This is a genomic window from Mucilaginibacter sp. PAMB04168 (assembly GCF_039634365.2).
Taxonomy (GTDB): domain Bacteria; phylum Bacteroidota; class Bacteroidia; order Sphingobacteriales; family Sphingobacteriaceae; genus Mucilaginibacter.
In genome coordinates this window covers 4,613,719-4,844,404 of record NZ_CP155079.2, presented here as the reverse complement: position 1 = coordinate 4,844,404, position 230,686 = coordinate 4,613,719, and the positions used below count along the sequence as shown (strand labels likewise).

General features: G+C 44.0%; 194 protein-coding genes, 4 tRNA genes, 6 rRNA genes and 1 pseudogene (2 of these 205 running past the window's edge). 134 read left to right on the top strand and 71 right to left on the bottom strand.

From position 1 onward, the window contains the following. From ABDD94_RS20470 to ABDD94_RS20450, 5 genes are all read left to right on the top strand, one after another. Positions 1-221, top strand: the 3' portion of a protein-coding gene (locus tag ABDD94_RS20470; protein WP_345950242.1) for a rhamnogalacturonan acetylesterase. It extends 547 nt beyond the left edge of the window; only the last 221 of its 768 coding nucleotides appear in the window; the start codon falls outside the window, past its left edge; the stop codon is at positions 219-221. A 1-nt stretch (position 222) separates the two neighbouring features. Further along, positions 223-1,026, top strand: coding sequence for a rhamnogalacturonan acetylesterase (locus ABDD94_RS20465; protein ID WP_345950243.1), 804 nt, complete (start codon positions 223-225; stop codon positions 1,024-1,026). Between the two features lie 88 nt (positions 1,027-1,114). Next, a complete protein-coding gene (locus ABDD94_RS20460; protein ID WP_345953784.1) occupies positions 1,115-4,087 on the top strand; it encodes a sugar-binding domain-containing protein in 2,973 nt (990 codons plus the stop codon). A 2-nt stretch (positions 4,088-4,089) separates the two neighbouring features. Further along, on the top strand, positions 4,090-5,232 hold the full coding sequence (locus ABDD94_RS20455) for a glycoside hydrolase family 88 protein (RefSeq protein WP_345950245.1): 1,143 nt from the start codon (positions 4,090-4,092) through the stop codon (positions 5,230-5,232). Further along, positions 5,232-7,685, top strand: a complete 2,454-nt coding sequence (locus ABDD94_RS20450) for a TIM-barrel domain-containing protein (RefSeq protein ID WP_345953783.1) — start codon at positions 5,232-5,234, stop codon at positions 7,683-7,685. Before ABDD94_RS20455 ends, ABDD94_RS20450 begins: the two co-directional genes overlap by 1 nt. Positions 7,686-7,845: 160 nt before the next feature. On the opposite strand, the gene ABDD94_RS20445 is transcribed toward ABDD94_RS20450, so the two are convergent. Both ABDD94_RS20445 and ABDD94_RS20440 read right to left on the bottom strand, forming a co-directional pair. After that, the gene (locus ABDD94_RS20445) at positions 7,846-9,351 is read right to left on the bottom strand and encodes a glycoside hydrolase family 28 protein (protein ID WP_345953782.1); all 1,506 of its coding nucleotides are present in this window, start codon (positions 9,349-9,351) and stop codon (positions 7,846-7,848) included. Between the two features lie 26 nt (positions 9,352-9,377). After that, positions 9,378-10,388, bottom strand: a complete 1,011-nt coding sequence (locus ABDD94_RS20440; RefSeq protein ID WP_345953781.1) for a glycoside hydrolase family 43 protein — start codon at positions 10,386-10,388, stop codon at positions 9,378-9,380. Positions 10,389-10,779: 391 nt separating this feature from the next. On the opposite strand from ABDD94_RS20440, the gene ABDD94_RS20435 reads away from it, so the two are divergent. From ABDD94_RS20435 to ABDD94_RS20415, 5 genes are all read left to right on the top strand, one after another. Further along, positions 10,780-13,722, top strand: coding sequence for a glycoside hydrolase family 2 TIM barrel-domain containing protein (locus ABDD94_RS20435; RefSeq protein WP_345953780.1), 2,943 nt, complete (start codon positions 10,780-10,782; stop codon positions 13,720-13,722). Positions 13,723-13,845: 123 nt separating this feature from the next. Next, on the top strand, positions 13,846-14,157 hold the full coding sequence (rhaM, locus tag ABDD94_RS20430) for an L-rhamnose mutarotase (protein WP_345953779.1): 312 nt from the start codon (positions 13,846-13,848) through the stop codon (positions 14,155-14,157). Positions 14,158-14,180: 23 nt separating this feature from the next. Next, the gene (locus tag ABDD94_RS20425) at positions 14,181-16,958 is read left to right on the top strand and encodes a glycosyl hydrolase (protein WP_345953778.1); all 2,778 of its coding nucleotides are present in this window, start codon (positions 14,181-14,183) and stop codon (positions 16,956-16,958) included. A 98-nt stretch (positions 16,959-17,056) separates the two neighbouring features. Next, positions 17,057-19,948: a glycosyl hydrolase 115 family protein gene (locus ABDD94_RS20420; protein ID WP_345953777.1), complete on the top strand. Its 2,892-nt coding sequence runs from the start codon at positions 17,057-17,059 to the stop codon at positions 19,946-19,948. Between the two features lie 61 nt (positions 19,949-20,009). Further along, entirely contained in the window at positions 20,010-21,995 is a 1,986-nt protein-coding gene (locus ABDD94_RS20415) for an alpha-L-arabinofuranosidase C-terminal domain-containing protein (protein ID WP_345953776.1), read from the top strand. A gap of 79 nt (positions 21,996-22,074) precedes the next feature. Here the strand turns inward: ABDD94_RS20415 and ABDD94_RS20410 are convergent, their stop codons facing one another. Beyond that, positions 22,075-22,284, bottom strand: coding sequence for a YtxH domain-containing protein (locus ABDD94_RS20410; protein WP_345950254.1), 210 nt, complete (start codon positions 22,282-22,284; stop codon positions 22,075-22,077). A 175-nt stretch (positions 22,285-22,459) separates the two neighbouring features. On the opposite strand from ABDD94_RS20410, the gene ABDD94_RS20405 reads away from it, so the two are divergent. From ABDD94_RS20405 to ABDD94_RS20395, 3 genes are all read left to right on the top strand, one after another. Beyond that, entirely contained in the window at positions 22,460-24,970 is a 2,511-nt protein-coding gene (locus ABDD94_RS20405) for a hypothetical protein (protein WP_345953775.1), read from the top strand. Positions 24,971-25,029: 59 nt separating this feature from the next. Further along, positions 25,030-26,139, top strand: coding sequence for a metallophosphoesterase (locus ABDD94_RS20400; protein WP_345953774.1), 1,110 nt, complete (start codon positions 25,030-25,032; stop codon positions 26,137-26,139). Positions 26,140-26,343: 204 nt separating this feature from the next. Further along, complete coding sequence (locus tag ABDD94_RS20395; protein WP_345953773.1) at positions 26,344-27,882, top strand: SulP family inorganic anion transporter; 1,539 nt, start codon at positions 26,344-26,346, stop codon at positions 27,880-27,882. A gap of 172 nt (positions 27,883-28,054) precedes the next feature. Here the strand turns inward: ABDD94_RS20395 and gcvP are convergent, their stop codons facing one another. Next, positions 28,055-30,964, bottom strand: a complete 2,910-nt coding sequence (gene gcvP / locus ABDD94_RS20390) for an aminomethyl-transferring glycine dehydrogenase (RefSeq protein ID WP_345953772.1) — start codon at positions 30,962-30,964, stop codon at positions 28,055-28,057. Beyond that, complete coding sequence (locus ABDD94_RS20385) at positions 30,961-31,185, bottom strand: hypothetical protein (RefSeq protein WP_345950259.1); 225 nt, start codon at positions 31,183-31,185, stop codon at positions 30,961-30,963. Before ABDD94_RS20385 ends, gcvP begins: the two co-directional genes overlap by 4 nt. Between ABDD94_RS20385 and ABDD94_RS20380 the strand changes: the two genes are divergently transcribed. Next, positions 31,184-32,812, top strand: coding sequence for a DUF5672 family protein (locus tag ABDD94_RS20380; RefSeq protein WP_345953771.1), 1,629 nt, complete (start codon positions 31,184-31,186; stop codon positions 32,810-32,812). The genes ABDD94_RS20385 and ABDD94_RS20380 overlap by 2 nt on opposite strands. A gap of 2 nt (positions 32,813-32,814) precedes the next feature. Here the strand turns inward: ABDD94_RS20380 and ABDD94_RS20375 are convergent, their stop codons facing one another. Then, on the bottom strand, positions 32,815-33,714 hold the full coding sequence (locus ABDD94_RS20375) for a glycosyltransferase (RefSeq protein WP_345953770.1): 900 nt from the start codon (positions 33,712-33,714) through the stop codon (positions 32,815-32,817). A gap of 68 nt (positions 33,715-33,782) precedes the next feature. Further along, positions 33,783-34,664 carry a glycosyltransferase gene (locus tag ABDD94_RS20370; RefSeq protein ID WP_345953769.1) on the bottom strand — a complete coding sequence of 294 codons (882 nt, stop codon included), beginning with the start codon at positions 34,662-34,664 and terminating at the stop codon, positions 33,783-33,785. Positions 34,665-34,755: 91 nt separating this feature from the next. Here ABDD94_RS20370 and ABDD94_RS20365 point away from each other — a divergent pair, with 91 nt between their 5' ends. Beyond that, on the top strand, positions 34,756-36,579 hold the full coding sequence (locus ABDD94_RS20365; RefSeq protein ID WP_345953768.1) for an ABC transporter ATP-binding protein: 1,824 nt from the start codon (positions 34,756-34,758) through the stop codon (positions 36,577-36,579). A gap of 218 nt (positions 36,580-36,797) precedes the next feature. Here ABDD94_RS20365 and ABDD94_RS20360 read toward each other — a convergent pair whose 3' ends face one another. Then, entirely contained in the window at positions 36,798-38,168 is a 1,371-nt protein-coding gene (locus ABDD94_RS20360; RefSeq protein ID WP_345953767.1) for a hypothetical protein, read from the bottom strand. Between the two features lie 186 nt (positions 38,169-38,354). On the opposite strand from ABDD94_RS20360, the gene ABDD94_RS20355 reads away from it, so the two are divergent. Beyond that, the gene (locus ABDD94_RS20355) at positions 38,355-39,299 is read left to right on the top strand and encodes a GNAT family N-acetyltransferase (protein WP_345953766.1); all 945 of its coding nucleotides are present in this window, start codon (positions 38,355-38,357) and stop codon (positions 39,297-39,299) included. A 120-nt stretch (positions 39,300-39,419) separates the two neighbouring features. Further along, a complete protein-coding gene (locus tag ABDD94_RS20350; RefSeq protein WP_345953765.1) occupies positions 39,420-41,846 on the top strand; it encodes an AsmA family protein in 2,427 nt (808 codons plus the stop codon). Between the two features lies 1 nt (position 41,847). On the opposite strand, the gene ABDD94_RS20345 is transcribed toward ABDD94_RS20350, so the two are convergent. Next, on the bottom strand, positions 41,848-42,720 hold the full coding sequence (locus ABDD94_RS20345; protein WP_345953764.1) for a PfkB family carbohydrate kinase: 873 nt from the start codon (positions 42,718-42,720) through the stop codon (positions 41,848-41,850). A 257-nt stretch (positions 42,721-42,977) separates the two neighbouring features. On the opposite strand from ABDD94_RS20345, the gene ABDD94_RS20340 reads away from it, so the two are divergent. From ABDD94_RS20340 to ABDD94_RS20315, 6 genes are all read left to right on the top strand, one after another. Further along, positions 42,978-43,256 carry a hypothetical protein gene (locus ABDD94_RS20340; RefSeq protein WP_345953763.1) on the top strand — a complete coding sequence of 93 codons (279 nt, stop codon included), beginning with the start codon at positions 42,978-42,980 and terminating at the stop codon, positions 43,254-43,256. Next, the gene (locus tag ABDD94_RS20335; RefSeq protein WP_345953762.1) at positions 43,222-43,395 is read left to right on the top strand and encodes a hypothetical protein; all 174 of its coding nucleotides are present in this window, start codon (positions 43,222-43,224) and stop codon (positions 43,393-43,395) included. The genes ABDD94_RS20340 and ABDD94_RS20335 overlap by 35 nt, the downstream gene beginning before the upstream one ends. A gap of 126 nt (positions 43,396-43,521) precedes the next feature. Next, the gene (locus tag ABDD94_RS20330; protein WP_345953761.1) at positions 43,522-45,003 is read left to right on the top strand and encodes a HAMP domain-containing sensor histidine kinase; all 1,482 of its coding nucleotides are present in this window, start codon (positions 43,522-43,524) and stop codon (positions 45,001-45,003) included. A gap of 3 nt (positions 45,004-45,006) precedes the next feature. Then, positions 45,007-45,699, top strand: coding sequence for a response regulator transcription factor (locus ABDD94_RS20325; RefSeq protein WP_345953760.1), 693 nt, complete (start codon positions 45,007-45,009; stop codon positions 45,697-45,699). Positions 45,700-45,767: 68 nt separating this feature from the next. Then, positions 45,768-46,238: a 2'-5' RNA ligase family protein gene (locus ABDD94_RS20320; protein WP_352432879.1), complete on the top strand. Its 471-nt coding sequence runs from the start codon at positions 45,768-45,770 to the stop codon at positions 46,236-46,238. Between the two features lie 37 nt (positions 46,239-46,275). Next, positions 46,276-46,572 carry a Dabb family protein gene (locus tag ABDD94_RS20315; RefSeq protein ID WP_345953759.1) on the top strand — a complete coding sequence of 99 codons (297 nt, stop codon included), beginning with the start codon at positions 46,276-46,278 and terminating at the stop codon, positions 46,570-46,572. A gap of 56 nt (positions 46,573-46,628) precedes the next feature. Here ABDD94_RS20315 and xth read toward each other — a convergent pair whose 3' ends face one another. Continuing rightward, positions 46,629-47,411, bottom strand: a complete 783-nt coding sequence (xth, locus tag ABDD94_RS20310) for an exodeoxyribonuclease III (protein WP_345953758.1) — start codon at positions 47,409-47,411, stop codon at positions 46,629-46,631. A gap of 190 nt (positions 47,412-47,601) precedes the next feature. Between xth and ABDD94_RS20305 the strand changes: the two genes are divergently transcribed. Together ABDD94_RS20305 and ABDD94_RS20300 are read left to right on the top strand one after the other, a co-directional pair. Beyond that, entirely contained in the window at positions 47,602-48,177 is a 576-nt protein-coding gene (locus ABDD94_RS20305; RefSeq protein WP_345953757.1) for an NlpC/P60 family protein, read from the top strand. Positions 48,178-48,288: 111 nt separating this feature from the next. Beyond that, positions 48,289-49,575, top strand: coding sequence for an MFS transporter (locus ABDD94_RS20300; RefSeq protein WP_345950275.1), 1,287 nt, complete (start codon positions 48,289-48,291; stop codon positions 49,573-49,575). A 210-nt stretch (positions 49,576-49,785) separates the two neighbouring features. Here the strand turns inward: ABDD94_RS20300 and ABDD94_RS20295 are convergent, their stop codons facing one another. Next, positions 49,786-50,796, bottom strand: a complete 1,011-nt coding sequence (locus tag ABDD94_RS20295; RefSeq protein WP_345953756.1) for a dipeptide epimerase — start codon at positions 50,794-50,796, stop codon at positions 49,786-49,788. A gap of 124 nt (positions 50,797-50,920) precedes the next feature. On the opposite strand from ABDD94_RS20295, the gene ABDD94_RS20290 reads away from it, so the two are divergent. Beyond that, positions 50,921-51,910, top strand: a complete 990-nt coding sequence (locus tag ABDD94_RS20290) for a hypothetical protein (protein ID WP_345953755.1) — start codon at positions 50,921-50,923, stop codon at positions 51,908-51,910. 99 nt (positions 51,911-52,009) lie between these two features. Here the strand turns inward: ABDD94_RS20290 and ABDD94_RS20285 are convergent, their stop codons facing one another. Beyond that, the gene (locus ABDD94_RS20285; protein WP_345953754.1) at positions 52,010-52,621 is read right to left on the bottom strand and encodes a rhomboid family intramembrane serine protease; all 612 of its coding nucleotides are present in this window, start codon (positions 52,619-52,621) and stop codon (positions 52,010-52,012) included. Next, positions 52,622-54,370 carry a M14 family zinc carboxypeptidase gene (locus ABDD94_RS20280; protein ID WP_345953753.1) on the bottom strand — a complete coding sequence of 583 codons (1,749 nt, stop codon included), beginning with the start codon at positions 54,368-54,370 and terminating at the stop codon, positions 52,622-52,624. It lies immediately after the preceding gene. 123 nt (positions 54,371-54,493) lie between these two features. On the opposite strand from ABDD94_RS20280, the gene ABDD94_RS20275 reads away from it, so the two are divergent. From ABDD94_RS20275 to ABDD94_RS20260, 4 genes are all read left to right on the top strand, one after another. Further along, positions 54,494-55,279: a DUF1835 domain-containing protein gene (locus ABDD94_RS20275; protein ID WP_345953752.1), complete on the top strand. Its 786-nt coding sequence runs from the start codon at positions 54,494-54,496 to the stop codon at positions 55,277-55,279. 118 nt (positions 55,280-55,397) lie between these two features. Next, positions 55,398-57,227 (top strand): PDZ domain-containing protein, encoded by a 1,830-nt coding sequence (locus ABDD94_RS20270; RefSeq protein WP_345953751.1) that lies wholly within the window; start codon positions 55,398-55,400, stop codon positions 57,225-57,227. Continuing rightward, a complete protein-coding gene (locus ABDD94_RS20265; RefSeq protein WP_345953750.1) occupies positions 57,227-58,534 on the top strand; it encodes a M20/M25/M40 family metallo-hydrolase in 1,308 nt (435 codons plus the stop codon). Before ABDD94_RS20270 ends, ABDD94_RS20265 begins: the two co-directional genes overlap by 1 nt. An 84-nt stretch (positions 58,535-58,618) precedes the next feature. Continuing rightward, positions 58,619-59,140 (top strand): GNAT family N-acetyltransferase, encoded by a 522-nt coding sequence (locus ABDD94_RS20260; RefSeq protein ID WP_345953749.1) that lies wholly within the window; start codon positions 58,619-58,621, stop codon positions 59,138-59,140. Here ABDD94_RS20260 and ABDD94_RS20255 read toward each other — a convergent pair. From ABDD94_RS20255 to ABDD94_RS20245, 3 genes are all read right to left on the bottom strand, one after another. Beyond that, on the bottom strand, positions 59,115-59,564 hold the full coding sequence (locus tag ABDD94_RS20255; protein WP_345953748.1) for a hypothetical protein: 450 nt from the start codon (positions 59,562-59,564) through the stop codon (positions 59,115-59,117). The genes ABDD94_RS20260 and ABDD94_RS20255 overlap by 26 nt on opposite strands. 27 nt (positions 59,565-59,591) lie before the next feature. Beyond that, on the bottom strand, positions 59,592-60,086 hold the full coding sequence (locus tag ABDD94_RS20250; protein WP_345953747.1) for a GNAT family N-acetyltransferase: 495 nt from the start codon (positions 60,084-60,086) through the stop codon (positions 59,592-59,594). 131 nt (positions 60,087-60,217) lie between these two features. Continuing rightward, a complete protein-coding gene (locus ABDD94_RS20245) occupies positions 60,218-61,498 on the bottom strand; it encodes a replication-associated recombination protein A (RefSeq protein ID WP_345953746.1) in 1,281 nt (426 codons plus the stop codon). 288 nt (positions 61,499-61,786) lie between these two features. Here ABDD94_RS20245 and ABDD94_RS20240 point away from each other — a divergent pair, with 288 nt between their 5' ends. After that, positions 61,787-63,967: a polysaccharide lyase family protein gene (locus ABDD94_RS20240; protein WP_345953745.1), complete on the top strand. Its 2,181-nt coding sequence runs from the start codon at positions 61,787-61,789 to the stop codon at positions 63,965-63,967. Positions 63,968-64,037: 70 nt separating this feature from the next. Here the strand turns inward: ABDD94_RS20240 and ABDD94_RS20235 are convergent, their stop codons facing one another. Beyond that, entirely contained in the window at positions 64,038-65,267 is a 1,230-nt protein-coding gene (locus ABDD94_RS20235; protein WP_345953744.1) for a glycosyltransferase family 87 protein, read from the bottom strand. 106 nt (positions 65,268-65,373) lie between these two features. Here ABDD94_RS20235 and ABDD94_RS20230 point away from each other — a divergent pair, with 106 nt between their 5' ends. The 12 genes from ABDD94_RS20230 (at position 65,374) to hemH (ending at position 75,733) form a co-directional block, all read left to right on the top strand. Beyond that, a complete protein-coding gene (locus ABDD94_RS20230) occupies positions 65,374-66,291 on the top strand; it encodes a LysR family transcriptional regulator (protein ID WP_345953743.1) in 918 nt (305 codons plus the stop codon). 82 nt (positions 66,292-66,373) lie between these two features. Then, positions 66,374-66,931, top strand: a complete 558-nt coding sequence (locus ABDD94_RS20225; RefSeq protein WP_345953742.1) for a type 1 glutamine amidotransferase domain-containing protein — start codon at positions 66,374-66,376, stop codon at positions 66,929-66,931. Positions 66,932-67,010: 79 nt separating this feature from the next. Next, positions 67,011-68,483, top strand: a complete 1,473-nt coding sequence (gene crtD / locus ABDD94_RS20220) for a 1-hydroxycarotenoid 3,4-desaturase CrtD (protein WP_345953741.1) — start codon at positions 67,011-67,013, stop codon at positions 68,481-68,483. 114 nt (positions 68,484-68,597) lie between these two features. After that, complete coding sequence (locus tag ABDD94_RS20215) at positions 68,598-69,419, top strand: alpha/beta hydrolase (RefSeq protein ID WP_345953740.1); 822 nt, start codon at positions 68,598-68,600, stop codon at positions 69,417-69,419. Continuing rightward, positions 69,416-70,039: a 1-acyl-sn-glycerol-3-phosphate acyltransferase gene (locus tag ABDD94_RS20210; RefSeq protein ID WP_345953739.1), complete on the top strand. Its 624-nt coding sequence runs from the start codon at positions 69,416-69,418 to the stop codon at positions 70,037-70,039. The genes ABDD94_RS20215 and ABDD94_RS20210 overlap by 4 nt, the downstream gene beginning before the upstream one ends. A gap of 61 nt (positions 70,040-70,100) precedes the next feature. Next, the gene (locus ABDD94_RS20205; RefSeq protein WP_345953738.1) at positions 70,101-70,721 is read left to right on the top strand and encodes a 1-acyl-sn-glycerol-3-phosphate acyltransferase; all 621 of its coding nucleotides are present in this window, start codon (positions 70,101-70,103) and stop codon (positions 70,719-70,721) included. Between the two features lie 2 nt (positions 70,722-70,723). Next, on the top strand, positions 70,724-71,812 hold the full coding sequence (locus ABDD94_RS20200) for a glycosyltransferase family 2 protein (protein ID WP_345950295.1): 1,089 nt from the start codon (positions 70,724-70,726) through the stop codon (positions 71,810-71,812). After that, complete coding sequence (locus ABDD94_RS20195; RefSeq protein WP_345953737.1) at positions 71,809-72,441, top strand: carotenoid biosynthesis protein; 633 nt, start codon at positions 71,809-71,811, stop codon at positions 72,439-72,441. Before ABDD94_RS20200 ends, ABDD94_RS20195 begins: the two co-directional genes overlap by 4 nt. 229 nt (positions 72,442-72,670) lie before the next feature. After that, complete coding sequence (locus ABDD94_RS20190) at positions 72,671-73,522, top strand: 4-hydroxy-3-methylbut-2-enyl diphosphate reductase (protein ID WP_345953736.1); 852 nt, start codon at positions 72,671-72,673, stop codon at positions 73,520-73,522. A gap of 65 nt (positions 73,523-73,587) precedes the next feature. Next, positions 73,588-74,289 carry a fatty acid desaturase gene (locus tag ABDD94_RS20185; RefSeq protein WP_345953735.1) on the top strand — a complete coding sequence of 234 codons (702 nt, stop codon included), beginning with the start codon at positions 73,588-73,590 and terminating at the stop codon, positions 74,287-74,289. 93 nt (positions 74,290-74,382) lie between these two features. After that, the gene (locus tag ABDD94_RS20180; RefSeq protein ID WP_345953734.1) at positions 74,383-74,607 is read left to right on the top strand and encodes a DUF4287 domain-containing protein; all 225 of its coding nucleotides are present in this window, start codon (positions 74,383-74,385) and stop codon (positions 74,605-74,607) included. Positions 74,608-74,716: 109 nt separating this feature from the next. Next, positions 74,717-75,733 (top strand): ferrochelatase, encoded by a 1,017-nt coding sequence (gene hemH, locus ABDD94_RS20175; RefSeq protein WP_345953733.1) that lies wholly within the window; start codon positions 74,717-74,719, stop codon positions 75,731-75,733. A gap of 90 nt (positions 75,734-75,823) precedes the next feature. Here the strand turns inward: hemH and ABDD94_RS20170 are convergent, their stop codons facing one another. After that, on the bottom strand, positions 75,824-77,047 hold the full coding sequence (locus ABDD94_RS20170) for a glycosyltransferase N-terminal domain-containing protein (RefSeq protein ID WP_345953732.1): 1,224 nt from the start codon (positions 77,045-77,047) through the stop codon (positions 75,824-75,826). A gap of 67 nt (positions 77,048-77,114) precedes the next feature. Here ABDD94_RS20170 and ABDD94_RS20165 point away from each other — a divergent pair, with 67 nt between their 5' ends. The 4 genes from ABDD94_RS20165 (at position 77,115) to rfbB (ending at position 81,682) form a co-directional block, all read left to right on the top strand. Then, positions 77,115-78,431, top strand: coding sequence for a UDP-glucose/GDP-mannose dehydrogenase family protein (locus tag ABDD94_RS20165; protein ID WP_345953731.1), 1,317 nt, complete (start codon positions 77,115-77,117; stop codon positions 78,429-78,431). A gap of 150 nt (positions 78,432-78,581) precedes the next feature. Continuing rightward, positions 78,582-79,562 carry a UDP-glucuronic acid decarboxylase family protein gene (locus ABDD94_RS20160; RefSeq protein ID WP_345952085.1) on the top strand — a complete coding sequence of 327 codons (981 nt, stop codon included), beginning with the start codon at positions 78,582-78,584 and terminating at the stop codon, positions 79,560-79,562. Between the two features lie 27 nt (positions 79,563-79,589). Next, positions 79,590-80,612: a UDP-glucose 4-epimerase GalE gene (galE, locus tag ABDD94_RS20155; protein ID WP_345953730.1), complete on the top strand. Its 1,023-nt coding sequence runs from the start codon at positions 79,590-79,592 to the stop codon at positions 80,610-80,612. A 17-nt stretch (positions 80,613-80,629) separates the two neighbouring features. Beyond that, positions 80,630-81,682: a dTDP-glucose 4,6-dehydratase gene (gene rfbB / locus ABDD94_RS20150; protein ID WP_345953729.1), complete on the top strand. Its 1,053-nt coding sequence runs from the start codon at positions 80,630-80,632 to the stop codon at positions 81,680-81,682. Between the two features lie 194 nt (positions 81,683-81,876). Here rfbB and ABDD94_RS20145 read toward each other — a convergent pair whose 3' ends face one another. Further along, positions 81,877-82,974 carry a lipase family protein gene (locus ABDD94_RS20145; RefSeq protein WP_345953728.1) on the bottom strand — a complete coding sequence of 366 codons (1,098 nt, stop codon included), beginning with the start codon at positions 82,972-82,974 and terminating at the stop codon, positions 81,877-81,879. 243 nt (positions 82,975-83,217) lie between these two features. Between ABDD94_RS20145 and ABDD94_RS20140 the strand changes: the two genes are divergently transcribed. Further along, positions 83,218-83,961: a TlpA disulfide reductase family protein gene (locus tag ABDD94_RS20140; protein WP_345953727.1), complete on the top strand. Its 744-nt coding sequence runs from the start codon at positions 83,218-83,220 to the stop codon at positions 83,959-83,961. 36 nt (positions 83,962-83,997) lie between these two features. On the opposite strand, the gene ABDD94_RS20135 is transcribed toward ABDD94_RS20140, so the two are convergent. Beyond that, positions 83,998-84,351 (bottom strand): iron-sulfur cluster assembly accessory protein, encoded by a 354-nt coding sequence (locus ABDD94_RS20135; protein ID WP_345950306.1) that lies wholly within the window; start codon positions 84,349-84,351, stop codon positions 83,998-84,000. 92 nt (positions 84,352-84,443) lie between these two features. Between ABDD94_RS20135 and ABDD94_RS20130 the strand changes: the two genes are divergently transcribed. Together ABDD94_RS20130 and dnaA are read left to right on the top strand one after the other, a co-directional pair. Beyond that, a complete protein-coding gene (locus ABDD94_RS20130; RefSeq protein ID WP_345953726.1) occupies positions 84,444-84,974 on the top strand; it encodes a hypothetical protein in 531 nt (176 codons plus the stop codon). Between the two features lie 490 nt (positions 84,975-85,464). Further along, entirely contained in the window at positions 85,465-86,892 is a 1,428-nt protein-coding gene (gene dnaA / locus ABDD94_RS20125) for a chromosomal replication initiator protein DnaA (protein ID WP_345950308.1), read from the top strand. Between the two features lie 189 nt (positions 86,893-87,081). On the opposite strand, the gene ABDD94_RS20120 is transcribed toward dnaA, so the two are convergent. From ABDD94_RS20120 to ABDD94_RS20100, 5 genes are all read right to left on the bottom strand, one after another. Next, on the bottom strand, positions 87,082-87,630 hold the full coding sequence (locus ABDD94_RS20120) for an NUDIX hydrolase (protein WP_345953725.1): 549 nt from the start codon (positions 87,628-87,630) through the stop codon (positions 87,082-87,084). Continuing rightward, positions 87,623-88,033, bottom strand: coding sequence for a hypothetical protein (locus ABDD94_RS20115; RefSeq protein WP_345950310.1), 411 nt, complete (start codon positions 88,031-88,033; stop codon positions 87,623-87,625). The genes ABDD94_RS20120 and ABDD94_RS20115 overlap by 8 nt, the downstream gene beginning before the upstream one ends. Positions 88,034-88,044: 11 nt before the next feature. Beyond that, positions 88,045-88,842 (bottom strand): TPM domain-containing protein, encoded by a 798-nt coding sequence (locus ABDD94_RS20110; RefSeq protein WP_345953724.1) that lies wholly within the window; start codon positions 88,840-88,842, stop codon positions 88,045-88,047. Between the two features lie 18 nt (positions 88,843-88,860). After that, positions 88,861-89,295 carry a TPM domain-containing protein gene (locus ABDD94_RS20105; protein ID WP_345953723.1) on the bottom strand — a complete coding sequence of 145 codons (435 nt, stop codon included), beginning with the start codon at positions 89,293-89,295 and terminating at the stop codon, positions 88,861-88,863. 114 nt (positions 89,296-89,409) lie between these two features. Beyond that, complete coding sequence (locus ABDD94_RS20100) at positions 89,410-89,988, bottom strand: LemA family protein (RefSeq protein ID WP_345953722.1); 579 nt, start codon at positions 89,986-89,988, stop codon at positions 89,410-89,412. A gap of 162 nt (positions 89,989-90,150) precedes the next feature. Between ABDD94_RS20100 and ABDD94_RS20095 the strand changes: the two genes are divergently transcribed. Both ABDD94_RS20095 and ABDD94_RS20090 read left to right on the top strand, forming a co-directional pair. Next, on the top strand, positions 90,151-92,430 hold the full coding sequence (locus tag ABDD94_RS20095) for a GH92 family glycosyl hydrolase (protein ID WP_345955998.1): 2,280 nt from the start codon (positions 90,151-90,153) through the stop codon (positions 92,428-92,430). Positions 92,431-92,710: 280 nt separating this feature from the next. After that, a complete protein-coding gene (locus ABDD94_RS20090) occupies positions 92,711-93,376 on the top strand; it encodes a dihydrofolate reductase family protein (RefSeq protein WP_345953721.1) in 666 nt (221 codons plus the stop codon). A 290-nt stretch (positions 93,377-93,666) separates the two neighbouring features. Here ABDD94_RS20090 and ABDD94_RS20085 read toward each other — a convergent pair whose 3' ends face one another. Next, a complete protein-coding gene (locus ABDD94_RS20085) occupies positions 93,667-94,227 on the bottom strand; it encodes an RNA polymerase sigma factor (RefSeq protein ID WP_345953720.1) in 561 nt (186 codons plus the stop codon). 198 nt (positions 94,228-94,425) lie between these two features. On the opposite strand from ABDD94_RS20085, the gene ABDD94_RS20080 reads away from it, so the two are divergent. After that, positions 94,426-95,976, top strand: coding sequence for an FAD-dependent oxidoreductase (locus ABDD94_RS20080; protein WP_345953719.1), 1,551 nt, complete (start codon positions 94,426-94,428; stop codon positions 95,974-95,976). 140 nt (positions 95,977-96,116) lie between these two features. Here ABDD94_RS20080 and ABDD94_RS20075 read toward each other — a convergent pair whose 3' ends face one another. Together ABDD94_RS20075 and ABDD94_RS20070 are read right to left on the bottom strand one after the other, a co-directional pair. After that, the gene (locus tag ABDD94_RS20075) at positions 96,117-96,506 is read right to left on the bottom strand and encodes a hypothetical protein (RefSeq protein WP_345953718.1); all 390 of its coding nucleotides are present in this window, start codon (positions 96,504-96,506) and stop codon (positions 96,117-96,119) included. Positions 96,507-96,517: 11 nt separating this feature from the next. Further along, complete coding sequence (locus ABDD94_RS20070) at positions 96,518-97,078, bottom strand: sigma-70 family RNA polymerase sigma factor (protein ID WP_345953717.1); 561 nt, start codon at positions 97,076-97,078, stop codon at positions 96,518-96,520. A 171-nt stretch (positions 97,079-97,249) separates the two neighbouring features. On the opposite strand from ABDD94_RS20070, the gene ABDD94_RS20065 reads away from it, so the two are divergent. After that, positions 97,250-97,735 carry a DinB family protein gene (locus ABDD94_RS20065; protein WP_345953716.1) on the top strand — a complete coding sequence of 162 codons (486 nt, stop codon included), beginning with the start codon at positions 97,250-97,252 and terminating at the stop codon, positions 97,733-97,735. Next, positions 97,725-98,096, top strand: a complete 372-nt coding sequence (locus tag ABDD94_RS20060) for a CoA-binding protein (RefSeq protein ID WP_345950320.1) — start codon at positions 97,725-97,727, stop codon at positions 98,094-98,096. The genes ABDD94_RS20065 and ABDD94_RS20060 overlap by 11 nt, the downstream gene beginning before the upstream one ends. 104 nt (positions 98,097-98,200) lie before the next feature. Here ABDD94_RS20060 and ABDD94_RS20055 read toward each other — a convergent pair whose 3' ends face one another. Continuing rightward, positions 98,201-99,604: an RNA methyltransferase gene (locus ABDD94_RS20055; protein ID WP_345953715.1), complete on the bottom strand. Its 1,404-nt coding sequence runs from the start codon at positions 99,602-99,604 to the stop codon at positions 98,201-98,203. 744 nt (positions 99,605-100,348) lie between these two features. Between ABDD94_RS20055 and ABDD94_RS20050 the strand changes: the two genes are divergently transcribed. From ABDD94_RS20050 to rrf (ABDD94_RS20030), 5 genes are all read left to right on the top strand, one after another. Beyond that, positions 100,349-101,869: ribosomal RNA gene (locus ABDD94_RS20050) — 16S ribosomal RNA — on the top strand. 178 nt (positions 101,870-102,047) lie between these two features. Continuing rightward, positions 102,048-102,122: transfer RNA gene (locus ABDD94_RS20045), tRNA-Ile, on the top strand. A 21-nt stretch (positions 102,123-102,143) separates the two neighbouring features. Beyond that, positions 102,144-102,217 (top strand) — tRNA-Ala (locus ABDD94_RS20040). Positions 102,218-102,458: 241 nt separating this feature from the next. Further along, a 23S ribosomal RNA gene (locus ABDD94_RS20035) occupies positions 102,459-105,343 on the top strand. Between the two features lie 154 nt (positions 105,344-105,497). Further along, positions 105,498-105,609: ribosomal RNA gene (gene rrf / locus ABDD94_RS20030) — 5S ribosomal RNA — on the top strand. The 16S, 23S and 5S rRNA genes sit together here with 2 tRNA genes alongside, the layout of an rRNA operon. A 706-nt stretch (positions 105,610-106,315) precedes the next feature. Here the strand turns inward: rrf (ABDD94_RS20030) and ABDD94_RS20025 are convergent. Genes ABDD94_RS20025 through ABDD94_RS20010 form a run of 4 tightly spaced genes read right to left on the bottom strand, consistent with a single transcriptional unit; the run spans position 106,316 to position 113,326 of the window. Beyond that, entirely contained in the window at positions 106,316-107,872 is a 1,557-nt protein-coding gene (locus ABDD94_RS20025; RefSeq protein WP_345953714.1) for a hypothetical protein, read from the bottom strand. After that, a complete protein-coding gene (locus ABDD94_RS20020; RefSeq protein ID WP_345953713.1) occupies positions 107,869-109,833 on the bottom strand; it encodes a glycosyltransferase in 1,965 nt (654 codons plus the stop codon). Before ABDD94_RS20020 ends, ABDD94_RS20025 begins: the two co-directional genes overlap by 4 nt. 30 nt (positions 109,834-109,863) lie before the next feature. Continuing rightward, complete coding sequence (locus ABDD94_RS20015; RefSeq protein ID WP_345950324.1) at positions 109,864-111,948, bottom strand: cellulose biosynthesis cyclic di-GMP-binding regulatory protein BcsB; 2,085 nt, start codon at positions 111,946-111,948, stop codon at positions 109,864-109,866. 31 nt (positions 111,949-111,979) lie between these two features. Beyond that, positions 111,980-113,326, bottom strand: coding sequence for a HAMP domain-containing sensor histidine kinase (locus tag ABDD94_RS20010; protein ID WP_345950325.1), 1,347 nt, complete (start codon positions 113,324-113,326; stop codon positions 111,980-111,982). A gap of 63 nt (positions 113,327-113,389) precedes the next feature. Between ABDD94_RS20010 and ABDD94_RS20005 the strand changes: the two genes are divergently transcribed. Beyond that, positions 113,390-114,538, top strand: a complete 1,149-nt coding sequence (locus ABDD94_RS20005; protein ID WP_345953712.1) for a cellulase family glycosylhydrolase — start codon at positions 113,390-113,392, stop codon at positions 114,536-114,538. Between the two features lie 49 nt (positions 114,539-114,587). Next, positions 114,588-115,568: an acyl-ACP desaturase gene (locus tag ABDD94_RS20000; RefSeq protein ID WP_345950327.1), complete on the top strand. Its 981-nt coding sequence runs from the start codon at positions 114,588-114,590 to the stop codon at positions 115,566-115,568. 112 nt (positions 115,569-115,680) lie between these two features. Here ABDD94_RS20000 and ABDD94_RS19995 read toward each other — a convergent pair whose 3' ends face one another. Then, positions 115,681-116,013 carry a hypothetical protein gene (locus ABDD94_RS19995; protein ID WP_345950328.1) on the bottom strand — a complete coding sequence of 111 codons (333 nt, stop codon included), beginning with the start codon at positions 116,011-116,013 and terminating at the stop codon, positions 115,681-115,683. Between the two features lie 145 nt (positions 116,014-116,158). Here ABDD94_RS19995 and ABDD94_RS19990 point away from each other — a divergent pair, with 145 nt between their 5' ends. From ABDD94_RS19990 to ABDD94_RS19955, 8 genes are all read left to right on the top strand, one after another. After that, a complete protein-coding gene (locus ABDD94_RS19990) occupies positions 116,159-117,184 on the top strand; it encodes an aldo/keto reductase (protein ID WP_345953711.1) in 1,026 nt (341 codons plus the stop codon). Positions 117,185-117,433: 249 nt separating this feature from the next. Next, positions 117,434-118,387: a TIGR01212 family radical SAM protein gene (locus tag ABDD94_RS19985; protein ID WP_345950330.1), complete on the top strand. Its 954-nt coding sequence runs from the start codon at positions 117,434-117,436 to the stop codon at positions 118,385-118,387. A 64-nt stretch (positions 118,388-118,451) separates the two neighbouring features. Next, complete coding sequence (locus ABDD94_RS19980; protein WP_345953710.1) at positions 118,452-119,690, top strand: acyltransferase; 1,239 nt, start codon at positions 118,452-118,454, stop codon at positions 119,688-119,690. A gap of 27 nt (positions 119,691-119,717) precedes the next feature. Further along, a complete protein-coding gene (locus tag ABDD94_RS19975) occupies positions 119,718-120,551 on the top strand; it encodes a hypothetical protein (protein WP_345953709.1) in 834 nt (277 codons plus the stop codon). Positions 120,552-120,555: 4 nt separating this feature from the next. Beyond that, positions 120,556-121,911: an acetylxylan esterase gene (locus ABDD94_RS19970; protein ID WP_345953708.1), complete on the top strand. Its 1,356-nt coding sequence runs from the start codon at positions 120,556-120,558 to the stop codon at positions 121,909-121,911. A gap of 160 nt (positions 121,912-122,071) precedes the next feature. After that, on the top strand, positions 122,072-122,917 hold the full coding sequence (locus ABDD94_RS19965) for a hypothetical protein (protein ID WP_345953707.1): 846 nt from the start codon (positions 122,072-122,074) through the stop codon (positions 122,915-122,917). Positions 122,918-122,937: 20 nt separating this feature from the next. Then, a complete protein-coding gene (locus tag ABDD94_RS19960) occupies positions 122,938-124,299 on the top strand; it encodes an acetylxylan esterase (RefSeq protein ID WP_345953706.1) in 1,362 nt (453 codons plus the stop codon). A gap of 10 nt (positions 124,300-124,309) precedes the next feature. Continuing rightward, positions 124,310-125,662, top strand: a complete 1,353-nt coding sequence (locus ABDD94_RS19955; protein WP_345953705.1) for an acetylxylan esterase — start codon at positions 124,310-124,312, stop codon at positions 125,660-125,662. A gap of 222 nt (positions 125,663-125,884) precedes the next feature. Here ABDD94_RS19955 and ABDD94_RS19950 read toward each other — a convergent pair whose 3' ends face one another. The 3 genes from ABDD94_RS19950 to ABDD94_RS19940 are packed head-to-tail and all read right to left on the bottom strand — an operon-like array spanning position 125,885 to position 127,426. Next, the gene (locus ABDD94_RS19950; protein WP_345953704.1) at positions 125,885-126,352 is read right to left on the bottom strand and encodes an SRPBCC family protein; all 468 of its coding nucleotides are present in this window, start codon (positions 126,350-126,352) and stop codon (positions 125,885-125,887) included. 18 nt (positions 126,353-126,370) lie between these two features. After that, complete coding sequence (locus ABDD94_RS19945; protein WP_345953703.1) at positions 126,371-126,898, bottom strand: TlpA disulfide reductase family protein; 528 nt, start codon at positions 126,896-126,898, stop codon at positions 126,371-126,373. Positions 126,899-126,952: 54 nt separating this feature from the next. Further along, entirely contained in the window at positions 126,953-127,426 is a 474-nt protein-coding gene (locus ABDD94_RS19940; protein ID WP_345950339.1) for a ribonuclease H-like YkuK family protein, read from the bottom strand. 221 nt (positions 127,427-127,647) lie between these two features. On the opposite strand from ABDD94_RS19940, the gene ABDD94_RS19935 reads away from it, so the two are divergent. The 3 genes from ABDD94_RS19935 (at position 127,648) to ABDD94_RS19925 (ending at position 130,373) form a co-directional block, all read left to right on the top strand. Next, positions 127,648-129,510 (top strand): acyltransferase family protein, encoded by a 1,863-nt coding sequence (locus tag ABDD94_RS19935; protein WP_345953702.1) that lies wholly within the window; start codon positions 127,648-127,650, stop codon positions 129,508-129,510. 99 nt (positions 129,511-129,609) lie between these two features. After that, positions 129,610-130,182: a DUF922 domain-containing protein gene (locus tag ABDD94_RS19930; protein ID WP_345953701.1), complete on the top strand. Its 573-nt coding sequence runs from the start codon at positions 129,610-129,612 to the stop codon at positions 130,180-130,182. Between the two features lie 29 nt (positions 130,183-130,211). Then, positions 130,212-130,373, top strand: coding sequence for a hypothetical protein (locus ABDD94_RS19925; RefSeq protein ID WP_345953700.1), 162 nt, complete (start codon positions 130,212-130,214; stop codon positions 130,371-130,373). On the opposite strand, the gene ABDD94_RS19920 is transcribed toward ABDD94_RS19925, so the two are convergent. Further along, a complete protein-coding gene (locus tag ABDD94_RS19920) occupies positions 130,374-131,564 on the bottom strand; it encodes a GAF domain-containing sensor histidine kinase (RefSeq protein WP_345953699.1) in 1,191 nt (396 codons plus the stop codon). It abuts the gene before it with no gap. Between the two features lie 237 nt (positions 131,565-131,801). Between ABDD94_RS19920 and ABDD94_RS19915 the strand changes: the two genes are divergently transcribed. After that, the gene (locus ABDD94_RS19915) at positions 131,802-132,620 is read left to right on the top strand and encodes an alpha/beta hydrolase (RefSeq protein ID WP_345953698.1); all 819 of its coding nucleotides are present in this window, start codon (positions 131,802-131,804) and stop codon (positions 132,618-132,620) included. Between the two features lie 348 nt (positions 132,621-132,968). Here ABDD94_RS19915 and ettA read toward each other — a convergent pair whose 3' ends face one another. After that, positions 132,969-134,651: an energy-dependent translational throttle protein EttA gene (ettA, locus tag ABDD94_RS19910; protein ID WP_345953697.1), complete on the bottom strand. Its 1,683-nt coding sequence runs from the start codon at positions 134,649-134,651 to the stop codon at positions 132,969-132,971. Positions 134,652-135,178: 527 nt separating this feature from the next. Here ettA and ABDD94_RS19905 point away from each other — a divergent pair. After that, positions 135,179-137,713: an ATP-dependent Clp protease ATP-binding subunit gene (locus ABDD94_RS19905; protein ID WP_345953696.1), complete on the top strand. Its 2,535-nt coding sequence runs from the start codon at positions 135,179-135,181 to the stop codon at positions 137,711-137,713. Between the two features lie 82 nt (positions 137,714-137,795). Here the strand turns inward: ABDD94_RS19905 and ABDD94_RS19900 are convergent, their stop codons facing one another. The 8 genes from ABDD94_RS19900 to ABDD94_RS19865 all read right to left on the bottom strand — a co-directional run bounded on the left by ABDD94_RS19900 (position 137,796) and on the right by ABDD94_RS19865 (position 146,315). Beyond that, positions 137,796-139,019, bottom strand: a complete 1,224-nt coding sequence (locus ABDD94_RS19900) for a carboxypeptidase-like regulatory domain-containing protein (protein ID WP_345953695.1) — start codon at positions 139,017-139,019, stop codon at positions 137,796-137,798. An 80-nt stretch (positions 139,020-139,099) separates the two neighbouring features. Then, positions 139,100-139,912 (bottom strand): SDR family oxidoreductase, encoded by an 813-nt coding sequence (locus tag ABDD94_RS19895; protein ID WP_345953694.1) that lies wholly within the window; start codon positions 139,910-139,912, stop codon positions 139,100-139,102. Between the two features lie 251 nt (positions 139,913-140,163). After that, complete coding sequence (gene recN / locus ABDD94_RS19890; protein ID WP_345953693.1) at positions 140,164-141,825, bottom strand: DNA repair protein RecN; 1,662 nt, start codon at positions 141,823-141,825, stop codon at positions 140,164-140,166. 93 nt (positions 141,826-141,918) lie between these two features. Then, positions 141,919-142,815: a DUF4835 family protein gene (locus ABDD94_RS19885; protein WP_345953692.1), complete on the bottom strand. Its 897-nt coding sequence runs from the start codon at positions 142,813-142,815 to the stop codon at positions 141,919-141,921. After that, positions 142,812-144,011, bottom strand: coding sequence for a bifunctional phosphopantothenoylcysteine decarboxylase/phosphopantothenate--cysteine ligase CoaBC (coaBC, locus tag ABDD94_RS19880; RefSeq protein ID WP_345953691.1), 1,200 nt, complete (start codon positions 144,009-144,011; stop codon positions 142,812-142,814). Before coaBC ends, ABDD94_RS19885 begins: the two co-directional genes overlap by 4 nt. A gap of 141 nt (positions 144,012-144,152) precedes the next feature. After that, entirely contained in the window at positions 144,153-144,488 is a 336-nt protein-coding gene (locus tag ABDD94_RS19875; protein WP_345950351.1) for a DNA-directed RNA polymerase subunit omega, read from the bottom strand. Between the two features lie 14 nt (positions 144,489-144,502). Next, entirely contained in the window at positions 144,503-145,438 is a 936-nt protein-coding gene (bamD, locus tag ABDD94_RS19870; protein WP_345953690.1) for an outer membrane protein assembly factor BamD, read from the bottom strand. A gap of 391 nt (positions 145,439-145,829) precedes the next feature. Next, the gene (locus ABDD94_RS19865) at positions 145,830-146,315 is read right to left on the bottom strand and encodes a hypothetical protein (RefSeq protein WP_345953689.1); all 486 of its coding nucleotides are present in this window, start codon (positions 146,313-146,315) and stop codon (positions 145,830-145,832) included. Positions 146,316-147,743: 1,428 nt separating this feature from the next. Here ABDD94_RS19865 and ABDD94_RS19860 point away from each other — a divergent pair. From ABDD94_RS19860 to rrf (ABDD94_RS19840), 5 genes are all read left to right on the top strand, one after another. Continuing rightward, positions 147,744-149,264 (top strand): 16S ribosomal RNA (locus ABDD94_RS19860). Between the two features lie 178 nt (positions 149,265-149,442). After that, positions 149,443-149,517 (top strand) — tRNA-Ile (locus ABDD94_RS19855). A 21-nt stretch (positions 149,518-149,538) separates the two neighbouring features. After that, positions 149,539-149,612: transfer RNA gene (locus ABDD94_RS19850), tRNA-Ala, on the top strand. 241 nt (positions 149,613-149,853) lie between these two features. Then, positions 149,854-152,738: ribosomal RNA gene (locus ABDD94_RS19845) — 23S ribosomal RNA — on the top strand. A 154-nt stretch (positions 152,739-152,892) separates the two neighbouring features. After that, positions 152,893-153,004: ribosomal RNA gene (gene rrf, locus ABDD94_RS19840) — 5S ribosomal RNA — on the top strand. 22 nt (positions 153,005-153,026) lie between these two features. Here rrf (ABDD94_RS19840) and ABDD94_RS19835 read toward each other — a convergent pair. Further along, a complete protein-coding gene (locus ABDD94_RS19835) occupies positions 153,027-153,221 on the bottom strand; it encodes a hypothetical protein (RefSeq protein WP_345953688.1) in 195 nt (64 codons plus the stop codon). Positions 153,222-153,397: 176 nt separating this feature from the next. Between ABDD94_RS19835 and ABDD94_RS19830 the strand changes: the two genes are divergently transcribed. The 14 genes from ABDD94_RS19830 to ABDD94_RS19765 all read left to right on the top strand — a co-directional run bounded on the left by ABDD94_RS19830 (position 153,398) and on the right by ABDD94_RS19765 (position 165,916). Continuing rightward, complete coding sequence (locus tag ABDD94_RS19830) at positions 153,398-153,943, top strand: 2Fe-2S iron-sulfur cluster-binding protein (RefSeq protein WP_345953687.1); 546 nt, start codon at positions 153,398-153,400, stop codon at positions 153,941-153,943. Beyond that, complete coding sequence (locus ABDD94_RS19825; protein ID WP_345953686.1) at positions 153,936-154,931, top strand: xanthine dehydrogenase family protein subunit M; 996 nt, start codon at positions 153,936-153,938, stop codon at positions 154,929-154,931. Before ABDD94_RS19830 ends, ABDD94_RS19825 begins: the two co-directional genes overlap by 8 nt. Next, on the top strand, positions 154,928-157,156 hold the full coding sequence (locus ABDD94_RS19820) for a xanthine dehydrogenase family protein molybdopterin-binding subunit (protein WP_345953685.1): 2,229 nt from the start codon (positions 154,928-154,930) through the stop codon (positions 157,154-157,156). Before ABDD94_RS19825 ends, ABDD94_RS19820 begins: the two co-directional genes overlap by 4 nt. Positions 157,157-157,368: 212 nt before the next feature. Beyond that, entirely contained in the window at positions 157,369-157,857 is a 489-nt protein-coding gene (gene moaC, locus ABDD94_RS19815; RefSeq protein WP_345953684.1) for a cyclic pyranopterin monophosphate synthase MoaC, read from the top strand. Then, positions 157,850-158,998: an NTP transferase domain-containing protein gene (locus tag ABDD94_RS19810; protein WP_345953683.1), complete on the top strand. Its 1,149-nt coding sequence runs from the start codon at positions 157,850-157,852 to the stop codon at positions 158,996-158,998. Before moaC ends, ABDD94_RS19810 begins: the two co-directional genes overlap by 8 nt. Positions 158,999-159,035: 37 nt before the next feature. Further along, a complete protein-coding gene (locus tag ABDD94_RS19805) occupies positions 159,036-159,527 on the top strand; it encodes a hypothetical protein (protein ID WP_345953682.1) in 492 nt (163 codons plus the stop codon). A 5-nt stretch (positions 159,528-159,532) separates the two neighbouring features. Further along, positions 159,533-160,276 carry a molybdate ABC transporter substrate-binding protein gene (modA, locus tag ABDD94_RS19800; protein ID WP_345953681.1) on the top strand — a complete coding sequence of 248 codons (744 nt, stop codon included), beginning with the start codon at positions 159,533-159,535 and terminating at the stop codon, positions 160,274-160,276. A 43-nt stretch (positions 160,277-160,319) separates the two neighbouring features. Next, complete coding sequence (gene modB / locus ABDD94_RS19795; RefSeq protein WP_345953680.1) at positions 160,320-160,994, top strand: molybdate ABC transporter permease subunit; 675 nt, start codon at positions 160,320-160,322, stop codon at positions 160,992-160,994. After that, complete coding sequence (locus tag ABDD94_RS19790; protein ID WP_345953679.1) at positions 160,991-161,845, top strand: ATP-binding cassette domain-containing protein; 855 nt, start codon at positions 160,991-160,993, stop codon at positions 161,843-161,845. Before modB ends, ABDD94_RS19790 begins: the two co-directional genes overlap by 4 nt. A 57-nt stretch (positions 161,846-161,902) precedes the next feature. Beyond that, positions 161,903-162,142 (top strand): molybdopterin converting factor subunit 1, encoded by a 240-nt coding sequence (moaD, locus tag ABDD94_RS19785; protein WP_345953678.1) that lies wholly within the window; start codon positions 161,903-161,905, stop codon positions 162,140-162,142. A 16-nt stretch (positions 162,143-162,158) separates the two neighbouring features. Next, positions 162,159-162,569, top strand: coding sequence for a molybdenum cofactor biosynthesis protein MoaE (locus ABDD94_RS19780; protein ID WP_345953677.1), 411 nt, complete (start codon positions 162,159-162,161; stop codon positions 162,567-162,569). 4 nt (positions 162,570-162,573) lie between these two features. Further along, positions 162,574-163,569 carry a GTP 3',8-cyclase MoaA gene (gene moaA / locus ABDD94_RS19775; RefSeq protein ID WP_345953676.1) on the top strand — a complete coding sequence of 332 codons (996 nt, stop codon included), beginning with the start codon at positions 162,574-162,576 and terminating at the stop codon, positions 163,567-163,569. 2 nt (positions 163,570-163,571) lie between these two features. Further along, positions 163,572-164,732, top strand: a complete 1,161-nt coding sequence (locus tag ABDD94_RS19770) for a HesA/MoeB/ThiF family protein (RefSeq protein ID WP_345953675.1) — start codon at positions 163,572-163,574, stop codon at positions 164,730-164,732. Then, on the top strand, positions 164,729-165,916 hold the full coding sequence (locus ABDD94_RS19765; RefSeq protein ID WP_345953674.1) for a molybdopterin molybdotransferase MoeA: 1,188 nt from the start codon (positions 164,729-164,731) through the stop codon (positions 165,914-165,916). Before ABDD94_RS19770 ends, ABDD94_RS19765 begins: the two co-directional genes overlap by 4 nt. Positions 165,917-165,929: 13 nt before the next feature. Here the strand turns inward: ABDD94_RS19765 and ABDD94_RS19760 are convergent, their stop codons facing one another. Then, the gene (locus ABDD94_RS19760; protein WP_345953673.1) at positions 165,930-170,339 is read right to left on the bottom strand and encodes a translocation/assembly module TamB domain-containing protein; all 4,410 of its coding nucleotides are present in this window, start codon (positions 170,337-170,339) and stop codon (positions 165,930-165,932) included. Positions 170,340-170,429: 90 nt separating this feature from the next. On the opposite strand from ABDD94_RS19760, the gene tsaD reads away from it, so the two are divergent. The 3 genes from tsaD to ABDD94_RS19745 are packed head-to-tail and all read left to right on the top strand — an operon-like array spanning position 170,430 to position 172,556. Beyond that, complete coding sequence (gene tsaD, locus ABDD94_RS19755) at positions 170,430-171,431, top strand: tRNA (adenosine(37)-N6)-threonylcarbamoyltransferase complex transferase subunit TsaD (RefSeq protein ID WP_345953672.1); 1,002 nt, start codon at positions 170,430-170,432, stop codon at positions 171,429-171,431. A gap of 10 nt (positions 171,432-171,441) precedes the next feature. After that, complete coding sequence (locus tag ABDD94_RS19750; RefSeq protein ID WP_345950370.1) at positions 171,442-171,612, top strand: hypothetical protein; 171 nt, start codon at positions 171,442-171,444, stop codon at positions 171,610-171,612. A gap of 11 nt (positions 171,613-171,623) precedes the next feature. Further along, a complete protein-coding gene (locus tag ABDD94_RS19745) occupies positions 171,624-172,556 on the top strand; it encodes an alpha/beta hydrolase (RefSeq protein WP_345953671.1) in 933 nt (310 codons plus the stop codon). Positions 172,557-172,609: 53 nt separating this feature from the next. Here the strand turns inward: ABDD94_RS19745 and ABDD94_RS19740 are convergent, their stop codons facing one another. Beyond that, complete coding sequence (locus ABDD94_RS19740; protein WP_345953670.1) at positions 172,610-173,641, bottom strand: aldo/keto reductase; 1,032 nt, start codon at positions 173,639-173,641, stop codon at positions 172,610-172,612. 232 nt (positions 173,642-173,873) lie between these two features. Continuing rightward, positions 173,874-174,893 (bottom strand): recombinase RecA, encoded by a 1,020-nt coding sequence (gene recA, locus ABDD94_RS19735; protein ID WP_345950373.1) that lies wholly within the window; start codon positions 174,891-174,893, stop codon positions 173,874-173,876. Positions 174,894-175,092: 199 nt separating this feature from the next. On the opposite strand from recA, the gene ABDD94_RS19730 reads away from it, so the two are divergent. The 3 genes from ABDD94_RS19730 (at position 175,093) to ABDD94_RS19720 (ending at position 177,953) form a co-directional block, all read left to right on the top strand. Beyond that, entirely contained in the window at positions 175,093-175,896 is an 804-nt protein-coding gene (locus ABDD94_RS19730; RefSeq protein ID WP_345953669.1) for a methyltransferase, TIGR04325 family, read from the top strand. Positions 175,897-175,963: 67 nt separating this feature from the next. Further along, complete coding sequence (locus tag ABDD94_RS19725; RefSeq protein ID WP_345953668.1) at positions 175,964-176,506, top strand: DinB family protein; 543 nt, start codon at positions 175,964-175,966, stop codon at positions 176,504-176,506. Between the two features lie 100 nt (positions 176,507-176,606). Next, a complete protein-coding gene (locus tag ABDD94_RS19720; RefSeq protein ID WP_345953667.1) occupies positions 176,607-177,953 on the top strand; it encodes a DUF418 domain-containing protein in 1,347 nt (448 codons plus the stop codon). A gap of 252 nt (positions 177,954-178,205) precedes the next feature. On the opposite strand, the gene ABDD94_RS19715 is transcribed toward ABDD94_RS19720, so the two are convergent. Together ABDD94_RS19715 and ABDD94_RS19710 are read right to left on the bottom strand one after the other, a co-directional pair. Then, on the bottom strand, positions 178,206-178,676 hold the full coding sequence (locus ABDD94_RS19715; RefSeq protein ID WP_345953666.1) for an OsmC family protein: 471 nt from the start codon (positions 178,674-178,676) through the stop codon (positions 178,206-178,208). Positions 178,677-178,763: 87 nt separating this feature from the next. Then, positions 178,764-180,500, bottom strand: a complete 1,737-nt coding sequence (locus ABDD94_RS19710; RefSeq protein ID WP_345953665.1) for a phospho-sugar mutase — start codon at positions 180,498-180,500, stop codon at positions 178,764-178,766. A 245-nt stretch (positions 180,501-180,745) separates the two neighbouring features. On the opposite strand from ABDD94_RS19710, the gene ABDD94_RS19705 reads away from it, so the two are divergent. Continuing rightward, the gene (locus ABDD94_RS19705; RefSeq protein WP_345953664.1) at positions 180,746-181,183 is read left to right on the top strand and encodes a hypothetical protein; all 438 of its coding nucleotides are present in this window, start codon (positions 180,746-180,748) and stop codon (positions 181,181-181,183) included. A gap of 7 nt (positions 181,184-181,190) precedes the next feature. Here ABDD94_RS19705 and ABDD94_RS19700 read toward each other — a convergent pair whose 3' ends face one another. The 5 genes from ABDD94_RS19700 to ABDD94_RS19680 form a co-directional block, all read right to left on the bottom strand. Further along, entirely contained in the window at positions 181,191-181,430 is a 240-nt protein-coding gene (locus ABDD94_RS19700; protein WP_345953663.1) for a hypothetical protein, read from the bottom strand. A gap of 10 nt (positions 181,431-181,440) precedes the next feature. After that, positions 181,441-182,169 (bottom strand): hypothetical protein, encoded by a 729-nt coding sequence (locus ABDD94_RS19695; RefSeq protein WP_345953662.1) that lies wholly within the window; start codon positions 182,167-182,169, stop codon positions 181,441-181,443. A gap of 56 nt (positions 182,170-182,225) precedes the next feature. Further along, positions 182,226-182,978: an endonuclease III gene (gene nth / locus ABDD94_RS19690; protein WP_345953661.1), complete on the bottom strand. Its 753-nt coding sequence runs from the start codon at positions 182,976-182,978 to the stop codon at positions 182,226-182,228. 51 nt (positions 182,979-183,029) lie between these two features. Then, entirely contained in the window at positions 183,030-183,227 is a 198-nt protein-coding gene (locus ABDD94_RS19685; RefSeq protein WP_345953660.1) for a hypothetical protein, read from the bottom strand. 88 nt (positions 183,228-183,315) lie between these two features. Further along, the gene (locus tag ABDD94_RS19680; RefSeq protein WP_345950384.1) at positions 183,316-183,900 is read right to left on the bottom strand and encodes a sigma-70 family RNA polymerase sigma factor; all 585 of its coding nucleotides are present in this window, start codon (positions 183,898-183,900) and stop codon (positions 183,316-183,318) included. 582 nt (positions 183,901-184,482) lie between these two features. On the opposite strand from ABDD94_RS19680, the gene uvrA reads away from it, so the two are divergent. From uvrA to ABDD94_RS19665, 3 genes are all read left to right on the top strand, one after another. Continuing rightward, positions 184,483-187,305: an excinuclease ABC subunit UvrA gene (gene uvrA, locus ABDD94_RS19675; protein WP_345953659.1), complete on the top strand. Its 2,823-nt coding sequence runs from the start codon at positions 184,483-184,485 to the stop codon at positions 187,303-187,305. Between the two features lie 105 nt (positions 187,306-187,410). Beyond that, positions 187,411-188,208: a M90 family metallopeptidase gene (locus ABDD94_RS19670; protein WP_345953658.1), complete on the top strand. Its 798-nt coding sequence runs from the start codon at positions 187,411-187,413 to the stop codon at positions 188,206-188,208. 21 nt (positions 188,209-188,229) lie between these two features. Continuing rightward, positions 188,230-188,709, top strand: a complete 480-nt coding sequence (locus tag ABDD94_RS19665) for a DinB family protein (protein WP_345953657.1) — start codon at positions 188,230-188,232, stop codon at positions 188,707-188,709. Positions 188,710-188,770: 61 nt separating this feature from the next. Here the strand turns inward: ABDD94_RS19665 and ABDD94_RS19660 are convergent, their stop codons facing one another. Both ABDD94_RS19660 and ABDD94_RS19655 read right to left on the bottom strand, forming a co-directional pair. Further along, a complete protein-coding gene (locus ABDD94_RS19660) occupies positions 188,771-189,640 on the bottom strand; it encodes a DUF5694 domain-containing protein (protein WP_345953656.1) in 870 nt (289 codons plus the stop codon). Between the two features lie 106 nt (positions 189,641-189,746). Beyond that, positions 189,747-190,334 (bottom strand): TMEM175 family protein, encoded by a 588-nt coding sequence (locus ABDD94_RS19655; RefSeq protein ID WP_345953655.1) that lies wholly within the window; start codon positions 190,332-190,334, stop codon positions 189,747-189,749. Between the two features lie 95 nt (positions 190,335-190,429). Here ABDD94_RS19655 and ABDD94_RS19650 point away from each other — a divergent pair, with 95 nt between their 5' ends. Together ABDD94_RS19650 and ABDD94_RS19645 are read left to right on the top strand one after the other, a co-directional pair. Next, positions 190,430-192,064, top strand: coding sequence for an ABC transporter substrate-binding protein (locus ABDD94_RS19650; RefSeq protein WP_345953654.1), 1,635 nt, complete (start codon positions 190,430-190,432; stop codon positions 192,062-192,064). A gap of 128 nt (positions 192,065-192,192) precedes the next feature. After that, on the top strand, positions 192,193-193,689 hold the full coding sequence (locus tag ABDD94_RS19645; protein WP_345953653.1) for a hypothetical protein: 1,497 nt from the start codon (positions 192,193-192,195) through the stop codon (positions 193,687-193,689). Here the strand turns inward: ABDD94_RS19645 and ABDD94_RS19640 are convergent. Further along, positions 193,686-194,369, bottom strand: a complete 684-nt coding sequence (locus ABDD94_RS19640) for an NAD-dependent epimerase/dehydratase family protein (protein WP_345953652.1) — start codon at positions 194,367-194,369, stop codon at positions 193,686-193,688. The two genes, ABDD94_RS19645 and ABDD94_RS19640, sit on opposite strands and share 4 nt — an antisense overlap. 66 nt (positions 194,370-194,435) lie before the next feature. Then, complete coding sequence (locus ABDD94_RS19635; protein ID WP_345953651.1) at positions 194,436-195,083, bottom strand: DUF6624 domain-containing protein; 648 nt, start codon at positions 195,081-195,083, stop codon at positions 194,436-194,438. Between the two features lie 186 nt (positions 195,084-195,269). On the opposite strand from ABDD94_RS19635, the gene ABDD94_RS19630 reads away from it, so the two are divergent. Both ABDD94_RS19630 and ABDD94_RS19625 read left to right on the top strand, forming a co-directional pair. Next, entirely contained in the window at positions 195,270-196,172 is a 903-nt protein-coding gene (locus tag ABDD94_RS19630) for a helix-turn-helix transcriptional regulator (protein ID WP_345953650.1), read from the top strand. Beyond that, the gene (locus ABDD94_RS19625; protein ID WP_345953649.1) at positions 196,150-196,569 is read left to right on the top strand and encodes a DUF983 domain-containing protein; all 420 of its coding nucleotides are present in this window, start codon (positions 196,150-196,152) and stop codon (positions 196,567-196,569) included. The genes ABDD94_RS19630 and ABDD94_RS19625 overlap by 23 nt, the downstream gene beginning before the upstream one ends. A 9-nt stretch (positions 196,570-196,578) precedes the next feature. On the opposite strand, the gene ABDD94_RS19620 is transcribed toward ABDD94_RS19625, so the two are convergent. Together ABDD94_RS19620 and ABDD94_RS19615 are read right to left on the bottom strand one after the other, a co-directional pair. Then, positions 196,579-197,718, bottom strand: coding sequence for a retropepsin-like aspartic protease (locus ABDD94_RS19620; RefSeq protein WP_345953648.1), 1,140 nt, complete (start codon positions 197,716-197,718; stop codon positions 196,579-196,581). A 130-nt stretch (positions 197,719-197,848) separates the two neighbouring features. Then, complete coding sequence (locus ABDD94_RS19615) at positions 197,849-200,116, bottom strand: aconitate hydratase (protein WP_345953647.1); 2,268 nt, start codon at positions 200,114-200,116, stop codon at positions 197,849-197,851. 281 nt (positions 200,117-200,397) lie between these two features. On the opposite strand from ABDD94_RS19615, the gene ABDD94_RS19610 reads away from it, so the two are divergent. From ABDD94_RS19610 to ABDD94_RS19600, 3 genes are all read left to right on the top strand, one after another. Continuing rightward, on the top strand, positions 200,398-200,919 hold the full coding sequence (locus ABDD94_RS19610) for a DinB family protein (protein WP_345953646.1): 522 nt from the start codon (positions 200,398-200,400) through the stop codon (positions 200,917-200,919). A 34-nt stretch (positions 200,920-200,953) separates the two neighbouring features. Beyond that, positions 200,954-201,841, top strand: coding sequence for a glutamate--tRNA ligase family protein (locus ABDD94_RS19605; protein WP_345953645.1), 888 nt, complete (start codon positions 200,954-200,956; stop codon positions 201,839-201,841). Between the two features lie 133 nt (positions 201,842-201,974). Next, on the top strand, positions 201,975-203,306 hold the full coding sequence (locus ABDD94_RS19600; RefSeq protein WP_345953644.1) for a Gfo/Idh/MocA family oxidoreductase: 1,332 nt from the start codon (positions 201,975-201,977) through the stop codon (positions 203,304-203,306). A 63-nt stretch (positions 203,307-203,369) separates the two neighbouring features. Here the strand turns inward: ABDD94_RS19600 and map are convergent, their stop codons facing one another. Continuing rightward, positions 203,370-204,137, bottom strand: coding sequence for a type I methionyl aminopeptidase (gene map / locus ABDD94_RS19595; RefSeq protein ID WP_345953643.1), 768 nt, complete (start codon positions 204,135-204,137; stop codon positions 203,370-203,372). 140 nt (positions 204,138-204,277) lie between these two features. Here map and ABDD94_RS19590 point away from each other — a divergent pair, with 140 nt between their 5' ends. Then, positions 204,278-205,093, top strand: a complete 816-nt coding sequence (locus tag ABDD94_RS19590) for a hypothetical protein (RefSeq protein WP_345953642.1) — start codon at positions 204,278-204,280, stop codon at positions 205,091-205,093. A 127-nt stretch (positions 205,094-205,220) separates the two neighbouring features. Continuing rightward, entirely contained in the window at positions 205,221-205,658 is a 438-nt protein-coding gene (locus ABDD94_RS19585) for a hypothetical protein (RefSeq protein WP_345950403.1), read from the top strand. Between the two features lie 162 nt (positions 205,659-205,820). On the opposite strand, the gene ABDD94_RS19580 is transcribed toward ABDD94_RS19585, so the two are convergent. Beyond that, a complete protein-coding gene (locus ABDD94_RS19580) occupies positions 205,821-206,438 on the bottom strand; it encodes a polysaccharide deacetylase family protein (protein WP_345953641.1) in 618 nt (205 codons plus the stop codon). A 211-nt stretch (positions 206,439-206,649) separates the two neighbouring features. Between ABDD94_RS19580 and ABDD94_RS19575 the strand changes: the two genes are divergently transcribed. The 4 genes from ABDD94_RS19575 to ABDD94_RS19560 all read left to right on the top strand — a co-directional run bounded on the left by ABDD94_RS19575 (position 206,650) and on the right by ABDD94_RS19560 (position 209,099). Then, on the top strand, positions 206,650-207,657 hold the full coding sequence (locus tag ABDD94_RS19575; RefSeq protein WP_345953640.1) for an NAD(P)H-dependent glycerol-3-phosphate dehydrogenase: 1,008 nt from the start codon (positions 206,650-206,652) through the stop codon (positions 207,655-207,657). Positions 207,658-207,683: 26 nt separating this feature from the next. After that, a complete protein-coding gene (locus ABDD94_RS19570; RefSeq protein ID WP_345950406.1) occupies positions 207,684-208,040 on the top strand; it encodes a hypothetical protein in 357 nt (118 codons plus the stop codon). Positions 208,041-208,099: 59 nt separating this feature from the next. Then, positions 208,100-208,420, top strand: a complete 321-nt coding sequence (locus tag ABDD94_RS19565; protein ID WP_345950407.1) for a hypothetical protein — start codon at positions 208,100-208,102, stop codon at positions 208,418-208,420. A 70-nt stretch (positions 208,421-208,490) separates the two neighbouring features. Next, positions 208,491-209,099 (top strand): hypothetical protein, encoded by a 609-nt coding sequence (locus tag ABDD94_RS19560; RefSeq protein WP_345953639.1) that lies wholly within the window; start codon positions 208,491-208,493, stop codon positions 209,097-209,099. 92 nt (positions 209,100-209,191) lie between these two features. On the opposite strand, the gene ABDD94_RS19555 is transcribed toward ABDD94_RS19560, so the two are convergent. Then, entirely contained in the window at positions 209,192-211,000 is a 1,809-nt protein-coding gene (locus ABDD94_RS19555) for a DEAD/DEAH box helicase (RefSeq protein WP_345953638.1), read from the bottom strand. Positions 211,001-211,162: 162 nt separating this feature from the next. Continuing rightward, positions 211,163-211,630, bottom strand: coding sequence for a DUF4293 domain-containing protein (locus ABDD94_RS19550; RefSeq protein WP_345950410.1), 468 nt, complete (start codon positions 211,628-211,630; stop codon positions 211,163-211,165). A gap of 52 nt (positions 211,631-211,682) precedes the next feature. On the opposite strand from ABDD94_RS19550, the gene truA reads away from it, so the two are divergent. Together truA and ABDD94_RS19540 are read left to right on the top strand one after the other, a co-directional pair. Beyond that, positions 211,683-212,429, top strand: coding sequence for a tRNA pseudouridine(38-40) synthase TruA (gene truA / locus ABDD94_RS19545; RefSeq protein ID WP_345953637.1), 747 nt, complete (start codon positions 211,683-211,685; stop codon positions 212,427-212,429). Positions 212,430-212,615: 186 nt separating this feature from the next. Next, positions 212,616-214,421 (top strand): ABC transporter ATP-binding protein, encoded by a 1,806-nt coding sequence (locus ABDD94_RS19540; protein WP_345953636.1) that lies wholly within the window; start codon positions 212,616-212,618, stop codon positions 214,419-214,421. 109 nt (positions 214,422-214,530) lie between these two features. On the opposite strand, the gene ABDD94_RS19535 is transcribed toward ABDD94_RS19540, so the two are convergent. Further along, the gene (locus ABDD94_RS19535; protein ID WP_345950413.1) at positions 214,531-214,776 is read right to left on the bottom strand and encodes a hypothetical protein; all 246 of its coding nucleotides are present in this window, start codon (positions 214,774-214,776) and stop codon (positions 214,531-214,533) included. A 188-nt stretch (positions 214,777-214,964) separates the two neighbouring features. On the opposite strand from ABDD94_RS19535, the gene ABDD94_RS19530 reads away from it, so the two are divergent. The 14 genes and pseudogenes from ABDD94_RS19530 to ABDD94_RS19465 all read left to right on the top strand — a co-directional run bounded on the left by ABDD94_RS19530 (position 214,965) and on the right by ABDD94_RS19465 (position 225,214). Further along, positions 214,965-215,843, top strand: coding sequence for a permease-like cell division protein FtsX (locus tag ABDD94_RS19530; protein WP_345950414.1), 879 nt, complete (start codon positions 214,965-214,967; stop codon positions 215,841-215,843). Positions 215,844-215,847: 4 nt separating this feature from the next. After that, positions 215,848-216,129, top strand: coding sequence for a DUF3098 domain-containing protein (locus ABDD94_RS19525; protein ID WP_345953635.1), 282 nt, complete (start codon positions 215,848-215,850; stop codon positions 216,127-216,129). After that, the gene (locus tag ABDD94_RS19520; protein WP_345953634.1) at positions 216,126-216,920 is read left to right on the top strand and encodes an undecaprenyl-diphosphate phosphatase; all 795 of its coding nucleotides are present in this window, start codon (positions 216,126-216,128) and stop codon (positions 216,918-216,920) included. Before ABDD94_RS19525 ends, ABDD94_RS19520 begins: the two co-directional genes overlap by 4 nt. A gap of 161 nt (positions 216,921-217,081) precedes the next feature. Next, a pseudogene (gene truB / locus ABDD94_RS19515) lies at positions 217,082-217,774 on the top strand (tRNA pseudouridine(55) synthase TruB); the annotation flags it as partial. Next, positions 217,751-218,257 (top strand): DUF559 domain-containing protein, encoded by a 507-nt coding sequence (locus tag ABDD94_RS19510; RefSeq protein ID WP_345955997.1) that lies wholly within the window; start codon positions 217,751-217,753, stop codon positions 218,255-218,257. The pseudogene truB and the gene ABDD94_RS19510, both read left to right, overlap by 24 nt. Next, positions 218,254-219,186, top strand: coding sequence for a bifunctional riboflavin kinase/FAD synthetase (locus tag ABDD94_RS19505; RefSeq protein WP_345953633.1), 933 nt, complete (start codon positions 218,254-218,256; stop codon positions 219,184-219,186). Before ABDD94_RS19510 ends, ABDD94_RS19505 begins: the two co-directional genes overlap by 4 nt. Positions 219,187-219,361: 175 nt before the next feature. After that, on the top strand, positions 219,362-220,399 hold the full coding sequence (locus tag ABDD94_RS19500) for a DUF2157 domain-containing protein (RefSeq protein WP_345953632.1): 1,038 nt from the start codon (positions 219,362-219,364) through the stop codon (positions 220,397-220,399). 98 nt (positions 220,400-220,497) lie between these two features. Next, positions 220,498-220,842, top strand: coding sequence for a hypothetical protein (locus tag ABDD94_RS19495; RefSeq protein WP_345950419.1), 345 nt, complete (start codon positions 220,498-220,500; stop codon positions 220,840-220,842). Between the two features lie 92 nt (positions 220,843-220,934). Next, a complete protein-coding gene (locus tag ABDD94_RS19490; RefSeq protein WP_345953630.1) occupies positions 220,935-221,384 on the top strand; it encodes a tail fiber domain-containing protein in 450 nt (149 codons plus the stop codon). A gap of 142 nt (positions 221,385-221,526) precedes the next feature. Continuing rightward, positions 221,527-222,351, top strand: a complete 825-nt coding sequence (locus ABDD94_RS19485; protein WP_345953629.1) for an ion transporter — start codon at positions 221,527-221,529, stop codon at positions 222,349-222,351. Positions 222,352-222,496: 145 nt separating this feature from the next. Next, positions 222,497-223,321: an ATP-binding cassette domain-containing protein gene (locus ABDD94_RS19480; protein ID WP_345953628.1), complete on the top strand. Its 825-nt coding sequence runs from the start codon at positions 222,497-222,499 to the stop codon at positions 223,319-223,321. A 7-nt stretch (positions 223,322-223,328) separates the two neighbouring features. Next, positions 223,329-224,108 carry a hypothetical protein gene (locus tag ABDD94_RS19475; RefSeq protein ID WP_345953627.1) on the top strand — a complete coding sequence of 260 codons (780 nt, stop codon included), beginning with the start codon at positions 223,329-223,331 and terminating at the stop codon, positions 224,106-224,108. Positions 224,109-224,112: 4 nt separating this feature from the next. Further along, entirely contained in the window at positions 224,113-224,487 is a 375-nt protein-coding gene (locus ABDD94_RS19470) for a GntR family transcriptional regulator (protein WP_345950424.1), read from the top strand. Between the two features lie 7 nt (positions 224,488-224,494). Further along, the gene (locus ABDD94_RS19465) at positions 224,495-225,214 is read left to right on the top strand and encodes a hypothetical protein (protein WP_345953626.1); all 720 of its coding nucleotides are present in this window, start codon (positions 224,495-224,497) and stop codon (positions 225,212-225,214) included. Between the two features lie 391 nt (positions 225,215-225,605). Here the strand turns inward: ABDD94_RS19465 and recQ are convergent, their stop codons facing one another. Continuing rightward, the gene (recQ, locus tag ABDD94_RS19460) at positions 225,606-227,756 is read right to left on the bottom strand and encodes a DNA helicase RecQ (protein ID WP_345953625.1); all 2,151 of its coding nucleotides are present in this window, start codon (positions 227,754-227,756) and stop codon (positions 225,606-225,608) included. A 112-nt stretch (positions 227,757-227,868) separates the two neighbouring features. Between recQ and ABDD94_RS19455 the strand changes: the two genes are divergently transcribed. Then, positions 227,869-230,385, top strand: a complete 2,517-nt coding sequence (locus tag ABDD94_RS19455) for a M14 metallopeptidase family protein (protein WP_345953624.1) — start codon at positions 227,869-227,871, stop codon at positions 230,383-230,385. Between the two features lie 78 nt (positions 230,386-230,463). Here ABDD94_RS19455 and ABDD94_RS19450 read toward each other — a convergent pair whose 3' ends face one another. Further along, positions 230,464-230,686 carry the 3' portion of an outer membrane beta-barrel family protein gene (locus ABDD94_RS19450; RefSeq protein WP_345953623.1) on the bottom strand. Its footprint extends 2,228 nt past the window's final position, so 223 of the gene's 2,451 nt are visible here — the last part of the coding sequence; its start codon lies beyond the right edge, outside the window; the stop codon is at positions 230,464-230,466.

Sequence of the window (230,686 nt, the reverse complement as noted above, 5' to 3'; positions counted from 1 at the left end):
GGGCTAGGGAAATAGCTGAGCAGGAAAAAGTGGCTTTCATAAATCTGAACGGCATATCCGCCGATAAATATGATGCCTGGGGTGCCGACTCGGTTAAGAAATTCTTTCCCGGTGACCATACTCATACCAATAAACTGGGCGCTACGGTTAATGCCGAGTCGGTAGTAGCAGGTATTAAGGCCAACAAATCAATTACATTAAATAAGTACTTAAAGAAATAAGATGATGCGTTCTAATCAATTGAAGACCTTGCTTTTTGCGGTAGCACTGGTGTTTACTGCCGGTGTATTGTTCTCATTTATGCAAAAGCCCAAGCCGGTGCTATACCTTGTGGGCGACTCAACCGTAAAGAACGGCAAGGGTAAAGGTGATGGTGGCCTGTGGGGTTGGGGCAATTACCTGGGTACTTACTTTGATACCACTAAAATTACGGTTGAAAATGATGCATTGGGTGGTACCAGCAGCCGCACGTTTCAAACGCAGGGCTGGTGGGATAAAGTACTGGTGAAAATTAAACCCGGCGATTACGTGATCATGCAGTTCGGGCACAATGACGCCAGTCCGCTGGTAGATAGTTCGCGCGCCCGGGGTACCATTAAAAACAACAGTGATGAGCAGCAGGAGTTGTATAACCCGCTTACTAAGAAGAACGAAGTGATACACAGCTACGGCTGGTACCTGCGTAAAATGATCAATGAGGCCAAGGCCAAAGGAGCCACCGTTGCCGTATGCTCGCTCATTCCGCGCGATAACTGGAAAGATAGTAAGGTTAACCGCAGTACTGACAGCTACGTTTTATGGGCCTCTCAGGCAGCTAAGCAAGCCGGTGCTACATTTATAGACCTGAACGCACTAGTGGCCGATGTTTATGACCAGGAAGGTGAAGCCAAAGTTAGATCAACCTACTTTACAACCACCGACCATACCCATACCAGTGAGGCCGGCGCCAAATTAAATGCCCAGCTCGTAGCCAAAGGAATTAAAAACAGTAAAGGCTTTTCATTAAGTAAATACTTGGCAAAGTAAGTCTCGCTCCGCGCGGGTATACGCACGTTAAAAATTTAAACTCAGGTAAGGTACGCCTTGCCTGAGTTTCATAATTACAACCAGTTATATGCAAAGAAAACATTTACTTACTACCCTATGTGCTATGATGTGCTTGGCATTACAAACCAGTGCACAAACCACAACCCGGTTACCTGTAGCGCGGGCAAAGTACAATTTCAATCCTGATTGGAAACTATATCCGGGCGATACCACCGGCGCCGAAAAGCCGGACTTTAATGATGCCGGCTGGAAAAACGTAACACTACCGCATGCCTTTAATGAGGATGATGCATTCAAAAAAGACATTCATGATTTAACGGTGGGAATTAGCTGGTACCGAAAAAAGTTTCAGGTGCCGCAGGGTAGCGCTGGTAAAAAGCTGTTTTTAGAGTTTGAAGGTATACGCCAGGCAGGTGAGTTCTTCCTGAACGGTAAGCCGCTGGGTTTACACGAAAACGGCATTATGGCCTTCGGGTTTGACATTACCAACAAGGTGAACCCAACCGGCGACAATGAAATTGCAGTACGTGTTGATAACCGCTGGGACTACCGCGAAAAATCAACCAATAGCACCTTTCAGTGGAACAACGCTAATTTTTACGCCAACTACGGCGGCATCAACAAAAATGTAAACCTGTACGTAACCGATAGGCTTTACCAAACGCTGCCGCTTTATTCGTCTTTTAAAACTACCGGAACTTATATATACCCGCACAATTTTGATGTAGCTGCCCGTAAAGCTGTTGTTACTACCGAAACGCAGGTTAAAAACGAGTACGAAGCACCTAAAAACGTAGAGCTTGAGGTAATAGTTGCCGATAGAGACGGTAAGATAATTAAGACAGCTGCCGGCGCTAAAGCAACAATAGCACCAGGCCAAATACAAATACTGAAAGCCGATATTCCGCTTACCAATCTAAATTTCTGGAGTTGGGGGTACGGTTATTTATATGATGTATACACTGTGCTTAAGGTGGATGGTGCTGTAGTAGATGTGGTGAAAACGCAAACCGGTTTTCGTAAGACCGAGTTTGGCAACGGCATGGTTAAACTGAATGACCGGGTTATCCAGATGCATGGTTATGCACAACGGAGCACCAATGAGTGGCCCGCGCTGGGCACCGATGTGCCTGCCTGGATAAGCGATTACAGTAACGGGATGATGGTAGAAAGCAACGGCAATCTGGTACGCTGGATGCACGTAACTCCATCAAAACAAGATGTAGAATCATGTGATCGCGTTGGCCTTATACAAGCCATGCCAGCAGGGGATGCCGAGGGAGACCCTAAAGACCGCCGGTGGGAGCATCGCCTGGAGGTGATGCGCGATGCCATGGTTTATAACCGCAATAATCCCAGCATTGTATTTTATGAGTCGGGTAATAAAGGTATTACCGAAGAGCACATGAAAGATATGAAAGCCATACGTGATGAGTTTGATCCGCATGGCGGTCGTGCCTCCGGTTCGCGCGAGATGCTGGATAGCAAAGTAGCCGAGTATGGTGGCGAGATGCTTTACATTAACAAAAGCGCTAAAATGCCTTTCTGGGCTATGGAGTATTCGCGTGATGAAGCGCTGCGTAAATACTGGGATGAGTATTCGCCGCCCTTCCATAAAAACGGTGACGGACCAAAATATAAGCAGGAAAGCGGCTTTAATTATAATCGTAATCAAGACTCGCACGCTGTAGAAAATGCAGTACGTTGGTATGATTACTGGCGCGAGCGTCCGGGCACGGGCAAGCGCGTAAGCTCGGGTGGCGTAAATATTGTCTTTTCTGATTCTAATACGCATTTCCGTGGTACGGAAAATTACCGCCGCAGCGGCGAGGTAGACGCCTTGCGTATCCCTAAAGATGGGTTTTATACCCATAAAGTAGTTTGGGACGGCTGGGTTGATCCTAATAAAAACGGCATCCATTTAGTAGGCCATTGGAACTATAAATCAGGCATAAAAAAAGATGTTTATGTGATTTCTACAGGCGACAAGGTTCAGCTATTACTCAATGGCAAATCATTAGGCTATGGCACGCAGTCGAACCAATTTGTATTTACCTTTAAAAACATAGCCTGGCAGCCAGGCCAATTAAAAGCCATTAGCTTTGATAAAACCGGCAAAAAACTGAATGAAGAAACGCTAACAACAGCTGGTGACCCTGTGGCGGTAAGGCTTACACCTCACACCAGCCCAACTGGCTTAATGGCCGATGGGGCAGACCTCGCTTTAGTAGACGTTGAAGTGGTAGATGCCAAGGGACAACGCTGCCCAACTGCTTTAAATATGATCAACTTCACCCTCAATGGCCCGGCAGAATGGCGTGGAGGCTTGGCTCAAGGACCCGGAAATTATATTTTAGTTAAAACCCTGCCGGTAGAGTGTGGCGTAAACAGGGTGATTCTGCGCTCGTTACCACAAGCAGGTGCAATAACCCTGCAGGCTAGCGCCGATGGTTTAAAAAGTGCTAACATAAACCTAACGTCAAAGCCTGTACAAGTAAATAATGGTTTAACTGCCTATTTTTCGGCTAGTGCATTAAAGGGAAGCCTTAAACGCGGACCAACGCCACAAGGGCCATCTTATACCTTAAGCCGCAAGGCTATCGATATTGCCAGCGTTACGGCAGGATCTAACAATGAGAAAGCTAACGGCAGTTATGACGACAATGAAATAACCAGCTGGGCCAGTGATGGTCAATTGCAAAACGGCTGGATCAAATACACTTTTGCAAAGCCTGAGCGGGTAGATGAGGTAACTTTGAAGCTGGATAACTGGCGTAACCGCCGTTATCCAATCCGTATAAAAGTTGATGGCAAAGTAGTGTATTCGGGCGAAACAACGCAAAGCCTTGGCTATGTAACCCTGCCGGTAAAATCAACCCAGGGCAGCACTTTAACAGTTGAACTGGCAGGTGCAAACACGGATAAAGACGGCTTTGGACTGGTAGAGGTAACCGGTAAAAAGGATGCCGCTGGCGCAGTAATTCCGGATAAAAAAGCCATATTAGGCATTAACGAAATTGAGATCTATCATAAATTATAATTATGTTAAAAAGTAAAATAGGCTATTCAGTAATAGCAGGACTGCTGCTGGTGGCCCCTTTTAAAGGCTTACATGCGCAAAAGCTGCCTGCTAAAACCAAGATTGTAAGTGATATGGCACTGGCCAATGAATACTTCATGAAAAAATGGCCCGATCCGGCTACGCCCACAAACGTGAACCGGGTACGTACCAGCAACCTTTGGACGCGTGCCGTTTACTATGAAGGCCTGATGGCTTTGCATAAAATAGACCCGAAGAAAAAATATTACCAATATGCGCTTGATTGGGGCAACCACCACAAATGGGAGCCACGCGACGGACTGAACACGCGCAATGCTGATAACCAGTGCTGTGGCCAAACTTACATTGAGATGTATCAGCTGGATAAAAATCCGGCTTATATTGAACCCATTAAAAAGAACATTGATTTAATGCTTACCAGCGATAAGGTTGACGACTGGCATTGGATTGATGCGCTGCAAATGGCCATGCCCATTTTTGCTAAACTGGGCGCTATTTATAACGATAATCGGTATTACGAAAAAATGTACGATATCTATAACTACTCCAAAACAGTACATGGTGGCAAAGGTTTATATAACCCGCAAGAGCGTCTATGGTGGCGCGATAAAGACTTTGTGCCGCCGTACAAGGAGCCTAATGGTGCCAACTGTTACTGGTCGCGCGGTAATGGCTGGGTATTAGCTGCCATGGTACGTGTGCTGGAAGTGATGCCTAAAAATGCACCTCACCGCCAGGAATATCTAAACATGTATAAAGACATGATAGAAGCACTGGTACCCCTTCAGCGTCAGGATGGTTACTGGAACGTTAGCTTAATGGATCCAACCAATTATGGTGGTAAAGAGCTAACCGGTACGGCATTATTTGCTTACGGAATGGCCTGGGGGGTTAATAACGGTATCTTAAAAAAGAAAAAATATGAGCCCATTGTAACCAAGGCCTGGAATGCCATGATTAAGGATTGCCTTCACCCTGATGGTATGCTGGGCTTTGTACAAGGCACCGGTAAAGAACCAAAAGATGGTCAACCTGTAAATTATGATCATATCCCCGATTTTGAGGATTATGGTTTGGGCTGCTTTTTATTGGCCGGTAGTGAAGTATACCGATTGAGCAAGTAATGAAAGCGTTATATAAGTTACTGTTTTTAGCAAGTAGTTCCATGATCTGCCTGCCTGCAACTATCCTGAAAGCGCAAACTGTTAAAGGTTTGGTAAAGGATGGTAGCGAGTACGTGTTTAAAGCCAGGGGCGAAAGTATCCGTTTGCAGTTTTGCTCGCCAACCATGTTCAGGGTGCGCATGAGCCACAATGGCAAATTTGAGCCTGATGAGTTTTTGATGCAGGAGAGCTACAGCTGGCCTAATGTAGCTGTTAAAGCAACTGCTACTAAAACCGGTGTACAGCTGGCAACAGCTAATATCAGGGTATTAGTAAATTCTTCGCCATTTAAGGTAAGCGTTTATAATTTGACGGGCAAACTGCTCTCAGCCGATCAGGACGGCGCCTGGCAAAAAGGCGAGTCGGCCGGCTGTACTAAGCAACTGCAGGCCGATGAGCACTTCTTCGGCTTTGGCGAGCGTATGGACTTTATTGACCAGCGCAACAAAAAGCTTAATTTAAATGTAGGTCGGGGTAAAAGTATTAACGGTAACCACCTGGTTGGTGCTTATAATATTAATGAGGCTAACTATTCGCCCATTCCGTTTTTTATGAGCACCCGTGGGTATGGTGTCTTTTTACACACACCTAACGCCACCACCTGGGATATGGGCAGCCAAAACGGCGATCAATACAGCTTTGCGAGCAAAGGCGGACAGCTAGATTACTACTTTATGTATGGTCCCGATTTTCCGAGTATTTTAAAATCCTATATTTCTATTACGGGCAAAGCGCCTATGTTGCCCAAATTTGCTTTCGGCTTGCATATGGGTACGTACAGTGGCGGCACATGGGGGCATGAGGAACAAACATCTGATGCTTATGTAATTGCCCTGGCACGTAAAATGCGTGAGATGGGCATTCCGGTTGATATTTTATTTTTGGATTCAACGTGGCGTATTTTTGGCAAGGTGGGTGGTAAAGGCGCTACTTCTTTTGAGTGGCGCGAAACCTTCAAAAACCCCAAAGCCATGTTTGATACCTTATATGGTCTCAATTACAAAGTTGTGGGGCTGCACTTGCGCCCACGGTTTGATAACGGTAAAACTTATGACCTTCTCGACCAAGCCCGTGCCAAAGGATACACTTACCCTGAAAACGGTAAGCCGGGCGAGTTCGTTAATTTTTTTGACCAGAAAGCCACCGATTGGTGGTGGAACAATGGTGTTATGCGGGTTGCATCCATAGGTGCTAAAATGCTAAAGACTGATGAAGGTAGCGCCTTTGGTCACCTGGCAAATGAAAGTGACAAAGTTGGGCCAACCGGTAAAGAGATTGAGAAGCTGCATAATGTGTTTCCTATTGCTTATGCGAAAGCACCTTATCTGAAGTTTCAGGAGCTTAATGGTTTTAGAGGTGTTAACCAAACCCGCGAAGGTTATGCAGGTATACAACGTTACCCATACATTTTTGCCGGCGACTGGCCAAGCGAATGGCAATACTTTGCACCGGTTATTAAAGCAGGTTTAAATGTTGGTTTATCTGGCGTGGGCTACTGGTCGCACTGTATGGGCGGTTTTGAGCATGCGGCCGACCCTGAGTTGTATATCCGCTGGGTGCAGTTTGGTATGTTTAGTCCGGTGGCTATGGTGTTTGGTATGGATCATCCGGGTTATAAAGAACCCTGGAACTATGGAGCCGAAGGTTTGGCTAACTTTAAAAAGTATGACCAGCTGCGCTACCGTTTAACACCTTACATCTATAGCAGTGCACATAATCAGTATGAAACAGGCATGCCTTTAATGCGCGCCTTGGTGTTAAATTATCAAAGCGACCCTAATGTGTATGATATTGGCGACCAGTACCTGTTTGGCAACAATATGATGGTTTGCCCTGTTACGGTTAAAGGTGCCCAAACCCGCACCGTTTATTTGCCCGAGGGTAATTGGGTAGATTACTGGACCGGGCAGACTTATACCGGCAAGCAATACATTCATGTAGTAACACCGCTTGATAAGTTGCCGTTGTACGTGAAAGCGGGTAGCATTATCCCTATGCAGCCTGAAATGAATTACATGGATGCAAAAGCTACCGATGTGATTACGCTGGATATATTCCCATCAGCCGCATCGAGCTTTGATTTGTATGAGGATGACGGACTAAGCCTAAAATATAAGCAAGGTGATTATAGCCAAACGCATATCAGCAGCGCCTTAACAGCAAGTGGATATACTTTGACGGTTAATAAGCCGCAAGGTAAGTTTATTCCTGGCAGCCATGCTTATGTAGCCAAAATACGTTGGGATACAGCCGCGCCTAACAGCGTGACCGAGAACGGACAGGCAATTAAACAAGCCGGCGATGCTGATGCATTGCAAAATGCATCGGGCTGGTATTATGATAAAAATAGCAAAGTGCTATGGATTAAAACTATCCACAGTAACCGCGAAAATATTGCTTTACAAGTAAAGTAATACCTTAATTTGATTGGTTTAGCAAAAGGCCTGGGTATATGCTCGGGTCTTTTGTTTTATATTAAGATTGTGCTGGTTAAATTAAGCAACTCAAACTATAAGGGTACAACCAAAAAAGGGTTTTGCAACATACCACGTCAAAGTGTGCAATGGCGGGCAATTACTTCACTTCTTCAATCAGTTTCTTGTTAAACCATTTCTCGGGCAAAATTTCGAAGCCACTTACTTTATTCAACTTATACATTGGCTGCCCTGCATGTACCTGTGCTTTTACCTGGTTAAGGATAATGCCTTTCACATCGTTGAATATAAACGGCGGACGGGGTTCGGTAGTTAAATAACTTACCTCCACATTATTCAGCTTAATGTTTTTAGCGTGGCGGATAAAGAAACCGTAAGCGGGTAACACGCCAAATTTTTCGGGTTCAGGGTAAAGCTTTTCGTGTTCAGGTACCACTTGCTGTATTTTGCTGGTGGCCGAGTCAAGCGGACGGTAGTAAATGCGAATGTTGTTGAGTTGCACATCTTCAATATCATGCCCGGGTATGCCGGTTATAAGCGATGAAAAGTGTGAGTCGGCATTGTACACCATCAGGTTGCTGATGATTATCCGTTTTAAACTACCTACTGGTGTACCAGCGGGGCCGCGCATGCGGGCACCCAGGCGTAAAAATATAGGCGAGTTCACAACATCGCGCATAGTGATGTTAGTGATGGTAATATCTTCTAAACTGGCGCCATCAACCGTTTCGAGTGCCAGTCCGCGGCAAAACTGAAAGGTACAGTTGCTAATGGCAATGTTCTTAAAACCGCCGTTCGATTCGGTACCAAATTTAATGCGACCTGTAGGGCCCTCATGGTCGGGCACCAGGTGCGCTTCTTTACGCTGGTAGGTGCCATCGGCAAAAGTTCCGCGGTCAAACCCGCTTACGTTGCAGTTGGTGATCGTGATGTTTTCGCAGGCACGGTTGTAGCCTAAAGCGTAAGAACTTTTTAAGCAAATGCCATCATCCCAGGGAGAATTTACAGCGCAGTTGGCTATCCGTACGTTCTGGCAGCAGTCTATATCCATGCCGTCACGGTTAGTATCCATCATTACGTTATCAATAGTAAGGTGATCCACACCGGTGGCCAGCAAACCAAAGTGGCCACCGTACAATAAGGTAAAATCTTTCAGCATCACATTACGGCAAAGTTTCAGTGCAATGGCCTTGTTGCCCTGCCCTGCTTTAGGGAATGAGCTGCGGGTTAACCCTTTGCCGTATATTTTGCCAGGCCCAATAATGGAAATATCCTCCAGATTCTCACCCCAAATTAAGCTGTTATGCCAGTGGCTATGGCCAAAATCCTGGTAATTGCCGCCTGCTGGGTTCGGCTCCGGCTCATCATAACCGGTATCGGCCGCTATGAGCGTGCAGCCTTGCTCCAAACGTAAAGTGATCTTACTTTCGAGGTGTATAGAAATGCTTAGGTAATTACCTGCCGGAAAATATACTGTGCCACCACCCGCTGCCGAGGCCGCATCAATGGCTTGGTTAATAGCTTTCGTATCCAGTGTTTGCCCATCGCCTCTTGCACCATATGTACGTACGTTGTACCATGTTGCTTGAGCAAAAAGGGTAGAGGTTATGAATATCAGTATAAAAAATAAAGCTGTTTTTTTCATAAGTCGATATGGTTTGAACTGGAATTCTACTTCACCGGTTTAACTCCTTCACTCGTCATAATCACCCGTTTTATAGTCCCGTCCTTATTGTAGTATAAGTAATCGATACAAACCGAACGGTGAAAACCGCCTGCATCAGCAGCTAGAGCACCATTATGGTAGATGAAATAATCTTTGCCTTTGAAGTTAATAATGGCCTGGTGGTTGGTGTTGGAGTTTCCGGCTATCTCATTAATAATGCCTTTGTACTGCCAGGGGCCGGTAATACTGCGGCTCATAGCATAGGCTATCTTTTCTGGAAACTCATACGCGTATGAAAGGTAATACCAACCATTGCGCTTATGTATCCAGGGAGCCTCGGTAAAATGCGGCAAGCCTGTAAACGTTTGTATAGGGCCATCAAGCTCCGTCATGTTGCTTTTGAGTTTCGCGTAATAGCAGGCTGTGTTACCCCAAATGAGATAGGCTTGTCCATCATCGTCTATAAAAACAGTGGGATCAATATCATCCCAGCTAATTTTGGTTTGGCCGGTAGTCATGTCGTTAGTAACAAGCGCCGAGCCCCGGGCATCCTTAAAAGGCCCCGTAGGGCTGTCAGAAACAGCCACACCTATGGCTTTGCCATGTATGGTATTGTGTGTAATAGCAACATACCAGTAAAATTTACCGTTACGCTCAATTACCTGGCTAGCCCACGCATCGTCTTTAGCCCAGGCAAAATCGCTTGCTTTAAGCGGACTGGCGTGCTCGGTCCAGTTAACCATATCGGTTGATGAAAAGCATAGCCAGTCGTGCATCACATAGCGGGCCTGCTTTTCGGGCGCAACGTCGTGGCCGGTGTACAAGTAAACCTTCTCCTTATAAACCATAGCGCCCGGGTCGGCCGTATATTTATGTTTGATGATGGGGTTGCCATTTGACTTGATAAGGGTATCGGTGGGTGTTACAAATTGCCGGCTTGCCTGGTTGCTTAAAAACGCAGGTAAGCCAAGCCATAAGGCAACTTTAACAATAGACAAAGAAAAGTAACTCATCATGCAAAATAGGTAGTTTTGTAATTGGTAGCTTACCAGGCGAAAAATTAAATTGGCAACGCTAACCTATATATCCATTTTTAACTAACCATCCTGTGGCATCATGCCGCAGTTGTTATTAATCAAATGCTAAGATATTACATAAGTTTGCTTACAAAAACATGATGGTTCAGGATAGATGAAAGTAGCCGAGTGAGTACATTGAGCCCCAAAACCAGTTAAAAACCATAATAATACAATAATGCCGTTTTTAGCCCGCAAAAAGGCTTTGTGCTGTAACTCAAAAATGTCTGAATTACTGCATAATTGCTGGCCGTGCTTTGGCTAAAAAAGTATAATGAAACCACAACCAATGCGGATGTGATTTTAATCATTGTTGAATGATAATTAGCCTATGATGATCAACACTTACTTTGTTTCCTTTTCGCGATTAAAACTTGTCTTTGCTTTGCTGTTGGGTATTTTAAGCATCCGTACGCAGGCGGCTGCTCCGGCACCGGGCACCCGGCAAATCAAATATCTTTCGGGTAAAGATAACCGCACTAATGTACAATGGGATTTTTATTGCACCGGTGGACGCAAAAGCGGTTACTGGACCAAAATTGCCGTGCCGTCCTGCTGGGAGCAACAAGGCTTTGGCAGTTACAATTATGGCCGCGATTATAAAACCTACGGCAAAAACTTCCGCTTTGCCGATGAGCAGGGTATCTATAAGCTCAATTTTCAGGTGCCGCAGGCTTGGGCTAATATGGATGTGTACCTGGTTTTTGAGGGTTCGATGACCGATACCGAAGTTAAAATCAATGGCAAGGCAGCCGGCGAAAAACATCAGGGCGCTTTTTATGAGTTTAAATATAACATCAGCAACAAACTGAAATTTGGCAGCAGCAATTTGCTGGAAGCCAGAGTAAGTAAAATGTCGGCCGATGCATCGGTAAACAATGCGGAGCGTTTGGCCGATTACTGGATTTTTGGCGGCATCTTTCGCCCCGTTTACCTGGCTGCTTATCCTAAACAGCACATAGCACAAGTAGCAGTAGATGCCAAAGCGAACGGCGATTTTAAAATGCAGGTTTACCCCGAGCACTTAAAGCAAGCCCTACAGGTGGTTGCCCAGATAACCGATTTAAAAGGCAAACTGGTAAAAAGCATTACTGCCAATGTAAAAGCAACAGATACGGTGGTAAATATAGCAACCCGTGTAAATAATCCCTTGTTGTGGACATCAGAAACGCCTAACCTGTACAAGGTAAACGTAGCGCTTAAATCGGGTGGTAGTGTTATTCATCAAACTACTGAGAAATTTGGTTTCCGTACTATTGAGATACGCAAGGGTGATGGCATTTACCTCAACGGAGTCAACATTAAAATGAAGGGTATTAACCGCCATAGTTGGTGGCCCGAAACAGGCAGGACCCTGAACGACGATATACAGCTGATGGACGTGAAGCTGATGAAGGAAATGAACATGAACGCCGTACGCATGTCGCATTACCCGCCCGATAAGAAGTTCCTGGAGATATGTGACTCTTTAGGTTTATATGTGCTGGATGAACTGGCCGGCTGGCAAAAGTATTACAGCACGGCCGCTGGTAAAAAGTTGGTAAAAGAAATGGTGCTGCGCGATTTGAACCACCCGTCTATCATATTTTGGGATAACGGTAATGAGGGTGGTACTAACAAAGAGCTCGATCAGTACTTTACACAATACGATTTTTCGAAACGCCCGGTTATACACCCGCATCACCGCCCGGGCAATGCTTACAATGGCATTGATTGTAACCACTACGAAGATTACTACAGCACCAAAAACATATTGGCCGACACCAACATTTATATGCCTACTGAGTTTTTGCATGCACAGGATGATGGTGGCGCTGCTACCAGCATGTCTGATTTCTGGGACCTGCACTGGAAATCGAAACGCTCGGGCGGTGGTTTCATCTGGGCCCTGGTTGATGAAGGCATCGTGCGTACAGACCAAAACGGCATCATCGACGTAAATGGTGTAAACGCGCCCGATGGTGTGCTTGGGCCGCACCGTGAAAAGGAAGGCAGCTTTTTTGCCCTGCGTGAGATATTCTCACCGGTGCATATCACCATGAAAACGCTTCCTGCCAATTTTAATGGCAGTATACCGGTAGAGAACCGATTCCATTTCACTAATCTTAATCAGTGTACCTACAGTTGGGAATTAATTGATTATCGTAAGCCTAATGAAAATGATGGTGGTTATATAACACGCAAAAAAGGTACGTTAAATGGTCCTTCAGTTGCACCGGTAGCTGCAGGTGAACTGCAGGTGCCCCTGCCCGCGGATTGGAAAAGCTATGATGCGCTAACGCTTTCGGCTTATGACCCGTTCAAAAACCTGGTTTACCGCTGGGTTTGGAAAAATAACAATGACCGCCTGCTGAACAGCGTTATGACCTTAACCGGTAAAAACCCGGTTGCAGTAACCGAAACAGATTCAACTCTGCAACTCAAATCGGGCGCCATCGCTTTGACCTTTAATACACGCAACGGTCAGATCCGGTCGCTTACGGGTAACAGCGGCGATCCATTAAACTTTGGCGGCGGCCCGGCGCTGGTAAGCGGCACTGCCACTTTTAAAGACATTAAACACCGTCAGGAAGCCGATGGCGAACTGGTAGAGGTGAGCTACACCGGCGACTTAAAATACGCCCGCTGGAAAATGTTTAACAGCGGCTGGGTAAGTCTCGATTATGAGTACAATTTGCCACAAGGCGATTACCCTTATGCCGGCATTACCTTTAATTATCCTGAAAATTACGTGTTGGGGGCCAAATGGCTGGGTAAAGGCCCATACCGCGTTTGGAAAAATCGTTTACAAGGGGTGGCCGATGATGTGTGGATCAATGCCTATAATAACACCCAAACCGGCAGTGCTCCCTGGATATTCCCTGAGTTTAAAGGCTACTTTGCCGATATAACCTGGATGGAATTAAATACCGTACAAGGCAAGTTTTTAATAGCAGCCAAAGAACCGAATTTATATGTGCGTTTGTTTGATTTTTATGGATTGTCGGGCATAAAACCGGCTCCTGCTTTGCCGTCAGGTAATTTGTCTTTTTTAGATGCTATACCGCCCATGGGTACAAAGCTGGCTTTGGGTGTGGATATGAACACCCCTAAATTAGGCCCCAACGGCGAGCTTAACCATCTAAACGGCACTGCCAAGCGCACCTTATATTTTTACTTTGGTTTGTTGGAGCAAGCGGGCAAGGGCCAGCAAAATTTTACCAGACCGGTTAAAGATGAACTGTTTGATACTACGCCTTCGCCAGCTCCCGCTAAAAGCGGAAAAGGACAATAATGAAAAAATAATCATTTCTGTTATCTCAAACGAATGGTAGAGATCTGTTCCGTGTTTAGTTTAGCATAATGAACAAGATTTCTTGCATACAACTCTGAATAACAATATTGAAAAAAAACACCTATGCAAAAAGTAGCCTTTAAAATGAAGCTGAAACCTGGCTTTAAAGATGAATATACAAAACGGCATACCGAGATATGGCCTGAACTTTCGGCCTTGTTGAAGGAAAATGGCATAAGCGATTATACTATTTTTCTGGATGAAGAGACCAATATGCTATTTGGCGTTCAACTGCAGTCGGGCCAGTCATCGCAGGATTTAGGCACAACCGAAATTGTACAAAAATGGTGGGCCTATATGGCCGATATTATGGAAACCAATCCAGATAATTCGCCGGTAAGTACGCCGCTTACACCGGTTTTTCACCTGGATTAATTTCACTATCTAAACACTACGCTATGTTTATCAAGCGACTTTTATACATCAGTACTTTTTGTGTGGTTGCTACATCTGCAACGGCACAAACCAAAGTTAAGCAGTCCAATGTTTGGCCTGCAGTTAAAAAAGAAACCCGCCCGTGGACCCGCTGGTGGTGGATGGGTAATGCCGTTGACCAAAAAAATATTGGCATGCTGCTGCGCAAATACCAGCAAGCCGGCTTTGGCGGGGTAGAGGTAACGCCTATTTATGGTGCCATTGGTTACGAGAGCCGATACATTGATTTCCTTTCACCCAAGTGGATGGATATGTTTAATTACACCGCTACTACAGCCTCGCAATTAGGCATGGGTGTGGATATGAATACCGGTACAGGCTGGCCCTTTGGCGGGCCGCAGATTAAGCCTGCTGATGCGGCAACACGGTTGATTGTGCAAACATATAAACTTAACCCGGGCGAGATTGTAAAAGATGCCATCCGTGTAAACGACCCTAAACAACGTGATGTGGCCGTATTGCAAGCCTTGGTGGCTTATGACGAAAAAGGCAATGCCACTAACGTAATGAGTAAGGTAGATGCTAATGGCAATTTTAACATGCCACCGGTAACTGCCAAAACCGAAATTTATGCAGCCTTTGCAGGTAAAACGCTGCAAAAAGTTAAACGTGCCGCCCCGGGTGGTGAAGGTTATACGTTGGATCACTTATCTAAAACAGCTACCGATACTTACCTGGCTCGTTTTACCAATGCTTACAAAAGTGGCCGGCCTAACGTACGAGCTTACTTTAACGACAGCTATGAGGTTTACGGCGCCAGCTGGTCGCCGGTGTTGTTTGATGCCTTTCAAAAAGATCATGGCTATGATTTGCGCCTGCATCTGCGCGAGTTGATGAGCGAGGATGATAAGGAAGCCATAGGCCGCGTAAAGTCCGATTACCGCGAAACCATGAGCAACATGCTATTGCATAACTTTACCCAAAACTGGACTAACTGGGCGCATGGATTAAAAAGTCTAACTAAAAACCAGTCGCACGGTTCGCCGGGCAACTTGCTTGATTTATATGGAACGGTTGACATCCCGGAATGCGAGACATTTGGTTCCAGTAAGTTTAATATCCCGGGCTTACGCCGTGATAGTGCAGACGTGCGCAATGTAGACCCTAACCCGATAATGCTCAAATTCGCCTCATCGGCAGGGCATGTGAACAGTAAACCGCTGGTTTCTTCTGAGACGTTTACCTGGTTAACGGAGCATTTTAAAACTTCTTACTCGCAATGTAAGCCCGAGGTAGAGCAGATATTTCTATCCGGTGTTAATCATGTTTTCTATCACGGAACCACTTACTCGCCAGAGGATGTGAAGTTCCCGGGCTGGTTGTTTTATGCCTCCATGAATATGGTGCCCGATAATAGCTTGTGGAGCCACGGCAAGGGGTTAAATGAATATATTACGCGCTGCCAGTCGGTATTGCAAGCAGGCAAGGCCGATAATGAGATATTGATGTACTGGCCAATTTATGATGCCTGGAACCATCATAAAGGTTTAGATATGCCCTTGGCCATTCATGATATTAATGAGTGGTTGATTCCAACCGCATTTTACAAAAATGCAACCAACCTGCAAAAAAAGGGCTATAGCCTGGATTTTGTATCCGATTTGGCCTTATCTAAAAGCATCGGTACCACAGCAGGTGTAAAAACAAGCGCTAACGCCAATTATAAAGTTTTAGTTGTGCCCGAATGTACTATGATGCCGGTTGAAACTTTGCAGCAAATAGTAAAGCTGGCTGCACAGGGAGCAACGGTGATCTTTCAAAAGTTGCCCGAAGACGTACCCGGCCTGGCAGATGTTGAAGGCCGCAGAGCAAAGCTGAAACAGCTTTTGTCAACCTTAAAGTTTTCTAATTCGGGCGGCGTAAAACAAGCTGCGGTAGGCGCAGGTAAAGTGTTGCTGTCAGCAGATTTAGATGATGCGCTTACAGCTGCATCGGTGCCGGCCGAAAAATTGGTGGAAACAGGTTTGCAGTTTATTCGCAGAGATGTAAATGGCAGCAAATATTATTATTTAGTTAACCATACGCCAAAAGCTATAGATACCCGCATACCACTGAACGGTGCGTTTGCTTCGATTACAATTATGGATCCGCAAAGCGGCAGCTTCGGTTTGGCATCAGCATCCACAACAAAACAAAAAACTTATGTCCGCGTGCAACTGCAATCGGGCGAGGCGCTAATCTTGTTTGCCAGTATGCAAGCCAAAGCAACATCGTCAAAATGGAAGTATCTGGAAAAACCAACCGGTGAGGTTAAACTCGAAAGTACCTGGAGTTTAGCGTTTACGCAGGGTGGCCCTACATTGCCTGCTCCTAAAAAATTGAGCAAGTTAACCTCATGGACCGACTTGGGAGATACTACAGCCGTTAACTTTTCTGGTACCGGCGTTTATACCAGTACGTTTACCCTGCCTGCTAAAACAGCAGGTGAGTACGTATTAGATTTAGGGCAGGTAGATGAAAGTGCCCGGGTATGGATCAATGGTAAAGAAGTGGGTATTTTATGGAGTATTCCATTCAAAGCCCGTGTAGGCAGTTTTCTAAAAGCAGGGCAGAATACCATCAAGGTTGAAGTAGATAACCTGATGGCTAACCGCATCCGTTACATGGATCAGCATAACATTGAATGGCGCAAATACCACGAGATTAATTTCGTGAACATCAACTACAAACCGTTTGACGCCGCGAACTGGAAGCCTGTGCCATCGGGGTTGTTGGGTCCGGTTAAGCTGGTGCAGTATTAGGGTTAAAATTTAGGGAAAAACACGGTCGCCACTCAGGTTTAGCTGAGTGGCACTATAGTTAGGTCCGGGCCGCAGGTAATTCAAGGCACTTTACAACAATGCACAAACACAATCGCGCGTATCTCATTCTACTCATCCTGCTAACGTGGGGTATAAAAGCTTACGCCGTTAAGTTTGATGTAGTTACCGCGCAATCCAAAGTAACTGTTGTTTATGAAGAAGGCCGGCAAAACCTTGATTCAATTACAGCGCATTTGCTGGCGCAGGATATTCAGCGCGTAACCGGCTATTTACCCAAGGTGTTAACTGATATAAATGCGGCAAAAGGCAATGTTATTATTGTGGGCACTGCACAATCAGCTTTACTGGTAAAGCTAAACGTTAATACGGCATCCTTAAAAGCCAAATGGGAAACTTATGCCTTGCAGGTTATCGATCATCCCACTAAAAGCATTAACCATGCATTGGCAATTATTGGTAGCGATGCCCGCGGCATGGCCTACGGTGTTTTCGATATTTCTGAACGTATGGGCGTATCGCCCTGGTACTGGTGGGCAGATGTAAAGCCGGTTCAACAAAAGGTGCTGACGTTAGAAATTAAGGCTTACACCTCAGCGCCGCCGTCTGTAAAATACAGGGGCATTTTCATTAACGATGAAGACTGGGGCTTACAGCCCTGGGCAGCCAAAACCTATGAACCTGAAACCGGCGACATAGGTCCTAAAACTTACGCCAGGATATTTGAACTTTTGCTGCGCCTGAAAGCTAATCTCATTTGGCCGGCCATGCATCCCAGCACCAAAGCTTTTTACTCTTATCCTGGCAATGCCAAAGTAGCGGCCGATTACCAGATTGTAGTAGGCTCCTCGCACGCAGAACCCATGCTGCGTAATAACGTAGGGGAGTGGAACGAGAAAAGCATGGGGCACTTTAACTACGTTACCAACAAACAGTCTGTTTATAACTATTGGGAAAGCCGGGTGAAAGAAAGCAGCGCTAACAACGCCATTTATACCATGGGTATGCGAGGCGTGCATGATAGCGGCATGGAGGGTGTAAAAGGCCCTAAGGAAGCGGTACCGCTGCTGGAGCAGATTATAGCAGATCAGCGTGGCCTGCTGCAAAAGTACGTAAACCGCGATGCCACCAAAGTGCCACAGGTTTTTACCATCTACAAAGAAGTGCTTGATGTATATGAAAATGGCCTTACCGTGCCTGATGATATAACCCTAATGTGGACTGATGATAATTACGGCTATATACAACGGCTTAGTAATGCGCAGGAGCAGCAACGTAAGGGCGGCTCGGGTGTGTACTATCATGCCTCATACTGGGGGCGTCCGCACGATTATTTGTGGCTCAGCACAACATCACCGGGCCTTATGCGCGAGGAAATGATGAAGGCTTATGATATGAATGCCCGCGAAATGTGGGTGCTTAACATAGGTGACCTGAAGCCTTGTGAGTATAACATGCAGCTGTTTTTAGACATGGCCTACCAGGCCGGCAACTTCAAAAGCAGCCGTGATTTAACGCAGCACTTGCAGCGGTGGTGTGCTGCAAAATGGGGAGCAGGTAAAGCTTCACATATCCGCGCCTTGCTGCAGCGTTATTACAATTTGGCCTGGGAGCGTCGCCCCGAGTTTATGGGCTGGAGTCAAACAGAACCAACTACCAAAACCAATTATACCGCTTACAATCACTTTGCTTATGGTGATGAGGCTGCCAATAGGGTAGGCGCTTACCAGCAACTGGCGCAAGAAGCATCTTCAATTTACAACAGCACGGGAATGCTCAACAAAGATGCTTTTTACGAGTTAGTATACTATCCTGTAAACGGCGCATCGCTTATCAACCAAAAGTTTTTGTACCGCGACAAAGCCTACCTGTATGGTAAACAAAACCGTTTAGTTGCACAGGAATACGCGGAGAGGAGCAGGAAAGCTTACCAAAGTATCCTTACCGAAACCGAATATTACAATCATAAACTGGCCGGTGGTAAATGGAATAACATCATGTCTATGCAGCCCCGTAATTTGCCTGTTTATCAGGAGCCGGATCTGCCTGCATTTGACCATAAAATATCAGCCGAAAGTTGGGGCATTGCGCCCGAAGGCTTGTACGGCGATACTTTGCAAGTGTCTCCGGCAACTTTTACATTGCCTGTAATAAGTCAATTAGCAGACAAGTCATATTTTGTAGACGTTTACCTGAAAAAGGATACCACTTTAAAGTGGAAAGCAGTACCCTCACAACCCTGGATAACATTATTAAATCAGGGCGAGTTGACGAATCAGGCGGGTAAAAGACAAATCCGGACCTACGTTAGTATCAACTGGAAACTACTGGCTAAGCAGCCGGGCTTACATAGCGGAAAGATTGATTTTACAACGGCGGGCAAAACTTATACGGTATTGGTAAAAGCCGATAACCAAACATCGGTTAAACTGGCCGGATATAAAGGGTTAATTGAAAAGGAAGGGATGGTATCCATATTCGCCTCCAGTTATTCCGATCAAAAGAGTGATTCACATCATTGGGATACCGATATCACGCTGGGGTATTCACAACATGCCTTAATAGCTAATTATACCAAGATTCACGCCGCAGTAGATACCAACTGGGCCACTGCATCGCATGTAAGCTATGATTTTTATACCCTTACCGATGCCAGCCGGCCGCAATTGTCGGTATTTACGGTGCCTACTCATCCGCTAAATAAGAATTACGGTATGCGCTACGCCGTTTCGGTTGATGGCAGTAAGCCGCAGGTTGTTAATTTTAAAACGGAGGCCCGCAGCAACGAATGGAAGAACAACGTTTTGAGCAATAACGCTATTCGTAAAATAAATTTGCCGGCGTTAAAGCCCGGCAAGCATCAGCTTAAATTATATGTAGTTGATCCGGGTGTTATTGTTGACAGATTTTTAATTAATTTAACACCCGATTATAAACCGGCTTACAGCCTTATTCCAGAAAATAAATTATAGCAGCCTGCATGGCTGCCATATTAATTTTGACCAAATCTTTTTAATTGTACGTTTGACAGTTATGAACCTAAAGTTTACCGCCCTTGCCTGCTTAACCGCTTTAACCTTTAATGCCGCTGCGCAAAAAAGTATGCCTATTATGGTAAATGCCGACAAGTCCATTGCTAAGGTGCAGCCCACTATGTGGGGCGTTTTTTTTGAAGATATTAACATGGGTGCCGATGGTGGCATTTATGCCGAGCTGGTTAAAAACCGTTCATTCGAGTTTGCCACGCCGCTCATGGGCTGGTCGGTTAAGGGCAAGAAAATAAGCGAGGGAGATGTACTGATACTTAATCGGCAGCAAAGTCCGGTTAATAATCCAAATCCACGGTTTATGCGGGTTAATGTAAGGGACGCTGCCAATAAAACTGATGTGGGTATAGTAAATGAGGGATTCAGGGGCATGGGTATCAAAAAAGGTTTATCCTACAACTTCTCTGTAATGTACCGGCAGGCAGCGCCCGGTGTAAAACTGCATATAGAACTGTTGGACGAAAAGAACAACGTAGTAGGTCAAACCGTATTGGTGCCGGCAGAAAGTGGAACAGAATGGCATAAACAAGGCGTAAGCTTTACGGCTAACAATACTGTTGCTAAAGGCAAGTTCGGTATGTGGCTGGAAGGTAATGGGGTGATTGATCTGGACATGATCTCCTTATTTCCAGGCGATACCTGGAAGCAGCGCCCCGGAGGGTTACGCAGCGATATGGTGCAGTTGCTGGCCGATATGAAGCCTGGCTTTATCCGTTTTCCAGGCGGTTGTGTGGTGGAAGGCCGCGACCTTGCCACGCGCTATCCCTGGAAAAAGACAATTGGTCCGGTTGAAAACCGTGAACTGAACATTAACCGCTGGAACACCGAATTTAAGCACCGTTTAACCGGCGATTACTTTCAAACCTATGGCTTAGGTTTTTTTGAATACTTCCAGTTGGCCGAAGATATTGGCGCACAGCCCTTGCCCATAATTAACTGTGGCATGGCCTGCCAGTTTAATACTGCCGAACTGGTACCATTAGAACAGTTGGGCTCTTATGTGCAGGATGCGCTTGACCTGGTAGAGTTCGCCAACGGTAATATTAATACCCCCTGGGGCAAGAAACGTGCAGAAATGGGCCACCCTGAGCCGTTTAATTTAAAAATGATGGGCATTGGTAACGAAAACTGGGGGCCGCAGTACTTGGAGCGTTTGAAGATTTTTACCGACAGTCTTAAAAAGCATTACCCGGATATTAAGATCGTAAACAGCTCAGGTACTGATCCTAATGGTGCCCGCTTTGATTTTTTGAACAACGCACTGCGTAAAAATAAGGCCGATATTATCGACGAGCATTATTACCGCTCGCCCGACTGGTTTTTTAGCAATGCTACCCGCTATGATAGTTATGATCGTAACGGCTCCAAAGTATTTGCCGGCGAATATGCTGCCCAAAGTGATGGCATAGCGAAGCCAACTAATCAAAACAACTGGCAATGCGCCATTGCCGAGGCCGCCTTTATGACCGGCTTAGAGCGTAATGCCGCTGTGGTAAGCATGGCCTCATACGCGCCGCTGTTTGCCCATGCCGAGGGCTGGCAATGGACGCCCGATATGATTTGGGTAGATAACCTGCATGTGTACGGCACGCCCAATTATTACGTACAAAAGCTGTACTCATTATATAAAGGAACAGATGTGGTATCAATTACAACAGGTAATAAGGCGGTGGCTGGTCAGGATAGCTTGTACGCATCGGCAGTGGTTGATCATAAGAGCAATGAGCTGATCATTAAAATAGTGAATGCCTCTAAAAAAGTACAAACGCGAAGTGTACAGTTAAAGAGCAATAATAAACTGCCGCTTACCGGTATACACACCTATATCAGCAATGATTTGAAAGCCGTTAATACTTTTGAGAATGCGGTAAATGTGAGCCCGAAAGATGAGCGCATTGCTGTGAAGGGGAAAACGTTGCCTATTACCCTTAAGCCTTATTCGTTTAATGTGGTAAGGTTGGCTTTGAGGTAGTAAGCTTGCCATAATACCTAAATAAAAAGTCCCGGGCAGTAATGTCCGGGACTTTTTATTTAGCAGTAACTAATAAAATCTACTGGTAATCTTCTTGTGCAGCTTGTGCACGGTTGGTTACCTTGCTAATAGCTTCGTCAGTGTACTGTTTTGCTTTTTCAATCCATTCAGGCGCTTGTTCGTTCCAATCGTCAATTATTGATTTTCCGTCTTCAACGCGTTTTTTTGTAATGTGTTTAATGCCATAGGCTGCAGCAGCACCTAAAACTGCCCATTTTAATAAGCTCATCGTATTTCTGATTTAAATTGTTTACTATTTATATGGACGGTAAACTGCAAGTTTGGTGCCAAAGACATTAAAAAACGCAATATACTTTAGGTACCGTTTTTTGATCCAATTTACTCCCCATCTATTTCTCCTGTCCTAATTATCAGTAGCTTAGATTAAACCTAAATGCCCTATTATGAGTAACCTATCTCAAATTCTCAGGTTTTTCTTTGTGCCCTCCTTACGGGGTGCTTTTGCCTACACTTACCAAAAAGCTAAAGGTATTTCCTTCCGGTACCTGATGCACGATTTATTTTCGGTGTTGCAGCAGGTTGGGCTGATGCTGATTTTTGCCATCATTGCATCAGTTATCTTTATTGTGCTGCCGCAGGGCATAGATACGCTGTTAGTTGTAATAGAAAATCTCGACGCGGGAAGGCCTGAAAATTACTTGTTCCTCTTGCTTACACTATTTATCTGGAGTGTGGTTTCTGAGTTTGGTGTACGGTATGCCATTTACGTAAGCGATAACTCCGGCAAAAGCCTAACCGACGCCCGTGTAACCTGGCGAAAAACGGTGCAGCGTGTAGTATCGGGCAGTTGTTTGCTTTGGCCAACCGTGTTAGTAGGCATAAGTTTGCTTATTTCTTTTGGCCGGCACAAAGACCTGGGCGCTATTGCATTGCCGTATGTTGTGGCCTTTACAGGCTTATATGTGCTGTTTAGTGTACTAACCAATCTATATTTTATTAAGGCGGAAGCTAGCAAGCCTCGGCTTAACCTGCGCAGGCTGTTTCCTACCGCCGAAAGCCTGCCGGCCACCGAGTACAATTGGGTGAGCAGGCTTTACGGCATTTATAATAACTACGTTTACTCGTTACCCAATCAAGGGCAGTTCAATGAGCCCGAATCGGGGTTGGTGGCGCAGTTTAATAATACATTTAACACTTCTGACGATCTGCGGAACAACTTTCCGCAAAGCAAGGTGCCAAGTAATGATACCAAAGTACCTGCTGAATTTGAGCTCATTAGCTTCAGCCCGCAATTGCCGGCCCATCCGCATACCTTGCAGTGGACCTACCGCATACCCGCCGGTTTTTATAAAAACCTGCACAAACAGGTGGTGATGGTTGCGTTGCTATCGTTAATTGTGTTTACTGTAATAAGTATCATACCGGTATCTACAAATTGGGAAGGCAGTAACTTTTTTGAGATGCTAGGTGCACCGGCTTTAGTTGCGCTGGCCTTTGCCTGTTGGATTGGTATGTATGTAGGCGTGCTGTATCTTGATTTTGCCCGGCTTCGCAAGTGGCCGGTATCGATCCGCTTCCTGTTGTTGTGCCTGCTCATTTATTCCTCTGTAAGCAACAAAGATCATCCGGTTAGGGAAGAGCTTCAGCAGGCCGACCTTATTACCAAAAGACCTGTGTTGAAAGACCATTTTTCAAGATGGTTTAGTCAGTACAAGGCCGAGTTGGATGCCTTTCATCCTGCGAGCAGGCTTGCTCCGGCAGGGGCGGATTCGGTTAAGGCTGATTCTGTTAGTAGAAGGTATCCGGTTATATTTGTTTGTGCCGAGGGTGGGGCATTACGTACGGGTGGTTTTACCGCTTTGTATTTAACTAAGCTGCAAAAGCGGTTGGAGCATGATAATATAGACCTAAAACGCTCTATATATGCCATGTCGGGCGTGTCGGGAGGAGCTCTGGGTTTAGGGTTGTTTAATGCAGTAGCCTACGGTAATTCATCTCAGGAACTGAGATACAAAAATAGTTTAGATAGTGCTGCTTTCGATTTTTTTAAAGGTGATTATATAGCGCCTGTAGTTGGAAAAATGTTTTTTGGTGATTTATTGAACTTGTTTTTGCCCTGGCACATCAACCGGCTTGATCGGGCCATTGCCATGGAGGAGGCCTGGGAAAATCGTTACAGCAAACTGCTCAGTCCAAACAGTTCCCGCAATATCTTCAGTGCTCATTTCGATACGCTTAACGTTACCAAAAACAACAAGCCACTTGTTATATTTAATACCGACGAGGTAGAAACCGGTCAGCAATGCTGGATCATGAATGCAGCGCCCGATGGCGTGTGGGGCAGCGGACAGCGCGATTTGCTGGCCGGCAAAATTAAAGGCAATATTGCCTATAGCACCGGCATCAATTTCAGTACGCGTTTTCCTTTGTTTTCACCTGGCGGAATGATAAAACAAGCCTGCCGTAAATATCATTATTTGGACGGCGGTTATGTAGAAAATACAGGGGCTGGCTCCATGCTCGAAATGTTAAAAGCATTGCAGTTACAGCATAGTAATCTGTTTGCACAAATTAGGCCGGTGGTCATATTTTTGCGCTTTAGTGATCAATTGGCCCCTGAGGATGGTAGTGCAAACCTAAATTTTGGGAATGAAATATTTGAAGTGATTGGCGGTATTTATAATGCCCGCAAAGGCCGGAGCGACGCCGCCGTGCACGACCTGAGGGATGTTATTGAAGGCATGGAGGGCGATTTTATCGACGCGCCGCTGTCGGCTAGCCAAAAAGATGTGCCCATGAACTGGATATTATCTGAGCAAAGTATGAATAACATTGTAAAAGATGTCGAGTTCAAGCTTAAAGATATGGCTGATATCAAAAATCGGCTCGCATTTGACAAAATCAAGTACCTACCTTTTTCGGCAACAAAGGAGGCCGCCTTACCAAAGCAGTAGGATGTGCAGAACATCACCCGGCATCACACAAAAGTACATTGCTTACGTTTAAGGTCTATATGCGCCGTTTGCTGCAAAAATGGTTTAAACAGCCTTTAATTCGTTTAGCTGATGAATATTCATCCCGGCCTGATGCCGTGCGGGTGCATGGCGCGCTTACAGCATTGTACAACTCCCTCATTACCAACAACGGCAAGCGGGGTATTATTATACCATTTGATGCGGAAAAGGATAAGTTTGTTATACTTTCCGATCAGCACAAGGGCGCCCGTAATCACGCCGATGATTTCATCCTTTCTGAAAAGAATTACCTGGCGGCGCTTGACTATTATGGGCAGCAACAATATCACTATATTAACCTGGGCGATAGCGAGGAGCTTTGGGAGAATGGCATACTGGCGGTAAAAAAGCATAATAAAGCCACTTTTGAAAAGGAAAAGCTGTTTTTAAAAAGTAATGCCTTCATTAAAATATTTGGTAACCACGACCTGTACTGGGATAACGATCCGCTGGCGGGTATTATGCTGGAGCAGATCTATGGTGTGCCGGTTAAGATTTATGAAGGCGTAATATTGCAAACAAAAGTGAACAATAAGCCGCTGAGCATTTACCTCACTCACGGCCATCAGGGCGATTTGCAAAGTGATGGCAACTGGTTTAGTAAATGGTTTGTTGCCAATGTATGGGGGCCGTTGCAGGCCTATCTCGAAATAAACCCTAATACGCCGGCCACTAATGATCACCTTAAAACGCAGCACAACCAAATCATGTACGAGTGGAGCAGCCGGCAAAATAACTTGTTGCTTATTACCGGACATACGCACCAACCTGTTTTCCGCTCGCTTACCCATTTGGAGCGGTTGTATATTGACCTGGAAAAGGCCGAACAGCAGGGCGATACTGCCGTAGCGCAAAGTTTGCGTGCGCAAATCAACAAGCATGTGTTAAAGGGCGATGCTAAGTTTAGCTTTCCGGGGTACCGGCCATCTTACTTCAATACTGGTTGCTGTTGTTATGATGATGGTGACATTACCGGTATCGAAATAACGGAAGGCTGTATGCGGCTAATAAAATGGGAATACGACAAGGCCGGGCAACCTGAACGCATAGTATTGGATGAGAGTAAGCTGGAGGAGATATTAATCGGCCTGGCTGAAATTCGGCAGTAAATGGTTATAGAATAGGTTTCAATTTTTAACTTTGCTGCAAATTGTTATGAAAGAAGCTATTAATAACAACCCGGTTACACCACCCTGAAGTTTGAGCTCCGGTTGCATTCCTTCCGTTCTCCGGTATAGTTGGCTTTCCCTTAATGTATTTGTTTCCATGCTTGTGCAGCATTTTATTGCTGGCTGTTTTTATGTTATTTAATTATGTCTTCTTTAGGTCTCTTCAACTTTTCGCAAAAAGTAAATTATAAAAACGAAATACTGTCCGGTCTTACAGTAGCCATGACTATGATGCCCGAGTCATTGTCGTTCGCTATCCTGGCTGGCTTTCCGCCATTGGTGGGTTTGTATGCTGCTTTCATCATGGGGTTGGTTACTGCCATACTTGGTGGTAGGCCGGGGCTAATATCAGGCGGTGCAGGAGCCACTGCAGTGGTGCTTATTGCGCTCATGAAATCGCACGGGTTGGAGTATGTATTTGCAGCGGTAGCACTGGCTGGGGTAATTCAGATTGTGGTTGGTTTATTTAAGCTGGGTAAATTCATTCGTTTGGTGCCCCAACCAGTTATGTACGGCTTTGTAAATGGCCTTGCCATTATTATTTTTATGGCACAGCTTGAGCAGTTCAAAACCGTGGTTAATGGGCAAACTATTTGGTTAAGCGGTACACCACTTTACATAATGGCGGGCTTGGTAGCGCTAACTGTTGGTATTGTACTGTTGCTTCCAAAGCTTACTAAAGCAGTGCCGCCATCGCTTGTAGCTATTATTGTGGTGTTTGCTATAGTGCTGGGCTTCGGCATTCATACCAAAACAGTAAAAGATATAGCCGCCGTTAGCGGTGGTTTTCCTCCGTTTCATATCCCGGCTGTGCCGTTTGGTTTAGGTACTTTCCAGATAATATTCCCGTACGCTTTAATTATGGCGGGTGTTGGCTTAACCGAAGGCCTGCTTACGCTAAACTTAGTAGACGAAATAACAGCTACCAAAGGCAACGGCAACCGGGAGTGTGTAGCCCAGGGCACTGCAAACATCTTGAATGGTTTCTTTTTTGGAATGGGTGGCTGCCCAATGATTGCTCAAACGTTGGTTAATTTAACAGCAGGCGCGAGGGCGCGCTTATCGGGCATTGTGGCTGCGTTAACTATACTGCTTATTATTTTGTTTGGTGCACCCATTATTGAAAGGGTACCTATGGCTGCCTTAACCGGCGTAATGATTATGGTTGCAATAGGCACATTTGAATGGGCAAGTTTTCGAATTATTAACAAAATGCCTAAGCAGGATGTATTTGTAGGTATTTTGGTAGCGGCGGTTACCATTTGGCTGCATAACCTGGCGTTGGCTGTTCTTATTGGTGTGATAGTTTCGGCCCTGGTATTTGCCTGGGAAAGCGCCAAACGTATACGTGCACGCAAATATACCGACGAGGATGGCGCCAGGAACTATGAAATATACGGGCCGTTGTTTTTCGGTTCGGTAACGGCCTTTAACGAAAAGTTTGACGTAGCCGGTGATCCTCAAAAGGTTGTTGTTGACTTTAAAGATAGCCGGGTTTCAGACATGTCGGCCATTGAAGCATTGAACAAACTCACCGAACGTTACCACAAAGCCGGCAAAACACTCCACCTCAAACACCTCAGCCCTGATTGCCGCCAGCTATTGGAAAACGCCGGTGCTGTAATTGATGTAAATATTCTGGAAGATCCGGATTATAGAGTTGCAACAGATAAGCGTAAATAGAGTACCTGATTCGTAGGTGGTGTTATCAAATTTAATTTATCTCAAATTGAGGAAGCTGAGATTGCTTTATTCCCAAACATGGTGATGTTATAAAACTCTTTTACAATTAAATATTAGTATTCAATAACAGCAGAAACAGCAGAGGCTCCATTAGGAGCCTCTGCTGTTATTATCATGTACCGTATTCTGGTGTAGTTACTTCGCTTTCTTCAAACTCATACTCGCTTAGGGGCGGACATGAGCAAATGAGGGTACGGTCGCCGTAGGTATCGTTTACACGACCTACTGATGGCCAGAACTTGTGCTCGGCTACATAAGGCAGCGGGAACGCCGCTTTTTGGCGGGTATATGGATGGCTCCACTCGTTAGCTGTAATTACAGCGGCTGTGTGTGGCGCATTTTTTAATGGATTGTCGGCTTTATCTAACAGGCCTTTCTCCACATCCTCAATTTCGTGACGGATGGCGATCATGGCATCACAGAAACGATCCAGCTCATGCTTAGGTTCTGATTCTGTTGGCTCCACCATAACTGTACCCGCTACCGGGAAAGATACTGTTGGCGCATGGAAACCGTAGTCCATTAAGCGTTTGGCAATATCGGTTACTTCAACACCAAAGTTTTTGAAGCTGCGGCAATCTAAAATCATCTCGTGTGCGCAACGGCCTTGCGAACCGCTGTACAATACCGGGTAGTGCTGCTCTAAACGAGTTTTAATGTAATTAGCATTCAGGATGGCATATTTGGTGGCGTTGGTTAAGCCATCGCCGCCCATCATAGCAATATAAGCATGCGAGATAACCAAAATGGAGGCCGAACCCCATGGTGCTGCAGATACGGCAGGGATAGATTTACCCTGATCGATATTTACTACCGCATGGCCGGGCAGGTAAGGCACCAGGTGTTTAGCTACACCAATAGGGCCCATACCGGGGCCGCCGCCACCGTGAGGTATACAGAATGTTTTATGTAAATTCAGGTGGCAAACATCGGCGCCAATATTTGCCGGACTGGTTAAGCCTACCTGGGCGTTCATGTTGGCGCCATCCATATAAACTTGGCCGCCATTGGCATGTATCACTTCACATATCTCAATAATAGACTCTTCAAAAACGCCATGGGTTGATGGATAAGTTACCATTAAGCAGCTCAGTTCATTTTTGTATTGTTCTGCTTTGGCTTTCATATCAGCCACATCAATATTGCCGTTATCGTCGCATTTAACCACCACGATCTTCATGCCAGCCATAGCTGCCGAAGCCGGGTTGGTACCGTGTGCCGATGATGGAATTAAGGCAATATTACGGTGGTGATCGCCTCTGTCGTTATGATAAGCCCGGATTACCATTAAGCCGGCATACTCGCCTTGTGCACCGGCATTTGGCTGTAAGCTCATGGCGGCAAAGCCGGTAATTTCGCTAAGCCATTTGTTCAGTTCGTCAAATAACTGCATGTAACCGCCGGTTTGATCAGCCGGTGCAAAAGGGTGCATTTTACCAAGCTCAGGCCAGGTTACCGGGATCATTTCGGTAGTGGCGTTCAGCTTCATAGTACATGAGCCTAATGCAATCATTGAATGCGTAAGCGAAAGATCTTTAGCCTCTAATGATTTGATGTAACGCAGCATCTCATGCTCTGAGTGATGCGAGTTGAATATAGGGTGCGTTAAGTAGGCAGACTGGCGTTGCAGTTCGGCCGGTATAACGGTTTCCAGGTTTGCTTTCAGCTCATCAAAGCTTACATCATTCAGCGTTTTGCCTTTTACTTTGGCAAAAAAGCGGATTATAGTTTTAATGTCCTCAGGCGAAGTAGTTTCATCTAAAGCAATGCTTACAATTGAACCCTCATAATGCAGGTTCATCTCGTTATTCAACGCTTCGGCATGGATAGAGCCGGCCAAACTGCCTACCTCAAATTTAATGGTATCAAAATAGCTGTTGTTGAGTTGCTCATAACCCAACTGACCTAATGATTGGGCCAGTAAAACGGCTAATCCATGCACACGCTGCGCAATGAGTTTTAACCCTTGCGGACCATGGTACACACCATACATGCTAGCCATGATAGCTAACAAAGCCTGTGCAGTACAAATGTTTGATGTAGCCTTATCGCGGCGGATGTGCTGCTCGCGGGTTTGCAGGGCCATGCGCAGGGCATAGTTACCGGCGCTGTCAATAGTTACGCCAATGATACGGCCAGGCATTGAGCGTTTGTATTCTTCTTTAGTAGCAAAAAATGCCGCATGCGGGCCACCAAAGCCCATCGGAACGCCAAAACGCTGGCTGGTGCCTACCACAATATCGGCACCCCACTCGCCCGGAGGCGTTAACAGTACCAGGCTCATTAAATCGGCCACTACGGTTAATTTAATGTTTTTGGCGTGTGCAGCAGTAGCAAAGTCGGTATAATTATAAACTGCACCGTCTTTGGCAGGGTATTGTACAATGGCGCCAAACATTTCGTCGGTCAGTTCAACCGTGCGGTGGTCGCCAATTACCAGCTGAATGCCGTAAGGCTCGGAGCGGGTTTTTAAAATATCTATAGTTTGCGGGAACAGTTCTTCAGAAACAAAAAAGGTGTTGGCCTTTTGATTTTTACGCAGGCTGTATTGCATAAACATAGCCTCAGCAGCAGCAGTACCTTCATCAAGCAAAGAGGCATTGGCCATTTCCATTCCGGTTAAATCAATAACCATGGTTTGGAAGTTTAACAAAGCCTGTAAACGGCCTTGTGCAATTTCGGCCTGGTAAGGCGTGTACTGCGTATACCATCCCGGGTTTTCCAAAATGTTGCGCTGAATAACGCCCGGCACAATCACATCATAATACCCCTGGCCAATCATTGATTTGAAAACCTTGTTTTTAGATACGGTTTGTTTCAGCGTATTCAGGTAATCGAACTCACTTTTGGCAGCAGGTAAGTTAAGCGGAGCCTTTAAACGGATCTTCTCAGGAACGGTTTGTTCAATCAGTTCATCTAAAGAGTTTACACCAACGGTTTTCAGCATTTTAGCGGTGTCTGCGTCGTTTGGTGCAATGTGTCTGGCCTGGAATTTTTCCTGGTAATCGATATTCAATTTCATGAAACGGGATGCCCTATTTGTTTGCCGCAAAGGTACATTTTTAAGCCCTGATTAACAATCGGTAAACAAATAGTGACAATGGTATTGCTTAAACAACAGCGGTGTATTACTTGGCAATAGTAAGTCATCTGCTTAAGAATTTTAATTATTTTAGCAGCCGGTATTCCGGTAAAATTATATGTTGTTAAACGGGGTGTTTTTGTAATTAAAATTTGCTTCATGATCGGCGCTTTAAAAAAAGTTGGTGTTATTATTCCTTTCTATCGTGATACAATTTCTGATTATGAAAACATTGCATTGCAGCAATGCCAAAAAGTTTTGGGTAATCATCCCCTTATTGCCATAAAGCCGGAGCATCTAAAACTACCCCAGGCAGCTGCACAGTTGTCATTAAGCGCTGTAGTTAGTTTTGATAACAGTTACTTTGAAAGCATAGCCGGTTATAACAAACTGATGCTGTCTGAAGAGTTTTACGGCAAGTTCCTGGACTATGAATACATCCTGATTTACCAGTTGGATGCTTTTGTTTTCAGCGACCAGCTTTTGCACTGGTGCAACCAGGACATTGATTATGTAGGTGCTCCCTGGCTGCGCGATATTGACCATGGTGATCTGTTTAAGGCGGCAAAGTCTGAGGTGCAGTATTATGTACATACCCGGTACGATGTTCAGAAGAACGGCGAACCCAGCCCAAAGCAGTTTGAGAACCGTACGGGCAATGGCGGCTTTTCATTACGCAGGGTAAAAAAGTTTTATGATATAACCATAAGCCGTAAGCAGGACATTCAAAAGTACCTGGCCCGAGAAGGTAAGCACCAGTTTAATGAAGATGCCTTTTGGAGTATAGAGGTAAACCGGAAAAAGAAGGTATTGAATATTCCGGATCATAAAAAGGCGGTAGGCTTTGCTTTCGAAAATTCGCCGCAAAGGGCCCTCAATATAAATAAGCAACAATTACCCTTTGGCTGCCATGCCTGGGATAGGCATGTGGAGTTTTGGCATCCTATTTTTAAGCAGCACGGCTACCCGCTTATGCAGCATACAATGTTCAATAATTTTAAGGCAGATTTGCCGGTTGATATCAAATGCCTCTACCGTATTTCTGATGCGGGCAACCCCAAATTAAAGCTGGATGTTGCTACTAAAATGCACTGCCTGGATAACTTTATTAAGGAGTTTAAAAATAACATTTACGTATTTGCCGATAACTGCAGCCATGAAACTATTGAGGCTATCAAAAGCCGCGGCATTGAGCCGGTAAAAACCTCATTGGGCAACTCAAAATCATGGCGGTATGTGGTTGAACGTGCGCTGGAAAACTTTGATGATAATAGCTACGTTTACTTAATTGAAGATGACTATCTACATTTGCCCGGCTCGTTAACGGCCTTGCAGGAAGGATTGGGCGTGGCCGATTATGTAACGCTGTATGACCACCCTGATAAGTATCTTAATTCGGAAGAGGGGCCTAACCCCCACATTGCACAAGGTGGTGAGTTAAGCCGCGTATTGCTAACCAAAAGCACGCACTGGAAACATACCAATTCCACAACCATGTCGTTCGGGGTTAAGGTTAAAACCTTGAGAGAAGATAAGGAAATATGGTGGCGCTTTACCCATAACCATATACCCGATGATTTTCATGCCTTTCAAGTACTTACACACCGCGTGGTACCAGAGAAGAAAACACTATCCAAAAAAATAAAAGGCTTGATAGCTGCCCCCGAATTTAAAAACGAAAGGCGCGTGCTTATAAGCCCAATACCCGGTTTTGCCACCCATGCAGAGCTGGATTTATTAAGCCCCATTACGCATTGGCATCCCATCAAATCATGGGAAGAAGTTTAAAGTTATAAACGGCCCTCTTTTTTGGCTACCTTATAAGCCTTACCCACAAAGGCCAGGTTTTTAAAAAACAATGACGGGTAAACCTTCAGGTAACGCAGGTTTCGAAACAGTTCGCGATAGGCCAGGCTGGCTGGTAGTTTATATTTAATCAGGTATGCTATATAAGCCCTGAACGTTTGTTTTTCGATCACAAATTTTTGCTTGGCCGTTAGCTCTTCGGTATAAGCAGGCAGTTGATTAATCCATTTGGCATTAAATTTTGCAGTTTCAAATACCCACTCCTTGCTTAAGCTTCCTTCCGAAAAATGTTCCATCAGTACATCGTAAGTAACCACTACCTGGTAGTGCTGCCTTACCTGCATCGAAAAATCCAGATCGTACTTATGGAAACCTGTAAACGTGTCTTCATCAAAACGTGCCTTAGCCAGCACCGTCCGGGTAGTGCAAAACCATACGCCATCCACACTAACTACCTCGGTCAGCTTTTCGTTCCGGGGGTTACGGTAAGTATGCTCAGCCGCCAATTTGTTGTATTTATAGGATTGTAAAACGTTCAGGTAATCGGTACGGTCGCCGCCTACGCCTTGCCAACCCGATGGCGATAGGGGTTTGTAACTACTGCCCGCCACGCCTATCAGACCAACGGCCGGATTTTCCTGAAACAGGCGGTTTACGATTTCACCCCACCTGGCTGTTTTAATGCTAACATCTTCGTGCATAAAGCACAAAATATCATACTTTGCCTGCGCTACACCTTCGTTGTAAATCTGGCACATACCTTTAGCGCCGGTGCTGTTATCAAACGCCAGAATTTCAAACGGCACACCAACAGTTTCGGCAATATTTACACGCACATCGGCCAGTAATTTTTGGTTAGCCGAAGATATTATAACAGAGATCATTTATAAGTAATTGAAACTTGGTAAATTTTTGTTTTGGCTGATTGTTCAGCGGCTGTATTTTACTTTCTCTAACGGGCGGCCCTATACGAACGGTAAATATGCTTGCTTAGCTTAAAGAAAAACTTAGGCCACTTTTTACGGTAAACGGTGCAATGCCACAAGGCCTGGTAAACCAAACGCATAGGCACTTTGGCCGCAACAGCCTGCGATATAAAGAGGAAAAATGTTTTGCTCTCAGCGGTAAACTGGTCATCCGGATCAATAGGCGCCGATTGGGCCGGTAAGTGTTTATACCATTTATTGTGCAGTTTTAATATCTCAAAAACCCACTTGTCATCGTAAGTCCCTTCCGAAAAATGATGCAATAGCACATCGTAAGTCACCTTTACTTTATAGTGTTGCCTGACAGCCAGCGAAAAATCGACGTCGTAGGCATGAAAGCCGGTGAAGGTTTTTTGATCGAACGGTATTTGCTGAGCCACTTTTCGTGGGGTGCAAAACCACACGCCGTCAATACTAACTACTTCGGTAAATTGATCATTGTGCGGGTTTCGGCAGTAATGCTTTAATTCGGCATTGGTCTGTTTATAGCCCTGCAAAATATTCACATGGTCGGTAAAAAAACCTATGCCATGCCAGCCGGATGGCGCGGCATTTTTGTAGCTACTGCCGGCTATGCCTAATAAACCCAAATCAGGTTCGGTAGCAAACGTATTAATAACATGCTGCCCCCAATAGGCTGTTTTAAACGCTACATCCTCGTGCACAAAGCACAAAATGTCATATTTAGCCTGCCTGGTTCCCTGGTTATAAATTTCGCAAATACCTCTTGCGCCGGTACCGTTATCAATACCTATTAGCTCATAAGGTACGCCTATCGTAGCGGCTATGTTTTCGCTAACACTGGCCAGCATGTGGGGTACAACTGAGGATATTATAACAGATATCATGCACAAGCTTTAACACAGCAAAGCTATAAAATTTATTAGCAGAGCCTGTTAGTTAAAATTTAGCTAATTTTGCGGGATTTTATTCTTTTAAATGAAGACGTATTTCCGTTTACTGGGTTATGCCAAGCCAATTGAAAAATTTGCTATTCCTTACATTATCTGCACACTGTTTGCTGTAACGTTTAATACCCTCAACCTTGCTTTACTTGCCCCGTTATTGCAAACGCTGTTTATGGGTAAGGATAAAGGAGCCCCAACTGTTAACACAGAGTCGGCTGATAGCCTGAGCGGCTTTTTTACCTATCATGTTAACGAAATTGTAATTAAATACGGTACCTGGGGCGCATTGCAGTTTGTATGCGGCATTATAATTGGGTCGGTTGTTTTAGCTAATCTTTTCAAATACTTCTCACAACGCACCATGGAAAACATGCGTGCGCATACTTTGCTTAATTTACGCCGTGCCGTATTTGGCAATGTAATGAACCTGCACCTGGGGTATTTTAACAATGAACGCAAAGGTGATATCCTATCCAAAGTTGCATCAGACGTTCAGATAGTGCAATACTCGGTAACCGGTACCTTGCAGGTAATTTTTAAAGAACCATTGCAGCTTATTGCTTACCTGGTTACTCTATTTGCCATATCAGTTAAACTTACTTTGTTTTCATTACTGGTAATACCTGTTGCTGCTTTTATTATATCCAGAATTGTAAAAAAACTAAAGGCCCAGGCTGTATTGGCCCAGGAGGTTTACGGCAATATGATCAGTTACCTGGACGAGGCACTTTCTGGTATCCGTATTATTAAAGCCTTTAATGCTACCGAATATACCAAGCAGCGTTTCCATAACGAAAATGCCCGTTATACAGCTATTATAAAAGGTATGGCGCGCCGCCAGCAACTGGCTTCGCCGGTATCTGAAGCGTTAGGCGTAACTATGGTAGCCATAATTGTGCTATATGGTGGCTACCTGCTAATCAGCAATCAGTCTACGCTTACGGCGCCAACTTTCATTAGCTACATTGCGCTGTTTTCGCAGTTGATGAGGCCGGCTAAGGCCATAGGCGACTCTTTTTCGTCTATACATTCGGGCATTGCAGCCGGCGAACGCGTATTGGAACTGATAGACGAAAAGCCGCAGATTGTTGATGCGCCTGATGCCGTTGCTTTAAATGGCTTTAACCAGGGTATTGTGTTTGAAAACGTAAGTTTTGCCTACGGCGATAACGAAGTGTTAAAAGAAATAAACCTAAAGATACCTGCCGGTAAAACGGTGGCTTTAGTAGGTCCGTCGGGCGGTGGTAAATCTACTCTGATGGATTTGATACCACGCTTTATTGAACCCCAAACTGGAAAAATACTGGTTGATGGCAATGACCTTCGAAAGGTAAAAACAGATTCGTTGCGTGCGCTGATGGGCGTTGTAAACCAGGAATCCATTTTGTTTAACGATACCATTTACAACAACATTGCCTTTGGCAAACCCGGCGCCACACCACAGGAAGTAGAAGCAGCAGCCCGCATTGCCAATGCTCATAGCTTTATTATGAACACCGAGCAGGGCTACCAAACAAGTGTGGGCGACCGTGGTGTAAAACTATCGGGCGGACAAAAGCAGCGTATATCAATAGCACGTGCCGTATTAAACAATCCGCCTCTTATGTTGCTGGATGAAGCTACCTCGGCTTTGGATACAGAATCGGAAAAACTGGTGCAGGATGCTTTGAATAACCTGATGAAGGATCGTACCTCATTAATTATTGCACACCGTTTAAGCACTATCCAAAACGCCGACCTGATCATTGTACTTGAAGCCGGCCGCGTGGCCGAACAGGGCACGCACCTGCAGTTGATGCAGAACAATGGCTTATACCGTAAGCTTATTGATATGCAAACCTTCCAGACAGAATAATTCGCCTGACCTGCAATAGTTAAACTGCATGTGTTATAAGATGCAAGGCTTATGTCATGCTACGCTGGCGTAGTGTGGGCTGCGTCTAGCTGAAAGTATGCAATAAATCACTATTTAGCTACTTGCCAAACCAGGTGTTTAGCAGCATATTTTTTCATGGAATCTGTATGATAATTGTTGCATAAACAATTATCATACAGGTGATGCTAAAGACCTCTTTACTGCTTATAAGTACGCTTTAACCAGGCATCCGGTACGGGGATAATGCAAATGTTCATGGCCCTTCCATCAGCCGATAACATGGCCGATTGGATTTCAATACGTGTACCATCCGGACTAAAGGTTGGGTGCGGGTGGTCGGCCGCGGTGGTTTTATGCCCGGTAGAGAGCATCATCATCTCACTGGTGTGACGGTCGATAAGATATATGCTCCGCGAAAAATCATCACCTACGGCCCAGCGCCCATCTTTTGAGCCGCCCACATGCCAAAGACCGCTACCGCTTGGTGTTTGTCCAGCAATGGTCATTTCGCGTGTACGCAGGTTTACAATGCCCAGTCCGGTAGGTTTTTCGCGCGTGCCCGATGGTCCCCACGCTGCTTCCTGACCAGGATTGGCGCCACCTACCGGAGTGCCGGCTGCAGCATCGCCTGTACCTGGCACTTTGCGGTGCCCCATAATAGCAATGGCTACCTCATCAGGCGTTATAACGGCTTCATGGGTAACCCACTCATATTGGCTTTCGGGGTATAAGGGTCGTAAGCCGCTACCATCGGCCTTAACTGTCCAGGTGCGTTGTGGTGATTTGCCTCCCGTTTCCCAGCAAAATACAATTTCGCCTGGTACCCAGGGGTTAACCTGTATATGTCCAATCTGAAAAGGAACGGATACAATGTATTTAATTTCGCCGGTTTTTACATTCATGCTGGCCAGGCCGTTAGGGCCGGCGCCCATATTACGCGGACCGAAAGTGCCCTCCACTTTGGCATCAGCAGCCAAATGTTTGGCAGCTTCAGTGCGTCCAACATGGAAGTATACTTTATCTTCATCGGCATCCAACGCCATGTCGCCACCTGCACCCATTTCGGCCGGTATGGTTCCGCAAACGCGTTGATAGGTGCTGGCCGGTTGCATTTTGCCGGCTTTACTGTCGGTTAATACTTTGGCCAAATCAACTTCAACCACCTCCAAGGGACGCCCGCGGCCGGGCCCTTCGGTTGCCGGGCCAACATTACGCATATGATACAACTTCATTGATTTACGTGCCAGGTTCAGCATACCGGTATAGCCTCCTTCGGTTATTTGAACTATATCGCCATACTTTTCATTAACTGCCATGGCTTCTCCTTTTGCACGATTGGAGCGAAATACCAGCCATTGCCCGTCTGCCGTCCACTGCGGATGCGTTTGGTAAATTTTAGTGTCACCAGCGGGTGTGCTGGTCAGAAAGGTTAGCATTACACCGGTAACCGGATCTTTAACAACTTTACGCTCCGACGGAAAACGTTTGCCGATTTGCGCCTGGGCGGCAGATGCAAATACTACTGCAGCGCAAGTAGCAGCCAAAAACAAGTAAGGTCTTATTTTCATAGTAGGTATGTGATGCCTGTACGTGATTGAGATACATACGGCTTAATTGGTATCACTAAACTACAATTAAAACATGAGCTGATAACATCATTCAGGACAGTACAGGTTACTATAGTTGTACGAGCATAATCTCAAATTTTGATTATTGGTTTTTATTTACGTAATTTCCTACGTAATTTAATAAGTATGGATATTTTCGATAAAATGGGTAAGATGGCACTAGGTAGCCGTCTGCGCCGCTTGAGCGAAACACTTACAGAGCAAGCCGGTAAAGTGTATGAATTATACAATATTGCTATGCAACCCAAGTGGCTGCCGGTCTTTTATGCACTCTCTATGGGTGAAGAAAAATCAATCATGCAGATTGCGCAGGAGATTGGCCACTCTCACCCATCGGTAAGCAATATTGTAAAAGAGATGATTCAGGATGGTATTGTATCAAAAGGCGGGAATGATACAGACGGCCGTAAAAACTTTGTAAAGCTTACAGAATTGGGCCTGGCCATTAATGAACGGATACAAGATCAATATGCTGATGTAAATGCAGCTGTTGAAAATGCACTGCAAAAAACGCAATACAACATTTGGAAAGCGATTGAAGAGTGGGAATACCTGTTGGCACAGAAAGACCTGCTCAAACGTGTGCAGGATGAAAAAAAGCTGCGTGAAAGTAAAGAAGTAGAAGTAATAGCCTATCGTCCGGAATGGAAGCTAGCTTTTAAGCAACTTAATGAAGAGTGGATAACCACCTATTTTAAAATGGAAACTTCTGATTATAAATCATTGGATCATCCGGAAGAGTATATTCTTGATAAGGGTGGATACATACTTTTTGCTTTATATCAAAACGAACCTGTAGGTACGTGTGCGCTTATTAAAATGGAAAACCAAACCTATGAATTAGCAAAAATGGCTGTATCGCCTAAAGCAAAGGGCAAAGGTATAGGCTGGCTGCTGGGCAATGCTGCTATAGAAAAAGCCCGCCAAGCCGGTGCCGATAAACTTTACCTGGAAAGTAATACTGTCCTGAAACCAGCCATTAATCTTTATCATAAGCTGGGCTTTAAAAAGGTTACAGGTATACCCTCTCCTTACGAGCGTTGTAATATACAGATGGAACTTAGCTTGTAAGTAATGCGCGTTTAGCCTAAATAAAATTATTTGCTGGAACTAACCGCTCTTCGGTTACACCCTTTGAGGCGGTATCAAACAAATCAACCACTTTCAGGCTTCTATAATAAATTGCGCAAAATGCCTAAGTGGTTAAAAATAGTTTTAAAGGTTGTAGCAGGTATAATTCTTTTGTTTGTATTGCTTTCTGTAGGGTTGCTGATTTATATCAACACTAATAAAGGTAAAGTACTTACGCTTATCACCAGTACCCTTAACAAGAATCTGGATGGTAAGTTAACCATAGGCGATATGGAAACTACTTTTTTTAAGGGTTTCCCCGGAATATCGGTAACGCTCAAAAACGTGCTGATTAAAGACAAGCGCTGGCCTGAGCATCGGCACACCCTATTAGATGCCAAAGACTTTGATGTCTCTATAAACACAGCTTCCTTACTGCGGGGCACCATTCGGATAAGTAATATTGACATTAGCAATGCCGCAATCGACTTATATAAAGATAGTACCGGCTATAGCAATACTTCTGTCTTTAAAAAGAAGAAGCAGCAACCTAAAACGGAGCAAAGTGACGACGGCGGCAGTTCGGCCGAGTTTGGAAAGTTCACTTTAAAAAAAGTAAGCTTTGCCGTAAACAACCAAAAAAATAACAAGCTTTTCCAGTTTTATATCAACCAACTGGCCGGGAAAATGAATTATCCCGACACAGGCTGGCGAGCCGATTTGCAATTGAACGTTTTAACAAAGAGCTTGGCATTTAATACTTTAAAAGGAACCTTTTTAAAAGACAAAACCATTGCAGGGCAAATGATTGCCGGATACAATGAGGATAACGGCAAAATTAAAGTTACCTCCAAAAATCTGACTATAGGTCAGGATCCATTCCAGATCAACGCTTCATTTATGACTGCTAAAAAGGAAACTGAGTTTAAAATACTGGTTATAGCTAACGAGATAACATGGCGAAATGCTTCGGCACTGCTGGCCGAAAACATAAGGATAACGCTTGATAAATTTAACCTGACCAAGCCTATAAAAATCAACGCAAAAATTGCCGGCAGCTTTGGTGGCGGTGATCCGTTGTTACATGTAACAGGAAACATACGAAATAACACGCTGAGTATACCTGGCGGCAAAATTGACAGTTGTAGCTTTGATGCCGAATTTAACAACCATGCTGCGGCAAACAAAGGCTATGACGATGAAAATTCAACCATAAGGCTTTTTCGGTTCTCGGGCAGGTATAATCATTTGCCATTTGTAATTGATACCGGGAGCATCATTAACCTTAAAAAACCTATTGCTACAGGGAATTTTCAAGCCAAGTTCCCGCTTGCTAATTTGAATTATACTTTTGGCGATGTGGCCAAGTTTACCAGGGGAACAGCTAACGTAAAGCTACGCTATAAGGCAGATGTGGTTAACTACCGCCTGAATAAGCCTGTAATTGCCGGACTAATTAGCTTTAAAGATGCTGATGCAGTCTATCTGCCTCGTAATCTTGCCTTTAAAAACACCTCATTATCTCTTAATTTTATTAAAGATGATTTGATACTTAACAACATAAGGCTGCAAAGCGGGCATAGTGTAGTAACGATGGAGGGTAGGGTAAACAACTTTTTAAACCTGTATTACAACGCACCGGAAAAGATCTTACTCACTTGGAATATCAAAAGCCCTGAACTTAGATTAAATGAGTTTTTAGGATTTCTGGCTGCCCGCAGGCGCGTAAAGGCCAGTGCGGCACCACGGGGAAATAGTGGCAACGTTGTTGACCAGTTAAGTAACGTTTTAGATAAGGGGAACGCTGAAATGCACATGGAAGTAGCCAAGGTGTATTATCGCAAGTTTTTGGCTACCGATGTCAAGGCCGATCTGATTACCACATCTGATGGTGTTATTCTCAAAAATGTTGGTGTAAAGCATGCAGGTGGCTCTCTGCAACTTAATGGGCGGGTAACACAGGGCGATGCCTTAAACCGTTTTGCATTGAATACTACTGTTTTAAATGTAAACATCCGTGAGTTTTTCCAATCTTTTAGCAACTTTGGACTATCAACACCTACTTATGAAAACCTGAAAGGCTTTCTTTCAGCAAAAACCAGCATTACTGGCGGGGTGACCGACAAAGGCGATCTGGTGCCGCGTTCAATAAACGGTACAGTGAATGTAAGCTTGCGCAATGGGGCACTGCTTAATTACGAGCCGCTGATAAAGGTGGGTAAGTTCGCTTTTCCTTTTCGTGATTTAAAAAACATTGAGATACCAAAACTGGATGCTCATTTTGACGTACGCGGCGAAAAGATCTTTATCCGACCAATGCAATTTAGTTCAAGTGTACTGAATGCCGATATAGCAGGCGTTTATGCCCTAACCAAGGGTACTGACATTGCGCTGGACATACCGCTTCGTAATCCTAAAAAAGATGAGGATATAACCGACAAGGAAGAATTACAAAAACGCCGGTTTAAAGGCATTGTACTGCACCTGGCCGCCCGTGACGACGAGAACGGCAAAATAAAAATTGGCTGGAACAAGGATCACAAATAGGCTATAGGCTTAGCCTCATAAAATTGAGTACATCCTGCTCTGTCCCGGTAAATGGTCCTGATGTTGCAATTTTAAGACTGGCCATCGCTGCGCCAAACTCACCCGCTTGCTGAATATTAGCACCCTTACTGCGTTGATATAGATAACCGGCCATGTAAGTGTCGCCGCAACCGGTGGCATCTGTTACTGCTACAGGCGGGTAAGCGGGAATGGTATAAAAATGGCCATCGCTCAAAATAACCGAGCCCATGCTGCCTAAAGTAACCACTACTTCTTTTACGCCCCACATGGCTAACATTCGGCCACCTTGCTCAATGCTTTTACTTCCTGTAAGTACTTCCAGTTCTGCTTCGTTCGCTTTCAGTATGGATACATATTGCAGCGCTTCCTGCTTCTCAGGCCAATCAATGGCGTGTACCTCAAAATTACGCACTTCGCGCAAGTAGCCCTGCACATCAAGCGATACCTTTCCTTTACTAGCCAAATATTTGATAACGGCAATCGGCATATCATCAGCCAGTAGTGGCCCTAAGTGAAATGTTCGGGCATTAACATCCTGTAGTTGTTCAACCATAAATGGATCGGCTTTTTGAAGTACGCGTTGGGTGCGGTGATCTTGGTTAGCTGCATAAATATTTTCGAAGTATACTGAGTGCTTACTGGGTAAAACTTCAACAGGTATCCCTTTGGCACGAAGTTCATTTACCACCGGTAACTCACTTTCTCCAACGGCAGTTATGAGTTGGTAAGCTATATGCATACGGCTCAGCGCATGTGAAAAATAGTAAGATGTACCGCCGGCTAAATACCGTTCGTTTAGGTTGTGAACAACTTTATCGAGGGTAATATGCCCTATACAGCAGAGGTGGAGCATGATAGTTGATTGATGAACAATACAATGTTAAGGTATGGAAGCCAGTATCGCAACGACTTTAAGTTATAATTGCATAACAAGCCGTTGATTTAAGCGCTATTATTTAATATATTAGTTGACTAAACTTTATAAAATTACCAAAGCAACCCATCCGGCTCAGGCATTACGTCACCATTAAACAAACTGTTAAAAGTAAAATGGGCAGTGAAGTATCTGAATTGTGCAATCGTGTATGGAATTAAACCCTTACATTAAACATGGCCAAACTAACAGATACTTCTAACCCTGCCGCCGTAAACGAATATATTACCAAACTTAACGAACCCGCTCAGTCACTGGTAAAAGCCATCAGGCAGGTAATTTTATTAGCCAGTGATCAAATTGGCGAACAGATTAAATGGAACTCGCCCAGCTTTTTTTACACCGGCCACATGCAAGCTTTTAATGCTAAGGAGTACAAGAGAGACCTTATTGTACTTAACCTGCGGCAAAAAAGATCACTTGCTGCTCATTTTTCCTACCGGCGTCACCATTGAGGATACGACCGGGCTGCTGGAAGGTGACTATGCCGATGGCCGGCGCATGGTAAAGATATTCTCGATGGAGGATTTGGAGGTTAAGCAAGAGGCCTTGCAGCACATAATTAAGCAGTGGTTAGAGCTTATAGAGACGTAATGCAGATTGCTATTTTTGCTTTTTAGATCATGCGTTCATTATTGTTTCTTAAATAGTGTTAACGTATGTTAACAGAAATCCAACTTGCTGATCAGTGAAGATATATTCGGTCAAAAATTAAATTTTATGAAATGGAAAATGACTGTTTTGACCATTATACTTACCGCATCGGTAATTGGAACCCTGGTTTTTCAGATAGACTGGGTGCATAAAACTTACCTGTACGAACATGGAAGAATTCGTAATCAGGTGCAAAAAGCATTAGCCGGTGCCCTAAACAAGTTTCATGCAGAATATAATGACGAGGTTGCAAAGTTGATTCAGCCTAAAATAATCGCTTTTAATCGTTATGCGGGCGAAATTTTTGTGGGTAATGACTCTCTTATCATTCATCTCAACCGCGATAGCCTGCCCTTGGCCGGTATTCCGGAAGTGCAAGATGGTCAGGCTACCTATATAGGGCGTGTTAAAGTTATTCTTCCAACAAAAAAACTTAAGTATAGTGCACTAGGTACAGCAGCTGAAAATAAAAGAGCCTTAGATACGCTGAAAAAGTTATTCCCCGTACCTGCCAATTTATGTTCGCCATTGTATTTCAAAGCAGATAGTGCAAAGATAATGCGTTACTTCTATGCTAATCTGGCAAAAGCAAACATTGCAGATGTAACGCGATTTATTCAGCCATTATTTATGTGTTCAAGCGGTGAATGGGTTCCGCCAAAGTATGAGGGCTTTATAGCTTACCGGGCATCAGGAACCATAGCTTATACCAGCGGCAAACGCTGGATGTCCGTTAACTTCCATACCAATCCTGTTAAAATTATTTCGGGCATGCTTGTTCAGGTGCTATCGTCTGTGGTATTGCTGGTTATTACTACAATTACCTATATCTCCATGATGCGGACTATTTTGCGACAAAAGCGCCTGGCCGACATGAAAGACGATTTTATAGACAACATGACACATGAACTGAAAACCCCGATCGCTACCATATCGGCCGCTATTGAAGGGATGCAAAGCTTTAATGCATTAGCAGACAAGGAAAAGACCGCCCGATACCTGGAGGTGTCGAGAAACGAACTGAGCCGGTTAAACGATATGGTCACTAAGGTGCTCAACATATCGGCATATGAGCAAAAGAACCTTAGCCTTCATATAAAGGAGGTAGATGTGCTTCATGTGTTACAAGATATTGTTAAGGCCGAAAAGTTGCGAGCGGTTAAACAGGTGGATTTTTCGGTCAGCGTTCCAGATGCAATGAAGAACATACAAGCCGATCCTGATCATTTGAGAAATGTGCTGGTTAACCTGATTGACAATGCCATTAAATATTCTGGGGAAACGGTTCAAATAGCTATTAGGTGTTATCAGGAAAATAACTTTACCTTCCTCAGAATGACCGATAATGGAATAGGGATACCTGCTGCAGATATACCTTACATTTTTGATAAGTTTTACAGAGTGCATACCGGTAATGTTCACAACGTAAAAGGTACTGGTTTGGGCCTCAGCTATGTAAAGTATGTTGTAGAAGCGCACGGTGGTTATATCACTGTTAAAAGTAACGTTAACCAGGGTAGCGAATTTACCATAGCATTGCCTTTATAACCGATGGATTATACTGTTCTTTTAGCCGAAGATGAGCTGGCACTGGCCCACATTGTACGGGAGAGCCTAGAGGAAAGAAATTACAAAGTGATTTTATGCCCTAATGGCGAGGCTGCGTTACAGCAGTACAAAAAATGCCGTCCTGATGTTGTAGTGCTGGATATCATGATGCCGTTGATGGACGGGTTTTCGGTTGCGCAGCAAATCAGAATTAATGATAAAAAGACACCTATCATTTTTCTAACGGCAAAATCGCATACTAAAGATGTTGTGGCTGGCTTTGAGTTGGGTGCTAACGATTATTTAAAAAAGCCGTTCAGCGTTGAAGAATTAATTGTTCGGATACAGGTGCAGTTGAGTAAGCAAGGCGTTTTAGAAGTTAAAACGGCTCTTCGTGATGAAGAGGTATTCAGGTTTGGCAATTTTGAATTTATTTCGCGCAAAAACAGCCTGATCTATGGTTTGGAAATTAGTTCGCTCACCTCGCGCGAGAGTGAAGTGTTGAAGGTGTTATGCCAAAACCAGCAACAGATAGTGAACAAAACTCAGCTGTTAAACAACCTTTGGGGAAGCGACAGCTTTTTCAATGCCCGTAGCTTAGATGTATTTATTACGAAATTACGCAAGCGTTTATCTGCCGATCCATCCGTTCAGATCATTAACGTAAGGGGCGTAGGGTATAAGTTAGTTTATTAAAGGCCCGTTCCTCGTATCATTGACAGGCATTATGTGGATAAGATGTTGACACTTTAGCTAATTTTATAGTGAATTGTGCAAAGGAAAAAGACATTATCAGATGGTTTGGCAACCAAGCTAGCTTTTCTCTACCAACTTGTATTAGGTTAGACGGCTTTGGGCATTTTGACTCTCACACTATATTTGTAAAAGTACCCACCCAAGAAGCCATAATTAACTTAGTCAATCAGCTAAAGTCAAAATTCAGTTCTAAATTGAAGTCTTTTAAAGGGCACCCACCATACTTTTCCAACAATCTCCATATTACAGTGGCACGGCGCACAAATATTCAACAATTTAACGGCGCATGGCTATTGTATGAAAAAGCAGGTTTCCAGGCCTCTTTCTATGCAACCGAAATGCTACTTTTAAGACGCCCTGTGTTTTGCACTGCGTCAAATGAGTTACAGCTTATCCAGAATAATTATGAAGAGGTCGCTAAATTTCCTTTTGAAGGGAAGTCTAACTTCGGAATACAAACATTATTACCTATAAATTAACACCTAGTCAATCGTATATTAGCCGAAAATATTAGTTATGATTGCACACCACGTTTTATTCTGGCTTAAGACCGATACTACCGACGACAAGAAGCAAGCTTTCCGTAAAGGTTTAGAAAGCCTGCAAGGAATTGAAGTTGTGAGAACTATTCACGTAGGGACACCGGCACCTATAGAGCGCGCCGTTGTAGATACCACCTACACGTTTAGTTTGGTGCTGTTGTTTGATGACTTAGCAGCCCACGATGTTTACCAGGTACACCCCATACATAAGGCTTTTTTGGACGAGTTTAGGGTATATTTTGATAAAGTAGTTATTTATGATGCCCAGTAGCATTTGTTAAAAGTAAAGCCTTCAATGCGTATTGAAGGCTTTACTTTTTTGCCATATTATTTTTCTTTTAACTGAATCCAAACCGGCGCATGGTCGCTGGTTTTTTCCCATCCGCGTACGTGGCGGTCTACACCCGCGGTGGTAAGGCGGCCTGCCAGCTTAGAGTTCAGCAAAAAATGATCAATTCGCAAGCCTGCATTACGACCGTAAGCGTTACGGAAGTAATCCCAAAATGTGTATATCGTCTCATCCGGGTAAAGTTTGCGTAGAGCATCTGTCCAGCCTTGTGCTACCAGTTTTTGGAAAGCCGCACGTGTTTCGGGTCTAAAAAGCGCATCGTCCAGCCAGCGTTCGGGTTTATACACATCCTGCTCGGTGGGCATTACGTTATAGTCGCCTGTAAGTACTACCGGAATATCTAACGTATATAACTTAGCGGCGTGGGTAATTAAACGCTCAAACCAGCTTAATTTATAATCAAACTTTGGACCAGGGGCGGGGTTGCCATTGGGTAAGTAAAGGCAACCAATTAATACACCGTTCACCACGGCTTCCAGGTAGCGGCTATGCTCGTCGGTCTCATCGCCGGGCAGTTCGCGCCTTACTTCCTTTATCTCCGTGTCGGTGCCACGGGCTAGGATGGCCACGCCGTTCCAGCTTTTCTGCCCGTGCCAAATAGCATTATAGCCTGCATTGCGTATGGCTTCTTCCGGAAACTTATCCTGCGGCGCTTTTAGTTCCTGCAGGCAAACCACATCTGGTGCCGACTCATCGAGCCAGCGCAGCAATACCGGTAGGCGTCCGTTAACACCGTTTACATTATAGGTGGCAATTTTCATGGTTCATATTGATAGATATGCCAAGTTAACTATAAAAACTGAGCCAATGTTTAAACAGGGCAGGGTTTGCTTTTATAAAATACTTATGTTGCCACTTTTGCAATAATAAGAAACACTGTCATCATTTGCTTCTCCTCTGCAGTATATCAATGCGTACAAAACAATAGCATAACTTGCATGTCTGTAAGTTATGCCGTTACGATACATTATACTTGCTTTAGCTTTCCTTGTGCTTTCGTGCAATCAGCCAGGCAGCCAGGTATCTACAATAGCATCGGGGCGTTTAGCGGCCGCAGATTCAGGGCAGCAGTCAACAACCTTCACCAGCAATGCTGGGCCTATCACCTCCATAAATACAGGCAAAACCACGCCGGCTCAACTCGTCGCCTTTGCACGTACGCTTACGGGCATTACTTATAAGTATGGGTCTGTTAATCCACAGGAAGGGTTTGACTGTTCGGGTTTTATTACGTATACTTTTAACCACTTCAACATTGCGGTACCCAGAAGCTCGAAAGACTTTACCAACGTAAAAGAACCTACTGAACTTAAGCATGCAAAACCTGGCGACCTCATCCTTTTTACAGGTACCGATAGCACGCAGAAAGTTGCGGGTCATATGGGCATCATTGTAAATGCCGGCGATAGTATAAGTTTTATTCACGCTACATCGGGCAAACAATATGGTGTTACCGAAACACCGCTGAACGCTTACTACCAGGGCCGGTATTTAAAAACGATCAGGGTTTTTTCGCAAAACCACTAAAAGCCGGCAGGTCAATTTGACTCGATACCCTGCATCCGGACACAAATTGAAAAAAGGTAAACCTGTGCCCTTATAAATGCGTTAAATTTGCAACGCATCAAAATATCAATTGTGGAAGAACGACAGGAAGCACCCGGTAAAAAAGATTCATTTGCGGCATTACGCTATAAAGATTTTCGCGCATACATTGGTATGCGTTTCTTTTTTACACTGGCCTACCAAATGCAGGCCGTTGTAATAGGCTTTTATATTTACCAAATTACGCATAGTAAACTGGCCTTAGGTTATATAGGCTTGTGTGAGGCTATACCGGCCATTAGTATTGCCTTATACGGTGGTTACATTGCCGATAAGTATGAAAAGCGTAAACTTCTGTTTCTCATATTTTCGGTAGTACTGTTTGCATCGCTCACCATTTTTGTAGTTACGCTTCAAAGCATGAGCCATTTGGTACATGCCGGCTGGGTTGTTCCCACTATTTATGTGATGATTTTTCTTAATGGGGTAGCCAGGGCTTTTTACGGGCCGGCCACTTTTACCATTTACGCGCAAAGCATTCCTAAAGAGCTTTATCCTAATGGGAGCACGTGGAGCAGTTCTGCATGGCAAATTGCTACTATTTTGGGGCCTGCTATAGGTGGGTTAATATTCGGAAGCTTTGGTATTACGCCAACCTTTATCATCATCAATGTTCTGCTGCTTATTTCGCTGGCGCTGGTATATATGCTGCGTAAATATCCACCTGTTTATATCCCTAAAGAAAATATATGGCAAAGCTTATCGGCCGGAATCAACTTTGTGTTCCGGAATAAAATGATGCTGGGCGCAATGAGCCTGGATTTATTCTCGGTATTTTTTGGCGGTGCTATTGCGCTTCTGCCCGTGTTTGCCCATGATATTCTAAAGGTAGGCTCAGAGGGCTTAGGTATTATGCGGGCTACATCTTCGTTAGGCGCGGTGTTAACCATGCTGGTCATGACTCGCTTTTCGCCCATGAACCGGCCTTGGCGAAACTTGCTTATTGCCGTAGCCGGATTTGGTTTGTCTATCCTCTGCTTTGGCTTATCTAAAAGCTTTTATATTTCGCTCATCTTCCTGTTTACAGAAGGCATGTTCGACAGTGTTAGTGTAATAATCAGAAGTACGCTAATGCAACTGTTAACACCCGACGAGATGCGCGGGCGGGTATCTGCCGTAAATTCAATGTTCATTGGCTCATCAAACGAGATTGGTGCCTTTGAATCGGGTTCTACAGCCGAATTAATGGGTACGGTGCCATCCGTTATTTTTGGCGGATGTATGACTTTGCTGGTGGTAACCGTTACCTTCTTTAAAACGAGGAATTTAATCCCTGCCAAATTGAGCGATATTAGTAGCCCTACAGAAAAAAATGTTTAAGTCTTGAATGAGACTTTTGGCTAACAATTGCAGATACAAAGAAGTCTCTGTATTGTTAGCTATGCTTTTAAGGCGAGGTTATACAGGGCTTAATGAACTTAACGTTCAATAACCTTTCATGCAGTACCAGCAGCTCCATTGTGCATTGCAGGTTAATATGGCTTTCAGAGAAAAGATATCGGCTTAATAGGCTAATCTTTTAAAATGAGTTTACATCCTCAATCCTAACCCAGCATCTTCATTCAATAACCATTTACCTTCCTTAAATTCTGGCATAGCGAACGGATTATTACTGGTAAGCAAGGGGCCGTCCAGATCGGCCCAGTCGCACTGGGGAGCCAGGGCGGCGGCGGCCAGGGTGGCGCAACTGGTTTCGCTCATGCAACCTATCAATATCTTCATATCCAACTGGCGGGCCTTGTCAATCATTTGTTTTGCCTCGTACACTCCGGCCGATTTCATTAATTTAATGTTAATGCCATGATACACCCCATGCGCTTTGTTCACATCGGGCAGGCGTTGCACTGCTTCATCGCCTAAAATAGGGATGGGGCTGCGCTCGGTAAGCCAGGCGTTGCTATCAGGATCGGTTTTGGACATGGGTTGTTCTATGAGTTGTACACCTTGTTCATGCAGCCAGTGTACCAGGTCAAGGCTCTGTTCGCGGTCGGTCCAGCCCTGGTTAGCATCTACGTATAAAGGTACGTCGGTTATGGAACGTACAATATCAATAAGTTGCTTGTCATCACTGCTGCCTAATTTTACTTTAATGGCTTTATAGCCCGCTGCCTCTTGTACTTTTTGGGCAAAGATATCGGGTGAATCTATACCGATGGTATAACTGGTTACCGGCATCAGGGCGGCATTACTACCTAGTAACTGCCAGCTCGGCTTATCCAGCAACTTGCCTTCCAGATCGTGTAAGGCCATATCAATAGCCGCTTTAACAGCCGGGTTGCCCGGCGCTATGCTATCCAGGTAAGGTATGATCTCGGCATAGTTGAAAGGAAACTTCAATTGTTTAACATCCACCTTTTGCAGAAACGATACCGCTGTTTCTATGCTCTCGCCCATGTACGGCACCATCGAGGCTTCGCCGTAGCCGGTATAACCCTCATGCTCCAGTTGCAGTAGCATAATGGGGGTTGAGGTGCGCGAAAACTTAGATATAGTGAAACGGTGCTTTAGTTGCAGCTCAAAAGGTTTAAATGTTAATTTCATATCAAAAATTAAAGCTAGTAAATAAGTTAGAGCTTGCAGGATTTTAGTTGAATTTAACTTGCTTTAGCTAAAGAATGACATACGGTTTAACTTTTAACCGCTTACTAGCTCTATCTTTGCAGCAATGGCGGCATCAATTTATAATCCTTTTACCCGTTTTAATTTTAGCAACCGCAACTGCTTTTTAACCGGACAAACTTTAAGCACCGAAGAGGAAAAGATACAGGTCTTCCCCGCATGGCTCATGAGCCGTTACCAGCTCGAAGACAAGGTGATTAAACTGCTGGACGAAAGCTACGTTGGCTATAAAGACCTGAAGATACCTTGTGCCGCCGCCATAAACGAACAGTATATCACACCCTTGGAAACTGAGGTAGAAGCTGCTTTTGCCAAAGGATACGAAGGCGTAAAGCAACTCGATCCGCTTACTATGTTCCATTGGGCAGGCAAATTGCTTTACGGTATTATTTTTAACGAAATGCAGGCTGGCATCAGGCAGCAGCATGCACAGGGTGAGGTTTTCAATTTATCACAAGCGCTTACACACAAGTTTGGTAATCTGCACCTTATGTTGCAAAGCCTTAAATTGCCCATTGTTTTTGATGGCTTTATGCCTTTTAGTTTTTTTCTATTCAAGGTAAACAATGCCGAAAATGAGTTTGCTTACCGTGATGAGATCAATACGCTGACGATTTCACTGCGTGTGCAGGATTTTGGGCTGATTATTTGTTTACAGGATAATGGTGTTAATGGCCGGTACCATCAGCAGATATGGGAGCAGCTTAAAAATGACACCTTGCACCCCATCCAGTTTGAGGAATTCAGCGCCCGTGTATTTTATTCGGCTTTTTTATTTAACCGCCTGCCCGAGTATGAAATTTTGCCTGTAGCAGATGAAATATTTATTGAAGCCGCACCACTGCGCGGTACCAGCAGCAGGCCAACCTTTGATGAATGGACTAATAAAACCTATGGACAAGTGCTGGAAAGCTTTTGGAAAAAATGGGGTTTCCTGTTGCTCGAGATCATAAAGAACCCTGAGCAACCCATGAGCTTTTTGTTTACACCAGATGGGCATAAAATAGGTGCCGAGGCGGTTGACTTGCCGTTATAAGCAGCGCTTTAAACTTTACGTTGCCGCCCTGCAACCACAGTAGGGGATAATTAGTTAGCACTAAGGTTCCAGGTTGTCATATTTTAAACCACGTGATGCTTACAACCCCATCTGTTCTAAAAATACTTTTACCACATCATGGTAAAGCAGTATGGTTATCATGATGCCGCTCAAAGCACCGTAAAAGTGGGCGTCGTGGTTAATGCTGTCACGGGATTGCCTGGAAGCGTAAACGCAATACACCAGATACAAAATGCCAAATATATAAGCCGGTATTCTGAATGGAAAAGGGAAAATGCCCATCTCGGTTCTTGGGCTAAACATAATATAGCTAAATACAACGGCACTAATAGCACCCGATGCCCCAAGGCTATGATACCCGTAATGATCTTTATGTTTACTAATGGTAGGCAAATCGCTTAATACCAGGCTGGCAATATAGAGCAGGGCAAATTGCCAATGGCCCAGCCAGGCCTCGAGCTGGAAGGCAAAGAAGAAGAACGACCACATGTTAAACAGCAAGTGCATCCAATCGCGATGTATAAAGCCGCTGGTAATCACGGTCCAAACTTTTTCGCCGCGGGCTATGCTGTAAGGGTGCAGCATAAATTCGCTGTAAACCCTGTCATTATAAAAGGCCAGGAGCGATAATAAAATGTTTAAAGCAAACAGGGCCGAGGCCACCGGTGCCAGTTCTAAATAAGGCTGCATTTATTGTAAATCAAGTTTAGTATCAGTTAATAATCGCCCAATTGGGTAACGCATATAGGTGTTTTCAAAAAACGGCGAATTACGGTAAACGTAGTCCAGCTGTGCCGCTGCACTTTTGGCTAGCTGGGGGTTCTTTGCTTTTTCATCCTCCAGCTGCTTTTGCAGCTCGGGGTGTTTCTTCAGATAATCAAAAGCAATATCCTCAAACACATAGTCCGAATAATGTTCTTTCTGGCTCAGCATCGAGTCGAAAAATCCCCAGGCAAAAAATGAGTCTACACCCTGTGGTTCCAATGTTTCTATAATATAACGGTTAATAGCCTGATTGGTATACACCACGTAATCACCCTGGTAAAATTTCACACTGTTATTATCAACTGGGTTTAGCTTGACGCTGTTGTGCAGGTAGTGCCCCTCATAAGGGCGGGCGCCGGTTTTGTAATCGCCAATGTAATAAGTTTGTACCGTAAGCGTGGTATCATGGGCAAGCCGGCGCATGGCTACCTTATTAAGCTTAAACAGATCAATAATTTTACCCCATGCCTGCGGTATAATGTAGGCCACCGGCTTACTGGCCATAATGCCGGCTTTATAAGTGTTATAATACTTAATTTGCTTGGTAAAAGGCTTGCTGCGGTCGTAGTATAGCCGGTTCAAACCACTAATGTTACTGAGTTTATAGCCAGCCTGGTAGCCTTTAAAAGCGATCATGTCAAACTTTTGCTCATCTAACGTCCAGGTAAGCGCAAAGGTTTTTTGTTGCTTTACCTGCTCATTGGCTTTGCGTTTCAGTTCGCCAATCTGTTGGGCATCACGCTCGCAAATATCAACCAGGTGCTGCATAAATGCGTAGGTGGCATACACTTTTTTATCATACGGTTTCAACATGTGTGTTTCCGTTACGTAGCTGATAATGTTGTGCTGTACTGTATATCCGGTCGAAAAACGCGGCGTTTCTAAAAAAGCAACAATGCCCGAGTCGGGTGTGGTTTTTAGGCTTTCCACATAAGGCACCATTTCATAGCCGCTTTTTTCCATCCGCTTGTACAGCTCCGGCGATAACGTTTTGGAAGTATACTCTGCCAGCAGGGGGTGCTGCTTGTCTTTTTGTGTTTCAATCAGCGTCATCACATACTGGTAATCGGCGCCGTTGCTGGCATGGTTATCTAAAAATATATCCGGTTGCCAGGCGTTCAGAATCTGCATAAATGCCAGCGCATTGCGGCTGTCAGCCTTTATAAAATCGCGGTTCAAATCCAAGTTACGGTAGTTTCCTCTAAAACCGTAAGCACGCGGCCCGTTCTGGCTAATGCGTGATACACCGCGGTTTAAGCTGCCATCAATATTGTACACCGCAATAAAGCACAATACCACATCTTTTGGCAACTGCTTGTTTTTGAGTAGGTCGCGCACCAGCATCATACTGGCGTCAATACCCTCCGGCTCGCCAGGGTGTATGCCGTTGTTAATTAAAATTACCCGCTTGTTTTGCTGCTTAATTTTAGCCGCATCAAAAACGCCGTCTTTTGATAATACCACCAGCGTTAAGGGCTTGCCGACATCGGTTGTACCGTAATTAAACAATTTTATTTGCTGCGGATATTGCTTAACCAACTTGGGGTAATACGCCATTACCTCGGCGTAAGTGGCCGTGTAGTTTTTGTCTTTACTTAGCTCGAAAGGAGTGAGCTGGGCATAGGCCTGATGCGATAGTACGCCTATACCGAGCAACAAAAGCAGCTTTTTCATACGGCGTTAAAGATAAGTTTTTGTTCAATAGTTCATTTGTAAATAGATGATACACTTTGTATAAATGAAAACAACTTATCTAAAATAGACTTACCTTACCATAAGCAATGAACCAGTGAACAAATGAACCACTTACACATTATAAACGGCGATGCAACTTTAAATGGCTTTAACCAAACCGGGCTCGACGGCGATGTGCTCGTATGGCGCGAGGTTTTCTCGGAAGGGCCACTTGCAGTAACGCTGGATGCGGAGTTTTGGAGCAAGCGGGCCGAATTTGTTGCCCAAACTTTTAAAGACGCACCCGGTAATTATCAGGAAATGATTTTGCAAGAACTGGAAAAGCTGAGCGAACCTTATGAAGATATTACGCTTTGGTTTGAGTTTGATTTGCACTGCCAGGTAAACCTGCTGGGCATTATGCAACTGCTGCAACAGCATGTTGATCTTTCTGTACCGCAAATATACCTGGTGTGCCCGGATGACTTTCCGGATGTGACCAACTTTAAGGGAATGGGGCAGTTAAATGGCGAACAGTTAGAGTCTCTTTATGATAATCGCCTGCATTTAACCGATTATGACTTTACATTGGCAACCGAGGCTTGGCAAAAATATATAACGGGCAATGCCCATGAACTGCAGCAATGGATTGACGAAAATCCTTTTTGGGGAAGCATGCACCTGTTAAAACCCGCCCTGCAAGCTCATGTAAAACGCCTGCAACAAAACGAAGATGGAGTAGGCCACATTGAGCAAAAGCTATTGCATATCTATAAAAATGGAAAAAGCGGCCGCACTGCTATATTTGAGTCCTTTAGTGACGAGTTGCCTATTTACGGCATGGGCGATGCCGAAGTGGATATCTACCTAAACCGGCTAATCAATAAAGGCTTAATTGCGCTCGAATAATCTTCAGGCCAAAACCCTTGATTGGCGTTACTGCTTTATGAATCGCCCTGGTCAAATCATAAAATCACTTACATATCTGCCTTTTTTATCCTAATTTCAGCGCAGTAATTGCGTTCACATGAAAAATCTTTACTTATCGGCGGCCGCCCTGTTATTGTCGGCCGCTGCTTTTGCCCAAAATGATATTACCTATACCGTATCTTTTCCTAATGTTGCCCATCACGAAGCTGAGATCAGCATGCGGGTACCGCAAGTGCCGGCAGGCGTAATGCGTTTTCGGATGAGCCGCTCATCACCCGGCCGTTATGCCACGCACGAGTTTGGCAAGAACATCTATAACGTTAAAGCTTATGGCGAAAGGAACGTGCCCCTTACTGTTAAACAGGTTGAAGGCGACGTTTACGAAATAGCCCAGCATGGCACTACCGTTATTGTTAACTATACCCTGTTTGGCAATCATATGGATGGTACCTATGTAGGTATTGATGGCAATACGGCACATTTTAATATGCCCGCAGCATTTGCCTGGGTAATGGGCATGGATAAACGCCCGGTAAAGTTTAAATTTTTAGATACCGAGAAATACGGCTGGAAAGTAGCTACCCAATTAAAGCCGGAGGCTGATGGCGTTTACTCGGCACCTAACTTGCAGTACATGATGGATAGCCCTACCTCGTTAGCGGCTTACAAAACTTACAGTTGGGATATCAGCAATCCGGGGGGCAAACGTCAAGCTATACATTTAACCTCAAACAGCAGTGATGACCAGGCCACGGTTAATGCCTTTGGCCAGATGGTAAAGAAAATTACCTTAGAGGCGCAGGCTGTTTTTGGCGAATTACCTGTGTATGATTATGGCAATTATGTGTTTTTACATGATGTAGCCGAAAGCAATGCTGGCGACGGCATGGAGCACCGCAACTCCACCAGTATTGTGCAAACTACGCCTAAAATTGCCGGTAACGAAAATCGTTTGCTGGGCACTTTCTCGCACGAGTATTTCCATAGCTGGAATGTAGAACGTATCCGTCCAAAATCGTTAGAGCCGTTTAATTTTGAGCATGCCAATATGAGCAGTGAGCTTTGGTTTGCTGAGGGCTTTACCCAGTATTATGGCGAGTTACTGCTGGTTCGTGCCGGCTTGCGTAACGCCGATGGCTATAACCGTACCATTGCCGGCCTGGTAAACACTGTACTTAACACACCTGCGGCAGCACGTTACTCACCTGCACAAATGAGCCGCTATGCGGTTTTTGCCGATGCCGGTGTATCTATTGATCAGAATAATAACGCCAACATTTTTACCAGCTATTATACTTACGGTGGTGCTACTGCACTGGCCCTTGATTTACGCTTACGCAGCGAGTTTAAGCTAACACTTGATGATTATATGCGCGCCGTGTGGCTGGCACATGGTAAGCCCGAAAAGCCTTATACCATTCCTGATCTGCAAGCCGTATTGGCCTCGGTAACCAAAAATACAACCTTTGCGGCTGATTTCTTTAATAAATATATTTACGGTTTCGAGAAGAATAACTACGAACAACTGCTGGATAAGGCAGGCCTGGTACTGCGTAAAGCACAGGCAGGCAAGGCTTGGGCCGGTGCATTACGTGCCAATCCGGTTGCTGGTGGCTTATTGGTTGAGGGCAGCACGGTTATGGGTACGCCTGTCTATAATGCTGGTATTGATGCCGGTGACCTGATCATGACTGTTGACGGTAAAGAGGTTAAAGACCAGCAAGCTTATATGGACATTATTAATGGAAAAAAGCCAGGCGACAAGGTTACTTACACTTATAAAGACCGCACAGGTAACCACGAGGTTACCGTAACGCTGCAGGAGAATCCCATGTATGATGTGGTAACCTATGAAACAGCAGGGAAAGAACTGTCGGCCGCACAAAAAGAATTTCGTAACCAATGGTTGAGCACTAAAGTAAAATAATGATGAGAAAAAGAAATATAATAACCCTGGCCTTGTTGGCCGCTGGTTTAAGCAGCCAGGCGCAGGATGTAAATAAACTGATTGATCAGAAAGACGTAGAACGCATTATTAAAACCCTGAGCGCTGATGATATGCAGGGGCGCGGTACTTTCACTCCGGGTATTGATAAGGCTGCAACGTTTATTGAAAGCGAATTTAAAAAAGCAGGTTTACAGCCTTTAACAGGTTTAACCAGTTACCGCCAAGGCTTTACGGCTTACCGTACCAGTGCCGTGCAAAAGCAAGTTAAGCTTGATGGGCAAATGGTGCCTGAGGCTAACGTGGTGGTTATTGCAGGCGCTAATTTTGATTGGAATAATAATACGGATGTGCAAGTAGCCCGCATAACTGCCGAACAGAATTTTCAGCAAGAGTATCGTACCTATATCCGTAGTGGTAAAAAAACATTGCTTATCATTGATCCTAAATTTGGAGAGACTTTCGGGTTTTTGAAAGAGCGTTTTAACAGCAATGTTAACATGCAGGCTCCTGCCGGCACCGGCACGCAGCAGGTAGTAATGGTATTGGGTATCTATGATAATGTAAAGTTGTTTGAGGTGAACTATAAAACCAAGACCGATAATCCCAGCTTGTTTAATGTAGCCGGTATGATACCCGGCAAAAGCAAGCCTAATGAGTATGTGGTTTTCTCGGGCCACTATGACCACCTGGGCATTATCAAACCCATGGAAGGTGATAGTATTGCTAACGGGGCTGATGATGATGCGTCAGGTACTACAGCCATGATAAGCCTGGCCAAGTATTACAAAAAGTTGAACAACAACGAACGTACCCTGATCTTTGTAGCTTTTACAGCCGAAGAAATTGGTGGCTTTGGTTCGCAATATTTTTCTAAACAGCTTGACCCGGAAAAAACGGTAGCTATGTTCAATATTGAGATGATTGGCAAGACTTCAAAATTTGGTCAGAATACGGCATTCATTACCGGTTACGAGCGGTCGGATTTTGGCGAGATACTACAGCGCAACCTGCAAGGCACTGCCTTCACTTTTCATCCTGATCCGTATCCGCAGCAAAACCTGTTTTACCGCAGCGATAATGCCACGCTGGCCCGCCTCGGTGTACCGGCACATACCATATCAACCGACCAAATTGATACAGACAAGTTATACCATAGTGTTGATGACGAGTTCAGTTCGTTAGATGCAGCCAACATCACCGCTACCATTCGCGCCATTGCACTAAGTTCGCGCAGTATTGTGGCCGGTAAGGATACGCCTAAGCGTATTGCCAAGCTGGAAAGGTAATCTCTTACTGTATAGAGCATCAAGCCACTCATTTACGAGTGGCTTTTTTTATTACGTTTGCATTTACTTAACCTTTACACCTTTATGGCTGTTGTGCTGGAGACCGAAAGGCTCATACTGCGGAGATTTACCATGGCCGATGCGCCGTTTATAGTTGAATTGCTAAACAGCCCAGGCTGGCTGCAATACATTGGCGACCGCGACATCAAAACCGTTGCACAGGCACAAAGTTATCTGTTAAACGGGCCGCTTTTAAGTTATGCGGCTCACGGCTATGGCTTATATATGATCGAGTCAAAAAACGGACATCAGCCTATGGGCATGTGTGGCTTGCTCAAACGGGAGTATCTTGATCATCTGGATATTGGCTATGCCCTGCTGCCGCAATATGAAGGTTACGGCTATGCGCAGGAAATAGTAGCGGCCACTATGCAGTATGCATTTACCGAACTTAAAGTTGAAGCTTTAGCAGCAATTACAATGGTCGAAAATACAAAGTCGATCAGGCTGCTTTGTAAATTAGGCTTTGTTCAAAACGGCACTATTAATGCCGGTGGCGATAAAGAATTATTGTTATTTATCAGAAGTGCTCAAACAGATAAATGATATTGTTGACCCCGCTAGCTGTAGGTACGGCAACAGTATATTTTAAACGTTTTTCGCTCAGCTCAAGCACGGTATAAGTAACGCCTGCAATGGTTATCTTCCGATTAGTCTTATCAAAAACAAAGTTGCTTTTGCTATTTTCGGACGGATTGCAAACGGTGTTTTTAAAATCAATAAACAGTTCGTTACTTTTTGAAAACGCATATACATCATCCTTCTGGCAGTCTTGTACGGCATAGTATACGTTGTTTCCTGTTTTAAGATTGGTTGACGTGTTGCTATCGTTAAGCGTCAGCATCCATGCATCGTTAATTAATGCATCCATGCTGAATTCTTCTATGGTCTTTTTTTCCTCTTTTTTGCAGGACGCCAGGGTTAAAGATACAAGCGAAATAATAATGATAAATATTTTAGGTTTCATCATACTAAGCTAAATATTGATTTCTTTAAATCAAAGATTTCTGCGCATTACATAATCGTTCATCCAGTATGGACCGATAGCAACATCCTCTTCATATGCTACGTTAAAGCCCATTTTTTCGTAAAAGGATTTTGCGTTATTATTGCGGTTCACGTTTAGTTCCAGCACTTGCTTGCCTGCTTGTTTTACCTCATTAGTAACGGCTTCCATAAGTATTTTGCCATAACCTTTGCCTTGGGTTTTGGGCAGGCAGTACAGCTTGTGTAACTTATAAATTTGGGCATCATCCTCGCGCGGCGAGTAAGCCGCAAAAGCTACCGGTTCTTCATCCTCTTCCAATATCAAATATTGTTGTATGCCGCTTTCTATTTGTTCGGCAATTTTGTCTGATATATAAATAGCCTCCAGCATATGAGTAATCTGCTCAGTAGAAAGAATATCACGGTAGGTTGGCCACCAGGTTTGGTGTGCAATTTTTACAATACAATCGGCATCGGCCATTGTGGCGGGGCGTATCACGGGCATAGTACTAAGTTAAAATTAATAGTAAGCAATTAGTACACCAAGTTTATGGCTTACAAAAGTCTTTAGCCTACACAAATACAAATTAACATGGCCTATTTCAAAACGCAGGGCCAAAGCAATTATAAGCGTAATTAGTACTTATACCGGTTACCCCACAGCTTGCGCAGCTTTTCGCGAGCTTCGTTCTCGCGGGCATTGTTGCCCGGGTCGTAAATTTTGGTGCCTTTAATAGTTTCGGGCAAAAAGTCTAGGTCAGTAAAATTACCCTCATAACTGTGCGCATATTTATAATCCTTACCGTAGCCAATGTTTTTCATTAGCTTAGTAGGTGCGTTGCGCAGGTGCAGGGGCACAGGTAAATCGCCGGTTTGTTTTACCAGCGCCATGGCGGCATCAATAGCCATATAGCTGGCGTTGCTTTTGGCCGATGTAGCCAAAAAGACGGCAGTTTGTGAAAGAATGATCCGTGCTTCGGGCATACCTATCACCCTAACAGCATCAAAACAGCTTTGGGCTAGCAATAGCGCATTAGGGTTAGCGTTCCCAATATCTTCCGATGCTAAAATAAGCATGCGGCGTGCAATAAACGATGGGTCTTCGCCGCCTACCAGCATGCGGGCCAGCCAGTATACGGCGCCATTAGGGTCACTTCCCCGCATGGATTTAATAAAGGCCGAAATAATATCGTAATGCTGCTCGCCAGCCTTGTCGTACAAGGCCATATTTTGCTGCACGTTTTCCAGCACGGCGTTGTTAGTTACTATAATCTCCGGCGCATCCATGGCGTTAATAAGCAGCTCAAAAATATTGAGCAGCTTGCGTGCATCGCCGCCCGAAAGGCGCAGTAAGGCTTCGTGTTCCTGTATGGTGATGTTTTTAGTACGCAGAACCTCGTCTTCACGCATTGCTTTTTGCAGCAGATTTACCAAATCGTCTTCATGCAAATGCTGCAATATGTAAACCTGGCAACGCGATAATAAGGCTGATATAACTTCAAATGAAGGGTTTTCGGTTGTAGCGCCAATTAGCGTAACAATACCCCGCTCTACTGCACCCAGCAGCGAATCTTGCTGTGACTTGGAAAAGCGGTGTATCTCATCAATAAAAAGTACGGGTAAAGTTTGACCGCCCTGCTTAAGCAGGGCCGCTTTCTCAATCACTTCCCGTACATCTTTAACACCCGAATTTATAGCGCTTAACGAAAAGAAAGGGCGTGATAAGCCTTGCGAAATAATATATGCAAGCGTAGTTTTACCCACACCAGGAGGTCCCCAAAATATCATGGACGGTAAATTGCCCGACTCAATAGCCTTACGCAGTACTGCTCCCGGGCCCACCAAATGCTTTTGTCCCACATAGTCGTCCAACGATTTCGGACGCATACGCTCAGCTAACGGGGGGAGGTTATTCATGAAAGTAAAGTTCGGGATTGTTGGAGTGAAATCCTAATAACATTAGTATGGTTGTTTAAGTTAGGTTGTTGGCGTTAACTGTTTAGCTAATTAATTGCTTATAAAAAACATAGAGATAAACTTCACGAGCAGCAGCGCTGGTACTGCATAAAGGTGTCCATTCAATCTATGTAACAATACCATAGCACAATCATAGTACAGGATAGCTAATCAAAGCAGGATATTTACATTGGTTTCTTTATAAACCAATAGCCTCTTGGCTAAATTATAACCTATTATACGCCATTTATGCAAAATAAGTACACACCAATATTGCTGGTCGCATTTGCGGTATTTTCATCATTTGTAATGATGAAGCCCAAACCTGTAGCGAAAGCAAAAGCCCGCACCGTTGCCCCGGCTGATCCACCTGTTACCGTTACCGATAATGGACCAACCTACACCTTAAGCAACGGCTACCTAACCGTGGTAGTGAACAAGCGAACCGGCGATCTTACTTCCCTCAAAACGCCCAAAACTTTAACACCCAACATTGAATTGATGGGTTACGTTTCGGGCCATCATGCCGGGTACTGGGAGCAAAGCCCGGCCCTGGCCGCTCGCGAAGTAGCCAGTATTAGCATAAACCCGGCCGATGTTGGCGGCGCTCGTGGCGAAGTTTCGGTAAAAGGATATTCGGACGGCAAATCGATTTTAGGGGCTAACCCTACGGCTGCAGGACAAGGCGGCGGTTTAATTGCCGATCTGGAAATACGTTATACCTTGGAACGCGGTGCACATGGCGTATATACTTATGCTATTTTTACACATCAGGATACTTACCCGGCAGGCTCGGTAGGCGAATCGAGGTTTGGCTTTAAACTGGCGGCCAATGTGTTCGACTGGATGTCTATAGATGAAAAGCGTAACGCCTTAATGCCAACAGGTAAAGACTGGGACGAAGGCGACGATTTGAACATGAAAGAGGCACGCCGCCTTACTACCGGTATTTATAAAGGCCGTGCCGAGCATAAGTACGATTATTCGGCCAAGCAGTCTGAAATTCCGGCTTTCGGCTGGTCGTCTACCAAGCAAAAGGTAGGTCTATATATTATCAATCCATCATTTGAGTATCTAAGCAGCGGGCCAAATCATTTTGAGCTCACAGGTCATTTGGATGATGGCGACGGCGGAGACCCAACGCTGCTTAATTACTGGAGGGGTACACATTATGGCGGCAGTCAGCTCAATTTTGCAGCTAATGAGCCTTGGACTAAGGTAGTTGGCCCTATGTTTATATACGTACCTACAGGTAAAGACCCAAAAGCGCTTTTTGCTGATGCAAAGAATACGGCTAAAGCGCAGCAGGCAGCGTGGCCTTATGCCTGGGTAAAAGGAGTGGATTATACCCCTGCTGCTCAACGGGCTACTGTTAAAGGGCGTATTGAGCTAACTGACTCGCAGGCGCCTACAGTAAAACTGGCTAATTTGTTAGTAGGATTGGCGTTCCCGGATGAACCCGAATTACCCCGTGCGCCTCGCCCCGTGAGGGCCGAAGCTGCGCCTGTGGCGGCTGTTGTTGAACCAACGCCTGCACCAGCTACGCCTGCCGACACGGCTGGCAGGTTATTGCCTAATGGCAAGCGCGCTAACCGAGGTACTTATTTGCCGCCTCGTTCGGCTAACGGCCGCCCGCCGGGCTTCAATTTTCAGCCGCAGCCGGTAAACTGGCAAACCGATGCCAAGCATTACGAATTTTGGGCCAAGGGCGCCAGTGATGGAACCTTTACTATCCCGAACGTAAGGCCCGGTACTTACCAGTTGCATGCCGTTGCCGACGGTGTTTTGGGCGCTTATGATGCTACTGCTACCATTATAGTTAAACCCGGGCAAAAGCTTGATTTGGGTACTATACAATGGAAGCCGGTTCATTTTGGTAAGCAAATATGGCAAATAGGTACGCCCAACCGTTCGGCCAGGGAGTTTTACAAAGGTGACGACCACTGGCACTGGGGTATGTATATTGAATATGCTAAGTTTTTTCCGAACGATGTGAACTTTACTATAGGCAAATCTGACCCCGCCAAAGACTGGTACATTTACCATGTGCCGCATGACACTGATTTTAAACCGGACGGTAAGGACCAGGGCCGTGCCACACCATGGACCATCAATTTTACCATGGCTAAAGATGTGCCTGTTTCGGGTAAGGCCATATTGCGTTTTGGTATTGCCGGTTCGGGCGCACGCTCATTAGGCATTACGGTGAATGGCAACGATGTTGGTCCTTTTACAGACATAGGTGGCGGTGGCGCCAGTATGATTCGCGATGGGGTGGAAGGTACATGGGTAGAGCGTGATTTTAAATTTGATGCCGCTTTGCTGAAAGCTGGTCAAAACACTATAGTGTTAACCGTGCCTGCAGGTGGTGTAGCCAACGGCATTTGCTATGATGTAATACGTCTGGAGGTTGACCCGAATGCAAATTAACCAACAAGTTTAACGAACAGCTGCAAGCTTGTATAAGTGTAATGCAAGTGCAGGCTTGTAACTGTTAAGGTTACTCTCCAGCTGTTTTTGCGTGTTTTGTAGTACCTAAGTTTAAAGCAATGATAATACCGGTAACAAATAGCATCACCAGCGTAATAAAGCTGTAATGTTTCAGGTAGTTGGTCATGGTTTGTCCTATTACGTCTTTTGTAATTAAATTTGTAAGCAGGCAAAGTATGCAGGTAAAAACCAGCAACGTTGTTCTTTTCTCTTTAAGAAGTGCAAAGAACACATAAGTGAACACAAAGCTGGTACACACATGATGATGTGCCCATACACGCCCTGGCAGTAGCAACGGAACCATAAAAATAAGGCAAAAGTCGGCAGCCGAAAAATCTTCAGATTTTTTGATATAACGGTCGTATGCAAACTTGAGGGTAATGGCTAATATACTCACCACCTGGAAAGCAAGGATTGCCAGTTTTAAAGTACGTGCTGTTAAGTGTAAAACAGGCGCTATGCCCACTTCTGCATTGCCGGTGTTTATTTTATTAAGCAGGGCTGGCACCCCCAAGCTTATGATGTTTTCATCTATTTTGCCCTTGCTAAAAGGTGCAACAAAGGCCTCGTAATAATCCTTCCAATCATTAATGCCGGTAGGGAAGCCTCGTAAAATAGCAGGTATAATTATAAAGGGCAGTGCGGTCAGGATAATTTTAGGCCAGTCTTTAGGCCCGCGTTTAATGGCTGCAAAAATGAGAAACAATACCGGTGTGATCTTAAAGAAAGTGCCCGCCATAAAAAATAAATAGCTGAGGCCAAATTGCTTACGCTGGTAATACCAAATGCCGAGCAAGGTTAGGCAAAGCACCGGCATATTGGCGTTCATCCATATAAAGTTATGCCAGTAAAATCCAATAGAAAACAGTAATGCCAACCCTAAGGGCCAGTTCATATTTTGGTTAGGGTATAACTGCTTAAATATTTTGTGTACCAGTATAAATGAGGCCAGCCATAAACCGTAGTTAATTACATAAGTAAACAGGAAAGCGGATATATGAAAAGGAAAAAAAGAAAACAAGCTAAAAAATAGCGCTGCGAAGGGTGGATACGTAAAACCACCATCAACAAGGCCGGGGGTATAAATCTTCTGTCCGCTTAAAAAATGCCCGCCAGTTTGCCAGTAAATAAAGTAATCGCCATTTACGTCGGCTTTCATACCCCGGTTGTATGATATAAAAGCAAAAGCTACCGATACAGCTATAACTATAAAAATGAGGTAGTTTTTGTTGAATCGCATGCGAGCCTGCCGGGTTAAATTAAATGTGAGGCTAAGTTAACTTATTTGCCGTTAATGCTGTTATTTGAACTTATTATTGAGTTGTACGCTGTAAAATAGCCTACTTTTGAACCTACATCATTATCCCGACATGATATCCTTTGGTCACCGTGTTTTTATAGAAGTTGCTGCCAATTTAAGTTTCTCAAAAGCAGCTCAAGTGCTATTTATTACCCAGCCTGCAATAAGCAAGCATATAAAAGCGCTTGAAGATCAATATAAGCTGCCCTTGTTTGAACGTAAGGGTAACAGCATCATGCTCACCGAAGCCGGAACCAAATTGAATGAATACTTATTGCAGGCTACCGAGATTGAACGTAAGGTGGAATATGATCTGTCGGTGCTCAGCAACCAGTCGCAGGCGGCAGGGCATTTGCGTTTAGGAGCCAGTACTACTATTGCGTTGTATATCTTGCCATCTATCTTGTCGGGTTTTCAGCGGCGTTATGCCAATGTTGGCGTACAGCTGGTTAATCGTAACTCAGAGTATATTTTAAACGCCCTGCTTAACCATGAAGTGGATGTGGGTATTATTGAGGTAGACAACAAACTTACCAACGTTACCTACCAGCCCTTTATGAGCGACGAGGTAATACCGGTTTGTTCGGCCAAAAGTTCGCTGGCCGGTAAATCCTTAACACTAAAACAGTTTGTAAAAACGCCCCTGGCTTTGCGTGAGCGTGGCTCTGGTACTTTAAATGCCTTATTGAAAGCGCTGGCCGCACATCACATTAAACCGGCCGAGCTAGCGGTGAAGATAAGATTAGGCGGTACGGAAGCTTTGAAGAATTTCTTACTGGCCGATCAGTGCCTGGGCTTTATGCCACGGCCCTCTATTGTACGGCAACTGGCCGAAGGCGATTTAGTTGAGGTGCCTGTGGAGGGTTTGGAGATTACCCGGAACTTTTACTTCATCAGGCGTAAAGGAACCGAAGATAACGGACTTACCAGTAATTTTATCAATTATGCACTGGAAAACCAGTAAATCCAAATATTGAAAACTTAAAATTTGGCCTATTGTAGTACTTATGCAGCTTATGTAAGTTGCATGAAAATGAAACAACGTTATGCCGAGTTTAGATAACCGTAAAGTAGCAATCCTTACCGAAGAAGGGTTTGAGCAGGTAGAGCTAACCAGCCCCAAAGAAGCTTTGGAGGCAGCTGGCGCCATTGTGCATATTATATCGCCACAAGGCGGAAAAATTAAAGCCTGGGACCATGACCATTGGGGCATTGAAGTGGATGTGGACAGAATGCTCAGTGATGTGAGCCCGGATGATTATGATGCCCTGGTATTGCCGGGTGGGGTTTTGAACCCGGATAAGCTGCGCCAAAATAAAGATGCAGTGGCTTTCGTATCGGCGTTTTTAGATGAAGGTAAACCGTTGGCTGCTATATGCCATGGTCCGCAAATGCTTATTGAGACGGGCATGATCAGCGGGCGCAAACTCACTTCTTACCCATCCTTGCAAACCGACCTAAAGAATGCCGGAGCCGAATGGGTTGACGAAGAAGTAGTGACCGACAAGGGTCTGGTAACCAGCCGTACCCCGGCCGACCTTGATGCGTTTAACCGCAAAACTATTGAAGAGATTGCCGAAGGTGTGCATGATGCATCTGAATAAATAACTAATCATAATAGAAAATAAAAAGGCAGAACAATAACGGTTCTGCTTTTTTATTGCTTGTAGTTTATATTTGCCCATGCCCCAAAAAAAAGCGCTTATTATTGGTGCCGGTATAGCCGGTATAGCCACCGCCATTAGGTTAGCTGTAAAGGGTTATACTATCGAAGTATACGAGGCCAACGGCTACGCAGGCGGAAAGCTGTCTGAATTTGAGCAGGAGGGGTATCGCTTCGACGCCGGTCCAAGTTTATTCACTATGCCGCAGTACGTGGATGAATTGTTTACACTGGCAGGCAAAGACCCCAGGCAGTATTTTAATTACCGAAAGCTGGATGTTGTTTGCCGTTATTTTTATCCCGACGGCATCAGTATTGACGCTTATGCAGATGCCGAAAAAATGGCCGCGGAGGTTAACCATAAAACGGGTGAGCCGGCACAGGCCCTGCAAAAGTATGCGCATAACAGCAGCCAAATTTATGCTATCACCAATCATGTTTTTTTAGAGCAGTCATTACACCGGCTTAAAACATACCTTAACCGGCGTACGGTACAATCTATACTACGTTTGTTTCAGATAGATGCTTTTAGGAGCATGCACAGGGCAAACGCAGGCTTTTTTAGAGACAAGCGCATGGTGCAGTTTTTTGATCGTTATGCCACTTATAATGGTTCAAACCCTTATCGTGCGCCTGCCACACTTAATGTAATACCTCATTTAGAGCAGCACTATGGTGCTTACTTTCCTGATGGGGGCATGTACAATATAACCCGTAGCCTGGTTAAACTGGCAGAAGATTTAGGAGTAGTTTTCAATTATCAAGCACCAGTTGATGAAATTGTATTGAACGGTAGCCGCGCCAAGGGTTTACAGGTTAAAGGTGATCTGGTAAAGGGCGATTTGGTGGTATCTAACATGGATGTATGGTTTACCTATCGCAAGCTGTTGGCCAGGTACCCGCAGCTTTTTCCGGAGAGGATACTGAATCAGGAACGAAGCAGCTCAGCACTCATTTTCTATTGGGGTATACAAAAACAATTTCCTCAATTGGATCTCCATAATATTTTCTTTAGCGATAATTACGAGGCGGAATTTAATGCCATTTGGAAGCAGCAAAGCATTTATAATAATCCCACCGTTTATCTTAACATCAGTAATAAATATGAACCGGCTGACGCCCCCGCAGGCTGCGAAAACTGGTTTGTGATGATTAATGTACCGGCCAACACCGGGCAGGATTGGGATAGCCTGATTAGCGATGCCCGGAAAAACATTATCCTTAAGTTATCTGCACAGTTAGGAGAGGACATAACCCCATGTATCGTAAACGAAAGTATACTCGATCCGCGCAGCATAGAAAGCAGGACGTCTTCTTACCAGGGTTCTTTATACGGTACCAGCTCTAACAGCCAGTTTGCTGCTTTTTTGCGGCATGCCAACCGCTCGTCTAAAATTAATAATCTGTATTTCTGCGGTGGCAGTGTTCACCCCGGCGGCGGCATTCCACTGGCGCTGCTATCGGCCAAAATTGTAAGTGAGTGGGTGGAGTAAGTTAGAGGGTATGAGAAGTGGGTGAAACTGAACACACCTGTCTATAGTTTCAATTTGTACTTTTGGACTTACAAACTTCCAGACTCACAAAAATTCCCTAACATTGCCTTAACAATGGCTTTTCTACATCTACCACAGTTAGGGCAAATTCATTATCACGAATACGGTACGGGCAGTAAACCCATGCTTGCTTTTCATGGCTACGGCATGACGGGGCGACAATTTGAAGTACTGCAAAAATCTATCTTAACCCAATACCGGGTATACAGTTTCGATCACTTTTTTCATGGGCAAACCCAGCTTAACAATTGGGCTGAGCAGCAAATACTCAACGGCATGCCCAAATCGCTAATGCGTGCCTACCTCGAAGAGTGGTTTAAGCAACATGGTGGCCAGCAGCGCATAAGTTTAATGGGGTACTCCATAGGCGCTAATTTGGCGCTGGTACTATTGGAAGATTTTGCCGAATGGGTTGACGAGATTATACTCATGGCGCCCGATGGCTTATCGGTTTATAAGGGCTTTAATTTTTTAATGCACAACCCCGCAGGTAAGTTGTTGTTTAAAACGGTAACCAAAAGTAAGTGGCTGGCACCAGGTGTGCTTAACGGATTAAAAAAGGTAAAATTTATTGACGAAAGCTTGTACAAGATAGCTTACAGTGAAATGGATACGCCGCAAAAGCGGTTGGATGTATACTATACCTTAAATCTTATCAAACAGTTACAGCCCGATGTGGTTAAGATAACCAACCGGATTAACGAGCATGGTATCAAGTGCCATCTGGTTTTTGGGCAGCATGATATGCTGTTTCCTAAAAGCTCTGCCCAGGCATTTATTAACCGGCTCAAGTATCCACAGGTGCATGAAGTGCCGATGGGGCACTGGCTGGTTACCACCCAGTTAGATGAATATTTGGTAAATTGTAAAATATGATACCCGCCCGCCGTAATAAATTATTCAGCAACTGGTTTGCCAAGTACATGCGCTACCGTATGCATAAGGCATTTAACCGCATTGTAGTGATGCCGTTTGAGCCAAAGCCCGGCCATTCCGTTTTGCTGTTATGTAATCACTTTAGCTGGTGGGATGGTTTTTTTGGTAATTACCTTGCTTACTGGCACCTAAAACGTAAGCTGTACATCATGATGCAGCATGACCATTTGCAGCAGCGCATGTTGTTTAACCTGTTCGGCGGCTTTTCTATTGAAAAAGGTACGCGCGAAATGCTCAAATCACTGCATTACGCGGCCGACTTGCTAAACGATCCCGAAAACCTGGTGGTGGTTTTCCCACAGGGCGAGTTGGTGTCTAACCATGCAACAGGTATTGTTATTGAGAAAGGTATTGAACGTCTTATAAAACACATTAAAGGCCCTTGCCAAATTGTATATTCATGCGTGTTGATAGATTACTTTGAAAGCCTGAAACCCTCTGCATTCATCCACTTGTTTGATTGCGGTGTGGCAGGAGATGTTTCGTTTGATCAGTTGGCCGAAAATATCAACGGCTTTCATAAACAGGCGTTACAAAATCAAATAAATGTAGAGCATTAGACCGCTGTAGGTAATTAACACGTTGTAATCACAACAACAGAATTGCTATCTTGCCCATGCCATGATTTACCCCAAAAACAATAGTTTCATACGTGCCTTCTTTCATCGGTATATCGGGTATATTCTGCACAGTAATTTTCAGGACTTTAATTTTAACAGTATCCAGATCGATCAGCATAAATCGGTACTGCTGCTGGCTAATCATTTTGGTTGGTGGGATGGGTTTTTATTATACTGGCTCAATCATAAACTGCTCCGGAAAAAATTTCACATTATGATACTGGAAGACACCGTACGCAAGGTGTTCTTTCTGAAATATATGGGTGCATTCTCCGTGGTTAAAAACTCACGATCTATGATCGAGTCGCTAAATTACGCCGCTCAATTGCTGGAAGATCCGCAAAACCTGGTACTGGTTTTTCCACAAGCCAGATTATATTCCAATTTTGTAAATGATGTGCATTTTGAACGCGGCTTGCTCAAGATAATGAAACAGGCGGCAGGTAAATTTCAGTATGTGTTTGCCGCAACCTTTATTGAGTACTTTCAACATAAAAAACCTACCATAAACGTTTATGTACAAAAAAGCGTTAATGAAACTGATAGTATAGAAGAGTTGAAAAATTTATATCAGCAACATTACGAATCGGCCAAACTGCTGCAAACCCAAATTGTTCTATAAACGTGATCATCGCCATTTTAATCGTCTTTTTCTTTCTGATTCTGCGCTTTGTTGTTACCCTGTTTAACTTCATATCAGACCCCAAACTGCGCAAGGTTAACCGGATGCAGGAAGAAATGGTCTCAATTCTCATTCCGGCACGTAACGAAGAGAATAATATTCTTACGCTGCTGCAGTCTATACATGAGCAGGACTATCCTAATTTTGAAGTGATTGTGCTGGATGATGATTCATCGGACCGTACATATGAAATTTGTGAGGCGTTTTGCGCTACTCATAAGCGCTTCAGGGTAATGCGCGGAAAGCCGCTGCCCCAAGGCTGGCTAGGCAAAACGTATGCCTGCCATCAACTTTCGCAGGAGGCTAAAGGGAGTTACATGCTGTTTTTAGATGCTGATGAGCAGGTGTATGATGGATTAATAAACAGTGCCGTGCATCGGGTTAAATCAAAACACCTGGCCTTGCTTAGCTTATTTACCAACCAGGATATGCGCACCCTGGGTGAGCGTACGGTTGTGCCTTTAATGCACTACTTATTACTTAACCTGCTGCCCATACGTTTAATTTACCTCACCAAAAATCCGGCTTTTGCTGCCGCCAGCGGTCAGTTTATGATGTTTCATGCTGCCTTATACCGCCAGCACCAATGGCATGAGTTATCCAAAGACCGTATAGTGGAAGACGTTGAGATAATGAAGCTGGTTAAAGCTAAAAAGCTGTATGGCGAAAGCTTGCTGGCCAATAATTTAATTACTTGTCGTATGTACACAGGTTATTGGGATGGCGTTTTGGGTTTTAGCAAAAACTTTTTAGCGCCTTTTAATTATAGCGTGCTAGGTTTTTTATTTTACCTGGTTATTATTATCGGCGGCCCCTTACTGGTCATCTCAACTTTAAATTTGCCTCTTATCTTGTTCATGTGCGGGCTCATTGTTTTAACCCGTATTATGATATCGCTGGCATCAGGGCAAAGTGCTTTATACAATAGTTTACTGCACCCTGTGCAAATGTTTACGCTGGTAGTAATTGGTTTTTATGCGATACAAAACCACCTCACCAAAAACAACGTGTGGAAAGGCCGCCGTATATGAGGTTAAGCAAAACTACAGTATCGGTCATTGTTATTATTCTTTTTCACTTTGTAGGCTTAATTGGCTTTATGGTGCCGTCATTCAGGCCTGTGTTTTCGAAACTGGTGCCGTTTCACTTACTGCTAATGTTAGCTGTGGTGTTGGTAAACCATTACAAGGCCGATTCGAGATTTTGGCGTTTTGCCTGGCTTGTTTTTGTTATGGGCATAGTTGTAGAATGGATAGGGGTGCATAAGCACTGGATATTTGGCGATTATGATTATGGAAGAACGCTGGGTGTTAAGATTTTTGATATACCATTGATGATAGGTATAAACTGGTTTCTGCTTATTTATGCTACTGGCGTGTTAATGCAAAGGAGCCGTTTGAAAAGCGCCGCCGCCCGCGTATTCCTAGGCGCTGCGCTACTCGTACTGTTAGATTTGCTGATAGAGCCTATAGCCATCAAGTTTGATTATTGGAGTTGGGCGGGCGGCGTACCAACACTAAAGAACTATATAGGTTGGTTTTTTGTAAGCACGGCGTTCTTGGGTCTTTTTGAGGCTTGCAAGATTAAGCCGCAAACCATAGTAGCACCCATATTACTGCTGGTGGAGTTTGTATTTTTTGGATTATTGCAATTAGCTTAAGTTACTTCTCAAGTTTATTAAGAAAGTTTATAGCAGACTTATCAAAATGAAGTGTTATCAATTTAAGTTGTTAACTGAGCTGCATTAAGAAATCTTTCCAAAGCGGTAAGTCCATCCATATTAATAAGATGTCCAATTTTATTGGAGATGATGGGAAGATCTATGGATGCAACAAAGCCTTCCAGGCGAGGGGATTTTACTAACATTTTATTTGTAATTTTGCAATTACATGGGAGCATATCAATTACAGGTTCAGATAGATCAGGATTCGGGGTTTTGCTTTGGCGTGGTGTATGCTATTGATATGGCCGAGGAAATACTGGCCGAGGAAGGCTACTTGTATTGCCTGGGCGATATTGTGCATAATGATGAGGAAGTTGAACGCTTGAAAGCCAAAGGTCTGCGTATAATTGACCATGCCGATCTGGTAAACCTTCATAACGAGAAAGTGCTTATACGTGCCCACGGCGAAGCGCCCGAAACCTACCGGTTAGCGTTGCAAAATAATATCACGCTAATTGATGCTTCATGCCCGGTGGTGCTTAAGCTGCAAAACCGTATCAAAACTTCGCATGATAGCAAAGAGAATATTTTAATTTTTGGTAAGCATGGCCATGCCGAAGTAATTGGCCTGCAAGGGCAGACTAATAATGAAGCTAAGGTTTTTCAGGACATTGCCGAACTGGATACCATGGAGCTGCCGCAACAAATTACGCTGTACAGCCAAACTACTAAAAGCACCGACAAGTTTTACCGCGTTAAAGAAGAACTAATTGCCCGTGGCTACGAGGTTAAAGCTAACGATACTATATGCAGACAAGTATCAAACCGCGATAAGGACTTGCCTGAATTTGTACAAAAATTTAATAAAATAGTATTTGTGTCGGGTAAAAAATCCTCTAACGGCAAGGTGCTGTTTGAGGTGTGCCGAAAACATAATCCCAACACCTACTTCATTTCGGCTCCTGATGAACTTAAGCCTGATATGTTTTTGCCCGGCGATACTATCGGTATTAGTGGTGCAACTTCAACCCCCATGTGGCTAATGGAGCAGGTTAAGGCTGAGCTGGAAAGCTATTGATAAGCTAACTCCTTAAAGGGGTAGTACCAGTCTGAACAAATACGCACAGGGCCTGTTAGTAACTCATGGAACACCAGTACAAGCTATCCAATAAAGCGCAGTCATCAGTTGGCTTAGGCGCTTTGATTGCGCTTGTAGTTATTGGTTGCTGGTTTACTTCTACCATATTACTAATGCAATGGAATATTAAATTCACCAACCCCTTGCTGTATTTATTTATCCTGTTGCAAATGCACCTATATACCGGGTTGTTCATCACAGCACATGATGCTATGCACGGTACGGTATCATCCAATAAATTTGTAAACAACGCCGCGGGCTATATCACTACCTTTTTATATGCTGCCTTTTGGTATCCGCAATTATATACCAAACATCATAAGCACCACAGCCACGTGCACTCCGATGAGGATCCGGATTATCATCACGGCAGTTTTATAGCATGGTATTTCCGGTTTATCCGCAACTATCTTTCTATCTGGCAGGTTGTTTTTATGGCAGCCCTGTTCAATTTGCTTAAAATATGGATACCTCAGGCTAATCTCATTTTGTTTTGGGTTGTCCCATCGTTGTTAAGCACACTTCAGCTGTTTTATTTTGGCACCTATCAGCCGCACAAAGGCGAGCATGATAATCAGTATCATTCGCGCACCCAAAATAAAAATCATGTGTTTGCTTTCCTTTCCTGCTACTTTTTCGGTTATCATTACGAGCATCATCATTCGCCGGGTATGCCTTGGTGGCGCTTGTGGCAAACTAAAAAATAGGTTTTGTAGCAAACGGCCATTTAAACTGTCGTACGCACGCCTTTGTTAATTTGATTAAAGCTGCTTACTTTGTGGGTACTAAAACCATGTACCATGTCATTTCAAGCTTACATCGATAATATCCAGGCAAAAACAGGTAAAGGACCTGAAGATTTTAAGAAGCTGGCCGAAGAAAAGGGGTTTACTTTAAACGGTGCTATAAAACCTGGTGTTAAAGCAGGCGATATCACCAACTGGCTAAAGGTTGATTTTGAATTAGGCCATGGTCATGCAATGGCAATTTATGCCTTACTTAAAGGGGATAAAACATATCAATAGTGACATTGATCACATTGCACCTTTCAGAGCCAGTATTACACTCACCTGACAATTTATTTTAGATATTTGCAGTCCCGAAATTGCTCCCCTTTAGGGAGTTGGGCAGTTTATGAAAAAAGGAGTTTTATTAGTAAATCTGGGTACGCCCGATAGTCCTGAAACGAAAGATGTGCGCCGCTATTTGGATGAATTCCTGATGGATGAGCGTGTTATTGATATTAATGCATTTAGCCGCACTTTGTTAATTAAAGGGATCATCGTGCCTTTCCGTGGTCCAAAGTCAGCCAAATCATACAAGGAGATTTGGACGGAGGAAGGGTCGCCGCTAATGGTTTACACGGTCAAATCTGCTAATTTGCTTAAGGCACGTTTAGGTGATGAATATCATGTAGAAATGGCTATGCGCTATCAAAATCCGTCTATCCAGTCGGCTTTGGATAAATTACGTGCTGCACAGGTTACTTCTATTCAGGTTATTCCATTGTTTCCGCAGTATGCCTCAGCCTCAACAGGTTCGGTGCAGCAAAAGGTAATGGAAATTGTAAGCAAATGGCAGGCAATTCCCACCATTAGCTTCCTGAATTCCTTTTATGATAATGAACTGGTAATTGAGGCCTTCGCCCACAATGGAGCCAAACATAAGCCTGAAACTTACGATCATATATTATTCAGTTTCCACGGGTTGCCACAACGGCAAATGATTAAAGCCGATGAAACCAAACAGCATTGTTTGAAAGTGGCTAACTGCTGTGATACCATCACCGGTGCTAACCGCTTTTGCTATAGCGCCCAATGCCACGCTACCGCCCGTTTAATAGCCGAAAAATTAAATATTCCTAAAGAGAAGTATACGCTTACTTTCCAGTCGCGTTTAGGGCGCGACCCTTGGATGCAGCCTTACACCAGCGAGGTAGTTGCAGAAATGGCCAAAAAAGGTATTAAGAGAATGCTCGTATTCTGTCCTGCCTTTGTAGCCGACTGTCTGGAAACCGTATTTGAAGTATCAGAAGAATATAATGAAGAATTTAAAGCGTTGGGTGGAGAGCATATTCAATTGGTTGAGAGTCTAAACGATTCGCCGCTTTGGATCGATGCCCTGGAGCAAATGGTAAGATCTGGTAAATAATTTACAGTGTCTCTTCTTCGGTAGAGTAGGGAGGAGTATAATAGGTTCGTTTATAATGCTTAGCAAACTGTGCCTCGGACGTAAGCTGTTTCAGCTCCTAATCTGAATATTCTTCATAATCATTTCTGTTGCACCTTTACTGTTAGCAACGTAGTTCTTGGCTGTTCTGCTGGCATGCGCCCAGTGGGCATTATCGCCTATGAGCTCATTTGCAATGTCAGTTAATTGTTGCTGATTATTGATACTAAACCCTGCTTTTAATTTTACCAGATCTCGTGCTTCTTTAAAGCGGGTGTAGTTAGGACCAAAGATAACAGGCAGGCCAAACGCAGCTGCCTCCAGCGTATTATGAATACCTACGCCAAAGCCACCACCAATATAAGCTATCTCCCCATATTGGTACAATGAAGACAGCATACCAATGTTGTCTATTATTAATGCCTGATAGGTTGACAACTCATTCTTCAACTCAGCAATTTGCGAAAAGCGGGCTGTTTTACCTTTTGGCAAAAGCTTTATTAAATTGTCAATCTTCTCGCTGGTAATTTCGTGGGGTGCAAAAATAAACTTCCAATCAGGGTGTGTGTTAAGTAGGGGTGCTATAATCGCCTCGTCTGGCGGCCAGGTACTACCGGCCACAAAAACCGAATGTCCGCTTTTAAATTGTTGAATTAGGGGTAGTGCTTTAGGGGTATTAACATTGGTCCATACGCGGTCAAACCGGGTGTCGCCGCTAACCAAAACATTGCTGATGCCTATAGTGCTTAATAGTTCCTTTGAAGCTTCGTCCTGCACAAACAGACAGGTAATCTTGCGTAGTATTTGCCTATGCAGGCTGCCGTAGCTTTTAAAGAATACTTGCTTTTGGCGAAAGATAGCCGAGATAACGTATAAAGGCACCTGCATGCTATGCAACTCGTTAAAATAATGATACCAGTATTCATACTTGGTAAATATTGCAGCAACAGGTTGTATGGCTGCTATAAACTCTTGAGCATTGCTGGCGGTATCTAACGGTAGATAATAAACCGCATCAGCCAATGGCGTGTTTTTCCTTATTTCGTAGCCCGATGGCGAAAAAAAAGTAACAACGATTGGATGCTCGGGATACAGCGTTTTTATAGCCTCCATAACAGGCCGCCCCTGCTCAAATTCACCTAACGAGGCAAAGTGAAACCAGATGTGGTTTTTAAGCGGAATGATTTTTTGACTGCGTCTTCCGTTTACCCAGGCTTTGGCCTTAGTGTTAAATAGAGATACAATTATTGCAAAGAAATAATAAAATCTTATGCCAATATTATATAGTATGAGCATTTAAAATGAAAGTCTTATATTCGTCAGGTATAAAAGTACAAATACGGCAACATAGTTTTTTAATTATATGAGAATAGCGGTAGTAGGGACAGGCTATGTGGGATTGGTAACGGGGACCTGTCTGGCAGAGACGGGCAATGAGGTGGTCTGCGTAGACATCAATGAAAAGAAGGTAGAGATGATGAAGGCAGGTCAGCTGCCCATCTATGAGCCAGGACTGGAGCTGTTATTTCACCGCAATATCGCTCAGGGCCGGCTGTCGTTCACCTCCAACCTGTCCGAAGGGATCGGGGAAGCCAAGATCATCTTTTTGGCCCTGCCCACCCCTCCGGGCGGCGACGGCGCAGCCGACCTCAGCTACGTGCTGGGTGCAGCCGGCGACATCGCCAAACTGCTGACCGATTATAAAGTGATCGTGACCAAATCAACCGTACCGGTGGGCACGGCAGATAAGGTAACGGCCGTTATGCAGCAGCATGCAGCACCCGGGGTGGAATATGCCGTGGTGAGCAACCCGGAGTTCTTAAGAGAAGGGGTAGCTGTGGAAGACTTTATGAAGCCCGACCGCGTAGTGGTAGGCACCTCTGATGAGCGTGCCCGCAAGCTCATGGGCGAGCTTTACGGGCCATACGTGCGCCAGGGTAACCCCATCATCTTTATGGATGAGCGGAGCTCAGAGCTTACCAAGTATGCGGCCAACTCGTTTCTGGCCACCAAGATCTCGTTTATGAACGAGATTGCCAATATGTGCGAGCTGGTAGGAGCGGACGTGGATATGGTGCGCAAAGGCATCGGGGCAGATGAACGCATCGGAAAACGCTTTTTGTTTGCCGGCATTGGCTACGGCGGCAGCTGCTTTCCTAAAGACGTACAGGCCCTGGCTAAATCAGCCCAGGAGAACCGCTACGACTTTAAGATCCTTAACTCGGTGATGGAAGTGAACGAGATCCAAAAGACGGTACTGACCGAAAAGGTAAAGAAATACTATAACGGTGAACTTGCCGGCAAGCATTTTGCCCTGTGGGGCCTGGCCTTTAAGCCCGAGACGGACGATATCCGCGAGGCACCGGCCCTGTACATCATCGATGCCCTGGTAGCAGCCGGCGCTACGGTAACCGCCTTTGACCCCGAGGGGATGAAGAACGTCGAGAACCTGATCGGTGATAAGATCAAGTATGCCGAAAACCAGTACGAAGCACTGGAGGGCGCTGATGCGCTGCTGATCGTGACCGAATGGTCACTGTTCCGCACGCCGGACTTTAACAAAGTAGAAAGCCTTTTGAAAGCCAAGGTGATCTTTGATGGGCGTAACCTGTACGACCTGGACAAGATGATCGACTGCGGCTTTTACTATAACTCTATTGGACGCAAGGAAGTGAAGTAAAAAGGAGTGAAGGGCTCTGAATGAGTGGCAGAGTGAATAAAGAAGCTCTGCCACCCGTGTTCAAACCCATTCAGCTAATCGTTGTTAAATATTCACATCCATCAATTCACTCACTCACGCATTCACTAACCAATAACAATGAACCAAGACATAAAAGGCAAAAGAGTACTCATTACCGGAGCGGCAGGCTTTCTGGGCTCGCACCTGTGCGACCGCTTTATCAAAGAAGGGTGCCGGGTGATCGGTATGGACAACCTCATTACGGGCGACCTGAAGAACATCGAGCATTTGTTCAAGCTTGAGCAGTTCGAGTTTTATAACCACGACGTATCCAAGTTTGTGCACATACCCGGGCATTTAGATTACATCCTGCACTTTGCCTCACCGGCAAGCCCGATCGATTATCTAAAGATCCCGATCCAGACGCTTAAGGTAGGCTCGCTGGGCACGCATAACCTTTTGGGACTGGCCCGGGCCAAAGGCGCCCGGATGCTGATCGCCTCCACCTCGGAGGTGTACGGCGACCCGAACGTAAACCCGCAGCCGGAGGAATACTGGGGCAACGTGAACCCGGTAGGACCAAGAGGCGTGTATGACGAGGCCAAGCGCTTCCAGGAAGCCATTACGATGGCCTACCACACCTTCCACGGGGTGGAGACCCGCATTGTTAGGATCTTTAACACCTACGGACCAAGGATGCGCCTGAACGACGGGCGGGTGCTGCCGGCTTTCATTGGCCAGGCCTTAAGAGGCGAGCCGCTGACCATGTTCGGTGACGGAAGCCAGACCAGGGCGTTCTGCTATGTGGATGACCTGGTGGAGGGCATTTACAGGTTGCTTTTGAGCGATTACGTGCAGCCGATGAACATTGGTAACCCCGATGAGATCACTATCAGGGAATTTGGAGAGGAGATCATCAAGCTGACCGGTACCAACCAGCAGCTCATCTCCAAGCCGCTGCCAACGGATGATCCGAAGCAAAGAAGGCCGGATATCACCAAGGCCAAAGCCATACTGGGCTGGGAGCCCAAGGTGTCACGCCAGGAAGGACTGAAGATCACCTACGAGTACTTCAAATCACTCCCCCAGCATATCATCGAACACAAAGAGTTCGACGCTTTCAATAAATAATTTTATTATTGTCAAAAAAGCATCACTATGAAAAAAATATTGGTAACGGGGGGATTAGGATTTATTGGTTCGCACACCGTAGTGGAGTTGGTAAATGCAGGTTATGAGCCTGTAATTATTGATGATTTATCTAACTCACACATCAGCATTTTAGACCAGCTAACAACTATATTAGGTTTTAAGCCGGTATTTCATCAGCTGGATTTGTGCGACGAGGCCGCTGTTAAAAACTTGGCTACCAGCGTGGCTGATGTAGAAGGAATAATTCACTTTGCTGCTTTCAAAGCAGTAGGCGAATCGGTACAGTATCCATTAAAATATTACCGTAACAATTTTTACTCGCTGCTTAACTTGCTTAACGCCTATTATGGTAAGCCGTTAAACTTTGTGTTTTCATCAAGCTGTACGGTTTATGGCCAGCCCGACCAATTGCCTGTAACTGAGAATGCGCCGGTTAAACCAGCTCAATCGCCTTATGGTAATACCAAACAAATAGCCGAGGAGATATTGCAGGATATGATCGCATCTGGCAGTAACTATAAAGTGGTATCGCTACGTTATTTTAACCCGGTTGGTGCGCATGAGTCGGCATTAATTGGTGAGTTACCTATTGGTGTTCCACAGAATTTAGTGCCTTTTATTACGCAAACAGCTATTGGCAAGCGGGAAAAGGTAACTGTGTTTGGTAATGATTACAACACACCTGATGGCAGTTGCATACGCGATTATATACACGTAGTAGATTTAGCGAAAGCACATGTGGCTGCGTTAAGATTGATGGAAGAAGAAAGTTTTAAAGGATACGATGTATTTAATATTGGCACGGGTAAAGGAACATCGGTACTGGAAATTGTAAATGCTTTTGAGCGTGCAACCGGTGTGAAATTTGCCTGGGAGATTGGTCCGCGCCGCGGTGGCGATGTGGAGCAGGTGTGGGGAGATGTAACAAAATCTGAGCAGGTACTTAAATGGCGTGCCGAACTGGACGTTGATACTATGATGGCTTCTGCATGGAAGTGGGAAAAAGCAATTGCTAGTAAACCCTTGTAAATATTTTAAGGTAAATCATGAAAAAAATTATTATTACCGGCGGGGCCGGCTTTATCGGTTCGCATGTGGTGCGCAGGTTTGTGAAGTTTCATCCGGAGTATGAGATCATTAACCTGGATAAACTTACCTATGCCGGTAATTTGGCCAACTTAAAAGATATTGAAAACGAGCCTAATTACAGATTTGTAAAAGGTGATATTGTTGATGCGCAGTTTATTGATGAGTTGTTTGCTGCAGAAAAACCGGATGCGGTTATTCACCTGGCTGCTGAGTCGCACGTTGACCGTTCAATTGCTAATCCGCTGGAGTTTGTAATGACGAATGTGGTAGGTACGGTAAACTTGCTTAATGCAGCCCGTTACCACTGGAAAGGCCGTTATGATGAGACCCGCTTTTACCATGTATCAACCGATGAGGTTTATGGCACTTTAGGTGAAGATGGTATGTTTACTGAAGAGACAGCCTATGATCCACATTCTCCATATTCGGCATCAAAAGCCAGCTCCGACCATATGGTGCGCGCTTACCAAGATACCTACGGTATGGATGCGGTTATTTCTAATTGCTCTAATAACTACGGGTCTTACCATTTTCCGGAAAAACTGATTCCACTTTCTATTCATAATATTAAGCAAAACAAGCCAATCCCTATTTATGGTAAAGGTGAAAATGTGCGCGACTGGTTATGGGTTGAAGATCATGCTCGTGCTATCGATGTGATCTTTCATAATGCCAAATCGGGCCAAACCTATAATATTGGCGGTCATAACGAGTGGAAGAACATTGACCTGATTAAGCTTTTGTGCGAAATTATGGACAAGAAGTTGGGGCGTGAGCCTGGAACATCGGCTCAGCTGATCACTTATGTAACCGACCGTGCAGGGCATGATTTGCGTTATGCCATTGATGCTACTAAATTGAAAAATGAATTAGGTTGGACACCAAGCATAACTTTTGAAGAAGGCCTGGAGAAAACTGTTGACTGGTATTTAAATAATGAAGGATGGTTAAATGATGTAACATCAGGCCATTATCAACAGTATTACGAGGAACAGTATACTAACCGCTAATTAGCGCATAAAGTAGCCCTTATTTTTTTAACTATAAAACATCCTGATGCAGGCCACACGGCCTGCATTTTTTGTTAAGCAACAAACTGTTATCTCGATCAGATTAGTGATAGCTTTTCAAGGACTTCTTGTTAGCACTCGAAACGACAATCAGTTTGTATACCAAAACCTATTAAAGCCCTATTCTTGAGATTCTAATGCGGGGCTAATTTGTATTCCTTCTCCGTTAAATAGTAATATGGCCAAAACATGTGGTGTGTAAATACATTTTTAGGATCATCAGGAAATTTCTTCCTGTAATCATCATCAGGCATTAAGATGACAGGAATGCCGCAACTGGTGTATTGGTTAGTTGGGGCATATGCCGGTTCTTTAAACTGGGGCAGGCTTTTCTTAATGAACTTGTAAACCATATGCCCAAGATATTTCTGGTTATTTTTTACCGACCTAACAGGTGGCTTACGTAGCCGGTTATAAACGTGTTTAATATATAGCTTCACAAAAAAGGACTGTTTCTGAATAGCTCCGCCAATATCTCCAAAAGGATTGGGCTGGGCAATGTCATCAAATGTTTGTATGGTAAAGGGTGTTTGCGGCCCCCAGTCGGCAGCGTTGATAACAGCAATACTCCAGCCGCCTCGGGTTAAGTAATCATAATCATATGCGTAATACAGATTGCCCGGTTTTGGAGGGGCACTGCAATAAGTCTTAAATACCATGTCGGCAGGAATGGTATTATGCAACTGTAGCCAGGCCAAATGCGAGCGCAACAGATAAGCAATAGCTGCGCCCTGGCTATGCCCCATAATGTATATGTTCTTAATTCCTTGCTTTTGATACAGCTTGTTAATTTGTTGTATAACACTGTTTGATATATTGGCCATACCCAGCAGCCAGCCTATATGTACAGCGGCTTTTGGGTGGTTAGCTAAATGATATTTAAATGTTGTGCTATCATTAATATGCAGCTGACCAATTGCAGGCACACTGGCCGCATAAAAGTTTTCCAACCAGCTTACCGCATCTGCCGTAGTGCCTCTAATGCTAATGATAGCTGTCTTGTTACTGCCATTAACCCAAAGTTCCCACCGGTTAAGCAGCGGGCCTACCGCCGAGCGGTAAGCCCTGCGGTAATGTTCCGGCCTTGGTGTTTGATCTCCTTTCAATGTATCGGTTTGCTGTCGGGATACGCTTAGTAACTCCAGGTACTCTTGCACATCAAAACCTGGTTTAAGCTGGGCATGTGTACTTAAGCTTGCAGCAATTAATACAATAATTAGAATATATTTCATTTGATGTTGTTTTATCGGCAATGGGTACGTGATGGAACCCGTAGCCAAACCCAATGCTAACTATCTAAACTGCACAACTATGTTTATGTTCTTTAGGCAGGCGCCGCAAATAACACAAATCTACATTAATACATTATTGCTATAACTGTGCTCTCATAAGTTGCTATGATGCAAAAGCTTAAAATGAATATAACTGTTTGGATATCAAAGATGCCGGGTGTATCTTGTAAAAAATCATATTGAATGAAAAAGCTTTTATTGCTGCTTACATTATTTCTTGGTTTACAGGTTGTGGTTGTTGCGCAAAGCAATAATAAGGCACCTGTACTTACCGAAAGTACGGTAGTTAGGGATGCAGATGGAACGGTATATCCAAGTTCGGTGTGGCGAAGGTTGTTAAGCACCGGAAGTTATACGATTAAAGCTTATCGCAAAAGCGCTGCTGATACGGTTACTTACGTGTTAAGCAGGCGTAGTGATGAAGAGAAAGAAGCAATGATAGCGCGCTTGCCCAAGCCAGCTGAAAGCACCGTATTTAAAACCGGCGAGCTGTTGAAGCATTTTAAGGATAAAGACATTAATGGCGAAAAGTTTGACACTAAAAAGCTGGCAGGTAAAGTAATTGTGCTTAACTTTTGGTTTATTAACTGTCCGCCTTGCCGACAGGAAATACCGGACCTGAACAAGCTGGTTGATGATTATAAAGACAACAAGGATGTTGTATTTATTGCAGTAGCTCTGGATGAAGCTTACCAGATAGAAGAGTTTATTAAACAACAGCCTTTTAACTACCATATTATTGAAAATGGCCGTTTCCTCGCTAATAGATTTGGACTGCACCTTTATCCTACCAATGTAATTGTTGATAAAGATGGTAAGATCGTGTTCTCGAGCGTTAGTTTCAATTTTGCAAATCCGCGATGGATGAAAAAAGCGATTGACGACGCGCTGGCAGCAGAGAAAACAAAACAGGCAGCGTCTGAATAAGAGCTGCCTGTTTTGCTTTATATATGGTATCGTTGCTTATACCGAGAATGACGTACCACAACCGCAGGTACTTTGCGCATTAGGGTTATTGAATACAAAACCGCGGGCATTTAAGCCATCCTGAAAATCAACCTGCATGCCGGCCAGGTACATGCCATGCGCTTTGTGCATGTATACCTTAATGCCATCAATCAGGAACTCTTTATCGCCTTCTTTTTTCTGATCAAATCCGAGTATGTAATTCATACCTGCGCAGCCACCTCCCTCAACGCCTACGCGCAAAGCAAAGTCATCGCTCAGCTCTTGCTGGTCTTTTAATTTCCTTATTTCTTTTGCGGCGCCTTCTGTAAAGCTAACCGGTGCAAGTTCAATATCAACAGCAGTGCTCATGTTATTTTAATTTAGCTATACAAATATAAGTTAAATTGCAGATTTTTGTGGCCGCCTGGTTATTTATGACCTGCCACTAACATAATAAAAACATGGTATTGTACGATATATTGCTTGATATTTTAAAATTAACCGTTGCCGGCGTGGGTGTAGTATTAGTAGCCTTTTACTTATTTAAGCCCTATATGGATAAAACGCAGCGGCTGCAGGTTTTGGAGTTAAAAAAAGCTGCCGATAATCAAACGCTTCCGTTAAGGTTGCAGGCTTATGAGCGTATTGTACTTTTTGTAGAGCGTATTAACCCGGCAAACTTATTGGTTCGGCTTAACGGTTCGGCTTATTCGGCTGCTGATTTGCTGCGGCTGGCCGTGCAGGAGGTAAATGATGAGTACCAGCATAACATAACCCAGCAGGTATATGTAAGTAGCCGGGCGTGGGCGGTTGTTAGGCGCCTTAAAGACGATACCATTGGTTTATTGAACGGAACCTTGCGCAGCTTGCCCGAAAACGCTACTGGTTTGGAGTTTAGCCGGGCTTTGCTTACCCACCTGAGTCAATTGGAGAATAACCCCTACGAGATAGCGGCCGGAATGATTCACAAAGATTTAGAGGAGCTGTTTTAAACTAGCCATGTACCCATTATTGCACTGCATTGTTCAACAGGCAATGCAGTGTATGGATAACCGTATACTTAAGGCGGTCGCCTTTTAACCAGCAGTTTAAAATTATTAAAGGGAAAATTTTATGGTGCCGAAAGTCAATTATTTACCATTTAATTGGTAATAAAATTGCTTTTATGGCTTGAGTATTGATGTTAAGCTGGTGCAACGCAAACGTCTAATTAGCGTTTTCTTTTTAAGAACAAACTTAATTTACGTTTTAAAAAATAAAACTTATAATTTATTAATTATGAGGTAGTTGCGTATTTCGAAAAGATGAATAAACGCCAGAAAACACGTGATGTGTGGCTGTTCATAGCATAAAAAAAGCGTCAATACAAATTTTAAATTTAATTTTTTAATCCGCTTTTTTTTCGAATATTCGGTGTTCCGTAGCGGTCTCAATGAAAGTGGAGCCTGGGGTTGGAAATCAGCATTTTATCTTTAAGATTATATGGAAATAACTTGTACTACTGTTTGGAATAGCTGCTTGCAGATTATTAAAGACAACATCCCGACCCAAAGTTTCAAGACTTGGTTCGAGCCTATCAAGGCTTTGAGGTTGGATGGCAGCGTGCTAACCATACAGGTACCAAGTTTATTTTTTTACGAATGGCTTGAAGAACATTACGTAGGTCTGCTTCGTAAAACCATTAAAAAGCAGCTGGGCGACGATGGCCGGCTGGAGTACAACATAGTGGTAGAGCAATCATCATCCAATAAGCCTTTTACAACCAATATGCCTTCAAATGGTAACGGTGCCGAGGCTAAGAATCAATCTATGCCGGTCCCTATTTCTTTAAACAAGGACATCAAAAACCCTTTTGTAATTCCTGGTTTAAAAAAATTACATGTAGATCCTCAGCTTAATCAGAATTATACCTTTGAAAACTTTGTTGAAGGTGATTGTAACCGTTTAGCCCGTTCGGCCGGTTACGCAGTAGCCGCAAAACCTGGTGGTACCTCTTTCAACCCGCTTATGATTTATGGCGGCGTAGGCTTAGGTAAAACCCACCTGGCACAAGCTATAGGTAACGAAATTAAACGTACGCTACCTGATAAATTGGTTTTGTACGTATCGTGCGAAAAATTTACGCAACAGTTTGTTGATGCCTTAAAGCATAATAACATTAACGACTTTGTTAATTTTTACCAGGCTATTGATGTGCTCATTATGGATGATGTGCACAACTTTGCCGGTAAGGAGAAAACGCAGGATTTTTTCTTCCATATATTTAACCACCTGCATCAATCAGGCAGGCAGCTTATAATCACTTCTGATAAAGCCCCTAAAGATCTGGCCGGTTTAGAAGAGCGCTTGTTGTCACGTTTTAAATGGGGCCTATCGGCCGATTTGCAAACGCCTGATCTGGAAACCCGCATGGCTATTCTGAAAAATAAAACTTATCAGGATGGTATTGAGTTGCCGGATGATGTAATTGAGTACGTTGCACACAATATTGATAACAACATTCGTGAGCTGGAAGGCGCCATGGTTTCTTTACTGGCACAATCAACCCTCATGCGTAAGGAGATTGACCTTAACCTGGCTAAGGCGATGCTCAAAAACTTTGTAAAAAATTCTGTTAAAGAAATTTCTATCGAATATATACAAAGCCTGGTTTGCGAGTACTTTGAGGTGCCGGTTGATATGGTGAAATCACAAACCCGTAAACGCGAGATTGTGCAGGCCCGTCAGATATCCATGTACTTGGCCAAAGCACACACTAAAAGTTCTCTGAAATCAATCGGTAACTTCTTTGGTGGCCGCGATCATTCTACCGTTATTTATGCCTGTCAAACCGTTGAGGATTTAATCGACACCGACAAGAAATTTAAAAGCTATGTAGCCGATATTCAGAAAAAACTGAAAATGGCTTAACACTAATACGTCGTTTACTAACCAATTATAACCCGGAGCCCTGCCATAATGTGCAGGGCTTTTCCTATTTAATGCAATACCTTACTTAAGGCCATTACTTGCGCATATAGGGCATTATTAATTTGTAAAACAAACGGATTAGAGTTGTGGGGGGTGCTTAACAGTTAAATTTACTTAGGCTTTTCGTTATCATAAAGCACCAAGCTTCATCAAGGCATAAAACAATGTACTACAATGAAGTGCCTGGGTTATTTTATTTTCGGATAGTAACTGCTTAACTTCATCAATAGTATATTCCTCTACTATTATTTGTTCTAGCTCATCCAAATGCTGGCCTTGCGTTTTCTTGCCGCCACGTGCCAGGTAGCAGTGCGTAATGTTATTAGCAGTTGATGGATTGGCATGCAATTTACAGAGCAATTCAAGGTCGTTAAATTCATAACCGGTTTCCTCCAGCAGTTCGCGTTTCATGCCATCAACGGGCGCTTCGCCCGTTTCAATTACTCCGCCTGGAATTTCCAACGATACCACGCCCGCTGCATGGCGATATTGCCGTACCAAAATAATTTTATTATCATCGGTAACGGCTACTGCATTGGCCCAGTCGGGGTATTCGAGTACGTAGTAAGAAGGTACAATCCGTCCATCGGGCATCTGGCATTGATCGGTACGCAGGGTAGCCCATGGCCCTTTATGTATATATTCGGATGATAGTACTTGCCACTTCAAATCAGGCATTGTGTTGTTTTAAATATTGTTGAATAATTTGCCTCTTGCCTATATTTTCAAACGATTGCCAGTGATGTTCTTTTTCCAGCAATTCAAATACCAGCAGTACTTTGTGAAGCTGGGCTATCACCGGTGTCTCAGCCTTAAACGGTTCCGCATGCATATAAAGCAATTGTGCTAAGGTGTCCAGCTTCTCGGCGTTAAAATTATTTCGTTTAAGCCACAGGTCAAAATCCTTTAGGTCTAATGCCAGTAGCTCCTCTGTTCTGATGTCAAAATCACTAAGCAGGGTATCGTCAAACACTTGTTTAAACTCATCCTCCTTGCCGGCCACGTTTTTAAGACCAAGCAATTTAGCTATCATTTGCGCCATACGTTGTGCCTCTTTGAGCAGATGATCTTTGCGGTACATAGCAATAAATTTTACCAGCTGCCGCTGCTGCCCCCACCGCCGAAACTACCGCCGCCAAAACCGCCAAATCCGCCGCCTCCGCCGGAGCTGCCACCGCCTGAGAAACCGCCCCAGCCGCCACTGCTTCGGCCACCGCCACCCAGCATATTGCCAGCTAAAAACCACCAGAACGGGCTTGCGCCACCACGCCTGCCTATAACTTGATTGCCACCGCCGCCACCACGGCTCCTAAAGATGAAGAAGAGAATAATAATGACAATAAAGATAATGATGCCAGCGTTGCCACCGCCATCACCCTGCCTGCGTTTTTTTGCTTTCGGTTCTGCCTTATACTCGCCTTTTATGGCTTGTACAAGATGATCTGTAGCTGCATCCAAACCAGCAAAATAGTTTTCCTGTCTGAAGTTAGGCTTTAAGTCATTTTGTATGATTTGCTGGGTAAGTGCGTCGGTTATGGCACCTTCTGCACCATAGCCGGTTTGTATAGTTACCTTGCGGTCACTCAAGGCAGCCAGCAATAGAACGCCGTTGTTTTTGTCTTTTTGCCCAATGCCCCATGCCCTGCCCAGCTTTACAGCATAATCGGCAATATCATAATCACCAACAGAGCGCATCAGCACCACCGCAATTTGAGTGGAGCTGGAATCATTAAAAGCTACCAGCTTATCTTCCAGCCTTTGCTTCTCATCGGCCGAAAGTGTGTTGGTGTAATCGGTAACCAGCGTAGTTGAACGCTCAGGCAATTGCTGCGCAAAGCCGGTAAGGCTTATGAGCATTATGCAAAGCAGGAACAAATATCTTTTAAGCATCGTAAGTTTAAATATAATTTATTCGCCGTCCATAAAAGCTATGTCATCCGATAGCTCATTCTTATCGCCGGTTTCATCAAACGGAAAGTATTGTTTAAGCTGCCGGCCGGCGCTGTCTATACCGGTAATGACGCCCTGCGCCAAGTTGCCTTGTTTAAAACAGTTCAGCATAGCCTCCTTGGTTTCATCCCAAAAATTATCGGGTACTGCCCGGTTTATACCACCATCGCCTATAATGGCAAACTTATGGTCTTGTGCAGCTAAATAAATAAGCACGCCATTGCGTAACTTGGTTTTATCCATGTCCAGCTTGTAAAAGTAAGTGGCTGCGCGGTCTAATGGATCCTCTGAGCAAGTGTTTTCGACTGCCACCCGTATTTCGCCTGATGTGTTTTTTTCAGCACGTTCAATAGCTTGCCTTATTAGCTGTTGCTCTTCCTCGTTAAATGCCATATGATGTGAGAATTAAGTGGTTAATTAGTTGAGTGGTTAATTATTGACGAAATTAAATCCGGTTTAGAGTGTAAACATGACTTAACTAATCAACACCTAACCACTCACTAAAAATTAAAACTGCACCTTAGGCGCGCTTTGGGCGTTGGCTTCGGCCTCAAAATAACCTTTTGGCGTAAAGCCAAACATTTTAGCTGTAAGGTTATTTGGGAAAGTACGCAGCTTGCTGTTGTAAGCTTGTACCGATGTGTTAAAATCCATGCGGGCTACGCTGATGCGGTTTTCAGTGCCTTCTAACTGGCCTTGTAAAGCAGTAAAGTTATCGTTAGCACGCAGGGTAGGATAGTTTTCTGAGGCAACCAGTAATCGGCCCAATGCAGTACTTAACTGGCCTTGTGCTTGTTGAAATTTCTGTACGTTTTCTGGCGTCAGTTTATCGGGGTCAACCTGTATTGATGTTGCTTTAGCGCGCGCTTCAGTTACTTCAACCAGCGTGCTTTTTTCAAAATTAGCAACACCTTTTACAGTTGCAACCAGGTTAGGTATTAAGTCGGCCCGGCGCTGGTACTGGCTTTGTACGGCTCCCCACTTGGCCTTGGTATCTTCATCAAGCTTTACCATACTATTATAACCACATGAACTAAATGACATGGCTACCGTAATAAACAGGATGGCTGAAAATAATTTTTTCATGTTTTGTCTTAAATTTTGTTTAAAGTTGATCTTTGGTAATTAGATTACAAACGCTGTACCGTTGTTACAAGTTTTACCATTAATGCCAATATGGCGAATATGTTTCATATCAGTTACTTAATAATTCAAATATAAAAAGTGAAAAAAGCCTGTCTGCCGGTAATACTGCTCTTAGCAAGCTGCCTGGCTACCTCTGCTCAAAATAGAATTACCGAAAAACTGGTGCCTTATGTAAAGCCCATTATAGGCACCCAGCGTATGGGGCACACTTATCCGGGAGCTACCGTGCCTTTTGGTATGGTGCAGTTAAGTCCCGAGACCGATAGTGTAGGCTATGAGCTGAATGGTAAATACAACCCTAAAGTTTATGAGTATTGTGCCGGCTATCAGTATGACGATAAAACCATAACCGGCTTTAGCCACACGCATTTCAGCGGTACCGGCCACTCTGATTTGGGCGATTTTTTAATAATGCCAACCGTAGGTGCTGTAAAATTAAACCCGGGTACAGCCGATAAACCCGGCAGTGGCTACCGTTCGCGTTTTTCGCACCAGAATGAGGTGAGCGAGGCGGGCTATTACAAGGTAAAGCTGGACGACCCCAATGTGTTAGCCGAGATGACTGCCAGTACACGTGTAGGCTTTCATCAGTATACCTTTCCGCAATCAGACCAGGCGCACATTGTATTTGACTTAACTGCGGGCATTTACAATTACACTGATAAAAACGTATGGACCTATGTACATGTGGTAAACGATACGCTGATAACCGGCTATCGCCAAACTAACGGTTGGGCCAAAAACCGGATATTGTATTTTGCTATGCGTTTCTCCAAGCCTTTTGTATCGCACGGGTTCCGTAACGAATCTACCCGGCAGGTTTATCGTGGCTTTTGGGGTAAATTTAACCAAACGCGTAACTTTCCGGAGATTGCCGGTCAGCGTATAAAGGCTTACTTCGATTTTAAAACTACCACCGGCGAGAAGGTGAAAATTAAAATGGCACTATCGCCGGTTAGTATGGAAGGCGCCTTGGCCAACATGCAGACTGAAGTACCTGGCTGGAATTTTGAACAGGTAAAAGCTGCCGCCCAGCAGCAGTGGGAAAGCGAGCTGCATAAAATTGTAATACAAAGCAACAGCCGCGCCACTAAAGAAAACTTTTATACAGCAGTGTACCACACCTTGATTAATCCGACCATTTATATGGATACTGACGGGCAGTACAAAGGGATTGACCAAAACGTGCACAAGGCCAACGGCTTTACTAACTATACCACCTTCTCGTTATGGGACACCTACCGGGCCCTGCATCCACTGTTTAATATTATAGCGCCCGAGCGTAATGCCGATATGGTAAAATCAATGCTGGCACATTATGAGCAAAGCCCCGAGCACATGCTGCCGGTATGGTCAAACTCCGGTAACGAGAATTGGTGCATGTCGGGCTATCACAGTGTATCGGTTGTGGCCGATGCTATTATTAAAGGTAACACCGCTGGTATTGATGTAAATAAAGCCTTGGAAGCTTGTGTTGCTACCGCCCGTCACCGCGATTACGAAGGCATTGGTTATTATATGGATAAAGGATATATACCTGATGAACGCAATGGTAACTCGGTATCCAGCACGCAGGAGTATGCTTACGACGATTGGTGTATAGCTCAATTAGCCAAAAAGTTAGGTAAACAGGATCTATACGAAGAGTTTAGCAAACGCGCCCAATACTACCGCAACGTTTACGACAAGGCATCGGGCTTTATGCGCCCGCGCTTGGAGAACGGCGCTTTCCGTGCGAAGTTTGACCCGCTGACTACCATTGGACAGGGCTTTATTGAAGGTAACGCCTGGAACTATACCCTGTTTGCACCGCATGATCCTAAAGGACTGATTGAATTGATGGGCGGCAATAAGCGCGTAGTGCCCTATTTGGACTCGCTATTTACCATGCACCTGCCCGATAAGTTTTTTGAAGAAACTGAAGACATAACCCGCGACGGCATTATTGGCAACTATGTGCACGGCAACGAGCCCTCGCATCATGTGGCCTACTTGTACAACTATACCAACCAGCCCTGGAAAACCCAGGAGCGCGTACGCATGATACTGCCTAAAATGTACAAACCCACCCCCGACGGCCTTGGCGGCAACGATGATACCGGCCAAATGAGCGCCTGGTTTATCTTTACCAACCTGGGTTTTTACCCTGTATCGCCGGGTAATGATGAGTATGCCTTAGGCAGTCCAGCAATCAATGGTGCTACCATCAACCTGCAAAACGGCAAAACGTTTACAGTGACGGTTAAGAACCAAAGTGATAAAAATGTATACGTACAAAAGGTGCTGCTGAACGGTAAACCACTAACTGGTTTGTCTATTAAGCATGCGGATATTATGAGTGGGGGAGAGCTGGTGTTTTACATGAGTAGCAAGCACAAGTAGCAAACGGTAATCAGTAGGCTTCCATTAATATGTCATTGCGAAGAGCGACAGCGACGTAGTAATCTCCGCTTGCTTGATTGATAACTTTGCATATGGAGATTGCTTCGTTCCTCGCAATGACATAAATAAATGTTTATGCTATTGTTCAAGGCTAAAAACGTAAAATAGTAGGAGGTACAGATGAGCGCCAATTTAGCCATGATGTATTTGGTTTAAAACGCCCTTCTTTTGTCGCGGATAGCCCTACCTAGTATCAATGAGCATTGCTTATTTTCGTAATATGAGGAAAGTATCATTTGCATTGAACATAAGTTTGGATGGCTATTGCGACCACACCTTAGGCGAACCAAGCGAAGAGTTGATGGAGTATTTTGCGGCAATGATGGATGACGTAGATCTGCTCTTTTATGGTCGCGTGATGTATCAGCTTATGTTTCCCTACTGGGCCGATGTGGCCAAAGACCGCTCCGGTTCTGCCGCCGAAATCCGCTTTGCAGAAAGGTTGGTGGCCATTGATAAGGTAGTCGTATCGCGGACACTGGAAAATGTGGAAGGCAACACCACCATCATCCGGAGCAACCCGGCAGCTGAATTACAGAAACTGAAACAGCAGCCCGGCAAAACCATTTCGGTTGACACAGTAAGCCTATTGCCAGAACTGATGGCAGCGGGCCTGATTGATGAGTTTCATTTAGTGGTGCACCCCATTATGGCGGGTAGTGGCCGGCATTTACTCCCTGCCGGCAGCCTCCCGCAAATCTTTAAGTTGGAGCTGGTAGAAACAAAGATTTTCAAAAACGGCTGCGTAGCACTTCATTACCGAAAAAGGGATAATCTAATAACTGGTAGTGATTTGAATCTTACTTGCAAGGACGTATTTACAAGAAGTCAGTCGGTACGGGAGATTAGTAAGACTTATCATCAGATTTTTTTAAAGAAGAACTAACAGCAACAATTAAGAAAATAGCTGTTCGAAAAAGTAGCGAGGTATATAATCGTGATGAAGCGAACGGAAAGTATGGCATATGGGGCCATGACCTGGGAGATTTAGTACTTACCGATATACTGATTTATAAAACTGTAAACGGTGAAATACTTTTTAAGTTTGAATATCGAATCTTAACATTCATTTTCAAGTGCCATCATCTCTTGTTATTAGCAACAAAAAAGGCCAACAAACTCCTCGTTCATCGGCCTTTATATTATATATGATAAGGTGTTAGGTTTAAATATAGCTTAACTCGCCAAGCAGTACTGTTCGCGTATTTTCAGGCGGCTTAGTTTGTCTTTCAGTACGCCGCGGGCACGATGCAGGGTGGTGCGCGATACCAGCTCGCTGATGCCCAAGGTTTCGCCAATTTCCTGGTGCGAGTAGCCTTCGATGGCATAAAGGTTAAACACGTTACGGTAGTTGTCGGGCAACTGGCCAATCATGGTTAGCAGTTCCTTAGCCTCCAACCCGCTTTCACTATAGCTCATATTTACGGTAACGCCTTCGGGCAATTCGTCGGTCAGTACCAATGGTTTTAGTTTGCGGTAACGTGATATGGCGGTGTGCACCATAATGCGTCTAATCCATCCCTCCAAACTACCCTCGCCACGGTACTTGTGCATCGAACCAAACACTTTAATGAAACCTTCTTGCATTATATCCTCGGCCTCGTCGCGGTCTTTTGCGTAACGTACACAAGCTGCTAACATACGAGGAGCTAATACTTTATATAATAGTTCCTGCTGTTTGCGCTCTTGTTTCAGGCATCCTTCCCATATCCGGTTCAAGCTTTGTTCAGTGATCATGGCTGTGTTATTCGATTTGATACACTCATGCCAACTATGGCACCAAATATGTAAGGTGCTGATAAACAGCTATAAGTATTTTTTAATATGAACTAAAGTGTTCGTTAACGAACAATATCCGTACACGGCCGAACACTTTTTACCCTGCCAAACAATGCTTATCTTTGCATCATCCGGGATAAAAACCCGGCAATAGTTATGATGAAAGAGATTGAAATGGTGTGCCTGCCCGAGGAACACCAGAATGAAGAAGCTTTAAAAGCAATAGCTGCCCAAAACCTCAAGTTATCACCTAAACGTATTCAGGGAATAAAAATTCGCAAACGCTCTATCGATGCCCGCGGCCGTAAAGTGGTATACCGCATGCAGGTACAGGTGTTTTTAGATGAAGCGGCTCCGCCTACCAGTTTTCATATCGATTACCCGGATGTGAAGGATAAAAAGCCGGTTATTATAGTAGGCGCTGGTCCGGCAGGAATATTTGCCGGTTTACAGTGTATACTGGCCGGTGTTAAGCCTATTATTATAGAACGTGGCAAGGATGTAAAGCAACGCCGCCGCGATTTGGCCAACATTAACAAGCAGGGACTGGTTAACCCCGAATCTAACTATTGTTTTGGTGAGGGTGGAGCCGGTACATATTCAGACGGTAAGCTGTACACCCGATCTACCAAGCGGGGTGATGTGAACCAAGTGCTGCAAATGTTTGTGGCACATGGCGCTACTGAAGATATTTTGGTGGATGCGCGCCCACACATCGGCACCAACAAGCTGCCGCACATTATCACCGCCATGCGCGAAACTATTTTAAATGCAGGCGGCGAAATACATTTTGATACCAGAGTGACCGCGCTTAATGTGCAGTTTGGTAAAATAACCGGTGTACAAACGGCAGATGGTAATGCCGTTAAAGCTGATGCGGTGATACTGGCAACCGGGCACTCTGCCCGCGATGTGTTTGAAATGCTGCATCGCCAAAATATATTAATAGAGGCCAAGCCCTTTGCATTGGGCGTACGCATTGAGCATCCGCAGGAAATTATTGACAAAGCCCAGTACCATTGCGACATACGCGGCGAGTACTTACCCCCATCTTATTACAGTTTGGTTGAGCAGGTAGAAGACCGCGGGGTATTTTCTTTTTGTATGTGCCCGGGCGGCATTATTGCGCCATGTTCAACCGAGCCCGGCGAAATTGTGGTGAACGGTTGGAGCCCGTCTAAACGCAATAATCCTTTTGCCAATTCGGGTACTGTTGTACAAATTAACCTGGAGGATGTGGCCGGTGATAATACAGATCCTTTTAAGCTGTTACGTTTTCAGCAGCAGGTTGAGCAAATTGCCTTTGCTGCCGGTGGGGGTAACCTGGTTGCCCCGGGCCAGCGTATGGTCGATTTTGTGGAAGGACGTCTGTCTGCCGATATTCCTCAAAATTCCTATTTGCCCGGTGTTGCCAGTGCCGATTTAAAAACGGTGCTGCCAGGCTGGATACATCGCCGCTTGCAAAAAGCCTTACCCGCCTTTGGCAAAAAGATGAAAGGGTATTATACAAATGAGGCGCTGCTGGTTGGTGTAGAATCGCGCACTTCATCCCCCATAAAAATTCCGCGCGACAGGGAAACCATGCAACATCCGCAAGTACAAGGATTGTACCCTTGTGGCGAGGGGGCCGGTTATGCCGGTGGCATCATATCGGCTGCTATTGACGGTATGAACTGTGCCCTTGCAGCGGTAAAGCAGTTGGCATAGCATAAAAATAAAGGCATCCCTCTGTTTTTGGTAAGGGATGCCTTTTAGATATGAAAAGTGATAAGGTATAATAAATGCGCCTTGCCTTTACATGCGTTCTAACCTCATCCCCTTTGAGAAGGAGGACGTGCGCAGGGTCATCAATCAGCAGTTTCGTCTGCAGGTTTTACAGGTTCATCCTCCCGCCAGTCGTGGCTGCCCCAAGGGCCACGGCCCCGGCACATGCGATCGCCGAACTGCTCTTTAAAACGGGCGCGGTCTTCAGGGCTCATGTGTTTAAATCGTTCGGCCATTCTTCCGCGCATCCACGGAGCGCCGCCCCCAAACCGGCCCGGCCGGCTAAAACCAAACAGTATTTTGCATAAAATAAATATACCCATAGCTTGCCAAAAGGTAATAGCCCCTATGTGCAAAATATCTGGCAAAAGGTTATTCCACAATTGCATGACTATAAAGCTTATGAGTGACAGGAAAGCAATTGCTATAATAGGTATGAATATAAACCGGCCTTTATAAAATGTTTTTCTCATGTTTTTAATTATTAATAGTTATTAATGTCATTATACAATTGTTTAAGCCGCTTACGCAGGTGTAGTATGGCATAACGTTTTCTAGATACCAGCGTTTGTACATTTACACCTGTTTGCTGTGCTATATCATCAAAGCTCCGGCCTTCGAGTTCCTGCCAAACAAAAACCTGCTTTTGCTCAATTGGTAACTCATTTAATGCGGCAAAAAGTTCCTCCCAAAAAAGGTTCCGTATAAATTCTGTTTCGGGCGTAGCCGTTTCATTGAGCAGTAGCCCGCTAAAGTCTACGGTGTCATCATCGTCATCCCCATTATCAAATAGTAAATCATCAAGCAGCCACTCGGTGTGTTTACGATATTTATCTGTAATCTTATTTCGGGCTACCCGATAAAGCCACGCACCGGTTTGCTCAATAGGTGCTGTGTTTACTACAGCGCTCAACTGGTACCAAACATCCTGCAGTATGTCTTCGGCGTCAGCATCGTTCTTTACACGCCTGCGGATAAAAGACAACAACCCCTTACCGTAGCTTTTTATAGCTTGCAGGGTTGAGGTGGTTTTATCGTTAGGCATTTGCGCGGTAATCAATGTATGCTCTGTTTATATAAGTGCTGACGGTTGAACCTTCATAACATTTTAAGGATAAGTGAAAATAATTACGATATTTTGCACCTGTATTATAGATGGCCTTAATGACGATAAGTTACAGGTTAAGAATGGAACTATAATTGTATGTATAAATGCATGAAAACAGCCGACAAGCTTCAGCAGGAGTTAGAAAATATATTTGTAGGGAGGCCCTGGTATGGTACGCCCATTAGCACCATTATAACACAGGGTAATTGGATAGCCGCTTATGATAAACTGCCGGGGTCGGTGCATAGCATAGCCCATATCATGTTGCACATGATTGGCTGGACCGAAGAGGTGATAAGCCGCCTGCAAGGTAACCAGGCTTCTGACCCTGCCCGTGGCGATTGGCCCGAGCCGGGCGAAGGGTCTGAACAAAAATGGCAGCAACTGGTTATTGATTTAGATGAGGCCAACAGCAATCTGATTAAAGCCATGCAAGCTTTACCCGATAATAAGTGGGATGAACTGATAAACGATCAGCGTGGTTTGGGAGAACCGGTTACCACTTACAAAGGTCTGATATATGGCTTTATACAGCATCAAATTTACCATGCAGGCCAAATTGCTTTATTAAACCGTATGAACCATGTTAATTAGCGAGAAGAAAACACTGATACTGGGTGCCACACCCGATAGTAGCCGATATGCTTACCTGGCGGCCAACCGTTTGGTGCGCACCGGACATCCCATAGTTAATGTAGGTATTAAAAAAGGAGAAGTAGCAGGCGTGCCTATAGAAAAGGCCGAAGAGATACACAGTGATATTGATACTATTACCTTATATGTAGGTCCGCATAATCAGCCTCCTTTATACGACTATATTCTAGCCACTAACCCTAAACGCATCATTTTTAACCCTGGCACCGAAAACCCGGAGCTACGCCGGCTTGCCCGTGAGCGGGGCATAGAAACCTTGTCGGCCTGTACGCTGGTGATGCTGAGCACAGGGGAATATTAATTTAAAAAAACCGGAGCTTAGAAACAAGAGAGAAGATTTTACAAAGTATGCTTATACATAAGTTGCCTTATCTCTTGGTTCTTTGCTTTGATGTATAGCCAGTCTTATCGGGACTCCTGGTTCTTATCTCTTGGCTCCGAAGTTAAAATCCTTATCTCTTTTGGGTAATAATTATTAATCCTATTAGGTAACAGTTTTGCCCATCCTAAAGCATAACCCTGATAAGTCATCAGGCTCCAGCCTTTACCGGTTATTCCTAAATTATCCATATTGTCTTTACGCAGGTAGGCTATAGCTTGCTCATGGGTAAGTTCGGTTTGCAGGAACGCGTCTTTGTTAATCATCAGGCTTAACGCCAACTCATGGTCGGGGATAAGCTCCTTACCTGCCAATTTACCTAAACGTACTCCAGATTTCTTTATATATAAGTATTGCTGTAGTATCTCCATACTTTCACGAAGTGGCCTTGCAATAGCCAGCCAATCATCATTCAGCTTAAAAAAGTATTGACCGGATGGTTGATTAATATAGGGTTTCAATAAATCAATCTCCTTATAATTAGGCTTGGGTTGGTTTTTATTACGGTAAACCGGCAACTGACCGGTATTCTCGCGTTTTATTAAACAGGCGGCAAATAAACCCTCACCTTTAACCTTATCCGGATAAAAGCGATACCCCCAGGCTTTATGCCCGGCCGATTGGCTTTCTACAATTCCCCATTCTGCTTGTACGGGAATGCGTACGCTTTCTAATTCAAATTCATCACACAGCCAGTCAAGCACAGCTTCATCTTCTTCATAAGAGTACGAGCATGTGGAATAAATTAAGTATCCATCTTCAGCTAATGCCGGATAAACGTCGGCCAGTATACGCTCCTGGCGTTGCTGGCACAGGTTAACATTATCGGCCGACCATTCGTCCATTGCCGAGGGATCTTTGCGAAACATGCCCGAACCTGAACATGGTGCGTCAACAACAATGAGGTCAAAAAAGCCTTTGAGTTTGGCAAAAGCTTTAGGGTCATTGTTAGTAACCACTACATTGGATGCTCCCCAGCGGTTTAAATTGTCTGTCAAAACAGGTACACGTGTCTTGATAATTTCGTTTGAAACCAGCAAATCGGCGCTACTGATAACCGAACTGATTACTGTGCTTTTGCCACCAGGAGCCGCACAAAGGTCAAGTACTTTCGCAGCTCCGTCTTCTGTGTTATATACATGTCGTAAAATGTGGTCTATGAACATGGAAGATGCCTCCTGTACATAATAGCACCCGGCGTGAAACAAAGGATCGAACGTAAATGACGGACGTGTATCGAGGTAAAAAGCATCTGTGCACCAGGGCACGGGCTGTGCGTGTTCAAAAGCAAGCTTCTTTTTGGGATTGATACGTACTGACGTGGGAGCCTTAGCCTCCTGATGTGTATGCACGAAAGTTTCTTCATTAAAGCCAGGCGCCTGCTGTAAGGAACTGATAAAGCTTTGGGGAAAATTTATGTCGTTTGCCATGCACCTCAAAGGTACACATTATTAACGCGCCCATAAATGGCCCTGTTATATTAACAAAGTGTTAAGATTAAGGCACAAGCCGACGCTCAAATTGCGACAATCAAAATTGTTTAAATTAATTTGTGAGTAAAGTAATATTCTCTTTATCTTTGATGTCCTGCAATTGAGCAAGGAAGTACATTGAAAAGGTGGAAGGGATTGTTGAAGCATTGAAAGATGCGTCAGCAGGAGATCAGGAGAGAGGCGGATAGCCAATCGGGGCATCACAAAAAACTTTAAAAAAAGTTTTGGGGATGTCAAAAAGATTTCTACCTTTGCACTCCCAATCGCAATGATCGGGAATAGATTGAAAAGCGGCACAGGGATAAGAAAAACGGCGAAAAGCGGTTTAAGGAGTCTCAAAAAAATTTAGAAATAAATTTTGGAGAAATCAAAAACTTAGTTACCTTTGCACTCCCAAACGGAACGAAAGCGAAAGCGGACGGAAAGCGAGGGGAAACAAAAAGCAAAATCACTCATCGCTAGGATGAGCAGATATAAAAAGCGGAACCGTGACGGGGAAGCGATAAAGTTCTTTTAAGAAGTAACATGTAGCGTAGCGGGAGCGATAACTTAAGGTTATCGACTCTATCAAAAAAAAGAAAACCTTTCGAAATTGGAGTTACACTGAATACTGTATAAAGATATACAAATAATCAGATTTCTATTTTGAGTAATAGGGTCTGGATACAAACAAAACATTTTACAATGGAGAGTTTGATCCTGGCTCAGGATGAACGCTAGCGGCAGGCCTAATACATGCAAGTCGGACGGGATTGGGGAGCTTGCTCCCCATGAGAGTGGCGCACGGGTGCGTAACACGTATGTAACCTACCGTTGTCAGGGGGATAGCCTCTCGAAAGAGAGATTAACACCGCATAAAATCACAGTGCAGCATTGCATAATGATCAAATATTTATAGGACAACGATGGGCATGCGGGACATTAGCTAGTTGGCGGGGTAACGGCCCACCAAGGCGACGATGTCTAGGGGATCTGAGAGGATGACCCCCCACACTGGTACTGAGACACGGACCAGACTCCTACGGGAGGCAGCAGTAAGGAATATTGGTCAATGGAGGCAACTCTGAACCAGCCATGCCGCGTGCAGGAAGACGGCCCTACGGGTTGTAAACTGCTTTTGTACCGGAATAAACCTTTCTTCGTGAAGAGAGCTGAATGTACGGTAAGAATAAGGATCGGCTAACTCCGTGCCAGCAGCCGCGGTAATACGGAGGATCCAAGCGTTATCCGGATTTATTGGGTTTAAAGGGTGCGTAGGTGGCCTATTAAGTCAGGGGTGAAAGACGGTAGCTTAACTATCGCAGTGCCTTTGATACTGATGGGCTTGAATACAGTTGAAGTAGGCGGAATGTGACAAGTAGCGGTGAAATGCATAGATATGTCACAGAACACCGATTGCGAAGGCAGCTTACTAAAGTGTGATTGACACTGAGGCACGAAAGCGTGGGGATCAAACAGGATTAGATACCCTGGTAGTCCACGCCCTAAACGATGAATACTCGATGTTGGCGATATACGGTCAGCGTCTAAGCGAAAGCGTTAAGTATTCCACCTGGGGAGTACGCCCGCAAGGGTGAAACTCAAAGGAATTGACGGGGGCCCGCACAAGCGGAGGAGCATGTGGTTTAATTCGATGATACGCGAGGAACCTTACCCGGGCTTGAAAGTTAGTGAATGATCCAGAGACGGATCAGTCCTTCGGGACACGAAACTAGGTGCTGCATGGCTGTCGTCAGCTCGTGCCGTGAGGTGTTGGGTTAAGTCCCGCAACGAGCGCAACCCCTATGTTTAGTTGCCAGCATTTAAGGTGGGGACTCTAAACAGACTGCCTACGCAAGTAGAGAGGAAGGAGGGGACGACGTCAAGTCATCATGGCCCTTACGTCCGGGGCTACACACGTGCTACAATGGATGGTACAGAGGGCTGCTACCTGGCAACAGGATGCCAATCTCTAAAAGCCATTCACAGTTCGGATCGGGGTCTGCAACTCGACCCCGTGAAGTTGGATTCGCTAGTAATCGCGTATCAGCAATGACGCGGTGAATACGTTCCCGGGCCTTGTACACACCGCCCGTCAAGCCATGGAAGCTGGGGGTACCTGAAGTATGTAACCGCAAGGAGCGTCCTAGGGTAAAACCGGTAACTGGGGCTAAGTCGTAACAAGGTAGCCGTACCGGAAGGTGCGGCTGGAATACCTCCTTTCTGGAGCAGTATTCAGTACCAAGTAACACGAGCCGAAAAAGAGAGGTAAGTAAAAAGACAGAATCCTGCTACGCACATGTATTTCTTAAGATTAGAAGAAAAAAGAAGAAACCCAGAAAAGAAAAGCCATATCAGTACTATATAGGTAATATATAGAGTGGCTGTAACCATTAAACAAAGTCTCGTAGCTCAGTTTGGTTAGAGCACTACACTGATAATGTAGGGGTCAGCAGTTCAAATCTGCTCGAGACTACTACAAAGGGAAATCTTTTATGGGGAATTAGCTCAGCTGGCTAGAGCACCTGCCTTGCACGCAGGGGGTCAACGGTTCGAATCCGTTATTCTCCACACAGATGTGATAAGCAAATGAGCAATCATCTGCCTATCTAATTCGAAAGTTCTTTGACATATTGGAAGAAGTAATTGTAAAACTGAGAAAACAACAGTGAAGGACGTTGTGAGTAAGAGTAGAAAGTACAAGGTAAAAAGTAAAAAGGCTTTCGGGTCTTGATACTGTATACTAACTACCGGATACTGCTAAAACAACTCTAAATAAAGCATACCATGCCGAGCAAAAGCGGCATGTGTAGAAGAAAGTAAGAAAGGGCACACGGGGGATGCCTTGGCTCTCAGAGGCGATGAAGGACGTGATAAGCTGCGATAAGCTACGGGGATTAGCAAATATGAATTGATCCGTAGATTTCCGAATGGGGAAACCTAATCCATTGAAGATGGATTGCAATAATGCGCAAACCTGCTGAACTGAAACATCTAAGTAAGCAGAGGAAGAGAAAACAATAGTGATTTCCTGAGTAGTGGCGAGCGAAAGGGAAACAGCCCAAACCCACCATGTTACGGCATAGTGGGGGTTGTAGGACTACGATGTGGTATATTAAACTGAAGCGGAAGGGCATGGGAAGGCCCGCCATAGAGCATGAGAGCTGCGTACGCGTAAGGAATAATAACCTAGTAGAATCCTGAGTACTGCGGGGTCGGAGACGCCCTGTAGGAATCTGCCGGCACCATCCGGTAAGGCTAAATACTACTGAGAGACCGATAGTGAACCAGTACCGTGAGGGAAAGGTGAAAAGAACCCCGAACAGGGGAGTGAAATAGAACCTGAAACCGTGTGCTTACAAGCGGTCGGAGCAGACTTGTTCTGTGACGGCGTGCCTTTTGCATAATGAGCCTACGAGTTACTCTTCTCTGGCAAGGTTAAGTGTTTAAGACACGAAGCCGAAGCGAAAGCGAGTCTGAATAGGGCGTGCAGTCAGAGGAGGTAGACGCGAAACCTTGTGATCTACCCATGGACAGGTTGAAGGTGCCGTAACAGGTACTGGAGGACCGAACCGATAAACGTTGAAAAGTTTCCGGATGATTTGTGGGTAGGGGTGAAAGGCTAATCAAACTGGGAAATAGCTCGTACTCCCCGAAATGTTTTTAGGAACAGCGTGGCGGTAAAGTTATACAGAGGTAGAGCTACTGATTGGGTGCGGGGGAGTCAAATCCTACCAAATCCAGACAAACTCCGAATGCTGAATAATATACGCTGCAGTGAGGCTCTGGGTGCTAAGGTCCAGGGCCGAGAGGGAAAGAACCCAGACCATCAGCTAAGGTCCCCAAATTACTATTAAGTTGAACTAACGAGGTCCGACTGCACAGACAGCTAGGATGTTGGCTTGGAAGCAGCCATTCATTTAAAGAGTGCGTAACAGCTCACTAGTCGAGCGGTCGGGCATGGATAATAAACGGGCATTAAATAGTATACCGAAGCTATGGATTGTATATTTATATACACTGGTAGGGGAGCATTCTATCGCCGGCGAAGCATGACACGACAAGTGCATGTGGAGGTTATAGAAAAGCAAATGTAGGCATAAGTAACGATAAGGCGGGAGAGAAACCCGCCCACCGAAAGACTAAGGTTTCCTGATCAACGCTAATCGGATCAGGGTTAGTCGGGGCCTAAGGATAATCCGAGTGGAGATTCCGATGGACAACTGGTTAATATTCCAGTACTTTTGATAACTGCGATGCAGTGACGGAGTAGTGACACATCCGCGTTCTGACGGAATAGAACGTTAAAGGCCGTAGGTATAGGCGATGTAGTAAAGTACGCATTGTTTGCTGAAAGCTGATAGTACACAAAGCCTTCGGGTGGCGTGATAGTGATGGTAATCAGACTTCCAAGAAAACCTGCTAAGCTTCAGGTTATCAAAACCCGTACCGTAAACCGACACAGGTAGTCGAGGAGAGAATCCTAAGGTGCTCGAGTGATTCATGGCTAAGGAACTCGGCAAAATGGCCCTGTAACTTCGGGAGAAGGGGCGCTGTCAGCAATGGCAGCCGCAGTGAAAAGGCCCAGGCGACTGTTTAACAAAAACACATGGCTTTGCAAAATCGAAAGATGACGTATAAGGCCTGACACCTGCCCGGTGCCGGAAGGTTAAGAGGGGATGTTAGTCGCAAGGCGAAGCATTGAATCGAAGCCCCGGTAAACGGCGGCCGTAACTATAACGGTCCTAAGGTAGCGAAATTCCTTGTCGGGTAAGTTCCGACCTGCACGAATGGTGTAACGATCTGGGCGCTGTCTCAGCCATGAGCTCGGTGAAATTGTGGTATCGGTGAAGACGCCGGTTACCCGCAACGGGACGGAAAGACCCCATGCACCTTCACTACAACTTAACATTGATATCGGATACAGGATGTGTAGGATAGGTGGGAGACTGTGATCCGGCTTCGCTAGGAGTCGGTTAGTCAACGTTGAAATACCACCCTTTCTGTATTTGGTGTCTAACTCTGCACGGCAGAGGACATTGTTTGGCGGGTAGTTTGACTGGGGTGGTCGCCTCCAAAAAGGTAACGGAGGCTTTCAAAGGTAAGCTCAGTACGCTTGGTAACCGTACGTGGAGTGCAATAGCATAAGCTTGCTTGACTGTGAGGCAGACAAGCCGAGCAGGGTCGAAAGACGGATATAGTGATCCGGTGGTTCTGCATGGAAGGGCCATCGCTCAAAGGATAAAAGGTACGCTGGGGATAACAGGCTGATCTCCCCCAAGAGCTCATATCGACGGGGAGGTTTGGCACCTCGATGTCGGCTCGTCACATCCTGGGGCTGGAGAAGGTCCCAAGGGTTCGGCTGTTCGCCGATTAAAGTGGCACGCGAGCTGGGTTCAGAACGTCGCGAGACAGTTCGGTCCCTATCTGTTGTGGGCGTTGGAAGTTTGAGTGGGGCTGACCTTAGTACGAGAGGACCGGGTTGGACTAACCTCTAGTGAATCTGTTATGGCGCCAGCTGTACTGCAGAGTAGCTACGTTGGGAATAGATAAGCGCTGAAAGCATCTAAGTGCGAAACTAGCCACAAGATGAGACTTCCATTGAGGGTCGTAGTAGACTACTACGTTGATAGGTTACAGGTGTAAAGGTGGTGACATCATAGCCGAGTAATACTAATTGCCCGAAGCTTTCTTCGTCAACAGATAAGTGGTGTGATCTTTCCGGTCACACCACACCATCAAAAACAACATGTGCTGTTGTTTACTCAGAACTAACATTACTTCTTTCAATTATTGTCATTGTTTAAGGTAGTCCGTTTAATAAAGGGCTGCTAAAAAACATTAAAAATATTCAGGTGCCTATATCGGCGGTGTCCACCTCTTCCCATTCCGAACAGAGAAGTTAAGCCCGCCAGAGCCAATGGTACTGCAGTAAAATGTGGGAGAGTAGGTCGGCGCCAAACCTTTTCAGTTAACCCCCTGTAACTAATCATTACAGGGGTTTTCTGCTTTTATAGCCCCCCTAACACGCCTCGCTGATTGTTTCAAAACAGCCTCCACTCAACTTATTCCCCGCTTACACCATAGCTTCCCAGCCTTCCAGGCAGCATGTTCAACCCTATGAGCATTGAAATGCTATAATCTTGTCGTTTCCGTCAGTTCTAGCTCTTTATGTTCTTCCATCTAACTTCATAATGCCTTGTATTCATGATGCCTTCTTAGGGACTTGTAAAGGGGGAATGCAACCTAGTTTGTAATGTTACGGAAGCTGATGCTTTACTCAAAGATGTATGTATTCTCATGGATTACACTTACTAAGTTTCAGTTAAAGAGGAACCGTTGCTACGATAATTACAAAACAAGGGTTTTTGATTTCGTCTGTTAGTACTTGAATCCATTATCGGCAATTTGCTTTTCAACCTCGCATGAGGTTGAAAAGATACTTAATAACCGCAATGACATTCAGCTGTTTGGGAACGAGTTGCGCCGGCGCTTTAGGGAGGTCTTTCTATATATAACTATACAGGTATGAGCCGCTAATATTTAAAGTATCGGCCTTAACCAACTATGATGTCCAGAGTTGTATTGCACGATAAGGAGCCGACTTAACGATCTAAAACAAGAAAGCCCGGCTTAAGCCAGGCTTTAAATAAGGGTACAAATGACCTATTAATCCAGGAAGCGGTATAACGTCCAATAATCAGTCACATAAATCTTATAGACGTACAGGCGTGGGTTTTTCCGCTTAATGTTATCCAAGTAAAAGTCAGTCAGCTGTGTATATCCTAACATAGGGTTGGCTTCGTTAGCTATTAACACGTAGCCGTTGTATTTCTCCGGTGCTTCTACAGCCCTTAGGTAATTATCCTGATAGGGCATTGTAAGTTGTTTAATGTTCTTTACATAGCAGGCTACGGTATATGCAACTGCATCATCTACCAAAATTGGATCTTCTCCTTCTTTCATAGTGTTGATGTAATTGGCTAATTCGTGATTTTGCTCGTCAACTCTATTGGTGGTACGATCAAATAATGTATTGGCGAAATTGTACTCTTCAGGAATATAAGACTTATTTAAAAACACAAAGCCAATATATAACTGCACCGCTACAACTATGGCCAGGGCGGCTTTGAGCATGCGCTGGTTCTTAACAAAGCGCGCCCGAAAAATGATACAAAGCAGTGCCAGAACCAGGAACAACAAATAATATTCATACACCAGGTTAACCCGGTCATACTTAATTTTCAAAAATTCTATTAAGCCAAAAGGCGTAAGTAAGGTAAGTATCTGGTAGGTGTTCTGCTTAAAAAGATAAATGGCTAATACAATCATCGGGCAAAATATAATAGCCTTTAAAGACACCAGCACCGAAATTTCCGGTATGTCAAATTTGGTTGAGGTTAAGCTGTACTCAAACTTCTCGGCAATAATGTTCCAGGTTGCATATGGGCTATCTAGAAAGTAGTTTAAGTCGTCTGCGTGGGTAAGATTCAATACTTTATAAATCGCTATGGAAGCGATTGGGAGAATGAATATAATGCTGTAGATAGAGAACGTTTTATTGATAAGCTTACGGCGCAATGATGGGTTGTTAAAACTCATATGTAGCCTGAATACTGATTCTTTCTCACTTAAGTTTAGGCTATGCAGCGATATGGATAACACCAGAGGGATAAAGAATAACGATAGCCAAATACATTTATAGTCGCTAAATACCAATAACACAAAGAATATACTGGCAACCGAAATGTGATAGGTGGTATTAGAATTATAAAACCTCAACATGTTCAGGAAAAACAGGAAGAAGAAAATAAGAACCATGTATGTGCCTTTACCTGAGCAGGCTGTATAGATTAGTCCAGGATGTAAGGCAAAAAGTATGACCAGTATCAGGAGGTAAAAGTTGTCCTTGTTGCGTTTGATCAACGAGGTAGCCATAATGTAGAATAATACGGCGGTACCTACTGCCGACGCCAGTATAGGTGCCAGCAGCGAGTCGAGAAAGCTAAAAACATAAGAACCATAAAACGGAAGTATGGGCGATGTCAAACCCATAACCCGCAATTTATTACCTAAGCCATGGCTAACAATCTTTCCTTTCTCAATGTAAAACAATGACTCATGATTGGTATAGCCAAGCTTGTTTAAGAAAACACCTATTATTATATAGTAAACAGCCAGTAAAAGAGTAATTAAAATTAAATAGAAGGCTTTTGACCGTTTCATTGCTTAGCTGCGTTGTTTTGGTTATGTGTTTTACTTAAACCGTGGTTGGTTTTTTCCCAGTAGAATGGATTTACGATAAGCTGATACAAGCCCTTATAAGCCGATACAGAATGCATTAACCAATATAAGGGGTTAGCAATAGCAAATAAAATCAGCTCGTAATAGCGGCGCTTAAATACGGCCATCATGTTTACATAAATCATCAGGATGTTCCCAACCATCAAGTTAAAAATGGATATGAATAAAACCCAGTCAGGAAATAAGGTGCGTATGATGCCCAAGTCAAACACTACATAAGCAATGAAGATGAGAATCAGTATAGGGTTAATGAGGAACATTATAGGCGTTGCACCCACAAAGAAGTTAAATCCTAAAAAGCCCTTAAATCCAATTTTACGAATCAGTAATGCAGGATCGCGCATGTGCACAAGGTACGTTTGCATATAACCTTTAATCCAGCGTGAACGCTGACGTATCCAGTTAAAGAAATCATTGTTGGCCTCCTCGTACGTAGTAGAATTAATTACCGCAATTTTATGACCTTTAGCGTAAGCTCTTACACCCAAATCGGCATCCTCTGTTACGTTAAAAGGGTCCCACGCACCTAAATCAACAAGTTGTGCTAATTTGAAGTGGTTGCTGGTGCCACCCAACGGAATCGGGATATCCAGCGTATCCAAACCAGGTAATACATAGTCGAACCAGTAAGAATACTCGAGGGTAAACATACGTGTCAGGAAATTCTCATTACGGTTAAAGTAGTTTAATGCACATTGTACGCATATAAACTCTTCTGGCAGCTTGTTAAACATCGCCACCACCTTTTTTAACTGGTCGGTATCTGGAATGTCTTCGGCGTCGTAAATGGTAAGATACGTGCCCCTCGAAAAATGCAAGCCGTAATTACAAGCTTTCGGCTTGGTTTTCGGCATGTGAAAAGGAACCACAATTACCTCAAATATTGCCGGGAAATCGAGGTTGCGAACAGCATTTAGTGTTTTATCGTCGTCTTCTTCAATCAGCAGTTTAATATCAAGCTTGTTGCGGGGGTAATCGATACTCTGCAGGTTCCAAATTAGTTTCTTAATCAGCTTATCCTCTTTATAAACCGGTAATTGTATAGTGTATACAGGTAAATCATCATCATTTAGGCTTTTTAACTCGCTTTTGGTTACCGCCTGGTATAGCTCAAACTTTGAACCCACCAGCGAAAGGAATAACTTGAACGTTATGGTACATAAAAAAAACGTACTCATAATCACGTTCATAATAATGGAGGTGACTTTAAAGTTAAGTATTAAACCGGCAGCTATAACGCCAATAAAACTGAATATAAATATGAGTTGTTTGGAGGTAAAGGTAGTTAAGGCCGAACTGGCGTTATCACTGTTTAGCAACTCAAATACGGCCGACTTAACATATTTCTGACCAAGCAACTTATGGCTCAACCAGGTGATATCCAGATCGGATGCCACAATGATGAGGGGCTCCATGCCATAGGTTAACCTAATGAAATCAATAAACAACTGATCATCCGGGTTGGCCATTATAGTTACCACCCGGTGGTTCTCTATACGTAGCGGAACAGCCAGGTGTTCATCTGCAAACTTTAGCTCAATCTTCTCCAGAACGGCTTCATCAAACGCTTCTTCTCTGATCTGCTCAAAAACATAACCTGCATTAGTTAAAGAGCGTTCATAATTTTTACGTGATATAAAGCCAAAATTAAGGGCAATTTTAACCGGCGACTGACCAATCTCGGCCGAGTAGGCGTCAATTTTGTCGCAATCTTCATTGCTCAGGAAATTATCCTGAACAAGTATCTGAAAGATGGACGAATTGCGCGTGCCGGAGTAAACCCCGTCAAAGCTACTTTGCATCAAATCTTCACCCTGGGTAGTACGCATATTATAAATTGGGTAAGTAATTCTTAAATAAACAATAGCAGAAAATGGATCCATTCTCTGCTATTGTTTGGCAATACAGGCTTACTATTGTTCGCCTAAGATATCTTGTGACTTTTGCACTTTAGAACGTACGTACAAGAATGCCAGCAGTATTAATACTAATACGCCCAACAGCACGTACAGGTTGTAATTTTCCCAGAAACGGGCCAGGCCGCTTTTTGCATCTGTATACTCAATGTTATCATTGGTTTTATCAATGTTAAACAGGTATTTGTTGCCATTTACGTCGGCTACGCTTACGTTACTGCTTAGCGTTGATAACTGCTCTGTGATAGACTTCGAGGCCGATAGGAATGCGCCGTTCAGATCCTGACCGGTAGCGGTCATTACCAATATTGCATTGTGGCTGCCACGACCATAGAAGATCTGCGCTAAACCGTTCGAAACAGAGTCAGATAACGCATACACCATCTTGTTATCCTCGTTACTGTACAGGCGAAACGCGTGGTTAAACTTAATAGGTGCATCAGGGAACTTGTCCATTAGGCCGTCATCTTTCGATAGCAATGCCACAACGTTATATTTCTTTAAATCACCGTCAGTAACCTCATCAGAGTACAGGAACTTAGGGAAGTTATTACTGTTTAAGTTGTTATTAAGCTCGTATACAACCTCGCCAACCGCACCTGCTGCATATTTAGCGTAGCTTTTGCTTACTACTATACGGGTTTCACCTTCGTTAAATGCTTCAGGGTACTGGTAAAAGCTAAGTGTATTGTTAACAAACGGATTTCTCGATTCCAGGTATGATTTATCAACGTCGATCTCACCAAAGAAATTCAGGAAGCTGTTTTGACAGTTACCAGTTGACGGATAGAAACGAAACTCAGCAGTTAACGAATTGTATTTGCGGTGCTGATAACGGTTCACAATAACCGAACTGTTTAACTTACCCGATTCGTTTAACTTTTCGCTACTGATGAGCATGCCATTGAGATATATGTTAAAGAAACCACGGTCGTTAGCACTCATGCCACTGTAGGTACCCACAAATCGGATTTCTACTTCTTTAGGTGTAAAGCTAAAGTCGCTGTTTTTAAAGTTATAAACGCTTCTTAACGAACCAATACCCGACATGAAGTTGGAAACACCACCAACATCCCTAAAGGTAAGCTTAGTACGTTGCTGATTCAGGTTCTTGGCTTTATCATTGTCGGCATTGTTAATTACTAAGTAATTACCAAAGGCTGAGTTTAAAATATTGTAGTTACCCAGGGCTGTAATTGCTTTTTCATAACCGCCCTCATCAGCGCCGGTAATAAAGAGGATCTCGTTAGTAGAGAAGGCCTGGCGTGCTGCTGATATGGACGAAATATAACGGTAGCGGTTAGCTGTTGAATCGTTATTGCTGCCTTTATAGAGGTATATTAAGCCCTGGCCGCCTTGTGGAGTAACCGATATTAAATTACGCTTATCGGCAGGCAAATTATCTATTGTACCAACCATTACGTAGTTTTTGATACTATCAGGAATTTTGTCTGCAGAATACACGCGCAGGTCGCTTACCGCCAGTGATCTTTTTATTTTATTGTATGCCCAGGCAACAGCTTTTAAATCAGCTAAGTTAGGGTTGCTTGGATAAACTATGGCCGTTTTGGACTCGAATGAATTGCTAATGTTTACATGGTTAGCAACGTTAGGATTAGTGCTTTTTGTTAATGACAAGAAAGAGTAGCTTTTTACCTTGATCCACATAGCGGGGTTGTCAAGATCCTTACACTTGTTATCAGTAATGGTAAGCAATGTTTTTACCTGTACTTTCAGGAACTGACCTTTATCGGTCAGGTAGCTGCGATTTAAAGGAATAACTAAACGCTGCACCGAGTCGCGGGTCATACGACCGCTAAACACCGGTTTATCTGCGATGATAATGTTGATGTAAGAAAGGTCTTTAATCAACGCTTGCGACGGCTCAAAATACAACACCAGTTTACTGTTGTTCATTTCAACCAATGGGTCCATACGGAAATAGAATGAGCTTACACCGCTCATGCCATAAATTACCTCATCATCATGGCCAAAAGTTTTAAAAGATATGTTGGTTTGCCCAACCGTGACCTTTGCAAACAGGGTTGTTAGTAAAACTAATAGGGTCAAAAATTTATTCATATTAAGTGCAGGTTATTGTTCTTAAGTTAAGTTAAATGGCAAAAAATTCTACTCTGAAATAATTACCGTTATCATCGCTCCGGTATATAAGCTCGCCACCCATTTCAATGGTCATTAGCTTGGCAATAGATAAACCCAGGCCCAGGCGGCTCTCTGCAGCCGAGCCCGATGCATCGTTTAGCGTTTTGAGGCGGTTAAACATTATATCTAATTCCTGCTGGCCTATGGCAATGCCTTCATCTATAATCTCAAACACAAATTTTTGCCTCTGCAGGCTGGTCACCACGCGTATGTTATTGTTGGTTTGCGAAAATTTGATAGCGTTTGATAACAGGTTTTGAAATACCTGGCTGGTAAATACCTTATCAAGCCGCACATTTAGCGGGAGCTTTAGTATGTTATCAATCAGGTGAACGTTTTTCATGCCGGCCGTATCAACCAGGCCTTTAAATACCTGTTGTACTACGGTGTTGCCATCAAAAGTTTCTAAGTTAAACTTAATCTCTGTCGACTCAATTTCCTTTACATCCATCAGCGTTTTGAGCAAATACTGCATCTTTTCGGCCGACTCGGCTATATAATGAGAGAATTCTTTCTGATCATCGCTCAGGCGGTACTCTTCTTCGCGTATCATATTGTTACTCATTACTATAGAGCCGATAAGGTTTTTCAAATCGTGGCCGGCAATATTTATAAAGCTGTTTTTTTGCTCGTCTAACCGGCGTAGCTTATCGTATTGTATATCAATTATGCTGTTCTTCTCCATGATATCGCGGTTTTGCGATTTAAGCTGCTCGTTTGATTGCTCAATAAGTAATTGAGAAGCCACCTCGCGCTGTATAACTTTAAACCGTGCGGTAGGTATAAGGCATGATATGAGCGCTATAATAAAGAAGTACTGGCCCCCGTTACCTATAAAGAGGTCTAAACTATAATTGCTTAAAATGTTGTATAATAAAGCTAGCAGTACTATCGCTACAAGGGCTTGAATTAATGAATTTACCGGCTCCCAAAACACCTGCAGGTTAAGAAACAGGATGATTACCGAGTACATCAGGAAGTAAATGGTAAGGTGATTGATATCTACCACGCAACATAGCACCGCTGTAGATGCTGATAACAAGAAGAAACTAATGTGAAGAAGCAGGCGGTGGTCCAACTTTTTACTCTGAAAATAGTTATATAGACCATAAATGGCTATTACTACGATAATACGGGTAACAAGGATAGAAAACCACGAATTAGGGAAGTAAATAAAATCAATAATACCAAGTAATGGATATAAGAATATTATGGTCCAAATGATATTATTGGTGAGGAACCACGCTTTTTTACGGGTTTCTTTCGCAAACTCTTCTTTATTGATTTGGGCAATCATTTATGGGTATTAGCAATAGTTAATCAGGAGTTAAAAACCGCCTTCTATAAAATAAGCAACTGGATGTTAGAAACCGATAACCGCAAAATTACTGGCTTAAAAGTACCCAATTTTAAACTTTTACGAAAGGCAGTGGTAATAGTTTGTGTGCTGATTGCAAAAAGCACACCAACCTTGGCACAAGACAGGGCCGTTGCATTTAAAAGAGCCGCCAGTCTCGACAATGGTATCAGCATATCATGGCTGGAGCAAACCTGGGATGATAAGGCCATTCAACAAAACAGAGTTGGGCCGGCTGATTTCAAATTGCTCAGGCAGTTGGGTTTTCGCAGTGTAAGATTGCCTGTGGCGTTCGAGTATTATCAGGCTAAAAATATACCTATAGTTAATGTGCTGAAGCGTATTGACGAGGTATGGCGCTACTGCAGTAAGAACAATTTGAAGCTGGTTATCGACTATCACTATGGTACAATAAGCGATACAAATTACACCACAGCAACGCAAAAGGCCATTAAGACCTGGCAGTTGTTAGCCAGACGCTATGCTAAGGTGCCTGCGGATAGATTGTTTTTTGAACTATATAACGAACCACCACCCATGGATCCGCAGCGCTGGAAAGATGCAGCTTTTAATATGGTAAGCAGTATACGCAAGGTCGATAAAAAGCGAACGCTACTGGTGGGTGCCTCAAATTATAACAGTATTTACGAGCTGAGCCGCTTTGTACGCCTGGCCGATGAGAACATTATTTACATTTATCATTTTTACGAACCTTTTTTCTTTACCCACCAGGGAGCGGCATGGGTAGGCGACCAAGTGTCTACAACTGGGGTTCCTTTTCCCTATAACGTAGAAAAATTTCCAGCACTTAACCCGAAAGCAAAAAATACCTGGGGGGAAACCAATTACAATCAGTACAAAAATGATGGTAATGAGCAGTCGGTTAAAGACAAGTTGCAAATTGTAAAAAACTGGTCGGCTAAATATTACGTTCCTGTATTATGCAGTGAGTATGGCGTTTATAACAAGTACGCCGATTTAGATAGCCGTTGCAGGTATATAAAAGCAGTGAGAACTTCGCTTAAGCAGCTGCAGATGCCGGGCATGCTGTGGGATTATGATGGTAATTTTTCTATTTTTAAAGGAAAGCCATCGCTGGCCACTTTGCCCGACTGTATGAAACAAGCTATAGGCATCACACGTTTAAAGTAAATTATATTAACCGGTTTTATTTGAGTAACTTTGCTTACTAACTACGATTATGAAATTTTTTGAAGAGCAGCGGCGAGAAGTGATGAAGCATATTGAAAAATACATGCTCGAAAAAATGCATGAATTTTTGAAGCCCATCGATCAGATCTGGCAGCCGTCCGATTTATTACCGGATTCAACAAGAGACACCTTTTTTACTGAAATTAAAGAGTTACAGGAAAGCGCACAGGGATTATCTTATGACCTGGTGGCCGTTCTTATTGGTGATACAATTACCGAAGAGGCCCTGCCTACCTATGAATCGTGGTTAAGCATGGTTGAAGGTGTGGACAAAGGCGAGCACAGCGGCTGGATGACTTGGACAAGGCACTGGACTGCTGAAGAAAACCGTCACGGCGATCTGCTGAATAAATATCTTTACCTTTCAGGCCGTGTTAATATGCGTGCAATGGAAGTATCAACCCAGTATTTAATTGCCGATGGCTTTGATATTGGCACCGGTACCGATCCATACCGAAATTTTATATATACATCTTTTCAGGAAATGGCTACCAACGTATCTCACCGTCGGGTGGCTTCATTAGCTAAAAGAGATGGCGACGCGCTCCTGTCAAAAATGTGTGGTGTTATTGCATCTGACGAGGCCCGGCACGCAAAAGCCTACAAACACTTCATGAGTAAAATATTTGAAGTGGATGCTAACGAGGCTATGCTGGCGTTTGAAGATATGATGCGCAAAAAGATTGTAATGCCTGCGCATTTTCTTCGCGAAGTGGGTTTAAAGATAGGCCAAACCTTTGGTCACTTTACCGACGCAGCACAGCGCCTGAGCGTATACACTGCTGTTGATTACGTTGACATTCTGAAAACGCTGATTGATGAATGGCAGATTGAGGGTATGACCGAATTAAATGAAGCCGGTGAAAAAGCGCGTGACTATATAGTTAAATTGCCAGACCGCTTAATGCGCGTGGCTGAGCGTATGAAGAACCCTATGCTCGAGTACAAGTTTAGCTGGATACACGGGTAATTAATGAAAGCCCTTTGCAAAGGGTTTTAGTAGCATATACTTAAGAAAAATGTCATTTCGCGCATTCGCCCGGGATGACATTTTTTTTGGCTAATTCCCCTTCCTGAAATACCTATGACCGTTCCTCAATCATATCAATGTTGTCCCGGCCGGGGTAATCCATGAACAGGTTATTTAAAATATCTTCCAGGGTCAATACATTTACATCATCTGTATAATGTTCAGATTTGGTTACATGCAGTTCCTGATCATTCACAATCTCAATCTTAAACAAGAAATCTTCGTAAAGATCTGGCTGTGCTATTTGGACGCCGTTGCCGGTTAAGATAAAAACAAAATCAATATCGGCATGGCGCTGCTTTTTAAACAGCGGGCCAAGTTCCTGTTGCAAAAAGTCCTTAAGTTCCTCAGCGTTTACAGGGCCTTTAGTATGTATAATCTTCATGGGGTTAGGGCAAATTAGTGTTAACAAATTACAAGCAGGCTGCCTAAATTGTTTCGGCGTCAAACTAAGCTGCATATGGTTGGTTTAAACATAATCGTCATTTACTAATTTTGTTTTAGCGCTTTCCAACAGGAGCATTATTCTTATGAAATATAAATTACTTGGCCGCTCGGGCCTTAAAGTATCCGAATTATGTTTAGGTACCATGGGCTTTGGTACCGAGGGGGGCTGGGGCGCCGATAAGCAAGGTAGCTTTGAAATTTTAGATGCCTATGCCGAAGCTGGAGGTAATTTCTTAGATACAGCTAACGTGTACAAGCTGGGTACCAGCGAAAAGATTATAGGTGAATACCTGACTAACCATGACCGCGATCAGTTTGTTGTAGCTACGAAGTATACACTTAAGGATAATACTACAAATCCGAACGCATCGGGTAATAACCGGAAAAATATGATGCGCAGTGTAGAGGAAAGCCTTAAACGTTTACAAACTGATTTTATTGATGTGCTATACCTGCATATTTGGGACCATATTACACCCATTGATGAAGTACTGCGGGGCCTGGATGACCTGATACGGCAAGGTAAGGTAAACTATGCGGCCATAAGCGATACACCCGCCTGGGTAGTAGCTAAGGGTAATACGCTGGCCGAACTGATGGGCTGGAGCCAGTTTATTGCGCTGCAGGTGGAGTATAGCCTTATACAGCGTACCCCCGAACGTGAACTGATACCCATGGCCAAACACTTCGGCATGACGGTGACGCCCTGGGCTCCACTGGCAGGCGGAGCATTAACCGGTAAATACTTACGTGGCGAAAACGGTCGTGTAAAGCCTGAAAGCAACCGGCGCGATGCCAATAGCGAACGCATAACCCGCGAAGTGATGGCTATTGCTGACGAGTTGGGAACCCACCCCGCACATGTGGCGCTGGCTTGGATGATGCAGCAGGATTTTTCATGTATACCTATCGTGGGTGCTACAAAGCTTGATCAACTGATGCAAAATTTGCAGGCGGCCGAAGTGGTATTAACTGAGCAACACAAATCCCGTCTTGATGAGGCCAGTAAAATAAGTTTGGGTTTCCCCGGCGATTTCTTCAATGAAGATAACGTAAAGATAAACTCTTTCGGAGGCTTCTATGATCGGGTAGAGAAGAGACGGGGGTAGGGCTTACCTACTTCTTCACTAACAAGGAGGGAAGAAGTTTAGAATAGCTATTAATCTGCAAGCTATCAATGCATAACATGGTTTAGCCAATATGAAGCGCATGTGAAAATATGTGCTCAATCTGAGTATTAATTTACTCGCGTGATGTTGAGATTTTTGTCCATTAGTTATTCAAACCGCCGGTATCATTACTTTCGGCTGAAAATAGTGGGTTTTTAAGCTTTTATTATTTTGTATCTTTGCGGTCCGATGCAATTGACAGAAGATACAGTTAAACAGGGATTTAAAGGCTACAATAACTACGGCGCCTGGCTGCGTAAAAAGTACGAGGGGCAGCGTGTGTTTAAGGTAATTGTTGATGGTGGGTTTACCTGTCCTAACCGTGACGGCTCTAAAGGCTATGGCGGCTGTACTTACTGTAACGTCGATTCATTTACACCATCAGTATCACGCCAGGCACCCTCCCTGCGTGAGCAGGTAATACAGGGCATGGAACGTGCTCGAAAAGGCAATAAGGCCGATAAATTTATTATCTATTTTCAGCCTAATACCAATACTTATGCCCCGGCGCATTACCTCAAAATGCTGTATGATGAGGCTTTGAGCATAGATACCGAGAATATTGTAGGGCTATCAGTCGGTACCCGTCCGGATTGTATTGATGCTGAGAAGATTGCGTTGCTGGAAAGCTATACCGACCGCTTTGACGTTGACTTAGAAATGGGTATGGAATCCATTTATAATGACACCCTCAACCAGATTAACCGCGGCTGTACGCACGATGACCTGATTAAAGCGCTTAAGCTGGTGGAAAACAGCAAACTCGATATTTGTGTGCATACTATTTTTGGTTTTCCGTGGGAAACCCGGGAGATGATGCTGCGCTATGCCGACGAGATAAATCGTTTTCCGCAAATCAAATTCGTAAAGTTCCATCATCTGCACATTGTTGAAGGTTCGGTTATGGGGGTAAAGTATAAACGCGAGCCGTTTAAGCTTTTCAGCCTTGACGAATATGCTGACTTTTTATGCGACCTGCTCCCGCTTGTTCGCCCGGATGTGGTTGTGCAGCGCTTGTTCGGCCTGTCAGACCGTGAGTTACTCATTGCTCCAAACTGGCAACTTAAAAAATCAGAAATACAGTATTATATCGACCAAAAGATAGAAAGCCGAGGCATTATACAAGGCTCCGCATTGTTGTAAACGGTGTTTGGTATTTGCTTTGTAATAAACTCATTGATTAATTTTGAGTTTAATTTAAACTATTGTGCACCCAAAACCCTTACCAAGCTATATTCCGGCCTTAACCGGCGTGCGTGCCCTTGCTGCTTACCTGGTGTTTATTTCTCACTTCGATTACATATTCGACGGGAATTTTCCTCATGCCGTGCAAAGATTTCTACAGGAATTTCACATGGGGGTTACCATATTCTTTGTACTGTCGGGCTTTTTAATTACTTACCGCTATTATCATAATTTTCATTTAACGAAAGACTGGTTTAAGCAGTACCTTAAAAACAGGGTGGCTCGCATTTACCCTATGTACTTTTTACTCACTGTACTAGCCTTTGTTTATTACTACTTCAGTCACGATACCCGTATCACCAAAGATTTTCCTTCGCCTGTATTACTGCTGCTTATGCACGTAACGTTTGTACGTGGTTTTTTCAGTGATTTGTGGGACACCGGCATAGCCCAAGGCTGGTCACTTACAGTAGAAGAATGCTTTTACTTTTCAGCACCGTTTGTTTTCCTTATCTCTAAAAGGTATCGTAAACTATTTATTCAGCCTGTGATTATTACAGGGGTAGCCTTGCTGCTGGTACTTGTTTTCAGAAACATGGATTGGTATGGTTTCTTCGGCAATTTCACCTTTACCATGATCTATACGTTTTTAGGTCGTTGTTTTGAGTTTTTTGTGGGTGTACAACTGGCGCTCCTGCTCCTTAATAAAGGTGTAACCCGAACCAATAACATAAAATATACTTATATAGGCTTTTTGCTCATGATGGTTTGCGTTGGCATTATGTCGCAATTGAGTATCCCTAAGGGCTGGATGGCCGGTTTGCACAACCCGTTTGGCATTGTAACCAACAATTACCTACTGCCGCCTTGCATAGCTATGTTCTTTTATGGTTTGCTTACTGAGTCAACCATATTCAAAACCATCCTGTCGTTAAAATTTGTGGAACTGCTGGGCAAAAGCTCTTATATCTTTTACCTCATTCACCTGGGCTACATCCGCAACTTTTTAAATGACTGGCTTAATGCCGCCAACGATTGGGTTTTTGAGTACTACGATAAGCACGGCATGAACTGGGAGCATTCGCCGTTTGAGAATGACACCGTAAACCTGTTAATTCAGTTTGTACTGCTCAACGCACTGTCTATCTTGTTATTTAAAACAATAGAAGAGCCGCTGAACCACTACATCCGTAAATCAGACTTTTTGATCAAGAACAAGCCTAAAAATCCGGAGAACGAATCAGTACTTATTAAAGGATAACCGATACTGCAGATATTTTGCTGATAGATGAAGAAATTTTACTTGCTGAGCTTTTTTATGCTACTACTGCTTACCGGCGCAACGCGTGTTTTTGCGGGCTGGCCTATAGGTAAGTACAGGCATGTTTTCACCCCGTCGTTTACCTATTACAGTTCTAAAAACTATTGGAATAAGCAAGGTAATAAGGTGAACACGCCGTCAGGTACCGGCTTTAATGCGGTTACTGTAGGTTTGTATGGTGGTATAGGCATTAGCCGCCGGGCCGATGTGCTGGTTAGTGTAAACTACGCCATGCAAAGCAGCAAATTTGGCGGTGTAACCCAGGCTACCCCAAGTGGTTTAGGCGACGCCAGTATTGCCCTGAGTTACAACTTGGCGGCATTCAAATACAAAAGATTTTTATCAGTTCAAGGCACGGTGATAGCGCCGCTTTATACGGTATCAAGCGTTGGGAATACATTGGGTTACGGCGTTTTAGGTGCCGAAGGTAAGATGATGTACAGCGGGGTACTTTCGGGCAATGCCTACTTTAACCTCGAAGGTGGTTACCGCCGGTACTTTGATAAAAAAGGGCCCAACCAGATTGTTTATACGGCCACCATAGGTACCGCGCTTGATGACCGCAAAAAGAACCAGCTTACGTTTGATGTGGGCGGCGTTAATTCATTTAGCAGTAACGGGAACCTGATTAGTGTAAATCCCAATTTGGTTTATGACGGCTATTACGTAAAGGGCTCCTTAAGCTATGGTCATAAGTTCACTAATAAATTATCTGTTTTTGGCAGCGCTTTCTATACTGTTATAGGGCGCAATGCTCCGCAAGGTTATGGTGGGGCCGTGTTTGCCGTATTTAAGTTTTAATTACATGCAGAGGATAATTAACCGTAAAAGGAATAACATGCTGAGGATGGTAATAGGGATAAGTTGCCTGTTTGCGCTGTTAAGCACAATGCAGGTACATGCGCAGGACGATGATCCCAAAGGTGAGATATTTATTGATGCTAAGCCTGGTAACAAAAATGCGGTATTTACTGATGGCAGCAGCATAACCTGGAAGCTGAAAGTAAAAAGTACTTACAAGGTAAAACAAGAGGGTAAGCTTAGTTACGATCTTTTAACTGACGATTGGAAGAAGGTATGGTCGGGCTCAACTAATGTGCGTTTAGGAAAAAATAGCTCGAGCACTTACAGCGTGCGCATACCTAAGCAAGGCGCCGGCATTTACCGGGTACATTTCAATTTTAACCTAAGCTATTATGATGATACCGTTCGGCGTGTAGTAGCGGTAGATCCTGAAAAGATTACAACTGAGTTGCATAAGCCCGAAGACTTTGCCGAGTTCTGGAGCAAATCAAAAGATCAACTGGCTAAAATTAATCCTGACTACAAGATATCGGAAGTGCAATCTAAAAACCCTGATGTACGGGTTTATAAGGTGGAAATGCGTTCGTGGAATAATGTGAAGATACGCGGCTGGCTTACGGTGCCTACGCAGGGCCGCAACTGGCCGGTTATTTACAAACTGCCCGGCTATAATATACCTATGCGGCCCGAAACTGATAAGCCGGACTTTGCCGTATTTTCTATAGATGTACGCGGAAACGGTATGAGCCGCGATGTTGTGGCGCCTGAATCTGACAGGTATAACATTACCAATATAGAGAATAAGGACCTGTACATTTACCATGGCGTATATATGGACTGCTTGCGTGGTCTGGACTTTATTATGAGCCACGGCAATTTGAGCCTTAACACTAACCGGGTAGCCGTGTTGGGTGGTAGCCAAGGCGCTACGTTGGCAATTGTAGTAGCTGCACTAGATAAGCGGGTAACCGCCTGTACTTTTGAGTTGCCCTTGTATGCCGACATGCATGATGCTTATACCATTGGTACCTCATTCCCTAAAACTACCTGGCCTGTTAACCGCTTTCAGGATTATGTGAAACTGCACCGTGGCTTTTCGTCGGCCCGGTTTCTGTCGCTTTGGGATTATTATGATCCGCAAAATTTCATCGGCCTGGTAAGCTGCCCGGTATTAATGGGCGTTGGTTTGCTGGATGAATACTGCCCGCCGCGTTGCAGCTTTGGTATGTATAATAAAATTGCTAACAATGTACAAAAAGAGTATCGCGTAGCGCCCGATAAGGCGCACGAAATGAACTTTGATTATTTTATGTTTCAGTTGCTGTGGCTTAAGGAGTCATTGCGGGCTCCTAATTAATCAGCAGTTATTGCTTTGATAACTGAGTTGCTGTGTAAGCGCTGTTAGTTAACTGATTTTAGCCAGTTAACTACAAGCCTACATAAGCAAACAATGTGATTTAAGTTTACGTAAAAATGTTTCGTCTGGCTGTGTCTGACTTTTAATAATAGGTTAATACATGTTTATATCGCTACCCCAATATTACTTGCCAAAAAAGTTTATCATGCTGTTTAGTATGGGTATACTGGTTCTAACTTTATTTCATCAAAACGCTTATGCCGGCGGTTGGCCTGTGCGTAAGGGCAAACTGCTTACCTCTTTATCGGTAAGTTATTTCAGGGCCAGCAACCGGTGGGACTCAACAGGTAAGTTGAGCAGCTATCCCGGCGGTGGCTATTTTGCCTCGCAAAGCATAGCGCTTTATGCCGAGTATGGTATATCACGCCGGTGGACGGGCATTGCAGCTGTGCCTTATGTGCTTAACCAAGTAAAGCAAGGCACGGTTCCAAAAATATCAGTTTATGGCTTTGGCGATGCTGAGTTGGGTTTGCGGTATTACTTAACCAATATTGAATTCAAGTATTACATAGCTTTACAAGGCACGGCTATTGTTCCACTTTACAAAGGCTCATCATTAGGCTTGGGCGCGCCCGGTACCGATCTGTCGGCGGTAATGTCGGGTAGCGGCAAAAACTTTTACTTTACCCTACAGGCAGGTGGCAGAGCTTACTTTTCAAACTCGGGGCCTCAACAGTTCAGGTACACGGGTACCATAGGGTACAACCTGGATACGCATAACCAGTTCAGTTTTGGCCTCTCGGGTGTTATGTCTCAAAGTACCAATAAGCAGTTTTCGCTTAACATCGTACAAAACAGGGATTTCTCCTATCATCAGGCCTCGTTAAGTTATGGTTACCTGGTAAACCGCGATCTGTCTTTTTTTGCTACCGTTAACCAGTTTTTGATTGGCCGCAATACAGGTATGGGAACTAATATTGGTTTATCCGTTTCGCGCCGATTTTAACAGCTACTACTCTCTATAACATGTTCAATACAATTAAAATAAGTTTAGCCAGGTGGGTTTCGTTAGGAGCGCTATTACTTATTTGCAGTGTATCGGTCTCAAAACCCATAAAGGGGAGGCTGGCTATTAAAGCCGCACCGATTAGCATTACCATTGATGAAGAGGAGGTAACATGGGATGCCAAACCTTCAAAAAAAGAAGCTATTTATGGTGCAAATGAGCGGATAGTTTACAACGTTGAAGTTAAGAATGGCCTGAAAGAGAACCAGGAGGGTACGCTGAGCTGCCTCATATCAACCTTTGATGATAAGGAGGTCGGCCGAAGTTCTATCAACGTAAACATTGGTAAAAAAAGCACGAAGCGGTTCGATCTGAAACTGCCCGGTCAGGAAGCCGGCTTTTACAAGGTTAACGTAATGATTAATGTTACCGAGTATGATGATACCATACGCCGGGTTGTTGGTATTGATCCAAAGCAGATTAAATCGGGCCACGCCAAACCTGCCGATTTTGATGCCTTTTGGGAATCCACAAAACAGGAGCTTGCCAAAGTTGCGCCGCATTTTAAAATGACCGAGCAGCCCAACCTGGAAAAAGACAACACCAGCGTATACCTTATTGAAGGCAAATCGTTAGGGAATATCACCGTAAGAGGCTGGCTTACCATCAAAAAGAACCGTAAGCCTAACGAGAAATTTCCGGTATGGTTGGTGGTGCCTGGCTATGGTGGTGTGGGTGTAAAACCCATATTTGGTTCAACCGAACTGGCCGTATTGTCATTCAACGTACGCGGGCAGGGCAACAGCAGCGATGTAGTGCGCACCACCAAAGTAGGTTACCTGACTACTGATATTGAAAGCCGTAACCGCTACGTATATCGGGGCGCCATAATGGATTGCATACGCGCCATGGATTTTGTTTGCTCGCGCCCGGAGTTGGACTCCAACAACGTAATTATATCCGGCGGTAGCATGGGGGGCTATTTAGCTATTGCAGCTGCCAGCCTGGATAGCCGCATTAAACTATGCTCAGCCAATAACCCTGTTTTTTGCGATTATCGTGCACTGGCCGGTAACAAAGACTGGCCCATGAGCGATTTTGTGAAGTACAGCAAGGCACACCGCCTGCCTATGGAAAAAATATTTGCCACGCTTGATTACTTCGATCTCAAAAACTTCTCGTACAATCTAAAGTGTCAATCGCTCATTGGTATTAGTTTGCTGGATAACCTGGCGCCGCCCGCTAATGAATACGCCATGTTGAACAATATTGAATCGAAAAAGTATAAGCTGTTTGTTTACCCCGAACTGGCACATGAGGTGCCGCCATCGCTTTTTACTTATTTAAGCAATTGGATGATGGACCAGTTTGGAATTTTTTAGTCTTATTTTGATGTTACACGCTATTAAAACACTTGTTGGTAAAGGTTTGCTAGCATGCCTGCTGTTGCTGTTATGTAGCACATCGTTTGTTTGTGCATCTATAATTAATCCATACAGCGGCAGTGTTGCCTTACGCGATGCCGAAGAAGTGGTTTGGGAAGCCAAACCCTCAAAAAAAGATGCGCTATACCAAAGCAATGAGCGTATTATATACAAGGTTGATGTGAAGAACGGTTTAAAGGAAGACCAAAAAGGCACTTTGAGCTATCTTATTTTATCATCGGGCAACAAAGAAATTAGCCGCAGCTCCATCAGTGTAAATATTGGTAAAAAGAGTAGTGCTAAATATAATCTAAGTCTTCCAACACAATCGGCCGGGTTTTATAAGGTCAATATTATGCTCAATGTGACCGATTATGATGATACCATACGCCGTGTAATTGGCATTAACCCGCAGCAAATAAGATCGGAAAGCAGCAAGCCGGCCGATTTTGATGAATTTTGGAACACCGCTAAAAATGACCTGGCTAAAATAGCGCCTAACTTTAAAGTTACTGCCCAGCCCGATTCCGACAAAAAGAATACTAATGTGTTTTTGGTAGAAGCCAAATCATACGGCAACATTACGGTTAGGGGATGGCTTACGCTGCCTAAGGACCGGAAACCTAAAGAAAAGTTCCCGGTTTGGGTGATATTGCCAGGCTATGGCGGCGAAGGGGTAAAGCCTATTTACGGCTCTCCGCAAATGGCGGTATTTTCGTTCAACGTACGTGGTCATGGTAACAGCCGCGATGTGGTGCATACCACTACCGAAGCTTACGTAACTACCGATGTAGAGAACCGGAACAAATATGTGTTTAAAGGAGCTATACTGGATTGCATCAGGGCTATCGATTTTATCAGTTCGCGAAAGGATCTGGATTCGAGTCAGATTATTGTATCGGGCGCCAGTATGGGCGGATACCTTTCTATAGCGCTGGCCAGTTTAGATAAGCGGGTTAAGCTATGCTCATCAAACAATCCGGTGTTCTGTGATTACAGGGGGCTCGTGGGCAGCAAAGAGTGGCCTATGAAAAGCTTTGTGGATTATGGCCGTAAACGAAGAATTGCGCTAAATACGATATTATATAACCTCGATTATTACGATCTCAAAAATTTTTCGGACCAGCTTAAATGCCCCTCGCTTATCGGTATTAGTTTGCTTGATAATCTGGCGCCGCCAACCAACGAGTATGCCATGATCAACAACATTACCAAGGCTAAGTACAAGCTATTCGTATTCCCTGAACTGGCTCACGAAGTGCCACCATCCATTTACAGTTATTTAAGTAATTGGATGATGGACGAATTTGGAATGTTTTAGAAAGCCTCTCAACCCAGGTAGGAGGGCTTCGAAAATAATCTCCTGGCCAACCATACTGTCGTTCCGAGTGCTAACGAGAAATCTCTTTAAAGCGATTTCCTAACCAGTTCGACAAGAGTTCTCCCTATCGTTTGGTATGACATTGTTTTTTTATGAAAAATGCATAGAAACGAGTCAATGCGCAATTGTACTTCAGCATTCCTCATTCAGTAATAACAGGAGTTAGGAGTGGCCAAACATCTTTTCAATCGCTTTCTCTCGGTACCTGAAAATCTGTTCAATTTTATTTTTCACCAGCAATTTATTGGCAAATATACCGGCTGGGCCGTAACCAATGGCGTAATTCAAAATATCTGTCATTAATACGCCGCCTGGTACTTCTTTAAAATGGTGCTGATGGTGCCATAAAGCATATGGGCCAAAGCGTTGCTCGTCTACAAAATATACTTTATCCTGCACGTGGGTAATCTCCGTCATCCAGTTAAGTTTGATACCCAATACGGGCGATACCTTGTAAGTGATAATCATGCCGGGATACATTTTAGTGTCTGCAGTATACGGTGAGGTTACAGTGAATTTCATGTCGGCCGGGGTGATCTTTTGCAAATTAAGCGGCGACGAGAAAAAGTCCCAGGCCTCATCCAAACTGATGGGCATAAATTGCTCCCAGCGTCGTTCGTAGGTTTTCATACTTAACTAACGGTTTTGTCAGGGCTGCGGTTTTTTTAATCGCGCGTCTAACAAGGCCAGCAGTTTATTAAACTCCTGCTCACTGTACCCGGTTGACTGGTAAATGATCTTACCTTCTTCATCCAATATTACATTACGCGGTATGGATTGCTTGGCAAAAAGGCCGAACACCTTTCTGCCTTCATCGGGCAAAATGTTAAACGTATAATTATTGGCGGTCTTAAAAGGCAATACCTTATCCCAGCCTTCTTCGCGGCCAAATACCATCAACGCAAATTTTGGGTTGTCTTTGTATTTATCCCAAATTTCCTTTTGCACGCGGGGCAGCTCCATGCGGCAAGGCGGGCACCAGGTAGCAAAAAAGTTAAGCATTACTATTTTGCCTTTGTAGCTATCAATAGAGGCTGTTTTTTGCTTTTCTGCGTTAAACTCAAACACTGGGGACTGCTGGCCCACCTTGGTAAGCGTTGCGGCGTCATCATCAGTTTGCGCATTCACGCCTGTCGCGCCTAATACGAGGGCAGCAATAACTAAGAATTTTTTCATGCAAAGTGCTTTTACGCAATTTAGGTAAACGCAATGCCATATACAAACGGTAACTTAATGTACCATTTTATTGGCACAATACGAGCTTGCAAAAGCTTCGGGCTTAGCTTTAAACACAAAGCCCATGCTTAAAATATAGCCCATGGCCTCATGCAGTGCCTGGTTCGATTTAAACATGGGGTTGGTATTTATATCGGCATGTACTTCTAGGTCTACCTCATATAAATCGAGCAGATCGCAAAGCTTGTAGGCAATGTCTATCGATTTTTGAACCTCGCTCAACATACGTTCCTTAATGCTCATTTTTTTGGAGGTGCGCTCCTGGTGTATAAACATAAAGCCGCCGCGTTGCTCACGTAAAAAAACAATTACGGTTGCAAAATCGGTAACAAGGCCTTTCACCTGCGAGTCGGTACCAATGCACACTTTAAGTTTGTTGCCCAGTGCGTTTTCGCGCTCAATGGCATGCTCAACTTCTTCTAAGATGGGGGTTTGCAGTATTTCACCGCTAAATTTTCTCCAGGTCATATATTTAATGGTTAATTTTTGATGACCTTAATTAGGTCTATAAAAATAAGCGATACTTATTTATATAAACGTTACGCCCGAGTGATTTATTTGTTAACAATGTGTTGGTTGTCAACATCTTATTTGAAGTTTCATATCAGCGATGCGTCGGCAATAGTGCTTTGGCAGATTAATCGTATATTTACGATTGCTTGCTTGCTCCCAAAGTATAGCGCTATATAATGAAATTCAGATACGATATTAATGCCCTTAGGGCAATAGCTGTTATAGGTGTTATACTTTTTCATTTCAAGGTACCTCAGTTTGGAGGAGGTTTCTCCGGAGTAGATGTCTTCTTCGTTATTTCGGGTTATTTAATGAGCCGTATAGTTATTACCGATTTAGAAAGGGGAACATTCTCTTTTGGTGAGTTTTATAACAAAAGGCTGAAGCGAATTGTGCCTGCACTGCTCAGTTTAATTCTGGTACTAACGCTCTTGTGTTTCTTCTTCTACTTTCCTGAAGATTACCAGACGTTTCAAAAAAATGCTGTCTCCAGTATTCTGTTCCTTTCCAATATCTGGTTCTGGAAGCATTCTGGTTATTTCAATCCATCTTCTGAGACCAATATGTTGTTGCATACCTGGTCGTTATCGGTTGAGTGGCAATTTTACTTGTTGTACCCAATAGCTTTGTTTATCCTTTATAAAGTACTGAAGACTAAAAACAGGGTTTTTACAGTTATTGGGCTTGCCACCGTGGCTGGCTTTATAGGTGGTGAAAAGTATACTCAAATTAATAATAATGCTTCTTTTTACCTGTTGCCCAGCCGGGCCTGGGAGATGCTTGCTGGCGGTTTAGCATTTTTTATCGAACCTTTTGTGCAGCGGTTTAAGTGGAAGAATATTGTTGCCGTAATATGTTATACTGCTATTTTGGTTTGCTTTAATCAACTCGATACTAAGTTGCCCTGGCCCGGAAAGATGACGGCCTTGCCAGTTACACTCACCTTTTTAGTGCTTATTTGTAACTACAACGATTTCTTTCTGATCAAGAGCCGGGTAGTGCAATTTTTGGGAACTATATCCTACTCTTTGTATTTATGGCACTGGCCGGTATACGTTATAGCCGCATACTGGGGCATAAAGCATAGTGCGGTAACGGTTGCTGTTTCAATAGCTGTAGCGGTTGCATTAGCCTACATATCTAACCGGTACATCGAAGCCAGGAAGCATGACAATAGCAAGCCAATTTGGATTGTGGCCGGCGGTGCCTTGGTAATTACCTGCTGCCTAGCATATCTTCCGGTAAATAAGATTTTATTTAAACCTGAGGCGCTTAAGGTAACAGAGCTGATAAGCTCAACAGGTAAGGCGCGCGACAAGCAATTTAGTGATGGCTGTTGCTTTGTTAATTTAGGTGTGAAACAACCTGGTGATAAAAAACTTAACGAGGATAGCTGTTTGGCTTTTTCAAACACCAAAAAAAATATACTGTTAATTGGCGATAGTCATGCCGCCCAATACTCGCAGTCGCTTAAGGAAAAGCTGGCACCGCACAACGTTAATATACTGCAGGCGTCAGCAACAGCATGCCTCCCCTTACTGCAAAAAAACGGGGCGGCAAAGTGTTTTGAGATCATTAATTACATCTACCACGATTACCTGATCAAGAACAAGGATAAAATTGATGGTGTAATTATTAGTGCGAATTGGATCAATACACCAGACGGTAATTTAGCAGCCCTGGAACAAAACCTGGAAAATACGCTGGCCTACCTTAAAAAGTATAATATAAGGGTGGTTATACTTGGTCAAAACGAAACCTACACTATACCTTACCCTGTGGTTGCAGCCAGGGAGTTACAGTATAATATGGTTTTATGGAATAATTACAACGCTGAGCCGGCCTACAACACTAACCAGTTTTTAAAACAGCATTTTGGCAGCAATTACGTCGACTTATATAACGCAAAGCCCTTGCCGCTATCTAAGTTTGGCGACCCTTATATGTTCGATGAAAATCACTTTACCAAATACGGCGCTGATTTAATGCTCGGTAAAATACTGGCTAACCCAGTAATGAAAAGATTTTTGAATTTGTAGGCTTATATCTTTTGTTATATCTTAACACAAGCGCTTACTTCCGAAAAATAAAGGCGACCCGTTTAAAACCTAAACGGGCATTTTGCTTTTACATACCTAATGCAATTGCTAAGATACCTTTTATATAGTGTGACATTGTTAAGCCCCGTGCTGTGCCGGGCCCAAACCCCAGCCTGCGACAGTATTGTATGGCGAGCCGACAAAAAACTGACCTGGGACGATTTTAAGGCAGTACCCAATGCAAATGATCTGGCTGCTGCACGAACACGATCTAATTTTGTACGCGAGTGGCGGGTAAGCAAAAATGAGCTGAAAACTAAAATGATCTGCTTTTTTAGCCCGTGCCTCTCATGGAGTAAGAACAAAGCATCCGAAAGATTACTGCGTCATGAGCAAGGGCATTTTGATATTACTGAATTGTACAAGCGGCTTTATTATAAACGCATAGTCGAAGCTACATATACGCCTGCTACCCTGCAGGCTGTGGTAACTATTATTTACCGTAACATTACGCAGGAATGTGGTAACTTTCAGGATGCCTACGACCGGGAAACCAACCATAGCTTAAAAGAGGACAAACAAAGCGAATGGGAACAGAAAATTGGAGCACTGCTTAAAAATTTAGAAGCTTACGACCGGGAGGAAGTAAGTGTTTCGCTGGTTAGAAGGTAAGCTGGTTTATAAATTAAATATGTGAAAATATGATGACGTTACTGAAACGCAGCCATGTAGTGATGGCTCTTCTGATAGTTATCCTGACTATGAACGGCTGTTTTTTATTTCAGGATAAACAGGGGAGGCGTACCGATCGGGGTGCGCGTTTTCCACATGATCAGGAACCAGGCAGTAAGAAGCAAAGGTAATCAGGTATTGCTTATAGGCATTCGTAAGGTAAAGCAGGTTTCATCCGGCGATGATTTGGCTGTTAAAGTGCCGTTATGTGCTTTGGCAATTTCGGAGGCTATGTATAAACCCAGCCCCAGTCCTTGTTGCCCGGGTTTAACTTCACCCCTTTCAAACGGCTGAAATAGTCTTTTCATGGCAGCATCGGGTATGGGTTTGCCATGGTTATGCACCGATAGTATGACATCTTTACCATTTTGTATGGCTTGCACCTTAACCGGCGCATCGGGTTGCCCATGGGTAAGTGCATTTGCCAAAAGATTCGAAAATAACTGCGCTATGCGGCCGCCATCACAAGTAACCGGTTCGGTCATTTTAAAATCGGTTTCAATAATACGATCAGGCCAAACCAATTGCAACTCCGTAATTACCTGGTTTAGCAGGCTTGTAAAATTTTGGTACTCGAGTAAATTTAAGCTGATACCCTCGCCAAGCCTGCCACGGGCAAAATCAAGAATATTATCAATTAAAACTTTGATCCGGAAGCTGGAGTCTTGCACAATTTTGGCCAGGCGCATTATCCGATCCTCCAGGGGCATACGTAGCAGCATTTGTGCAACAGTGCTTATGGCGCCAATAGGATTGCGTAAATCATGACCCAATATGGCAATAAACTGATCCCGAAGCTCGGCTGTTTCGCGCTCTTCGGCTAAGTTAGCCTGGGCGCTTGCCAATTCCTCTACACTTTGCAAGTGAAAGGCAATCAGTTCGGCAAAAAGGTCAAACATCTTGCGCATTTCGGGCGTGTTCAACTTGGCTGGCTTAGGGTCAATAGCGCACAGGGTGCCAAAAAAGCTGCCGTCTTTAAGCGTAATAGGTACCGAAATGTAGCTTTGAAAGCCATACATGGCGGGCGTATGGTGGTCGGCGTAATGGGTATCAGTTAGTACATGATCAATAATAACAGGTTGCTGGTGCTGCCTTATCTCATGGCAAATAGTAGTTTCTACTTTTAATTCTCCGCCAGGCTGCAGCCCAAACGATATATTGTCTTTTACGGCACAAGCCACCCACCTATCTTCGGTTACGCGCGCCACTGCGGCAAAGCCCATACCCGTGGTACGGCAGATTACGTCTAAAATAGACGGCACAGCCGATATACGACTTAACGTTTCGATATCAGCTTCGATATTAGTAATGCGAGTATTCAAAGGTTATGGCAGGCGTGATTTACTAGCCAAGATACATCTATTTCTGAAAAAACAAATTTCCTATTAATTAAATAGCGTATCTGTTACAAATACTATTCTTTGGTATGAAGTTGTACTTGGATATACATTTTCAAAATCAGCAAGTTTAATGATAAAGACCTTAATTTAGGAATATGGCGGTTGTTATAATGTGCAGCGGCAACCTGCCTGTATTGAAATATTTTTTACATTGCCTAAATGAAAGAGATAGTCGTTCTACTGTTGCTGGTGAGTAAAGTGGCGCTGGCGGAACCGGTATACATAACGCAGAAGAATATAGCTTACTATGCTGATACCACTGGTGACGCCTACCGGGCCTCACAATGCCGGTTGGACTTATATTACCCTAAAGGGGTGAAAAATTTTGCTACCGTACTATGGTTTCATGGCGGCGGTATTACTGGTGGCAGTAAAGAGATACCTAAGGCGCTGACGGAAAAAGGTTTTGCTGTAATTGGAGTGGGGTACCGCTTATCGCCCAACGTAAAAGCACCTGCTTATATTGAAGATGCTGCTGCTGCTATAGCTTGGGCGTTTCAGCACATCGAACAATATGGCGGCAGTAACCGGCTAATGTTTGTATCGGGCCATTCGGCGGGTGGTTACCTGGGTATGATGGTCACGTTAGATAAAAAATACTTACAAAAATATAACATTGATGCCAACCGCATTGCAGCGCTTATTCCCTTTAGTGGACAGGCCATTACGCATTTTACTATAAGGCAGGAGCGCGGCATACAAGATACCCAGCCCGTTATTGATGAGTATGCTCCGCTTTACCACGTACGCCTCGATGCCCCGCCCATGCTGCTCATTACCGGGGATCGCGAATTGGAGCTACTGGGCCGCTACGAAGAAAATGCCTATTTGGCACGTATGATGAAATATGTTGGTCATAAGCAAACCCATCTGTTCGAACTGCAGGGTTTCGATCATGTGGGCATGGCCGAACCGGCTTTCCCATTGCTGGTTAGACTAATACAGGGAAGAACTAAGGAAATTACGGAAAAGAAGTAATTGGCTAGTTGTGGAAGGCACCGCATTCTATCCAACACCAGGCGCATATCGGTCTTAACAAGCCTTTTATCTCAAACGCATACTGGAAATTCTTTCAGGGTGAACCAGCCGGTTAAGAAGGTCTCTCTGATAGGCAAGATTACGAACAATAGCTATTTTTTCCAGAATGCCAAGTATTACGGATTTGCAATTAATATACAGCACATTAACGCGCTGCTTTAGCTCCATGCTAAAAGGCGCAATGCGCTTACCGCTCTCCAGACTAATGTTACCATCTCAAGAACAAAACCCCGATCACTCTTCTGTGTACCGGGGCGTTGTTCTTCAGTCTAGCTCTTGTCTTTAATTTTATCCTACCAGTTTTTTATACTTAATGCGTTTTGGTGCTACATCGCCCAGGCGCTTTTTGCGATTTTCTTCATACTCACTGTAGTTGCCTTCAAAGAAGTATACCTGCGAGTCGCCTTCAAATGCCAGGATGTGGGTACAAACGCGATCCAGAAACCAACGGTCGTGACTGATGATTACTGCGCAGCCGCCAAAGTTATCCAGTGCTTCTTCCAGTGCGCGGAGTGTGTTAACGTCAATATCATTGGTAGGCTCATCCAACAATAGCACGTTTGAGCCTTTTTTCAGCGTAATAGCCAAATGCACCCGGTTGCGCTCACCGCCCGATAGCACTTCGATCTTCTTCTGCTGGTCGCCACCATTAAAGTTAAACTTAGATACATAAGCACGGGAGTTAATGGGTTTATTACCCAGCAGGATGGTTTCCTGCCCATCGGTAATGTTTTCCCAAACCGATTTATCGGCTTTTAAGTCATCATGCATCTGGTCAACGTAACCCAGTTTAACCGTTTCGCCTACGCGGAAATCGCCTGCATCAGGTTGTTCCTGCCCGGTTATTAAACGAAACAGCGTAGTTTTACCGGCACCGTTAGGGCCAATAATACCCACAATGCCAGCCGGTGGCAGCGAGAAGCTTAGGTTTTCGAACAGTACACGGTCGCCGTAAGCTTTAGTTACGTTATTTACCTCAATTACCACATTGCCTAACCGCGGGCCTGGTGGAATAAAGAGTTCTAGTTTGTCTTCGCGCTCCTTGGTTTCCTCAGATGCCAGTTTTTCATAATTGGCAATACGGGCCTTACCTTTGGCATGGCGGGCTTTGGGTGCCATACGTACCCATTCCAACTCACGCTCCAGCGTTTTTTGGCGCTTGCTCTCAGTTTTTTCCTCTTGTGCCAAACGCTTGGCTTTCTGATCTAACCAGCTTGAGTAGTTACCCTTCCAAGGGATGCCCTCGCCACGATCCAGTTCTAAAATCCATCCTGCAACATTGTCCAGGAAATAACGGTCGTGCGTTACGGCTATAACAGTTCCTTTATATTGTTTCAGGTGTTGCTCTAGCCAATCAATACTCTCGGCATCCAGGTGGTTGGTAGGCTCATCCAGTAAAAGCACATCCGGCTCCTGCAACAGCAGGCGGCACATAGCCACCCGGCGGCGCTCACCACCCGATAATACACCAATCTTAGTTTCAGGATCGGGGCAGCGTAGAGCGTCCATAGCACGTTCCAGCTTAGTGTCCAACTCCCATGCGTTCACCGCATCAATTTTATCCTGCAGTTCGCCTTGGCGTGCCATCAGCTTATCCATGGCGTCGGCATCTTCATAGTATTCCGGTAAGCCAAATTTCTCGTTGATGTCTTCGTATTCCTTAAGGATGGAAGTAATCTCGGCTACACCTTCCTCCACAACTTCGCGCACGGTTTTCTCAGGATCTAACTGCGGTTCCTGAGCCAGGTAACCCACCGAGTATCCGGGTGAGAAAACTACTTCCCCCTGAATAGATTTGTCGAGACCGGCAATAATTTTAAGCAGGGATGATTTTCCCGAACCGTTCAAACCGATAACGCCAATCTTAGCGCCGTAAAAGAAGGACAGGTATATATTTTTAAGTACTTGTTTTTGTGGCGGGTAAATTTTGCTTACACCAGCCATTGAGAATATTATTTTTTCGTCGGCCATTTCATTTCTGTAATTGGAATTCAAATATGATGCAAAATGCTGGGATTACAAAAAGAGACAGTAGCTTAAAATTCTGAATCGTCTTGTTTACAATTACAGGCACACTGCCATAAATTACATGCACCTACAGTTTAAAAAATGTATGTAACTTAAGTTAAAGTAGCACCGTACATATGGAAATAAATGGTTGTGTTCTGTGTCTTAATGTCGTGCTTGCTGACGAAATAGCATGTTACCGATACGTTTACCCGGGCCGAAAAAATTAATTGTTAAACTTTAATAATTAATTTAAATCAAATACTACATTGCAAATGTAATTTATAGTAGATTACACGTTATAACAGCTGTTAAATTTGGATTTAGCATATATAGTTTGACTAAACGGGTACAGATTACATTTATTTAACAATTTGAATGCGCCGACTGGTAATGTTGGCAATATTGTTGATAACATTATATTACTTCCGCATGCGTACCCTAAAAGATATACATTCGGATGTTCACTCAATAATTTAGAAAGGTACTAAATGGAAGCTAAATTTTCGCCACGTGTTAAAGATGTGATTTCCTATAGCAGGGAAGAGGCACTTCGCCTTGGGCATGACTATATAGGAACGGAACATCTGTTACTCGGACTTATTCGCGACGGTGATGGAATAGCCATAAAATTGCTGAAAGGCTTAAATGTGGATACTGCCAAACTTCGCCGCGCTGTTGAAGATGCTGTAAAGGGTACAACCGGAACCAATGTTCACATTGGTAGCATTCCTTTAACTAAACAAGCAGAGAAAGTGTTAAAAATCACTTATCTGGAAGCAAAAATATTTAAGAGCGATATTATAGGCACTGAGCACTTGCTATTGTCTATTTTGCGCGATGAAGATAACATTGCCTCACAATTGCTTATGCAATTTAACGTGAACTACGAAATCTTTAAAGGTGAAGTAGAATCACATAAGAATGTAACCGATGAAATGCCGGGTTCATCAACCGGTGGCGATGATGATTTTAAAGAAGAAGAATCATTCAGCCAGCCTAAAAAGGTATCAGATATTAAATCTAAAACTCCGGTTTTAGACAATTTTGGCCGCGATTTAACCAAAGCTGCCGAAGAAGGTAAACTGGACCCTATTGTAGGCCGTGAAAAAGAAATTGAGCGGGTTTCACAAATCCTGTCTCGTCGTAAAAAGAACAACCCAATCCTTATTGGTGAACCAGGTGTAGGTAAATCGGCCATTGCCGAAGGTTTGGCCTTGCGCATTGTGCAACGCAAAGTATCACGCGTATTGTTTAACAAGCGGGTGGTTACTTTAGACCTGGCCTCATTGGTTGCCGGTACTAAATACCGCGGCCAGTTTGAGGAGCGTATGAAAGCGGTAATGAACGAGCTTGAAAAATCTCCGGATGTTATCCTTTTCATTGACGAGATCCATACTATTGTAGGTGCTGGTGGCGCATCAGGTTCTTTGGATGCATCGAACATGTTTAAACCGGCCTTGGCTCGCGGAGAGATCCAATGCATCGGCGCTACAACGTTGGATGAATACCGTCAGTACATTGAAAAAGATGGCGCTTTAGACCGTCGTTTCCAAAAGGTAATGGTAGAGCCGGCTTCGCCTGATGAAACCATTGAAATTTTAACACGCATTAAGGATAAGTATGAAGAGCACCACGGGGTGACTTATACACCTGAAGCAATTAATGCCTGTGTTAGCTTAACGGCTAGGTATATTACCGACCGCTTCTTGCCAGACAAAGCAATTGATGCTTTAGATGAATCGGGTTCACGTGTTCACTTAACCAATATTCATGTTCCACAGAACATTTTGGATATTGAACAAAAGATCGAACAAATCAAGGTTGAAAAGAACCGCGTAGTACGCAGCCAGAAGTATGAAGAAGCAGCTAAACTACGCGATACCGAGAAACATTTACTGGAAGAGCTAGAACAAGCAAAATCTGCTTGGGAAGCCGAAACCAAATCTAAGCGTTATACGGTAACCGAAGATAACGTGGCTGAAGTGGTTGCCATGATGACAGGGATACCAGTACAAAAGGTAGGCCAGGCCGACAGCCAAAAGCTGTTGAACATGGGTACCAGCATACAGGGCAAAATTATTGGCCAGGATGATGCTATCAAAAAACTGACCCGGGCTATACAACGTACCCGTGCCGGACTGAAAGATCCTAAAAAACCAATTGGTTCATTTATCTTCTTAGGCCCAACTGGTGTTGGTAAAACCGAGTTAGCCAAAGAACTTGCCCGCTTCATGTTTGATACAGAGGATGCTTTAATCCAGATTGACATGAGCGAGTACATGGAAAAATTTGCCGTGTCACGCTTAGTGGGTGCGCCTCCGGGCTACGTAGGTTACGAAGAAGGCGGACAGTTAACTGAAAAAGTACGTCGTAAACCATATGCAGTAGTGTTGCTGGATGAGATTGAGAAAGCTCACCCTGATGTATTCAACATCCTATTGCAGGTATTGGACGAAGGTCAATTAACTGATTCGTTAGGCCGTAAGGTGGATTTTAGAAATACCATCATCATTATGACCTCTAACATAGGTGCCCGTCAGTTAAAAGATTTTGGACAAGGTGTTGGTTTCAGCACTGCGGCTAAAGTGAACCAGGCTGATGCTCACTCAAGAGGTGTGATTGAGAACGCATTGAAACGTGCTTTCGCTCCTGAGTTCCTGAATCGTATTGATGATGTAATTGTGTTTAACTCTCTAACCAAAGAAAACATTTACAAGATCATTGATATCGAGTTAACTGCATTGTTTGGCCGTATTAACGGATTAGGCTACAAAATTGAGTTGACTGAGAATGCTAAAGAAGTAATAGCCGAGCGTGGTTACGACGAAAACTTTGGTGCCCGTCCGCTAAAACGAGCTATTCAAAAATATCTCGAAGACCCAATTGCAGAAGAAATTCTGAAAGGTGAACTGGCCGAAGGTGATATAATGGAAGTTGACTTCGACAAAGAAGCCAACGAAATTAAAGTAACCGCTAAAAACAGTGGTGAAAGCAAAACACCGGAAGCAGAACAGCAAGGTTAATCCAAAAACAGTTAATCCAAAAACAATTATAACGAAACAGCCGCTTACTAAGCGACTGTTTTTGTTTTTGAGGATTTGAAGGCTAAGGCTTTCCATTTTCTTTTTCCTTCGGGTCATAATCATAGGGCAGGAGTTTAGCTAGTCGGTCGCTTCCCCAATCGCCTTCAAAAACAACTGATGTAGGATTGACTATAATGCCGTTTGTATCAAAAAAGGCATACGGCTCAGAGAAATTCATTAAGCTAGTTGGAAAATCGGGTGCATTGAGCGGCCGCTTGTCATAATTACTATGCCCCTTCTTTTTATTGTATACAATATACAGAACGTCCTGAAAGCCTATAGCAAATATTCCTTTTTGGTCAGTTTTTTTTATTAAACTGTCTACATTCAACTGGGCAGTAACCAGGGTTTCAACTATTTTAGGCATTCGCTTCCTTTCCAGCCAATATTCCAGAGAATCTTTTTTTTGCATAATGATATTATTGCCATGAATGCTTACGGCGGCACTCCTGTATTTTGCAATCTTAGCTTGTATTAAGCTATCAGGTGGACGTTGCAGATTTGGCTTACGAATTAATCGCATGCTTCGAAACCCTTGTTCAATTAGTTGATTACCCAATATTGAGCGTAAATAATGTTGTGAAGAACCCATATAAGCTACGAGCCGGTTCTTGTACCATTTGCGCACTTGGGAAGGCTTCCCTTGCATAGGAATAAACAATACGTTGCCCTGGTAATAAAGGGAACCGGTATAATAATCTTTAATAAAGTTGGTAAGTAAATATTTAAGCTTATAACCAAGCGCTTTATTCTCAACTTCAAGATAATCGTTGGTGGAAGCAGTTAATGTACGTTTAGCCTTATCAAAATTTAAGTCAAGTATCTCCGGGTTCAATATCTTACACTGCAACGCATAATCGCTTGGACCCAGCAATTCGTCTTTAAAAATCCGGTAGTTGTTCTGCCATTCGGGATCTGGCTTAACTACAACTGCGTTTAGTTCAACCGTCTTAGGTGTAAGTTCAATATAAGGTATGTTAAGGGTTTGCTCTACTTTTATGGTTTTGTATAGGGTTTCATAACCAATGGCAGTAATTACCATGTCATACTGACCAGGCTTCACATTACGTAACAGATAACTACCATCGTCTGCTGAGGCAGTGCCAATAGTTGTGTTGCTCAAAAAAACACTTGCCTTTGCAACAGGCTTTTTATCATACAGGTTAATGATGTTTCCCGATATGGTATACTGGGCATGAGCTAATGCAGGCAAGATAAATAACCATATGAGTAAAATGCTTCGCATATTCAAATATAACTAAATGATTAGTTACATCGGGGCAAAAAAAAGCCATAGTTAACTATGGCTTTTTTTATATGAGATATCTATTTATTCATTTGATCGATGATGGCCTGTGTAACACCGGTAAAGGAGAAACCACCATCATGGAAAAGGTTTTGCATTGTTACCATGCGGGTAAGGTCAGAGAACAGGGTGACGCAATAGTCGGCGCACTGGTCGGCAGTGGCATTACCAAGCGGACTCATCTTTTCGGCAAAATCAACAAAGCCATCAAAACCTTTAACGCCCGAACCTGCAGTAGTACGGGTAGGTGATTGTGAAATAGTGTTGATACGGACGTTTTTCTTTACACCATACTGGTAACCAAAGTTGCGGGCAATACTTTCCAGCATTGCTTTGTTATCGGCCATGTCGTTATAATCAGGGAAAACACGTTGAGCAGCAATGTATGATAAAGCGACAACTGATCCCCACTCGCTAATGGCATCCTGTTTCATAGCTACCTGTAATATACGGTGTAAGCTTAAAGCCGAAATATCCATGCCCTTGTGAGTAAACTCATAATTGTTTTCGGTATAATGAATGCCTTTACGAACATTAATGCTCATGCCTATAGAGTGCAATACAAAGTCAATTTTACCGCCAAAGTGCTCTTGCGCCTTCGTAAACAGGTTTTCAATATCGGCAGTAACAGTAACATCAGCCGGAATAACGGGGGCGTTTACCTCTTCGGCCAGTTGGTTAATGGTACCCATGCGCAAGGCAATAGGGGCGTTTGTTAAAACCAGTTCAGCGCCTTCGGCTCTGCAGCGCTGGGCTGTTTTCCAGGCAATTGATTTTTCATCAAGGGCGCCAAAAATGATTCCCTTTTTACCTTGTAATAAATTATAAGCCATGTTGTTTTCGAATTGTTAATCGGGTGGTAAAGGTAGAAATTATTTTAAAGAAATTTATTTAACGATAAATCTCAGTTTATGCTGCCATATGCGTTTGCCAATAGGTATACTACCTAAAGCAGTACGTAATCATTGTACTTAGTTTTTCATCTCAATATTGGTGTTCCCTTCGGGCCGGGCTTTACGCTCATACTGCACAGGCCTTAGTCACTGGCCGGTATCCGCTTCAATCCCTAACACGTGTTTTGTGCCTAACTGTTCAGTAATTCCCTTGCGTTCTGGAGCGCACTTTCGCCCGGCTTGTCGCCGCTTAACATTTTGGCAATCTCTAAAACGCGTTCCTCATCGGTTAGCTGGCGTATTTTCGTATAAGTGGTAGCTGTTTCATTATTTTTATATACAAAATAATGGCTTTGCCCTTTGCTGGCTATTTGCGGCAAGTGTGTAATGGTAATTACCTGCAGGTTGCCGGCTAAACGTTCCATAATAATACCCACCTTATTGGCTACCTCGCCAGATACACCCGTGTCTATCTCATCAAAAATAATGGTTGGTAATGCGGTATATCTTGCAATGATAGATTTTATGCTCAGCATTAACCGCGACAGCTCACCACCTGAAGCCACTTTACTCATTTCGGCCAGGTTATGTCCTTTATTGGCCGTAAATAAAAAGCGTATTTGGTCTGCACCGGTTTTAGTAAGTTCCTGGTTAGTGGTGTAAGTATGCTCAATTTTAAGAAGGGCATTGCCCATACCCATTTCAGCCAGGGTATCCATTACCTGAGTTTCAATATCGGGGAGGGCTTTAATGCGGTTGTCAGATAATTGCTTAGCCAGTTGCTGTAAATCGTCTCTTTGCAATTTTATTTGCTCCTGTAACGATTCAATTTCTTCGTCCCCAAAAAGCACTTGCTGTATCTTGCCCGATAGCTCTTCCTGCAAAGCCAGTAACTCGGCATTGCTACTAACCCGGTGCTTCTTTTGCAAATTGTAAATCAGGCTTAAGCGTGTATTGATCTCATCGGCACGTGCCTCGTTGGTTTGCGTTTGCTGTTCTATCAGCTCAATTTCAGAAGCTATATCTTTCAGCTCAATTAATGAGCTGTTAAGTCGCTCATGCAATTCAGCAATCTGCGGATTAAATTTATTTAGTGATAAGAGCTGCTGTCCGGCTTCTTTTACTTGTAAAGTAACGGCCACTTCGCTGTCCTGCAATAATTGAAGTGCGCCATTCAGTTTGCGTTTTATTTCCTCAGCATTGTTCAGCGTGTAAAGCTCCTGCTCCAATTCTTCCTGCTCATCGGCCGATAGGCCTGCCTTTTCTAATTCATCAAATTGAAACTGAAAATAATCGAGGTCTGTTTTGGCTTTATTATTTTCATCGATCAGCTGTTGAAGCCGGGAGGTTGCTTTTTTGTAAGCCCTGTAGTCAGTTTGATATTGGTTGAGCAGGGGCTGGTGTTTGGCCACGCCGTCCACAACCAGCAACTGAAAGCCCGGATCATTAATTTCGCGGGTAGCCTGTTGCGAGTGAATATCTATCAATTGCTCGCCTAAAAGCTTTAAAGTAGCCAAATTAACCGGTGTGTCATTTACAAACGCACGTGATTTGCCATCGGCCGATATTTCGCGCCTTAAAACTGTTTCAGGTTCGTAATCCAGGTCGTTCTCTTCAAAAAAAGCTTTAAGGTGAAAGTCGGCAATCTTAAAAGTACCTTCAATCACGCACTTCTTTTGCTGATTGAAGAAGTACTTACTCTCGGCACGCTGACCTAAAATAAGTGATAGCGCACCTAATATAATAGATTTACCGGCCCCGGTTTCGCCGGTTATGATATTTAAACTGGCGTCAAAGCCAATTTCCAGGTTATCAATTAAAGCGTAATTATGAATGTTGAGCTGATGCAGCATGTAGAGTTATCCTTGAATACAAAGATACTCAATTACAAAATCAATGCCTAACAGATGTGTTTTATAACAAACTTACAGATGTACTGAAGTGGTTTATTGTTGTAAGGTTTGATACAAATTTCCATTAGCCGGGTCGGCTTGGTTAAGGATGTTCATGGCCTGCAGCTTTTCCTGGGGATCTGCTTTTGAATAAATAGAGACCAACTCATTGCGCTTAGCCAGGAAAAATAAGGTGGGCAAAGTGGCACCGACTCGTACACGATCCAGCTGGGTAAGTACCGGCAAAGCGGCCGTTATATTTTTACGGCCGGTAGCTGCATTGTCGGCCATTAAATCCAGCCCTTGCCTATGGTAGGTATATAAAAACTCACGCAGCGGAATGTAAGTTTTGTTCATGGTGTTCTCCGACAGCCAATAGCGGTTGGTATTATTATCAAATGCTTTCCAGCCACGGTATGATGAACTTTGCGCGTTAATAACTACCGTTTGTGCGTTGGCATAATATGAAGTGCCGCCGAATTTAGAAAAGCTGTCGTAATCAAAAGCCATAATCATGTAGGCATAAAAAGCCATCACGGAGCTTAAATTGCTTTCGAAGGTTTGGTTATTAAAGTCAATGGTTTGCCCTTCGGTGTAGGTGAAGTCAAAATCGCGGTCGTTAATACTAAAAACGGGGGTGTTATAAGCGGCGTTATAAACTGGACGGGTCGACTGCACCTGGAGTTCGCCACTAAAACTAGTTCCGTTATCCCAATTGGTAACCGTTAGTACAAAGCTGCAATCTACTTTTTCTTGCGGTTGTACAGCATCGGCGCTCCACTTGCGTCCGTTCAAAAACTCACGCATGGCGGTTTGTAGCGAAGTGAAAATGCGCTTATTGGTTGTCGCAATTTTCGGCGATAGTACTTGTACACGGGCATTTAAATCCTGTGCAATAGCTGTATGCACAATTCCTAACCACAACAATAACAACCCCAGCTTCTTCATCATTTCAACAACGTAATTATCTTATGGCATATGTCAGCAGCCACCTCGCTTTTACGCTTGGTTTCAAAGATTGTTTTATGGAGCTGCCGGTCAATCATTGTTATTTTATTGGTATCAAGCTTAAAGCCCGCGCCAACATCATTAAGTGAATTTAAAATAATCAGGTCGAGGTTTTTTTTGTGCAGCTTATCTATAGCGTTCTGCTCCTCGTTTTGAGTTTCGAGCGCAAAACCAATGAGTAATTGATTGTGTCGTTTGCGTTCGCCCAGTACTCTTAATATGTCAGTCGTTTTCTTTAGATCTATGCCAAAGGTGTCACTCTGCTTTTTGATTTTTTGGGATGACACATTTATAGGTGTATAATCGGCCACGGCAGCGCTCATTATGCAAGCATCAGCAATGTCAAAATGGTACAAGCAAGCTTCCAGCATTTCTGCAGCTGATGTAATATCAATACGGTTTATACCGGTTTGTTGTAACGTTTGTGCAGATGGACCCGCTATAAGTGTTACCACAGCACCCTGTTTGGCCAATTCATCGGCGATGGCAAATCCCATTTTGCCGGAAGAATGGTTACCTATAAAACGTACAGGATCAATTGCCTCGTAAGTAGGACCAGCCGTAACCAGCATTCGTTTACCAGCCAGCCGAAGGCTCTCTGATAGTTGATCGGTTACAAAACTTACAATTTCTTCAGGCTCCGCCATGCGGCCTTCACCATGCAAGCCGCTGGCCAGTTCGCCACTGCCTGGCTGTATAAGTATATTACCGTAGCTTTGCAGCTTTTGCACATTGCTTAAGGTAGCTTGGTGGCGCCACATATCCAGATCCATTGCTGGTGCAAAGTAAACCGGGCACTTGGCCGATAAGTATGCGGCAGTAAGTAGGTTATCACACTGTCCACCGGCCATTTTAGCCATAGTGTTGGCGCTTGCTGGGGCAATCAGGAATAAATCGGCCCATAGGCCCAGTTCTACATGATTATTCCATTGGCCGGTGCCAGGTTCAAAATATTGTATGAGTACCGGTTTTTTGGAAAGTGTGGAGAGCGTAAGCGGCGTAATAAAGCTGGCAGCGTCTTTGGTCATCACTACCTGCACTTCTGCACCGGCCTTTATTAACAAGCGCACAAGCGTAGCAGATTTATAGGCCGCTATACTACCGCAAACACCTAAAACAATTTTCTTGCCTTCGAGCATAGTACAAAAATAGGTAAACCCAGCTAATATCGTATAAACTGAATGGCTTATTCAATTTCGCGGCGGTATCTTACAATAAAAAAGCCCTTTTGAAAGTAAAAGGGCTTTTTTTCTAAAATCTTGTTTTTACAGGTAAGAGAATTAATCTCTCTCTTTGTTAGGGTTGCGGAAATAAACCTTGTTTTCTAAAAATTCCTGAACTGCTACTAACGTAGGTTTGGGCAAGCGCTCGTAATGTTTCGAAATTTCGATCTGCTCACGGTTCTCAAACACTTCTTCCAGGTTATCATTTGCAGAGGCAAACTCAGATAATTTCTGATGCAGCTCTTCTTTAATGTTGTTTGATATCTGGTTTGCACGTTTCGACATGATAACGATAGACTCATACAGGTTGTCTGTTGTTTTATCCAGGTCGCGCAAATCGCGGGTTACGGTACTGCCTGCTACAGTTGGTTTATTATTAGGATTATTGCTCATGTTCGTTTTATATTTTATTGTTGCGGACTTCTTTGATTATGTTTATCAGTAATTGACTGTTGTTGCGGCGCTTTAGCCGTATCCCTATCTGCTAGTTTTTTGGCCAGTTTACCCTCAGCTTCTAACCGCGCTAAATAACGTTTGGCGTTTGCAATACCACGCTCGCTGTCTTTACGGTATTCGGCTGCTTCTTTAACATACTTGCTGTTTGCATATTTCTCAGCAAATTGATCAGCATAGGTCATTGATTGCGTATAGCGCTCTTCCTGACGGAATTCGGCACTGTTCTTGGCATACAAGTACTGGGCCTTAACAGTTAAAAACTCCATTTCTTCTGCATACTTAGTATCCGGATAATCGCGCAGGGCATTATTGAATGCCATAACTGCCGACAGGTAATCGCCGATATCTAAATAAAGCCTTGCATTATTGTAAGCTTTGGTTTCTAATTTATCGCGCAGGTCCTGAATCAACTTACCGGCTTGAACGCTACGTTCACTTTTAGGATAAAGGTTTATAAACAATTGTAAAGTCTCAATAGCCTTGGTGGTATTCTCCTGGTCAAGCGACGGAATAGGTGAATCCAGATAATAACAATAGGCAGACATGTAACGGCATTCCTCAGCACGGGTACTTGATGGGTACAGATCGGCAAAGTTTTTAAAATGGTAACGGGCCGAAGTGTAATCCTTTAAGTTATAGTTAGCGTAGGCGTAATAAAAGAATAAGTCTTCAGCCTCACTTAATCCTCTGTATTTTGGTGTAAGTAACTCAAATAACTCCAGTGCTTTTGAGTATTGTTTTTTGTTATAGAATTTTACGGCCTGCTGGTATTGTTTAGCCCGGTCGTTACTCTCCTTTAATCTCTCGTAGCTGCTTTTACAGCTGCCAGTAATAAGTACCGCGGTAACTAATAAGCCTGCAATTATAGCACGTTGCTTTTTAAACATCCTGCAAAGATAATTATATAATGTAAATCAATCAATTATTTATTTTAAGCGCGAAAATAAACGCCTTATTGTGTTATAGTATGTTTCCGCTTCACATTTAACATCTTTTAACTATGAACTGACAACTGAACCAACGTAGGTGAGCTGAACACTAAATATAACCCGCTTGCAAGGCTTAAACAGGATGCCCTTAGCAACAATGTGTTAACTTACGCCGGTGTTAAAGCAATATTAGCAGAACAATAGCTTCCTGTAATTGAAACATCTGATATTGCTCTACCTATATAATAGGTAGAGCATCCAGGCTTATTGCCGCGAGAACACAGAGGGGATTTATCCATTGAAAACATGTAACCAAAAGTGAATGCTATAACATATTCAAAAGGCAAACCTATTTGATCTGTTTAAGAGTCATGGTAATACTTGACCCATCTAAGTTGTGATATACCAGCTTTACAAATCCGAATTGTTCGCTGAAGTAAGACACGAGAATGCTATGGCCACTGGTGGTATTCGCAATACCCTTAACTTTTATTGTTTGGACAGTTCCAATGGGTAAGCTGAGCGCTTCCTTACCTTGCACAACATATTTGCAATGGAGAGTAAGCTTACCTGTCCAATTGAAGGCTTTAAATTCAGGCCATTTTTCACCGATTTCGAGATTCCAATCATAAATTTGACCAGATTTAAGCGGCAGCTTGATGTAAGGAAAGGGAGACAGTTGCAGAATCTCTAGCGCATGAAAGCGAAATGGGTGTAACCAAACATTTGCTTTATTCTCAATTACCCCCGTTAGTTCAGTCTCTAAAGGTTTAAAATCAAAATTATAATGGTAGAGGAATACCTCCGTCTGATTGTAGTTTGGTTTGTCCATCATAATAGGACCTATTTTTCCTAAAAGTTTTTATACCCAGATATTCAATTGTACTACTATCCTTTTGCATAGCGGGTACATAATGCCATGACTTAGCGCCTTCTGGTTGTGATGTAATTGCATATTTGAGTGTATCGTGGCCTTTGACAATAAAATAGTCATATATGTAAGTCTTGCCTTCAATAAAATCTTATTATCGTAATTAAAGGGGTTAATGCCTTTGTTGTTGGAAAGCTTGGGTTCAATGTATAGATCTGGTTTCTGTGCAAATACCGAAACATTAAAAGCTATAGTAAAACAGCTAAGGAACGACAGGTAAAATAAATTAGGAGCCATGTTAAGATTTACTGCCCCTAATTTACCAAAACCGTGGCACTTTCGGCAATTGAGAGTTGATTTGTGTTTCAAAGAAAACTATCATCAACCTTGATTGACTGATGATGAAGTATTGCACTTGAGGAATATGTAAAAAGATAACCACTATTTATATAATAGACTATAGTTAATGCCTGCAACCAATTTTAAAAATGGATGGATGTATTAGATGAACGGTTTAAGGCCCTATCAAGAGCTGGTTGAACATAAGATTGGCTTTTTTATTGAAAATATTACAAATCTTGATCTCTCAATGAAGTTTACCATCTATTATAACGCCGGTATCATTATAATAGATTAAAAGTGGAGTATAAGAACTACCTATATGCGATAAGCAACCTGACTAAGACATCAGGGGGCGTTTTAGAAAAAGAAAGGGGTTGAAGGGTAGGGAGTTAAGGGGGATGTAACACAAAAAGAGAAGAAAGGTTTTATAAAAAGGAAAAAAGCGCTACCTTTGCAACCCGCAAACGAAGGAATGCGGTCAGTACATTGAAAAAGGGCGAAGGGATGTTGAAGCATTGAAAGATGCGTCAGCAGGAGATCAGGAGAGAGGCGGATAGCCAATCGGGGCATCACAAAAAACTTTAAAAAAAGTTTTGGGGATGTCAAAAAGATTTCTACCTTTGCACTCCCAATCGCAATGATCGGGAATAGATTGAAAAGCGGCACAGGGATAAGAAAAACGGCGAAAAGCGGTTTAAGGAGTCTCAAAAAAATTTAGAAATAAATTTTGGAGAAATCAAAAACTTAGTTACCTTTGCACTCCCAAACGGAACGAAAGCGAAAGCGGACGGAAAGCGAGGGGAAACAAAAAGCAAAATCACTCATCGCTAGGATGAGCAGATATAAAAAGCGGAACCGTGACGGGGAAGCGATAAAGTTCTTTTAAGAAGTAACATGTAGCGTAGCGGGAGCGATAACTTAAGGTTATCGACTCTATCAAAAAAAAGAAAACCTTTCGAAATTGGAGTTACACTGAATACTGTATAAAGATATACAAATAATCAGATTTCTATTTTGAGTAATAGGGTCTGGATACAAACAAAACATTTTACAATGGAGAGTTTGATCCTGGCTCAGGATGAACGCTAGCGGCAGGCCTAATACATGCAAGTCGGACGGGATTGGGGAGCTTGCTCCCCATGAGAGTGGCGCACGGGTGCGTAACACGTATGTAACCTACCGTTGTCAGGGGGATAGCCTCTCGAAAGAGAGATTAACACCGCATAAAATCACAGTGCAGCATTGCATAATGATCAAATATTTATAGGACAACGATGGGCATGCGGGACATTAGCTAGTTGGCGGGGTAACGGCCCACCAAGGCGACGATGTCTAGGGGATCTGAGAGGATGACCCCCCACACTGGTACTGAGACACGGACCAGACTCCTACGGGAGGCAGCAGTAAGGAATATTGGTCAATGGAGGCAACTCTGAACCAGCCATGCCGCGTGCAGGAAGACGGCCCTACGGGTTGTAAACTGCTTTTGTACCGGAATAAACCTTTCTTCGTGAAGAGAGCTGAATGTACGGTAAGAATAAGGATCGGCTAACTCCGTGCCAGCAGCCGCGGTAATACGGAGGATCCAAGCGTTATCCGGATTTATTGGGTTTAAAGGGTGCGTAGGTGGCCTATTAAGTCAGGGGTGAAAGACGGTAGCTTAACTATCGCAGTGCCTTTGATACTGATGGGCTTGAATACAGTTGAAGTAGGCGGAATGTGACAAGTAGCGGTGAAATGCATAGATATGTCACAGAACACCGATTGCGAAGGCAGCTTACTAAAGTGTGATTGACACTGAGGCACGAAAGCGTGGGGATCAAACAGGATTAGATACCCTGGTAGTCCACGCCCTAAACGATGAATACTCGATGTTGGCGATATACGGTCAGCGTCTAAGCGAAAGCGTTAAGTATTCCACCTGGGGAGTACGCCCGCAAGGGTGAAACTCAAAGGAATTGACGGGGGCCCGCACAAGCGGAGGAGCATGTGGTTTAATTCGATGATACGCGAGGAACCTTACCCGGGCTTGAAAGTTAGTGAATGATCCAGAGACGGATCAGTCCTTCGGGACACGAAACTAGGTGCTGCATGGCTGTCGTCAGCTCGTGCCGTGAGGTGTTGGGTTAAGTCCCGCAACGAGCGCAACCCCTATGTTTAGTTGCCAGCATTTAAGGTGGGGACTCTAAACAGACTGCCTACGCAAGTAGAGAGGAAGGAGGGGACGACGTCAAGTCATCATGGCCCTTACGTCCGGGGCTACACACGTGCTACAATGGATGGTACAGAGGGCTGCTACCTGGCAACAGGATGCCAATCTCTAAAAGCCATTCACAGTTCGGATCGGGGTCTGCAACTCGACCCCGTGAAGTTGGATTCGCTAGTAATCGCGTATCAGCAATGACGCGGTGAATACGTTCCCGGGCCTTGTACACACCGCCCGTCAAGCCATGGAAGCTGGGGGTACCTGAAGTATGTAACCGCAAGGAGCGTCCTAGGGTAAAACCGGTAACTGGGGCTAAGTCGTAACAAGGTAGCCGTACCGGAAGGTGCGGCTGGAATACCTCCTTTCTGGAGCAGTATTCAGTACCAAGTAACACGAGCCGAAAAAGAGAGGTAAGTAAAAAGACAGAATCCTGCTACGCACATGTATTTCTTAAGATTAGAAGAAAAAAGAAGAAACCCAGAAAAGAAAAGCCATATCAGTACTATATAGGTAATATATAGAGTGGCTGTAACCATTAAACAAAGTCTCGTAGCTCAGTTTGGTTAGAGCACTACACTGATAATGTAGGGGTCAGCAGTTCAAATCTGCTCGAGACTACTACAAAGGGAAATCTTTTATGGGGAATTAGCTCAGCTGGCTAGAGCACCTGCCTTGCACGCAGGGGGTCAACGGTTCGAATCCGTTATTCTCCACACAGATGTGATAAGCAAATGAGCAATCATCTGCCTATCTAATTCGAAAGTTCTTTGACATATTGGAAGAAGTAATTGTAAAACTGAGAAAACAACAGTGAAGGACGTTGTGAGTAAGAGTAGAAAGTACAAGGTAAAAAGTAAAAAGGCTTTCGGGTCTTGATACTGTATACTAACTACCGGATACTGCTAAAACAACTCTAAATAAAGCATACCATGCCGAGCAAAAGCGGCATGTGTAGAAGAAAGTAAGAAAGGGCACACGGGGGATGCCTTGGCTCTCAGAGGCGATGAAGGACGTGATAAGCTGCGATAAGCTACGGGGATTAGCAAATATGAATTGATCCGTAGATTTCCGAATGGGGAAACCTAATCCATTGAAGATGGATTGCAATAATGCGCAAACCTGCTGAACTGAAACATCTAAGTAAGCAGAGGAAGAGAAAACAATAGTGATTTCCTGAGTAGTGGCGAGCGAAAGGGAAACAGCCCAAACCCACCATGTTACGGCATAGTGGGGGTTGTAGGACTACGATGTGGTATATTAAACTGAAGCGGAAGGGCATGGGAAGGCCCGCCATAGAGCATGAGAGCTGCGTACGCGTAAGGAATAATAACCTAGTAGAATCCTGAGTACTGCGGGGTCGGAGACGCCCTGTAGGAATCTGCCGGCACCATCCGGTAAGGCTAAATACTACTGAGAGACCGATAGTGAACCAGTACCGTGAGGGAAAGGTGAAAAGAACCCCGAACAGGGGAGTGAAATAGAACCTGAAACCGTGTGCTTACAAGCGGTCGGAGCAGACTTGTTCTGTGACGGCGTGCCTTTTGCATAATGAGCCTACGAGTTACTCTTCTCTGGCAAGGTTAAGTGTTTAAGACACGAAGCCGAAGCGAAAGCGAGTCTGAATAGGGCGTGCAGTCAGAGGAGGTAGACGCGAAACCTTGTGATCTACCCATGGACAGGTTGAAGGTGCCGTAACAGGTACTGGAGGACCGAACCGATAAACGTTGAAAAGTTTCCGGATGATTTGTGGGTAGGGGTGAAAGGCTAATCAAACTGGGAAATAGCTCGTACTCCCCGAAATGTTTTTAGGAACAGCGTGGCGGTAAAGTTATACAGAGGTAGAGCTACTGATTGGGTGCGGGGGAGTCAAATCCTACCAAATCCAGACAAACTCCGAATGCTGAATAATATACGCTGCAGTGAGGCTCTGGGTGCTAAGGTCCAGGGCCGAGAGGGAAAGAACCCAGACCATCAGCTAAGGTCCCCAAATTACTATTAAGTTGAACTAACGAGGTCCGACTGCACAGACAGCTAGGATGTTGGCTTGGAAGCAGCCATTCATTTAAAGAGTGCGTAACAGCTCACTAGTCGAGCGGTCGGGCATGGATAATAAACGGGCATTAAATAGTATACCGAAGCTATGGATTGTATATTTATATACACTGGTAGGGGAGCATTCTATCGCCGGCGAAGCATGACACGACAAGTGCATGTGGAGGTTATAGAAAAGCAAATGTAGGCATAAGTAACGATAAGGCGGGAGAGAAACCCGCCCACCGAAAGACTAAGGTTTCCTGATCAACGCTAATCGGATCAGGGTTAGTCGGGGCCTAAGGATAATCCGAGTGGAGATTCCGATGGACAACTGGTTAATATTCCAGTACTTTTGATAACTGCGATGCAGTGACGGAGTAGTGACACATCCGCGTTCTGACGGAATAGAACGTTAAAGGCCGTAGGTATAGGCGATGTAGTAAAGTACGCATTGTTTGCTGAAAGCTGATAGTACACAAAGCCTTCGGGTGGCGTGATAGTGATGGTAATCAGACTTCCAAGAAAACCTGCTAAGCTTCAGGTTATCAAAACCCGTACCGTAAACCGACACAGGTAGTCGAGGAGAGAATCCTAAGGTGCTCGAGTGATTCATGGCTAAGGAACTCGGCAAAATGGCCCTGTAACTTCGGGAGAAGGGGCGCTGTCAGCAATGGCAGCCGCAGTGAAAAGGCCCAGGCGACTGTTTAACAAAAACACATGGCTTTGCAAAATCGAAAGATGACGTATAAGGCCTGACACCTGCCCGGTGCCGGAAGGTTAAGAGGGGATGTTAGTCGCAAGGCGAAGCATTGAATCGAAGCCCCGGTAAACGGCGGCCGTAACTATAACGGTCCTAAGGTAGCGAAATTCCTTGTCGGGTAAGTTCCGACCTGCACGAATGGTGTAACGATCTGGGCGCTGTCTCAGCCATGAGCTCGGTGAAATTGTGGTATCGGTGAAGACGCCGGTTACCCGCAACGGGACGGAAAGACCCCATGCACCTTCACTACAACTTAACATTGATATCGGATACAGGATGTGTAGGATAGGTGGGAGACTGTGATCCGGCTTCGCTAGGAGTCGGTTAGTCAACGTTGAAATACCACCCTTTCTGTATTTGGTGTCTAACTCTGCACGGCAGAGGACATTGTTTGGCGGGTAGTTTGACTGGGGTGGTCGCCTCCAAAAAGGTAACGGAGGCTTTCAAAGGTAAGCTCAGTACGCTTGGTAACCGTACGTGGAGTGCAATAGCATAAGCTTGCTTGACTGTGAGGCAGACAAGCCGAGCAGGGTCGAAAGACGGATATAGTGATCCGGTGGTTCTGCATGGAAGGGCCATCGCTCAAAGGATAAAAGGTACGCTGGGGATAACAGGCTGATCTCCCCCAAGAGCTCATATCGACGGGGAGGTTTGGCACCTCGATGTCGGCTCGTCACATCCTGGGGCTGGAGAAGGTCCCAAGGGTTCGGCTGTTCGCCGATTAAAGTGGCACGCGAGCTGGGTTCAGAACGTCGCGAGACAGTTCGGTCCCTATCTGTTGTGGGCGTTGGAAGTTTGAGTGGGGCTGACCTTAGTACGAGAGGACCGGGTTGGACTAACCTCTAGTGAATCTGTTATGGCGCCAGCTGTACTGCAGAGTAGCTACGTTGGGAATAGATAAGCGCTGAAAGCATCTAAGTGCGAAACTAGCCACAAGATGAGACTTCCATTGAGGGTCGTAGTAGACTACTACGTTGATAGGTTACAGGTGTAAAGGTGGTGACATCATAGCCGAGTAATACTAATTGCCCGAAGCTTTCTTCGTCAACAGATAAGTGGTGTGATCTTTCCGGTCACACCACACCATCAAAAACAACATGTGCTGTTGTTTACTCAGAACTAACATTACTTCTTTCAATTATTGTCATTGTTTAAGGTAGTCCGTTTAATAAAGGGCTGCTAAAAAACATTAAAAATATTCAGGTGCCTATATCGGCGGTGTCCACCTCTTCCCATTCCGAACAGAGAAGTTAAGCCCGCCAGAGCCAATGGTACTGCAGTAAAATGTGGGAGAGTAGGTCGGCGCCAAACCTTTTCAGTTAACCCCCTGTAACTAATCATTACAGGGGTTTTCTGCTTTTATAGCCCCCCTAACACGCCTCGCTGATTTAGCTCCAGAAGCTGTACTAACTTGCCTGCTGCCTTCCTGCTCTGGCCTGCTGACCGCCCGTTTTTCATTCTTATCGCCGTTTAGCAGTATCAAGTAGGTCATTTCGTTGCGAACCATCAACTGTTTTTTTTCCTTCATGTTGAGGAGAATCATATTCCGATTTTATCGACTTCCCTGCCGCACAATCAGGCACTGGTGGCTTACTATCTGGAATATTTATAAATAATTACCTGTCTTTTTCCCTACAGAACTAATTTAAGATACAAGTGTTTAAATCTTAGCATTTCCCGAATAATGCATTAAACGCTTTGCTAATGAATACAATAATCGACCAAACGCATCAAGGACATACCTGGCCCTTAGCTCATGCTGTGCCCGACCCTGACTCAGCACACAATGTAGTCCTCAACATAAACGGACAGGAGATTCATCTTAAGATTGAACCTTGGGTCAGTTTGTTAGATGCGCTCAGGGAATATGTTGGTCTCACCGGTACTAAAAAAGGATGTGATCACGGTCAGTGTGGTGCATGTACAGTGTTGATTGATGGTAAACGCATCAACTCTTGTCTCACGTTAGCTGTTATGAAGCAAGGTTGCCAAGTCACTACAATCGAAGGTCTTTCAAAAGGAGACGAACTGCATCCGGTTCAGGAGGCATTTGTTGAACATGATGCCTACCAATGCGGTTATTGCACACCCGGTCAAATTTGTTCGGCCGTTGGTTTAATTAATGAAGGTAAAGCCACAACGCGCGATGAAATAAGTGAACTCATGAGTGGCAATATCTGTCGCTGTGGTGCTTACCCCCACATTTTAGATGCTATTGAGCAAGTGAAAGGAGCCGGTAGTCATGAATAAGTTTACCTATGTAAGCGTTAATAGCACAGATGCTGCTATAAGGGAACTGGACGAGCACGACAGCCCTAAATACATAGCTGGTGGTACAAACCTGCTCGACTTAATGAAAATAAGCGTCGAGAGTCCCGATCACCTAATCGATATCACTCATCTTGCTTTTCATAGTATTGAAGATACCAATAACGGCGGCCTGCGTTTAGGGGCTTTAGTAACCAATGCTGATACCGCCTGGAACGAAAAGGTGGAGGAACGATATCCTCTCTTGTCAAAAGCCATATTAGCTGGAGCATCTCCACAGCTGCGTAACATGGCTACCAATGGGGGCAACCTTATGCAGCGCACACGCTGTTATTATTTTTATGATAAAGCCACGCCCTGTAATAAGCGCGAGCCGGGTTCAGGGTGTTCGGCCGTAAATGGGTACAACCGTATACATGCTATTTTAGGTACCAGCGAACAGTGCATTGCAACGCATCCCAGTGATATGTGTGTAGCGCTGGCAGCGTTAGGGGCTACGGTAAACATAACCGGAAAAAACGGTGACTGGAGTATTCCATTTGCCGATTTTCATCGCTTACCGGGAGATCGGCCGGATTTGGATAACACGCTCGATGCAGGCGATATAATTACATCCGTAGATTTACCAAATGAAGGATTTGCTGAGAACTTTGAATATCTAAAGGTTCGTGAGAGGGCCTCGTACGCTTTTGCATTAGTATCCGTAGCCGTAGGGCTAAAAATGGATGGTAATGTAATTACCGAAGCACGCCTGGCCTTGGGTGGCGTTGCGCATAAGCCCTGGAGAAGTATTGAAGCAGAAGCTGCACTGACCAATCAGGTAGCATTAACTGAAAATTTTAAGAAAGCAGCGGAAATTGCTTTGGAAGGTGCGAAAGGCTTTGGCGACAATACCTTTAAAATAGATCTCGCAAAGCGGGCAATTGTAAGAGCGTTATTAAAGGCAGCTAAACTGGAGGAACAAGCATGAGTACAGAATATATAGGCAAACCCATTAGCCGGGTAGATGGCCGCGCTAAGGTAACCGGGCAGGCGAAATATGCTGCCGAATTTAATGTAGCTGCCGGAATTACCTACGGTTACGTGGTGTCAAGTCCTATAACCAAGGGTAAAATTACGGCCGTAAATACGCGGCAGGCACTTAGTCAAAAGGGAGTTTTACAAGTATTTACGCACGAGAATGTACCCGACTTTGCCTGGTTTGACCGGAGTTACAAAGATCAGGACGCACCTAAAGACGGCTCGCCATTTAGGCCTTTTCAAAATAATGAAATTCAATTCGGCTTACAGCCTATTGCATTAGTAGTGGCCGTAACGTTTGAGCTGGCGCGTTATGCATCAACCTTAATTCATTTTGAATATGAGGTAGATGAAAACCTGCAGTCGGGCATAGAGCTTAATTTAGATAAAGCCAAGAAGCCTAAATCCTACAAAGTACCGGTTACCAAGCCCCGTGGCGATGCACAGAAAGCTTTCGATAAGTCTGCTATTCAACATCAAGCCGATTATTTTCACGGTAGCGAGCATCACAACCCTATGGAAATGCATGCTACAACTGTTATTTATGGTGATGATGATAAATTAACTATATATGATAAAACGCAAAGCGTGCTTAACAGCCAAAGCTATGTGAAAAGTGTGTTCGGCTTGTCTACAGATAAAGCACGTGTCATATCACCTTTTGTGGGTGGTGCATTTGGTGCTGGCTTACGGCCACAATACCAATTGTACCTGGCTGTAATGGCAGCTATGGAATTGAAGCGCTCAATTAAAGTAGTGCTCACACGGCAGCAAATGTTTTCATTCGGACATCGCCCGGCAACGCTGCAAAAAATAACCATCGGCGCGTCTGCTGATGGTAAGCTACAGGCTGTCATCAACAATACTTTTAGCGAAACATCGCAATTTGAGGAGTATACCGAGAATATTGTCAACTGGTCGGGCTTTTTATACAATTGCCAAAATGTGAGTTTCTCGCATAAAATAGTTCCTCTTGATGTGTATACCCCTTTAGATATGCGTGCGCCCGGCGGTGTAACCGGCGTGTATGCTATTGAGTGTGCCATTGATGAAACTGCTTACAAAGCCGGTATCGATCCGCTTGAGTTCCGCTTAATAAATTATGCGGAGAAGGATCTGAATGATGATTTGCCCTTTTCGAGTAAAGAGTTGAGGGAATGTTACCGGCAGGGGGCTGAAAAGTTTGGCTGGGATCAGCGTAAGGCAGAACCTCGTGCTACCCGTAAAGGCAACTACCTCATTGGATCGGGCATGGCTACAGGTGCGTGGGAAGCGCAGCAAATGCCGGCCAGGGCAAAAGCAATGTTTACCATTGATGGCAAGCTAACGGTTAGCAGTGCAACTGCCGACATAGGCACAGGTACCTACACCAGTATGACCCAAATAGCTGCGGAAACTTTGGGGCTGCCGTTAGAAGACGTGCAATTTAAGTTAGGTGACAGTGTTATGCCTATGGCGCCGCTGCAAGGTGGCTCCTGGACTGCTGCTACCATTGGCTCAGCTGTAAAGCTGGTTTGTGATGATGTTAAAGGCAAGCTGTTTAAAATGGCACGTAAGCTGCCAAATTCACCTTTTGCCAATGCCGATGATGAAGATGTGATTTTTGCAAACGGCAGTATTAGCTTAAAAGATAAGCCCGACGTTTATTACACGCTTACAGAGGTAATGAAAATGAGCGAGGCAAATTATATTGAAGCCGATGTTACGTCATTGCCCAACATGCTCAAGCAGAAAAAATACTCCCGCTATACACATTCGGCCGTTTTTGCCGAAGTAGCAGTAGATGAGGATTTAGGAACCGTACATGTCAACCGTGTGGTAACAGCTGTAGCTGCCGGACGTATCATCAACACTAAAATGGCGCGCAGTCAGGTGTTAGGTGGTGTAGTTTGGGGTATTAGTATGGCCCTGCATGAGGATTCGGTAATGGACAACAACATTGCCCGCTTCATCAACCATGACCTTGCCGAGTACCATGTACCCGTCAACGCCGATATTAAAGATGTGGACATCATTTTTGTAGAGGAGCACGATGAAGTTGTAAATCCATTGGGCGTTAAGGGAGTGGGCGAAATAGGCATTGTTGGTGTGGCTGCAGCAATAGCCAATGCCGTATATCATGCAACAGGCAAACGAGTAAGAGATTTGCCTATACAGTTAAATAAACTGATGTAAGCTTTTATTAAACCCTCCCGAGAAGGGAAGGACTAGATAAATGATGTTATTTCTGCCGTATGCGTGAGATCTTTTCAAAGTAATAAGTTAATTAATTTGAAAAGATCTCTAACTTATTGTTAGAGAAGGCATCTTTTAGAAAGTTACAATACTCCTATAGGATGGACAGGGCCAAGTTTTATGTTTAGCTTTGTATGCATCCAAGCACTTCTATGAATCAACCCGTCAAAACATTCTCGCATATTAACCCCGATACCAACTACCCAACCATGGTTGATGTGAGCGATAAGCAGGTGACTAAACGCATAGCCAAAGCTCAAAGTACAGTGGTTTTAGGGCCAGAAATAATGCAGCACCTGCAGGGCAATGATATCCAAACTAAAAAGGGACCTGTATTTCAAACAGCCATTATAGCCGGCACTATGGCTGCAAAAAAGACGGCAGACCTGATACCACTGTGCCACCCGCTGGCGTTGGAAAGCTGTAAGATTGAAATTACGATTAACGAAGAGCAGGAAGTGGTGATAGGATGTACGGCTGCCATCACATCAAAAACCGGCGTAGAAATGGAAGCCTTAACCGGCGCCAGCGTAGCTGCACTAACTATTTATGATATGTGCAAAGCATTTTCGCATAACATCCTTATTAAAGAAACCAAACTGCTGGAGAAAACAGGAGGCAAAAGCGATTTCAATGGATAATCATCAAAAACATGCTAAGCTGGCAAAGCCTTCATTGGGGGAGTTCCACCGAAATGAACTGGCCATTTTAGGTACTAATTGTGCTAACATCCGCAAGCTGTCTAACCAAATTATACAAGAGCTTTACGCCAAATACCAAGTCGCTTTTGTTGATGCCGATCATCAAGCGGCTCAGGCAGATGAAAACTCAGTTTTAGCTCATGGCGCAGCACTTGAGTTTACCGATAAAGTTAGCCACCGTGTGTTTGCTTACAAGCAAAAGTTTAACGCGTTCCAAAACCGCACGTTGTTTAATGAACAGGACCTGGTGTTGGTAAATGGCAATCACTTTGCGGCACAAAGCCAAATTGTAGTGATAGATCCGGTTAAACCTTTAGATAAAAAACTGGAGAAACTTACCAATGTACAGCTTATTTTGTTGACAGATGGCGTCAGTTCGATTCCGGATTACCTCACCAACCACTTACCTGCCGGCGCAGCTGTGCCTATTTTAAAGATGGCTGATGTGTTGGCTTTAACAACTTTTATTGACAAATATTTGCTTAGCCGTTTGCCGGTTCTTAACGGCTTGGTATTAGCTGGCGGGCAAAGTCAGCGTATGCAAACGGATAAAGGCAGCATACAATACTTTGGAAAAAGCCAGCGGTTGCATATGTATGAGATGATGAGTGCGTTGTGCACGGAAACCTTTGTATCTTATGCCAGCCAGCAATGGGTTAACCAGCAGGAGCAACTGCCTGTTGTGTTAGATAGCTTTACAGGTTTAGGCCCTTTTGGTGGCATCCTATCTGCCTTTCAACAAAACCCCAACGCGGCCTGGCTTACCGTAGCTTGCGACCTACCATACTTAACCGCGCAAACCCTAAATCATCTGATGGAAAATCGTAATCCATCTAAAATAGCTACCTGTTTTATGGATAGTGAAAACCAGTTTCCGGAGCCTTTAATTACTATTTGGGAACCCCGGGCCTATCCGGTAATGCTACAGTTTCTAAGTCAGGGGTACTCTTGTCCGCGCAAAGTCCTCATTAATTCGGACGTGGAATTGTTACAAGCCCCTGCTGTTGAGGAGCTGCAGAATGTAAACTACCCGGCGCAACGGCAGGAAGCAATGGCTCGCTTGCAGCAAGGTGGTTTATAAAAAACTGCTATCTTGCCGGTTAAACTAATATATACTCATGAGGAAATTTTATATAGTAATGTGCCCATTGTTGCTGTGCATGGCTTTTGGCCTGCAATCAGTAGCTCAAAACATTACTATTAGCGGCGATAGCATTGCAACTTTTACCATCAATAAAACAATGTTTCGTGAAATGAAGCAGGCAGTAGTAATGGCCAAAGCGCATGACGACAAAGTGCACCGCTATACCGGTGTAACGGTGGCCAACCTGCTTGCCAAAGCCGGCATTTTGTTAGGAGATACCGCTAAACGTAAAAGCATTATCAGCTACATTGTTGTTACCGCTGCCGATAATTACAAAGCTATTTACTCCCTTCCCGAAATTGACCCTCTTTTTGCTAACCGCACCATTTTACTGGCAGATAAGGAAGACAAAAAATTATTGGCTTCAGAGAACGGGCCCTATCAAATGATTGTACCGGCCGAAAAGGAGCATGCTCGTTGGGTGCGCCAGGTAGTGAGCATTGAAGTAGTAACCCTTAAACAATAATTAGAATGAAAAGGCAATGGATTTTTATTCTTGCTTTATTGATGATAATGCCGTTTGCCGCAACAGCGCAAAAGCTGCGCATTGCAGTAGCTGCTAATGCACAGTTTGTAGCCGGTGTGCTGGCCAAAGCCTTTAAGCAGCAAACCGGTGTTACAGCCGAACTTATAGTTGGTTCATCCGGAAAGTTAACCGCCCAAATTGAGCAAAGGGCGCCTTTTGACGCGTTCTTGTCGGCCGATATGAAATACCCCCAGGAATTATTTGATAAAGGGTTTACTACAGGCAAGCCCAAGGTGTATGCCTATGGCGCTTTAGTAGTATGGAGCAAACAGCCGTTAAAAGCCGGTTTGGCATCGCTAAAAGAAAATGAGTTTCGCAAAGTAGCCATTGCTAATCCCGCGCTGGCGCCTTACGGCGAGGCAGCCCTGCAGGCGCTCAAAAAGCTAAAACTGGCTGATGATCTGCAACCTAAAATAGTGTATGGCGAAAGCGTTGCCCAGGTAAATCAATACTTGCTTACCGGTGCTGTTGATGCCGCTTTTACGGCCAAGTCGATAGTGTTTGAGCCGGCACAGAAAAGTATAGGGACGTGGACTGAAGTAAGTAGCAAACTATACAGGCCCATTGCACAGGGCGTGGTTATCATAAAGCCGGCAGCCGGAAAGAATAGCAAGTATGCACAGGCGTTTTATAATTTTCTGTTCAGTGCAAAAGCTAAACAAATTTTCAAGCAATATGGCTACAGGTAGATAGGGGCTTCCTGAAATCAAGTATCAGCAATCTGAATTAAAGATGGATTATCAACCTTTATGGCTTACCCTAAAACTGGCAATGGTAACAACCGTTTGCTTGCTGGCCATAGGTATACCATTGGCGGCTTTGCTGGCCAAAAGTAAATCACCCTTAAAGGCCGTTGCCGAAGCTATTGTTGGCTTGCCACTGGTATTGCCGCCCTCTGTTTTAGGCTTTTACCTTTTACTGGCCTTTAGTCCTAACAGTGGCTTGGGTAAGTTTCTCGAATGGGTGTTCAATGTACGATTAGTTTTTTCATTCCCCGGGTTGGTTATCGGGTCCATTATTTACAGTTTGCCATTTATGGTGCACCCTGTACAAGCGGGACTGGAGGCCTTACCTCCCAGTTTGCGTGAAGCTTCGCAAACATTGGGTAAATCCAATTGGCAAACGTTTGTACATGTACTGCTGCCTAATATTAAGCCGGCCTTATTAACCGGCACCATACTCACTTTTGCACATACTATAGGCGAGTTTGGCTTGGTGCTGATGATAGGCGGCAATATACCGGGGGTTACACGGGTTGCCAGTATTGCAATTTACACAGAGGTTGAAGCTTTAAACTTTAAGGCGGCGCATGTTTATGCCGGTATCATACTGGTTGTAGCCTTCATTATTCTGCTCTCAGTTTATCTCATTAACAAGCGACTTGCCAGAAAGGGTTTGCCGGTATGATTAGAATCGATATCCGTAAAAAACTTCACATGGCTGGCGGGAATGGTGAATTGGTAATAAATACAAACCTGGCCCAAGGTTCTTTTACCGCGGTTTTCGGGCCGTCGGGCGCCGGCAAGACCTCTCTTTTACGGATACTTGCAGGACTAATGCAGCCGGAAGAAGGCTACATAGAAGTGAATGGAGAAGTTTGGCTGGATACAGTACGTAAAGTTAATCTTCCCCCGCAAAAACGGAATGTTGGTTTTCTTTTTCAGGATTATGCGCTTTTTCCGAACATGACAGTGCGCGAAAACTTGCTGTATGCCTTACCGGATGCAGGAGACAAGCTACAGGTGAACTCATTACTGCTTACCCTGAATATGCAGGCGCTGGCCGATAAAAGACCGGAGTTACTATCAGGTGGGCAGAAGCAACGCGTGGCGCTGGCCCGGGCCCTATTACGCAGGCCGCAACTGCTGTTGCTGGATGAACCGCTCTCGGCACTTGACCATAGCACCCGTATAGCTTTACAGGATGAGTTGAAAATAGTGCATCATAAATATGGCGTCACTACGTTGCTGGTAAGCCACGATGTACCCGAGGTTTACAAACTGGCTGAGAACGTTATTAGTTTGGATGCAGGCAGCATACAACAAATTGGCAGTCCGGCACAGGTATTCGGCTTACAGCAGTATACTAACGGGCTAATGGTTATAGGGGAAGTTATTGGAGTGAATAATGGTATCATACAGGTACTAACCGGTCATGCTGTAATTCAGCTGAGTGAAACTGAACAAACAGCAGGTTTAAGCATCGGCACCCGGGTAAGTATACATGCAGCTGACTTATCTTTACAAAAGCTTTTGTAACTTTATAATTATTAAGAAACCTTTAGTATGACGGTCAGTTTCTTAAACAGACAACAAATGAAAGTATTGCTTTTTGGGATAACCCGCGAAATTACAGGACAGAGCAGGCTTACTATTCCTGCCGATGCCGGTATTGGTACGGTAAAGGCCTTAAAGAATTGGTTAGCGCAGCAATACCCGGCCATGCAGGGCCTAACTTCACTGGCCGTAGCGGTAAACAGTGAGTATGCCAGCGATGAAGATTTAATAAACCCCGACCAGGAAATTGCATTAATTCCGCCGGTTAGCGGCGGATAATAAGCAAACGATAAACGTGTTAATTAAGTTAGTTGAACATATAGATTTGAATGAGGCGTATGCCTATCTGCATTCGGCCGAGGCTGGTGCCGTTAACTTTTTTATAGGTACGGTACGCAATCATTCAAAAGGCAAAGAAGTAATCAGGCTGGATTTTGAAGCTTATGATGCTATGGCCATCCGGCAAATGGAGCATTTGGCTAATGAGGCTTACAATAAATGGCCACTGGTTAATCTGGCTATAATACATGCGGTAGGCGCTAAATATCCTGGAACGCCGGTAGTTGTTATAGGTGTATCATCGGCACATCGCGATGCCTCTTTTGAGGCCTGCCGCTTTTTAATCGATGAGTTGAAAAAGACAGTACCTATTTGGAAAAAGGAATTTTACGAAGATAATAGTGTTTGGGTAAACGCCCATCCTTAATATAATGAAGCAGAGCTTATTGATTGATAAATATGGCAGGCAGCTGAATTACCTGCGGCTTTCGGTAACCGACCGCTGCAATTTCAGATGCTATTACTGCATGCCCGAAGAAGGCATCAACTTTGCTCCGCGCAAAGAGTTGATGACTTTTGACGAGATGCTGCTTTTATCAACCACTTTCTGTAACCTGGGTATATCCAAAATACGTATTACCGGCGGCGAGCCTTTTGTGCGTAATGGTATTATGCCTTTTCTCAAAAAGTTGAGTGTTGTAAAAGGCTTAAACGAAATTACGGTTACCAGTAATGGTACGCTCTCTGCCAAATACCAGGCTGAGTTATTGCAAATGGGTATCCGCAAGATCAATATCAGTTTGGATTCATTGAGCCGCGAGCGCTTTGAACATATAACACGCCGCGACACCTTCGACAGCGTTTATGCCGGCATTTTCAAGCTGCTGGATAACGGCTTCGAGGTAAAACTAAACTGCGTGGTAGCCGAGAATAAAAATATTCAGGACATTGTGCCCTTTATTGAACTTACCAAAAATCATTCACTATCCGTACGTTTTCTGGAAGAAATGCCTTTCAACGGCAGCGACGGATCGCAGGTACAGTCAGACTGGGATTACAAGCGTATCTATGGTCACATCGAGCAATATTATCCTGAAATTAACCGCTTAATCAGCGATGCCAATTCAACTTCGGTTAATTATAAAATATCGGGTTATAAAGGAAGTTTTGGGATTATCCCTTCCTTTAGCCGTACTTTTTGCGGCACCTGTAACCGTATCCGCCTTTCGGCAACGGGCGAACTGCGCACGTGCCTGTATGGCCCGCCTGTAATTAACCTGCGCGATTTATTGCGCAAAGGGGCCTCCATAGATGATTTAGAACAAGCTATATTGCATGCTGTAAGTCAGCGTGAGCGCGACGGCTATGCGGCCGAAGTTGCCAGTAAAGGTGCTATTCATACATCAATGTCGGTTTTGGGTGGATAGCTATGGAAACGTTTTCACATACAGAACCAACCTCTTCTTTCAACAATCGGTACTCCCGCCAAATGCAATTGGCTAATTTTGGTGAAGCGGCGCAACAAAAGTTAAGCAAAGCCAGTGTGTTGGTTGTAGGTGCCGGAGGACTTGGTGTGCCCGTTCTGCAATATTTAACAGGGATGGGCGTAGGCAAAATTGGCATTATAGATCATGATGTTATTAGCTCTACTAATCTGCATAGACAGGTTTTGTACAACGAGAGCGAGGTTGGCCAAAGCAAAGCAGCAGTGGCCGCCGCTAAACTACAAGGCCTGAACCGCGACGTGAGCTTTCAAGTGTATAACGAAGCCATAATACCCCAAAACGCGTTACCTATCATCCAAAAATATGATGTAGTAATAGATGCAACCGATAATTTCAGTGCCCGCTATTTGCTGAATGATGCCTGCGTTATACTCAACAAGCCGCTAGTGTATGGTGCTGTGCAACAGTATGAAGGGCATGTAAGCGTATTTAACTATCGGGGTGGGCCAACCTATCGGTGCCTTTATCCAACGGCGCCAGTGGCAAGTGAGATACCCGATTGCAATACGGCGGGTGTATTGGGTGTTGTGCCAGGTATTGTAGGTTGCCAGCAAGCCCTGCAAGCTATTAAAGTTATTACCGGCGTTGGGCAAACACTATCAGGCTACCTGCAGATATTTGACTTTTTGCAGGATGAGCAATATAAAATAAAATTGAAAGCCAAGCCTGCTAACAGGCAGCTAAGCACTTTGCAGCCAAGCTACGATGCGGTCGTTTGTAATACTGTAGCACCGCTTTCGGTAGAGGAATTATATGACTGGTACGAAGCTGGAAAAAGTTTTAAACTGATTGATGTTCGTGAGGCAGATGAGTTTGCTGATGAACATTTGAAAGCGGCTGTTTCGATGCCTTTAATGCAGTTTAAGCCAGCTGATATTACTTTGCAAACAGATATACCCATAGTTACATTTTGCCAAAAAGGCGCCCGTAGCAACAAAGCTGCTCAAATGTTGCAAGCTTACTACCCCACTGCAACTATCTATAGTGTAATTGGAGGGATGGAATATTGGCAGGATGAGTTCGACGATGAGTATATTTTAACATCGGAGGCCCTCCCCGGTGAAAAATTAGGAGGGACCTTATGATAGCTGTATCTGAGGCGCTGCAACTCGTAAATGATCAAGCACAAAGCTTCCCCCCCGAGGAGATCGATCTGCTACAATCTGTCGGCCGCATATTGGCTCAGCCGGTAATTGCCGACCGCGACTTCCCTCCTTTTCACCGCGCCACAATGGATGGCATAGCTGTTAACAGTGCTGCGTTTCAAAATGGAATTCGACAATTCCCTATTGAGGATATTCAGCCGGCAGGGCACCCGCAAAAGCAATTATACAATCCCGATAAGTGTATCGAAATAATGACCGGCGCTATGCTGCCTATAGGTACGGACGCGGTGATCAGGTATGAGGATATAGAGATAGCCGAACAGGTGGCACAGGTAAACCTGGATGCTGTAACGCCTTACCAAAATGTGCATCTGCAAGGTACCGATGAAAAGGCAGAACAGATATTGGTTAAACCGGGTGTTAAAATTACGCCGGCAATAATAGCAATAATGGCATCGGTGGGGCTGAGCAGGGTAAAGGTTTATTGCCTGCCACGCATAGCCGTTTGTGCAACCGGAGATGAACTGGTACCGGTAACCCAACAACCCAAACCACATCAAATAAGGCAATCAAATAGTTACATGCTCTTAGCTGCGCTACAGGAAGAGGGTATTAAGGCCACCGGTTATCATTTACCCGATGAACCTATGGGCATGACGACACAGCTATCAACTATGCTTCAGCAGTATGACGTGCTACTCTTTTCGGGGGCGGTTTCTAAAGGTAAGTTTGACTACCTGCCACAGGTTTTACAGCAATTGGGTATGCAAACTGTTTTTCACAGTATTGCACAAAAGCCGGGTAAGCCCCTGTTGTTTGGCAAGTTTAAAAGCGGCGTGCTTGCATTTGGTTTTCCTGGTAACCCGGTTTCTACCTGGGTCTGTTTCCAGTTGTACTTTAAAGCCTGGTTATACAGTTCGCTTAGGGTACCGCTATCAACTATTAAAGCTGAGCTTGGTAAAAGCACCACCTTTAAACCAGCGCTTACCTATCATGTGTTGGTACGCCTGTCGAGCCAGGAGAATAAGATAATTGCTACGCCGGTGGATACCTCAACATCGGGTGATATGGTGAATTTAATGCAGGCCGAAGGATTTATCAGTTTACCTGCGGAGCAAATTCAGTTTGAGGTTGGGCAAATATTTAACGTTCAGCTTTTTTAAGCAAAAATTAAGCTTACTCTTCGTCCGGGTCGTCAATAATAGCCGGCGTTGTACTGTTTGACGGCTGTACTGGTGTAGAAGGCGTTCTGCCTCTCCTGAACAAATTCCTGAAAAACTCGCCAAACGTATCAAAATCACGTTGATAGATCAAGCCCAAACCATTAACATACTGTGCAGCAGAGATTGAACTAGTAATTGTAGTGGTATTCAACACGCGATAAGAAAACCTGCCCCGTAACTGGCCATCGCTACGGATAAGATATTCTGCATTGAAGTCGGTTGTTAATGCCCTAAAACCAGAGTTGAAGATATTAGCCGAATTATTGCTAAAAAGGTCATTAGTCCCTAACGCGTTGTATACACTTCCGTTAAGCAAAACACGATCGTTAAATAATCGCAGTGATGCACTGGCGTCACTTTGTGAGCGTATATTGATATCCAGACTTCGGAAATTGGTTGATTGTGCAATATAGCTATTGAGTTTGTTAAAGAAAAACTCGCTGGCTGCGGATGTTGCCGTACCTAAAACCTGCTCATTGATATTGGTACCTGTACCAGGGGCAAACTGCCGTCTTACAATTAAGCTTAATGCCTGCTGGTTACGGTTATTAACGTCCGAAAGATAGGCACCCATATCATCCTTAATGCTTGGATTGAGCGGGAAGTTAAAATCAAATTCAATGTTAGGTTGTAGCAAGGTACGTGTTAAATAAAGCTGCGCCTGTACCAATTCCTGCCTTGTGCCCTGTGGTGATTGCTGGCCAGCGGCTTGGTACAATGGCGCAATATTAGCTCTTAACTCATAGATGGCGTTTAGATTGATCTCGGCATTTGATGGATTTCCTGTCCAGCGTAGTGAACCACCCTGGTTAATTTGAAAGTTTTTGCTGATAAAGTTTTTGGCCGTAAATTCAAATTTACCCGAATTGATCAGGAAGTCGCCCCGCATATCAAAATCGCCCAGGCTGTTAATGTTAAGTTTAAGCCCACTGGCGGTTCCGCGGCCTTCCAGTAAACCTAAGTCTGTTGTGATGCGCACTAATGTTTTCTCATCTGCCGAAAGGTCAAAGTTCAGCGTTACGCCTTTGAACGCATTTCTGCTCGAAATAACCTTAGTAGAATCGGTGTGGCTCACAAAGCGTATAAAATCGTATTCACCTGCTGTGGCCGATGTGTTTAACGGAATATTGAATACCGTACCTTCTTCAGTCTTGGCCTTGATGTCGATATTCATATTATCAATCGGGCCGGTGAAGCTAAAGCGGCCGGTACCAAAGGCGGTACCATAATAGAGGCGGTTATCTCTAAAAGTAGTATTTAGCGCCATCAACTTGGTTGCTTGTATGTTAATGTCTAAAGTAGGAGTGGAAATGTTAGTTAAGTCTACCGTGCCATTAGCTATTGCCTTGCCGCCTCTTGGGTCGGTCAGCGTCATGCCGTCAATCTTGATAACGCTGTTGCTTACCGTGAGTTTGTCATTAATGGTGTAAGGTACTTTCAAATAGTCAACCGTAACGCCGGTGTTAGCAAGGGTGATATCACCGTTCAGTTGCGGGTTAGATGGAGCGCCTGTAAGTTTCAAGTCAGCCGAAATGGTGCCTTTAACATCAGAAACCAAATTCTTGATAAACGGTGCAAAAATAACCGCCTCCGTTTGATCCATGCGGACATCGAAATCCAACTTATCACCCGATTCCTTATTAAGATAGTAAGCGCCGGCTATATTCAGCGTCTCCAGCCCTCGGTTAAGGATGTTCATTTTTACGTTGGCCCGCTTACGCTCATTGTCCAGGTCTGATACGATTTTTACATCGCCCACCAGGGTCTTGTTCATCATGAGCGAATCAATGCGCATATTGGCATCTATGCCAGGCGCTTTCAATACGGCACTTAAATTTACATCACCGCTGAGAGCGCCTCCCAGCAATACCCCGCCCGACTTGGTTAATTGGTTAAGCGTAGACATTCTGAATTTGTCAAACTGCAACTTTAGTCTATCCTTTGCGCTCGATGATATGAAACCGTCAATACGTACATGCTGCTCACCGTTACTCAGTTCAAATCCTTCAACCTGGGTTTTACCGTTCAGCAAGCGTATACGAACCTGCTCTGTAAGTCGCCATGATTCGCGCTCCAAAACTACCTCAGATGGCAGTAGCTTAAGCTTAGCCGTGGTGTCGCGTCCAAACTCCACCAGGCCATATAAGTCTAATTGGTTGGTGGCGTTTTTATCTGATAGTTTTACGTTAAAGTTCAGGCTGTCATTACGTAAAAAGTTGGTAATGTTAATATCTTTAATGTACAAGCTATCGGTTAAATCCACTTTACTTAACGAGACGTTAAGGTTCAATAAACTATCGGCGGTGCTTTCATCCACAATGAAATCATGAAACACCATCTTGCCGTACTGTACCGTTTTAATAAGGCCGCTCAGCGTAGCGGTTTTATTAGCCGAATTGAACCGGCCTACGAAAGTACCGCCCTCCGGTATTTTCAAATCGGGTGCAAAAATGAGCAAAGCAGGATCGAGGTTTTTGAGATTAAGCCTAAACTCAAAGTCTTGAAAACCGGGTTTGTATATCTTGGTCTTTAATGAGGGGATGTACTTTTTGGCAATGGTTTTATAGTAAGACGGCAAGGTATTTAAATCAAACCGGCCTTTAATGCTGCCATCGGCCAGATCAGATTGCAGACTGATGGTGCGGTTGCTGCCTAAGCCCGTTGCCGTTAACATTAGCGAGTCGACCACGTAATTCTCATGCGGCGTACTTACACGGGTAGGCGTGAGGCTTACAAAGCCCTGTAAATTATTAGCGTTGTTACCCGAAAAGTTGGTGTTGATAGTGGTGCTTAGCGTAAGCGTGTCTTTAATAAAACCAAGCTTGTTTAACCGAGCGTCTTTAATTGTTCCGGCCAGCTGATATTGTGGCGATGCAGGTTTGAGATTCACATTGCCGGTTAAATTTAGCTTTATATTATGGTCGGCCACCTTAACGTTGGCTTTGGCAATCTGATTTTTAAAGCTGCCTTTAGTGCTAATGTTATGGTAAGTATATCCCTTAAAGTCCAGGTAGTTTATTTGCGCATCCAGATCGGTTCGTAGATTTTTCAGCTCATCACCGCTGCCATCAATCTTGGCAGAAAATGTACTGCGGCCAAGCATGCTGTTATCCAGCAAATGAGCCAAATTAAAATTAGTGGCTGCAACAGTGCCCTTGTAAGCCGGAACACCCTTGTCATTAAACCGCAAATTAATGTTAGGATTGAGGCGGCCCAGTAAGGTTTTAAAGGTGCCTTTAAGATTAAAATTGTTTTGGGTGCCGTTTAACTGACCATTAAAGCTGATGTTGCCAAACTTGGCCAAAAACTCAGGAAGTTTACGGTTGGGCGTGCCAGTAAAGCGGCTGTATAAATTATCGAGATCTTTTTTATTAGTGGCCAGTTGGTCAAAGTCGAGCGCCAGGCGGGTGGTTTCCCACTCGGGCAACCCTTTCAGCTCAAAATTACCTTTTAGGTAAGTAGCCTGACCTGCAGATACAGTTAGGTTACGAGCTTTAATGTGATTTACCTTGCCGCTGGCACGCCCGCTTAAATCAAGTTCGAAGTTGATTTTGCCTAATGAGCTGGTAAAATAACCAATATCTGTTGATGATAAGTGAGAGCTCTTCAAATCGGCATCCATCACCACCTTGTTCTCGAAATCACTAAAATCATCAAATGATTTATAGCGCATTCTAAAATAGTCTTTCAGCCTGGAGTTTGGCGTAGCCAGAAAAAGGTTTTGCAGTCTGATCTGGTTAGTGTCAACCGTTGCATTTACAGAAAGGCTTTTAACAATAAACCCGCTTTTTTCATGCAGTGTTAAATTCTGCAGATTGCCCTTAAAAAGGTGGTTTTTCAAATCCATGCCGGTAAGCACGGTAGTAAAACGACTAACATCCAAATCGTTAAAATTAACCTGATGTGGGGTAGCAGTACGGTTTAACGAATTTTTGTACCTGAAATGAAAATTACTGATGCCAATACGATCAAAATTTAGTGTCCAGGGTTTGCCGGCTTTTTTTATGGTATCTGCCGGGCGGTTGAAATAATCTATAATGAATTGTACGTTCGTAGTGCTATCTTTTAGCTTCTTTAGGTAGACAGAGCCGTTATTCAACTGTATGCGCTTAAACTCTATATGGCGGTCTTTCAGGCTGTTGAAGATCGAAAAATCGCTAAGCTCTACTTCAAGCAGGGGGGTGCGTAGCAGCGTGTCTTTTTGTTTGTCGAGCACATAAAAGTCCTCCAACACAACAGACGAGAATGGCTTAACGTAAAGGCTCTTGATATCAACCTTGGTATGCAGCTCTTCCGAAAGGTATTTTGCAGCTTTACGGGCAGCCCAGGTTTGTACCGGCTTGTACTGGATAAGAACTAACATTATACTGACAATGAGCAGTACAATGAGTACCAGAACAAGCGCTATTTTGAGTATTTTTTTGATAATTTTGTAGCTTTAAAAACATATCAAGTGCCTGTAATTTTAGGAATAGAATCTTCGTGCGATGAAACCTCGGCTGCTGTATGTGCGGATGGTGCGATGCTTAGTAACATCATAGCTAACCAAACCATACATGAGGCCTATGGAGGCGTTGTGCCTGAGCTGGCATCAAGGGTTCATCAACAGAATATCATTCCTGCTGTACAGCAAGCAATATCTAACGCAAAAATACGCAAAAATGATATTGATGCAGTAGCTTTTACACGCGGACCAGGCCTTTTAGGTTCACTTTTAGTGGGCGTATCATTTGCCAAAGCATTTGCCCTGGCTAATAACCTTCCACTTATTGAGGTGAACCACATGCAGGCCCATATTTTGGCGCACTTCATTGATGAACCTAAACCATCATTTCCCTTTTTATGTTTGACTGTTTCGGGCGGGCATACACAAATAGTTTTGGTAAAGGATTACTTTGATATGGAAGTGATTGGCCACACGCAGGACGACGCTGCCGGCGAGGCAATGGATAAGACCAGTAAAATACTGGGTTTGCCCTATCCCGGCGGTCCGCTGATTGATAAGCATGCCCGATTGGGCAATCCGGATGCTTTCCAGTTTCCCGAGCCGCAGATACCCGGCTATAACTTTAGCTTTAGCGGGTTAAAAACAGCTATCTTGTATTTCATTCAAAACAACGAAGCTAAAAATGCCGCGTTTGTAAAGGACAACTTAGCCGATATTTGCGCTTCGGTTGAAAAACGCATTGTGACCATATTGCTGAACAAATTAACTAAAGCAGCAAAGGCCTATGGCATTAAGGATGTAGCTTTGGCCGGAGGCGTTTCGGCTAACACCGGTTTACGGCAAGGTTTGCTCGATGTTGGCGCAAAATACCACTGGAATACTTTTATACCCAAAATGGAGTATTGTACCGACAATGCTGCAATGATAGCCATAGCCGGTTACCATAAATATTTAAAAGGTGATTTTACGGACCAACATGTGGCGCCGCTGGCCCGCATGCCATTTTAAACATAATTTTATGAGCATACCCTCACTAATATTCTGGTTGATTTTTGTAGTTCCCCTGGTAGGGTTGTTGATTTGGGTAATGCGGCAGGACAAGCGCAAAGGCATCACCGGTTTGGTGGTACTTGGCTTAACTGTTGTTATTGCTATTGTTTACATGTATGTGCGTACAGGTGGCAAATAATTAAAAATCTTATGGTAAGGTGCCTTTTTTTGGTTGTAAGCTTATTGGTGACTACGGCTACATACGCCCAGCGCACTGCCGGCCTTACACAACAGACCGATACCTCTTTTACTAATTATAGCGCTTACAAAAATGCTAAAAAGAAGTATTCGCAAATACAATTGGTAAAAGACAGTCTGCCACCATTGGTAAAGGCAAGTCAGAATATCAATTATCGAACAGTAAACGATCAGAAGCTGCTATTAGATGTGTTTAGGCCCAAGAAAGCAGCTCAAAAGCTTTTGCCCGCCGTAATCATTATTCATGGTGGTGGCTGGCGCTCGGGTAGCCGTACACAGCATCACCCACTTGCTGCGCGACTGGCCGAGCAAGGTTTTGTTTGCTTTACACCTGCTTACCGCTTATCAACCCATGCTTTGTACCCGGCCGCTGTGCAAGATCTGCAAGCTGCTATCAAGTGGGTTAAGGCCAATGCGAAAAAAAACAAAGTAGATACGCAAAGAATAGTTGTTTGCGGCTTTTCGGCAGGAGGGCAGTTGGCCACCTTGTTAGGTACTACCGTACCTGGCATTAAAGCCATTGTTGATATTGATGGTACGCTCGCTTTCATTCACCCTGAATCGGGCGAGGGTGACGACAGTAAGTCTGTTTCGGCTGGTACAAATTGGTTGGGTTATACCAAAACTGAAAAACCAGAATTATGGCAACAAGCAGGCGCTTTGGCCCATGTTGGTTCCCGCACACCACCTACGCTTTTCGTCAACAGTTCGGTAGACCGAATGCATGCTGGTCGTACCGATTATATAAACATCTTAAACCAGTATCATATTTATAACGAGGTGCATACCTTTCCGGATTCTCCTCATGCGTTTTGCCTATTTGAGCCCTGGTTTACACCTACAGTGGCATATATTACAGGTTTCCTAAATAACGTTTTAAAATAAAAAAAACCGCTTTGACCAACAAAGCGGCTTTTCTTATCTTATATAATTGCCGATTAATAAAACTTAGGCGGCGGTATCAGTTGCGGGTTTTGACGTTGGTGCCAGTAAGGATATATCGGGTCGCGGTCGCTCGCAGCGTCCAGTTTTTTAACCTGGTCAGTAGTTAAGTTCCAGCCCACGGCGCCCAAATTTTGTTTTAGTTGCTCTTCATCGCGTGCGCCAATTATAATGTTGGCAATAGTTGGGCGCTGTAGCAACCAGTTTAAGGCCACTTGCGGTACTGATTTGCCGGTCTCCTCGGCTACTTCATCTAAAACATCCACAATTTTGTACAACAACTCAAAGTTGGTAGCCGGACCATGTGATCCGCCTTGAGCCATGCGGTTATTTTCGGGAATCGGCTGGTTTCTGCGGAACTTGCCACCTAAACGGCCCGACGATAGTGGGCTCCAAACGATAGTGCTTACTTTGTGTTCAATACCCAACGGCATCAATTCCCACTCAAACTCGCGGTCGAGTAATGAATAATATGCCTGGTGGGCTACATATTTAGACCAGCCGTAACGTTCTGATATGGATAAAGATTTCATTAAGTGCCAACCCGAAAAATTTGAGCAGGCAATGTAACGTATCTTGCCACTGGTAACCAGGTCATCTAAAGCTTTTAATGTTTCCTCAACCGGTGTATTGGCATCAAAACCGTGCATGTGGTAAATATCAATATGATCGGTCTTGAGGCGGCGCAAGCTGTCTTCACATTGTTTTATGAGGTGTGAGCGTGATGAACCAAAATCGTTTGGCTTATCGCTCATAGGAAAGGTTGCTTTGGTGGATATAAGTACCTGGCTGCGTAGGCCTTCTAACGCCTGGCCTAAGATTTCTTCTGAAGCGCCGCCTGAGTAAATATTGGCTGTGTCGAAAAAGTTAACACCTGCATCAAGGCAAAGGTTCACCAGGCGTTTAGCCTCATCAACCTGGGTATTGCCCCAAGCCTTAAAAAATTCGTTGCCGCCGCCAAAGGTTGCTGTGCCAAAGCTAAGCACCGGTACAAATAGCCCCGATGCGCCTAATTGTCTGAATTCCATAGTGTGTATTTGTAGTTGAAATGAATGTATTTGCTGGTATTAAAATAACACACTATGCCGCAAATGTTTGTCAGTTATTTATCAGGATGCACAGAAGGTCTTTTACTTTCGGCATAAGCGTCATCTATATTGTAAATGCAGTTATCATCTGATGCTTCAACAAACTAATAATAATCGCACACAAAAAAAGCCGCTTAAAAGCGGCTTGTATAATTAATTAGATTTAAAAAGCTTATTCCACTTCCTCAGGCATGTTATCACCTGACACAACTTGTTTAATCTTGTTTTCCAGTTCCTCGGCTAATTCCGGATTGTCGATAATTAATTGTTTTACAGCATCACGACCCTGGCCTAAGCGGCTGTCGCCGTAGCTAAACCATGAACCTGCTTTTTTTATGATGTTATGCTCAACACCCAGGTCAATGATCTCGCCGGCTTTGGATATACCTTCGCCAAACATAATGTCAAACTCGGCTAAACGGAACGGAGGTGCCACTTTGTTTTTTACAATTTTCACCTTTACACGGTTACCTGATACTTCATCACTATCTTTAATTTGAGATATACGGCGTACATCCAAACGTACAGAAGCATAGAATTTTAAGGCGTTACCACCGGTAGTAGTTTCGGGGTTACCAAACATTACACCAATCTTATCGCGTAACTGGTTAATGAAAATACAGCAACATCCGGTTTTGCTAATGGTACCGGTAAGCTTCCGTAAGGCCTGTGACATTAAGCGGGCATGTAAACCCATTTTAGAGTCGCCCATCTCTCCTTCAATTTCGCCTTTAGGTACCAATGCTGCTACCGAGTCAATTACCAATATATCAATGGCGCCCGAGCGGATCAGGTTGTCGGCAATTTCTAAAGCCTGCTCACCGTTGTCAGGTTGAGAGATCAGTAGGTTCTCTACATCCACTCCTAATTTTTGAGCATAGAAACGATCAAAGGCATGCTCAGCATCAATAAAAGCTGCAATGCCGCCTCTCTTCTGCGATTCCGCAATGGCATGGATAGCCAAAGTGGTTTTACCTGATGATTCGGGACCGTAAATCTCAATTACACGGCCTTTGGGTAATCCGCCTACACCTAAAGCCAGGTCCAACGTTAACGAACCGGTCGGAATTACCTCTATAGGCTCGATTACAGAATCGCCCAGTTTCATGATGGTTCCTTTACCGTACGATTTTTCCAGCTTATCCAGTGTAAGCTGCAATGCTTTTAATTTATCTGCGCTTGCGTTACTCATCTTGTTTATTTTCTATAACAAATATACTTAATAAAGTTCATATACTAAAAAAATTAGTAATTTATTTTTGGTTGATATAAAAGTAGGTAACTTAATTTTTAAACGAGGTATTGGTTTATTAAGGCTTTAATAAACCCGTTAGTCTTATTTTCCGTATAGCATAAATATACAGTAAAATATTCCATTTCAGATCATCATTATGCCATTTAAGAAAGGCGAATTTGTGCCAGAGATACTAAAGAGAGCTATTAGATACAGTTTCAAGTACGGGTGGCATGGGCGCTATGCTAACTGGCAGGATGCGCTGCAAAAAACCACTGGCTATAACGCCCAAACGGTATTGCAGCGTGTTAAGGCCGGCGCATTACAAGTTAAAGAGGGCAAGTATGCTTATGAGCGTGATGGCATTACTTATAGCAATATTGAAGTAGCTTATCCGCTTTTAGCTGCACTACTGTGGATAGCATCGCAAAACGACAACAGGCTTAGCCTGGTTGATTATGGCGGCTCGCTGGGCACATCGTACCGGCAAAATTTTCCGTTTTTAAAGCACCTGCAAACGTTAGAATGGCGCCTGGTTGAACAAGCTATGTTTGTAGAAGAAGGCCGCAAGAATTTTGAGGATGAACATCTGCACTTTTACCATTCACTTGAGGAGGCGTGTAAGAACAACGGTACACCACAGTTATTGCTGTTCTCCAGTTCACTGCAATATATGGAAAGGCCATACGAACTGTTAACAAAGGTGGTAGAATCTAATATTCCCTACCTGATGATAGACCGTACTGCATTTATTGATGAGCCTGAAGACCGCCTCACAATTCAAAGCGTGCCGCCTGCTTTTTATGATGCTTCATATCCATGCTGGTTTTTTAGCGAGGCTAAAATGAATATCTTCTTACAAAACGCCTTTGAACCGGTCTGGGGCTTTACGTCGGGTCAGAAAGTACAGTTAGGATTACAGGAACTGGATTATACCGGCAAGCTATGGCGCAGAAAATAATAGCAGGCAGTTAATGTCGCAATTGGCATTGTAGATTGCCGTGTTAGCACCCTGCCTTAAACCGGCAATGCCTATAGCTTTGTATCATATTTTTAATGATATGATAGCGCAAGCCATAAGCGAGTATGAAGAAACTACCCAGCAACTGCTGAGATTGTTAAGCAAATTTACACTTGCACAATTTAACCAGGTACCTTTTGAGGGAAGTTGGACGGCCGGGCAATTAGCAGAGCACGTGTTAAAATCACAATCGAGCATCGGCGAGTTATTTGGAGGCGGCGCCAGGCCGGCTAATCGTAAGCCCGACGAAAAACGGGAAGAGATCAAGAGTGTGTTTCTGGATTTTACCATCAAGATGCAATCGCCGGAGTTTGTGGTGCCTTCTGATGGGGCAAAAGATAAGGATACGCTTTTGCAGCAATTGGAAGCAACCCGCGGTAAAGTAACACAAGCCGCTGCTGCTTATGATTATACTTATGAATGCATAGGTTTTGAATTGCCGGGCTCGGGTCCGTATACCCGCATTGAATGGCTTTACTTCATTATATATCACACGCAGCGGCATGTTCATCAACTGCGCAATATTTATCACAAGTTGTGTTTGGTATAAATACTCCAATTTAAAATACGAGCTGTTAAAAAGAGTTAAAGTATTGGTTTACAATTATTAGTAATATATCTTAGTAATAACAACCACTAACACTCACATTATGCCAGCTCAAACCTTATCCAAAGCACAGCCGGTTGCCCAAGCCGACCGTATACAGGCTATTGACATTTTGCGGGGCATAGCCTTATTGGGAATCCTTCTGATGAACATTCCGGGTTTTGCCATGCCCGAAAGGTATTCGGACGTTTTTCATCAGGATACACACAGCATTAATTTTTGGACGGACGCTGTAATTACGGTATTATTTGAAGGTAAGATGCGTGCCTTGTTCTCTATGGTTTTTGGGGCCGGCATACTGCTTTTTGTAATGCGTAAAGCGCAGAACGGACAACCGTTTAAGGCCTTGTTTTTTAGACGAATGGGCTGGCTGGTATTGTTTGGCCTGATACATGCCCATGTTTTACTTTGGGAGGGTGACATCTTATACGGATACGGCGTTATAGGTATGCTGGCTTTTATTTTTCGTAACATGAAGCCTAAGTACCTGGTTTGGGCAGTACCTATTGTAGCTATACTGGATTTTACGGCGTCTACATTATTCTATCAAAATATCAGAGGGCAGCGGCTGGCTTACAATAGCGCTATAGCCCTGCAAAAACAAAACAAGCCATTAAGTAAACAGCAACGGCAAGCGATTACCACCTGGCGGGCAACCGAAAAAGAGTTTTTGCCCAATAAAACCGAGATAGCCGCGCATACCCGCAGTATGAAATCTGACTACAACGGAGTGGCCAGTTATATACGTCCGCTAACATGGGGCTTTCAAACTAAATACTTTATTTTTTTGATATGGGATGTGCTGGCCTTAATGATGCTGGGCATGGCTCTTTATAAGTGGGGATTTATGACCGGCGGGTGGACGGCCACCCAATACAGGTTAACAGCGCTGGTTGGCTACTGTATTGGCCTGCCATTGGTTATGTTAGATTACTACCATGATTACCGGCAAGCGCATGGCAGTGCGGCTTCTATACATTACCTCGAAACGCATGCCATGTCGTGGTGGGGATTAATCTATCCCTTTCAACGTATATTGTTGGTTATGGCACATGCCAGCGTACTGTTGCTTATGGTACGTGCCGGGGTGTTTAAAGGGTTAACTAACCGCCTGGCCGCTGTTGGACAAATGGCTTTTACCAATTACATCATGCAAACTGTGTTTTGTACGCTTTACTTTTTTGGTTATGGCTTAAATAAATTTGCAGAGCTGCAGTATTACCAATTATACTATGTAGTTGCTGTGATATGGGTCATACAACTAATTGTAAGCCCGGTATGGCTAAAGTATTTTTTGTTTGGACCGCTCGAATGGCTGTGGCGTAGCTTAACTTATTGGCAGTTACAACCTATGCGGCGCAATGCACAACAAATAGCAGTTGCTGTTTAATTGAAGTGAAAGACCAACGGTAAGTCATCTATTGTTTTAAATTAGCCCTGATTGTTCCAATTAAACCAATTATAGTAATTGAGTTGATGTACCCGCCGCTTTAACTTTACCAATATTAACAGCGCTATAAAATTCGCCGTAGTGTTAGGTATTTATGAAGCATAAAGTAAAATGTTTACAGCACAGCTTTGAGCAGGCTGCTTAAAGATAAGATGGCGTTTTTTACACAGAGTTTAACACCATTTTTTAAAATTATGCTACTTCACCCGTGCCCTTATGATATACAGGAAACTTAACCGAATTGGCAACAAAGCAAAACCGGTTGGCTTTGTGATGCAGTTCATCCAACTTTGCAAGCATTGTAGCGTCGCTAACTACCACGTGCGGCTTCAGTGTAGCCTCGGTAAAGTAGCCGCTGCCATTAGTTTCCTCAATCATAACAGCGGTAGCCTTATCGGTATAGGCTAATACATTAACACCTGCTTCGGCGCACACATGCAAAAACCAAAGCATGTGACAACTCGATAACGAAGCCAGCAACATTTCCTCCGGGTTATGTTTATCTGCATCACCACGAAAAGCCTGATCTGATGATCCCTGAATTACCGCTTTATTGCCGATGCTGATTTCGTAAGAACGCTCATAAACGCGATAGTTTGAGGTGCCCTGGCCAGTGTTGCCGGTCCAGGTTAGGGTTGAGGCGTAGGTGTGTTGTTTGTGCATGTTAATAAGATAGTAAGCTGTACAATTACTTTTTAAACAAAAATCCCGGACTGAATAGCCCGGGATCGTTATAATCATGGAGTAACATTAAACACCTAGATCCTGCATTATGGCGTCAATCTTAGCATCCATTTGCTGGTCGGTTTCCTGATAAACCTCTTTGCTGGTTAATTCGCCTTTTACGCTGCAATAGAATTTAATTTTAGGCTCGGTGCCTGATGGACGAGCGGATATAATACTGCCATCCTCGGTAACGAACTGTAATACGTCTGACTTAGGTAGCTCAATAGGCTTAGTCGTATTAGTATTCAAGTCTGTTTCCACACGCTGCTCATAATCTTTTAACGCAACTACTTTTGAACCACCCAATGTTGCAGGCGGATTGGTACGGTAGCGCTGCATCATGGCTTTAATCTCCTCGGCCCCTTCCTTACCTTTTTTGGTTATGGAGATCAGTTTTTCTTTGTAGAAACCATATTTAAGATAGATGTTGGCCAGTGCATCAAACAGGCTGTTGCCTTTGTCTTTGTAAAAAGCCGTCATCTCGGCAATAAACGCTGCAGATACTACAGCATCTTTATCGCGTACAAACTCGCCGATAAGGTAACCATAGCTTTCTTCGCCACCGCCAATAAAGGTTTGTTTGCCTTCAAACTGGGTCATCAGCTCGCCAATAAATTTAAAGCCGGTAAGGGTGTTGTAACATTTTACGCCCTTGTCGGCCGCTATAGCATCGAGCAGATATGAGGTTACAATAGTTTTTACGATGTACTCATTACCAGTTAATTTGCCTTTCTCTTCCCAGGCGGTTAACAAGTAATCAATAAGCAAGCTAGCTGTTTGGTTACCGTTCAGCAGCACAAACTCGCCGCTGCTGTTTTTTACTGCAATGCCTACGCGGTCGGCATCAGGGTCGGTTGCCATTACCAGGTCGGCGTCAACGTCCTGCGCTTTTTTGAGGGCAAGGGTTAGAGCTTCTTTTTCCTCAGGGTTGGGATAAACCACGGTAGGAAAGTTGCCATCAGGCGTGGTTTGCTCTTCTACCAGAATTACGTTCTCAAAACCAAACTGTTCCAAAGCTTTAGGAACCAAAGTAATGCCGGTACCATGTATAGGCGAGTAAACTATTTTTAAACCTTTTTGGCGCTGTATAGCCTCAGGCGATATGGAAAGCGTAGCAATGCTATCCAGATAGAGTTTATCAATCTCCTCACCAATCAGCTCAATGTTAGCTTCGTTGCGGGTAAACTTTACTTCGTCTATACTTTTAATTGCTGCTACTTCCTGCAACACCGCTTTATCATGAGGAGCTACGTACTGGCCACCATCAGCCCCGTAGGCCTTATAGCCGTTGTACTCTTTAGGATTGTGCGAAGCCGTTAACATAACACCGCTTTTACAGCCTAAATGCCTAACTGCAAACGACAGTTCGGGAGTAGGACGCAAAGCTTTAAAGAAGTAAACGTAAATGCCGTTAGCCGAAAATACATCAGCCGTAATACCGGCCAATACATCAGAGTTGTTGCGGCTATCATGCGCAATTGCCACCTTTACCTGCTCGCCAGGATAGGTCTTTTTAAGATAATTAGCCAGGCCTTGCGTAGCCACACCAATAGTATATTTATTTACCCGGTTTGAACCCGGACCCATAATGCCGCGCAAGCCACCGGTACCAAATTCCAGATCGCGGTAAAACGAGTCGGTTAATTCTGTATATGCTTTGTCGTCCAGTAACTTTTGTACGGCCTGTTTAACATCGGCATCATAATTACCTTCGAGCCATGAATTTGCTTTTTGTAAAATGGTTGGGTCTAACTCCTGCATATGTAATATATTTTGTTCTGGTAGTGACGATTGTTTTAGTTCAAATATGATAATAAAAAGGATTTATCACATTATCATATTCCATTTATGTGTTAAATACGTTTAGTGTTTTACGCTATGTGTGCATTTAACCTTGGGGTAACCAACAATCTTGTAGTCCACTAACCAAGGCTAACCAAAATGGTTCTCAACTTTTCGCAAATTTGTTTGTCTTTACCTTAATTAACAAACCAAATCTGCCTGTCATGACCAAAACAATTTATTTAGCTACAGCTCTTTTAATAGTATCCGCAAGTGCATTTGCACAAAAAGTTGCTAATTATTCATCTGGTAAACGGGGTATTGCTGCCTATGAGCACTTTTCTTTCTGGACTAAGGGTAGTAAGCGTGTCGAGATCATTTACTCTTATGGAAAGAATGACAAGACTCAGCCTGCGCAATACTTGGGTAAAACCACTTATCAGGGCAAACCGGGGTTTAAAGTTGGCCTGCCGGGCAATTATCAATTATATGTGATACCTGAAGGAATTAATTTGCGGGTAATTGGACCAACAAAAAAATACAATAAGCTATTTGCCTGGGAGTATGAAGGCCCGGTTAATGGCATAGGCACCTTTTGCGATGTTTGCGCGGATGATGAGAAAGCGGCTATGCAGTTGGTAAAAGCGTACTTCATTCATTGAAGGTGAGTTAAACTTGAGTGTAGATACCCCAAACGAGGTTTGAGAATTCGCCTGCAGCAAAGGTTATGGTTTGAGTAGCCGTAATGATCTGGTAAATGGCCATTACATGTGTCTGTCCGTATATTGGGTCTTTAACCGATACAAACTCCTGGGTGTTCGTCCACTCATAATCCCAAATGTTAAGCCCTTGTATCTCGTAATATTGCCCATCAATAATTGCGGACTGGCACACCCATGCAGTATTCACATTGGTTAAGTTAAGGCAGTGGATTGCGCGATATGTAGATTATGGCCGAGTCATCAGTACCGCCACCATTAAAGCTATTGGTTTCGGCAATGTACGCACCGCCCGACGCTGCCACATATAAGCGGTCATGATTATCCAGGTATAAGTTGTGTATTTTTCTCTTGAATGGAAAATTAATCAGATTAGTGCTGCCGTAAATGGTTCTTGTAATTTGCGTAGGGTTATGTATATAGGCGGTATAATCGTTTTTTGTAAGCGGCGAAACATTATACTTTAACTTGTAAGTAACCTGTTTATCGGCCGACTGTGAAATTCCAATTAATTGCGAGCGATAACCTCCATCCGGTTTTAAATAAGGATGCCAGCTTCTGCCATAATCTAACGTGTAATATTGTGCAAGGCCAGCTCCATAAGTTCCTTCAAGTTCGAGGCCGCCGGTTGCAGCCAGTGCAATAACTGAATCGCCCGATGTAATTAAGCCCTGTACCTGTCCGTTAAAATTCTTTGATTCTTGCCAGGTTTTCCCTTTGTTGGTGGTAAAGTAAGCCTTAACCCAAGTGGTAACCAGTAGTGTGTCATCAATACTACCGGCAAAAGCATAAGCATCGCGTGCATTAGGAATTTCCAACTTAATCCAGTTAGGGTCTTCCGGATCCTGTTTAACAGTGTTGATCTTATCCTTTTTGCAGGAGCAAATCATGATTGCAATACAGGCAAGCATTAAAAAAGCGTGTCTCATGGTATTCAAAAATAGCATTAACCTTTAATTAAATCAAAGGGAATAAGTGCAGGATCCTAACTGCTCGAGCTAAGGCTTAAATCGTCACCTGTTACATCTGCCTTAACTGCTTTTGCAGCCTTAACCGTTTTTACCTTTGCTACCTTAGCCGTTTTGCTGAACACCAGCGCTGCCTTACCGCTTTGGTAATACTTACAAAAATGGGTAAGGGGGCATATCTCGCATTTGGGTTTACGGGCCACACAAATGTAGCGGCCGTGCAGTATAAGCCAGTGGTGTGCAAAACCTAGTGTTTGCTTGGGCAAATACTCAACTAATTGTTTCTCTACCGCCAGCGGTGTTTTTGCGTTGGTAGTTAAACCTAAGCGGTTGGCTACTCTAAATACGTGGGTGTCTACTGCTATGGCCGGTGCATCATACACCACAGATGCTATTACGTTAGCCGTTTTACGGCCTACGCCGGGGAGCTTTTGCAGCTCATCTAAATCTGAGGGTACCTGGCTGTTAAATTGCTCTACCAGCATTTTTGCCATGCCGGCCAGGTGCTTGGCTTTATTGTTAGGATAGCTTACACTGCGTATGTAAGTAAAAATTTCATCTGATGAAGATGCAGCGAGGTCTTCAATCGTCGGAAAGCGTTGGAACAGGGCAGGCGTGATCTGATTGATGCGCTTATCGGTGCATTGGGCCGATAGTATTACAGCCACCAGTAGCTCATATGGATTGGAATAATGCAGCTCGGTTACCGGGTTAGGTTGGTTTTTTGAGAAATACTCAACAAATAACTGGTAGCGTTCTTTTTTTAACATGAGGGTACAAATATACAAAAAGCCCTGCGTTGGCAGGGCTTTGGTAGTTTGTTAACGCAAGCTTTTCGAATAGTTGAGCAGGTTTTCGATGGTTTGCTGTTTTGGCTTTTTTTGCAAAAGATCCAGTTCAGTGCGGATAGCATGATGAAACAACAGTTCATCGGCGTCCACGTGTTCGGTTACATCTAATCCCTCCACCATAGCGTTGTTTGTAAGTGCGTTTAAAAATCTTGTAGAAGTTTCGCCCATAAGCTTTAAAGTGTTTGTATTACACCATAACGCATATCGCTTATCTAATATTTTAGCGGGCGATATAAATTTTTAATTTTAATTACAATCAGTTCTTCAAACTCAACTCTTTGGTCTGCATCATCTTGCGTAAGTTATTTAAGGCATAGCGCATGCGGCCCAGGGCAGTGTTTATGCTCACCTCGGTTACGTCGGCAATTTCCTTAAAGCTCATGTCGCCAAAGTGGCGCATAATCAATACTTCTTTTTGCTCAGCCGGTAATAAATGGATTAATGCTTTTAAATCTTTGTGGGTTTGCTCACGTACCATGCGGTCTTCAGTGCTCTCGTCATAATGACCTAACACTTCAAAAATGTCAAAGTCATCGCCACCGCTTACTAAAGGCGTGCGTTTTTCACGGCGAAAATGGTCAATCACCAAGTTATGGGCAATGCGGCTTACCCAGGGTAAAAATTTACCTTCCTCGTTATATTTGCCGGCCTTTAGCGTGTTAATTACTTTGATGAAGGTATCCTGGAAAATATCCTCGGCCAGGTACTCATCTTTAACCAGCAAGTAAATGGATGTGTAAATTTTAGTTTGATAACGGCGGATGAGCTCAACAAGCCCTCCCTCATGGCCGTCTATATACAGATGGATTAAATCCTGATCACTTTTCAAATGAAAATCCATAGAACTTCTACTTTAAAATCAATTAATTTAAATTAAACTACGTTTCAAGTAAAGTTCTAATCGATAGGGTTCCTCTTAATTACTATATCAAATAAACTAAATATTGTGTTAACATGCAAATAATTTTTAAGGTTATATGTTATAACACATTACAATGACAAACTCCCTGGCGCACAAACTGAACGCGTCTTGAAAAGAACATTTACTGATAATAATGTCTTAGGTTATTGGTTATATATACGTAACATCTTGATACTATGTAACAAGCTGCTTTGTATTATTTGACTGCTTTTTGTACTTAAGGTTTAACAGTAATTGCCTGTTAATTGGAAATATCGCACAACTTTTGGGAGAGAAAAGTCAGCGACTTTTTCGTAAGTTTTTCTACAATAACCTATGGATTTATATCACCTTTCTTTTACTTAAGTGTTTAAGTATGCAGTAAAGTAATCAATGCTTGCATAATGCTAAATAATTTAGGATTTTTGCACATTAAACAAGTTGTAAAGTTAGGTTTGTAATTAGCGAATAAAGAGTGGTTAATCACTAGCCATAACCATCAGCCCCTGAACTCAAAATAGAATGAGCATAGAAACTGAGAAAGATCCTCAACACCATATTATTATTAAAGGCGCCCGTGTACATAATTTGAAGAACATGGACATTGCCATACCTAAAAACCAGTTGGTGGTTATAACGGGTATGTCTGGATCGGGCAAATCATCGCTGGCGTTTGATACGTTGTACGCCGAGGGGCAACGCCGCTATGTAGAGAGTTTATCTTCTTACGCGCGCCAGTTTTTGGGCCGCATGAATAAGCCCGACGTAGATTACATAAAAGGCATTGCACCTGCCATTGCCATTGAGCAAAAGGTAATTACCAGCAACCCCCGCTCAACCGTAGGCACCAGTACCGAAATTTACGATTACCTTAAACTGCTGTTCTCGCGTATTGGTAAAACCATTTCACCAGTATCGGGCCTGCAGGTAAAAAAAGATACCGTTACCGATGTGGTTAACTTTGCGCAGGCCCAGCCTGATGATACGCAACTGACCATACTTTGCCCGCTGCACCCGCATAACAACCGCAGCCTGAAAGAAGAACTGGCAGTGTTGTTGCAAAAAGGTTTTGTACGTGTGGAATACCGCGGACAAGTATCACGCATTGAAAGTTTGCTGGAAGACGAATCTATAGGGAACGATTCGCTGGCTGATAATGATCCGCTACGTATTGTAGTAGATCGTGTAACCAAGAACAATGAAGAGGAAACGCTGAGCCGTATAGCCGATTCGGCCCAAACTGCTTTTTTTGAGGGTAAAGGCGATTGCTACTTAAAATACCAGGAGCCTGAGAGCGAACAGGAGAAGGAAAGCTTTTTTTGTGACCGTTTTGAGTTGGATGGAATTAGGTTTGAAGAGCCTACGCCCAATTTTTTTAGCTTTAATAACCCTTATGGTGCTTGCCGTAAATGCGAAGGTTATGGTAAGGTGATTGGTATAGATGAAGATTTGGTTATACCCGATAAAAGCAAATCTATATATGATAACGCCATTGCGCCCTGGCGCGGCGAAAAAATGGGTGAGTGGAACCAAAACCTAATTCGCCAGGCCGATAAGTTTGATTTTCCAATACATCGGTCTTACAGCCAGTTAACCGATAAGCAAAAGAAGCTTTTGTGGACAGGTAATAAATACTTTCGAGGGCTGGATGCTTTCTTTAAAGAGATAGAGGAACAAACCTATAAGATACAATACCGGGTAATATTGTCGCGCTACCGCGGTAAAACCACCTGTCCTGATTGTAAGGGCAGCCGTTTACGGCCTGATGCTACTTATGTAAAAGTGGCCGGCCACTCTATTACCGATATTGTGCTGATGCCGCTGGATATTGCACAGCAGTTTTTTGGTGATTTGCAACTGGATGCACACGATGCCAAAATTGGTAAGCGTTTGCTGATGGAAATAACCAACCGCATCTCTTTCTTGAACGATGTGGGCTTAGGGTACCTAACGCTCAACCGGCTCTCAAATACACTTTCGGGCGGTGAATCGCAACGTATTAACCTGGCTACCTCATTGGGAAGCAGCCTGGTAGGTTCGGTTTATGTGCTGGATGAACCTAGTATTGGCCTGCACCCGCGCGATACCCAGCGACTAATTACGGTATTAAAATCCCTGCGCGATGTAGGTAATACCGTATTGGTGGTAGAGCATGAAGAAGAAATTATGCAAGCTGCCGATCACCTGATTGATATTGGCCCCGAGGCTGGCACACACGGTGGTCAGCTTATATTTTCGGGTACTTATGCGCAAATCTTAACCGATGATAATAGCTTAACCGGGAAATACCTGAGCGGCCGCGAAGAGATAGTTGTACCTGCACAACGCCGTAAGTGGAATGATTTCATCCAGATAAAAGGCGCCCGCGAAAATAACTTAAAGCATGTAGATGTGAAGTTTCCGTTGGGCGTACTTTCGGTAGTAACCGGTGTATCTGGCTCGGGTAAAACCAGTTTGGTGAAACGTATACTGCACCCGGCACTGCAGAAGGTATTGGGTAATTACTCAGGCGAACAAACCGGTTCTTATGATAGTATTGAAGGCGATTATGGCAAGATAGAATCTGTTGAGCTGGTAGACCAGAACCCGATAGGCCGTTCATCGCGCTCAAACCCGGTTACTTATGTAAAGGCATGGGATGAGATACGTAATCTTTATGCCGGCCAGCCGGCTGCTAAAGCTGCGGGTTTAAAACCATCGGCTTTCTCATTTAACGTAGAGGGCGGCCGCTGTGATGTATGCCAGGGTGAGGGCGAGGTAAAGATTGAGATGCAGTTTATGGCCGACATCTTTTTGCCTTGCGAGGCGTGTAACGGTAACCGCTTTAAGCAGCATATACTTGACGTAACTTACCAGGAAAAAAACGTTTCAGAAATCCTTAAAATGACGATTGATGAGGCGCTGGAGTTTTTTGTAAAAGAGCAAAAGATCATCAACAAAATAAAACCTTTGCAAGATGTAGGTTTGGGTTATGTACAATTAGGGCAATCGTCTAACACGCTTTCGGGCGGCGAGGCGCAGCGCATTAAACTGGCATCATTCCTCATTAAAGGTAATAATGCCAGCAAAACACTGTTCATTTTTGATGAGCCTACTACCGGCTTGCACTTTGCCGATATCAAGAAGCTCCTAAAATCATTTGACGCCCTGCTGGAACAAGGCAATACCATTATTGTAATAGAGCACAACATGGATGTAATTAAGTGCGCCGACTGGGTGATCGACATCGGTCCTGGCGGTGGCAACAATGGCGGTGCCCTGGTTTTTGAGGGTTTGCCCGAAGATCTGCTTAAAGACAAGAAAAGTTTTACCGGGCAGTTTTTAAAGGAACGGTTAAAAAAATAAAATTGAAGAGGCACTTTTAAAGTGCCTCTTTTGTATGGTAAAAGTTTTAGCGGTATCAACTATATGGTTTGTGCAATGTTTACTTTACCTAACTAATCTGTAATTATGACCTCTTTTATTGTTGTAGCCGTTATTGTAGTACTCTTGTTAGCCTTCATTGGTGTTAAACTTTTTGGTAAAAAGCAGTCGGCCGAAACGCCGTTACAACCATTGGATTCAAATTACAAACAGCTGCTAACCGAGCATGTGCCTTATTTTCAAAAGCTCGATGAACCGGAAAAGCAAAAGTTTGAGGGCATGATTGCCGGGTTTATACAAAGCATCCGGATTGAAGGCGTAGGGTTGGAGGTTGATGATGTTGACCGTGTACTGGTAGCTGCAAGTGCCGTAATCCCTATTTTTGGTTACAACGAGTGGCGGTATAACAACCTGACCAACGTTATTTTATACCCTGATGCTTTTAACAATGATTTTCAGTTTGAAGGGGAGGACGGCAGCCGTAACATTATGGGTATGGTTGGCTCAGGCTTTATGAACGGGCAAATGTTGTTATCGAGGGCCGCATTAAGAAATGGTTTTTCCAGTTCGTCGGGAAAGCAGAATACGGGTATACATGAGTTTGTGCATCTGCTCGATAAGTCTGATGGCGCTACAGATGGCGTGCCTGAAAACCTGCTGCCGCATGAGTATGCAGCCCCCTGGCTAAAAATGATGCACCAGGAGATTAACAGGATTGAGAAAGGCAAGTCAGACATTAACCCTTATGCCGCTACCAACGAGGCGGAATTTTTGGCCGTAGCTTCCGAGTACTTTTTTGAAAAGCCCGAACAGCTACAAAACAAACACCCTGAGCTTTACCAGCAATTAAGTCGCCTGTTTGCACAAGACCCGGCTGCTGAGTAAATTAGCATTCCAATTATTTTTATGGAAGAGATAGCCATATTGCAACAGCAATATCAGATGATTAAAGGTTCGCGCGAGGTAGTGTTGGATTTTGCTGCACAGCATTTAAGCGATCTGTTACAGGTGCAGGTACCTGCGTTTGATAAAAGCATAGCCTACTTGTTAGTGCACAATGCCAACGTATACTTACACTGGACGGCTAACTTTGCCATGCAGTTCAATCGGGAATATGCCAATGAAAATGCCTTCACCAGTATAAGCAGCATTAGGGAGCTATACAGTATGGTTGATTTAATGGTGGATACTTTTTTAAACCATTACCGTAGTAAATTAAACGAGGTAGTTAGCGGCATCACCGCAAACGGCCAAAACGAGCAATCAACCCCGCTTGAGATATTTACCCATGTAATTACGCATGAGTTTCACCATAAAGGGCAGTTGTTAAGTATGTTCAGGCTGTTGGGGCATACACCGCCCGATGCGGATGTAATCAGGTTCTAAATACTAGCTTGATTGATACGCCATAAATGGAGTTGTGATAACGCATCAAACTTGCAAAGTGTTATTTCAAATACTGGCTTATGGGCACTAATTGATAACCAGGGTCATTTTCAAAAATCTTAGACAATACCGCCGCATGACGCTGGCCCATAATAAGCAAAATGCGTTTGCCCTGGTAAGCTTGCTGTACGCTTAGGATATTACTATAAATTTTAAGCTCGCGGCTATAGAATAAAGAGATATAATCGGCGCCAATGTGTTCTTTGTCAATCCCGGCGGTATCTGTAATTTGGTCGGTTTTGCCAAAGCTACCGTTGGTGATTTTCGCCGGGTTAATGTAAATGTTATAATAGGTAAGCTGGTAAAGTTGGGGCGAGTTCAACTTTAGCAGGTAGCCTTTCAGGCTTAGCTTTTGTTCTTTCAAATCCCCATCAAGTGTTCGTCCTATTGATGAGTAGGCGTTCATCGCATCAGTAAAATGCTCTAAATTCTTCCCCTCCTTAATTAAGCGGGTAGGTACGCTGGTATAAAAGTCTACAGCATAAACACGCGGTAAATTCAATTTTCGCGCTATGTTGTAGCCAAACTGGTATTGTTCAGCACGGCCATGCTCCAACTGGATAAACTCAAGTTTTCCGGATTTAAATAGCTGGTATAAGCTATCCACCATATGCTGCTCACTTGGCTCTCGCTCAATGAGAATCATATCGGGCTTGTAAGCCGCCAGTTGGTTGTTAATAGCGGCTATTTCCTTTTGGCGGCCCGCGCTGAACAGGTCCATAGACGGGCCTTGTTTGTGAAAAGCTTCTTGCCCAAAGTGTGTGCTGCCCATCAGCATAATGCTGATTTTATCTTGCGGTTTTTGTGTTTGTGAAAATCCGCGCAGCACAAGGCCGGTTAATAGTATAAGCAGGCTATATAATGGTTTCATGCAGAATAGGTCTTTATAATTAAGAGCTTAAAAGTAAGCTATCGTTACACGCCTGCCGCATAATTTATATCAAATTGACCTTTGATGCTGATGGTGAGGAGGTTATTTAGTTGTCTTCTTTTTCTAACAGCACGCGTTCAATACGTCTGTCGGGTATGATCCACATCAGGGCAACGAGGGTATATAAAACCAAACTGATCGCCGGTTCTATAAAGGCCACTGCTACCGAAACAAGGTAAATTATTACCGAAAGCTTTCCTTTCCAATCCTTGCCAATAGCTATTGCCAATGTTGATTGTGGCCCAGCTTGTTTAACCAGTAATAAGGCCAGTATACTGTAAGCCGCGCCATTCATCAATAATATAACACCGTAAAGCGCCACGGGCCATTTCGAAAAGTGGTTTTCGCCCATCCAACTGGTTACAAACGGAATAACGGATAGCCAGAACAGCAAGTGCAGGTTGGCCCAAAGCACGCTGCCCCGTACCTGTCGCACAGCGTGCAGCATGTGGTGATGGTTGTTCCAGTATATGCCTACATAAACAAAGCTGAGTATATAGCTTAAAGCCACCGGTATCAACGGCTTTAAATCGGCGGGTGTGCCGCCGTGGGGTGTTTTTAGTTCCAGTACCATAATGGTGATGATAATGGCGATCACACCATCGCTAAATGCCTCTAAGCGTCCTTTATTCATGCAGTTGGTTTAAGTAAAGCTAATGTACAGTAAAAATAGTAACGCAAAAGGGCGGTTGTAAGCTATCAATGAAATATTTTCGGATATTTAGCACAATGTATAGCTACAAACAATACTGGCTGCTGTTACTGTGGGCATGTATAATGGCGGGTTGCCGCCCGGCAGATGATTCATCGCATAAAACCATCTTTAGTGTGAACCTCGATCAAGGTCTTAGCTCGCTGGACCCGGCTTTTGCACGGAACCAGAATGCAGTGTGGATGGATAACCAAATTTATAACGGGTTAGTACAGATTAATGATAGCCTGCACGTAATACCCTGCGTTGCCAAAACCTGGGAGCTGTCTGCTGATGGAACCATTTATACCTTTCATTTACGCAACGATGTGCGCTTTCAGGACGATGCCTTATTTGCCGGAGGAAAGGGAAGGATAGCCACCGCTGCTGATTTTGCCTACAGCTTCGGCCGCCTTATTGACCCAAAAGTAGCCTCGTCGGGTTCATGGATTTTTAGTGATAAGGTAACCGGTAAAGAGGCGTTTGTAGCATTGAACGATACAACCTTTCAAATCCGGTTAAAGCAGCCCTTTCCACCGTTGTTGAGTGTGCTTACTGCCCAATACTGTTCTTTAGTTCCACGCGAGGTAGTTGAACACTACGGCAAGGATTTCAGGAGCCACCCGGTGGGTACCGGCCCGTTTAAATTTAAGTACTGGAAAGAAGGTGAGGTAATGGTGTTGCTCAAGAACGAACATTACTGGGAAAAGGATAAGCAAGGCGGGCCGCTACCTCACCTGGATGCTATAAGGTCAACCTTTATCAGCGATAAGCAGACCGCATTTATGGAGTTCATCAAAAAAAAGCTCGACTTTTTTAATGGCATCGATGGCAGCTATCGCGATGATATTTTAACCAAATCGGGTCGGGTAACCAAAAAATACAAAGGTAGGTTTAAGGTACACATTGCCCCCTATTTAAATACTGAATACCTAGGCATATTGGTTGATACCAATATTGCTATTGTTAAAAACTCGCCTTTAAAGCAATTAAAGATTAGGCAGGCGGTTAATTACGCTATTAACAAACCTAACATGATCAAATTTTTGCGCAACAGTACCGGTACGCCGGGATATGCCGGCTTTATACCGCAGGGTATGCCCGGGTTTGATACTGCTGCGGTGCATGGCTACCGCTATAATCCCGAAAAAGCCAAGCAACTGCTGGTAGAGGCCGGGTTTCCGGGTGGTAAAAATTTACCCGAGGTAGTGTTGAGTACCACTACAAGTTACCGCGACTTAATTGAATTTATACAGGGCGAGCTGCAAAAAGTAGGCATACGCACACGGGTGGAGCTTGTACAGGGAGCCAGCTTGCGCGATTTGATTGCCAAAAATGGCGTTAACTTCTTTAGAGCATCATGGATTGCCGATTACCCGGATGCTGAAAATTACCTGTCGGTATTTTATGGGAAAAATAAGATACCATTCGGGCCCAATTATACGGGCTTTCATAACCGGCAGTTTGATGCACTGTTTGAGCAGGCTTACCGCATAAGCGACAATCAGCAGCGATTTAAATTATACCAGCAAATGGACAACCTGATGATGCAGCAATCGCCTGTAGTGATTTTGTATTATGACAAGCTGGTTAACCTTTACCAAAACAACCTGAGCGGTTATAGTATTAACCCGCTCAATCTGCTGATATTAAAGAATGTCAAAAAAGAATAAGTGAACGTCAAATTGCCCCTCATAAAGGCGGATGCTTGCGTTACAGCAAGGGCTCACTATGCAACTAACGAACACACCCTTGCTTTCTTATTAAGAAGGAGCAGTAAAGGACAAACTATTAAGATAGCATGCGCTTAATCAACAAAATACCACATCCGCTATCCGTTTTAATGGTGGTCATTATATTGGCTGCACTGGCAACATGGCTAGTTCCTGCCGGTAAGTTTTATACGCTAACCTACTCGGCCCCAAACTTTGTCCTGAATAAAAACGGTACCGAAGTGCAGCTTCCTGTTACTCAAAAAACGCTGGACAGCTTGCACATAAGCGCGCCCGTTGCGGCTTTTACCAATGGAACTATACGCAAGCCGGTATCTGTGCCCGGCAGTTATCATCGGCTACCCGGAAATTCTCAGGGGGTAGTAAGTGTAATTGAGGCTCCCATTAAAGGTATTTATGATACTATTGATATTATTTTGTTTGTGCTGCTCATTGGCGGCTTTATTCAGGTTTTTAACGCTACCGGCGCTTTGGAGGCCGGTCTAAAGAGCTTATCTGCAACCATGCGCGGCCGTGAGGGCTGGCTCATTATCATTATTACATTCCTGCTCACTTTTGGCGGCGCATCTTACGGTATGGCCGAGGAAGCCTTTGCATTTTACCCTGTACTGGTACCCTTGTTTTTAGCTGCGGGGTATGATTTGCTGGTTCCGGTAGCGGTTATATTTGGTGGTACGCAATTGGGTACGCTATCTTCATTCTCCAATCCTTTCTCTACCATAATTGCATCAAATGCCTGTGGTATCAGCTGGACCGATGGCCTGAATGGCCGCTTGTTGATGTTTGTCTTGTCATCCGCTATATACATCACTTACGTGTTCCGGTACGCGCAGAAAGTGCGTAATAATCCTTCTGCTTCGCTGGTTTACCGGTTTGATGGCGCTGTGCAAAGCCCGTTCCCAGCATTTAGCGAACAGGGCGGCGGCAGCCCACTAACATCACGCACTATTTTATTGCTAATCGTTTTCTTTTTGGCATTTGCCACCATGATAACGGGTGTTGTGGTATGGCACTGGTGGCTGTTGGAAATGTCGGCCGTGTTTTTGGTAGCTGCTGTGTTAATTGCCATACTGCAGCGCATGGGGCAAAAGGATTTTATAGAAACGTTTATTAAAGGTGCCGAAGGTTTATTAAGCGTAGCTTTCATTATTGGGGCGGCCCGGGGCGTTACCGCTATACTGGATGGCGGCAACATTAGCGATACCATTGTTTACGAGGCGTCCCAATTGGTGAGTGGTATGCCATCGGGCGTGTTTATGGTGATGATGCTGGTGTTGTATTGTTTGTTCACCATATTTATTTCGAGCTCGTCGGGTATGGCGGTAGTTACGATGCCCATTATGGGTGGGTTGGCCGCCGCAGCACACGTGCCCGGTAGAGAGATTGTAAATAGCTACTTGTTTGGTATGGGCATTATGGGCTTCATTACCCCAACTGGCTTGCTGTTACCTTCGCTCGCACTGGTAGGCATCAGCCTTAAATCATGGTGGAAGTTTGTTTGGCCATTAATGGCTATACTGCTGATAGTTTGTGCGGTGTTTTTAGTAATAGGCGTAAGGCTTTAAGGCTTACGCTCTGCCGCCGCCCGTATATCTTTAACCTCCAGCGTTTGTTTTGGATAACCGTAGGCAGTAGCATTAATCATTCCTTGCCCAAGCTCTTTTAAGGTACCAAAAGCGCCCGGAAACAATGGCCGTAACACCGGATATAACCAATTAATGTACTTGTAAAAGTTGAGCGTATTTTTCAGCCCGGGTGTGGGCAGCATAAAGCCGGGCCTAAAGTTGTACACTTGCTTAAAGGGCAGCAGCTTTAAATCGTTCTCGGTTTTACCTTTTACCCGGCTCCAATTACTGCCACCTTGCTCGCTGCTATTGGTACCAGCGCCCGATATGTAGCTAAATGTCATGTTACCATTTAATCGGCTCAGTGTGGTAGCCACTTTTATGGTCAGTTCATAAGTGGTTTTGTAATATTCTTCCTTGCTTACACCAACTGATGACATACCGAGGCAAAAGAAACAAGCGTTGTAACCTATCAACTGGTTTTCAACAGCTGTAAGATCAAACAGATCGGCATGCACAACTTCGGTAATTTTAGGGTGCTGAATGCCCGATGGGCGGCGGTTAAGCAGCAGCACTTCCGCTACCTCGGCAGCTTCCATGCATTCGTGCAGCACGCCTTCGCCTACCATGCCAGTGGCTCCTGTTATAATAACCCGCAGAAGTGTTGATGTTTGGTTCATAAGCTCCCTGATTTTATACCGTTAAGTACAGACTTACCATAACTTTGTTTAAAAACGGTAATAAGGCTATTTTACTTCTTTTATGTTTACCACCCGGTAGTTAACGCCTAAACGCTTGGCATTCTCCTCAACGGTTGTGGTAAAGCCTGCATTAATGCGGCGGGCATTTACCGTGGACGGATTTTTTACCGGCCATATAAAGCAATCCTGCTTCCCATTTTTAAGGTTACGGCAGGTTGCCTGGGTGCCGTATATCTGCTCTTTACCTTCGTCCATCAGGTGGCGGTCCAGCATCATGGCGTACAAACGGTAGGGTAGCTCGCGGTGGTTGGCGGCAGTTTCAATAACAGTAATATAGCGGGCTATTTTACCCGAGTGTTGTATCACATTCCAAGCCGACTCGTTAGCCGGCTCACCTACCAGCTTTTTACCTGGGTAGCCATACTGCTTAAATGTGTTCTCAATAAAGATTAAGTTAAGCGAGTCAATCCTGCCTTGTAGCTTCCAGTAATGTGCGCTAGCTTGTGCAGGTCCCATCCCTAATTTTCTCAACATCGCATCTTTAGTGACCGGCATCATTAATTGCATTAACGTATCGCGGTACTTTTGGTCGAGCACCATAATGCTGTCCAGTTGGTGTTTCAACTGAGGGTTGGTTTGTGCCCCGGCATGCAGGCCGGCAATCAGTAAAAAAAGCAAAGCAACTTTTTTCATAACGCTTAAGGCTAGATATAAGCAAAGTTAATGTAAATGAACAAGTTAGAAAGAAAGTTTAACGGGATGTAATTAAAAGAAGTGTATAAGATATAATCGAAAAATAAAACCATCAGTAAATAGTACCATAACGACCCTGAATACTACCATAGTTGGTGGTAATTTGTAGTGTACATTTGTAATGTTATGAAAAAGGAAATACCAGTTTATGATATATGCACACTCTCTGACTTTAAGCAGGAAGATATACTAATAAGCCGGTTTGCACCTTACCTGGCACAACACCACAAGCTTCACTTGGCGCATAAACATACTTTTTACCATTTGGTACTTTTTACCGAAGGGGCGGGTACACACGCTATAGATTTTGAGCAGTTTAAGGTGAAACCTTACCAAATTTATTTTATGGTGCCCGGACAGGTACACAGCTGGGGCTTTGCCGGTAAGGTTGATGGTTATGTCATCAATTTTTCTACACTGTTCTTTCAATCATTCCTGTTAAAGCCCGATTACCTGGAGCAGTTCCCTTTTTTTAGCGGCAACATTACCGATGCTGTTATTAACCTGCCGCAAGCTGTGCAGGCAGCCGTTATACAATTGTTTGAGCAACTTGTTAATGAAAGCGATAACGCGCAGCGCATGGGTGTGGATATGGTACGTGCATTACTATTACAACTGTTCATCAGCATTGGTAGGCTGGGTTTTGAGCAAAACGTTAAACAGCCTAATGCCTATAATTATACCTTGCTCAAAAACTTTCAGAAGCTGATTGAGCAGCATTATGCTGAACTGCGTTTGCCCAAAGATTACGCCGAACTGCTTTACATTACGCCCAACCATTTAAATGCGCTTTGTAAGGATGTGCTGGGAATACCGGCCGGCGAGGTGATCCGTAACCGCATTGTGCTGGAAGCAAAGCGCCTGCTTATTAACCTGGAGCTTACCATAGCCGAAATAGCCGGGCGCCTGCATTTTGACGATAACTCTTATTTTACCAAATTTTTTAAGAAACACACGGGCATCACACCTGAGGAATTCAGGAAAGAGGCCTTAAAATCAATAAACCATGAAAACGTTAAGCTTAGATAAAACAGGTATGGCCCATCCATCAGAAATTAAATCAGCCGTACATGCCAAGTGCCCAAAATGCCGCACCGGCAACATGTTTGCCAACGGCATGTACAGCTTTGGCGGGCAAAAAATGCACAACCAATGTCCGCACTGTGGTTTCCACTTTGAAATAGAACCCGGTTACTTTTATGTAGCGATGTTTATAAGCTACGCTATGAACGTGGCCGAAATGGTTACCCTGGCTGTGGCAACTTATATACTAACCGGCAATCTGGAATCGCCCTGGTTATACATTAGTATATTGTTGAGCGTGGCTTTAATACTGGCCCCTTTCAACTTTCGTTTTTCGCGGGTGATATTGTTATACTGGTTAACGCCCAATTTGCATTTTGACCCTAACCGAATGAACAGGTAACGGCAGCAATTACTGTTTAGTTATTTGCACTTTTCTAATCTCACCTTTTGTGTTTTTGATAGTTAAAGTAACCTGTTCTACATTTTCTAAAATGGGTTTGCCATTGAGCCATTGGCACAGGTTAGTTTTGGGGAAGGGGACATCATTGATGGCTGTGATATGGTCGCCGGGAGTAATCTGATTTTGCAGATTACCCCATACTACACCGGCAATAAGTTTTTCTCCTTGTGTGGTAAAATCAACCGGCCATTGTTTTTCGGTCAAGTCTATATTGCTGGAGTTTGGGTCAAAGTAAAACTTGCCGTGTTTATAATCTAAGGTAACAGCGCCATATTGCAGTAGGGTAGTGCCTAAACGGGGTGTTGTATTGGCTATGGTTTCTACCGCTGCATGCTTAAAGGTAACACCTGCAACGGTTACTGTTGGAAATACAAGCCGGTAAGTCGAATCCATTTTTTGCAAGCCGTAAATACTGCGGTGTACTGCGCCAAAGCCTTTTCCAACTACTGTAAATGCACTGAATTTGTCTAATTGTTTCATGTGCTTTGGAGAAAGCATCAGAAAACCGTTATCGCCCGAGTCGAACTCTGCCTCAAGGTTAACCCGGTTGTTTAAATCAACCTTGAGGATAGGGCTGCTTTGCCCGGTGCGAAGGAGGTTTAGTTTTGTACTGTAACTTTTATTTAAGCCGAGCCTTTTCTCATTGTCGGTTAAAATCAGTATCTTTTTTACCGGGTCTATTTTAACGATGGCATTTCTTAATAAGTTACTTCCAATTACACCTTCAATTTTCCAGCAGTTGTATAACTCGTTAGTTACTAATAAAGCAGGTATGTTTGAAAAGGTGATGTTGCCCAACGTTATATTACCCGCACGCACCAGTTTAAGAGAATCCTGGTTGCCATTGGCATCCGACACCACGGTGCCAGATATAAACGAGCTGTTTAACTCTTTAGCCAATGCCGGACTGAGCTGTGTAGGCGCACCGGTATCAAATAAAAACCTGGCTTTACGATGGTTGATGCTTGCCTGAACAAATATTCTTCCAGCAATCATTTCATAAGGGATTTCCTGATAATAGTCTTTAGACTCGGTACCGCCCTCGTTGTAATTGATCCTTTGGCTACAGCTGTTTGAGTAAATTCCCATAACTATAACCAGCCATAAAGCACATTTCTGAAAATTGACGGATTGCATGTAATAAAGCTAACAAAACTATGCCTCAAATAAAAAGGCCGCTGCATTATGCAGCGGCCTTTGTATTGTAAAAGCTGCCTGATTAAGCAACTTGTTGTTTACGGATGATGTTTAACGCACCACCTGCTTTAAACCACTCAATTTGCTGAGCATTGTAGGTATGGTTCACCAGGAAAGAATCCTCAGTACCATCAGCATGGTGTAATACCACAGTTAACTGTTTGCCCGGAGCAAACTCAGTTAAACCTAAAACGTCAACGCGGTCATCTTCCTGAACTTTATCGTAGTCGGCAGTATCAGCAAAGGTGATACCCAGCATACCTTGTTTTTTCAGGTTGGTTTCGTGGATACGGGCAAATGATTTTACCAGGATTACACGAACGCCCAGGTGACGTGGCTCCATTGCAGCATGCTCGCGTGATGAACCTTCGCCATAGTTCTCGTCTCCTACAACGATTGAACCGATGCCGTTAGCCTTGTAATCGCGCTGTGTAGCAGGAACCGGGCCGTACTCGCCGGTCAATTGGTTTTTAACGCTGTCGGCAGTGTTGTTATAATAGTTAATAGCGCCAATCAGCATGTTGTTACTGATGTTATCCAGGTGACCACGGAATTTTAACCATGGACCAGCCATAGAAATGTGGTCGGTAGTACATTTACCTTTAGCTTTAATTAACAAGCGCAGGTCTTTAATGTCGGTACCTTCCCATGCTGCAAATGGATCAAGCAGTTGCAAACGTGATGATTTCGGATCAACCAAAACCTCCACCTGGCTGCCATCTTCGGCCGGGGCCTGGTAACCGGCATCTTCAACCGCAAAGCCTTTTACCGGTAATTCAATACCTAGTGGCTCGTCTAGTTTCACCTGCTCGCCGTTTTCGTTGGTAAGGGTATCGGTTAACGGGTTAAAGGTTAAATCACCTGCAATAGCAAACGCGGTAACAATCTCCGGAGAGGCTACGAATGCGTGTGTGTTAGGGTTACCATCCTGACGTTTAGCGAAGTTACGGTTAAACGAAGTGATGATAGAGTTCTTGCGGGTTGGATCATCGGTATGACGTGACCATTGGCCAATACAAGGACCGCAGGCGTTAGCCAGTACTACACCACCAATTTGCTCAAACGTATTTAAGTAACCATCGCGCTCTACAGTATAACGTACCAGCTCTGAACCTGGCGTTACGGTGTACTCAGCTTTGGTTTTTAAGTTTTTATCGGTAGCTTGCTTTGCAATAGAAGCGGCACGGGTAATATCCTCATAAGATGAGTTGGTACATGAACCAATCAAGCCAACTTCCAGCTCGGTAGGCCAGCCGTTTTCTTTAACTGCAGTAGCAAATTTAGAAATAGGCCACGCCAAATCCGGAGTAAACGGGCCGTTAACGTGTGGCTCAAGCTCGCTCAGGTTAATTTCGATCACCTGGTCAAAGTATTGCTCAGGCGTTGCATAAACTTCAGCATCGCCGGTTAAGTGCTCTCTAACTGCATCGGCTAAGCCCGCAATATCTTCACGTTGCGTGCCGCGTAAGTAAGCAGCCATTTTTTCATCGTAACCAAAGATGGATGTAGTTGCACCAATCTCGGCACCCATGTTACAGATAGTACCTTTACCAGTTGCTGATAGTGAACGTGCGCCTTCACCAAAGTACTCCACAATAGCACCGGTACCACCTTTTACGGTTAATATACCAGCCACTTTCAGGATAACGTCTTTTGCTGATGCCCAGCCCGATAGTTTACCGGTTAAGTGAACACCAATCAGTTTCGGGAATTTAAGCTCCCATGGTAAACCAGCCATTACGTCGCAAGCATCGGCACCGCCCACACCAATGGCAATCATACCTAAACCACCTGCATTAGGTGTATGCGAATCGGTACCGATCATCATACCACCCGGGAAAGCATAGTTCTCTAATACTACCTGGTGAATAATACCTGCACCCGGTTTCCAGAAACCAATGCCGTATTTATCAGAAACAGAAGCCAGGAAGTCATAAACTTCGCTATTAATATCTTTAGCGGTGCTTAAATCTTCTGCAGCGCCAATTTTAGCTTGTATTAAGTGGTCACAATGTACAGTTGAAGGTACAGCCACCTGCGGACGCCCAGCTTGCATAAATTGCAGCAACGCCATCTGCGCTGTTGCATCTTGCATAGCCACGCGGTCAGGTGCAAAATCTACATAGTCAACACCACGCTGATAGGCTGCTTTAGCATCGCCTTCAGTTAGGTGGGCATATAAAATTTTCTCAGTTAAAGTCAAAGGTTTGCCGGTCGCTTGGCGGGCAGCTTCAATACGGCTGCTGTAGCGGTCGTACACCTTTTTAATCATATCTAAATCAAAAGCCATTTGATTGATTTTTAGGTAAAAAATGAACAATTTGCTGTTCGAAAGCCCTGTAAAGGGGGAACGCCGCGAATGTACAAAATTTAACGCCCAAATGGTAGTACAGGTTTGCGCAAATGCTATTTAGATTTGTTCTGAATAGTGGTTGGTTAATTAGCATTATATTAGAAAAATTAATTATGCTGTTATCTCAGATTGATGTTTTGCATATTGCATTCGGGTGAGCGTAGCTTACGCATCTTGTCATCTGTTTTAGGCATAAAACTGGATATATTCAACTCACAATGATGAATCAAATTGAAATGCTTGTTAAGCAAACCAACGATGCTTACAACTGGACGAATAAGCTATTAAACTCTGTCCCTTATCATAAATGGAAGGATACGCCCAAGGTTATGGATTCTAACATTTGTTGGCAGGCGGGGCATATATTGGTTGGCATTTATTTTCATTCTATCATGGTGGTTGTTGGTCATCAAATGGATGTATTGCAAAAGATTCCGTTAAAAGATTATGCAGACCGTTTTATGGATAAATCTCCAAATGAGGCAGCTGAAAATGTAAATCCGGAGGAGTTATATGAGCAGTTGCTTTTTATGCAGCAAAAATCTATTCAAACACTTAGCGCATTGCCTGAATCGGGACTGGATAATGCATTGGAGCCGTCGCCCACGCCACACCCCATCGCTCATAATAAATTTGAAGCCTTAGACTGGAACATAAAGCATACCATGTGGCATTGTGGTCAGCTGGGTATGCTTAAGCGGGTTGTTGATGAAAGATTTGATTTTGGTTTGAAGAGATAAGCAGGTGCTGTAATTGCTTTTACCCGTTAATTACATGGTGAATAAAATACGCATAGCGCCCACTCCAAGTGGTTTCCTGCACTTGGGCAACGTGTTGTCGTTTGCTTTAACGGCTGCGCTCGCCCAGCGTGTAAACGCCAGTATACTGCTGCGTATTGATGACCTGGATAGGCAGCGCGCCAACCCGGCGTACGTGCAGGATGTGTTTGATACGCTTAACTTTCTGGAGATTCCCTGGCATGAGGGTCCGCGCAATATGCAGGATTTTGAAAGCGAGTGGTCGCAACTGCACCGGATGGATTTGTATCAGCAAGCCCTAATCCAATTGCAGCAAAGCGGACAGGTATTTGCCTGTACCTGTTCCCGCTCACAAATACGCAGTTTAAGTGCCGATGAAAGTTATCCTGGTACCTGTTGTATGAAAGTGTTGCCGCTTACAACCGATGCAGCCAGCTGGCGTTTACTCACTGCTACAGGCGAGCCAGTGCTGATAAACAACTGGCCGGAGGGCATTCAATCAGCCTCGTTGCCTGCGGCAATTCAACACTTTGTGGTACGTAAAAGGGATGGCTATCCGGCTTACCAATTAAGTTCACTGGTTGATGATGTGCATTTTGGTATTACGCATATTATGCGGGGAGCTGATTTGTGGGCATCAACACTGGCTCAACTTTACCTGTCGGGGATATTAAAGGAGGATAGCTTTCAGCAAATAAAGTTCCATCACCATGATCTGCTATTGGGGGATGGTCATGCAAAACTATCCAAATCGGCTGGCGCTACTTCAATCCGTTATTTGAGGGAGCAGGGTTATAAGCCGGCAGATGTGTACCAGCAAATAGCCCGGCAGTTAGGTGTTGGAGAAACGATTGCCGACTGGCAGCAATTGGCCGAAGCTTACTTTCAGCACCGCAGCTTTTAAGCAAGTTAGCACAGCATACCCTCAGTCGCGTTAATCTTTACGCAAACGATTGCGCAAATTTTATTCCTGGTAAAGTAGCAACTTAACCGGTAAAAATTTAGCTTAGTTTCTACTAACCAAGTAAACCAATTATATGCTTCGCAGAAAATTTATACAGCAAACGGGCGCCGTTGCGGCCGGTACTTTGCTATCTGAAACTTTATTAGCATCGGCCACGCTGGCTAAACAACGGGTGGCTATGGTGGGTACCGGTCACCGGGGTACGGGCATGTGGGGCACCGAAGTGCTAAGCGAGCACAGTAGCCGTATGGAGTTTGTAGGCCTGTGCGATAAGAACCCCGGCCGGGTAGAAACTGCCAAAAAGATGTTAAAAGTAACCTGCCCCACTTATACTGATTTGGATAAGATGCTGAAGGAAACTAAGCCAGAGGTGCTCATTGTGACCACTATGGACAGCACCCACCACGAAATGATTGTTAAAGGTCTGGAAGCCGGTTGCAATATCGTAACCGAAAAACCTATGACCACCGACGAAGATAAATGCCAAACTATATTGGATGCCGAAAAGCGTACCGGCAAAAAAGTATACGTTACCTTTAACTACCGTTACTCACCCCACCGGCAAAAAATTTGGGAATTGCTAAATAGCGGTGAAATAGGAAAAGTAACCTCGGTTGATTTTCACTGGTACCTGGACACCTCGCACGGAGCTGATTACTTTCGCCGCTGGCACCGCAAGCGCGAAAACAGCGGATCGCTGCTGGTGCATAAAGCAACCCACCATTTTGATTTACTGAACTGGTGGCTTAACTCTGATCCGGAAGAAGTATTTGCCTACGGTTCCTTAGACTTTTATGGTAAAAACAATCCATTCAGGTATACCCATTGCAGGCCTTGCCCTTATAAAGACAAGTGTCAGTTTTATTTTGACATGACCAAAGACGAGCGGCTGATGAAGCTGTATGCCGATAATGAGAAATACGACGGCTACCACCGCGATGGCTGCGTTTGGAAGGAGGATATAGATATTTTTGATAAGATGGCTGTACAGATTAAGTATGCCAATAAAGTACAGGTTAGTTACTCGCTAACGGCATACTCGCCTTACGAGGGTTATCGTATTTCCTTTAGCGGTACCAAAGGTAAGCTGGATGCCTGGATACACGAAAAGCAGCCCTGGCCAATGGAAAAGTATGATGAAATACAGCTCACCAAAAATTTTGGTAAAACAGAATACATCCGCATAGATAATACCGAAGCCGGGCATGGCGGAGGCGATATGCGTTTGCGTAAACAGATTTTTAACCCGGGTGCCGATCCTTACAAGCAGGGGGCAGGCAGCCGTGATGGGGCCATGTCTATTATGGTTGGCATTGCAGCCCGTAATAGTATCGATAGTGGCAAGCCGGTAAAGGTTCAGGATTTAGTTTCCATTAAGCCGCATCCTACAAGGGGGAGTGTATGATGTTCTGCCAGTAAAAAGAAAACCGAAGGCTCCTGATTTTTAGGAGCCTTCGGTTTTAAAATCTTAATCTAAAATTTCGTTTGCCTGCGTTAAAATGACAGGGAGGCCGCCGGTAACCATAATGGTATGCTCGTGCTGTGCCACAAAGCCGCCTTTGTTGCCTTTTAAGGTCCATTTATCGCCCTCTGCAGTTTGCGCGTAGGTCGATTGAGTGGCTATAAAGGTTTCAATGGCTACAATGCTGTTCTTTTTAAAGCGGGTAGTGTTGTAGCGATCATAACAATTCAATATATCGTGCGGCTCCTCATGTAAGCTTCTGCCTACACCATGGCCAGCCAGGTTTTTGATAACCTTGTAGCCTCTTTTGGCTGCCTGGGTTTCTATAAGCCGGCCAATGTCGGCTATCTTCACCCCGCCGCGTATCTGGCTTAAAGCGCTTTCCAGTATTTCTTTTGAAGCCTTAACCAACGCAGCATGATTATGCTTGTCTTCTCCCAACACAAAAGATCCGCCGTTATCGGCCCAGTAACCGTCCAACTCGGCCGATACATCAATATTAATCAAATCTCCTTCTTGCAAAACCATACTGGCTGAGGGCAGGCCGTGAGCAACAACCTCATTCACACTGATACAGGTATGACCCGGAAAACCATAAGTTAGTTTAGGAGCAGATTTTGCGCCCATTTGGCTTAATAGTCTGCCACCGAACTCGTCAAGCTCCAAAGTGTTAATGCCTGGCTTGCAATACTCACGCATAGCCTTTAATACCTGGGCTACGCACTCGCTAATTTTTTGCATACCAGTAAATTCTGCATCTGATGTTATAGACATATCAAAATATATAAGAATTAACAAAAGTAAAAAGTGTATTGCCAAGTTGCGTCATACCTCGGTATGAATTGTGAAATAATATAGTTTGCTGTTACAAATGAACCGTTGTCTGCGTCATGAGGTATACTTATCACAATTTTATGAAACTCACACGATCCATCGCGGCCTTATTGTCGCTTCTCATTTCACAAAGCAGTTGTCAAAAAAGTACGCAGCAGCCACAAACTAATACTATTCCTATTGTTAATGCTCAGCCGGTAGGCCCGGCCCTTAAATCAACTACCTGGAGCAATACCGCAACCGAAGAATTTACCTATAACGTTGATGGAACGCTGAAAAAAACGATTGGCGGCCTGGCCGCTTCATGGGGCCATACCCGCAACTTAACCTATCAGAATGGTAAACTTGTTGGTGTAGTAAAAGATGATATCAAAAAGGATGAAATAGCTTATAACACTGCGGGGCAAATCATTACAATAAAAGAATTTGTAATGAGCAGCGATTACCACGGCACCCGGTTGGAGTTTGAGTACAACACCACAGGTACCGTTAAAGCCATGAAATATATGGCATATGATGAGTTTAAAAGCGTAATAAAAGCCCAGACCAATTATGATTATGACGCCCAGAATCAGTTACAGAAAGCTACTGTGACTTACCCGGGTCAGCCCCAGCAACAACTGGTTTATACGTTTAGCGATTACAGCACGGATGTGCAATTTAACCCCTGGGCCTTGCTTAGTAGCTGGGATTTATTGATGGTTGATTATGCCTATTACAATTACCCCGTACTAAGCCGTTTAAACCAGTTGCCAGGAAAGATTACCCGAAAGCTTTTAGTGGATAACGCGGTGCAAGAAACGGTGGTAAAAGAATTTAATTACACCATTGTAAGTAAGCAACTACAAAAAATTCAATATCTGAAGGATGGTTTGGAGGTTACCTTCAATTATTAACCTTTTTTAATTGATTGTGAAATAAAATGTAGCACTGTGTATAAAATTGGTTAAATAATTTTCTTTTAAGTTGAAACAAAGCGTCTTTCAATCTGCTGTATTAGCAGTTATAAATAAAGTTATTCTTATGAAGATTGTTGTTACTCAACTTAAAAATGTAATTGTTTACTCGCTCTTAATTCTGGCGACTTTTTCTTTTTCGGCATGCTCTAAAAAGGTGGCTTTTATCAACTCAACAGTTGTGCCTGCTGCCGAGGGTAAGATAGATATAGACCGGGACGAAAATAAAAATTATACCATCGATATAGAAGTTATACGTCTTGCTGATCCGTCGAGACTTACGCCACCTAAAAAAACTTACGTAACCTGGTTAGAGACCGAGAGTGAAGGGACTAAAAACATAGGGCAGTTAAAAAGCATAAGCGGCTTTTTTACCAATTCGTTAAAAGCAACATTAAGAGCGGTTTCGCCCTTGAAGCCAAAACGGGTGTTTATTACCGCCGAAGATGATGCCACCGCGCAATCACCAGGTTCGCAAGTGGTCATGACCACAAAGTCGTTTTAAACATGGGATTAGGGCGTTATAATTACGCTATGTTAAGCGCTTGTGCAACGAGTGCTTAACATAGCGTAATTGAATGTATGCGCTCTTTTATAATAGTTGCCTGCAATAGTTTGTGTTGGTGCTGCGCATCAATTGTACGTTGCAATTATAAGGCTTATAGCCTCACAACGTCTCAAACCTGTAACCTGCCTTACTCCACTCTTCTAACGCTCTTGGCAGCACATATTCTAGCCGGTTAAAGGCTTTTAAACTATCATGAAATACAATGATAGCACCGTTGCCGGTGTGTTTTAGCACCCCCTTCAGGCAGTCGTGTGGTTTTAAGGTCATATCAAAATCGCCGCTTAGTACATCCCACATTATAATTTGTAAATCAGGTCGTAAGGCTTTGAGTTGCTTTATTTGCGAGCGCTTAATGCGACCATAGGGCGGGCGAAACAGGGAGGAATGTAATAACTCGTCGGCCCGTAGGAAATTCTGCCTGTAAACGGCATCTTCGGTCTTCCATCCTTTCAGGTGGTTAAAAGTATGGTTGCCAATGGCATGTCCATCGGCTTGTAATTGCTTAAAAATATCCGGGTGTTTCTGTACATTATCGCCAATGCAAAAAAAGGTAGCTTTAGCATGGTGCTCTTTTAGTGTTCTAAGCACAAATGGCGTTACAATGGGTATGGGGCCATCATCAAAGGTTAAGTACAATACCGGCTCAGTGCGGTCTTGGTTCCAAACCAGTTTTGGATAAAGCTTTTTGAGCAGCCAGGGCGTTTTAACCAGGTACATGCACAAAGTAAGTTATTTTATGCTTAAGTAGTTTAATTAGTCAGTTACAGGGGTAATTAAACGGCCCAATTTTATTGGCTATGCCACCGTAACATAAACTTTACATCATTGCATGCGTCTTTTAGCGTCGCACAGGCGTTTACGCACATTTGCACACCAAAACTTATATCTTTGCCATCCGTTTAACTATTTTACGGCCTATAAATAAACCATGCAAGGCGAACCATATAAAATTTTGGTAGTAGGAGGGGGCAGTTGGGCCACCGCCAACATAAAAATGCTTACCGACAATACTACGCAAAAGGAAATATTTTGGTGGATGCGTAACCCGCAGGCTGTGGAGGATGTGCAAAGGTTTAGGCGTAATCCTAATTACCTAAGCTCGGTAGAAATTAAAGTACCTGCCGATAATATTTCGACCGATCTGAAGAGCCTGGTAGCCAAAGCCGATTTTGTATTATTAAACGTACCGGCCGCGTTCCTAAAAACAGCCTTGGCCGAAATTACACCTGCCGACCTGGCCGGCAAAAAAATTATATCGGCTATTAAGGGCATTGTACCCGATGAGAATTTAATCATCGGCGAGTTTTTACACAAGTTTTATAACATCCCTTTTAATGATCTGGTGGTAATCAGCGGGCCTTGCCATGCTGAGGAGGTGGCGCTGGAGAAATTGTCTTATTTAACCATCGCCTCGGCCGATGCAGAATTGGCCACGCAACTGGCTGGTTTGTTAAACACCCGTTACCTCAAAACCATCGTATCCGACGATATATACGGTACCGAGTACGCGGCCGTATTAAAAAATATTTATGCCGTTGCCAGCGGTATTTGCCACGGAGTAGGGTATGGCGATAACTTTCAGGCCGTGCTGATTTCCAACGCTATCCGCGAGATGAAAGATTTTGTAGATGCCGTACATCCTATTGATCGGGATATTAAAGAATCGGCTTACCTGGGCGATTTGCTGGTAACTGCCTATTCGCAATTTAGCCGTAACCGTACTTTTGGCAACATGATAGGCAAAGGCTATACGGTAACCTCTGCACAGTTGGAGATGAATATGGTTGCTGAGGGCTATTATGCAGTAAATTGCCTACACCAAATAAATAAACAATACACCGTAAGAATGCCTATTTGCGAGGCTGTTTACCGTATTTTATATAAAAAACAAGCCCCCGTACTGGAAATGAGACGTTTGGCAGAACAATTGAGTTAGTTATACAAATTAATTCAATTGAAACCATGAAAAACGTAATTAAAGTTGCTTTACTGGCAGCGGGATTATTTGTAGCTGCCGATACTCAAGCTCAAGTTGTTAAAAAAACCGGAACAGCCATTAAAAAAGGTGCTAAAGCGGTAGGTAATACTGCCGAAGACGGCGCAAAAGCTGTAGGCAAAGGTGCAAAAAAAGCCGGAAATAAAACCGCCGAGGTAGCCTCAAAAGGTAAATCGGCCGTTGTTGATAAAAAGTATGATAGCAAGGTTGGTCCGGGCGGACAAACCATCTATATCGATAAAAACTCGGCTTATTATTACGTTAACAAAAAAGGCCGTCACATTTATGTGAGAGAAGCTGATTTGGTTGTTAAACCTATGTAATACCTTTACCACGGGCGCTTGTAAAGCAGGCGCTCGTGTTCTTATTTCTACCGTTTGCCATGAAAAATTCTTTGTTAGTTGCAGTGCACGTTGTATGTGCATTTATACTGTTATTCGCCGCTTGTTCCGACTCTCCCAAAAGTAATTTAAAAGGTAAGTGGCATACATCCGATGGAAGTACAAAGCTTGAAATTACAGGCAAGCAGTTTATCCTGACCGAAGATGCACCCATTGCCGAAGACTATTTCTTAAAAGGCGATACCATTTTCACCTCTTTTGAAGGCAACCAGCCTTATACCCGCTTTGTGATACAGCAGCTCGACGACCACAATCTCAAACTTTTGTATCCCGATTCAGTGAGTGTGGCCTTTATGCGTTAAGGAATTATTAAGTTTTTGGTTTGTCATATATCTCTTATGCTTTTATCGTTCTTGATGAAACATAAAATACATGAACAAATTTATTTCAACCTTAATTCTTATTATCTCAACCATTGCCGTTAAGGCACAAACCGACAAGGGAACCGTTTTTGTAGGCGGTGGCATTTCCTATAATTCACAAACATCAAAAGACCCAACCAACCACAGCAAACACATTAACATGGATTTGCTTCCTACTGTTGGCGTGTTTTTGGGGAATAACTGGAGCATTGGCCTTACTCCACAGTATTCCTACGCAAGAGATTCATCATTTTACAAGTACGACGATTATTCAAGTAAATCAGGGCACAAGTCCAAACTCTTAGGTATTGGCTTGTCGGTAAGGCATTACTGGATGATTATACCCCAGTTAGCCTTATTTCCAGAGTTATCGGGGAGTTATTTATTTTCAGTAGGGGATGCGGGCGCAAGTGCTAAGAGTTACAATATGAATATCACTCCCAATATGGCTTTTTTTCCAACCAAGCATATTGCAATCACCTTTGGCTACGGCGGTTTGAGATACCTGCATCAAACTAACAAAGATACGGCCTTGGGCACTACAGCTTCTTATAATACATTTGGTTTTAACGTTAATCAGGGGATGATCTTGGGCGTCAATTATCATTTTACCAACTAAGCTATAAATAAATAAGGCCTCCCAAACGGGAGGCCTTAAAAACTAAACTAAAACTAACTGCTTCAATAAGCTTTGAAGCTTAAACTAAATCACTAGTATCTTTTACGACGTTCGCCACGGTCTTCACGACGCTTGCCTGAAAAATCGCGGAAACCACCGCCGCTGCTTCTTTCGCCTCCGCGGTTGCTGCTGCTACCTCCATCACGACGGTTGCCACCACCTTCGCGTTTTTTGTAGCCGCCGCCAAATCCGCCACGGCTTTCACCACGGTCGCCATCGGCAGATACTTCTATCCTAACCTCGCGGCCTTTAAATTCGGCAGATTTAAAGCTTTCAAAAGCTTTGTCTTTATCCTCATTGGCAACTTCCAGAAAAGAGTAAACACCCTTTACATCAATTTTGCCAATGGTGCGGCCAACAATACCGGTTTGGTTACAAAAATACCCTAACAAATCGCCACGGGTAAAGCCATCAACCGAACCCAGGTTAATAAACAAGCGGGTAAAATCTCCGCGTGAACCACCTGTGCGGGCAAATTTATCACCCGAATCGCGACCCATGCGGGTATCTTCGGCAACGTTAAGATCCGGAGCATTTTTATAGTATTCCAAAAAGCTGTTAAACTCAATAGATGCAAAACGCTTAATGATATCTTCTTTGCTTAAATCGGCAAACTCATCCATAATGCGTGGTAAGTACTGCTCAATCTGCTGCTCGTTTACTTCAACGTTATGCACCTTGTGTATCAGGCCAAACAGTTGTTTTTCGCAAACGTCAAAACCGGTAGGTATCTCAGCTTTAATAAACTTTTTACCAATAACACGCTCAATCTGGCGTATTTTACCAACTTCTTTGGCGTTGATGATAGCGATAGATACACCAGTTTTACCGGCACGGGCTGTACGGCCGCTACGGTGGGTGTAGTTCTCAATCTCATCAGGTAACGAGTAGTTAATAACGTGTGTAACGTCGTTAACGTCGATACCACGGGCGGCAACGTCAGTAGCAATAAGCAACTGCAGGTTACGCTCACGGTAGCGTTTCATTACCTTATCACGTTGTTGCTGCGAAAGGTCTCCGTGTAAAGAGTCGGCATTGTAACCGTCTTTTACCAGGGCCTCGGCAATTTCTTGAGTTTCTATTTTGGTACGGCAAAATACGATACCAAAAATCTCGGGGTTAAAGTCAACAATACGTTTAAATGCAGCATATTTATCACGGGCACGTACAATGTAGTACTCGTGTTCAATATTGGCATTGCCGGTATTCTTTTCGCCCATGGTCAACTCAAAAGGGTCGGTCATGTACTTTTTAGAGATGCGGCGTACCTCGCTTGGCATGGTGGCTGAAAACAGCCATGTTTTTTTATCCTCGGGCGTGGTGGATAAGATACTGTCAATGTCTTCCTGAAAGCCCATGTTGAGCATTTCATCAGCTTCATCCAGTACTACAAATTGTACCTGCGAAAAATCAATAGCCTTGCGGTTGATAATATCGAGCATACGGCCCGGTGTAGCAACAACAATCTGTACGCCGCGTTTAATTTGGCGTAACTGATCTGAAATACTGGCGCCTCCATAAACAGCCACAACATTTACGTTGTTCATGTTTTTGGAGTAGTTTTTCAAATCATTGGTGATTTGTAAACAAAGTTCACGTGTAGGGCACAGAATTAGTGCCTGTGGATAATTTTCTTCAAAATCCAGCAGTTCCAATAATGGTAAGCCAAAAGCAGCAGTTTTTCCGGTCCCGGTTTGGGCTAATCCGACAAAATCGTTGCTGCCTGTTAACAATACCGGAATTGACTGTTCCTGGATTGGTGTAGGATTTTCAAATCCTAACTCAGTGATGGCATTAACAATATCATGACGGATTCCCAGTTCAATAAATGGGTTGTTCATGAATTAAAATAACGAATTTGACAACATCGTCAAATCGGGTGCAAAGGTACGAAAAATATGCACCATTTCAAACCACCATTCTAAAATGAGACTGTAGTGACTCGCCGTAATAAGTTTTTGATTGACAAATACTTAACTATTGCCAATCAATGACGCCGATATTTACCTCAACCTGTCTGCCGACCGCACCAGCGCATCATCGCGCTTAATAGCTTTAATGGCTGCAAGAATTAACAGGATGGCTATAGGCGGCAGAAATAAACCTACGCCAAAGTTGTTGGTGCCTAATATAGCACCGCCGGTAGCTGCTTTTACCGTTTGGGCCAGCCAAAAGCTGTGGCCAATAATTACCAGTATAGTGCTGTAGCTAAGTGTAACCTGCTGTTTGCGGTTACGGAACAAAAATATAATCACCAATGGCAGCAAAGCTACAACAGCGGTAACGGCCGTAAGCGCCACGAAGTTTTGGGTATGTGTTTGTGCGCCGTTCACATCCTGAAACAGGCCGGTTACTTTAACACTGGTAGGTACATTGTTTAAATACACATTATTGGCAATGGTAACCAGGTAAAGAGCAAACATAGCCAGGCTGGCTAAAAACAGGTATATACTTTGTACACGTTGTATCATGGTAAGCGTATTAGCAGGGCAAAGATAAAATTGTTTGCCTAAATTTGTCGCCGTGGCTCAACTACAACGTTATTTTTTAGAACTGGCTTACCAGGGTACCGCTTACCACGGCTGGCAACTGCAACCCAATGCCGTAACAGTACAACAAAAATTAAATGATGCGCTGACTACCCTGTTGCGCCACCCGGTTGAAACCACAGGCGCAGGCCGTACTGATACGGGCGTACATGCCAGGCAGTTATTTGCGCACTTGGACGCAGCGCCTGGCATTGCAAATGTAAAATTTGAAGCGAGCCTGAACGCGTTACTGCCATATGATATTGCCGTAAAGCGCATTGTACCGGTACACGATGAGGCGCATGCACGGTTTGATGCTACTATGCGCTCTTATGAGTATCACCTGCACTTTCATAAGGATCCGTTTAAGCAAAATTACTCATGGCTGGTTAAAGGTGAGTTAGATGTGGATGCCATGAACCAAGCTGCACAAATAATGATGGCGTACACCGATTTTAGTTGCTTCAGCAAATCAAATACGCAGGTATTTACCAATAACTGCAAGCTAATGCGGACCGAGTGGATACGCAAGAACTATGGACTGGTGTTCCATATCTCGGCCGACCGCTTTTTGCGCAACATGGTACGGGCCATTGTAGGCACCTGCATGATGGTTGGCCGTCATGAAATTGAGCCCGAACGTATCCGCGAGATTATAGAAAGTAAAAACCGCAGCAACGCCGGAACATCTGTGCCAGCCTGTGGTTTGTACTTAACCGAAGTAAAGTACCCGTATCTTTAAAACAGCTGATTTAAGGATTTCGGAATGATATATGATTAACTTTGTCATCTCGAACGGTATTGGGTTTCCGGGCAATACAAACTATCGCCTAAAAGAGATTTCTCGCTAACGTTCAAAATGACAGGAGGAGTGGTGTTTACAAAACAAATCATCCATTCACTCCTTCACTCATTCATTATATGATACATGTCTCAAGCTCAAGTAACCGGTAAAGCATTTGATTGGGAGCTGCTTAAACGCATTATGCAGTATGTAAAGCCATACAAGCGTACGTTTATCATTGCGGCTGCTCTTACTATATTTTTAGCCATCATCACTTTGGCGCAGCCCATCCTCATGGAAACAGCGATGGATAAATACATCCTCTCGGGTAATTACAATGGGTTGGTGTTTATTGTTATTTTAATGATCCTGCAACTGGGTATCCAAACCGTTGCCCAGTATTATCAAACTTACTCTACCAATGCACTGGGCCAGTCTGTGATCCGCGATTTGCGTATTCATGTGTTTAACCATATCATGAGCTTGCGTTTGCGGTATTTTGACCGTACGCCTATAGGCATGCTCATTACCCGTACCGTGTCTGATCTGGAAACCATAGCCGATATTTTTTCAGAAGGGCTGATTTCCATTATAGGTGATATACTGCTGTTGTTTGCTATCATTATTTGCATGCTGGTAAAGGACTGGAAACTAACGCTGATCACCCTTATACCGCTGCCTTTTTTATTGGGGGCGACGTATGTGTTTAAGGAGGCCATTAAATCGTCGTTTCAGGATGTGCGTACCCATGTGGCACAACTGAATACCTTTTTACAAGAACATATATCGGGGGTTAGCATTATCCAGTACTTTGCCCGCGAGGCGCAGGAAATGCGCAAATTCAGGGGCGTAAATGAAAAGTACCGCGATGCTAATATTCGCTCCAACTGGTATTACTCTATCTTTTTTCCGGTGGTGGAGGTTTTTGTGGCCTGCTCCATTGGCCTGCTGGTTTGGTATGGCTGTAAACGTATCCTGAGCGATCAGCAAATGGCATCTTTAACGGCCGATGAGCATGGCATAACGCCGGGCAAAATTTTGGCGTTCATGACTTTTTTAAACTTACTGTTTAGGCCCGTACGCCAGCTGGCCGATAAATTTAATACCCTGCAAATGGGTATGGTTGGCGCCGACCGTATTTTTAAAGTGCTGGATACTGATGAGACGGCACCCAACACCGGCACCATTACAACCGGCACCTTAAAGGGGCAAATTGAATTTAAAAATGTTTGGTTTGCTTATATTGATGATAACTGGGTACTCAAAAATATTAACTTTAGCATCCAACCCGGCGAAACCCTGGCATTGGTAGGGGCTACAGGCGCAGGCAAATCGTCAACCATTAACATACTGAACCGTTTTTACGAGATAGGGCAGGGCAGCGTACAGGTTGATGGCGTAGATATTGAAAATTTCGAGCTGGGTTTTTTGCGCTCGCAGATTGCTACCGTTATACAGGATGTGTTCTTGTTTTCGGATACTATTGCCAATAACATCAGCCTTAACAATCCGACCATAACCCGTGAGCAGATCATCGCTGCGGCTACCGATGTAGGCGCACACGAGTTTATAGAACGTTTACCCGGCGGGTATGATTATAATGTGATGGAACGCGGCGCTACGCTTTCGGCAGGGCAGGCGCAGCTTATTTCATTTGTACGGGCGCTGGTTTACAACCCGGCCATCCTGGTGCTTGATGAGGCTACCTCATCGGTAGATACCGAAACGGAGATACTCATTCAAAACGCTATTGATAAGCTGATGCAAGGCCGTACAGCTATTGTGATTGCCCACCGGCTATCCACCATTCAAAAAGCCGATAAAATTATAGTGCTGGACCACGGCGAAATTAAAGAAGTAGGCACCCACCAGGAACTCTTGCGTATAGAAGATGGCTACTACCGCAAACTCTACGACCTGCAATTTAACTCAGCAGGAATAGAGAGGTAGTTTTAGAGTAAAGAGTATAGAGTCAAGATTTCGATTGCGAATTGTATATTGAACATTGAGCAATACGGCTTCTGCTTGTATTCCCTACTCTATACTCTTGGTTCCGAAGCTAACTTTTCGGAATGGGTGGATTATCCTTCTCCGGATCCTGAAATTCGTCGGGTGGCGTTTTAATCGGATTTACGGGTTCTTCGTCCTGCTCGTGCTGTTTGGCTACGTTGCCAAAATCTGCATTATCAGCATGGTATTCTTCATCCTCTTCACGTCTTACGGTTTTGTTGCCATTGTCGTCCGGCCTGTCGGTAGGCGTGTCTGAAGGAGAGGGTTTGTTATGAGAGTTAGCTGGGGTTGTCATATATCATTGTTTTTTTGAATAACAGCCGCAATGCGGCTTTGTTTAGATGTGGCAGTGCGGCGTAACAGGCATTATGCGTTAAATTTTGTTAAAACCATAGCGCCCTGCTTACCTAAATGGTATTAATAACCAATAAAGTTTTACCTTTAACCACGCGTTTTTTAATTTCGCATTCCAACTGGTACTATATGGAAGAATTTGAAGCAAGCACGGCCGCCAAAAAAACCAAAGCCATTTATATCTCAACGGTTTTGGGTATTGCTATGGTATTACTGATGGTGGGTATGCTGGGGTTGATTATTGTGCACATTAACGGTGTTTCGCGCTACATTAAAGAAAACATGGTAGTTAACGTTTTTGTGGATGAAGGCGCTCGCGAAACGGATGTACTGCAATTTCAACGGCAGCTGGATGCCAATAAGTATGTAAAACGTACCCAGTATGTGAGCAAGGAACTGGCTGCACGTAATCTGCAAAAAGACCTGGGCAGCGATTTTGTGAAGTTTTTAGGCGTAAACCCGCTCTCGCAGTCTATTGATGTATACATGAAAGCGGAGTATACCAACAATGCAGATTTGGTTAGGTTTGCCAACCAACTGCGTCAAAACCCGCTGGTTAAAGAAGTTAAATACCAAACTTCGCTGGTTGACCAGATGAACCGTAACATGACCAATATTACGCTGATCATATTAGGTTTTACTGGTATATTCCTGGTGGTATCGGTTGCTTTAATTAATAATACCATTCGTTTGGCAATCTACTCGCAAAGGTTCTTGATTAAATCCATGCAGCTGGTGGGGGCAACCAAAGCCTTTATACGCAAACCATTTTTACTTTACGGTATATGGCATGGTTTGTTAGGGGCGCTTATTGCAACTATACTATTGGTAGGCAGCTTATACCTGGCCTACCGCCAAATACCCGACCTTGTAATTTTGCAAAACCCTTACGAGTTTGCCTTGGTATTTTTAGGCATTGTATTGCTGGGGATATTTATAGCCGGTTTTAGCACCTTTTTGGCCGTTAACCGCTTTTTACGTTTAAAAATTTATCAACTATACAGATAATATTATGGCACAAAAATATGTGAAGCCAACGGCTACCACTACCCGCCCATCCATTTTAGGTGAAACTAAAACAACGGCTGCTGCGCCGGTGCATTTTGTATTCGGAAAGGCTAATTACCAGTTGCTGCTGGCCAGCGTTCTGGTTGTCGCTTTCGGCTTCGTAATCATGTCGGGCACTACCGATATTTACAGCACTACTAAAATTGTAATAGCACCACTGGTGGTACTAGCCGGTTTTGGCTTAGGCTTTTATGCTATCTTTAAAAAATCAGGTGCTGAGGCATGAATTTAATACATGCTATTATCCTGGCCATTATTGAGGGCCTAACAGAGTTTTTGCCGGTGTCATCAACCGGGCACATGATCATTGCCTCATCGGCCATGGGTATTGCCAATAACGATTTTGTAAAGCTATTCACTGTAGCCATCCAGTTAGGCGCAATCTTATCGGTAGTGGTGCTATACTTTAAGCGCTTTTTCCGGTCGTTCGATTTTTATATTAAACTGCTGGTGGCCTTTATACCAGCCGCAGTGTTTGGTTTATTATTTAGCCATAAGATTGACGAGCTGATGGAAAGCGCCCTTACTGTGGGCATAACCTTATTTATAGGTGGCATCATTTTGCTTTTTGTAGATAAATGGTTTAACAACCCTATTATCGAGAAGGAAGAAGATATCAGTTATCTTACTGCACTAAAAATTGGTTTCTTTCAGTGTATAGCTATGATACCGGGTACCTCACGTTCGGCATCCACCATTGTTGGGGGTATGTCGCAAAAGCTGAGCCGTACTGCAGCCGCTGAGTTCTCCTTCTTTTTGGCTGTACCCACCATGTTTGCAGCTACCGCCAAAAAACTGTACGACTTCTACAAAGAAGGTCACGTTTTTACGGGCGAAGAAGTTAAGTTGTTGGCCATTGGTAATGTAATTGCTTTTATAGTCGCGCTGTTGGCTATCCGTACTTTTATTACCTTCTTAGAACGTAAGGGCTTCGTTCTTTTTGGCTGGTACCGCATTATTGTAGGCGCTGTCATCATCGGCTTGTACATGACCGGGCATAACTTGGAAGTTATATAATAATAAACTTAACAGAACGAGAGCTAAGAATATATAAGGCCCGCTTTAAGCGGGCTTTTTGTTTTTGTAATATCCTCTATAAACTATTGCGCAACAAGGTGCTCGTTACTGGCTCTTGTTTCTTGTTTCTAATAGTTACTTTTGCACTTTACTATTAAATTTTGAGCGAATCACATCCCAAACATACAGACTTTAACTTTGCCGAAGGTGAGCTGCTGCTCATCAACAAACCCTATCGCTGGACCAGCTTTGATGTTGTAGGCAAAGTTCGCAACGCGTTTAAGCCCTTAAAGCTCAAAGTTGGTCATGCTGGTACATTAGACCCGCTGGCTACCGGTTTGCTTATTGTTTGCACCGGTAAAATGACCAAGCAAATTGATACCTTCCAGGCGGAGGAAAAGGAATACACCGGCACGATGACGCTCGGTGCCACCACGCCGTCTTATGATATGGAAACTGAGGCAGATCAGCAATTTGAAACTGCTCATCTGAATGAGCAATCTTTAAAAGATGCCTGCAGCCAGTTTATTGGCGAGATACAGCAATACCCGCCGGCGCACTCGGCCATTAAAGTAAACGGCGAGCGCTTGTACGAAAAAGCCCGCCGTGGCGAAGACGTGGAACTAAAAGCACGTACCTTAACCATAACCGAATTTGAACTTACGCGTATTGAACTCCCTGAAATTGATTTTAGGGTAGTGTGCAGTAAGGGCACTTATATACGCTCCTTAGTAAACGATTTTGGCAAAGCAGTGAACAGTGGAGCCTATCTATCCAGGCTCAGGCGCACCCGGAGTGGTAACTATAAAGTTGAGGATGCCTGGGAGGTAATGGAGTTGGTGAATGTAATCAGAAATCAGCCCCTCCCACCCCCCCCCCAAAAAGGGGAACTTCTAGAAAAGAATACAAATGCTTCCAGTTTTAGGGAGAATGCCGATTCCATCCGTTATGAACCTCTGAAAGATAATAATAGAGCAAATCTCCATTTCTCTGCTGAGGCAGAAAATGTTTTATGGCAGTTATTAAGACAAGATAGTACAGGTTATGAAATTTGCAGGCAACATGCAATAGATAATTATATTGCCGATTTCGTATGCCTGCAAAAGGGCTTAGTTATTGAGGTAGACGGCGGGTATCACGAGCTAACTAAAGAAGCTGATGCTATAAGAACCGGCATGTTAAATCATTGGGGATTCGAAGCTGTGCGCTTTACTAATGATGAGGTGTTGAAATTTCCACAGCAAGTCTTTGAAACGATTAAAACTAAAATAGGTAGCATGCCTGATCATCAAAACACTCTCCCTAGTGGGGAGGGTCGGGGAGGGGCATCTTTATGAAGATCTACCACCATATAGATGAGTTTAAACCGCTGACCAATGCAGTGGTAACCATTGGTACGTTTGATGGTGTACACCAGGGGCACCGGCAAATTATAGCCGGACTTAAAGAACTGGCACGGCAAACCGGCGGCGAAACAGTCATCCTGACTTTCTTTCCGCATCCGCGTATGATCATCCACCCTGAGCAGCAGGACCTGAAGCTGATTACCACCATACAGGAACGCGCTACGTTGTTGGAGCAGTTAGGCGTAGATCATTTGATTATAACGCCTTTTTCCCGTGATTTTTCTAACCAAACTGCTGAGGCTTATATACGCGATATATTGGTTAATAAGATCGGTACACGCAAAATCATAATTGGTTACGATCATCGTTTTGGCAAAGACCGCCAGGGCGGACTGGCCGATTTGCAAAATGCTGCGCCGGTTTACGGCTTCGAGGTGATTGAAATACCCGAGCAGGATATTGACCACGTTGCCATAAGCTCCACCCGTATACGGCAGGCCTTACTTAAGGCCGATATTGCACAGGCTAATGCTTTTTTAGGGTATCCTTTCTTTTTAACCGGCGGCGTAATACGCGGCAACCAAATTGGAAGGCAGCTGGGGTATCCTACGGCTAACTTACTGATAGAAGAAAGCTACAAGCTCATACCGGCCGATGGCATATTTGCGGTTACTGTGCAATTGGGCGATGAAGTATTTAAAGGCATGGCCTACATTGGTCACAGGCCAACCATCAACGGCATGACCCGTAATATTGAGGTTAATATTTTTGATTTTAACCGTGATATTTACAACCAAACCTTACGAATGAACTTTTTATATTTTGTAAGGCACGATGTTAAGTTTACTTCGCTGGAAGGCTTGAAGGAGCAGTTGGCACAGGATAAGATTGATGTGCTAAAGTTGCTGGAGAATGAGTAGATTATAGTAGTCCTACCAGAGTAGATATACTATCAACGATGAACAATCAACCATCACCCTATTAATTTTTATTACATTGCTGCAAATTGTTCAAAGTTATTAAATTCGAATTTTAGTTGCAGTTGACTGGGGTTTAAACACCTTACCTTCGGCTACCAACTCCTGAATTAACTCCATGAAACTTAACCTCGATAAACAGGAAAGCGAATTTTTAAACCGGGTGATTGCACACTGGGAAAAAGAACAGCTTATTTCGGAAGACCAGGCACAGGTTCTGCGTAATTCGGCCGAGGTTAAGGGATTTGATTGGATGCGCCTGGCTAAGTACTCTTTTTGGGTAGCTCTGGTTTGCGGCGCCATTGCCATCGGCTCGCTCATCATTAGCGATAAGGTTATTAACTGGCTTAAAAGCTTGTATTATACGCCCGATATTATTATTAGCATGGGTGCCGGTATAATTGCGGCAGGCGCTTTTTACCTGGGCAGGCGGCGTCAAAAACTTACCCCCGAGCGTGTTTTTAGTAATGAGGCTACTATATTTACCGGTATACTGTTTACAGCATGTTGTATTGCTTACCTAGGCAAAACTTTCGATAACGGCTCAGGGCATTACTCCCTGCTCTTTTTACTTTCGGTGTTTGTGTATGGTTTTTTAGGAATCAGGCTCAATTCCCGCTTAATATGGCTGTTTGCGCTGGTATCGCTGGGGAGCTGGTTTGGCACCGAAACCGGTTACCAAACCAAATGGAGCTATTACTTTTTGGGCATGAACTATCCTCTGCGTTTTGTGCTATTTGGCCTGGTGTTACTGGTGGGCTGCTATATGCTTAAAGGCCGTAAATGGATACAACCTTTTTGGGAGCTTACGTATGTAGTTGGTTTGCTGTACCTGTTTTTATCGCTTTGGCTGCTTAGTATTTTTGGCAATTACGGCCAGCTGGAGGAGTGGCTGCAGGTAAAACAACTGAGCTTATACTATTGGGGTATCATATCGTTAGCTGTAGCAGGGGCTTTTACCTTGTACGGCCTGAAAACCAAGGACGGCATTGCCCGCGAGTTTGGAATTACCTTTGTACTCATCTTTATATATACCAAGTATTTTGAGTACTTGTGGAACCACATACCGTATACCTTATTCTTTGCCATACTGGCCGTATCGTTTTGGTTTATTGGACGTAAAGCAGAGAAAATTTGGAACCTGGATACCCAATAATTATTAGAAGCTCATTAGGATTTAATGCTGCAAAGCTTACATTTCCGTGTAAAAAACAAATACACTTTTAAACAGTTAAACCAAAGAGTATTGTAAATTTGCAGTACATAAAACGAATTGACGTGAGAGCCAAAGCTTTTACATACGGAATAATATTTTGCTTGCTTATTGGTATACTCGAGAGCAACGGAATCCGTGTGCTGTCTGTTTTTGGCAAATCTGTTAATACTACCAAACAGGCAGACGATAAAAGCGCTGAGGATCCGGTTAAGGAATCTGAAAATTTTAGGGTTGAAACGATTAAGCCCTGGCTGCACCACACCGTTATTTATAATTTTAACGAACCTGTATTTTCCTTGCCGGTAAGTCAGCCCATTGGCTATTTAGCAAAGCTGTGGTATAGCTTTTGTCCCGACGTACTTACGCCCCCGCCAAACTGCTAAGTTTCATTAGCATCTGTAATCATCTAAAATAAAGTAATAATGTTCTTCCTTTGAACAAGGAGGGAATGTTGTGTTATATAATTATTAAAATCATGAAAACTTCAAAATTTGTTATAGCATTATTAGCGTTAGCCTCTTTCACCACTGTAGGATACGCCCAAACAAAAGTTAGCGAAAGTCAGCTTAAAGAAAACACTACACCTATAACCGGTGCATTAGCTACTGTAAATTTGATTGAGCCTATTACTTACCAGTACAATCAGCAGGCAATTAAAAATACCAAGTTACCTACCGGAACACAATATGGCTTTAATGCAGCCAGTGTACAATCGGCGTTACCTGGTTTGGTTAAAACCGAAAGTATTTTATACCCAGCAGGTAAAAATCAGTACCGCTCGGCCGATATAAGCAAGGTTGATGTGCAAAGCCTTATCCCGGTGTTGCTGGGCGCTATTAAAGAACAGCAACAGCAAATAGACGCGCTAAAAGCTGAAGTGCAATCGCTTAAACAAAACCGAACTACATCTGCCGCTGTGAGGTAATGTAAGTACCCATTTATAACAAAAAAGCCCCGCAGTTAGCGGGGCTTTTTTGTTATAAATGGCTGTGCTAACACAAAGCTGCGTATGTGGGTGTTAGTTACCTGTTACAATCATTTTTCACAACGGCTTCTACTTTAAAAAAATGGCATTACCCGAACCTCAAGACTGGCGCTTTAAACTGCATGAGGTTATTTATGAGTCGAACACGCGGGCAGGTAAGGCATTCGACGTAGCCTTGCTGATAGCTATTTTCACCAGCATTATTGTGGTAATGCTGGATAGCGTACAAAACATTCACCAAAAGTATGGCGAATTGTTCTATTATCTCGAATGGGCTTACTCCATACTTTTCACTATAGAGTATGTTTTAAGGTTAGTAAGCATTAAACGGCCGCTCAGCTATGTTGTTAGTCCGCTGGGTATAATTGATTTGCTGGCATTAATTCCCTCTTATTTAAGCATATTTTTCGTTGGCGCGCAATCACTGCTGGTATTCAGGGCGCTTCGGTTGCTGCGTGTTTTCCGGATATTTAAATTAAGCCGCTTTCTTACAGAAATTAACTTTTTAACCGTGGCGTTGAAAAGCAGCTTGCGTAAAATCAGCATCTTCCTGCTTACCGTGCTTACGCTGGCCGTAATATTAGGATCAATAATGTACCTGGTGGAACGACGCGAGAACGGTTTTTCAAACATCCCCGAGAGTGTTTACTGGGCCATTGTTACGATCACCACGGTTGGATATGGAGACATATCGCCCGTTACGCCTGTTGGTAAATTTGTGGCCTCAGTAGTAATGCTTATTGGTTATGCCATTATAGCGGTACCCACCGGTATATTAACGCATGACCTGGCTATGGCAGCCCGGCAGAAGAAGGAATTGCCCGAGTCATGCCCCAATTGCGGCCGCGAAGGGCATGATGGCGATGCCAATTACTGTAAGTATTGCGGTTCTAACCTATACGCCTGAGGCCCTTCAAATTCTGTGTCTACTACGGCTCTTATAGGCCATTCTACTACACCTCTTAACTGAGAATAAAAATATTTAAAAAATTATTTGTTAATGTAAATTACTTACCTACATTTGTAGTGTACTATATAACTAATACACTATTATGGTTGAATTATCACAATTAACATTTGGTTATGGCAAGCAAAAGCTTTTCGATAACCTAAACCTAACCTTAAAGCCCGGCCATATATATGGGTTATTAGGCAAAAATGGTGCAGGCAAATCAACCCTGCTAAAAAACATGGCAGGGTTGGTTTTTCCTTGGAGTGGTAAGTGTACCGTAAAAGGGTACAACGCCGCCAAACGCCAGCCAGATTTTTTGCAGGAGGTATTTTTTGTACCCGAGGAAATTTACATGCCGGCGGTAACCGCTACGCAGTTTGCCGAAAGCACCGGGCACTTTTATCCAAATTTTAACCCACAGCAGTTTGCCAACTTTTTATCGGAGTTTGATGTACTGCCCGATAAGCTTTTAACCAAGCTTTCATTCGGTCAGCAAAAAAAGGTAATGATTGCCTTTGGTTTAGCTACCAACACGGCACTGCTTATTATGGATGAGCCAACTAACGGACTCGATATTCCTTCAAAAAGCCAGTTCCGAAAAATTATTGCCTCGGCTTTAAGTGATGAGCAGTGTGTAATTATATCAACCCACCAGGTACGCGATTTAGATAACTTGATTGACACCATAGTGGTAGTACATAACCGCCAAATTGTGGTTAACAAATCACTTGATGAAATTGCCGAGAAGCTAACTTTCGGCAACATACCAACCACCCGTACTGATTTTATTTATGCCGAAGAGAGTATGCTGGGTTTAAATGCCATTACGCCGAACACGGACGGCGATTACGGCAAGGTAGATATGGAAATACTATTTAATGCCATTATCAGCAATAATAAACAACTAACCGAAATTTTAAAATAACCTTATCATGAGCAATACATTTAGTTTTAAGCGTTTCATCATGCTGTTTAAAAAGCACACGCTTGAGCATGGCAAAACCTATCTTTTATCATCGGCTGTGCTGGCCGGCTTGTTTTTTATAAGCCTGGGTTTTATTTCTTACATAAACCATGGAGATCTTCAACCGGGCGCCCAAGGAGTAATCTTTGTCATTTTTTTATTGTTTGCCGGCAGTATATTCACCAGCTTAATCTTTGCGGAGCTAGGTGATAAAAAGAAGGCAGTACCTGTACTAACGCTGCCGGCTTCACATCTCGAAAAATATTTAATTGGTTGGGTGTACTCTTTCATCATCTATCAATTGGTGTACATTGGTCTATTTTATGCTGTTGATGGTATTGTACTTAGTATCAGTAATACGTCTCCATCCGGTAAATTGCAGTTGGTTGATCTTTTTGATGATAACAGCAAGTTTTACTATGTATTTACCATCTACGCATTATTTAACGCACTTACACTTTGCGGCGCAATTTGGTTCGAGAAACTGCATTTTATCAAAACAGCTTTTTTGTTCTTCATTTTTGTACTGGTATTAACGCTTATTAACCAGCCTGTTTTGCGGGCTATAATAGGCAGGGATATTTTCAAAGGTGTGCTTTTTGAAAACTTGCGGTTTGACGATGGCGGGCACTATCGCAGTATTGAACCTGGCTTTGATGCACCTGTGGTTCACTTTATTATTACCATGCTCATTTCAGTTTTAGTGTGGGGATGCGCTTACTTTAAGCTTAGAGAAAAGGAGGTTTAATTACATGAATTTTAAAGACAAAGAAGCCATATATCTGCAAATAGCAGCGTATGTGAGCGAACATATATCACTGGGTAAATGGCAGCCCGAGCAAAAGTTGCCTTCTGTAAGAGAGCTGGCAGGCGAGCTGCAAGTAAATCCTAACACCGTTATGCGTACTTACGAACATTTACAAAATCAGGAAGTGGTTTTTAATAAGCGTGGACTTGGCTTGTTTGTAGCGCCCGATGCTTTAGAGAAAATTAAAGTAATACGTAAGGAGCGTTTTTTACAACAGGAACTACCCGATTTTTTCAGGAGCCTGTACCTGTTAGATATAAGCCTTAATGAGGTACAACAGCATTACGAAACCTTTAAAGCCCAAAACTTTTCAAACTAAACACATCATGAAAACCAGTAATAAAATATTGCTTGCAGCTGTGCTTATTGTAGTAGCCTACACCGTAGGGTACGACTTTGCCCTGAAAGCCGAGTACGATAAGGGTGCTTACAAAAACAAATTTTACAGAATGACAGAGTTCAAAGTGAGTAACTTTGATTCTATTAGTCATAACACTACTAACATTGCAGGGGTTAAAATAGAGCAGGGCGATAAGTATGGCGTGTGGGTTGATGACAATATGAAAGATCAGGTAAAAATTGAACAGCAGGGCACAACCCTCAACATCAATTGTGATACTACTAAAGATCTTCGCAGGCGTCCATACTACGCTAGCATTGTAATAACCTGTCCTAAATTAAAAGGCTTAAGTACGCACCAATTGAAAACTGCACATGATGAGGACAACGCTAACGGCGATGGAAGAATAGAAATAATAGGGTTAAACCAAACCGTGCCACTTAGTATCACGGCAGACAAGGGCGTTGATATCCTCCTATCTAAGAATAAGCTGGGTATGCTTAACGTTAATTTAGGTACAGCAAAAGACAGAGCCGAACTATTCATCTATAACAGCAACTCCATACAGGTGGCTAACCTGCAACTTAAAGGCCGCAGCCAGTTAAATTTAGATAACCCAACCATTGTAAAAGGTAACTACCACTTTGGCGACAGCACTATGGTTACCTTATCGGGCCAAGCGCTGAAACTGGTGCCGCAACAATAATTTAGTTTTAGTTTTGTATTCATAGCCACTGCCGCGGGGCAGTGGCTTTTTTGTTTTGCATTGGTAAGGCTCAAGCCACCCTTTTCTTCTAAATTTTTAGGCCCTTGCAACAAAGCGGTCATTGGTGATATGTTAGCGGCAAAAAAGAACTTCATAATGCTTGAAGGGTGATTGCCCGGCTATCAATTACAACTGTCTGTCTCGTCCTGAACAAGTGTTCGCATAGTACTTTACGGACACCTGCTGAGCTAAAATTGAGGATTAATAAGGTTCACCTTACTGACACAATGTTGTCATTAACCTTTTATGGTTTGGGTAATCAGCTTTTTCATAACAGCTTCCCGCAGTATCGAACACCCCATTGGGATAACTATGATTGGTGAAAAGCCTGTTATTCTTCGCGCTTTGTCCAGCTCACCATCGCCTTAATTTCGGCATAGCTAAAGCCGTCGCCTAACACTTCTTTAAGCGGGGCCAGTCGGTCTGCACCGTAATTTTCTATCACCTTTTGTATCGCCTGCATTTTTTGCTGGGGTACTATCTCCGTTACATCCATTTCGCCGGTTTGTATAAAACTGCACAAGTGCGACTCGATGGTATTGACCGACAAGCTGCGCTGGGCCGCAATCTCGGCTATGGTTTTGCCTGAGCGGTAAAGCTCAAAACTCTCGCGCTGCGTGCCACTTTTAGGCGCACGGGCTGTTTTAGTTTTGGCACGCGCTGGTGGCTTAGCCCGCTTGCTGCTTATTTGAGACGACAACCCATGCTGCTCACAGTAAGCGTTAATGGCCTGCAAAAATCCGGCACCGTAACGGTTTAGTTTCACCTCACCAAAGCCCGATATCCGGCCAAGCTCCTGAGCCGTTTGCGGCAAATAGGTAGCCATTTCCAGCAGCGTAGCATCTGAGAGAATGATATAAGCAGGTACATTTTCGTTCATGGCCATATTGTAGCGTACAGTTTTCAAATCCTCCAAAAGGCCACCCTCATATGCCGGTGTTTGTATATCGGCCGCAACTTCTATTGCTTTTGCTTCAATAAATTCCACTTTTTGATGGCCTTTCAGCACAGCATCACTGGCAGGGGTTAGCTTAAGCACCGGGTAAGCGTCATCAGTAACCTGCAGGTAGCCTTGGGTAACCAGTTGGTTTAAGTAGCGCTGCCAATCGGCCTTGCTCACGTCGGCTCCAATGCCGTATGTTTTCAGTTGCTTGTGTTCTTCCCTGATCTTCTCGCTTTTGGAGCCGCGCAACAGGTCAATCACGTAGGTAGTGCCAAACCGCTGATGAAGCCGCACCACTGCCGATAGTGCTTTTTGCGCCAATATAGTGCCGTCGGACCTTTTAAACTCCGTTAAACAAACATCGCAGGAGCCACAATGCTCAGGGAACTGTTCATTAAAGTAGTGCATGAGGTACTGGCGGCGGCAAGTTTGTAGCTGGCAGTACTTAACCATATCATCCAGCTTTTTAAGCATTATGCGGCTCTGCTCCTCATTGCCATCTACCTTGGCAAAGCGCTGCAGCTTAAACGCATCACCAGCCGAAAAGAACAGCAGTGCCTCCGATGGTAGGCCGTCGCGCCCGGCGCGGCCGGTTTCCTGGTAATAACCTTCTATGTTCTTGGGCAGGTCATAATGTACCACATAGCGCACGTTCGATTTATTGATGCCCATACCAAAAGCAATAGTAGCCACCATAATTTTAACCTCATCGCGCAGAAATTGTTCCTGGTTACGGGCTTTGGTTTCGTTATCCAAACCCGCGTGGTAAGCCTTGGCTGCATATCCCTGGCTACGCAGGTCGGCTGCTACATCTTCGGTAGAAGAACGGGATAGACAGTAAATGATGCCCGAGTCATCCTTACGGGAAGCCAAAAAATCGAGCAGTTGTGCGTAACTGTTTTTCTTGGGCGCTACAGTATAACTTATATTGGGGCGGTTAAATGAGGATACGAATTCGGCAGGCCGGTGCAGGGCTAGCTTTTCTTTAATATCCTGCCGGGTAAGGGTGTCGGCGGTAGCGGTAAGCGCTATAACCGGAATGGCTGGGAACTCCGTTTTAAAATGCGACAGCATCAGGTATTCGGGCCTGAAATCGTGCCCCCAGTGTGAAATACAGTGTGCCTCATCAATGGCAATCAAGCTTACGGGCAGCGACTTTAGAAATCCTACCAATCGGCTTTCAGAGCTAAACAAGCGCTCAGGTGCCAGGTACAACAACTTAATCTGCCCGGCTTTTAACCGGTTAATAATGTCTTGCTGCTCACCGTTGCTTTGTGTTGAATTTAAATAGGCCGCGGGTATGCCGTTAATGTTCAGGCTGTCTACCTGATCTTTCATCAAAGCAATAAGTGGCGAAATAACAATGGTTAGGCCGGGCAGCAATACGGCCGGTAACTGATAGCATAAGGATTTACCGCCGCCGGTGGGCATCAGCACCATGGCATCGCCTCCGTTTAGCAGTTGTTGTATAATGGCTTCCTGCTGATGACGAAATTGAGTATAACCAAAATATTTTTGCAGGGCTTGTATAGGGGTCATGTATATAAATAAAGGGTATTAAAGATACTCAAAATTGGGCAAACGGTCAATTATTTATAGCAACCCGTAAGGTAATTGACAATAGTTTGTTAGTTTTAATGCATACAACGTTATGAAGAAAATCTTTACGCTTTTATTGCTGTGTTCAAGCTTAATCCGTTCAGTTTCCGCCCAGGGCTTGCAGTCTCCAGCGCAATTTTTAGGGTATGAGCTGGGTAGTCAGTACACTTACCATTACCGCATTGCAGAGTATGTAAGGCATGTTGCACAAAACTCTAAACTGGTTAAGTTACAGTCTTATGGCACCACTAATGAGGGGCGCCCGCTTATGGTAGCTTTTGTAGGCAGTGAAGAGAATATAGCCCGGTTGGATGATATCCGAAAGCACAATCTTTACCTGGCCGGCTTAAGTAACGGACCCGCAACCTTGAGCAACGCACCTGCTATTGTTTGGTTGAGCTATAACGTGCATGGCAACGAGCCCAGCAGCAGTGAGGCTGCGCTCCAAACGTTGTATGATTTAGTTAACCCCGCTAACACGCGTACGCAAGCCTGGCTAAAAAATACAGTTATCGTAATTGACCCCTGCCTTAACCCCGACGGGCGCGACCGGTACGTAAACTATTATAACCAAACACGCGGCTTACTGCCCGATCCCAATTCATCATCGCGCGAGCATATTGAACCCTGGCCGGGCGGGCGCGTAAATCATTATTATTTTGACTTAAACCGCGACTGGGCCTGGCAAACACAAAAAGAAGTGCAAGGCAGGGTAGGGTTGTACAACCAATGGCTGCCGCAAATTCATGTGGATTTTCACGAGCAGGGCTTCAATAACCCATATTATTTTGCACCTGCTGCAGAGCCTTTTCATAAAGATATCACGCCATGGCAACGCGAGTTTCAGACTACCATTGGCAAAAATAACGCTAAGTACTTTGACCAAAATGGCTGGCTATACTTTACTAAAGAAGTGTTTGATTTACTTTATCCATCATACGGTGATACTTATCCGCTTTATAACGGCTCTATTGGTATGACCTACGAACAGGGTGGCGGGCCTACAGGTGGTTTGGCAGTTACTATGCGTAGCGGCGATACCTTAACCCTGGCCGACCGTATTGCTCACCATCACTCAAATGGGCTAAGTACCGTAGAAACGGCATCTAATAATGCGTCTAAAATACTTGCGGAGTATAAAAAGTATTTTGATGATGGGCAAAACAACCCTCCCGGCATATATAAAACTTACGTTGTTAAAAACGACAATGAGGATAAGATGAGGAAGCTGCAAGAGCTATTGTACGCTAATCAAATTACGTTTTCGGTAGGCACAAGCCGACAGGCCAGCGGTTATAACTACTTTAATGGTAAAAACGAAAGTTTTACTATTAATAAAAACGATATGGTTATTAGCGCTTACCAACCCAAAGCGGTATTGTTGAATGTGCTGTTAGAACCCAAAACTTTCATTGCAGACTCTAACACCTATGACATCACCGCATGGTCGTTACCTTATGCGTATGGCTTAAAAGCTTACGGATTAAAGGACGCCATTAATAAACCGGCACCCGGCAAAAATGAAGAAGTTGTGTTAGCACATCAGCCAGCCAAACCTGTACAAACTGGAAAGGCCTATGCTTATGTAGCGCAGTGGACCTCTGTAGAAGACGTGAAGTTTTTATCGGCATTGCTGCAAAACGGTATTAAGGTGCGCTATGCATCAGATGCGTTTACAGTGGGCAATAAGAAGTTCAATGCCGGTTCTATCATTATCACACGTGCCAGTAACAGTCAGCCCAATTTTGACCGGATGATTAACGAGATAAGTGAACGCTACTCGCGCACGCTTACACCTTTAGCCACGGGTTTTGCCGATACCGGTGCCGATTTGGGTTCCAGCGCAGTAGGTTTTATAACCAAGCCACGTGTAATGTTGGTATCAGGCGAGGGCGTCTCAGCCAATGATATGGGCGAGGTATGGCACTTTTTTGAACAGCAGATTGGTTACCCGGTATCTATTGTACGTTACCAGGATTTAGGCAGGATTAAACTGAGCGATTTTGACGTAGCAATATTGCCCGATGGCCGCTACTCAAATTTTCCGTTAGATCGTTTGCAGGATTGGGTTAATGATGGAGGCAAACTGATTGCCATGGGAGGTGCTATCCGCCAGTTTGCTGACAAAAAAGGATTTGCCTTAAAAAGTAAGGACGAAAAAAAGGATGATAAAGACGGCAAAAAGACGCCCGATCTTTCGGCCTATAACAGCCGCGACCGCGAATCGATAAAGTACAATGTGCCGGGCGCTATATTTAAGGTTTACCTTGATAATACACACCCTTTGGGTTATGGTTACCCTCCTTTTTACTATACTTTAAAATTAGGGGATGATATTTACGATTATTTGGATAACAGCGGCGTAAATGTGGGTGTGCTTAAAAAGGATAGTTATGTATCAGGCTTTGCTGGTCAAAAAGCCAAAGAAAAATTAAGTAACGGTTTATTGTTCGGCGTACAATCAATGGGCCGTGGATCTATAGTTTACCTGACCGATGATCCTCTGTTCCGCAGTTTTTGGGAAAACGGTAAGCTGTTGTTTAGTAACGCTGTATTTATGGTAAATTAAGATAGATACAAAAAAGAGCCAGGAGACAGGCGAGCTGATTTTCAAAGTCTCTTGGCTCTTGTTGTTGGCCGGCTAAGTTTAGTTACCCGATTTTACACGGCTTTTCTCCGCATCAGAACCCGTAGTGCGTTTGCGAGCTTGTATTTTGCTGTTACCAAAATTATAAGTGAAAGTTAAGCGGGCCACACGCGTTTCATTCTTTTGGAACACGTTGAAGTTTAAGTTGCCCTGGCGCACTGTTAAGTTTTGCTTACGGGTGTTAAACACATCGCTAACCGAAAATTTCAAATTAGCTTTTTTC

Coding starts and splice junctions, on each gene's coding strand:
- ABDD94_RS20465 (WP_345950243.1), top strand. CDS start 223: ATGATGCGTTCTAATCAATTGAAGACCTTGCTTTTTGCGGTAGCACTG.
- ABDD94_RS20460 (WP_345953784.1), top strand. CDS start 1,115: ATGCAAAGAAAACATTTACTTACTACCCTATGTGCTATGATGTGCTTG.
- ABDD94_RS20455 (WP_345950245.1), top strand. CDS start 4,090: ATGTTAAAAAGTAAAATAGGCTATTCAGTAATAGCAGGACTGCTGCTG.
- ABDD94_RS20450 (WP_345953783.1), top strand. CDS start 5,232: ATGAAAGCGTTATATAAGTTACTGTTTTTAGCAAGTAGTTCCATGATC.
- ABDD94_RS20445 (WP_345953782.1), bottom strand. CDS start 9,351: ATGAAAAAAACAGCTTTATTTTTTATACTGATATTCATAACCTCTACC.
- ABDD94_RS20440 (WP_345953781.1), bottom strand. CDS start 10,388: ATGATGAGTTACTTTTCTTTGTCTATTGTTAAAGTTGCCTTATGGCTT.
- ABDD94_RS20435 (WP_345953780.1), top strand. CDS start 10,780: ATGATGATCAACACTTACTTTGTTTCCTTTTCGCGATTAAAACTTGTC.
- rhaM (WP_345953779.1), top strand. CDS start 13,846: ATGCAAAAAGTAGCCTTTAAAATGAAGCTGAAACCTGGCTTTAAAGAT.
- ABDD94_RS20425 (WP_345953778.1), top strand. CDS start 14,181: ATGTTTATCAAGCGACTTTTATACATCAGTACTTTTTGTGTGGTTGCT.
- ABDD94_RS20420 (WP_345953777.1), top strand. CDS start 17,057: ATGCACAAACACAATCGCGCGTATCTCATTCTACTCATCCTGCTAACG.
- ABDD94_RS20415 (WP_345953776.1), top strand. CDS start 20,010: ATGAACCTAAAGTTTACCGCCCTTGCCTGCTTAACCGCTTTAACCTTT.
- ABDD94_RS20410 (WP_345950254.1), bottom strand. CDS start 22,284: ATGAGCTTATTAAAATGGGCAGTTTTAGGTGCTGCTGCAGCCTATGGC.
- ABDD94_RS20405 (WP_345953775.1), top strand. CDS start 22,460: ATGAGTAACCTATCTCAAATTCTCAGGTTTTTCTTTGTGCCCTCCTTA.
- ABDD94_RS20400 (WP_345953774.1), top strand. CDS start 25,030: ATGCGCCGTTTGCTGCAAAAATGGTTTAAACAGCCTTTAATTCGTTTA.
- ABDD94_RS20395 (WP_345953773.1), top strand. CDS start 26,344: ATGTCTTCTTTAGGTCTCTTCAACTTTTCGCAAAAAGTAAATTATAAA.
- gcvP (WP_345953772.1), bottom strand. CDS start 30,964: ATGAAATTGAATATCGATTACCAGGAAAAATTCCAGGCCAGACACATT.
- ABDD94_RS20380 (WP_345953771.1), top strand. CDS start 31,184: ATGATCGGCGCTTTAAAAAAAGTTGGTGTTATTATTCCTTTCTATCGT.
- ABDD94_RS20385 (WP_345950259.1), bottom strand. CDS start 31,185: ATGAAGCAAATTTTAATTACAAAAACACCCCGTTTAACAACATATAAT.
- ABDD94_RS20375 (WP_345953770.1), bottom strand. CDS start 33,714: ATGATCTCTGTTATAATATCTTCGGCTAACCAAAAATTACTGGCCGAT.
- ABDD94_RS20370 (WP_345953769.1), bottom strand. CDS start 34,664: ATGATATCTGTTATAATATCCTCAGTTGTACCCCACATGCTGGCCAGT.
- ABDD94_RS20365 (WP_345953768.1), top strand. CDS start 34,756: ATGAAGACGTATTTCCGTTTACTGGGTTATGCCAAGCCAATTGAAAAA.
- ABDD94_RS20360 (WP_345953767.1), bottom strand. CDS start 38,168: ATGAAAATAAGACCTTACTTGTTTTTGGCTGCTACTTGCGCTGCAGTA.
- ABDD94_RS20355 (WP_345953766.1), top strand. CDS start 38,355: ATGGATATTTTCGATAAAATGGGTAAGATGGCACTAGGTAGCCGTCTG.
- ABDD94_RS20350 (WP_345953765.1), top strand. CDS start 39,420: ATGCCTAAGTGGTTAAAAATAGTTTTAAAGGTTGTAGCAGGTATAATT.
- ABDD94_RS20345 (WP_345953764.1), bottom strand. CDS start 42,720: ATGCTCCACCTCTGCTGTATAGGGCATATTACCCTCGATAAAGTTGTT.
- ABDD94_RS20340 (WP_345953763.1), top strand. CDS start 42,978: ATGGCCAAACTAACAGATACTTCTAACCCTGCCGCCGTAAACGAATAT.
- ABDD94_RS20330 (WP_345953761.1), top strand. CDS start 43,522: ATGAAATGGAAAATGACTGTTTTGACCATTATACTTACCGCATCGGTA.
- ABDD94_RS20325 (WP_345953760.1), top strand. CDS start 45,007: ATGGATTATACTGTTCTTTTAGCCGAAGATGAGCTGGCACTGGCCCAC.
- ABDD94_RS20315 (WP_345953759.1), top strand. CDS start 46,276: ATGATTGCACACCACGTTTTATTCTGGCTTAAGACCGATACTACCGAC.
- xth (WP_345953758.1), bottom strand. CDS start 47,411: ATGAAAATTGCCACCTATAATGTAAACGGTGTTAACGGACGCCTACCG.
- ABDD94_RS20305 (WP_345953757.1), top strand. CDS start 47,602: ATGCCGTTACGATACATTATACTTGCTTTAGCTTTCCTTGTGCTTTCG.
- ABDD94_RS20295 (WP_345953756.1), bottom strand. CDS start 50,796: ATGAAATTAACATTTAAACCTTTTGAGCTGCAACTAAAGCACCGTTTC.
- ABDD94_RS20290 (WP_345953755.1), top strand. CDS start 50,921: ATGGCGGCATCAATTTATAATCCTTTTACCCGTTTTAATTTTAGCAAC.
- ABDD94_RS20285 (WP_345953754.1), bottom strand. CDS start 52,621: ATGCAGCCTTATTTAGAACTGGCACCGGTGGCCTCGGCCCTGTTTGCT.
- ABDD94_RS20280 (WP_345953753.1), bottom strand. CDS start 54,370: ATGAAAAAGCTGCTTTTGTTGCTCGGTATAGGCGTACTATCGCATCAG.
- ABDD94_RS20275 (WP_345953752.1), top strand. CDS start 54,494: ATGAACCACTTACACATTATAAACGGCGATGCAACTTTAAATGGCTTT.
- ABDD94_RS20270 (WP_345953751.1), top strand. CDS start 55,398: ATGAAAAATCTTTACTTATCGGCGGCCGCCCTGTTATTGTCGGCCGCT.
- ABDD94_RS20265 (WP_345953750.1), top strand. CDS start 57,227: ATGATGAGAAAAAGAAATATAATAACCCTGGCCTTGTTGGCCGCTGGT.
- ABDD94_RS20260 (WP_345953749.1), top strand. CDS start 58,619: ATGGCTGTTGTGCTGGAGACCGAAAGGCTCATACTGCGGAGATTTACC.
- ABDD94_RS20255 (WP_345953748.1), bottom strand. CDS start 59,564: ATGATGAAACCTAAAATATTTATCATTATTATTTCGCTTGTATCTTTA.
- ABDD94_RS20250 (WP_345953747.1), bottom strand. CDS start 60,086: ATGCCCGTGATACGCCCCGCCACAATGGCCGATGCCGATTGTATTGTA.
- ABDD94_RS20245 (WP_345953746.1), bottom strand. CDS start 61,498: ATGAATAACCTCCCCCCGTTAGCTGAGCGTATGCGTCCGAAATCGTTG.
- ABDD94_RS20240 (WP_345953745.1), top strand. CDS start 61,787: ATGCAAAATAAGTACACACCAATATTGCTGGTCGCATTTGCGGTATTT.
- ABDD94_RS20235 (WP_345953744.1), bottom strand. CDS start 65,267: ATGCGATTCAACAAAAACTACCTCATTTTTATAGTTATAGCTGTATCG.
- ABDD94_RS20225 (WP_345953742.1), top strand. CDS start 66,374: ATGCCGAGTTTAGATAACCGTAAAGTAGCAATCCTTACCGAAGAAGGG.
- crtD (WP_345953741.1), top strand. CDS start 67,011: ATGCCCCAAAAAAAAGCGCTTATTATTGGTGCCGGTATAGCCGGTATA.
- ABDD94_RS20215 (WP_345953740.1), top strand. CDS start 68,598: ATGGCTTTTCTACATCTACCACAGTTAGGGCAAATTCATTATCACGAA.
- ABDD94_RS20210 (WP_345953739.1), top strand. CDS start 69,416: ATGATACCCGCCCGCCGTAATAAATTATTCAGCAACTGGTTTGCCAAG.
- ABDD94_RS20205 (WP_345953738.1), top strand. CDS start 70,101: ATGATTTACCCCAAAAACAATAGTTTCATACGTGCCTTCTTTCATCGG.
- ABDD94_RS20195 (WP_345953737.1), top strand. CDS start 71,809: ATGAGGTTAAGCAAAACTACAGTATCGGTCATTGTTATTATTCTTTTT.
- ABDD94_RS20190 (WP_345953736.1), top strand. CDS start 72,671: ATGGGAGCATATCAATTACAGGTTCAGATAGATCAGGATTCGGGGTTT.
- ABDD94_RS20185 (WP_345953735.1), top strand. CDS start 73,588: ATGGAACACCAGTACAAGCTATCCAATAAAGCGCAGTCATCAGTTGGC.
- ABDD94_RS20180 (WP_345953734.1), top strand. CDS start 74,383: ATGTCATTTCAAGCTTACATCGATAATATCCAGGCAAAAACAGGTAAA.
- hemH (WP_345953733.1), top strand. CDS start 74,717: ATGAAAAAAGGAGTTTTATTAGTAAATCTGGGTACGCCCGATAGTCCT.
- ABDD94_RS20170 (WP_345953732.1), bottom strand. CDS start 77,047: ATGCTCATACTATATAATATTGGCATAAGATTTTATTATTTCTTTGCA.
- ABDD94_RS20165 (WP_345953731.1), top strand. CDS start 77,115: ATGAGAATAGCGGTAGTAGGGACAGGCTATGTGGGATTGGTAACGGGG.
- galE (WP_345953730.1), top strand. CDS start 79,590: ATGAAAAAAATATTGGTAACGGGGGGATTAGGATTTATTGGTTCGCAC.
- rfbB (WP_345953729.1), top strand. CDS start 80,630: ATGAAAAAAATTATTATTACCGGCGGGGCCGGCTTTATCGGTTCGCAT.
- ABDD94_RS20145 (WP_345953728.1), bottom strand. CDS start 82,974: ATGAAATATATTCTAATTATTGTATTAATTGCTGCAAGCTTAAGTACA.
- ABDD94_RS20140 (WP_345953727.1), top strand. CDS start 83,218: ATGAAAAAGCTTTTATTGCTGCTTACATTATTTCTTGGTTTACAGGTT.
- ABDD94_RS20135 (WP_345950306.1), bottom strand. CDS start 84,351: ATGAGCACTGCTGTTGATATTGAACTTGCACCGGTTAGCTTTACAGAA.
- ABDD94_RS20130 (WP_345953726.1), top strand. CDS start 84,444: ATGGTATTGTACGATATATTGCTTGATATTTTAAAATTAACCGTTGCC.
- dnaA (WP_345950308.1), top strand. CDS start 85,465: ATGGAAATAACTTGTACTACTGTTTGGAATAGCTGCTTGCAGATTATT.
- ABDD94_RS20120 (WP_345953725.1), bottom strand. CDS start 87,630: ATGCCTGATTTGAAGTGGCAAGTACTATCATCCGAATATATACATAAA.
- ABDD94_RS20115 (WP_345950310.1), bottom strand. CDS start 88,033: ATGTACCGCAAAGATCATCTGCTCAAAGAGGCACAACGTATGGCGCAA.
- ABDD94_RS20110 (WP_345953724.1), bottom strand. CDS start 88,842: ATGCTTAAAAGATATTTGTTCCTGCTTTGCATAATGCTCATAAGCCTT.
- ABDD94_RS20105 (WP_345953723.1), bottom strand. CDS start 89,295: ATGGCATTTAACGAGGAAGAGCAACAGCTAATAAGGCAAGCTATTGAA.
- ABDD94_RS20100 (WP_345953722.1), bottom strand. CDS start 89,988: ATGAAAAAATTATTTTCAGCCATCCTGTTTATTACGGTAGCCATGTCA.
- ABDD94_RS20090 (WP_345953721.1), top strand. CDS start 92,711: ATGAGGAAAGTATCATTTGCATTGAACATAAGTTTGGATGGCTATTGC.
- ABDD94_RS20085 (WP_345953720.1), bottom strand. CDS start 94,227: ATGATCACTGAACAAAGCTTGAACCGGATATGGGAAGGATGCCTGAAA.
- ABDD94_RS20080 (WP_345953719.1), top strand. CDS start 94,426: ATGATGAAAGAGATTGAAATGGTGTGCCTGCCCGAGGAACACCAGAAT.
- ABDD94_RS20075 (WP_345953718.1), bottom strand. CDS start 96,506: ATGAGAAAAACATTTTATAAAGGCCGGTTTATATTCATACCTATTATA.
- ABDD94_RS20070 (WP_345953717.1), bottom strand. CDS start 97,078: ATGCCTAACGATAAAACCACCTCAACCCTGCAAGCTATAAAAAGCTAC.
- ABDD94_RS20065 (WP_345953716.1), top strand. CDS start 97,250: ATGAAAACAGCCGACAAGCTTCAGCAGGAGTTAGAAAATATATTTGTA.
- ABDD94_RS20060 (WP_345950320.1), top strand. CDS start 97,725: ATGTTAATTAGCGAGAAGAAAACACTGATACTGGGTGCCACACCCGAT.
- ABDD94_RS20055 (WP_345953715.1), bottom strand. CDS start 99,604: ATGGCAAACGACATAAATTTTCCCCAAAGCTTTATCAGTTCCTTACAG.
- ABDD94_RS20025 (WP_345953714.1), bottom strand. CDS start 107,872: ATGAAACGGTCAAAAGCCTTCTATTTAATTTTAATTACTCTTTTACTG.
- ABDD94_RS20020 (WP_345953713.1), bottom strand. CDS start 109,833: ATGGATCCATTTTCTGCTATTGTTTATTTAAGAATTACTTACCCAATT.
- ABDD94_RS20015 (WP_345950324.1), bottom strand. CDS start 111,948: ATGAATAAATTTTTGACCCTATTAGTTTTACTAACAACCCTGTTTGCA.
- ABDD94_RS20010 (WP_345950325.1), bottom strand. CDS start 113,326: ATGATTGCCCAAATCAATAAAGAAGAGTTTGCGAAAGAAACCCGTAAA.
- ABDD94_RS20005 (WP_345953712.1), top strand. CDS start 113,390: ATGTTAGAAACCGATAACCGCAAAATTACTGGCTTAAAAGTACCCAAT.
- ABDD94_RS20000 (WP_345950327.1), top strand. CDS start 114,588: ATGAAATTTTTTGAAGAGCAGCGGCGAGAAGTGATGAAGCATATTGAA.
- ABDD94_RS19995 (WP_345950328.1), bottom strand. CDS start 116,013: ATGAAGATTATACATACTAAAGGCCCTGTAAACGCTGAGGAACTTAAG.
- ABDD94_RS19990 (WP_345953711.1), top strand. CDS start 116,159: ATGAAATATAAATTACTTGGCCGCTCGGGCCTTAAAGTATCCGAATTA.
- ABDD94_RS19985 (WP_345950330.1), top strand. CDS start 117,434: ATGCAATTGACAGAAGATACAGTTAAACAGGGATTTAAAGGCTACAAT.
- ABDD94_RS19975 (WP_345953709.1), top strand. CDS start 119,718: ATGAAGAAATTTTACTTGCTGAGCTTTTTTATGCTACTACTGCTTACC.
- ABDD94_RS19970 (WP_345953708.1), top strand. CDS start 120,556: ATGCAGAGGATAATTAACCGTAAAAGGAATAACATGCTGAGGATGGTA.
- ABDD94_RS19965 (WP_345953707.1), top strand. CDS start 122,072: ATGTTTATATCGCTACCCCAATATTACTTGCCAAAAAAGTTTATCATG.
- ABDD94_RS19960 (WP_345953706.1), top strand. CDS start 122,938: ATGTTCAATACAATTAAAATAAGTTTAGCCAGGTGGGTTTCGTTAGGA.
- ABDD94_RS19955 (WP_345953705.1), top strand. CDS start 124,310: ATGTTACACGCTATTAAAACACTTGTTGGTAAAGGTTTGCTAGCATGC.
- ABDD94_RS19950 (WP_345953704.1), bottom strand. CDS start 126,352: ATGAAAACCTACGAACGACGCTGGGAGCAATTTATGCCCATCAGTTTG.
- ABDD94_RS19945 (WP_345953703.1), bottom strand. CDS start 126,898: ATGAAAAAATTCTTAGTTATTGCTGCCCTCGTATTAGGCGCGACAGGC.
- ABDD94_RS19940 (WP_345950339.1), bottom strand. CDS start 127,426: ATGACCTGGAGAAAATTTAGCGGTGAAATACTGCAAACCCCCATCTTA.
- ABDD94_RS19935 (WP_345953702.1), top strand. CDS start 127,648: ATGAAATTCAGATACGATATTAATGCCCTTAGGGCAATAGCTGTTATA.
- ABDD94_RS19930 (WP_345953701.1), top strand. CDS start 129,610: ATGCAATTGCTAAGATACCTTTTATATAGTGTGACATTGTTAAGCCCC.
- ABDD94_RS19925 (WP_345953700.1), top strand. CDS start 130,212: ATGATGACGTTACTGAAACGCAGCCATGTAGTGATGGCTCTTCTGATA.
- ABDD94_RS19915 (WP_345953698.1), top strand. CDS start 131,802: ATGAAAGAGATAGTCGTTCTACTGTTGCTGGTGAGTAAAGTGGCGCTG.
- ettA (WP_345953697.1), bottom strand. CDS start 134,651: ATGGCCGACGAAAAAATAATATTCTCAATGGCTGGTGTAAGCAAAATT.
- ABDD94_RS19905 (WP_345953696.1), top strand. CDS start 135,179: ATGGAAGCTAAATTTTCGCCACGTGTTAAAGATGTGATTTCCTATAGC.
- ABDD94_RS19900 (WP_345953695.1), bottom strand. CDS start 139,019: ATGCGAAGCATTTTACTCATATGGTTATTTATCTTGCCTGCATTAGCT.
- ABDD94_RS19895 (WP_345953694.1), bottom strand. CDS start 139,912: ATGGCTTATAATTTATTACAAGGTAAAAAGGGAATCATTTTTGGCGCC.
- recN (WP_345953693.1), bottom strand. CDS start 141,825: ATGCTGCATCAGCTCAACATTCATAATTACGCTTTAATTGATAACCTG.
- ABDD94_RS19885 (WP_345953692.1), bottom strand. CDS start 142,815: ATGATGAAGAAGCTGGGGTTGTTATTGTTGTGGTTAGGAATTGTGCAT.
- coaBC (WP_345953691.1), bottom strand. CDS start 144,011: ATGCTCGAAGGCAAGAAAATTGTTTTAGGTGTTTGCGGTAGTATAGCG.
- ABDD94_RS19875 (WP_345950351.1), bottom strand. CDS start 144,488: ATGAGCAATAATCCTAATAATAAACCAACTGTAGCAGGCAGTACCGTA.
- bamD (WP_345953690.1), bottom strand. CDS start 145,438: ATGTTTAAAAAGCAACGTGCTATAATTGCAGGCTTATTAGTTACCGCG.
- ABDD94_RS19865 (WP_345953689.1), bottom strand. CDS start 146,315: ATGATGGACAAACCAAACTACAATCAGACGGAGGTATTCCTCTACCAT.
- ABDD94_RS19835 (WP_345953688.1), bottom strand. CDS start 153,221: ATGAAGGAAAAAAAACAGTTGATGGTTCGCAACGAAATGACCTACTTG.
- ABDD94_RS19830 (WP_345953687.1), top strand. CDS start 153,398: ATGAATACAATAATCGACCAAACGCATCAAGGACATACCTGGCCCTTA.
- ABDD94_RS19825 (WP_345953686.1), top strand. CDS start 153,936: ATGAATAAGTTTACCTATGTAAGCGTTAATAGCACAGATGCTGCTATA.
- ABDD94_RS19820 (WP_345953685.1), top strand. CDS start 154,928: ATGAGTACAGAATATATAGGCAAACCCATTAGCCGGGTAGATGGCCGC.
- moaC (WP_345953684.1), top strand. CDS start 157,369: ATGAATCAACCCGTCAAAACATTCTCGCATATTAACCCCGATACCAAC.
- ABDD94_RS19810 (WP_345953683.1), top strand. CDS start 157,850: ATGGATAATCATCAAAAACATGCTAAGCTGGCAAAGCCTTCATTGGGG.
- ABDD94_RS19805 (WP_345953682.1), top strand. CDS start 159,036: ATGAGGAAATTTTATATAGTAATGTGCCCATTGTTGCTGTGCATGGCT.
- modA (WP_345953681.1), top strand. CDS start 159,533: ATGAAAAGGCAATGGATTTTTATTCTTGCTTTATTGATGATAATGCCG.
- modB (WP_345953680.1), top strand. CDS start 160,320: ATGGATTATCAACCTTTATGGCTTACCCTAAAACTGGCAATGGTAACA.
- ABDD94_RS19790 (WP_345953679.1), top strand. CDS start 160,991: ATGATTAGAATCGATATCCGTAAAAAACTTCACATGGCTGGCGGGAAT.
- moaD (WP_345953678.1), top strand. CDS start 161,903: ATGAAAGTATTGCTTTTTGGGATAACCCGCGAAATTACAGGACAGAGC.
- moaA (WP_345953676.1), top strand. CDS start 162,574: ATGAAGCAGAGCTTATTGATTGATAAATATGGCAGGCAGCTGAATTAC.
- ABDD94_RS19770 (WP_345953675.1), top strand. CDS start 163,572: ATGGAAACGTTTTCACATACAGAACCAACCTCTTCTTTCAACAATCGG.
- ABDD94_RS19765 (WP_345953674.1), top strand. CDS start 164,729: ATGATAGCTGTATCTGAGGCGCTGCAACTCGTAAATGATCAAGCACAA.
- ABDD94_RS19760 (WP_345953673.1), bottom strand. CDS start 170,339: ATGTTAGTTCTTATCCAGTACAAGCCGGTACAAACCTGGGCTGCCCGT.
- ABDD94_RS19750 (WP_345950370.1), top strand. CDS start 171,442: ATGAGCATACCCTCACTAATATTCTGGTTGATTTTTGTAGTTCCCCTG.
- ABDD94_RS19745 (WP_345953671.1), top strand. CDS start 171,624: ATGGTAAGGTGCCTTTTTTTGGTTGTAAGCTTATTGGTGACTACGGCT.
- ABDD94_RS19740 (WP_345953670.1), bottom strand. CDS start 173,641: ATGGAATTCAGACAATTAGGCGCATCGGGGCTATTTGTACCGGTGCTT.
- recA (WP_345950373.1), bottom strand. CDS start 174,893: ATGAGTAACGCAAGCGCAGATAAATTAAAAGCATTGCAGCTTACACTG.
- ABDD94_RS19730 (WP_345953669.1), top strand. CDS start 175,093: ATGCCATTTAAGAAAGGCGAATTTGTGCCAGAGATACTAAAGAGAGCT.
- ABDD94_RS19725 (WP_345953668.1), top strand. CDS start 175,964: ATGCCTATAGCTTTGTATCATATTTTTAATGATATGATAGCGCAAGCC.
- ABDD94_RS19720 (WP_345953667.1), top strand. CDS start 176,607: ATGCCAGCTCAAACCTTATCCAAAGCACAGCCGGTTGCCCAAGCCGAC.
- ABDD94_RS19715 (WP_345953666.1), bottom strand. CDS start 178,676: ATGCACAAACAACACACCTACGCCTCAACCCTAACCTGGACCGGCAAC.
- ABDD94_RS19710 (WP_345953665.1), bottom strand. CDS start 180,500: ATGCAGGAGTTAGACCCAACCATTTTACAAAAAGCAAATTCATGGCTC.
- ABDD94_RS19705 (WP_345953664.1), top strand. CDS start 180,746: ATGACCAAAACAATTTATTTAGCTACAGCTCTTTTAATAGTATCCGCA.
- ABDD94_RS19695 (WP_345953662.1), bottom strand. CDS start 182,169: ATGAGACACGCTTTTTTAATGCTTGCCTGTATTGCAATCATGATTTGC.
- nth (WP_345953661.1), bottom strand. CDS start 182,978: ATGTTAAAAAAAGAACGCTACCAGTTATTTGTTGAGTATTTCTCAAAA.
- ABDD94_RS19685 (WP_345953660.1), bottom strand. CDS start 183,227: ATGGGCGAAACTTCTACAAGATTTTTAAACGCACTTACAAACAACGCT.
- ABDD94_RS19680 (WP_345950384.1), bottom strand. CDS start 183,900: ATGGATTTTCATTTGAAAAGTGATCAGGATTTAATCCATCTGTATATA.
- uvrA (WP_345953659.1), top strand. CDS start 184,483: ATGAGCATAGAAACTGAGAAAGATCCTCAACACCATATTATTATTAAA.
- ABDD94_RS19670 (WP_345953658.1), top strand. CDS start 187,411: ATGACCTCTTTTATTGTTGTAGCCGTTATTGTAGTACTCTTGTTAGCC.
- ABDD94_RS19665 (WP_345953657.1), top strand. CDS start 188,230: ATGGAAGAGATAGCCATATTGCAACAGCAATATCAGATGATTAAAGGT.
- ABDD94_RS19660 (WP_345953656.1), bottom strand. CDS start 189,640: ATGAAACCATTATATAGCCTGCTTATACTATTAACCGGCCTTGTGCTG.
- ABDD94_RS19655 (WP_345953655.1), bottom strand. CDS start 190,334: ATGAATAAAGGACGCTTAGAGGCATTTAGCGATGGTGTGATCGCCATT.
- ABDD94_RS19650 (WP_345953654.1), top strand. CDS start 190,430: ATGTATAGCTACAAACAATACTGGCTGCTGTTACTGTGGGCATGTATA.
- ABDD94_RS19645 (WP_345953653.1), top strand. CDS start 192,193: ATGCGCTTAATCAACAAAATACCACATCCGCTATCCGTTTTAATGGTG.
- ABDD94_RS19640 (WP_345953652.1), bottom strand. CDS start 194,369: ATGAACCAAACATCAACACTTCTGCGGGTTATTATAACAGGAGCCACT.
- ABDD94_RS19635 (WP_345953651.1), bottom strand. CDS start 195,083: ATGAAAAAAGTTGCTTTGCTTTTTTTACTGATTGCCGGCCTGCATGCC.
- ABDD94_RS19630 (WP_345953650.1), top strand. CDS start 195,270: ATGAAAAAGGAAATACCAGTTTATGATATATGCACACTCTCTGACTTT.
- ABDD94_RS19625 (WP_345953649.1), top strand. CDS start 196,150: ATGAAAACGTTAAGCTTAGATAAAACAGGTATGGCCCATCCATCAGAA.
- ABDD94_RS19620 (WP_345953648.1), bottom strand. CDS start 197,718: ATGGGAATTTACTCAAACAGCTGTAGCCAAAGGATCAATTACAACGAG.
- ABDD94_RS19615 (WP_345953647.1), bottom strand. CDS start 200,116: ATGGCTTTTGATTTAGATATGATTAAAAAGGTGTACGACCGCTACAGC.
- ABDD94_RS19610 (WP_345953646.1), top strand. CDS start 200,398: ATGATGAATCAAATTGAAATGCTTGTTAAGCAAACCAACGATGCTTAC.
- ABDD94_RS19605 (WP_345953645.1), top strand. CDS start 200,954: ATGGTGAATAAAATACGCATAGCGCCCACTCCAAGTGGTTTCCTGCAC.
- ABDD94_RS19600 (WP_345953644.1), top strand. CDS start 201,975: ATGCTTCGCAGAAAATTTATACAGCAAACGGGCGCCGTTGCGGCCGGT.
- map (WP_345953643.1), bottom strand. CDS start 204,137: ATGTCTATAACATCAGATGCAGAATTTACTGGTATGCAAAAAATTAGC.
- ABDD94_RS19590 (WP_345953642.1), top strand. CDS start 204,278: ATGAAACTCACACGATCCATCGCGGCCTTATTGTCGCTTCTCATTTCA.
- ABDD94_RS19585 (WP_345950403.1), top strand. CDS start 205,221: ATGAAGATTGTTGTTACTCAACTTAAAAATGTAATTGTTTACTCGCTC.
- ABDD94_RS19580 (WP_345953641.1), bottom strand. CDS start 206,438: ATGTACCTGGTTAAAACGCCCTGGCTGCTCAAAAAGCTTTATCCAAAA.
- ABDD94_RS19575 (WP_345953640.1), top strand. CDS start 206,650: ATGCAAGGCGAACCATATAAAATTTTGGTAGTAGGAGGGGGCAGTTGG.
- ABDD94_RS19570 (WP_345950406.1), top strand. CDS start 207,684: ATGAAAAACGTAATTAAAGTTGCTTTACTGGCAGCGGGATTATTTGTA.
- ABDD94_RS19565 (WP_345950407.1), top strand. CDS start 208,100: ATGAAAAATTCTTTGTTAGTTGCAGTGCACGTTGTATGTGCATTTATA.
- ABDD94_RS19560 (WP_345953639.1), top strand. CDS start 208,491: ATGAACAAATTTATTTCAACCTTAATTCTTATTATCTCAACCATTGCC.
- ABDD94_RS19555 (WP_345953638.1), bottom strand. CDS start 211,000: ATGAACAACCCATTTATTGAACTGGGAATCCGTCATGATATTGTTAAT.
- ABDD94_RS19550 (WP_345950410.1), bottom strand. CDS start 211,630: ATGATACAACGTGTACAAAGTATATACCTGTTTTTAGCCAGCCTGGCT.
- ABDD94_RS19540 (WP_345953636.1), top strand. CDS start 212,616: ATGTCTCAAGCTCAAGTAACCGGTAAAGCATTTGATTGGGAGCTGCTT.
- ABDD94_RS19535 (WP_345950413.1), bottom strand. CDS start 214,776: ATGACAACCCCAGCTAACTCTCATAACAAACCCTCTCCTTCAGACACG.
- ABDD94_RS19530 (WP_345950414.1), top strand. CDS start 214,965: ATGGAAGAATTTGAAGCAAGCACGGCCGCCAAAAAAACCAAAGCCATT.
- ABDD94_RS19525 (WP_345953635.1), top strand. CDS start 215,848: ATGGCACAAAAATATGTGAAGCCAACGGCTACCACTACCCGCCCATCC.
- ABDD94_RS19520 (WP_345953634.1), top strand. CDS start 216,126: ATGAATTTAATACATGCTATTATCCTGGCCATTATTGAGGGCCTAACA.
- ABDD94_RS19510 (WP_345955997.1), top strand. CDS start 217,751: ATGGAGTTGGTGAATGTAATCAGAAATCAGCCCCTCCCACCCCCCCCC.
- ABDD94_RS19505 (WP_345953633.1), top strand. CDS start 218,254: ATGAAGATCTACCACCATATAGATGAGTTTAAACCGCTGACCAATGCA.
- ABDD94_RS19500 (WP_345953632.1), top strand. CDS start 219,362: ATGAAACTTAACCTCGATAAACAGGAAAGCGAATTTTTAAACCGGGTG.
- ABDD94_RS19490 (WP_345953630.1), top strand. CDS start 220,935: ATGAAAACTTCAAAATTTGTTATAGCATTATTAGCGTTAGCCTCTTTC.
- ABDD94_RS19485 (WP_345953629.1), top strand. CDS start 221,527: ATGGCATTACCCGAACCTCAAGACTGGCGCTTTAAACTGCATGAGGTT.
- ABDD94_RS19480 (WP_345953628.1), top strand. CDS start 222,497: ATGGTTGAATTATCACAATTAACATTTGGTTATGGCAAGCAAAAGCTT.
- ABDD94_RS19475 (WP_345953627.1), top strand. CDS start 223,329: ATGAGCAATACATTTAGTTTTAAGCGTTTCATCATGCTGTTTAAAAAG.
- ABDD94_RS19470 (WP_345950424.1), top strand. CDS start 224,113: ATGAATTTTAAAGACAAAGAAGCCATATATCTGCAAATAGCAGCGTAT.
- ABDD94_RS19465 (WP_345953626.1), top strand. CDS start 224,495: ATGAAAACCAGTAATAAAATATTGCTTGCAGCTGTGCTTATTGTAGTA.
- recQ (WP_345953625.1), bottom strand. CDS start 227,756: ATGACCCCTATACAAGCCCTGCAAAAATATTTTGGTTATACTCAATTT.
- ABDD94_RS19455 (WP_345953624.1), top strand. CDS start 227,869: ATGAAGAAAATCTTTACGCTTTTATTGCTGTGTTCAAGCTTAATCCGT.